The following is a 230,686-nucleotide window of genomic DNA, read 5'->3' on the forward strand; positions in this document are numbered from 1 at the left end:
ATGTTTCTACATTCATTACCTTACTTTGGGACAGCAGCTTTAAACCAGGTATTAGCGTAAGAACATTACAAAGCTGTACTGAACAAGCAGCACAAGATATTACCATTGCAACATCATTAATTGAATCAAGACAGCTCCAGGGTGATCCTAAATTTTCCAAGTACCCACGTTTAAGCGTTCGTGAAACATGGACAGATCGAGAATTTTTTGATGCCAAGATGGAAGAACAAAAGAAGCGTTATGCGCAGCACCATCATACAGAAAGCAATTTAGAACCCGATATTAAAAATGCACCCGGTGGTATTCGAGACATGAATCAAATCGGATGGGTTGCAAAACGACATTTTCGAGTCAATCGAGTCTATGATTTGGTTCATTTGGGCTTTATTTCTGAATTTGAGCTGAAAGTCCTTGAAGAGGCAGAAACCTTTTATTGGGAAATCCGTCATCATTTACATCGCTTAACCAAACGTGATGAAAACCGTTTATTATTTGATTATCAGCGTGAAATTGCTGCAAAGTTTGGCTATGTCAAAACAGATGATGTCTCTCCAAGCTATCCGATTGAACAGTTCATGCGTCGTTATTACCGTAAAGCGCAAGATGTATCAACCTTCAATGAAATTTTATTGGCATACTTTAACCAATCCGTGATATGCCCACGCTCAACAGCATATCAAAAACAAACCATTGCCATTAATGATCGCTTTAAAATTGTTGATGGTAAAATTGCAGTACAACATCATAAAGTTTTTGCTGAAAATCCAAGTGCAATCTTAGAAATTTTTCATTTGCTTTCAATACACCCTGAGATTCGTGGGATTCGTGCCAAAACACTGCGTTTATTGTTTTTAGCAGCAAAACATATCGATCAAAACTTCAGAGACAATGAAGCGCATAAAACCTTATTCATGCAAATTATCCGTTCATCGGACCGTTTATATGAAACACTCTCACATATGCGTCGTTATGGCATTTTAGGCAACTATTTACCAGCTTTTGGGCAAATTATGGGATTAATGCAATATGACTTATTCCATATTTATACGGTAGATCAGCATACTTTGCTTTTACTTCGTAACTTAGAGCGTTTTAAAGCGCCTGAATTTGCCAAAGATTTCCCTGTGGTCAGCTCAGTCTATCAACGTTTAAAACAGCGAGATTTAATTATGATTGCTGCTGTTTTTCATGATATAGCCAAAGGACGCGGTGGCGATCACAGCATTCTAGGTGCAGAAGATGCCCGTGTCTTTTGTCAAAGTCATGGTCTAAACGATAAAGAAACCCATCTCATTGCATGGCTGATTGAAAACCACCTGTTATTGTCAATGACAGCACAAAAGAAAGACATTTCAGATCCAGATGTCATTCAAGCCTTTGCTGCTAAAATTATTGATCTTGATCATTTAGATTATTTATATGCATTAACCGTTGCCGACATTAATGCAACCAATCCTAAACTTTGGAATACATGGCGCGCATCTCTATTGCGTCAGTTATATACTCAAACACGCGATGTGATTCGCTCAGGGAAAGATCGTCCTGTTGATTATCAAATGCTCATTGAAGACACCAAATTTGCAGCAAGTGAGCGTTTAGTAGATAAATTTCCATTAGATGATGTGGAAAACGTGTGGCGTGCTTTAGGCAATGAATACTTTTTAAAAGAATCTGCTGATGATATTGCATGGCATACCCAAGCGATTCTTGCCCATGCCGATCAAACCACTCCGCTTATTATGTTACGGGCACAAAGACAAGCGGCACAAGATGCCGTTCAGCTTTTTATCTATACCCAAGACACCCCGAATTTATTTGCAACCACAGTAGCGATACTTGACCGTATGGACTTAGATGTTCAAGATGCACGGATTATTACCTCAACCACAGCATTTAGTTTAGATACTTATGTGGTATTAGACCGTTTTGGTACTTTATTGACTGATCCACATCGCCAAGAAACCGTGAAGCAAGCATTGGTCCAAGCCTTGAGCCATTTAGATGAATATCCAAATCTTATGCAACGGCGTATTCCAAGACAACTCAGACACTTTAATATTGAAAATAAAGTCAGTATTCAAGCTGATTTGACTTTGAACCAGCACCGCATTGAAATTTCGACATTAGATCACCCCGGTCTCTTGGCGAAAATTGGCGGATTATTTATGATGCGCGGTTTAGATATTCATTCTGCTAAAATTGCGACACTCGGTGAAAAAGCAGAAGATATTTTTTATGTGACACAAAAAAGTGGTGGCATGCTCAGCACCGAAGATGCTGAATTACTGACTATCCAGTTAAAATCGGCTTTAGATGAAGCATCTAATCAAGTTACTCTCCAACACTGATATTTAAGATTATGAATAAGCAAATTAGCGAACTCCATCCATATCCTTTTGAAAAGTTAAAGCAACTTTTAAAAGATATACAACCTGCAGACTTACCTTTAATTCCATTATCGATCGGTGAACCAAAACATCCTGCACCGCAATTTGTCATCGATGTATTACAAGCCAACTTCAAACACTTGTCGACCTATCCTGCAAGCAATGGTTTGCCTGAATTACGAGAAGCGATAGCAGCTTGGCTAACATCACGCTTTCATTTAAAACACATCGATTTTAAAAGTCAGATTTTACCTGTATCCGGAACGCGAGAAGCAATTTTTTCATTTGTACAAGCGACTTTAGATCGTGACAATCGTCCATATGTGGTGATGCCTAACCCGTTTTATCAAATTTATGAAGGTGCAACGATATTAGCAGGTGGACAGCCTTACTTTGTAAATTGTACAGCTGAGAATAACTATCTAGGTGATTTTGATAAAGTGCCTGCTGAAGTATGGCAAAACACTGAAATTTTATTTATCTGTACCCCAGGCAACCCAACAGGCGTTGTATTTTCATCAGAACAACTCAAAAAACTGATTGCGCTGTCAGATCAGTATGATTTTATTATTGCATCTGATGAGTGTTATTCTGAATTGTGGTCAGATCAAGCACCAACAGGTTTATTACAAGCATGTGCTGAGATGGGTCGTCATGACTATAAAAACTGTGTAGTGTTCCATTCTCTGTCTAAACGCTCTAATTTACCCGGATTACGCTCAGGATTTATCGCAGGCGATGCCAATGTTTTAGCACCTTATTTAAAATATCGGACATATCATGGTGCAGCAATGCCAGTACAACACCAGTTGGCATCAATTGCTGCATGGAATGATGAACAACATGTGGAAGAAAATCGCAAGCTTTACCGTGCTAAATTTGATTTATTCCAACAAGAACTTGGACATCTCCTGCCATTTAAACGTCCAGATGCCGGCTTTTACTATTGGTTAAATGTTGACGATGATGAAAAGTTTGCGCAACGTTTAATGCAAGATGCTCATATTAATGTTTTACCGGGTCGCTATCTATCACGTGATACTGCAACCGGCAATCCAGGTCAAAACCATGTCCGAATGGCATTGGTTGCCAATTTACAGCAATGTGAAGAGGTCGTTCAGCGCTTGAAAAAGATTTTATAATAAAAAAAGGAGCCGATTAAGGCTCCTTTTCAATTGATATTTTAAAGTTGACTTAAAATATTATAACAATTAAATACATCGTACTTTTTAATGACAAAGCTTGAATGTAATGCAACTACATTTTCAATTTTTGCGACACGGCGCAATAGAATTTCACTGTAGTTTTCCATATCTTTAGCAACCAACTCAACAATAAAGTCTGCACTTTGCCCTGTAACCAAATAGGCATTAATAATTTCAGGAATTGACTCTAATTCTGCTAAAAAATAATCAAATGTTTCGCTATCATGCTTACTGAGTGAGACTTGCAATAAAATATGCAGTTTAAAACCAAGTTTGGCATAATTGATCCCACGCTTTAGGTTAGTCATGATGCCAGATTCGATCAGCAGCTTAATACGGCGGTGTACCGAACTTACAGACAAATTTACTCGTTCAGACAATTCGTTTAAATTTAAGTCTTCATGAGTGAGTATTTCTAAGATTTGCTTATCAAAGCGGTCGAGTTGCATATTTTTCCTTAGGCTAAACAGAAAAATATTTTAAAGGCGGGCGGCGATGATGTTTGAGAGTCAAGGGAAAACATGCGTTTGCTATCAGCGACACTATGCGGGGTCACATACTGCGTTGGCAAATAAACAGATCGTTTATTCTGCTTCAAGCCGAGTTTAGACCTTTTGGGTCAGCCAATATAAGATCTCCCAATCTCATTTGGCGTTATACTCGATCCCTATCACACCCTGATTCATAATATAGCGTGCTTGCCTTTGAATTATTTTTCTCAATTTGGCTTATTTTTATCGATTTGAAAAAAATTTTCTACATAAAAACTGTTTTTTTATAAATTTTTCCATATGCCATAAAATTAGGTCTTTTTTTATTGCAATGATGAGTATTTAAGACATTTTTTTCAGCCCTATACATCAATTATTTCAGCGACAATAATGCATTGGCGAGTTGCTCTCCCAATTGCTGATAGCCTTGTGGTGAAAAGTGAATACCATCTTTGGCTGCAAGCCCTGATTTCATCCATGCTTTCATTTTACAAGATCCACCCATTGCAGCTTGCCAATCCCAAAATAAAGTGTGCTGCTGTTGTGCCACATCACGTTGCATGGCTTGAAATGCATCTAGTGTTTCAGGACGTGTTCCACACTGACCTTGGGTGTTTATCAGAATTTCCGGTGCAGACACAATTAAAATGGCACTGTCAGGTACAAATTGCCGAATTTGTTGAATATAACTGATTAAAATTTGCTTTTCTTCACTGACATCTTGTTTGTTATATACCTCATTGGTGCCATAAGCCAACACCACAAGATCAGGATGATCATCAAATAAAGCCTTGCCCCATGCGCTATTCCAACGTGAAAGATGTTTTAACTGTGCGCCATTTATTCCAATTGCAGACACCACTGCACCAGGCGTTGAATTGGTAATCCACCATCCACCGAGTGCGGTTTGTGGGCTATGTAATGCTGTCACTGTAAAGGGCAACTGCAATTTATTCAGTTTTACTTGTTCCCACTGATTGTTTTGCTTTAATGTCGCAATTTGTGTCCGCTTACCTTGCGCATCAACCACTTGTAACGGCGCATCTCCTATGCCTTGACGAATATTCACCATTACATCTTTCGCATCTTGCTGCTGTAGTTTATTTTTTATGGTTAATACAGCGCCATCAGCTTTAGGCTCAGCAATCAATCCGCCTAATGTATAGTTCTCATTGCTTGTGGTTCGACTGCTAATCGGCTGCCAATTGACATGATCATAGCCATATAGTGCTAAACGTTGCCCGGTAAAATACATTGGCATTCCCCACCCCATGCCACCATTACCCAGCTCAGCTTGTAAAGTTTGGCGCATTGCACCTGTCATCACATCTGCTGCAGTATGCGAGTCTCCCAATTGAATCACATTCAATTGCTGTGTTTTGATGGATTGAAGCAAATGTTTGGTATTGGGCTCAGCAAAGTTGACTAAGGGATCCGCCAATGCCAAAGATCCCAACAAGACATGACCACATATCAAACTAAGTACACCACCTTTTATTGCATACAGCATGGGTTTAATCATGAGACACCACTTTTATTTGATCTAAAATTGCCTGTGCAATCAATTTTTGTCCTTCTGTAGTGAAATGAATCCCGTCTGCTGTTCTTAATTTTTTAAAGCCTTTTTCAGTTTGTATGCCTTGACGAAATTCATCTTTCGTTTCAGACAATACATGACGGGTATCAATTAATCCTACACCTTCTTTTTCAATTTCTTGTTGAATCACTTGAATCAAAAACTGCATCTTTTGATTTAAGTCAGTTTTACCCATGTTTGGCGGCGTTAACCACAACACTTGTGTACCTTGTGCTTTGGCATCATGAATAATTTGTGCAATCCGTTTTTGATAAGCTGCTGCCCATGTTGGTGTGCCAAATTTAAGCCATTGCTTCTCATCATATAAATCCCAAGGATCATTTGGCCCTAAAAACACCACCAATAGCTTAATTTGCGGCTGCGCTTTTAAAGTCTGACGGATTGTTGTTGGCCAATCAAAGAGTTTAGTGTATGTCAGACCTGTACTTTGTTTACTTAAATTAAGACTTTTGAGTTGGTATTGTTCACTCAACTGTTTTTGTACATGCGGAGCTACCCCTTGCATTAAAGAATCGCCTGCAAATAACACCTGATCCTTTGCAGTCAGCTCAATCCGCATTGGTGATGCATCAATCATTGCTTCAACCACAGGTACACTCGCGGTCATCGGTTCTATCGCTTCAATCGGCTCAGATGGTAAGCCAATGACTTGTTGCGCAGCATGAGGGGTATCCACTGTTATGCTGATATCAGCAGCAATCACAGGTTGTTTAGCTTGACTTGGCAAAGGATGAACCAGCCAAGTATTCACCTCATCGATGATTTGCTGATGTACCGACTGAATATGAACATCCAATTGCTCTTTCTGCTCACCAAGCATCAACCCGAGCTCTCCGCCCAAACGCCAAAGTTGGTATTGATCTAAAAATACAAGTGGGCTGTCACGATGATAAGTTTGTTGCACATAAGCATTCACCGAATGCTGCATTAACCAAAGACTAAACAGACATGCAAAAATTAATATCGATAACACTAAGCCACAAGCATGATGCTGCACATTAGGCTCTGACTCAGCAGAGCACTGAAGTGAATGGACAACGGCTATTTTTGAATTAGAAGTTTGCATAGATGAAGCCTGGAATACCTGAAGGTGAACAAATAAGAACAACCACAAAAACAATAAACAACGGAACAAAAGACCGTGGTGTCAGCTTGAATGAATATATTACGTTTGGTTGACCAAGGCGCTGATAAATAAATGGATAAATTATCCAAGCCAATAACAATAAACTGAGCATATAAAATGGATTGGTTGTGAGTGGAACATCAAACATGTTGAATGCAAGGGCCTGAAAAATCTCATTGGCGTCTGTTAAGGTTTTCGCTTGAAAGAAAATAAACGCCAAGCAAACAAAGTGTACTGTCACCACACGACCAATCACATGCCCCAAACGACCTGTGTTTGCCAACGCATTACGGCGATCTTTGACGCCTAAGCGATGAGCAAGTAAATCTGTAAGATTGAGTAAAATGAGTGCAAAACCATGTAATGCACCCCAAATCACAAATCCCCAGCCTGCGCCGTGCCAAATACCAGATAACACCATGGCCAATAACAAATGTGCTTGTGTTCGCGCTAAACTGCCGCGGCTGCCCCCGAGTGGAATATAAATATAATCTCGTATCCATGTGGATAATGAGATGTGCCAACGATCCCAAAAATCACGAATGTTGTAAGCCAATAACGGTGCTCTAAAATTGACAGGCAATTTGAATCCAAGCAACAATGCAAAACCGAGCATTAACTCGCTATACCCTGAGAAATCTAAAAATAACTGTAAGGTATATCCATAAATAGCGGCCAATACCTCAAAACTTTGGTATTGCAGCGGATTTTGAAAAACAGGATTCACCCACTGTGTGGCAATCCAACTGGCAATCCACCATTTTTTTATTAAAGCCAACAGAATCAGAAATAAAGCAAACCCCGGATACACCACTTGCCGAGGGTGTATACTATTTAACTGTCTTCCCATCGCAGAAGATTCGCCATCTACTGCCGTTAAGCCTTTTGCTTCATAGACTCTAGCAATGGGCCCTGCGGTGATGGTAAATAATAACGAAAAATAGGTGCATGCTTGTAAACAAGACAAGCGAGGGAGTGGTATGTTTTGTTTAGCGCGATCAACCAAATAACTAATCGATTGAAACGAATAATATGACAAACCAAGTGGCATGATTAAATCACTCCACAGCCATGCAGAATCTGCATGCAAGGCGTGCAAAACTTGATCTGTTTGTGTTTTAAAAAAATCAAAATATTTAAATACAGACAATTGCAGCAGCGTGACTATTACTGCTAATCGAACAATCCATGTTTTATATTTATGAAAGCGATCTAGAGCATAAGATGCTGCATAAATGCTTAGGCTATAGATCAATAATAAACCCACAGCATACATATTTGACATTAAATAAATGCATAAATAGCTAAACAGCATCAATAATGCATTTTGCAGATGGATGTGACGTTGACATAGCCAGTATGCGATATAAAAAACAATAAAGCAGATTGCAAACTCGATAGACAAAAAGGAGAACATTAAGGTCATGCATTACAAAATTTAATGCATCATATCTGAAATATTACAAAAATAATTCAATTCTTATAAAATTCATAAAAGCTTCATATTCAATGCTTTTTCCAATCATGGAATGCAGTTTTTTGAACGTATATTGCGCTTCGTTTGCATTAAGTCCACACAAATCCATTTTTTATACATATATCTTTTGTATATTGTCGCTAGATGCAAATTATAAGGATTTTCTCATGGATGCAACAATCAATATGAACGTGGTTCGTAACCAATCAGATGATATCGTAGTGATGCTTAAATCACTTGCGAATAAAGATCGTCTGATTATTTTGAGTCATTTATTGGTCGAAGAATTGAATGTTTCTGAAATTGAAACCAAAACACGTATCCTTCAACCTACATTATCTCAACAGTTGATGATTTTAAGAAAAAATGGCGTAGTCAATACCAGACGTTCAGGCAAACAAATTTACTATTCAGTAAAAGATCATCGCTTTTATTCAATCTTAAATAAATGCTCGCAATTTTATCAGTAAGATCTCATATGAAGTAAAATGTTCCCCCCGATGTTTAGCGTGCATTTTACTTCAAAAACGCTCTCCTGCCTTACATCTCTCCATACTACACCCTCTCAATAACGCCTAACAATTGATCAAATTGATTCAATTTGTTCTTTTTTTGCTTAAAAAAAAGACTAAATTGTCATCTTTCATTGAAACTTTGTCATTTTAACAGTAAAAGTGTCCTTCAAAATTCGTCACCTGTTTCTCTATAAACACAGATTTTGACCATCAATTAAATTTAATGAATCAATTGAATGGTTAAAAATGTTAAGAAGGCTTTTTTATGCTGTCTGTTTTAAAACGCTCAAGTTTAGTTACAAGGATCGTTATTGCGATTGTTTTAGGTATTGCCTGTGCATTACTGTTTCCCAATGCAGCATCCTATTTCAGTTTACTCGGTGATGTATTTATCAAAGCATTAAAGTCTGTCGCACCGATTTTAGTCTTTGTTCTTGTGATTTCCTCTGTAGCCAGTTTTAAAACCAATCAAAGCGCAAAGAACTTTAAACCGATTATGCTCATGTATGCGATAGGCATGTTGTTGGCAGCATTAAGTGCTGTGGTTGCAGATCAACTCTTTCCAACACAGCTCATATTACAATTACCACCTGAGCAAGGCGTGCAAGCACCAGGCAGTGTTGGTGTTGTACTCAAAAATTTAGTCTTAAGTTTTGTTTCTAATCCTGTAGCAGCATTGGCAGAAGCCAACTTCATTGGCGTATTAGCGTGGGCGATTGCCTTAGGAGCAGCATTTCGTCATAGCTCTGAGACCACTAAAACCGTCCTCCATGATTTATCAAAAGCAATCAATAAAGTCATTCATTTGGTCATCTCCTTTGCACCCCTTGGCATTTTTGGATTAGTTACAGTAACCTTTGCTTCTGCTGGCATTGATACCTTAAAAAGCTATACCCATTTATTGGCAGTTTTATTGGGTACAATGGTATTTGTTGCTTTGGTGGTGAATCCAATCATTGTGGCGTATGTCATTAAGTCAAATCCATACCCATTGGTATTTAAATGCTTAAAAGAAAGTGGGATCACTGCTTTTTTCACTCGAAGCTCTGCTGCTAATATTCCTGTGAATATGGATTTAGCACGCCGTTGTGGAGTTGATGAATCGACAACAAATGTGGTGTTACCACTAGGTTGTACCATTAATATGGCAGGTGCTGCTGTCACAATTACCACATTAACTTTGGCTACTGTAAATACGCTTGGTATTCCGGTTGATTTCTCAACCATGTTGGTACTTTGTATTGTTGCAAGTGTATCGGCATGTGGTGCATCTGGTGTGGCAGGCGGTTCGCTGCTATTAATTCCTGTTGCATGTGGTTTATTCGGTATTTCATCTGAAATTGCCATGCAAGTGGTCGCAATTGGTATGGTCATCAGTGTATTACAAGACTCAACTGAAACAGCGCTCAACTCATCAACAGATGTGCTCTTTGTGATTGCAGGCGATCAAGCATTTAAAAACAAATCTTAGATCAAGTTATCACAACGTTGTATCTTCAATCCAATCAACAGTATAATTTATTTATGCTGTTGATTCTTTTTATCAAAGCCAAGATTTTTTCTTTCACTGTCATTGTTTTGGATCATGAATTATGGTTAAAAATGCCTTACAAGCCCAACTTTTAAAAGCAGGATTGGTTGATCAAAAAAAAGCTAAAAAACTAACCAAACAAGCGCAACATGAACAACGAACAGGTCAAGATCATCGTGCTGAATTGGCGGCTGAAATTAATAAAAATCAGCAATCAAAACAAGAAAAAGATTTGAACTTAAATGCCATTAAACAGCAGCAGCTTGAAGAAAGAACATTAAAAGCCAATATCAAGCAAATGATTCAGCAACATAAAATCAAAGATACAGATGGCGAAATTGGTTATCAATTTATTGATGAAAACAAAATTAAAAAAATCTATCTTGATCAGCAGGTTTATAACGCCTTGGTTGCTGGCAGTTTAGTCATTGCACAAGCACCGCCTTCTTATGCCATATTACCTAAAGCATTGGCTGAACGAATTGATCAAAAAATACAAGGCTTTATTATATGGAATCAATCTGAAAAGAATGATCAAACCACAGACGAAAATGACCCATATGCCGCTTATGTTATTCCTGATGATTTAATGTGGTAAACCCAAACAATATTATTTTCTACTCACTTTTAAATAGGTCATATTATTTATGCAAGTTATGCAACTGGTTCGAGAAATTACTGATTGGACCAATCAGTTCCCTTGGCTTGAGATGTTATCTAGTTTAGGTATTCTTTTATTCACAGCATATGCTTCAAATTTTGTGGCCAAAAAAATAGTAATCCAAGGCATACGTAAAGTATTGTCTAAACTACCTGCTGCACGAAATTCAGTTTTAGTGAACTATCATGTTATTCAACGCTTTGCCAATGTTGTACCTGCGCTTATTATTTTAAATGGCATTGATTCAGTCCCACATTTAACCACGAAGATTGTCTATTTATTACAAATGTTGGCACAGGCTTGGATATTTTTTAGTATTACTCGCACCATCAGTGAATTATTAAACGTATTTCACGCGCTCTATCAGCGCAAACCTACAGCACATAATCGTCCAATTAAAGGCTACTTACAGCTGGTTAAATTGATGCTGTTTATCATTTGTGCACTAATGATTTTAGGCACTTTCTTAAAGAAAGATGTATTTAACTTATTGGCAGGATTCGGTGCGATGGCAACCGTGCTCATGTTGGTCTTTCAAAATACTATTTTATCTTTGGTCGCAAGTGTCCAAATTTCATCTTATGACATGATTCGAATTGGCGATTGGATTGAAATGCCATCATTAAATGCTGATGGTGATGTGATTGATATGTCTTTACATACCATCACAGTGCAAAATTTTGATAAAACCATTACCACAATACCAACCAATAAATTAATCACAGATACATTTAAAAATTGGCGTATTGTACGTGCTGAAAATGTTCGACGAATCAAACGTTCAATCTATATTGATCAAAGCAGTGTTCGCTTTATGACACCTGATGAGCTTAATCGCTTAAAACAATTTTTATTACTGCATCTTTATTTAGACAAAAAAGAAAGTGAAATCAGTGAATTTAATCAAAACTTGGTTGATCAGTCTGAATATAATCAGCGCCGTCTGACCAATTTAGGGACATTTCGAGCTTATGTTGAGTTTTATTTAAAACAAAATCAGCATATTGCCCAAAAAGAATTGCTTATTGTGCGTCAAATGCAACCGACCAGTACAGGCTTACCTCTTGAGATTTATGCATTTACCAATACTGCAATATGGGTTGAATACGAAGCCATTCAATCGGATATTTTTGATCACTTGATTGCAATTTTACCTGAATTTCAATTGAAAATTTATCAAGCACCGACATTACCTTAAACTTGCAGTAAACGATATGATCACGCTTAGGCTTAAACTTTGAGCCTAAGTATGATTATGACACTTTAGCCCATACAACAGGTTCAATGAGTGCCTCTTGTACACGTTGAGGTCGCTTCAAACGAATTAAAGGCAAATATAACGATAAAACATCATCCACATGAACCGATAAAATCTGTTGGTTACTTGGGCTCCACACAGAAGCAATCGTTTGGCTTTGACCTTGCGTCACAGCAAAGATATAAGACTGACCTTTTAAACACAGACGTTTATCTTCAAGAAACAAAGCATGAGACAACCAAGTCTGATTAAGCCAAAGTTGCAGCACATCACCCAAATAAAGCTGCTCTTGGCTGATGAGTGAAAAATGCAATACAGCAGATTCTACAGGCTGATAATATAACTCTGCTGATGTGATAATGCGTTGATAGTTGTCTTGATAAAACTGAAAATGAGAAAAGATTTGCTTGATGGTTAGCTTAGACATAGCAATGCTCCAGTTTAGCCATTTAGTGCTGGCAAGTTAGATTAAATCCACACTGTCTAAAAAATTAGACGATTGATGAGACTTTAATTTAGCAGAATCTTTTGCAAATAAAAATATAAATTTATGAAATTCAAGTAAATGATTAAATAAAAATCAAACGCACTGCAAAAGTTGGCTTTGTACTGCTTTTTACTTGACCCTATATTATATCTCTATATAATTGACCGCAGATTCTCCAATAGCTCAGTCGGTAGAGCGACGGACTGTTAATCCGCAGGTCCCTGGTTCGAGCCCAGGTTGGAGAGCCAAATTTTTAATCTCATATTCCCCAAATGTGAGATTTTTTTTTGTCGATAAAAAAGACACACCAATAAAAAGGCAAGTGAATGAAATCACTTGCCTTTTTAATTTAAGCCGCATGCTCTGGAATGCCGCTATGAAAGCGAAATAATGGGTCTTTACTCAAGATTAAATCTTTTTCAATGGCGCGAAAATGCTCAACTCGCTGCTGAATATCTTCTTTCGGATTTTTCATTTTTGCAGTGGTTGCAATGTCTGTTGCTAATTTTAAATAATCTTCAAAATGGCGAGATTCAGATTTTAATAAATACTGATAATAGCGCCCTAGCTCTTCATCCACCAATGGTGCCAAAGCATGAAAGCGCTCACATGATCTCGCTTCAACAAATGCACCAATCACCAATACATCAACCAATCCTTCAGGTTCATATGTACGTATTTCTTTTCTGAGCCCACCTGCATAACGACCAGCACTTAATGCCTGCCAAGCTTGCCCTCTTTTTTTCATCAAGTTGAGGACTTGCTCATAATGCAGCATCTCTTCACGGACAAGCTGTGCTAGTCTGACTTGTAAATCCTCAAAAAAACTATAGCGAAACATTAAATTCATCGCTGTGCTTGCTGCTTTTTTTTCACAGTTGGCATGATCTTGCATCAAAATATCTAAGTGATTGACTGCTTCATTGAGCCATTCTTTCGGTGTTGTGCATCCTAAAAATTGGATGACAGGCACCATCAATTGATTGTAATCTGTTTGGACCATCTTATCTCTCAGCCACCATCGCTGCTTTCATTTGTTTTACTGCATCAGACAAACCGACAAAAACACTGTCTGCTATGATGGCATGTCCAATGTTAAGTTCATGCATTTCAGGAATTCGTGCAATTGCTGCGACATTTGATAAATTTAAACCATGTCCTGCATTCACGACCAAACCACGCTCATGTGCATAACGAGCTGCATCTTGAATTCGTTGTAACTCATCATGCTGTGCCTGTGCACTGGCTTCTGCATAAGCCCCTGTATGCAACTCAATCGTTTGTGCCCCACATTGTACAGCGGCATCAATTTGTGCAAGATCAGGATCAATAAACAAAGAAACATCACAGCCAATTTGAATAAGCGTTTGAGTTGCTTGCTTAATCTTTTCAAGTTGTCCGACTACATCTAAGCCACCTTCAGTGGTGAGTTCTTCACGACGCTCAGGTACAAAACAAATGTGCTCAGGTTTAATTTCTTGTGCAAAAGTCACCATTTCGTCTGTGACAGCAATTTCTAGATTCATACGAGTTTTTAACACTGGGCGCATGCGTCGTACATCATCATCTTGAATATGTCGACGATCTTCTCGCAAGTGTAAAGTGATCCCTTCTGCCCCTGCTGCTTCACAAATCAAAGCAGCTTGAACAGGATCTGGATATGTTGTGCCGCGTGCTTGTCTTAACGTAGCAACATGATCAATATTCACACCGAGTAAAATCGACATTTTATTTTTCCTATATGATTTTGGTTTGATGATGTTGTATCCAAAGCTGCCTACTTTTGAGCTGACGATCGCCAAGCAGTGCCGAAATAATTTGTCGGTACAGCTTACCTAGCATATTAAGCTGTTCCAAGTTTAAATCGCTTTGTATATCGATATAATGCATTGCCAATATATCAGATCCAGCGAAGGCATTCGTATGCTTTTGCGGGTAAAAACCTTTTCCCATTTCAAATAAATACACTATATTAGGATCAATTGCTTGACCTTGATGATCCACTGAAAAATCAATTTCATAACCAAGTTCTGTAAACAACACATGTTCAAATTGGCGCAACAGTTGTTTTAAAAACAATGGGGCTTCAAGATGTGATGCTAAATATTGTAATTGATGAATAGTATAATGATATTTTTGATATGTTTTTGGATATGGGTCTTCTAAAACGCACAGTTTTAACAACAGCTCATTTAAATAGAAACCACAAAATAGCGCATTGCCTTGCAAAAACAGAGGCTGCTGATCAATTTCAACTTTAGAAAAGCTCTTTAATTCAGAGCGTCCTGATGCTTGTAATTGCACAGGTTGAAATAAAGGTGGGATGGATTGACGTAATACACCGTCAATCCGACCATATTCGACACTAAAAAAATGCACAATATGGCTGCGCTCACGATATTTGCGAGCATGGATCAAATAACCATGCAGAATTTCGTTACGCATTAGTCATCTTTCGATTTTTTATCGTCATCACCATCAGGAATAACCGCACCAACCACAGCAGCCGTTCCCTTTACCACGCCTTTAGTGGCTTTATACGCCACTTTGACAGGAAATGTCACAACACTGGTAATACATCCTTGTAGCATCAACATTGCTGCTAAAACACATATTAATTTTGTCATGACATTTTGCCTTTTATTTTTAAATATCGCTATAACCTAAGCTTTTAAGTGCACGCTCATCATCAGACCAGCCGCCTTTGACTTTGACCCATAACGTTAACATCACTTTATGTTCAAACATTTTTTCCATGTCAATTCGTGCTTCCATGCCGATTTTTTTCAGCTTAGCACCTTTATCACCAATGACAATGGCTTTTTGACCAATTCGATCAACAAAAATTGTGGCATCAATATACATACAGGCAGGTTTAACTTTACCTGTTTTTTCCTTGATGACTGCTTCTTCTGTTTTGAATGATTCAATTTGCACCGTTAAATCATAAGGCAACTCTTCACCAAGCTGACGCATGATTTTTTCACGAATAATTTCACTGGCCAAGAAACGTTCTGAACGGTCCGTGATTTGGTCAAATGAATATAACGGTGGCGCAAAAGGAAGATATTTTTCAATCGATTGTCTTAAGTGATCTAGATTCGCACCACGAAGTGCAGATACAGGTACAATCTCAACAAAGTTCATGAGCTTGGTGCGCTCTTTGATAAGCGGCAATAACGCTTTTTTGTCTTCTAATGTGTCAATTTTATTGATCACTAAAATCACTGGCATTTCAGCATGCGCAAGCTTTTCTAACACCAAGTCATCGTTTTGGGTCCACTTCTGCCCATCAATAACAAATAAGACTAAATTGACATCACGCAATGCAGAATATGCTGCACGGTTCATCATCTTATTCATGACACGCACTTCTTTTTTGTGCATGCCTGGTGTGTCTACATATACCGCTTGCGATTTTTCACGACTATCAATACCTACGATTTTATGACGCGTCGTTTGTGGTTTACGTGATGTAATAGAAAGCTTTTGACCCAATAAATGGTTCATTAAAGTTGATTTACCAACATTGGGACGACCCACAATTGCAACAAACCCACTTTTAAAATCTGAAGGAATTTGAATATTTTGCGCGCTAAAAAACTGATCGACTAGATCATTTTTTTCAGGCTGTGCATTGTTATCATCATGTGTTTGATCGGATGACATAGTCATGCAGTTTTTTGCTCCAATAATTTTAAAATTTCAGCTGCAGCTGCTTGTTCAGCAAATCTTCGGCTGCTTCCTTCGCCTAATACACGCGGAAAATCAATAATATGACAAACTACTTGGAAATGCTGATTTGGAGCATCACCTTGAATGTCTGTCACTTCATACATTGGCAGAGGTTTTTTTCTTGCCTGCAAGTATTCTTGCAATCTTGATTTTGGATCTTTTAGTTGATCCGTTGGTTCAATATGACCTAAATATGGGGTATACCACTTTAAAACAATATCTTTTACAAAATCTAAGCTACCGCAATCTAAATAAATTGCACCAATAATTGCTTCTACAGTGTCTGCTAAAATGGACTCACGGTGATGACCACCTGATTTTAGCTCGCCAGTACTCATAATCAAATGATGACTTAACTTTAAATCATTGGCAATTCTGCCAAGCGCCTCTTGTCTCACTAGGCTTGCACGCATGCGGGTAAGCCTACCCTCGTTTTCATGAGGATATGAATGATACAAATAATTGGCGACGATCATTCCTAAAATTGAATCACCTAGAAACTCTAAGCGTTCATAATTATATCGGTGGCTCACAGATCGGTGTGTTAAAGCAAGGTGCAGTAATTCAGCATCTTTAAACTCATAGCCAATTTGTATAGCTAAGCGCTGGCTGCTTAACTTGGACTGTCCTTTGATCAAAACTCTTCTCGAAGGTAAAAACTACATCATTATTTAAAAGGATTACCCATATTATATACAAAATCAAATATGAGTAGCGTGAAGATTGGGTTGTACAGCATCATCTTATAAAAAACTAATTTCTTACTGTGTAAGAAATTGTAGAACATTTTTTAAGAACAAATGATGACATCAAACTTCATTTTACGATAACAAATGAAGGTCATGCTTACGCCTGACCTTCATTTAAATATGTTTCATGGTTATTTTAACATGCTTTTCATCATAAAATCCGACCGAATTAGTCAATTTTACCATTTCGGCTAAAGCTTGGGATCTTCAGACCCGGCTCTTTATGCATCCAAATATAAAACGCACGGCCTGTTAGATTTTCTTCAGGTACAAAGCCCCAAAAACGACCATCTGAGCTTTCGTCACGGTTATCACCCATGGCAAAGTAATGCCCAGCTGGGACTGTCACATCCCAATCACTGCCATTTGAGTGTAAAAAGACTTGACTGTCTTTAGCCACAAATGGAATTAATGATGGATTATTGGTGCTCATTGCATAATTATACTGTTCAATCACTGGATTGCGGTCTTGTAAATGGCGCACCAAATGTTTGTGTTCACCTAATGTTTCTAACGTATAGTTTGCTTTAAATGACGATTGACTGTCTTTTTCACGATTAAAGTCAGTCGCCACAGATGCTATACGCTGACCGTTAATAATCAAAACACCTGATTGGTATTGGATATGATCACCAGGTAAACCAACCACACGTTTAATATAACTCACGCTTGGTTGTAATGGGTAGCGAAATACAATAACCTCGCCACGCTTAGGCTCACCAATATCAATGATTTTTTTATTCAGTGCAGGCAGTTTAATGCCATAATCAAACTTATTGACTAAGATAAAATCACCTGTCTCTAGAGTAGGTACCATGGAGTCAGATGGAATATTAAATGGTTCATATAAGAATGATCTGAGCACTAGAACAAACATAAGAACTGGCCAAAAATCATAAGCCCATGCAATGATAAAGTTTTCGTTACCACGCCCTTTATTTTCACGCTGCTTGAAAATAAATTTATCAAGCAACCATATTGCAAATAAAATGAGTGCTGCAGGAACGAGCAATAAGTTTGTGAAATCAAAATCCATGGGCTTTCTACACCTTATTTTTTATCAATTTGTAATGCTGCAAGGAAGGCCTCTTGTGGTACTTCCACATTACCCACCTGCTTCATTCGTTTTTTACCTTCTTTCTGTTTAGAAAGTAATTTCTTCTTCCGTGATACATCGCCGCCATAACATTTTGCTAGAACGTTTTTACGCATTGCTTTTACAGTGGAACGCGCAATAATTTGTGCTCCAATCGCAGCTTGAATTGCAACATCAAACATTTGTCTTGGAATCAGTTCTTTCATTTTTTCGACAAGCGCATTACCACGATGGCGAGATTCATCGCGATGACAAATCATGGCTAAAGCATCCACTTTATCGCCATTGATTAATACATCAACCTTAACGAGGTTTGAGCTTTGAAAGCCAGTGAAGCTATAGTCTAATGATGCAAAACCACGTGAACATGACTTTAATCGATCAAAGAAATCCATGACCACTTCTGCCATTGGAATATCAAATACAATCGAAACTTGGTTACCTAAAAACTTCATGTCTTTTTGTACACCACGGCGTTCAATTGCAAGCGTAATGACGTTACCTAAATATTCTTTTGGCACTAAAATATGGCATTCTGCAATTGGCTCTCTTAAATCTTCAACCAAACTGCCATCTAACATTTTTGATGGACTGTCAATATAAACTGTTTCACCTTTTTTAGTGACAGCTTCATAAATCACAGTAGGTGCAGATGTGATGAGATCTAAATTGTATTCACGCTCTAAACGTTCTTGCACAATTTCCATGTGAAGCATGCCTAAGAAGCCACAGCGGAAACCAAAACCAAGCGCATCAGAACTTTCAGGTTCGAAGAATAATGCAGAGTCGTTAATTTGTAGTTTTTGTAGTGCTTCACGAAATGGTTCGAAGTCACTGGCATCAATTGGGAATAAGCCTGCATATACCTGTGGCTTGACCTTTTTAAACCCAGGTAATGACGCAACTTCAGGTGTATTCACCAATGTAATGGTATCACCCACTGGCGCACCAAAGATATTTTTGATCCCAGCAATAATAAAGCCGACTTCACCTGCTTCAAGTGCTCCAGTCTCTGTATGCTTTGGACTAAACACACCTACTGAAGTAATCACATGTGAGTTACCCGTCGACTTAACCAGCATTTTATCGCCTTTTTGTACACGACCATGCTTAATACGCACAAGCGATACAACGCCAAGATAGTTATCAAACCATGAGTCGACAATCAATGCTTGTAATGATGCATCACGATCACCTTCTGGCGCAGGAATAACTTCAACGAGGCGTTCTAATACACCTTCAACACCTAAACCTGTTTTTGCAGAACATGTCGGTGCATCAACCGCTTCAATGCCAATAATCTCTTCAATTTCTTGAATCACACGTTCAGGTTCAGCCTGAGGCAAATCAATTTTATTTAAAATTGGCAGTACTTCTAGGCCCTGATCAATTGCGGTATAGCAGTTTGCAACAGATTGCGCTTCGACGCCTTGAGCTGCATCGACAACCAACAAAGCCCCTTCACAAGCTGCAAGTGAGCGCGAGACCTCATAAGAGAAGTCGACGTGCCCCGGAGTATCAATAAAGTTTAATTGATACTCTTCTCCATTGGGATGCGTGTAATACAAGGTCACTGACGCTGCTTTGATGGTAATACCACGCTCACGCTCAATATCCATTGAATCTAAGAATTGCGCTTGCATTTCACGATCTTGCAAGGCACCACACATTTGAATAAAACGATCTGCTAAGGTCGATTTACCATGGTCAATATGCGCAATAATTGAAAAGTTACGGATATTATTGATATTGACAGACTTTTTTGCTACAGCCATAAAAAACTCAAATACGATGTACACACTGATGTACTGAAAAATTCAGAGTACCTTCGTCGTGTATAAATTGGAATACATTAATTGTCGCACAGTATAAAGCATCACTGTTTAAAAACACATTATTTGTGAGAAATTTGTTTGACATGCCTTTGGTTTAACGATAGCACAGTTATGCTTAGGCTATTTAAACAACCTACTAAAGATAAACAAAACAGTCGATTAAACCTCTAAAACAGGCTCTGTCACGAGAATAGGTAGTTTTGTATCACGACCGACCAAATAAGCACAATCTGCCAAGGCCAACATTTCTTGATCCTCAAAACTATTGCCATAGGCATAAATCACATCATAATCGGATAAATTATACGCTTGTAAAATGCGTTTTTTCTTTTCAATACCACTACAATCTGCAGTGGCATAGTGCCCTGTAAACAGCCCTTTAGATACTTCAACATCAGTACAAATTAACTGCATTTTTAACAGTTCAGCCAAAGGTGTTAGGTAGATGTTTAAAGATGCAGACACCAAAACCACATCATGTCCTAAAGCCTGATGTTGTCTGAGCTGTGCCAATAGTTTGGGGTCTAAATCTGCCAGCAAAGATATTGCATATTGAGCACCTGCTTGAGAAACATGTGCTTCTTTTTGCTGTGCAAACATCGCTTTAAACAACAGTTTGCGCATATCAGGCGGAGAATATAAACCTAAATAATACTTATTGATCCATGGCAACAAAAAGACGCCTTTTTTTAATACATAACGGCGCCCCAATACATAAAAAACAAAGCCTGTAAAACTGTCTTTTAAATACAATGTGCCATCAAAATCAAAAAAAGCGATGTTCTTTTTAACTGCTGCCATGAATATCTAACCACACCTTATTTTGCTCGTCGCATACAAGATTCATATCGTGTATTCACTCTTGATGCATACCAATTTGTATTGTAGTCACGGCTTAGTTTCGGCCCTGAAATGACCACTTGAGGCATAATAGCATATGCAAGCTTCTTACCGGTTTTTTCTAAATACTGACTTTTAAGTGCAAGATACGTCTGTGTATTTTCAAAATCTACTTCTTTTTCCTTTTTCAAGTCTGAACGCACTTGTTTGGCTGTAATGACTACCCCGTTTTGTGCAAACAACTTGTTAATTGCAATTTCAGATTGACTTTTGGCTGACTGAACATCTTCATTTTTATTGTATAGCAACAGATCACCATCTAAATCAAGCTTAGTTTCTGTTAATTTAGCCAATGCTTGTTGCACTGCTGCATTACGGCTTGAATACATCCCTGAGTTGTAATCCGCAAAGCGGTAAATTTGTTTGCTGTATTTTGCATCATACTGCATTAAACGGTGTATGCCGTAATATAAACCGCCGTTTTGGGTATATAGGTCATCACGAAGGTCATTAATATTTAAATTATTGCGTTCATGTGCTTTCGCATAATGAATATGGACTTGCATCGAACCTAATGTATTAATTGGGTTCATCTTCTCTGCAATATCTTGCCCAACTAATCTTGCCGCATCTGTAAATGCGCTCACATGATAATGTTTAGTCATGTAATCAAAAATTTGACGATATAATACATCAAGGTCTTTTTCAGTTTTAACCTTTTTCATTTGACTTAAATAACTGTTTTCTTTGCTAGGCTGTGTTTTCAACACATCTTGAAAATACTTAGCCACAGGTATGCCAAGGCGTTCGCCAAGTTTATCTGAAAATTTCTCTTCTAAGCGATTATTAACTTCTTCTACCGCTGTTCTGCCCAAATTCGGAACTTGTGGATTGGCTACAAAATTAGACTCTTGGTCAACCACAGCAATAATGGTGCAGACATTTTGCTTCGAACGCTCAATCTTCAATTCATCCATAATTTGCTGAATATCTTTTGCCCAAGACAAACGATTTTGCACCCTTGATGGAATTAAATTTCTAATATTTTTTTCACCCAAGACAGGTGTATCATCTTTAGCCAATAAAGAATGATCTCCACATGCCGCCAGCCCTATCGCAAGGACCAAAACACTGGTCAAACGAGAAAAATAGAAACAGCTTTTCATACAAAGAAACTCAAAAAATAGTATAAGAAACAGGCAAGAGACTGGCCAGATGGCAGAATTGTAGATGTTTTTAAGCAGGATGTATATGGATTTTGTCAAGCGTATCCAGCCTGACTGATTTATCAAATGGTTTATTTTGAGTATAATATAATACCGCAAGCCAATTTAGGTTTCATATGAAATTACACCTCTCCCCAACTGAACCTAAAATCTCAATTATTTCAACAGATCACAATGGAAATTCAAAAGAACAAGATGTCACTTATGACAGCTTACTGCTGACCAGCGCCTTAATTTCTATGTTTCATGATGGTTCAGTGACAGTCAATAGTACAGATGGCAAACCCATTTTTGATATGACCATTACCTACCATGACAATTGATAAGAAAAGTAAGCGTTATTTTAAATAACGCTTACTTTAATTTAATTAATACAGCGCCATTTGATCGCGATGGATCATTTCAAGTGACCCTACCACACCAAATGCACCCAATACTTGTTGTACTTTTTCAGTTGACAAGCCTTTAACCATATTGGCATAACGCGAACTGAAATTTACACGCCCAACAGCCACGCGTAGTCCATGCTGATCGACACACTCAACAACATCACCACGTTCAAAATGGCCTTTAACCACTTGTACGCCCACAGGCAATAAACTGCGATGTTGTTCTTTAATCGCTTTGATCGCACCTTGATCTAAAATCAAACTGCCTGCTGTTTGTAGGTGCGCAGCAAGCCATTGTTTTCTCGCTGTGATTGGATCTTCATCCACGACAAATAGTGTGCCCAATGCTTCGCCTTGGATTAAACGTGATAACACATGGTCACTGTCACCGCTTGCGACAATAGTTGGACAACCTGAACGTGCAGCTAACCGCGCAGCACGTACTTTGGTTACCATACCACCACGACCCAATGCACCACCGTCACCTGCCATTGCAAATAACTCATCATCTAGCGCAGGCACTGTTGACAAAAGCTCAGCATCAGGATGTGAGCGTGGATCTGCATTAAACATACCTTGCTGATCTGTTAAAATCACCAATAGATCAGCATTAACCTGACCTGCAACCATTGCAGCTAAAGTGTCATTATCACCAAATTTAATTTCACGCGTTGACACCGTGTCATTTTCATTGATGACAGGAATCACTCGCCAATCGATTAAATGCTGCAAAGTATGGCTGGCATTTAAATAACGTTTGCGATCAGTTAAATCATCATGCGTCAACAGTACTTGAGCAGATTGAATCTGCTGTTCTGCTAAAATACTTGACCATGTTTGGATTAAACCCATTTGTCCAATCGCAGCACAGGCTTGTAAGCTTGGCAAATCATTTGGCCGTTCAGCCAATTTCATTCGAACCACACCCTCAGCCACAGCACCTGAAGAAACTAAAATGATTTCTAAACCTGCATGGTGTAGTTGGCTGATTTGATGCGCCCAATGGGAAATCGCATCTAAATCTAAGCCTTGTCCATTTGCTGTAAGCAATGACGAACCAATTTTCACTACAATGCGTTTACAATCATTGAATTGTCGATGTCCATTGACGACCTTTACCATATTTCCCTCAAGCACTTAGCGGACGTATAACACTTCCATTTCACCATCTTCGTCATCATCTTCAAAGTCGTCATTACCGTCTTCACGCTGTGATCTACGCATTTCACGATAAGCTTCTTTGGCTGCCAAGGTTTGCTCACGTGTTTCTGCTTCAAGCTGATCACGAAATGCTTGCATTTCAGCTGCATATTCAGGGTTTTCAGCTTCTTTTTCACGCTGTTGTTCGATTTGGTCCATGAGATAATACACCACTTCTTTGGTGCCTTCTGACATCAAACCTGATGTTCTAAACACAGGACCATCCCATTTCAGCTCAGTAATAATATGCTGACACCATTCATCACGGGCGCTTTCTTCTAATTGGTCTAGTTTGTTTAATACCAATACCACTGGCAACTTCGTTAATGCCTTAGAAAACTTATTCAACTCTTTCATAATGGCTTTTGCATTATGAATTGGGTCTGAACCATCAATCGGTTGTACATCAACAATATGTAGTAAAACACGGGTTCTCGCCAAATGCTTCAAGAAGCGAATACCAAGCCCTGCACCTTCTGCTGCACCTTCAATCAAACCTGGAATATCGGCCATAACAAATGAACGATGACGGTCAGCATCAACCACACCTAAATTAGGCACCATGGTGGTAAATGGATAATCGGCAACTTTTGGTTTTGCAGCAGATACTGCACGAATAAATGTAGATTTACCCGCATTTGGCATACCCAATAAACCAACATCGGCCAACACTTTCAATTCTAAGCGGATTTCACGAAATTCACCTTTGATCCCTGTGGTGAATTTACGTGGTGCACGGTTGGTTGATGATTTAAAGTGCGTATTGCCTAAACCACCATCACCACCTTGAGCCACTAAAACGCGCTGACCACTTTGAGTCAAATCGCCAATAATATCGCCTGAATCAATATCCACCACAGTGGTTCCAATTGGCACACTTAAAATTACATCAGGAGCACCACGACCCGCACAATTTGCGCCTGAACCATTTTTACCACGTTCACCACGAAATTTACGGATATAACGATAGTCTACTAATGTGTTGGCATTATCATCTGCTTCCACATAAATACTCCCACCTCGGCCACCATCACCACCGTCTGGCCCGCCAAATGGAACAAATTTTTCACGGCGAAAACTGGCCACGCCATTGCCTCCGTCGCCAGCCTCTACAGTAATGACTGCTTCATCAACAAAACGCATTTGCCAATCCTCTAACTTTTTTCAAACCATTAATGGTGCATATTGTACCTTATTTCCGCCTGATTGATATGCTCATTTATTTTATATCCATCATCATGCGCCAATTTAAAGCAAAATTGCTGCATATTCATGCCACTTGGTCATCAATTATTGATAGGACAATACGCAACATTTTAAGTTATTTTTTAGATAATGATTTTTTTTGCTGGGCAATACGTACATTATATTGATGTTTTTTATATAAATGAATAGATCCTTCTACCACAAGCAGTGCCACAGCACACCATATTGGAATATAAGTCAGTAAGTCTTCAGATGATATTTTCTCACCAATCGCAAAAGAAGCCAAAGCAAGTAAAACAGGTTCTAAATAACTTAATAAGCCAAATAGCACCATGGGCAAATAACGACTGGCTAAGATATACGACCCTAATCCCACAGCACTTAATATGCCAAGGCCTGTAATAATCAAAATCAAACTGGGTTGCTCAAACACAATAGACCAAGGCTGATGCCATGTCGAAACAAAATAAAATGCGACAGGTAAAGCAAATAGATTATCAAGCCAAAAACCACCCAAGTGGTCTGTCTGGATTAAACGGCGCAAGAAGAAGTAAGCAGAATATCCAACCGCAACCAATACTGTTTCCCATGCAATTGCGCCAGCTTGCCAAACTTGATGTCCCACACCAAGCACAGCACATGCCACAGCCACGCGTTGCCAAATAGAAAGTTTTTCTTTATAAAAAACAGCACCGACCAAGACCAAAACCAACGGCAATAGGAAATAACCGAGCGAAACTTGCATGCCACGGCCATTCATGGGACCCCATAAAAACAGCCACAATTGCACACCACCCAAAGCCGATGTTGCTAAAATACCAAGCAGTAACATCGGCTGCCGCTGTACACGGCGCAATGTCTCCCAAATGCGATGCAAATCTTTAGTCAAATACATGAATAAAGTCAAAAATGGCAGCAATGCGATCATGCGCCAACCAAATACTTGTACACCATTAAATTGATGTAATAATTGACTATAAAAATATAAAACACCAAATACACTTGATGCCAACACAGAAAATATAATTCCTTTTCCCATGGATCCCTCGATGACAAGCACATTGTTCCATGCTTTTTGTATAACAAAAATAAAAAAGCACTTTTGTACAAGACAAAAATGCTATCTAACCGTGCCGTGTGACTATGTTACTGCTCTGTTTGTGGTGTCAAATTAAAATCAGACACATCATAGCCAATTTTTTTGGCATATTTTACATAGTCATTCCATACATCTGGCTTAATTTTCGCGGTGCGGGACAATAGCCAAAGGTATTTACGCTCAGGGTCACCCACAAGCGCAGTTTGGTATTGATCATCAATTTTTAAAATCCAATAATCACCACGTCCAATCGGTAACCAACGAATTGCATCAGGTAAAAAACTGACTTTCAGCTGACTATTTCTGGGCGCATTCATGACAAATGCTTCACCTCGGGCTACATTTTTAACCCCACCCTTTTTCTCACAGCTATTTTCCACATCCACATTACCATCGACATTTAATGTGTATGTCGCTTGAACATTTTTCAAACATTCACGCTGAAAGAACATGGGTTTTCGCGCTATTTCATACCAACTGCCCAAATATTTTTCAATGCTAATATAGGGTACTGTTTCAATCGGTGTAGCATCATCATCAGCTGCCAAAGCATATGAAGACAAAATCGTGAGCAACCATAGCGCCATCATTTGAATCAGAATGTTGTTATACTTTTTTTTCATCATCATTCACTCTTATTTTTTGCTCAAAATAGCGAAAAACCCATTAAAAAACGACTTCTTTATGTAAAGCAAACTTACTTTAACGCATTGGATTTTAAAAGAACAATCTCATCACGAATTTTAGCCGCTTGCTCAAACTGTAACTCTTTTGATGCCTTGATCATATCTTTTTCCAACTTGCTAATACGTTTAGCAAACAGTTTCGGGTCAGAGACAATATATTGCTGATCTGCAGTTAAACGGTTGTCTTCAATTAACACGACATCCGCATCATCAGAAAACACTTCGCCTGTATCAATATCTTGTTTGTTTTGTCGGATGGTACTTCTTGGGGTAATCCCATGCTTGAGATTAAATTCAATTTGTTTTTCACGGCGTCTTTCTGTCTCTTCTATGGCCTTACGCATAGAGTCAGTCACCCGATCACCATATAAGATGGCTTTACCGTTGACGTTACGTGCCGCACGTCCAATCGTTTGAATCAGCGAACGTTCTGAACGCAAAAAGCCTTCTTTGTCTGCATCTAAAATTGCAACCAAAGAGACTTCAGGCATATCAAGACCTTCTCTCAATAAGTTAATCCCCACCAAAACATCATAAATTCCTGTACGCAACTCATGAATGATTTTAACGCGCTCTACTGTGTCAATGTCTGAATGCAAATAAGCAACTTTCACTTGGTATTCTTTTAAGTAAGAGGTTAAATCCTCAGCCATGCGTTTGGTTAACGTCGTAATTAAAACACGTTCATTAATTTCACGGCGTAAATAAATCTCTGATAACACGTCATCGACTTGTGTTAATACAGGACGTATTTCAATTTCCGGATCAATTAAGCCTGTCGGGCGTACCACCTGTTCGACCACTTGCTCAGATTGATCTAATTCATAATTGGCAGGTGTTGCACTCACATAAATCGTAGTTGGTACAATACGCTCCCACTCATCAAATTTCATTGGACGGTTATCAAGTGCGCTTGGCAAGCGAAAACCATAATTAACAAGGTTTTCTTTTCTTGACCGATCTCCCTTATACATGGCACCAATTTGTGGCACAGTGACATGTGATTCATCAATGATGAGTAAAGCATCTGCAGGTAAATAATCAAATAACGTCGGTGGTGGGTCACCCGGCAGACGTCCAGACAAATGACGAGAGTAGTTTTCAACCCCATTGGTATAGCCTAACTGTTGAAGCATCTCAATGTCATAACGTGTTCTTTGCTCGATACGTTGTGCTTCAAGTAATTTATCGTGCTGTTTAAAAAAGGCCAACTGCTCTTTTAATTCTTCTTTAATGGTGCCAATTGCACGCTGTAAATTGTCTTTGGGGGTAACGTAGTGAGTCTTTGGATAAATGGTAATTCGTGGCACACGGCTAATCATTTTTCCGTTAATTGGGTCAAACCAACGAATTGAATCGATTTCATCATCAAACAATTCAATGCGAATCGCATTTTGATCTGATTCTGCGGGGAAAATATCAATAATTTCACCACGGATTCGGTAAGTACCACGTAAAAACTCTAAATCATTACGGACATATTGCATTTCCACCAAGCGTCGAATAATTTCATCACGGCTCACTCGATCATGCTCAACCACATGCAAAATCATTTTCATATAAGCTTCATGGTCACCCAAACCATAAATAGCTGAGACAGATGCCACAACAATGGCATCTTTACGCTCTAATAATGCACGAGTAGCCGACAACCGCATTTGGTCGATATGGTCATTAATTGCAGAGTCTTTTTCGATGAATGTGTCTGAGGACGGTACATAAGCTTCAGGCTGATAATAGTCATAATAGCTGACAAAATATTCAACTGAATTGTTTGGGAAAAATGATTTAAACTCACTATACAACTGCGCAGCCAATGTTTTATTGTGCGCCATAATAATGGTTGGGCGTTGCAATTGAGCGATCACATTGGCCATGGTGTATGTTTTACCAGACCCTGTGACACCAAGTAGCAATTGCTTTTGCATGCCTTGCCGAATACCTGTGACCAGCTTTTCGATGGCTTGAGGCTGATCTCCTGCAGGCTCATAACTGGTGGATAACTGAAAAGGTTGCTGCTCGCTCAAGATGTTCTCTCTTTTTTAATATTAATAATTAGATATGATGCAGAATAAATGTAAATATTTGACGTGTATCATTGACCATAGCTTAGCTTCAATGACAATATAAAATCAAATGGAGAAACAAAAATAATGACGTATCAATACCATGATGAAACCATCATTCACACGTTACCTGAAAGCACGGTGTTTGTCTTTGGTAGCGACTTAAAAGGACAACATTCAACAGGCGCAGCACGTATTGCAGTACGGCATTTTGGTGCATTAATTGGCGTTGCAAAAGGTTGGTCAGGGCAAAGCTTTGCTATTCCTATTTTAGATGAAGATTTAGAGCCATTACCGCTTGCACAAATTGCAGCATATATAGATGATTTTAAAATTTATACTCAAAACCATCCGCAGCATTATTATTTTATTACAGCACTCGGTTGTGGAAGCGCAGGTCATGCTGTTGCACATATTGCCCCTTTATTCAAACACGTCTCTGACAATGTGATTCTACCCTATTCATTTTATCCATATATAGATGAGCATGCGAAAGAAGCTTATCCGGATATTACCCGTGATTTTCTCAAAACCATTTTGGATCATGACTTGGTGTTGGCTGATGATGTCACAGCTGAGCTCAATAAAACATCGCTATCTATGGCGCATCAAGCGATTGCAGAGCAAGTGATTGAACATAATCTTTACCCAGAAGATCACCTTGGACGTGGCAGGGTTCATGAAGTTCAAGATATTGTAGCGCGTTTAAAAAATTATGATGCAGACTTTAACGCATTATTTGATGATGGGCATGCCAATGAGCTCATTGGTGGAGTCGTGTTGGCGCTCATGGAGCTGTATCAATTTACAGAGCAAGAATTACTCGCTGTGTGGCAACAAAACCTGCACATACAACATCCGATTCATCGCCCTAATCATGGACTCACCAAATCAGTTTAAGGGCTGACTTGGTGGATCTTTTTGGTCATTAGCCTTGTCTTGCTTTAAAACGAGGATTGGACTTACAAATCACATAAAGTTTACCGCGGCGACGAACTATCTGACAGTCTGCTGCACGCTTTTTTGCACTTTTTAATGATGATACTACTTGCATAGAGGCACTCCTTTTAAAATGTTATATTATAACATAACACTAAAGAGCTAAAATAAAAACCCTATTCCTAGGGTTTTATCAGCGTCATGTGGTTATCTTTTACCAAATGAACGGCGTGTACCACGTGGTGCAGCCCAAGTTCGGTCAGCATACTGTTTGTCTTTTGGTCTGACCTGATTGTGTACAGCATCTTCAGTATCTTGGATTTCTTTTGGCATTGGAAAAGGCAGTGCAACCTTTTTTTTGGTTTTCGCATTCATGAATTGAACCTACAGTTTCAACATAGCGCGGTATTCTAAACCTATTTACCAGGTTAAGCAGAATAAATTTTGCTTATTTTGTAAGTGATTATCTCTAAAGCCATCTTCTCTTTTGCTCATCTGTGGTAATTTCATGATGCATAATCTTCATTTTTCAGCGCCATATAAAGTTTTTTTGAATTAATTTTCAAAAAAATATTGAATCTCTGCCCAATTGAAAGAACTTTTCAGAAAACAGGCATATTTAGACAAGATATTTATGTAAAATCATTCATACTAAATAAATACGATCAAATTAAACATGTACCCTCCATGTCAAATTTTAATCGCATACTGATGAAATGCTTACCCAGCATGGTTTTTCATTGTTATTTCACCCTAAATAACACCAAAAATAGTATTTCCGCCCCTTTTATTATTGATATAAGTGCTGATTCATATGGCCCATTCTGAACCTCAAACCACAACACCACCTAATTCTAAAGTTCGTGTTTTATTTGCGAGCCTCGTGGGTACAACAATCGAGTTTTTTGATTTTTATATCTATGCCACAGCTGCTGTGTTGGTCTTTCCTCACCTGTTTTTTCCATCAAGTAGTGGTGGTGCTGCAACGCTTCAATCATTGGCTGTGTTTGCAGTTGCCTTTATTGCTCGCCCTGTGGGTGCTGCTGTATTTGGTCACTTAGGCGATCGAATAGGACGTAAATCCACATTAGTGGCTGCCTTATTGCTGATGGGGCTGTCTACAGTCTGTATTGGTCTACTCCCAACTTATGAACATATTGGCATTATTGCGCCTTTATTGCTCATCCTCTGCCGTTTAGGACAAGGGCTTGGTTTAGGTGGTGAATGGAGTGGTGCAATATTGCTTGCCACTGAAAACGCACCTCCAGGTCAACGTGCATGGTATGGAATGTTCCCACAACTTGGCGCGCCCTTAGGTTTTATTTTAGCAACAGGCTCTTTCTTGTTGCTTGGCGCAGTCATGTCAAATGAGCAGTTTTTACAATGGGGCTGGCGTATTCCCTTCATTGCAAGTTCTCTCTTGGTCTTTTTAGGTTTATATATTCGTTTAAAGCTACACGAAACACCTGCTTTTCAACGCGTACTTGATAAACAAAAAGAAGCTAATATCCCCTTTAAAGAAGTATTTGTGCGTCATTCTAAAACATTGTTGTTAGGTACGATTGGTGCAATTTGTACTTTTGTTTTGTTTTATTTGATGACTGTATTTGCATTGAATTGGGGAACCACTGCTTTACACTATAGCCGTAGTGATTTCTTAAAGATGCAACTGATCGCAACCGGTTGTTTTGCGCTATTTATTCCTGTATCGGCTATTCTTGCCGAAAAATTAGGTCGACGAACCACATCAATTGCAATTTGTGTGTTGGCTGCAGTATTTGGATTGTTTTTTCAATATTTCTTTATTGCCAATGAGCCACTTCATATTTTAATGTTTTTATGTATTGGTTTATCGATTATGGGACTCAGTTATGGTCCTATTGGTACTGTTTTGTCAGAAATTTTTCCAACATCTGTGCGTTATACAGGCTCTGCTTTGGCGTTTAATTTGGCAGGAATTTTGGGCGCTTCATTTGCCCCATTAATTGCAAGTCATCTTGCGCAACAATATAGCATTGCTGCTGTAGGGTATTATTTATCAGCGGCTGCAATCATTTCTTTAATTGCATTTATGTTTTTACAAGAAACTAAAAAAGTAGATGTGAATCAGCAAATCTAATTAAAACCATGTGGTGGTGTAAGCGCTATTTTATGTGCTTACACCACAGTGAAAAATAATACTAATCAATTTGCCTCCATGTAATATCTTCGTCTTCTCTAGACAATGTAAAGGTAAAACCATCATCTGCTTTGACTAAATAACGACTGGTTGATGTATGGATGATTTTGAATAATACGCCTTTGGCGTAAGAAATCGTAGGATACCCTTCTTTTTTTATTTCTATTGGTGCTAACAATTCTACAATTAAGTTGCTCACATGCTCTCCATTTGGCAAATATTTGCTTAATATAAAAGATTTATGATCGCTCAAATAAGCGTTAAACCAAGTTCATTATATATATATAATTATTTTTAAAGATATATTTAATTAAATTAAACGGCGTATATCATCATATACGCCGTATTTGACCTGTTTAATATTAAATTAAGCAGGTTCTGCAGTTTGGTCTTGGAACACGTTTAATTCCAAGCCCACTTCCTTACCATTTTCTTTTTTCACAGATACAGCAACATTACCACCTTGCGCTGCCAATTCACCAAATAGAATCATTTCTGCCAATGGCTTTTTCAAGTGCTCTTGAATCAGACGCTGCATTGGACGTGCGCCCATCAATTGGTCATAACCATTTTTCGCCATCCATTGACGTGCACTTTCGTCCACATCAAGTACAACTTTCTTATCATCTAACTGCGCTTGTAATTCTGTTAAGAATTTATCAATCACTGATTCAACAATGCTAAATGGTAATGCTTTAAATTGTACAGTCGCATCTAAACGGTTACGGAACTCAGGTGCAAAGGCTTTTTTCATTGCATCTTGATTGTCATTGCTATGGTCTTGTTCAGTAAAGCCAATACTTGAACGAGTAATACTTTCTGCACCAATATTGGTGGTTAATACCAAGATCACATTACGAAAATCTGATTTACGCCCATTGTTGTCTGTTAATGAACCATGATCCATGATTTGTAACAGCAGATTAAATACATCAGGGTGTGCTTTCTCAATTTCATCAAGCAATAACACGCTATGCGGATTTTTATGCACCGCATCTGTCAGCAAACCACCTTGATCAAAACCCACATAGCCTGGAGGTGCACCAATTAAACGTGATACAGCATGGCGCTCCATATACTCCGACATATCAAAACGAATCAGCTCTAAACCGAGCAATTTAGCAAGTTGTTTGGTGACTTCTGTTTTACCGACCCCTGTTGGGCCTGCAAATACAAAACTACCAATTGGTTTATTCGGTGACTTTAATCCTGCGCGTGATAGTTTAATCGCGGATGATAACGCAGCAATGGCCTCATCTTGACCAAACACCACGCGTTTTAAGTCACGATCAAGATGCTGAAGTACAGACTTATCATCTTTTGATACTGTTTTTGGTGGAATACGTGCAATTTTTGCAATAATATCTTCAATATTCTCAACAGTAATCCGTGTCTTCTTCTCTTCTGTTTGCAAACGACGCTGCGCACCTGCTTCATCAATCACATCAATGGCTTTATCAGGTAAAAAGCGATCATTAATAAACTTAGCAGACAGTTCGACAGCCACATTTAGAGCTTGGTCATCATATTCAACACCATGAAACTCTTCAAAGCGATTTTTAAGACCCTGTAAAATTTCAACAGTTTCACTGATACTTGGCTCATTCACATCGATTTTTTGGAAACGACGCGATAAAGCATGATCTTTTTCAAAGACTTGACGGTGCTCTTGGAATGTTGTTGAACCAATGCATCGTAATGTGCCATTAGATAATGCAGGCTTAATTAAGTTTGATGCATCCATGGTGCTGCCCATACTTGAACCTGCACCAATAATCATATGAATTTCATCAATAAACAGAATTGCATTGGGATTTTTCTTTAATGCATTCAGTAAGTGCTTTAAGCGTTTTTCAAAATCACCACGATATTTGGTTCCTGCCACCAATGCACCAATATCTAAGCTATAGATTTCTGCATCTGCAAGTGGTTTAGGCGCTTTGCCATTGACAATTAACCATGCAAGACCTTCTGCAATTGAAGTTTTACCCACACCTGGATCACCAACCAATAATGGATTGTTTTTACGGCGACGGCATAGAATTTGCGCTGTACGCTCAATTTCTTTTTCACGACCGATCAGTGGATCTGTTTTGCCTTTACTTGCTTCAACATTCAAATTTGAAGTATATAGCTCAAGCGCACTGTCCGTGGTTTCTTTGCCATTGGCTTCAACATCATTGTCATCAGATGCATCATCTTGCGATTGATTTTTTGCACCGCCATGCGCTAGATATTGGGTCAAAGTCAAGCGGTTAATCTGATGGCGTTTTAATAGATATACAGCAAATGCATCACGTTCTGAGTACATCGCCACTAAGACATCTGCGCCTTCTACTGTGCGATCACCGCCACTCGATTGCACATGGAAAATAGCACGCTGCAAAATGCGATCAAAGCTTTCCGTTGGGTGCGGAGCTTGTTCGCTGTGCTCACCCAATTTTGGTGTATGTTGTTCAACATACTCTTCAAGCTCTTTTCTCAAGACAATAATATCTGCACCGCATGCTTTTAAGGCATTGACAGCAGAGTCATTGTCTAACAATGCAAGCAGTAAGTGTTCAACGGTAAGAAATTCGTGTCTTTTTTGTCGAGCCATGCTTACGGCTAAACGTAAAGACACCTCTAATTGACGACTGAGCATATCATCACCTTATTGTTTTGGCTCAATCTGACAAAGTAACGGATGACCTTGAGACCGAGCATAATTATTGACTTGATTCGCTTTTGTCTCAGCAATATCTCTTGGATAAACACCAGCGACGCCTTTTCCTTCATAATGTACAGTTAGCATTACTTCGGTGGCTTGGTCAAGATTCATTGCAAAAAATAGTTGTAAAATTTCAATAACAACATCCATCGGCGTATAGTCGTCATTTAATAAAAAGACGATATATAACGGCGGACGTTTTAGTTCAGGCGGTGCCACTTTGACATCTAAATCTCCCTCATCATGCTGATCACTTGATTGATCAGAGAGTTGAATATGCCAATCGGTATAGCCTGTGTTGCCAAATGACGCTTTTAGCTCATTTAGATTCACTTTTTTGGTTGAACTACGCATAAAATTTGATTTCATATCTATTGGGTTTTTGCCTCAGCTTGAGGCACATCGGAAACAAATGCAGGTGGGGTTGATATAGGTTGACCACGTAACCAATTAAAGCGTTTAATTTCAGTTAAACCGCCATTCACACGCACCTCAATAAATTGCGGTACAAAACCTTTTGGCATGGTCCAGCGCCCTGTTAAACGCTCAAAGTTTTCAAAGTTATAACGATTGTCTTCCATCGGAATAACTAAAGTTTCACCTGAACGAATTAAGCGCAATTCAACTGTGCCTACAGCAGGTCGCTGACTTGGACTCACTTGAAGTAAGTCAAGCTGATATTCAAAAGCATCTTCTGTGATTGGTCGAACACTTAAATTTTGTACAGTTAGAGCAATACCACCACGCTGTTTTAGCGTGGTACGGTAAATTTGATTTTGCGTTTGTGCAATGGATAAATCGGCTTTACTTTCAGTGAGCGCATGTGTGAGATGACTTGTGTTAGTCACCGCAACATCACGCTCTTGTGTTGCTATATTAAAGCTCTTATTTAAAGAACTCAAAGTTTCTTTTTGTTTCTGAACAACACCCATTAACTCTTCAGCATCAGCACTGTAGCCTGCAACAGTTAAACCTTGCCGATGACCAACAGAATAACCAAGTGCAATTCCCCCGACAAACAAAACAAGGCTACCTAACACAAGATATTTATGTGCTTGAATAAAGTTGGGTTTGGCAGTTTTGCTCATCGGCTTAGATGCATCCTCAAGCGATTTATCTGTCATTTTTTATTCTCAATATTCATGATCATGTCCATTAAACAAAATCATACCTTGTTCGCTTATGGTAATAAAGCAATACCCGTTAAACCTAAGTTTTCGCTTAAACCGCACATAATGTTCATGTTTTGAACAGCCTGACCTGCAGCACCTTTCACCAAATTGTCTTGAACCACTACAATCACAAGCTTATTCGGCTGTATTTTGGTCAGGGACATACGCAGCATATTTGAACCACGCACGCTACGCGTATCAGGCACACTGCCTTGTGGCATCACATCCACAAAATACTCATCAGCATAAAACATTTCATATAATGCTTGGATGTCTAAAGCTGCCCCTTTGTCCGTTAAATCAACATAAATTGTACTGAGCATGCCACGGATCATTGGCACCAAATGTGGAACAAAAATGATATTGTCAAAAGATGCTGTTGTATCTGCAGCAATCACACCTAATGCCTCAACAATTTCAGGATGATGACGGTGACCTGCAACCCCATAGGCTTTAAAGTTATCTGCATTTTCACTATAGACTAAACTTAATTCAGCTTTACGTCCTGCACCTGATACACCTGATTTAGCATCAATTAAAATACGTTCAGGGACAATTAAGCCTGCTTGTTGCAATAGAGGCGCTAGTCCAAGTTGTACTGTGGTTGGATAACAACCCGGATTACCTACAACACTTGCATGCTTGATTTGTTCACGGCGTAATTCAGACAAGCCATATACAGACTGTTGAAGCAACTCAGGACATGTGTGCTTTAAGCCATACCACTTTTCAAAGACATCAAGATTTTGTATACGAAAATCAGCTGCTAAATCAATTACTTTAGTGTTTGCTGCCACCAATGCTTCGGCATGCTTCATAGCAACACCATGTGGCGTTGCAAAAAACACCACATCACATTGTTTTAATTCTTCAATATCTAAATCTGAAAATGTTAATTCAGTCTGTCCACGTAAACTTGGGAATAAGTTTGCAATTGGCTTACCTGCTTCGGTTCGTGACGTCAGCGTGGTTACTGTCACATCAGGATGACGTAATAAAATTCGAAGTAGCTCAACGCCTGTATATCCTGTACCGCCTACAATGCCGACTGAAATCACTATAAGTTACCTCAAATATTGGTCATGACTATAATTTTTCTATTATGACAGGAAGCACATTTTTTCTAAACTGCAATTTTATATTTGCTGAAATTTAATGGATTTTTATACATAATTGAGTTGCGTTAACAACCAATATGGCCACTCAAATTGCTGTAACTGCTGCTTGTGCTGCATAAATTCATGATCAAATGTACCCACCAAAGACCAAAACTGTGCGCTGTGATTAAAATGTTGTACATGTGCTAATTCATGTATGCAGACATAACGGACCAAGGTCATTGGAACCAATACCAATGCCGCATTCAACATAATTTTATGCTGAGTATTACAGCTTCCCCATCTGCTTTTAGCGAATCGGATTTGACTGTGTTGATACTCAATTCCAATTTGCTGTGACATCTGCTGTAAAACATGGGGCAAATGTTGTTTTGCATAGGCTAAAATAAAATGAAGCAATCCTAAAGTTGCATGTTCTTCATTTAAATACACTGTATGTGCTTGCTCAGAAAAGACAAATAATTTTTTCTGTGCTTGGTAGTGTACCTGTATCGGAAGCTCTGAATTGAATAACAACAAACAACTTGGGCGCTGTGCTTGGCTTAGCATATGCTGCTTTTTTTGCTGCCACGTTGATACAATCCAACCCATTGACTGATCAATAAATTGTTTAACCTCACGCTGAGCACATCGCGCAGGTACAAGCACATCAATATGATCTAAATAGACACGCACACGTAAATGTCTCGCGCGTGCATGTCGTTTTATTTTAAACTCAGGTAGCTCAGTCATTATAGAACTGAAAGACGCTCTTCAATACCTTGGTTGGTTGCCACAATTGCAATATCTGCTTTGTTAATGGCAAAAATACCATTGGTAACAACACCTGGAATATTATTAATGGTTTTTTCAATCTCTAAAGCATTTAAAATATTTAAATGATGAATATCTAAAATCACATTGCCATTGTCTGTTACCACACCTTCTCTATATGCAGGGTCTCCGCCTAAAGCCACAATTTTACGTGCTACTGCTGAACGTGCCATTGGAATGACTTCAATTGGTAATGGAAAATCAAGACCCAATTGATCAACCCACTTTGAATCATCAACAATACAGACAAATTTCTTTGCAATTGAAGCAACAATTTTTTCACGGGTTAATGCTGCACCACCACCTTTAATCATATGCAAGTGGCGGTCAATTTCATCTGCGCCATCGACATAAGCATCTAAACCCGACACTTGATTCATATCAATCACTTCGATACCAAGTTTTTTTAAGCGTTGTGCTGTGGCTTCTGAGCTGGCAACAGCAGCTTCTAATTCAAGCTGTGGAAGTAAATCAATTAAAAAGTTTACTGTACTGCCTGTACCCACGCCCAAAATTCCACCATATGGTAGGTGTTTTAAAGCAGCCTCTGCTGCAGCTTGCTTTTTGGCATCTTGATTTGCATATAAACTCATAAAAAGTCACTTCATTTTGCTGGTTAAAAAAAGATTTAAGTTGATTATTAAACCCAATCATATACAGTGTTTGCTACAATCACGCATTATTTTAAACTGTTAGATGGAAGATAACCATGTTGTTTCGTTTGGTCAGACACATTTTACAAGCAACCGTTTATGACGTTGCCATAGAATCCCCTCTCGAAGCAGCGCCACGAATTAGTCAAAAAATTAACAACAACATTCGTTTTAAACGTGAAGACCTACAACCTGTTTTTTCATTTAAGCTACGCGGTGCATATAACCGTATTAGCCAAATTCCTAAAGAACAATTACAAGCAGGTGTCATCTGTGCTTCTGCTGGCAATCATGCACAAGGCGTTGCGTTGTCAGGTCAAAAACTTGGTATTCCAGCCATTATTGTGATGCCAACGACAACACCTGATATCAAAGTCCAAGCGGTTAAACGCTTAGGTGGTCAAGTTGTATTACATGGCGACTCATTTGACATTGCCAATCGATATGCCATTGCACGTGCAGAAAATGAAGGTTTAATTTATATTCCGCCGTATGATGATGAATTGGTCATTGCAGGTCAAGGCACGATTGCAAATGAAATTCACCGTCAATGGCGCGAAGTAGATTATATCTTTGTCGCGGTGGGTGGTGGTGGTTTAATTTCAGGAGTCGCAGCCTACTTTGCAGAAATTGCACCACATGTGAAGATAATTCCAGTCGAATATGAAGAGTCTGCATGCTTAAAAGCCGCCTTTGACCATAATGAACGTGTGACTTTACCGCATGTCGGTTTATTTGCAGATGGTACAGCAGTTGCTCGAATTGGTGACCTACCGTTTCAAATTTTGAATATGACCAAACAAGATGGCTCGCCTATCGTTGATAAAAATGTTGTCATCGTCAATACAGATGAAATTTGTGCTGCCATTAAAGATACTTATGATGACACACGCAGTATTGTAGAACCATCGGGCGCAATGGCATTGGCAGGCATTAAAAAATATATTAAGCAGCATGGGATTGAAAACAAGAATTTTGTTTCAATCGTTTGTGGTGCCAATATGAATTTTGACCGCTTACGCTATATTGCAGAACGTACAGAATATGGTGAACAGCGTGAAGCTATTTTTGCTGTTACCTTACCTGAGCAAAAAGGTGCATTCTTAAACTTTTGCCGTGCGTTAGAAGGCAAAAATTTGACAGAATTCAACTACCGTTCAAGTGGTCAAGCAACCGCACAAGTCTTTGCAGGCGTGAGCTTAAAAGGTGGCGAACAAGAGCGCCATGCCATTTTCCATACCTTGCAAACACATTATGATGTTGAAGATCTCTCTGACGATGAAGTTGCAAAGCTCCATATTCGATATTTAATAGGCGGACATTGTGAAAAAAATGAGCGTTTATTTCGTGTCGAATTCCCTGAAAAACCAGGTGCATTACTCACCTTTTTAGAGCGTTTAGGTCCAGCCCATAACATTACATTATTTCACTACCGTAATCATGGTGCTGCGGAAGGTCGTGTCTTGGTCGGATTAGAAGCAGATCTAAACGAAACAGATCAGATTACAGCGCAATTGAAAAATATTGACTATCCTTACCAAGAAGTAACCAACAATCTTGCGTTTCAGCGTTTTTTAAAATAATTGAAAAATAAAAAGGCAGGTTTAACCTGCCTTTTTTAATCATATTGGATTAATACCAATCGAGTAAAGATACCCCAATACCTATATAATTGGCACGGTGATTATAATCAATCAAGCTTTCGCCATACCCATTAAAGTATTGTAATTGTCCACGTAAGTTGCCTTTAATCGGAAATGTCCAATCAAATTGCATTGCCCCGCGAGAGTTATCTCCACCTTTTAGCGTATGACGCAGCATCAATGAAAAATTATGCTCTTTATATTTATAAAACGCAGTTAAGTCGCCTCGTCCAATATAATTTTTAATGTCAGGATTATTGTCATCACTTGCACTTTCAGGAATACGATACCAAGGTCGTAAAATCACAGCAAAGTTATCACGCTCCAAACCAATATTCAGCATTACTCGATTCCAACTGCGTGAAAACGGATCTGATTGCCCATTGGATTGATGGTTAACGGTCACACCAAGTAAGCGACCATTTAAACCGAGCAATTGATAATTGGTCCTGAACATTAAACTGGCTTCAGGCTCATAACTGCTTTCACGAAACGGGCTTGACTCTGCTGAATTATATGCCTGCCAATGCGACGCTTGGGTATAGCCGACCCATAAGTCGCCATTATTGCCAAATATATTTTCCAATGCTTTGGTTTTTAATGACAATTGAAATTTAAGTTCTGTGGAATTTAAATTTTGATATGGCACAACATTATCAGGGTTTGGACTATACGGTGTTGAGTTTTTATTGCTGGTCCAAAATGCAGGCAAGACATACACAGGTTTATAACCACGAATATTCCATGTACCCAATTTACTTTGTTCAGACAACTCCCAACGGCTGTCTAACATCGAATCTAAAGGTGATAGTTTTTTATTTACATCTGTTGAATAAATAAAATTTAATGATCTTTTGAGCTTGCCTGTAATTGAGTCAGGTGCAGCTTTAACTTGGGCTGCCTCTGTTGCCGCAATTTCAGTTTTTTGCTCGGTCGCTTGTGCCACCTGTTTCTGCGCAAGCACATTATAATATTGATCATAACATGCTAAACGATCTGCATTAGACACAATGCCTGTACATGCTTTACCGCTAACAGGTGATGCTGTAGCAACAGCATCACCTTGCGCAGCATAAGACACGCTACAGCATAATAGTGCACCCATAGGCACACTGATTGCCGTGATTACGTGTTTAATTGGTCTATGCCACATGGTTTATTTTCTCGTTCACTTAGTTCAGCGTTTGAACATCAAAGCCTAATTTTTCCAATTCTTCACGTTTTGCAAAAGGAGCAACCACACCTTTGGTTGGCTGACCTTCAAGTAAATACGTTGTTGCAACACGTGTTAGATCATCAAAGGTTACGGATAAAATACGTGAGCGCATTTCATTTCTAAACTCAGGCGTTCTTTGATGCAATTTTGAATAACACGCTGTAATGGCTTCACCTGCAGGTGAACCTGGGCGATCCATGGATGCCACTAATCCTAAAATTGCTTCTTCAAGCTGATACGGCTTTTGTGGTTGATTCAGCAACCACTGAATGCTGGCTTGAAAATCTGCAAAAGTTTCAGTTAAACGCGGGTCACGATAACTGAAAAATCTAAATGCACATGCGTTGCCATCATACGCTGCACCACCACCATAAGCACCACCTTTTTCACGTAATGCGCTGTGCAAGAAGCCATTTCTTAAATAGCCTGCCAATACCATGAGCGATACTGCATCAGGATGGGTTGCCTCAACCGCAGGATAAGCAAGCGCACAAAACTGAACATTGGTTTGGATCAGCCATGCTTGATCACCTGCAACGTCATGACGTGGTACGACTTTTAACGCGTCAATCTGTTGAGGCACTGTCACTTGCTGCCAAGTTTGACTGATTTTTTCAATTAATTCCAAGCTTTGCTGTTCTTCAGACACCAATAAAAACTGCTTTGGTGCTGCCAACAATGCTACATGAACTCGCTTCATTTCAGTAATAAAGTCTGTATAGGCATGTTCATCAGATTCAATATCACGAATTAATTGGTTTAACCAATTTAGTGCCCCTAAACCTGTATTGAAATAATCTCGAGTCGCCAAACTGCTCATATGACGTGAAGCAATTTGCATGGCATAACTATGCCCTGAACCACTAATACGCGCACTCCAACGAGTTTTACGCTCTTGCAATAATTCTAAAATACGATTTTTTTCATCAAAACGAATTTCAGCAAATGCAAGCTTTAATAAATCAATCGCTGCATGATTGTTTACCAATGACTTGGTGGTCAAAGTCAGAAAAGCACTAATCTCTTGTTTATCATTTAAACCACTACGTAATGATGCTCCCATGCCTAACCCACCGCTCACAGCGGTTTGTTGCTGTTGCAACTCAAGATAATCATATTCGCCTGCACCCACTTCTCCCATCAATACACTTAATAGAGTGAAGTAAGGCGATTGCACCACATCATGTGGAATATCAATCACAACTTGTTGGTAATACAGCCCATTGGTTCCTGCATGATAGACATGAAGCGGTGTGGCTTGACCATTATGATGAATCGTTTGTGTGACACCTTCTGCAATTTTTAAAGCTGGCGGTACATCGTCTAGACCAACTTTAGGTAAAATTGATAAATCATCTTCTGTCGCTTGTCTTTCTTGCAATGCCACCGTATTTTTTTCAATTTCTGCTTGAGCTTCTGCTGTTAAATCGGCTGCAATTTGATTTAAACGATCTTGCTCTGCCTGCTGGTTTTTAGCCGTCAGCTCAGCATCAGGCACTAAGGTCAACAAAACACGATGTGGGTTGTCTAATAAATGAGTTTGGATTAAAGATTGCAACCAATGTGGATCTTTAAGCTCTTCTTTAATCAGTGCAATGGCATGATTAACATCCCATACATCAATTGGATCACTGTGATGAATTGCGCTTCCCATACCATTCATGATTAAACTTAGACCGTAAGGCGTTCCATCACCACTCACTTCACGCTGATGCAATTCAATTTGATGTAAAATCGAGTCGATGAATGCAGGATCAATAGGTTTCGCAGCCACATCGGCTAACACCTCAAGCACACCCTGTTTGAATGTATCAGCATGTTCAGCATTTGAACCTTGTACACCACAGAAAAATGTCATTTCAAAGTTGCTGTCATCAACTCCCATAAATGGTCCTGATGATTCCGCATAATCACAAGTTTCTAAATATTTACGTAATGGTGATGCTGAATTTTCAAGTAAAATACCTTCAACCAAACGCATACCAAGGCGTGTTTTAATATCACTTGACTGTGGTAATAACCATGACAAGACATGGTAAGTTTTATCTGCAAGATCGGCTTGATCTACAGCATACTGCTCAACCACATCTACAGGCGCAGTTAAGCGCTGTTCAGGAACTGAGTAAATTGTTTCGCCTGCACTAAATTCAGACAATGCTTGCTCTTCAATCTGCGTATGTAAATCATGCACAGGGATATTTCCAAACGTCATGAAGACGGCATTACTTGGATGGTAATGTTTTTGATAAAACTGTACCAATTCTTCATGAGTTAAATCAGGAATATCTTTGGGTTCGCCACCTGAGTTGTAATGATAAGTGGTTTCAGGAAATAGATGATGTGCTAAACGGTGGTATAATTGGTCTGTAGGTGCACTCATTGCCCCTTTCATTTCATTAAAAACCACACCTTTAAATACAGGTTGACCGTCTTCTAACTCAACACGAATGCCTTCTTGGGCAAAATCTAATGGATTGATATTGGCAGCAAAAGCAGCATCTAAATACACAGACAATAAATTATAAAAATCTTTTTTATTTTGAGTTGCAAACGGGTATGCCGTCCAATCTGCGGCAGTAAAGGCATTCATAAATGTATTTAATGAACGACGAATCATTAAAAAGAAGGGATCACGTACAGGAAAACGTTTTGAACCACAAAGAACCGTGTGTTCTAAAATATGCGCCGTGCCTTTAGAATTCATAGGTTGAGTACGAAATGCCACTAAAAAAACATTTTCTTCATGATGGCTTGCCAAATGATAATGTACTGCACCCGTGACCTTATGACGATATTCTAAAACAAGCACATCTAATGCATCTACATGCTGTTGACGGATCAACTCAAATGCAGGGTGTGTGGGCTGAGAATGTGTTTCGATCACGTCTACAGGCATATCAATTTCTCACTCAAAATATGGACTAAATTTCAGTATTATAACGATATAAAGTTTTTTATTTCATCATAAAACAGGTATGTATAACACTTTTATTACACAGTTGATGCAACATCTAATAACATACATTGCTAGATGACAAGATTCCTATATTGCCTGATTCAGTTAAGATCAGCAAAGACCACCATGTATTTAAAGCAGATAAAATGGCTCATTAAAATTGAATTGCTGTTATTTTCAGCAGCAATATTAGACAAGACCACCCTGCTTACATGGATAAAATCACAGGATAAATTGCACTCAGGCAAGAAATGTATACAATTCACCTAATTTCAACCGTTGAGTCATATAAGCCATGCAAACCTTGTGGTCCGATTTAGATCATTATATTGAATCCCATCTTCTTCCTAGCGATCCAGCATTAGATCAAATTATTGACAATACAAATCAGCATGGTTTATCCAATCATTTGGCTGTGGCACCGAATCAAGGCATGTTGCTTCAAATGCTGATTCAAATGAATCGCTGTAAGCGTGTACTTGAATTGGGTACATTTGCAGGTTACAGCACCATTTGGCTGGCCAAAGGACTACCTCAAGATGGCTATTTACTGACCATTGAAGGTCGTGAAAGTCATGCTTTAGTTGCTAAAGCCAATATCGAACAAGCACACATTGATACACACATTGACTTAAAAATGGGGATGGCTGCAGATGTATTAAATGCATTGCCTGTAGATACTGCACCATTTGATTTCATCTTTATTGATGCAGATAAAGGCAGTTACCCTGAATATTTAGAATTAACATTAAAGTTTTCACGTTCAGGGAGCATCATTGTATTAGACAATGTTATTCGTAACGGTGATATTTTAGATCCTCACAATCACAAACCAAGCATTACAGGTATTCGTCAGACATTTGAAGCATTGAAAAACCATGAAAGAATTGCTTCATGTACTGCATTACAAACTGTTGGCAGCAAAGGTCATGATGGATTTGCGATCGCGATTGTCAAGTAATCAAAAAGTGTACTCTTAAGTTTTATTATTTTAATTCAATATCTTAAATAGATTAACTATAGTTACACACAAAGTTATCCACAGAATATGCGGATAACTTTGTATTGAAGCAATTTTATTTTACAACAATGATCGGTACATTAATTTCACGGTATACCGTTGTTGTAATACTACCTAAGAAGAACTGATGCAAGCGGCTTTGGCTAAATGCACCTAAAATTACAAATTGAATTTCATGCTCTTTTTGGTAGTCAATAATATTTTGAGCCACATTACCTTGGCGGTTTTCAACGACTACATCAAAACCATGCTCTCTTAAGTACGCTTCTGGTTCTTGTAATACGTCAGGTTGATCACCGATATAAAGTAAATGACATTGCAGATGTTTAAATAAATCACTCTCTGCAATTCCTTCCATCATACGTTTACATAATGGTGAATCTTCATAAGCAAAAATAAAACGGGTTGGTGGCTTAAAATGATCACTCACTGTCATGACAGTACAGTTGGCGCCACGAATAAATTTTTCGACATTACCGCCTAAATCTTTATTCTTTTCAGCAGCACTTTCACCCACTTTACCAATTAACGCAATATCATCTTCTTTCAAGACCGCTAGGCTTTGTTCAAGAAAGTCGCCTTTTTCTTGTAAAATTGACGCTTCAATACCGTGTTTTTCTTTGATTTGCTCAGTAATATGTTTCAATAAATTATTACTATAATCGATTGCAACTGCACTTTGTTTTTGTTCAAGCTCAGCAAGCTCTTTTAAAAGCATTGAATTACTTTCAAAACCAATCACACCACTAATTTCACCTAAGTGATAACTTGATGAGTAATAATCTAAAACTTGCAATAAAACCAACTCGCGATGCGTTGTTTTAGCAATCCAAGCAGCAGCTTCAGCAATTGCATTGACGCAAGGGGATGAATCAATACAAGCAATAACACGTTTCATTGGGCCTCTCTCTTGAGTTTTGTTTCACTCTAGGTCTAGTTCTATTTTTTAACTTAACACAAGTTGAAAACTCTGCAACTATTTTTATTTTGCCTCGCAGTAATAAACCGCAAAATCACTGATTTAATCTCTATATTTAATAAATCGTGCAGGATTTCCTGCGACAATGGTCTTTTCAGCGACATTTTTAGTCACCATGCTGTTCATTCCAACCACTGCATGATCTGCAATGATAACACCATCTTTTACGCCCACATATGCACCTAGCCAAACATCACGACCAATAATAATACCTTTCGAAGTGACAGGTTGCTGATACATTGGTTCATCAAGGGAAATTCCATGTTCAAAGGCATATAAGTGCGTATAAGCTGCCAATCGTGCTTGATCATGAATAGTGATCCCCACTCGTCCACCATCTAAAATACTATGATGATTAATCGCCACCTCCGCACCAATGTTCAGTGGACCATGTAATACACAATCTGCTGCAATAAAGGAGTGATCTCCTATATAAATTGGACGTCCAGGTTCCGCAAAAATATGGGCAAGTGGTGAAATAAAGACATTCTCACCAATATGAACCGTTTCCATATCTTGTAAGTATGCTTGATAGTCTTTTTGCCATGCCACCGCCCACTCGCGATGTTTTGGTTTTAAACGCCAATATAGCCACGGCATATAATTTAAGCGATGCTGATGTTGCTCTCGATATTTCAGCAAGGGATCTTCTAAGTTCAATCGAGTTCCTTAAGGGTTTCGCGACCACGGGTTAAATCTTGCAACTTTTGATTTAAGTCTTCAACTTGATGTACTTGAAGCTTTAGATCAATCATGACACCATCGCTTTGATAATCCTCTGCATGTTCTGCATGCAGCTGCGATAATTCATATTGGAAAATTGGCCATTCACTAAATGTACAACAAATTTGGAATTGTTTTTTCTCAACCAATTCAACTTTCTCAACCAAAGCCAAGCATTTTCCAGCACAACCGCCATATGCACGGACTAATCCACCTGTCCCGAGCTTCACACCACCATACCACCGGCTAACAATGACTAAAATATTCGTTAAATCATTGCCTTCAATGGTGGCTAAAATAGGTTTTGCTGCGGTGCCTGACGGTTCACCATCATCATTTAAACGAATATTATGACCTACTTTCCATGCCCAGCATTGATGTGATGCAGAAATATCTTTGTAATCTGCTAAGCGTTGTAGTGCATCTGCTTCGTCTTCAACCGGAATAGCAATTGCTTGAAAACGACTTTTCTTAATATCCTCTTCAAAGGTCATTACTTCAGTGATGGTAAAAGCCATACGTTTTCATTCTCGTTCAATGTCACTTATTTACAAAATATTTTTAAATTTTAAAACCAACAATATCCTTTGCTTATCGATAAATCAAATTTGTCCATTGCTTAGGCTAATGATTCGTGTTCTTGGTAGTATACAAAAGTTACCGCACGTATTTTGACGCATTTGAATTGATCATTGCATGTATTCACTTTAAATTATGATTTTAAATGATTCAAATGGGCACAACATGAAACTTCCGCATGGTATCTATCAACACTACAAAGGACAAAAATATCAAGTTTTTGGTATTGTCAGACACAGTGAAACACAAGAGGAATTGGTTATGTATCAATGCCTCTATGGTGATTATTCTTTTTGGGTTAGACCGCTTGAAATGTTTCAGTCCTATGTCACGCTTGATCAAGGTGAATCTGTGCCACGTTTTAAACACATTGCATAACGCTTGTGGTTCAAGGCTTATGCCTCTCACCACAATTTAACTAAGGTGCAACCAGTTCTGTCATTGGCCAGCGTGGCGTGGTGGTGACAGCTAAACCATCACAAGCACCTGCTTTTAAGCGCTGATAGCCTGCAAAAGCAATCATGGCACCATTGTCTGTACAGAGTGCGGGTTCTGCATAATATACAGTGGATTTAATTTTAATGAGTTCTTTCTCTAGCTGTTCACGCAGTTTAAGATTTGCACTCACCCCACCTGCAATCACTAAACGTTTTAAACCTGTTTGTTTTAGTGCTTTAACAGACTTTTTCACCAATGTATCAACCACTGCCTGTTGGAAAGAAGCTGCCACATCAGGGTATTGTACGTGTTGACCATCTAATTTTTTCAGTTGTACTGATACGGCAGTCTTTAAACCGCTAAAGGAAAATACTAAATCTTTATGTAGCATCGGACGTGGGAAATCAAATGCCGTCGGATTCCCTGTTTCTGCTAATTTGGCAATATTTGGTCCACCCGGATAAGGTAATCCCATCATTTTAGCCACTTTATCAAAAGCTTCGCCTGCTGCATCATCAATGGACTCACCAAGCATCTCGTATTCACCAATTCCGTATGCTGCCATTAGTTGTGTATGCCCACCAGAAACCAATAATGCGACAAACGGAAATTCAGGGGGTGTTTCTGACAATAATGGTGCAAGCAAATGCCCTTCCATATGATGCACACCAATCGCAGGTTTATTTAATGCAAATGCAAGTGAACGTCCAAATAATGCACCTGTCATTAATGCGCCCATCAGCCCAGGACCACGAGTATACGCCACTGCATCAATCTGCTGTTTGGAGACATGTGCTTGCAATAAAAGCTGATTTAACAGTGGGATCAATTTTCTGACATGGTCACGTGATGCCAATTCAGGTACCACACCACCATATTCAGCATGTAATTTAATTTGGCTATATAAAACTTGTCCAAGTAAGCCGTGTTCACTGTCAAAAAGTGCCAAACCTGTTTCATCACAAGAGGTTTCTAAACCTAAAACAATCATCTAAATGCCTATTTCAATGTGCAATCTGCTGCATATTTCTATTATAGGCTTGTGGTATGAGATGTAAATGAGTAAAATACTGCACTTCACTTGTTTTCTAGAGCATATCGCTTTAGTTACTACCATACACTTTTTGAGGATTCTTCATGCCACAAGTTAAATTGAAAGAAGGCGAACCAGTTGACGTAGCGATCCGTCGTTTCAAACGTTCTTGCGAAAAAGCAGGTGTTTTAGCTGACGTTCGTAAGCGCGAATTTTATGAAAAACCTACGCAAGAGCGTAAGCGTAAAAAAGCTGCTGCTGTTAAGCGCTACCAAAAGAAACTAACTCGCGAATCTGTACGTACAACTCGTCTTTACTAATTAATTTGTGATTGAGGCCTAACAATGAGTAACTTAAAAAGTCAAATTACGGATGCATTGAAAAGCGCAATGCGCGCAAAAGAAATGTCTACATTGACTGTTATTCGCAGTTTACAGGCCGCAATTAAGCAAATTGAAGTTGATGAACGCATAGAACTTGATGACCATCAAGTTCTTGTGATTGTCGAGAAACAAGTTAAACAACGTAAAGAATCTGTCAAAGCCTTTTTAGGTGCGAACAGAGATGATTTAGCTAGTAAAGAACAAGCCGAAATTGAGATCTTAACTCAATTTCTACCAGTTGCTATGACTGAGGAAGAACTTGATTCTATCATTACTCAGATTATTTCTGAGCAAAATGCAACTAGCATGAAAGATATGGGTAAGGTGATGAATTCTCTACGTCCGATCATAGCCGGACGTGCCGACCCGTCTACAGCATCTGTAAAAATTAAAGAAAAACTTAACGCGTAATACCTAAAATAGGTATCACATCTTTATGCAGATCATTCCACCTGAATATTAGACTAAATTCTTTTTAGCGCATCCCAAAGCGTTCGCTTATATTCAGGATGATCAAGCATCTCTTGTAATGAATTCATTTTAAAATCTTGTCTTATATTCAGTGTAATTCCTTTAGGAAGTTCGCCTAGAAGAAGATAATGCTGATTTCCCAAACTATCTAAAAATCCTTTCACATACATATTGGCATGAATTGCATGTTGCTCAAGCGCGACTGAGATGGCAAAGGGCCATTTTAACCGATATGGATTTGCATCTATGCTGCTTGTGATATTGTTCAATAATAAATTTTCATCATCCGACAATACTGTTGCATTAACTAAAATCGTAACTTTCTGAGTATGAATTGCAATCAATTGAAATGTTTCAATTGATGAATGTAATGACAATGTATGTTCATCAGGCAACAGATGATCTGCTGTATGCTGTACTTCTGCAGTATTTGATGATGGCTGAGGTGTTCGCTTAACCTGACTTGGTAATGGTTCTACTACTTTTTCTGCTGCAATGGGTGCTTTTTCTTGTGGTAATGAGATAGGCGACTGCTCATCTAAAGAAATAGATTCACTGATTTGATCACGCCAAAACTGCTCTGCCGATTGATCAACTTCAACCTGAGTTCGACTTGTCACCCAAATATCAATGCCCATATGGCTTAATACTCGGCGTTGATGATGCAATCTATTTTGGCTCATACTCATATCATTTATTCATTACAGGGTTATTCTATCATTCAATCCCATCATGGTTTAAATAATTAACATGCTATTACGCTTTAATACTTGGTCTTTCATCATGTCATTCTCTATTCCTAAGCGCCAATATAGCAACTCAAGCACATCCAATTCCTCTTGTGTAATGACACGGTCATTCCATAAACATTGTTCTGCAATATCTAAAAACTTAAGCCGATCACGCAATAATAACCCAGACAATTGATGTAAAATTTCACCAAGGTCAACAGGTGTTTTGCTGATCTCTTGGTCTTGGTCATGTTGCACCCATGGACAAAGCTGCTGAATAAGCTGACTTCTTTTTTTCATATCAATATAGCGGGTTAGATTTTGCACATGCAGTAATGCATCAATAAATTGAATTTTTTCATTATAAATAACTTCACTTGCGGTCGGCATATGCTTAGGCAATATTTGTAATTGAAATTTGACCTTTTCAAGCAATAAGATATCAAGCAAGCCAACTTTTCCATCTGCTTGAATGACAGATGCTAAGCGTGTTAAGAAATTATATGCCATGCTTTTTGGCATTTTGGGCAGTAAATCACAAGCATCGAAAAAAATTTGAATATGCAAACGGTGATCAATGGCCATTAAAGCATCAATAATGGCATGGCTGACTAATGCACTTTTGGGTATCAGTGCTCTGTGCTGACGCAATGTTAAAATAGCAACCAATACCTCTTTTGTCCCGGTCCCTGTTTGCATTGCTCGTCGAATGACCTTCGGTTGATCCACTCGTCGCGCCATTGCACTGAGTGGTCGAATATGGTCTTCATCTACAAACCGAATTTGCGTAAACCGAATCACAGGCAATGGTTTTGGTGCCTGCCAACGATGACTGAGTTTGACATTGACATGTCGATGTGGCTTTAAAAACCGCAATACTGTTGGTCGCATCAAACGACTTACAGGGGTAATTTTAAGCTCTTTTAATGCTTGGGAATCTAATTTATAAATGCGTTGTTCAATGTCAGGATGGGTATTCAACCAGCTTTGTGGACTCAGTGAATTCGCAAAACACATGTGTGCAATCGCTTCTGAATGCGAGCTATGAATTTGTGATCCTGCATGATGCACATAAATTCTTAGCAAGGTTTGTAAGCTAGTATCATTGCCAATTAGTAATTTAGTTTGTATGTCATTTTTAAATGTTCGGCCTGATAAGGTGATGTATTTAATACAGCGTGATACCAACAAGCCTAAACTGCCCATCAACCAAATAATCCCACCTACAGCCACAAGTATGGTTTCAAATTTATTTTGTGTACTGTCTTTATTGGTATTAAAACCACGGCGCGCAATTTCACTGCCGAGTTGGTTAAATGTGATAAGCGCACTAAATAATATTTTAAGGCGAATATTTTGTCGTGTTTCACCTGTAATAATTTGATTAAAGGCGTAACTTAATAGCCCATATAACTCAAGTTTATCTAAGTTTTGCAGCGCTCCCCACGTCAGAATAATGACTGTGTCATAATCATTAACTCCTGCGGTCAGTACATTCACACCAATTTCATTAGGCAATACATATACAGCAGGTGTACTCACTTGAAACTGATCTGCAAGTTTTTGTGTGAGTTCTAATGCCATCAGCTCTTCTGGCGCACACTCAGACAAAATTAAACGCCTGGCATTCATTTGCTCTGCGAGCGAGTGGCCGCCTTCACGAAAAATATAAATTTCGTATGCAACTGAACTGAGCATAATGCCAGTTACCCATAGCAAAAATACAGGGCTATGAACATTCCACCATACAGATTGCTCTTGGTCTAAATAAAACACAACAAAACCAAAAGAAAAATTCAATACTGCCAGCGTCACTAAAATTGCAATCAAGCAAATTACTGTTGCAATAAATAAGTTTTTTTTATGCTTTGACGAGATCTGGTCAGGAGTCAACTTCTATAGCCTTTAAAGGAACAGCCACACTATATTAAAATAAAAAAGCAGGATAAACCTGCTTTTTTAAAAATTTCAGAACAAAATTTGAGAACTTAACTACGCTTCTGTAATTCCTGTTAGATCAACTGAAGCTGCATCAATATTCACATCAATATATTTGTCTGTTGACTTTGCTTTATCAGAACGATATTGCTCAAGGTGATTTAAATATTTTTCATCAATATCACCTGTTACATATTGTCCATCAAATACTGAACAATCAAACTCAGTAACTTGTGGTACTTTTGGAATACGAATTGCTTCTTTCAAGTCTTCTAAATCTTGGAAGATTAAACGATCTGCACCAATAATCTCACGAATTTCTTCAACATCACGACCTGATGCAATCAATTCTGCTTTAGCAGGCATATCAATGCCATATACATTCGGATATTTTACCATCGGCGCTGCTGACGCAAAAAAGACTTTTTTGGCACCTGCATCACGAGCCATTTGAATGATTTCATTACACGTTGTACCACGCACAATTGAATCATCCACCAATAAAACATTTTTACCTTTAAATTCAAGTTCGACAGGGTTTAGCTTTTGGCGTACTGATTTTTTACGCTGCTGCTGGCCTGGCATAATAAATGTTCTACCGATATAACGGTTTTTCATGAAGCCTTCGCGGAACTTCACACCTAAAATATTGGCAAGTTCTAAAGCTGACGTTCGGCTCGTATCTGGAATAGGTATCACCACATCAATGTCATGTGCCTCACCCCAATCTTTTAAGATGCGATGTGCAAGCTTCTCGCCCATTTTAAGGCGTGCTTTATACACAGAAATTCCATCAATGATGGCATCTGGACGTGCAAAATACACATACTCAAATATACATGGAAAATATTGAGGATTAGTTGCACATTGCTTTAAGAATAAATTACCTTCTTGATCGATATAAATGGCTTCACCAGGTTCAATATCACGTTCAACTTTAAAGCCAAGTGCTGTAATCGCAACGGATTCAGAAGCAATGATATATTCTTTTTGGCCATTTTCAACTTCACGAGAACCGTAAATTAAAGGACGAATACCATTAGGATCACGAAAACCCACCAAGCCCTGACCTGTGACCATCGCAACAACACCATAAGCACCACGACAGCGCTGATGAACACGGTGAACTGCATAAAAAATGTCTTCAGGTGTTGGTTTTAAAGTTCTTAACTTTTGCAGCTCATGTGCAAACACATTTAATAATACTTCTGAATCTGAATCTGTGTTCATGTGACGTAAATCACTAGCAAACAGATCTTTTCGGATATCATCTGCATTGGTTAAATTGCCATTATGCGCCAATGTAATCCCATAAGGTGAATTGACATAAAATGGCTGCGCTTCAGCACTGCTTGATGAACCTGCTGTTGGATAACGAACATGACCAATGCCATAGTTACCTTGTAATGCACGCATATGACGTGTATGAAACACATCACGTACCAATCCATTGTCTTTTCTCAAGAATAGTCGGTCTTTTTTGCATGTCACAATACCCGCAGCATCTTGTCCACGATGTTGTAACATCGTCAAAGCATCAAACAATAATTGGTTGACCGGTGATTTTCCAGCGATCCCAACAACTCCACACATAGCGACCTCGCAGACAAGCTTGGTTAATTAAAAGGATTTTCAATTGTATGCCCTGATTCAGGTCGTTTGATAGTCGACTTCTCAAGGCGGTTTGCTGGCTCGGTTTGAGCCTCGGAATGATGAAAATGCTGTATAGCTTCTTGTGCAGCATCTTTAGAAATTTCTGTAGCGATAGGTGCATAAGGCATCAGTAACTGTACCATTTTTGACTGTTTCCAATTCTGCGCTGTATGAACCCAAGGTTCTGCACCTTGCATCATAATAAGAACCACAAATAAACTTTTAATGACACCTAAACAACTCCCGGCTACTCGGTTTATTGGGCCCAAATTAAGAGACTTCAAGAGTCTGTTACATATTGCAGAGACAATCCAAGTTAAGACAATAATGATAAGTGCAATAAAAGCAAAAGCTGCAATTTTTTGCACAACCATATCTTGGCTCAAACCAGACATCATTGGCGCCACGTCATTGGCATATTTAGCGCCTGTATAGAGTGCCAATACCCAACCTACAAGGTTCGCCAAGGCTTGTATCAATCCTTGTCGCAAACCGCTTATACCTCCAACCACCACTACAATGCATACAATAATATCAAGGGTGTTCATGTTTACGTCATGGTATTGATACACTCTTGTACCAATTTAGGTCCAGTGTAAATTAATCCTGTGTAAACTTGCACCAAGCTTGCACCAGCATGTTGTTTTGCCAATGCTTGCTCACCATTTAAAATGCCGCCTACACCAATTAATGGAATTTGGTTTTTCAATACAGCTGCAAAACTTCGCAAACAAATTGTACTTTTCTCAAAGACAGGCTCACCAGACAATCCACCGGCTTCATCTGCTGAAGGCAACCCTTCAACGCCATCCCTAGAAAGCGTGGTATTGGTTACAATTAAACCATCAATTTTATATTCTAATAACTGTTTTGCGATAAATGCAATGTCTTCGGTACTTAAATCTGGTGCAACTTTTAAAACAAGCGGTACATAATGCTGATATTCTTCTGCCAATTCAGCTTGACGATTTTTTAGCGTTTCTAATAAATAAGTTAGTGCTTCACCGCTTTGCAAACTGCGTAAATTTTTGGTGTTGGGAGATGAGATATTAACGGTGACATAAGATGCATGATTATAAACTTTTTCAAAGCAATACAAATAATCATCGACTGCATTTTCAACAGGTGTATCTGCATTTTTACCAATATTAATGCCAAGTACGCCCTTATATTTAGCCGCTTTAACATTTTCTACCAGCTGATCTACCCCATGATTATTAAATCCCATACGGTTAATAATGGCATTGGCTTTGGGTAATCTAAACAAACGGGGCTCTGGGTTACCCTCTTGTGGTTTGGGTGTGACTGTACCTATCTCAATAAAACCGAATCCAAGTGATGCAAGGGCATCAATGTAATCACCGTTTTTATCAAGTCCTGCTGCAAGTCCAACAGGATTTGGAAATTCAATCCCCATACAAGTGACAGGCTTAGTAATAAATTCAGCACGCAATAAACCAAATTTATGCGCTGTTTTTAACCAAGATAATGTGCGTTCATGCGCACGCTCTGGCGCTAAAGAAAACAACAAAGGGCGAGCCAGTGAATACATCATATGCAATCAAGTCTATTTACTTTAACTTGCGATATTATAGGACATTTCATGCCTAGAATACTATGCCTTCCCTTGTTTATTTTCATTAAAATGTCATATACCTGATGGTGGATTTTGTGACATCATTTATCCCGTTAATCGTTAATATGTCTTAGTTTTCATCGGGAATAAAAGCATCTGTTAATGTCGACAATCCTTCCGCAATGACATGTTGTTCATAGATTCGTGCTTCTGCAAGTGCGAAAGGATAAAAGCCTTGATGAATCAGTCGATCTTCAATAGAAGCAACCACATTCATATGACATACCACCACAATATTGCGGTAATCTTCCAATTCAGATAGCCATTCAACTGCTTTCTTTGCATCATCATCCGGTTTAATGGTGTCACATTCAAACACAGGGGTAGATGGAAATTTTTGTTGAATATAAGCCAAGGTTTCTTGTGCACGACGTAATGGACTAACCACAAATGCATCAGGCTTAGCAAGATTTTTGCTTAAATACGTGGCTGTTTTTGCAGCCTGTTGATGCCCTTTTTCAGTCAATGGACGGATATAATCATTACCATCAATTCCTGCAGGATGCGCTTCACCATGTCTTACAAGTGTTAATTTCATATGATTTCCTTATGAATAAAACTATACCTTTTGGTGCGGTAACACAAACTCGACATCACTCCGATGCCCATTCTTCATTAAAGCCATTGCAATGTTGAGCGCAGGCGCTTGTTCAAAAATAACTTCATATAATGCATTGGTGATTGGCATATAGACATCAAGCTCTGAAGCACGCTTTTTCACTTGAATAATGGTATTAATCCCCTCTGCAGTTTGCCCCAGTTCCTGCACAGCTTGCTCAAGTGACTTACCTTTACCTAATGCAAAGCCCACTTGGTAATTACGACTTAATGCACTATTACATGTTGCAAATAAATCACCCACGCCAGACAAGCCAAGGAATGTTAACGGATTTGCACCGAGTTTCACGGCAAAACGACTCATTTCAGCCAATGCACGCGTTAAAATCATACTGCGTGTATTTTCACCAACATTATGAGCTACTGCCATTCCCATGGCCACTGCATAAATATTTTTTAATGCGCCACCAAGTTCGACCCCATGCACATCATCACTTGCAAAGACGCGAAAAAACGCACTGTGTAAAGCATCTTGTACCGAAAATCGAACCATTTCTGAGCCACTTGCCACAACAGTGCCTGCAGGCATCCCTTGAATAATTTCTTTGGCTAAATTTGGTCCTGACAAGACGCCATAAGGGACTTCTGGCAATTCATCATGAATAATTTCACTCATGAAATTAAATGAATCTGCTTCAATTCCTTTGGTCAAAGAGATCACTGCTTGGGAGCTAATATAAGGGCGAATTGCTTGTAGCACAGCTCGAAATGAATGGCTTGGAATAGCAACAAAAATTAAATCTTTGCCTGTAACAGCTTCTTCAAGCGAAGAACACACATGCAGCGCATGCTCTAGCTCAAAATCAGGTAAGTATTTTTTATTGATATGTGTTTGATTAATTTCTTGTGCTGTTTCTGCATTTCGAATCCAAAGTGTTGTTTCACACCCGTTTCGAGTTGCAGTATTGGCAATCGCGGTTCCAAAACTTCCGCCGCCAAGGACTGCTATTTTAAGCTGGATTGGCTTTGGTTTTTGCTGCTCAACCAACTCTGGAAATGCTGTTTCAACCATGACTTATGACTCTGACTCAATATGACCATCCCAAAGCGAAACATGCTCAGTAAGATCAATGTCTGCACGTGGTGATATCACTTTATCTGCAGTACCAATATAAATAATGCCTGATATTAAATCACGTTCTTGCAACTTTAGTGCACGCTTTAATGTTGTAGATTCTACCACAGCCCCTGTCCGCCAAATTGTTGAAAAACCTTGTACTTGAAGAGATAATAAAAAGTTTTGCACAGCCGCACCACTGCTTAAAATTTGCTCATATAACGGTACTTTTGGGTGGTCTTGCAGCTCTGTTAACGCAAGTACCAAAACTGGTGCACGTAAAGGATGATTTTTTGCACGTTCAATTTGTACAGGATCAATCCCCTCAAAGTCTGCCATAGCATGCGCCAACAAATCGCCAAATTCTGTCCGTTGATGGTCTTCAACAATCACAAAACGAGTTGGTTTTAAACGGCGATGATCAGGCGCTGTCAGCGCAGCACGAAATGCTAAATCTAATTGCTCTTTATTAGGTGCTGGTTCAACTAAATGTCCAACAGATTGACGCTGATGCATGTTTTCATGGACAAGATTGATCGCTGATAACGTCATAATTACTCAAGTTTAATTAAAAGGATTATTTTAGGTTATCATACTCATAAATTTATACTCTAGTGCAATTACCAATAAAAAACATACATTTTTTAAGTGATTCTCAATTCGTGTTTTATTATTTTAAAAATCAGATGTCTATAAAACAAAAAAGCCCATAAATGGGCTTTTTTTAGCAAGTTAGCAATAACCATCTAACCTTGTCAGAGGAAGCTTTTGGCCAATTGCTTTTTCAATATCTGCCAAGTAAAAGGCATCATCTTCAGACAAGAAACTAATACTTACACCTTGTGCACCTGCACGTCCAGTTCGACCAATACGATGCACATAGTCATCTGACTGTTCAGGTAAAGTATAGTTAATTACATGGGATACCCCATCAACATGAATACCACGACCTGCAACATCTGTTGCCACTAAAATGTTACGCTGACCTGATTTAAATTGATCAAGCATTTTCAATCGTTTGTCTTGTGCTATTTCACCTGACAACATCACCACAGCGTAATTTTCTTTTCTAAGCTGATCGTAAATTTTTCGTACTTGATCACGTCGATTGGCAAAAATCACAATCTTATCAATCTTTTCTTGATTCAAAACATCTTTTAGAAGTTTAAACTTATCACGGTTTGACACCATATAAACGCGTTGCTCTACATCAGCATTGGTTTTCTTTTCAGGTTCAATTTCAACTGTGACAGGCTCAAATAACCATTGTCTCGCTAAATTCAACACATCATAACTAAATGTTGCAGAGAACATGAGTGTTTGGCGTTGTTCTTTTTTCGGCAAATAACGAATGATTTTTTTGACGCTTGGGATAAAGCCCATGTCAAGCAAACGGTCTGCTTCGTCAATCACTAAAAATTCAACTTGATCCAACCAAACTTCTTTTTGCTCGGTAAAATCAATTAAGCGACCAGGTGTGGCAACCACAATATCAATCGGATGCTGATCAAGCTGTTTTCGTTGCTTATCAAAGTCAACACCACCCAACAATGTCAGTAAATTCAGATTGGTAAATTGTGTGAGTTCTTTTGCATCTTGCTCGATTTGCAATGCAAGCTCGCGCGTTGGCGCCAAAATTAAAGCGCGCGGTTCACCTCGGTAGCGCGTTCCTTCAATTGGGTTATGCAATAAATCATTAATAATGCTAATTAAAAAAGCTGCTGTTTTTCCAGTGCCTGTTTGAGCACGACCGATGGCATCATGTCCAGCTAAAGTGAATTTTAACACCTGCTGCTGAATTGGTGTCATAGATTTAAAACCAAGTGCGTCAATCGCTTGTTTCAACTGAGGATGTAAATTAACGGTTTCAAAACCTAATAACATTCTACTTTAATCTCTGGATGGGTTGAAATAGAGCGCATTATAAACAAAAACGCCTCAATGTGTAACCATTGAGGCGTCATATTCAGCAATTTGCCAAATATGTTAGTCTAGAGGTTGAACTTCTTCAGCCTGAAAACCTTTTTGACCTTGTACAACACTAAATTCAACGCGTTGGCCATCACGTAGAGAGCGATGTCCGTCACCTTGAATAGCACGGAAATGAACGAATACGTCATCACCGCCATTGCGTTGGATAAATCCAAAACCTTTAGTGTCGTTGAACCATTTAACTACGCCTTGTTCACGTACTGTCATAAGTTAATCCTCAGTTGTATTGAAAGGGGACCACCCGGTGTTGCAAACAGCAGAGGAAACAAGGGTTAAAAACTTTATTATTTCTAAACTTGTGATCATTCTGTAAAACTATCAACAAAATCCGGTTACATCCTAAAAAAAATTGAATTAATAGCAGGCATCATACATCGCTGTATGGGGCTCAGCCTTAATTACCATTTGAGAGTAACATGCTTATTCGAGAATTCATAGAACATTTTTCAACTATTCTCAGTTTGTTTTGCATCTTAAAAAATTATTGTAATCGTTTCATTTTAAGCCCGTCGATATGGTTTATTTTATTCATTTAAATTTGCTATAATATGTTAAATTTTAGAACGTTACTTTAAAGTTTATGGACTCAAGTCAGCTCAAAATCGTAACCATAGATGCCATTGGACAACCCTGCCCGATGCCACTTCTTATGCTAAAACGCGCCCTGAAAGCGAACTCGATCACAGAAACAAAATTTCACTTAATTTCATCTGATGAAAATAGTGAAGTCGATATTTTAAGATATTGCCAGCTTCATCATTTGCAGTGCCGCTTTCAAATGATCTCTGACCATGAGTTTCATTATGAAATTGCTCAAAACATGCAGGATTGATGTTAAAATATACATTTATCCATAAATTTTTACATTTTTAAACTGATTTCGCCTTATTTCTGAAAAGAAAGCGAACTATGATAATTTTACGCGTACGACCATATCCTTATAAGGAGTTCCCATGACTGACAGAAGCAATCAATTGATGCCTTTGTCATTGTCTGCACCCGGTATAAACCTTGGCGCATATATAAGTACTGTCAATCAAATTCCAATACTGACTGCTGAACAAGAAAAAAATTTAGCAGAACGCTATTTTTATGACCAAGACCTCGATGCTGCAAAGACATTAGTCATGTCGCATTTACGTTTTGTTGTACATATCGCTCGTACCTACGCAGGCTATGGCTTACCCCAAGGTGACCTTATTCAAGAAGGCAACTTGGGTTTAATGAAAGCAGTTAAACGATTTGACCCGAGTATGGGGGTCAGATTGGTTTCTTTCGCAGTGCATTGGATTAAAGCTGAAATCCATGAATACGTCATTCGTAATTGGCGCATTGTTAAAATTGCAACGACAAAGGCACAGCGCAAACTATTCTTCAACTTACGCAGTTTAAAAAAATCAAGTAAAAAGCTGACACTAAAAGAAGCTGAAGCCATTGCTAAAGATTTAAATGTCACTGCAGCGCAAGTGTTAGAAATGGAGGGGCGTCTTACTTCTTATGATGCCGCTTTTGAAACACAAAATGACGATGACGACGAAGGCTCACAATATGTTTCACCGTCTTTATACTTAGAAGACAACCGTTATGACCCTGCACGTGTTGTAGAAGAAGAAGATTGGGAAGCACAAAGCACGTCTGCTTTACATCATGCCATGAATAATCTTGATGACCGATCTCGTAATATTTTGCAACGTCGTTGGCTTGATGATGACAAATCGACCTTACATGATTTGGCAGCTGAGTACAATGTATCTGCAGAACGTATTCGTCAGCTTGAAAAAAATGCCATGGAAAAAATTAAAGTTGCTATGTCATCCAATTAATCCCCTCCTCTTTGCGACTGTTCATATTAAATAGAACAGTCGCTTTTTAATGTGAGTCATATGCAATATCAGCAGAAAGTATGAAAACATCTCCCCTTTATCTGAATGCTTGCGCTACAATTATTTTCTTTTGCATTCACTTAGGAGAACCTGCTGATGTGGTTGGCAATTGCTGCAATTAATCTTGCCATTGCAGTTGTGCTTGGTGCTTTTGGTGCACATGGCTTAAAAACCCGCGCTAGTGCTGAACAACTGACATGGTGGCATACATCAACGGAATACTTCTTTTATCATGCGATCGGATTGTTGGCTTTAGCCATCTTAGTTAAAGCTGTTCCTTTGTTTCCGATTAAAATCAGCTTTATTTCTATTCAAATTGGTATTTTATTTTTTTGTGGTTCGTTATATTGCATGAGCTTTGGTTTACCACGCATTTTAGGTGCCATTACACCAATTGGTGGTCTATTCATGATTATTGGTTGGTTAGTTTTGGCATGGCAAGCCATTCGTTTTAAAGGATAAATCATGGCACACATTATTTTAAATGGCACACCAACCGACACTGAGCATCAAACCCTAGCACAGTTGATTCATGCGCTTGATTTGACCAATAAACGTTTTGCCGTTGAAGTGAATCAGCACATTGTTTCTAAATCTAAACTTGAGCAATATGTCATACAAGATCAAGATCAAATAGAAGTTATTCATGCCGTTGGCGGTGGTTAAAGGACACATACTGATGCAACAACATTTCGAAAATGACCCTCTTATTATTGGTTCACGTACATTCCAATCAAGACTTTTGGTTGGTACAGGAAAATATAAAGACTTAACCGAAACCGATCTTGCAATTCAAGCCAGTCATGCTGAAATTGTCACTGTCGCAATACGCCGTGTGAATATTGGTCAACATCCAGATCAACCTAATTTATTGTCTGTCCTACCAGCTGAAAAATACACTATTTTACCCAATACTGCAGGGTGTTTTGATGCAGACTCAGCAATTCGCACTTGCATGCTTGCACGTGAATTGCTTGATGGTCATAATTTAGTGAAACTTGAAGTCTTGGGTGATGAAAAAACATTATATCCAAACATTACACATACGCTAAAAGCCGCTGAAATTCTTGTTAATGATGGCTTTGATGTCATGGTTTACACATCAGATGACCCTATTGTGGCTCAAGAATTAGAAAGTATGGGCTGTGTTGCCATTATGCCACTTGGCAGCTTAATTGGCTCAGGGCTTGGTATTTTAAACCCACATACATTATCCATTATCAAAGAAAATGCCAAAGTTCCTATTTTAGTCGATGCGGGTGTTGGGACAGCAAGCGATGCTGCTATTGCCATGGAACTTGGTTGTGACGGCGTACTCATGAATACCGCCATTGCACAAGCCAAGCACCCTATTTTAATGGCATCTGCAATGAAAAAAGCGGTTGAGGCCGGCAGAGAGGCTTACCTCGCAGGTCGTATGCCAAGAAAACGAATTGCATCGGCAAGCTCACCTGAAACAGGTTACTTCTTTAAATAAGCCCTATATGATCGGTTGTTTAATAAAGTCAATTAAACAACCGATGAATTTATTGCTTTAAAAGTTCAACTTCCATTTCTTGAGCACGGCGAATGGCTGCCTGCATTGCTTCATCGACAATTTGCTTAAATTGATGCTTTTCAAACACGCTTAATGCCTCTACAGTTGTCCCACCTTTAGACATGACATTTTGTCTAAGTTGCCCAAATGAAATCTCTTGGTCATGTTCTGCTAAAGCAACAATCCCTTTGGCTGTTTGCAAGATCACTTCACGTGCTTGTTGACTTGAAAAACCAAGCTTCTCTGCTTTGTCTTGAATGGCCTCTAAAAATAAGAAGAAATAGCCAGGTGCGCTGCCTGAGAGTGCGATGATGTGATTAATTTCATGTTCATGTTGCACCCAAACCACTTTACCAACTGCGCTCATCAAATAAGCAGCAAAGCTTTTATCATCCACTGTCACTTCTGCATCTGCATAAAGTCCGCTAACCCCTTCGCCTACCAAAGACGGTGTATTTGGCATGACACGAATTAGTTTAACAGCAGCACCCAAAGTGTCTTGATATAACTGAACAGGTGTTCCTGCAGCAATGGTTAAAAACAGTTGTTTTTCAATATCGATATGATCTTTTAATGCTAAACATACAGATTTCATAATTTGTGGTTTAACTGATAACACCACAACATCTGCATCCTTTACCGCCCCGATATTATCAGAGGTGGTTATCACACCAAATTGCGCGGCAATACGCGTTTGACTTGCTTCACTTGGAACAGCAACAGTAATCGATTTTTTATCATAACCTGAGGCAATTAAACCTGAAATAATGGCTGTTGCCATATTGCCGCCGCCAATAAAAGTAATTTTACGCTGAGTCATGTTTTCATCTTCCTTTTATAGTGTGATTACGTGTTGATATAGGCTAAAGCAAGTATATTGTATCGTTCTTTTTGACTATCTCATGATTTCATCGGTAACGATGTTGTGTCGGACTGTTGCATAATTTAAATGTCTCATTTTACAAGACATATCATCTGTCTTCGATCATCTGCTCAAGCCATTTCATTGAGCCAATACGTATCAATAACGTTTTTTTAAATCTAAATATAAAGATTCTTTGATTTCTTCCATCACAATATAGCTATGTGATGATGCAGATGCAGGCAGTTTTTTTAAAATATCAACCAATAAACGACGATAAGCTGCCATTTCTTTTAATCTCGCTTTGACTAAATAATCAAACTCGCCCGAAATGAGATGACACTCAAGCACTTCAGGAATTTCAGATAAATTACTTGCAACTGTTTCGAATACATCTCCAGATTTAGCAGATAATTTGATCTCCAAGAATACCAATAAACTACGTTCAACATGTGCAGGATGAATGCGTGCATGATAGCCTGTAATTACACCATCTCGTTCTAAACGCTTTACACGCTCAGAACATGGTGTAGTCGATAAATTAACCTTTGATGCAAGCTCACTGATAGCCATTCTTCCATCTTGCTGCAATAAATCAAGAATTTGATAATCTATCCGATCAAGTTTCCGCATTATTTCGCTCTATTTACTCAATTTAAAATAAAATAAACTTTTTTTACCTTGATAAAACATTATAAAATAGTGAAATCATCTAGTAAATTCACAATATACTAGCGTAAATAACTAGCATTGAATATAGGACTTGTTATGCATGTGATTGTATTAGGCAGTGGTGTCATTGGTGTAACAAGCGCATATTATCTGTCGCAACAAGGTGCTCGTGTCACTGTATTTGACCGTGCAGCAAGCGCAGCTCAAGAAACCAGTTTTGCCAACGCAGGTCAAATTTCTCCTGGGTATTCAACCCCATGGGCAGCGCCGGGCATTCCCCTTAAAGCTGTGAAATGGATGTTTCAGCAGCATGCACCGCTGGCAATTAATTTAGATGGTAGCGCTTGGCAGCTTCGTTGGATGGCACAAATGCTCAAAAACTGTAATCCAGCCAGCTATAATATCAACAAAGAGCGTATGACACGTGTTGCAGAATATAGCCGTGATTGCCTGCGTGCACTGCGCCAAGATACCAATATTCATTATGAGCACCGCTCAAAAGGTACATTACAAGTATTTCGAAAAGCGGCTCAACTTGATGCAGTACAACGCGATATCGAAGTTCTCAAAGAATGTGGCGTAGACCACCAACTGCTTGATGCACAAGCTTTATCAAAAGTTGAACCTGCGTTGGCATATGCACAAGATAAATTGGTTGGTGGCTTACATTTACCAAATGATGAAACTGGTGATTGTTATTTATTTACCACAGCATTGGCTCAACTTGCCAAAGACCGTGGTGTTGAATTTAATTATCAGCAAAATGTAGAACGTATTGTCGTAGAAGGTAATGAAATAAAAGGTGTACTGATTAATGGTGAGCTGCATACAGCCGACCATTATGTTCTTGCTTTTGGCAGTTATAGCCGCGATTTTCTCTTGCCACTTGGTTTAGATTTACCAGTCTATCCTGTGAAAGGCTACTCACTGACCTTGCCTATTGTTGATGCAAATTATGCACCGCAATCTACCGTTCTTGATGAAACATATAAAATAGCCATTACCCGCTTTGATCAAAGAATACGTGTCGGTGGTATGGCAGAATTAGCAGGCTATAATTTAGATTTGAAAGACAAACGTAAACAGACCTTAGAAATGGTCAGCAATGACTTGTTTCCAGGAGGTGATTTAACACAATCAACCTTTTGGACAGGGCTTCGCCCAATGACGCCTGATGGCACGCCAATTATCGGACCTACGCAATACAACAACTTATTTTTGAACACAGGTCACGGTACGCTTGGTTGGACCATGGCATGTGGCTCAGGTAAATTACTCAGCGATATTATCATGCAGCAAGCAACAGATATTAATACCGATGGATTATCTATAGCGCGCTATCGCACGGTATAACATTACAGATTGTTAAGGAAGTTTTATGCCACGCCCGATACAGGCCGTTATTCATGTCAATGCGCTTCAGCATAATCTTGACATTGCACGTCAACATGCGCCGAACAGTCGTTTATTCGCTGTAGTCAAAGCCAATGCATATGGACACGGTATTGAACGTGTCTATGATGCATTTAAAACAGCAGATGGTTTTGCCTTATTGGACTTAGATGAAGCAATACGACTAAGAACACTCGGCTGGAAAGGTCAAATCATTTTACTTGAAGGTGTATTTCATTTAGATGACTTATCCATCTGTGAGCAATATGAATTGAGTTTTGTTGTCCATAACCAAAATCAAGTCACATGGTTAGAAAACTATATAGGTAATGCCTCTTTTCATATCTATTTAAAAATGAATAGTGGTATGAACCGCTTAGGCTTTGTTCCTGAAGCTTATACCGAAATTTGGCATATGCTGTCTAGACTTCGCTCAGTGCATGAAATTACCCATATGACTCATTTTTCAGATGCAGATGGAACACGTTTTGGTGAGCCGGGAGTTTGCTATCAATATACACGTTTTGACCAAATTACTGCGCCGTTACAAGGCAAACGTTCTCTGAGTAACAGTGCTGCAATTTTACGTCATCATCAAATTCACTCAGACGACACCCGTGCTGGTATTTTATTGTATGGTAGCTCACCAGATTACCCAACGCATAGCAGTCAAGATTGGGGCATTCAACCGTCAATGAGTTTACGCAGTGAAATTATTGCTGTTCAAGATATACATGCCGGTGACAGCGTGGGATACAGTTCAACATTTATTGCCAAACATCGAATGCGCATTGGAATTGTTGCATGTGGTTATGCAGATGGTTATCAGCGTATTTCCCCCACAGGTACGCCTATTTTAGTCAACGGTCAAATGACGCAATTAATTGGACGAGTGAGCATGGATATGCTTGCTGTAGATTTAACAGCAATACCTGATGCAGACCTTGGTGCAGAAGTTGTGCTTTGGGGTAAATCAAAATATGGAACCGTTTTACCTATTGATGAAGTTGCAGCATCAGCAGGCACTTTAGGCTATGAATTAATGTGTGGTATTACTGCACGTGTCGCATTTTGTATTGAAAATTAAATCAAAAAAAAAGAGGGCAAATGGCCCTCTTTTTTATTACATATAAAAAACCACATCTAGGAAAGAGTGTGGGTGTCCAGTATACGGACGAAACTTTAAAATTCGTCGTTGATCTTTTCTTTATCGATCAGCGTGATTACATCATTCCATAAAAAAGTATAAATAGAAAGCCCCTGTTTCAAATTATTATGCTAATTTTCAGCAAATCATCTATATATTTACTTTTAGATACAAATTTATTTCCCATTTGAGAAAATAAATATCTTTTTATTCAGGAAAAACAAATGTTAGGACAACACCACGTATTAAAAAAACGATATGACTCATGGATTTATAGAAACTTTACTGTTTATAGTGGCTATTTTATTTTATTTTGTGCATTCATACTCAGTTCAGGCTGTTCAACACTTGGGCCACATGGTGGCTCTGTCGAAAAACGTGCAAATAAATTGTCTGCCGCTTTACAAAGAGCCTATCAAGTTCCAAGCTTTACTGCGAACCGTTTATCACCGTGGATTATTCAAAGCGCTGATCGATATCAAGTGCCTGCTGAATGGATTGCTGCCACCATTAAACAAGAATCAGGTTATCGTAGCGGTTTAACCTCCTCAGGTGGTGCCGTCGGGTTGAGTCAAATTATTCCAAGTTATTGGTCTGCTGTATGCCCGGGCGATTTATATCAAGACCGAGGTAATATTGAGTGCAATGCATTTATTCTTGCACGTTATGAAAAGCAAGCAGGTTCTTGGTTTAAAGCAGCAGCATATTACAATGTGGGACCATCAGGTTATGAATCGAGCTTTTGGACAAGACATAAAGCAAAAAAATATGCTCGAAGTGTAAAACGTTATAAAAAGCAGTTACAAAAAGCCTTATAATTTAAGATATGTTTAATCGCTCAACGTGACGATACACCCTAAATATTCACTTTACATTTTTGCTTCACCATCACTTAAATGGTTTTATTATCCATGTCTCGTATTTCCTTCCTTCCTGACAAGTTCAGTAGTTTAATTTTTGCCATGTTGGTCTTGGCTACGCTTCTACCTATTTCAGGACAAGCTGCACATTACTTTAATATCCTAACCAATGTTGCAATTGCGCTATTGTTCTTCTTACATGGCGCCAAATTATCAAGAGAAGCAGTCATTGCAGGCATAACCCATTGGCGTTTGCACTTATTTATTTTTGCTGCAACCTTTGTCATGTTTCCCCTGCTCGGTTTTTTACTCAAACCGATTATAGAACCCTTATTAGGCTCTTCATTGTATTTAGGCATTTTATATTTATGCTTGTTGCCATCCACAGTACAATCATCTATTGCATTTACCTCCATTGCCAAAGGCAATGTGCCCGCTGCATTATGTAGTGCTTCAGCATCGAATATTATAGGGATGTTTTTAACCCCAGTGTTGGTCAGTTGGCTCATTACTCAGCAGCATGTTGAGCATCAAAGCTCTAATTTTGGTGCAGCAACAAACATTATTTTGCTTCTATTTGTTCCCTTTGTGCTAGGACAACTCTTAAGATCTACCATGCAACCTTTCTTAAAAAAACATGCATCAAGTGTCAAATTGGTTGATCAAGGTTCTATTTTAATGGTGGTATATTCTGCATTTAGTGAAGCAGTCATTGAAGGAATTTGGCATCAAGTGTCTTCAAGTACTTTGATTTACTTGTTAATTGTTTGTTCAGGCTTACTTGCTATCATGATGTTACTCATTCATTTTAGCAGTAAAAAGCTCGGGTTTAATTCAGCCGATCAAATTACCATTTTATTTTGTGGTTCTAAAAAGACTTTGGCCAGTGGTGTGCCAATGGCAAAAATTCTTTTCGCAGGACAACCCTTTGGTTTAATTTTACTGCCATTGATGTTATTTCATCAAATACAGTTAATTACCTGCGGGATTCTTGCACAAAAATTTTCAAAAAAAACAGATACATAATTTCAAAGATCGCTTTAAGAATCCAACCAAACGATATAAAGAAATCATCCTACACTCAAGGAGGATTTCTTTATTCGATTTATTCATATAAACATTAATTTTTATTATTTTTTATGCTTACTTATCACAGGTATTCTTCTCTCCAGAACAGGAACGAACAAGCACATGGGGATAACGAATGCAACTTAATCAAATCAAAATCGGTCTTTTTGCTGTATTACTTGGACTATCATCCGTAAGTATTGCAGCTAAAGACTTTTTAAACGTCTCTTATGATCCAACACGCGAACTTTATACAGATATTAATAAAGCGTATGGTGATTATTGGAAACAAAAAACAGGCGAATCTGTAAACTTTAAACAGTCTCATGGTGGATCAGGCAAACAAGCGCGTGCCGTTATTGATGGGCTTGATGCCGATGTTGTGACATTGGCCCTTGCAGCGGATATTGATGCAATTGCAGAAAAAACAGGTAAACTGCCGTCAAATTGGCAACAGCGCTTCCCGCAAAACTCAACACCTTATACATCTACCATTGTATTTTTAGTTCGCAAAGACAACCCTAAGCAAATAAAAGATTGGAACGATTTGATTCGTCCAGATGTTGCGATTATCACGCCGAACCCTAAAACATCAGGTGGTGCACGTTGGAACTACCTAGCAGCATGGGCATGGGCAAAACATCAACCAGGTGGTAATGATAAGACAGCACAAGAATTTGTACGTAAAATTTACAAAAATACCAAAGTACTTGACTCAGGTGCACGTGGTGCAACCACAACCTTTGCTGAGCGTGGTATTGGTGATGTGTTATTGGCTTGGGAAAATGAAGCTTATCTTGCAGTCCGTGAACAACCGAACAAGTTTGAAATTATTACACCATCGCTTTCAATTTTAGCTGAACCACCAGTTGCAATTGTTGATAAAAACGTGCAAAAAGATGGTAATGAAGCGCTTGCAAAAGGCTATCTCAACTTTTTATACTCTCCATTAGCACAAGATATTATTGCTAAAAACTACTACCGCCCAAGAAATCAAAAGGTACTTAAAAAATACAGCAATGTATTTAAGCCATTGAAATTGGTCACGATTGACCAAGAATTTGGCGGTTGGACGAAAGTACAAAAAACACATTTCGACAATAATGGTATTTTTGACCAAATCGTAAAAGAAAACCAAAAATAAGTTTGAAAACAGGGAGTCTGAGATATGCCTAAATTTCATAGCATCATTGTACCAGGCGTAGGTGGCAGCAATGAACACCACTGGCAGTCATGGATTGAAAAGCGCTTATCTCATGTAACTCGTGTTGAACAAAACTGGGATCAACCTATTTTAAATCAATGGGTTGATCAATGGATTAACGTGATCCAAAGTACCGACCTTCCTGTACAAGTCATTGCACATAGTTTTGGATGTTTAACCAGTATTGCCGCTTTAGCTGAACACCCAACGATACAACATCGTATTAAAAAATTAATTCTTGTTGCACCTGCAAATCCAATCCGTTTTAGCGAGACAGGTTTTGCACACACTGAGGCTGAAAGCTTTTTTGAATATTTCAAGCAAATTCAAATCACTGTACCGAGTATCATGTTAATCAGTGAAAATGATCCTTGGCTTGAATATGAGGATGCAAAATACTTTGCAGAAATATGGAAAATCCCCTATGTTAACCTTGGGAAGGTTGGACATATTAATGTGGATGCAGGTTTTGGTACCTTTCCAGAGCTTTTGCCACATTTACTCTCTAAACCAAAAAAACGGATACTTGATAGCTCATCATACTCAATTTTAAAAAGCCATCAGCACAATTTTTTAGTTGAATCACTCTGATTTGATTCAATGGATGTAAGAGATCGTAATGCGAAATAACAAAGCAGTTTTACCAGGTTTTGGCTTATCTTTAGGTTATACAATTTTATATTTATCCATTATTGTATTTATACCTTTATCCGCCGTATTCATCAAATCACTCGGCATTGGCTGGGAGGGGCTACTCGGCATTCTGCAAGATACCCGTATCCTCAAAGCACTTCAGCTCAGTTTCACCACAGCGTTGATCGCAGCACTCATTAATGTTGTTTTAGGGTTTTTATTGGCATGGTGTCTAGTACGCTATACTTTTCCTGCGAAGCGTATCATTGATGCTTTAATCGATTTACCTTTTGCATTACCAACTGCTGTTGCAGGAATTGCCCTGACCTCTTTATACGCATCAACCGGTTGGGTGGGTCAATACTTAGAACCTCTCGGCATTAAAATTGCCTATACCTCAGTTGGTATTACCTTGGCTTTAATTTTTATTGGTATTCCCTTTGTTGTACGTACAGTTCAGCCAGTTTTAAGTGATTTAGAAACCGAGCTTGAAGAAGCATCTTCAGCTTTAGGTGCAACCAGATGGCAAACTTTTCGCTATGTCATTTTTCCAATTATTTTACCACCCCTCATCACAGGCTTTGCTTTGGCTTTCGCACGCGGTGTTGGTGAATATGGTTCAGTGATTTTTATTGCTGGCAATCAGCCTTATAAAACTGAAATTGCGCCATTAATGATTATTTCGCGTTTAGAAGAATATGACTATGCTGGTGCAACCACTATTGCTGTCATTATGTTAGTACTGTCATTTGTTATTTTGTTGCTGATTAATATTCTACAATCGTGGGCAACCCATCGTACCGGGAGAAATGTGTAATGAGTGGTTCAAATAATGCACATGATCTTGCTTATAAACTACAAAGCAAAGATGCTACCCGAGAAGCCAATTGGGTTCGATACTTATTACTGACTTTAAGTTTAATTTGTTTTTTAAGCTTATTAATTTTGCCATTAATCTTGGTGTTTGTAGAAGCATTTCGACAAGGCATACAAGTTTATTTCCAAGCACTTATCGAGCCTGACACCCTTGCTGCGGTCAAGCTAACGTTGTTAACTGCAGTGATTGCTGTACCGCTTAATGTCGTCTTTGGTGTTGCTGCAGCATGGGCTGTGGCTAAATTCAATTTCAGAGGAAAAACTTTATTAACTACATTAATTGATACGCCATTTTCTGTATCTCCTGTAATTGCAGGATTAATGTTGGTACTTATCTTTGGTACACAAGGTTGGATGGGCACTTGGTTGCAAGAACATAATATTCAAGTGTTATATTCAGTACCAGCCATTGTCATTGCGACTATTTTTATTACTGTGCCATTTGTTGCCCGAGAACTTATTCCATTAATGCAAGCGCAAGGCAATGAAGAAGAAGAAGCTGCTATTTTGCTCGGTGCCTCAGGTTGGGTGACATTTTGGAAAATTACGCTACCTAATATTAAATGGGGACTTTTATACGGCGTTATTCTGTGTAATGCCCGTGCAATGGGTGAGTTTGGTGCGGTATCTGTGGTTTCAGGTCATATCCGTGGTGAAACCAATACCCTGCCTTTGCATGTAGAAATTTTATACAACGATTATAGTTATAGTGCTGCTTTTGCTGTGGCCTCGTTATTAGCATTTTTGGCAATTATTACTCTTGTGATTAAAACATGGGTTGAAGTCCGCCAAGAAAAAAATAGTTCAAGTGCATCATAGGGAGCATGAAACATGAGTATTCAAGTTAAAAATATCGAAAAAAACTTTGGCAGTTTTCAAGCTCTCAACAACATCAGTTTAGACTTTCCTGAAGGTCAATTGGTTGCGCTATTGGGGCCATCTGGTTGTGGTAAAACTACACTCTTACGCATTATTGCAGGACTTGAAAAAGCAGATGCAGGGCAAATTATTTTAGAAGGGACTGATGCCACTAAAACCCATGTACGGGATCGTCAAGTTGGCTTTGTTTTTCAACACTATGCCTTGTTTCGACATATGACGGTATTTGACAATGTCGCTTTTGGTTTACGTGTTCGTCCACGCACTACACGCCCGTCAGATGCAGAAATTTCAAAACGTGTACATCAACTTTTAGAATTGGTACAGCTTGATTTTTTATCTGATCGTTACCCATCACAATTGTCAGGTGGACAACGTCAGCGTATTGCCTTAGCTCGTGCGCTTGCTGTGGAACCAAGCGTGTTGTTACTAGATGAACCATTTGGTGCGCTTGATGCCAAAGTCAGAAAAGAATTGCGCCGTTGGTTGCGTAACTTGCATGATGAATTACACATCACTTCGATCTTTGTGACCCATGACCAAGAAGAAGCTTTAGAAGTAGCCGATAAAATTGTAGTGATGAATAAAGGAAATATTGAGCAAATTGGTTCACCACGTGAAGTTTATGAAACACCACAAACTCCATTTGTATTTGACTTCCTAGGGCAAGCCAATCGCTTTGAAGGCACAAGTAAAAATGGCACCTTGTATTTAGGTGATGACCAATTGAAGTTACATTCAGCACAACACGATGGTGGCTTAATTGCATTTGCTCGACCACATGAACTGACAATTCATACCACACACACGGCTAATGCCATTGAAGCAACCTTCTTACGTTATGTATGGGTGGCAGGAAAAATTATTGCTGAATTGCAAGATCGTTCAAACCAACCTATTGAAATTTTAGTATCACCAGAACAAGCAGCAGCGCAAGAACTGTCTGCCAACCAAAAAGTATGGATCACTGCTCAACATTTGCATACTTTTGAAAAAAATGAACTATCCGCTTAAAATGAGAGCATGAGTCTATGAATTTTCAACAATTAAGAATTATCCGAGAAACCGTAAGACAAAACTTTAATCTTACGGAAGCATCTGCCGCACTGTTTACTTCACAATCTGGCGTAAGTAAGCACATTAAAGATTTAGAAGATGAGTTGGGTGTGCAGCTGTTTATCCGTAAAGGAAAACGTCTACTTGGCCTAACAGAGCCTGGAAAGGCCTTGCTTGGGGTTGTTGAACGCATGTTAATTGATGCGGACAACATTAAACGCTTGGCTGATGAATTTAATAAAATTGATGAAGGCACATTAACGATTGCAACTACGCATACACAAGCACGTTATATTCTGCCGCCAATCGTCAACTTATTTAAAAAGCAATTTCCAAAAGTACATTTGATTCTACAACAAGCTAGCCCTAATGAAATTGTAGATATGCTGTTGAAAGGTCAAGCTGATATTGGTATTGCAACTGAGTCACTGACCAATGAAGACAATTTGGCAGGTATTCCTTACTATACATGGCAACATAGTATTATTACACCGCCTGACCACCCTTTAACACGCTTAGACAAAATTACCTTAGAAGACTTAGTCAAATACCCAATTGTCACTTACCATGAAGGTTTTACAGGCCGCTCTAAAATTGACCAAGCATTTGCTGATGCTGAATTAGATGCAGATATTGTTATGTCTGCGCTCGATGCCGATGTGATTAAAACCTATGTTGAACTAGGCATGGGTATTGGGATTATTAATAATATTGCTTACGATGCCAAACGTGATCAACATTTAGCCCAAATTAAAACCTCAGTATTTGATATTAACACCACATGGATTGCTGTGCGTAAAGGTCATTTATTGCGTGGATATGGATATAACTTTATCTCTTTATGTTCGCCTGATGCCAATATTGCAATGCTTAAAAAAGCAGCTTATCCTGAAGAATAAAATTAAAAATAAACTTAGGCTATTCATAACCTTCGGTTGATCCCAAAACCCATCCATTTAATGATGGGTTTTATCATTTGAGCTAATCGAATAAAGTTATAAAATGTTTTAATGTAAAATTAATAACCAATTAAATCAAATATTTAAATTTATTTTATATACTATTAAATATTTTATGAAATTAAAATATATAAAACATTAAATTAAATACTAAAAAGCGTTTGATTATAAAATTCATGTCACGCATTATACAGTTGAAAATGTAACACAAAGATCAAAAAATCAATCTTTTACACACTGAATATTGTTTTGAAGGTGAATTTACTATGATGAATGGAATGACAACTGAAAAGATCACAGCCATTTTTAATCGTCAGAAAGCTTTTTTTGCAGCACAAAATACTCAGCCGATCGAATTTCGTAAAACTCAATTACTGAAATTAAAACAGGCGATTCTTGAGCATACCGATGAAATTATCACGGCTTTGGATTTAGATTTAGGTAAATCTAAAGATGAAGTGATGCTCGCTGAAATTAACAATGTCATTCATGAAATTGATTTTCATCTAGAACACCTTGATGAATGGGCAAAAGATCAAGTGGTTCCTAATTTTGAGCATTATCCTCAAACGACACAAAGTCTCATTCGTCGCGAATCATTTGGTGTAACGTATATTATTTCACCATTTAACTACCCTCTTATGCTGACATTCAGTCCACTCATGGGGGCAATGATTGGTGGGAATACTGCAATAATCAAACCATCTGAAAATACACCTCATAGCTCAAAGATCATCAAGAAAATTGTTGAGAGTGCGTTTGATGACTCATATATTGCTGTAATTGAAGGCGCTATAGAAGAAAACCAAGCTTTACTTGCTTTACCATTTGACTTTATCTTTTTCACAGGCAGTCCGGCTGTTGGAAAAATTGTCATGCGTGCCGCAGCAGAACATCTTACTCCTGTTGTACTTGAACTTGGTGGCAAAAGCCCATGTATCATTTTAAATGACGCTGACTTAGACCAAGTTGTCGACAGCATCTGTTTTTCAAAATTTATTAATTCTGGACAAACATGTGTTGCACCTGACTATTTATATGTTCATGCAGCCATTCAAGATCAATTGGTTAATAAATTGATAGAACGCATTCAGTCTAACTATAGCGAACTTGGTCAAATTGGTAAGATTATTACGCAAAAGCAAGTTGAAAATCTTAATCGCTATGTGACTGCAAATGCTGAAAAAGTTGTCTTTGGTGGACAATACGATGTGGAAAAACGCTTATTTCAGCCAACGGTTATGAATGATGTAGTTTGGTCTGACAGTATTATGCAGCAAGAAATTTTTGGTCCTGTGTTTCCAATCCTGACTTTTAATGATCTTGCGGAAGTTGCAAGCAATGTTAATACGTATCATCCAAAACCTTTGTCTGCATATGTATTTACTAAAGACTATGCACTCGGTCATGAGTTGCTAAATTCAATTCCTGCAGGTGATGCACAAATTAATGGCACCATCATTCATGCTTTCTCACCATATCTACCATTTGGTGGTATTGGTGGTTCAGGTATGGGCAACTATCATGGTAAACACAGCTATGAAACGTTTACTCATCAAAAATCAATTTTAGTTCATCAATAATTAGTCTCGTCACGACATAAAAAAGGTCTCAATAGAGGCCTTTTTTATTTTTTGCTTGGATCGTAAGCTCAAATATTACATGGATTATCACAGTATTATTTCATGATTTCAGCATGACATATCATGGAATCTTAATACTTGGCATTTATGATGGATTGAATTCTAGTGATCTTCACTTATCAGGTCATTTCATCTCGATATGAATAAGACTGTTCTTTAAATAGAACGCTCTAACCTTCTTTTCAGTATTTTTTAATTCTTTGTTTCTTGTTATCACTAAACACTGTGATTTATTACGGACAATATCCATGTTTAACCCCAATCTTATGATCAAAAACATTGTGACACAATCATCAGTTCATGCATTCATTTTATTGCTTGGACGTGCGCTTTTGGCGTATTTATTCATTATTGCAGGCTGGGGGAAAATAGCATCTTACACAGCTACTGTCGGTTATATGGAATCTAAAGGTGTGCCGGGTGTGTTACTACCCTTGACCATTTTAGCTGAATTTGGCGGTGGACTTGCTTTATTATTTGGCTTTCAGACTCGCCTGACAGCATTGGTTTTAGCTGTACTTAGCGTGATTACCGCAATGATTTTTCATACAGGTACAGACAAGGCTCAAGTGATTAACTTTATGAAAAACATTTCAATTGCAGGTGGTTTTTTAATCCTGATGCTACACGGCGCAGGGCGTTTGAGCATCGACGCCTTGATTGAAAAAGAATCCTCTTAATATATTTAACAAGCTCATAAGAGTAAGGCAAACCCTGCCTTACTCTTCAAATGATAAATTAAATAAATTCCTCTAAAGCGTGTTCAACCGCTGTATCACCTTGAGTTAACTCAATAATTTTATGGTGAATTTTTGGCTGTTTCAACAAAGCAAGCAATGTTGCTGCTACATCTTCACGCGAGATTGGATTATTGCCTGATGGCAAAGCATAACCCACTTTAACTTGACCTGTGCCTGAAGCATCAGTTAACTGACCTGGTCTTAAAATTACCCAATTTAGCGCTGATTGAGTTAATTCATATTCTGAATACTTTTTAACCCGAATATAATTTTCAAACTTATCGCCAAGTGCAGCCGTCCGCCCTGCCTCAGGAAAAGCTGACACCAAAATAAAATGAGAGATATTGGCCTGCTGAGCAGCTAAAACTGATTTCGTTAGTCCCTCGCCATCCACTTTATTGGTCAATGTTTCATCACCTTTACCGCCTGCACCTGCTGAAAAGATAATATGATCTGAACCTTGAAATAACTGAGCCAACTCATCCACAGACAAAGTCGTAATATCGCCCCATACAGGTGTTGCACCCAATGCTTTGAGTTCTTGCTCTTGGCTTTCACTTCGATACAGTGCATGAACAGACCAATCACTTGGCTGTAATTGTTTTGCAACGTGTTTAGCGACTTGACCTGATCCACCAACAATAAATACTGTGCTCATACATCCTCGCTTTATTTATTAAGATTAATTACGATGCTAACAAAGTCATTGTATGCCGTATATCTCAAGTCTTAAAACTTTAGTAAAGAATCGTTAACTATTAATTTAATGTTGCAACAGATTGATTTACATCTACTTTAGTTCCACCAAAATTTTTAGCAATATAATCGTTCACAAAAGGTTGATGATAAAGCTGACCAAGTTTATCTAAAGCTTTACGTTTTTGGTCGTTTTTGCTAGTCACCAAAACATTAATATTTTTGCTGTTATCGGCACTGGTTTTTTCATAATACAATGACTGTTTAAGTACATTTAAGCCACTGTCTAGCGCTTCGGTATTGCCAATGGCAGCCAAATCCACTTCTTCTAGTACTCGCGGAATGGTCGAGCTTTGGACAGTACGAAAGCTCAATGATTTTGGATTGGTTAAAATATCTGCAGGCGTGCCTGAAATTGCATTAAAGTCTTTTGGTAACGTAATGAGTTGAGCTTGTGCAAGTAATCTTAATGCACGGGCAGTGTTTGCAGCATCATTAGGTATAGCCACCACAGCCCCTGTTGGCAACTGATTTAAAGTTTGGTATTTTTTAGAATACAGCCCCATAGGTTCTAAATAAGTGGTAGCAATCGCAACCAACCCTTGATGATGAATTTCATTAAATGCCTTTAAGTATCCCCAAGACTGAAAAGCATTTACATCAATTTCTTGGTTTAACGTGGCACGATTCAGAGCAACACCATCATTAATTTCTTTAACCTCAATATTTAAACCCAATTGTTTGGCTTGTTCAGACGCTGCAATATGCTTCCAAATTTGGGCATCTGAACCTAAACTGCCAATCACAATGGTTTGTGTTGATGTTTTTTCTTGCTCTTTCGGTTCAGTTTGAGTTTTTAAATAACTCGAGCAACCAATTACAAACACCACAGAAAAGACCACAAGCCATAATATGTTTTTCTTTTTCATGACGATGCTCCTGCACGCAGATCCATGATTTGTTGATACTGTTTAGGGTAAAAACGCTGTGTTACATCAAGGTGTGAACGTAACCTACTCTTTAAACTGTTTTCACCAACATTTTGTAATAAGGGATTCGTCGGATCACTTTTGATCCCATTTGATAATTTTTGTAATGCTGGCGGTAAATTTAAAACAGGTAAATCGCCTGCAAAAATATGCGGTGAAATAAAATAAGCGATTGAATAGCGGTCTTGATACTGAGGTGCAACCACACGATGTGTATTGGCAACCAAATATCCATTGGTAATCAATTCAAGCGTTTCACCAATATTAATCACAAAGGCATCTTCGACATAAGGCACATCAATCCACTGACCTTCAGACAAAACCTGTAATCCGCCAATACGATCTTGCAAGAGTAAGGTTAAAATATTGGTATCTTTATGTGCACCAACCCCTTGACCATCTGCATGATGAATTTGTTTCGGATATTTAATCAGCTTTAACATTTCATGTGGAGTTTCAGTTAAAAATGAATCAAGTGCATAAGGATCTAAACCCAAAGCATCTAACAACGCATGAATAAGCTCAATGGCAACTTGATGTACATCCTGTTGCCATGCTTCAACCACTTGCTGGAACTGAGGCCAATCTTTTGGCCATTGATTTGGTCCTTGTAGTCTTGACCACAATGGAGTGTTTTCATCAAGTGGTATCTCAGGTCTTTCAATACCAATGTCTATTTGTTCTCTCGCATCTAAACGATTTTGCGTATGCTCTTCCCCAACACGCGAGTATCCACGAAAATGTGGTGAATGCAGCATTGAAATATCATCTTTAATCGCCTGATCAAGCTCAAAAAACTGTTTGCTATATGCTTTGATTTGAGCCAATTTTTTGCGCGAAATCCCATGTCCTGTCACATAAAAGAAGCCAATATTTCTGGCGTATGATTGCAAATTTGCCAAAAACTCTGCACGTGTTTCAGGATGATTTAACAAGGTCAAATCTAAAATTGGTAAGTGCTGACGGATTTCTGTATCGGCATGTTTGGCTAATGCACTCATAACATTCTCTTTTTATCGTGACTGTGATGAGACTAAAATATTTTATTCTTTGTTTAAAATATAAAAAAAATCATTACTTATTGTTTTTAGATATTTAAAGAATAAATCAACATAAGTTATTGTTATATAAATACTTTTAAAATACATATTGCAGTAAAGCAGATAATTAAATCATTTATTTTGCAATACTCAGTCTGGCAACTGAGTATTGCTGATTACTTTAATGATGTGTTTGAGTTGGTGACTCATTCGGGCTTAAGCTTGGTGTTTGGTCAAAAAAGTTCCAAGGTTTGAGTAACACATTCACCCATTCTGTAGGCATCATTGGCCACTCTTCAGCACGTGCCACATGAGTGGTTCCTGTGGTCAGCCATACCACCACATCTTCATTGCGGATTGAATCATTATTTTTCACAAACTGACCTAACCCTGTATCTTCTTCTGAGCGATTTGGATACAGCCCTTCAGGATACATTTCATTCGGGTGATATTTTGTCACCCAAATTTGTTGATCCATAAAACTTAAACGTTTATATAACCATTCATCTTTGGCAAAATTTGCACCTTTTGCAATAGGATGTGTTCCACCTGCAAATGGGATCAATTGATAAGAAACAGGATTACCCATCGCATTTTCTTTACTGCTATTACTCAATAAGCGAATCGTAGCAGGATCAAATTTTTCGACAGCGTCTGCTTCGGTGTTTATGGTTTGCTGATCCACTTGGATGCTGCTTTTTCTAACCCCTTGGTGGTTAGTTTTGACCACAGGATCTAAATGATTAAATGTGTTTTTCTCACCATCAACATCAAGATCTAAACGGAAATTATAAATATGTTGATGAGTTGTACCAACAATATGATGATCAATTAAAGTCCCATAACGTGTGTCTTTGGCCGCAGTTTGATCGTGCATGGTTTTAGACAATACGCCTTTTACAGCTTCTATCCCTGTTGCACCGGCATTGATGCCAATGGTTCCATTTTCACTCAATACCCAATCAAACATATAATCATAATTACCCACTGTGCTTACCCATCTCACCACCAATTCACGGCGTGCAACACTGACATTTGATTGCCCCATTTCTTGATGTTTATATTCAGGTCCGGCATAACGCTCAAAAATTGCAAAAGCATTTGGAATCGTCATTGGATTACCTTGATAATCTGCAATCACTGCATCCATCATCACAGCATTGTCAGGTACATCTGTGCCACGCTGTAAAGATGATGTTAAGGTGCCCATACCATAATCACCTGAATCTAAATAAGATTTAAAATACCAACCTGTATCTGGATCGCCATACGGTACGATCATGCCACCTAAGTTACCTTCATACATAATCTTACGTTTTACATTTTTATCTTTATACGTCATGGTTGAAAGCTGTAATCCCACACGTGTATCTAAAGCAACATGGAAACACCAATTGTTCCAATGAACCATTTGCCCTGTCACCGTAAAATTCTTGCCTTCAGGTTCAACAATATTCAGGGGTTTCTGTTGTTTTTTTGCCATGCCACGTCCGTCATAAGGTCGCGCTGCCATAGGAATCGGAACAATGCCGTTGTCTTCGATTTTAATAATTTTCTTTTGATCTAAATCTACAACTGCAACTAAATTTTCTATTGGATGTGCCCAATAATTGCCATCCCCGACATCTAAATAAGAAACCACTTTTAAAACATTGTATTCTTTATTTAAACCATCTTCGCCACCAAAATAACCCACGGTGAGCGGAGTGCCCACAACTTTACTTACATCAGTGATACCACGTTTTTTTAATGCCTCTGCATACAATGGGCTAGATTGAATCGCTTTTTGCACCACATCAAAATCATCAAGTAAAACCATACCATGTGTATTGGCAATGACTTTCCACTCAAGTATTTTTTGATGTGTAATATCAACTACACCTTGAATTACACTATTATTAATTAATATTGCAAAATCAGCCTCGCGAGCACCTTGATACGCTTTATGATTAATAACATCATCCCATACGGTATATTTGTCAGGTGCTTTTAAAGCTAAACGGCTGAATCGCAAAACTTTTGGTGCCCGTGAATCTGCTTGGATTACCATCTTGACTTGTTTGATCTCATCTGCAGATAAACTATTTAATGGATGTGCAACCGATTCAACTTGAAATGTTTTATCAAGTTTTGATTGGAAAATTTCATTGGCCAAATCCTTGCTGACCATCGCTTGCCCGTGCTGAATCATTAAAGGTACAGACACTTTCAATGGTTGACCATTCACTAAAATGACATTCGAGTTAGGCTTAATTCGAACATAAGTTGAATTTCTTGTGACAGTATAGGTGCCTGTATATGTATCTTCTTGAACCTCAGCCCCTGCAGATTTCATGACTTGTTTTAAAGGTAGCCAAGTTACAGCCTGCCCATGTGCAAACAATTGATGTGAAAGCACCAATGAGCTAATGCCCAAAGCAATTTTTTTTAGTGTCTTTTGTTTTGAATGCATGTTGACCTCGGCAATTACACAATGAATAAACAAAATGTAGTGCAAAGCTGCAACAAAAAAATCACTCTAAAGAGTGATTTTTAACGTGTTTCTTTCAACTTATTTTAGAAATTATAACGCAAAGATAGATTCACCCGAGAGTAGTCACCTTTTAAATTACTAAAGGTTTTACGCTGCCCATAAGTGTACTCCATGCCCATATTAAAATTTTTCACTGGTGTAAAGAAAATATTACCAATTGCATTATAAGCCATTTTATTACTTCGAGTATCTGAGGCTAAAGTGTGTGCATATGGCGTATCATGTTCATACCACAATGCACCTGCAATTAATGAGGTTTTCCAACGTGGCGTCCATTCATGCACATAACCCAACAACACCTTGTCATATTTACTGTCTTGAATATGGAAGTTACCATTGGCATCTTGCGTGACAATATAAGCAGGGTTCGGGCTCACATATAAAATATATTTATTGCTGCCTTTAACATGATAATAATCAAAAAATAGGGTGTCTTTTTTGCTGAGGTTAATACGCGTTCCAACCCCAAGCCCCCAACCAAGTGTTTCTTTATCATCGTGATTGTTATTCGACACACGGTTTTCATGCAATAAGCCAAAAAACTGTAAATGCCCCGCATCTTTTGGCAAAGTATAATCATACTTGGCCGTCAATGCAGGGATACGACCGCCACGCATAATATTGCTGCTTTTCTCCCCTGTAAAGCCATCAACATTGCCGCCTTCAAGTGCCACCAATACTTTATGATGTGGTGCTAAATCTCGTGTATAGCGAATTTGTACTGCACGGTTACTGTTTGACCCAATCGGTCCATTGGCATCCACTGTACTTGGCGTCGTTTCATAACTAATAAAAGGCGATGTGGTTTGACCCACTAACCAAGACCCCAATGATGCATATGCATGGCGTATACGAAATGCTCCATTGCCATTGGTTCGTGTAGCGCTTCCCATGAAGTCACCTTCAAAGACACCTTTTAATAACCCATAATCGGTTTTGCGTTGTATTTCTAAACCAACCACCGATGTTGCAGCAGAAACATTTAATGCGCCTCGGGTTGCATGCTCTCGGTTTAAAGGAGCTTTATTGGTCGGATTATAAATGTCAGTGGTTCCTGCATTGCCACCTTTAAAGTCATATGTGGAATGAATACGAAAACTGCCATAGAGTTTTAATGATGTTTTGCCATCTGAAAGCGTCATCCAACCTGGTTTCGATGTGGCTATACTTGGTGCACTTTCAACTGTTGCTGGTGGTTGTGATGCAATAACATAAGATGGCTGTGCTTCTTTAATTTTTTTTTGCTTCGCCAATAAGTCAGTTAATTGATCTTGTAATAATAAGACTTCTTTATTTAAGTGTCTGACTTCGCGCTCCTCGGCTGTTTCTGCATAAGATGCGCCGCTCATGACAACCAATGATGTCAAGACAGATAATTTATCTTTAAACAAAATATTCCTCACAATACATTTCATTCGTAAATAAAATGAAATCTTACATCTGATCAATTTATCTACAATTTTATGGATGAAAATGTATTATAGGCACAGTTTTTAAAAGTTATATGACAATCTAATCAAATTAATTGAACGAAAATAGCTATAATTCATTAAATCAATAACATAAATTGATTAATTCATAACAATTAGCCATAGTGCAGAACCTTACTCATCAGCTCTTGCCTGCTATCCACCTGCATTTTTTGCAAAATATGCTGCACATGAGTTTTTACCGTATGAATGCTAATAAACATTTCGTCTGCAATTTTTTGATTTTTTTGCCCTTGCATCATTAAAGACATAATTTGTTGTTCTTTTTTAGTGAGCTGAGAAGAAATTTGCGGTTGTTGCTGTGGTGAAAGTAATGCGCTTAAATGACTTGCAAAGTGATATTTAGCAAACGTGTGATATCCCTTAATAATTTTAATTTCGTTTTCAGTGAATTGATTTTGTGAAGATGAGCGAACCAAACTCAAGCCTTTAATTATCATACCGGCATCATCTTGAAACCACAATTCAATATTGTCTTGAATCTTGTGCTGGTCAATAAAGCCTTGATAACTTTCAGGCACGATATGCTGTTTTAATACCATCATGCCTTCTGTCAGAGCAGATTGGCTCAGTGGATGCTTAAAGCATAGCGGATCATATTGCTGATAATTTAATAAATATTCATCAATGGCATGTGGATTTAAATTTGAATAATAATGATCTGAATATGCTAAATGACATATATCATAAGCAAAGAATGCATCAAAAGAGACAACACCCTGTATAGCATGCGTCATTTGATTGACAAACGTAGTCCAATTTTGAAAAGACATCGCAATGATTCAGTAAATAAATATTCACCATGCAATTTCTTTGCCTATTTATAAAAAATCTTAAAAATTATACCGCATCAAAAAGTTAATACGAGAATAATCGCCTTTTTCACCGGTAAAGGTTTCACGTTGTCCATAGGTATATTCCATACCTAAGTCAAAATTTCGTACTGGGGTAAAAAAGCTATTACCCACAATATTATAAACTCGTTTATTGTTTGCAGAGTTACTCGCAAGTGCTTTGGCATAAGGCGTACTATCACGATACCATACAGTGCCACCAATCAAAGAACTGCGCCATTTTGGTGTCCATAAATGAACATAACCCATTAAAAAGGTATTATATTCACTGCGGTTAATCATGTATTTTCCATCTGCATCGGTCACCACCACATAAGCAGGATTAGGTCCGGCATAAAGAATATAGCGATTATCGCCCTTAATATGATAATGCTGAATAAAGAGTGTATCTTTAGGGGTAAGATTAAATCGTGTACCGATACCAAAGCCCCAACCCCATTTTTCGACATCATCATTATTATTGGTAGACACACGATTCTCATGCACTAAACCATATAACTGTAACCGACCTTTTTGGTTGGGAAATGCATAGTCATATTTAGCAGCAAATCCTGGTAATCGACCACCGCCATTGGTTTGCCTCACGCCTGCAAAGCTATCAACATCACCACCTTCTAATGCAACAGCAATATTTTGATTTTCACTTATTGCTTTTGTATAACGTGCTTGTACCACACGACTACCACTTGACCCCATAGGTCCTAAAGCATCCACTGTTGCAGGTGTTGTTTCATTACTAATAAATGGTGAGTTGGTTTGACCCACAAGCCAATTTCCCCATTCAACATAGGCATGGCGAACTCGAAATGCTCCACTGCCATTGACTCGCATGGCATTATTACTCATGAAGTCACCTTCAAAATTGGCAAGTAAGTCACCATAAATTGTTGGCTGAATCAGCTCTACCCCCAACACAGTGGTCGCAGCAGTCACATTTAGCGAACCTTTGGTTGGATTGGATGAGTTTAATGGAACACGATTGGTTGGATTAAATACGTCTGTTGTGCCTGCACTACTGCCTGCCGTGTCATAAGTGGTATGAATCCGAAAACTACCATAAAACTTAATTTGTGTTTGGGTAAATGGGTTGGTAATCCAACCGGGTCTTGTGGTTGCTTGAATCGGTGCTTCTGCCGTTATATCTGGCGAATTCTTTAACACATGTGCTTGTTTAAGATCTTTTTGCTTATCCATGAGCTCTTCAACAGCATCTTTGAGCTTAGATACTTGCTGTTCTAATTCATTAATTTGTTGTTGTTCTTCTATTGTATCTGCATAGCTTAGGCTGCATACACATAAAAGCGTTGTTAACACAGATAATTTAAACATTATCACAATTTTCCACTGACAATAAAGCAAACACACCAAGCTGACTTTTACACATATACACGCTATCTTGCACACTGTGATATTCAGTCATTTGAAATGAACTTTTAATAACGACATGTTTTTTGACGTTTGATGCGGATTATGACAAAGAAGCGTAACATTGAATACCCCTATTGTTTACTTTCAGGGCAATATGATGAGGAAGTAGCAAATAATTTTAACTTCAATCCATTTTATGTCTATGAATCAATGCTATTTTCATAACAAAGAAAACTTTAGTCTATAAACATCTCTTTTTGAAGTGATCGATCATCAATATAAAGGGTCATTATTGTTGTCATATTGGATGGCGTTTAAGCTGTCTATATATATTCTTTTTTAAAACACAACGCTTGATAATTCTTCTGCTGCATTCATGACAATATTTTGAATGAAATCTTCAAAATATACTTTACTAAATGTATTCATTGGGCAACTGATTGAAATTACAGCAACCATTTTGCCATCACGTTGACGATAAATTGGTGCAGTACAAACAGCTACACCTTTTAAAAAATGCCCCCAACTCATCATAATTTTTTGAGTTCGGACATAATCTAGTCGGTTTAACAAACTAGGTAAATGATAAGGTGTCAGTTCAGAATACTGTTTCCACTCTTTAAAATGTTTATAACGTCTTTTTACTTCTTCAACTGGCAGTGCACTGAGTAACAATTGCCCCATGACTGTGGCATGTGCTGGCCAACGAGTACCAATTTTTACAGTAGACGTGAATGGACCAATGGCATCAATATGATTGATATAAACCAACTCTGTATCTTCTAAAACAGCTAAATTACATGCTGCTGCTGTTTGATCACGCAAATTACGTAAGATTGGACGAGACAATTCAATAATGTCTTGATTACTAAGTACATTAAACCCAAGTTTCATGACTTTAGAGTTTAAAGTATAGGTTTTATTCGGTAATTTACGAATGTAACCTGCGCTTTCTAATGTATAGATCAAGCGAAAGGCGCTTGAACGATTCACCTCAAGCTTTTCAGCGATTTGACTGATGGTCAATACACTTTCTTCTTTTGAAAAGCACTCTAAAACAGCCAATCCATTTAACAAACTATTTACTAAATATTTGCTTTCGGAGGCGGACTCTAAATCATCATTCGCAAGTGGTATTGTCATCTCATTCTCTACCTGAAATAAATATTATATCGAGATTGAAAGTGATTAAAAGAGTCAAGTTCTTACAAACTTGACTCTTCATTTCTCTTAGTAAAGTTTTTTCTGTGGTGGACCTGCAAAGTTTAATGGACCAATTTTATCCATACCCACTTCAATAATCGCTGGTCCATCAAAAGCAACATATTCTAAAATTAATGCACGGAATTCTTCAACCGTTGACGCTAAGCCGCTTTTAATGCGCATTGAATCGCCAAGCTCTTTATAACTTGGTGTATGCAATTCATTAAAATACTGACGACCGCCAAAGTAATTGTTTTGAATGCCTTTCATTACGCCATAGCCATTATCATTCATGATGATTAACACCATGTCTGTATTTTCTTGTGCCATGGTTGCAATTTCACCAATGCCTAGCATTAAGCCACCATCACCAACAATTGTCACTACTTTTTTGTCAGGATTAGCAATCGATGAACCAATACCATGTGCTAAACCTAGACCAATTGCACCTGCTAACGAGTGAATATTTTTCTTTGGCAATTGCATTGGAAGTAAACGGCTGCCCCATGTTGAACCTGACATCGTAATATCACGAACAAAAATGCCATCAGCAGGTAATGCTTCACGTACAGCATCACAGATCAATGCATACTGATCAACTTGCTTACGTAATGCGTCAACTGCGGCATTTTTTGCTGCAATAATTGCTTGGTCATATTCAGCTGTTGCTTTATTTACGCCTTGTAATTTTGCAAGCACTTTTTGAAGCAAGGTTTTTGCTTCAGCACAAATAAACGTTTTTACTTTGTAATTACGTTGCTGTGCCATTGGGCTCGCATCAACTTGAATCAATTGCTCAGGAAACTTCACGCTATAAGTTTTTGTTTCATTACTTCTAAGTCTTGAACCAATCACAATAGCTAGGTCGCTGTTTTCGATAAGTTGTTCAACACTTGCTGAATTATGAAATGCACCTAAGCTTCTTGGATGATCATCTGCAAGTACACCACGAGCATGTGTTGATGACACAATTGGAAGACCTAAATCTGCTAACTGTGTTACTTCATCTGCAGCTTCTAATGTACCACCACCAATCCAAACGATTGGACGTTCTGCTTTTTTAATTTGCTCAACTAAATAATCAACTTCAACATCAGATACATCTGGAAGTTGTAATGGTTGTATTGGCGCTAAGCTTACTGGAAAATCAATTGAAGTAGCTTGAATATCAATTGGAATCTCAACGCTTACAGGACCCATTGGAATTGTTGTTGCAACACGAATCGCTTCTTTAATAATACCTGCTGCATGATCAGGATTTGAAATGCGATAAGCTGCTTTGCTTGATGCTTTTAAAAAGGTTAACTGATCTTTGGTTTCATGAATAAAGCTTGCATCACTGTCTAAATATGCTTTTTCAACATTACCGGTTAAATGTAATACTGGACTGCCTGCATTCATGGCTTCAATCAGTGAGCCAACCGCATTACCAGCGCCTGCACCTGTACTTGTTAATGCAACACCCAAACCACTAAAGCGACCATCAGCATCTGCCATGGTAACACTGCCCGCTTCGCCACGTGCTGCAACAAAACGAATTTTATCACGACGACCAATTGCATCTGCAATTGGCAAGTTATGAATTGAAATTACGCCATATACATTGCTTACACCATGCTCTTCAAGCACACGTGTGATCACTTCACCCACATTAATTTTGTCAGTCATTTCATTATTCCTTTATTCAATATAAATTTAGTTGGCCCAAGGGTTTGGTTGATCGCTTAAGCTTAAGTAAATGCTTTTCTGTTGCATATATGCAAGCATTCCTTCACGACCCTTTTCACGCCCAATACCACTTTCCTTTCCGCCGCCAAACGGTGCAGAAACTGAAAATTTCTTGTACGTATTGACCCAAACTGTTCCAACTTCTAACTGACGTGCGACTTGAAGCGCTTTACGGTAGTTTTCAGTCCAAATTCCTGCTGCCAAGCCATAGAAACTGTCATTGGCTTCTTCAAGTAATGTCGCTTCATCCTCAAACGGAATCACAACCAATACAGGGCCAAAGATTTCTTCTTGACAAACTGTTGCTGTATTTTTCAAGCCAGTAATGATGGTAGGTGCATAATATGTACCTTGATCATAAACACCGCCTGTTAAACGTTGACCACCAACAACCACTTGACCGCCTTCTTTTACCGCCAATTGCACATAATCATCAACTGATTTTAAATGTGATTCGCTGATTAATGGCCCAATATGGGTATCTGGTGTTTCTGGATGACCAACACGTAGTCCACGGGTTAAGGTCACTAGTTTTTCTAAAAATTCATCATATACATTTTGATGTACAAATAAGCGTGCGCCTGCAATACATGCTTGTCCAGCTGAGCTGAAAATACCATATGCTACACCATGACTTGCAATGTCTAAATCTGCATCTTCAAACACAATCGTTGGTGATTTACCACCAAGTTCAAGTGATGTCGTGATGAGTTTTTCTGCTGCAACATGCGCCAAACGACGACCTGTTGATGTACCACCTGTAAATGAAATCTTTTTCACTAACGGATGTGAAACCAATGCATTACCAATGACTGAGCCTTTACCTGGTAAAACACTCAATAAACCTTTTGGTAATCCTGCTTGTTCAAAGATTTTTGCAATTTCTAAAGCGATTAATGAAGTTGCTTCAGCCGGTTTTAAAATTACGGCATTACCTGCTGCAATCGCAGGTGCAAGCTTTTGAATTTCACTTGCAATTGGCGAGTTCCACGGTGTAATTGCAGCAATCACACCAATTGGCTCATACACGCTCATGGTTAAAATGTCAGATGCGCGTTGACTCGGTAAATTTTGGTCAAATGTTTCACATGCTGCTGCCATATAACGTGCAGTACCTGCAGCGCTCATGACTAAACCAAATGTTTCTGCAAGTGGCTTACCATTGTCTTTGGTTTGTAATGCAGACAGCTCTTTGGCATTGGCTTCGATAATCTCAGCCACTTTGTATAGCACTTTAGCACGCTCAAGCGGTAAGCTGTTTCTCCAACTTGGATCACGCCATGCTTTTTCTGCTTTTTCAACAGCTTCATTCACATCTGCTTCAGTTGCTGTTGAAAATACAGCATTCAAACTTCCATCTGCTGGAAAGCGACTTTCTGAAGGATTACCTTGCCCTTGCTTCCATTCACCAGCAAGGTATAAATCGAGAACTTTTGTCATGACGGTCTATCCTTAAATTTCAATGTTGTTCATGTAGTTATGACATGCTCTAACAACACTCAACGCAGCTAAAGCAGATGTTTTTGGGTTGCTTTGTAATGGCTTTCCATTCATTTCAATTTTGAACTGTCCAAAGCTGCCTTCAACTAACACAATATGTTGATTTGACGCGATGTTTGGGTCTACAACCAACTCAACCATGGTCTCATCAAGACCTAAGCCTGCAAGGGCAATTGTTGCAGCAACATTTGAATTGGCTTTATATGTTGATGCCGCTTCACGTGCTGTACCTTTAAAAAACACTGTTGTTTCTTGAACATTGTTTAAATCAAGGACTTGTTCAGCTGGGCTACCAAGCCAACTTTTTGGGCTTTTCACTGCTTGATAAGTCACGTTGGTTAATTCACCACTTAATTTTGCTGCGGCTAAACCATCAATGCCTGCAATTGCACCTGATAACAGATACAACTTACTGTCATGTGCTTGGACTGCCTGAGATAAGCGCTGATACAATTCATCGCTTGCTAAAGCACCGACTGAAATTAAACCTAGTTTCCAGCCTCGGCTTAGAATCTGTTCTGCATGTTCAATCACTGCGCTTTGCCCTGCAGCTTCAACGACAAAATCAGGCTGACCATCACATGCATCAATACTTGAAATGACCTTAACTGTCGATGCAACTTCAGTTTGTGTTTTACTGACACTGTCTTCTGGTACAACAACCCAAGTTAAAGATAGATCTTGTGGCAAGTGCTTGACAATTTCTTGCGCCATTGCACCATACCCAATCATCATTAATTGTTTCATCTTTTAACTCACCGCTTAAATATGACGATTAAACCCACCAGATACATCAATTACAGAACCTGTTGTATATGATGCAAGTGGCGACGCTAAAAATACCAATGCATGTGCAGGCTCTTCAGGCTTACCTAAACGTTGTAATGGAATACCGCGTTTTTGTGCGATTTTTTTCGTCCATTCTTCCCATGTCACTGATTGATCATCACGCTCTTTGAAACGGCGACGCCATTGATCTGATTCAACCATACCCAATAGAATTGAATTTACACGTACATTTTGGTGTAAAAACTCTCTTGAAAGAGAATGTGTTAAGTTCAATAACGCAGCACGTGCAGCAGATGTTGCAATCATGTGTTCTTCTGGCTGGATTGCCAATAAAGAGTTGACGTTGGTAATTGATCCAACATCTGATTTTTCTAAGTATGGAATAAATGCTTTTACTGGGTTTAATACACTAAAATATTTTAATTGAATTTCATCAATCCAATCTTGGTCTTTAGTTTCATGAAAGCTAGAAACACGACCTTGTCCTGCGTTATTGATCAAGAAGTCAACTTGTCCAAATTGCTCATATACATTGCTTGCAAATGCTTCAACTTCAGCTTTATTTAGTACATCACAACATGCTGTGAAAAATTTACCTTCTGGGAATAATTCACGAATTTCATTGATTGAATCCGTTAGCTTATTTTGGCTACGACCACACCATGCAACAGATGCACCTTCGCTTAATAATACTTTTACTGTTGCAAGACCAATACCTGATGATCCGCCTGTGACAACTGCCACTTTTCCACTTATTTGAAAACTCATAATCAATCCTTAGTTTATTAACATCTCAATGTCTTTTAATAAATTATTAAATACGCTTGGCTGGTCTAAATAGCTAATATGCCCTGCATGATCAATGCCATACACATGTATAAATTGATATGTACTGGCTAATCGTTTTATATCTGCAGGCAATGTAATACCATCTTGCTCGCCGTATATAAAAAAGACATTTTTCATTGAGGTATTTAAATAATGTTCAATTGAATCATAGGCTAATAAATATGATGCATGGGTAAAGCCATGCTGTGTCAATTGAGACATCACATATTCAACTAACCAAATATTTTCAGCAGTATGCTGCGAAAATAGTTTCAACCCTCGCTGCTTCGCCATTTCTTTGTAGCCTAAACGCGCTAAGAGCTGAGGTCGCTTTTGATAAACTTCTTCTTTCTTTGCTTCATCAAAATTGGCATAACCTTGTGCAGGATCAACAAGAATTAATCCTCGGCTGCTTTGTTCATATTTTGAATAATATGCAGCGGCTGCCATACACCCCAATGAGTGGCCAATAATTAAAGGATTTTTAACATCTAACATTTCACACAATTGGTGCAATGCATCTGCATAATCTGCAGCATTTGGCTTATCTGTTGCAAACACTGAAGACTGACCATATCCTGGTGCATCCCATGCGATCACACGATACGATTTTTCTAATGCTTCAAGTTGATTAATCCAAGAAGCAGAACCTGAGCTAATGCCATGTAATAAGACAATTGCTGGCCCTTCACCGCTTTCACGATAAGCCCATGTCTGACCATTTTTTTCAACAGTTTTGACTTCATAAGCGTCACATAGCGCTTGATATGTCAATTTTTCAGAACCTATGATCAATGTCTTCACCTATTCTTACGTCAAGCATACTTGGGCTTTAATACCGATCGCATAAGCGATCGGTATCATGTACTTATTTATTTCTTTTAACTTTTGATAAAGGATGATCTTCAGGGTATGTAGGAATGGTTGGCTTACCTGTTCCTAGCATCACACACATTAATGCATCTTCTTGACCTGGGTTAAACAAACCACGGTGAATTCCAGGTGGGATTGAAATCAAGTCACGCTCATTTAAACGTGTTGAATATTTCTCGCCATTATGATCGATGAATAAATCAATACAGCCTCGAAGCATAAAGAACACTTCTTCTACATCGTGATGCATATGCAGCGGGCCTTCACATTGTGCAGGCAGTACCATCGTTGAAAATGTAAAGTTTTCAGCAGTAACGGTATTTGAATCGTTAGAAACACCTGTTGCACCTGTACCCATGTAACGCATTTGCGCACGACGGTATTTTGGGTCGTAATCTGCTTGGAATTTTAATGCATCAAAGTCATATTTACGTGTTGAGAAACGTGCTACGCGGCTATCAATATACTCAGCTAACGTTGCAGACTCTGGAATTTTCCAAGATTCAAATTGTTGTTCACTCATGTCTGTTCTCCAAAAAAATTTTTAATAGTAGCTTTTTGCATGAACTGCTTTAGCTTTCGGCTTGAATAACAAAGGGATAATGACCAATGAACCAATAATAGCAATCAAAGAAATGGTGATGATTCCGCTATTAAAGTTTCCTGTCGCTTGAACAATAAAACCAATTGCAAGTGGTACAATCGCGCTGGCAAAGTTACCTAAACCATTAAAGATTCCACCTGCTGTTGCACTCACACTTTTATCAGTAATGCTAGACAGTAATGCAAAGATTGCAGAAACGCTCACGCCCCAAGAAAATGCGCTTAATGACATCATGAAAATGACAGCGATTGGATTGTGTACAAGCACCATCAAGTACATCGTGAATCCAGCAAACATCAATCCAGCAAACACTTGTCCTGCACGATTACCTGAACGATCTGAATAAAATGCACCAAGAATCTCACCCACAAGCATGGCAATGAATGGAAGCGATGCCAACATACCAAACTGTTTTAGATCAAAGCCTTTGTTTTCCATGAGATAGCTTGGTACCCAGCTGTTTAATCCCCATAAATAACTCATGATGGCAATGTTAAACACACACACTAACCAAAACTTTTTGTTTTGTAGCAACAATTTAATGTTGTCTTTATGGCGCGTTAATCCAGATACTTTGACATCAGATGCTTCAGGTTGTTTCAGCGTGATATTTTTCATTCCAAAGATCACGATCAACAATACGATTAATGTCAGTGATGCCATTACAACAAACGTTGCATGCCAATCATAATGTGCTAAGACATAGGCTGTGATTGGAAATCCAAGCGATGCGCCAATTGGTGTTCCCAATAAAAACATGGTTGAAGCACGTGCTTGTTCTTTTGCAGTATAGGTCTGTTTCACAATGGTATAAGCCAATGCAAACAATGGGCCTTCAGCAATACCGAGCAGTACTCTAAAGAAGATTAATACCCAAAAGTTGTGCGTTACGGACATACATAACATGATGACGCCCCATGCTGTGATACTACCAATCAGCAACTTTTTCGGGCTAAACATGTCACCGATAAAACTTAAAAATACCGATGAAAAACCATATGCGAGGAGAAAGCTGGTCATCAGTAGACCGAGCTTGGCTTTATCTTGCCCAATGCCTAAATCCACTAAAAAATCAATATCTTTAAATAAAACGGTAATACTAATTTTATCAATGAACGCAAGAACAACACAGATCATTAAAACAATGGCGATTGACCAATGCTTTAGCCCTTTTTCACTTGAATCCATACTGTTATCTCCTTGAGATCGCCTGAACTGTTTTATGCCTTTATTTTGATTACATCGATACTTGTATCCTTTAAAAGCGTTTTGTCTAATGAAAGTTCAGCTTTCATCCAACGCTTAGCCATTTTGATCAATTTGCTATCATTCACAGCGACGGCATGAACGAGTTTGGCATCTTGATCAAGATACAAGTAACTGATTTTTCCATCGCCATAATCTCTGACAATCAGCTCAAGGTCTTGGTGATTTGCAAGTGTCCCTAGAATCTGAATGTTAAAGTTATATTGATCAGACCAGATCCAAGGAACGTCTTGATACGTGTCATCTGTACCTAGCATTGCTTTTGCTGCGCAAATTGCTTGGTTTTGCGCATTTGCCCAAGATTGGATACAAAAGCCAAGTACTGGATGAATTGCAACATCGCCTGCGGCATAGATATTTGCATCAGACGTACGTCCTTGTTGATCAACCACAATTCCATCTTTGGTTGTTAACCCTGCATGGTCTGCGAGTTCTTTAGCAATTTCTGCACCGATCGCAACCACAACAAGATCTGCTATATCAACAACTTCATTATTTTGACAAATTGCAACACGGCCATCAGCTTGTGGCTCTAAGGTATAATCCCCAAAACTAAAGTGGAATGTAACACCGTTATCTTCATGAAATTGTTGGATGTATTGAGATACCTCAGCACCTAAGCTACGAGTACACACACGTGGCCCACGCTCATAAATGCTGACATCAATCTCTTTTTTGCGTGCTGTTGCAGCGACTTCTAAACCAATCCAGCCTGCACCAATAATGATGGCTTTTTTCACGCTTGATAAAGATTCGCTCAGTTTTTCTGCATCAGCTGCTGTTCTTAGGGTAAGGACATTTTTCATGTCCGCCCAGGCTTTCACAGGCAATCTAGAGCGACTGCCTGTTGCGATTAATAATTTATCATATGGCAAGCTTTTGCCTGAGCTCAGTTCAACTGTTTGTGCCGCACGGTCAATACTGACTGCAGTCTCTGGCTTATACCATGTGATATCCAAGCTTTCGATAACATCTTCTGGAAAAAAGCTGAGTTGCTCAGTCGTCATTTCACCTAAAAGGACTTGTTTTGACAAAGGTGGACGCTCATAAAAAATATGATTTTCATCCGAAACAATACTAATTGTTCCTTCAAAGTTATTCTTTCTAAGCGTATGAGCTGCCCAAGCTGAAGCTTGTCCTGCTCCTATAATGACTATCTTTTCCACAATGCTTATCCCGGTATCATTTGAGTAATTTGTCTTCTTGTCGTTGGATCAACACCACCGTCAACTGCCCATTCAGTGAATAATTCAACTGCATAATCAACGTGACGCGGCTGCCAATCTTTCGTTAAGTAATCTTCATTGGTATAATATTCAAATGCACCGCCAAGTGGTGAATTGACATACCAAAAGTACGCAGACGAAATTGGGTGACGACCAGGACCAATAAATGATGACCATGATTTGCGGTTCATGTTAATCCCACCACCGATCACTTCATGAATATCGCGCACCACAAATGCGACATGGTTTAACCCTGGGTTTGGCTTGTGTGGCAATTTCAACAAGAATAAGTCATGATGAAAGCCTTCTTCTTTACAACGCATGAATGCACCGCGGCCGTTGTATGCATCAGACAAGTAAAAGCCTAACTTTTCAGTATAAAACGCTTGAACTTCATCTAAGTTCGGTGTGAACAATACAACATGACCAATGCGAACAGGTTCAGCTTGTTGGTAAACAGGGCTCGCCTCATTGACACGATCAACTTTGCCATATTGGTTCATACCAAATGATGTTAGACCTTCAACAGGTTGAACATAACTTTTAGCAAATGTAATTCTTAAACCATTTGGATCTGTACATGACACAGATTCAGCAGTTTCACTAAAACCATCAACATCTTTAAGACGTACTTTTAGCTCAGCTAAATGTGCATCAGTTTCAACACCCCACATGACTTCACGTAATGTTGAACCACTTTCAATTGCAGGTGGCAATTGTTCATTGTCTTTGTCATATACATAAATTCGGCTGCCATCTTGAGTTGAAAATACATCAACTTCATCAGAATGCGTGTCAACCTGCTTTAACCCAAAGTTATCAATAAATTTGTGTGATAGATCGCGATCTTCAACACCAAACTTCAATCCTTCAATACCTGTAATCATGTGCGTACACCTATATTAGTTAAAGATAAATCCACCATTCACAGGAATGTTTTGTCCTGTTACAAAGGATGAAAGATCAGACAGTAAATAAACCACTGTGCCTGTAACATCGTCTGGCATTTGTGGGCGGTTGATTGAGCGACCGTTCACATAAAGGTCATGTCTGTGTTGAGGAACATATTCTGTTGCTTCAACTAAGGTTAAACCTGGACTCACTGTGTTTACACAAATTCCAAATTCACCCAATTCACGAGACATTGAACGTGTCATTGCAATGATCGCACCTTTACTTGCAACATATGCCATAAGGTTAGGTGCACCCCATAATGCTGTATCAGATGCAATGTTCACGATACGACCGCTATTTGATGTACTTTTCAAGTGAGGCACAGCAGCTTTTGACATTAACCATGTGCCTTTCACATTGATTTGCATGACACGATCCCAAAGATCAGGATCATAGTCAGATAAGCCTTTACCACCAACGCCTGTTGCAAGTGCTGCACAGTTGACCAAACCATCAAGTCCGCCCAATACAGCAATTGCATCAGCCATGCATTGTTCAATTGAATCGCCTGATGCAAGATCAACTGTAAATGCATCAACTTTCAAGCCTTGCGCTTTGAGTTTCTGTGCTTCTTCAGCTACCAATGTCGATAAAATGTCTGCCATAACAACATGTGCGCCAAGCTCTGCAATTGCTTGTGTAAACGCTAAACCAAGGCCTCTTGCTGCGCCTGTGACAATAAACTTTTTATCTTGTAGGGTTGCTAAATTAGCCATTCACAGGTACTCCATCAGCCAGTGTTTTTTCTTGGCTATTATTAAGTTCAACAATTTGCTTCAATTGCTTGTCAGCTTCTTTTTTCATCATACGGCGCAGTCTTGATAGACCCACATCATGTTGATACAAGAACTCACCATCACGCGCATTTGGCGCCATGTTTTCTAAGATGATACGATCTTGCTCTAACACGTCCCAATGTAAGCCTTCTAAATGGTTACGATAGAGGAAACGCCATACATTTTTCTGCCAACCCGACACTTTACGGCAGCGCCAGAAGAACACACGAGTATTTTCTTCATCAATTGGTGTTGCAAAACCTACAATCCAAAACTCACCGCCTGGACCAAAATCTTTTTTGTATGGAATTGATAAACGAAGCCATGATGTACCTGTTTGACCATATTCAACCCAGTCAAAGTTCACGCCTTTTTGGCCATCTTTTTCAAACACAAAACCTGTCTTCGTTGGTGTGTGCTTCATTTCAGCACTTTTCTCACCTTCAGCCATCGAATGCGATGTGCAGTGTAGATAAGTTCCGTGCATCGGATCCATGACATTATCAATGGCATAACGATGGTTAACTTTCCAATCTGCCATACACAAGAATGAACTCCACTCTTCTGAGTCCAATTGGTCTGGGAAAGATAAAGGATCTGGTTCAACCGATTGATCGATACCGAACCAAATAAATACCGCACCATGTTTTTCAATGATTGAATATGTTTTTACACAATCAGCGCCTTTTAATGGACAGCTATCAACTGCAGGAACATCAACTGCTTTTCCTTCAGCATTGACTTCAACACCGTGATACCAACATGCAACACGGTCGCCTAAGTTCCAACCTAACGATAAACGCGCACCGCGGTGTGGACAGCGATCTTCTAATGCATGAAGTTCATTATTTTGATCACGCCATACAACAATGTTTTCGCCAAGTCGTGTGATGCCAACTGGATTATTTGCAACTTCCCAAGATGCTAGAACTGGGTGCCATTGGTTACGTAAGCCAAGGCTCAAATAATCGTTATTATTCATCTCATATAGTGGTATACGCATTATATTTTCCCAACAATAATTTCTTGTTTAATATCCGAGGCGTTGCATTTCAGTTTGAAAGCTTGCCGATGTCCACACTTCACCTGATTCTTGTCTTAAACCTTGCTCGTTTAAAGAAGCAACCAATGGTTCAAGATCCGTAATTCCTTTCGAAAATGCAGAGATCAATGCATTTACTAAATCAAGCTCATATGCTGTTGGCGTTTTATAACGAGTTTGCCAGATGATATGATCGATTTTTCCTGGAATTTGGATGTTATTAATACCTGCTTCTTTTGACGGAGATGCAGCTTGCCAAAATGCTAGCTTCTGATTGAAATCATTCATGGTTCTCTCCTAGTCAACATTCAGTTCAATCATGTCGTTTTGAATACGTGATTGATAGATCGATAGGTTTCTACAACCGGGACCGTCTTCAAGCTCACCTGTTGTGATGTTAAATATGGCTTCATGTAAAGGACACTCAACGGTATCGCCTTCAATAAAACCTTCTGTCAAAAGTGCATATGCATGTGGGCAGACGTTTTCGATGGCATAAATAGCTGAGTCAATCGAAAAAACACCAATTTTCTTTCCGTTCACTTCAACAGCTTTCGGTAGATCTTCGTCGACGTCTGCAACTTTACATACTGATGTCCAAACCATTTAAACTCTCCACAAAATGTTTTGTATGTAAAACATATTTTCATATATAAAACTTATCTTAGAAGAAAATATGCTTATTCTGTGGTTGTGTCAATTGAGGTAAGGGGTTTTATTTAAATGCACCAATCCGCACCAAATGAGTGACAAATGTGCCAAAAAAGAACATTTTTCACATTCTTTTTAAATTCAATAATTATAAAAATCAAATATTTATGTTATTTATGAATTTTTAGAATTAATTTATCTGATTTCTTCGAACTTTTCAGCGAAACACATGCAATATTTCTGCACCCTATCAGAGCAGAATCACTCAATCTAAATTTGTAACTAAATATTTATTTTATTTTTGTTCATTTTTTGTTTGACTTTTGATCGTAAAAATTAGATATAACTCGTAAATCATTTGCAGTGCAAATTGAAAGTAGGCCGCAAGAACTAAACTCAATTCACCTAAGGGAACAAGTGTATGAGATTTAAAAATCACCAATTCGTTTTTATGCTGCTCGGTTGTGGTCTCAGTACAACGGCTTTTGCCAATGGAAATATCGTTAACAGTGATCCTGTGATTTCCAAAGAAAATCCCGAACAAGATTTTAAGTTCAAAGTCAATGGAACTGTACGAACAAACTATCGCGATGAACATTGGGATTCTGACAACAATGGCAAATTTTTATTTGACTTAGCACGTATCGATGTCAAAGCCGAATACAAGCAGTTTTTCTTTGACGGAAACTATGTATTGCAAGACGATCGCCGTGCCATAGAACATGCATTCATCGGTGCTAAACTGAATTCAGAAAACACCCTGACCGCAGGTTATGTTTACAAACCTTTTGCAATATACCCTTACCCACAGAATGCGTGGTCTTTCCAAATTCCGTTCTTTCTAGGTTATGGTGACTCTGTTGCACCTGGGATTGATTGGCATTACTTTAACCAAGATTATGATTTTCATGCGGGCTTTTTCCCAACCATGATGACTGAAAATTTACGATTTTCGCCTGAGCTTGGCGACTATCAAAAGCTTGCAAACACCATTGCTGCTACGCAAAGCAAACAAGCTAACTCTAAACGAAATCAAGTTAATTTCCGTTTAGCAAGAAAATTTACACTCCCGTATGGTAAACAAGAGTTTGGTGCATCTGCATCATTTGCACAGTTGCATAATTCAATCACTGATGATGATGGCAAATACTCAGCTTTTGCAGTACATAGCATCAACAATTATAACCAATGGAAGTTGCAGACATCCATTATACATTATGACTACGACCCTAAAAATCCAACTGGTGTCAGTTCTGATAGCGTATTATTTCAAGCAAATGGATTTAATCCTGCCTACCTGATTGCATCAAAAGCAACGGTATACAATGCAAGCTTGTCTTATAAAATTCCTGTTAGCAAAACTTCAATTCCATACCTCACCTCAATTTCAATCTATGATGATTACAGCATCATGGTGAAAGATAAAAAGGAATGGAGTGATTCACAAATGAATACCTTTGGTGTGCAATTTAATGCGCTGCCATTTATTGTTTGGGTTGACTTAACTTATGGTAAAAACATTCCAAGCCTTGGGGGCAAATACAACAGTACAGGCTATACCAGTACAACATCGCAGTTAAGCAACGATTGGGTATACCGTACCAACATCAACATTGGATATTATTTCTAAATACCGTGCTGAAGTTAAATGAATCCAAGCTCATAACCATTGACTTGGATTCATAAATCGATTTATTGATGCTGCTGAAAAATCCAATCTTGAATACTATTGATATTATATGCAATACGCCATGTGTTTTTGTGCCCTTGACCACCTGCTGCACTGACGCCAGCTGGAATTACAGACCTTTTTTTAAATGTGGTGTAATAAATATTGCTGTTCGGGGATTGCTGCTGAATTTTCAAAGCATCAAGGCTTAATTGCTCAGATGATGCTGTACCATCTAATTCGCCTCGAGTCACTTTTGCGCCATGCTGTATTAAGTTTGATGTAATGGCATCCATTCCTGGATAGGCTTTATCATCATCTTGTGATACTAAAATCCAAAGTTTATGATCTGCCATTGGTGTGGTTTTTAATGCGTCCCATTGCCCTGCGACCAAAAATGAAGCGGCAAATAATTTTGGATAACGAATGTTTAAGTCAATACTGGTCATACAACCACCGGATTGACCTGTGGTATATAAACGTTTGCTGTCAATTGGATAACGCTTTTGCAAATCTTCAATTAAACGAACTGTAATGTCTGCATAGATTGAGGTTTGGTTATTGTCATTGGCTAGTGCTGCAGGATATTGTGGTGCAAGCACAAATGAGGCATGTTTTTTTTGTGCATCAGGAGATGCCCATGCAACCGCCCCTTTGCCTTGTGTGAGCGTGGCATATGGATTCGGCCCTGTAACACCCAAATCATGCATAAATAGAACCAAAGGCTGTTTTTTTTGGCTGTCTTGTTTTGGAATATATAAGTTATAATTTAACACAATACCTGTTTTTGGGTCTTTAAATTTAAATTGCTGAAAATCATCTACAATTAAATTACGTTGCAAACTGTTGGTAATTGGCTGATCTGATGCTGTAATGCTTTGCCCTGATGCCGCTTGAATGGCATTGCTTTGGCTAATAATCACGGATGCAGGGCTTAACGCTGGGCCTTTTGAATTATATGTTGCCGCATTGGTATCATTTGTATTTAATTCTAAAATCACATAATGACCATTTTGACCGGTTTTAGCTTGCGCTGCTGTATTATTTGCATATACACGGGTGATATTGCGATTGGCTACCACAAAATCACTGACCTTCAATGTATCATTTTTAATAGGTTGACGATATTCAATCGCAACAGCCGTTAATTTTTGACCATCACCAAATACTTCAGTAATTGCAGTGACAGAAGCAATTTTCTGATCATAAAACACTGCATTTTGCATTCTCATTTCACTGCCCCCTGCTTTATTATTATTGACGGGTATTTCTGCTGCATGTGTCAACGTAGCCACAGGAATCGCTAGTCCAATGGCCAACATCATGTTTAAATATTTATTATTCATTCACTTTCCTATTTTCAGTGTTGTTATTCATAGTATAAAAAAGACATGATTTAATGAATTCTTATCATATAAAATATATAAATTTAATATTATAGAACTAAAGCCGATGAAGTATATTTTAATTGACGAGTCAATTAATGGTCACACTTTAAGATGAGTGGGTTTATTGGCAATATAGATAGCTCAAGGGCATCATGTGCTTGTTTCTGCTATTCAAGATGTTAAGCAAATCGGTCTAAACTTTGATTTTATTGTTATTGGTGCAAGTGTTCATTGCCGTCGTTATTATCCTTAGTCTTAAAATATTCAATGTGAAATAAAAAAACGAGTGAATCACTTCACTCGCTTGTTTACACCTCTAGCAATTTTATTGTGCTTGATAAGGCTTGATTGGTGTGCCTTGAATCGCCGCTTTTACAACATTAAATACATCTGTGTTATCAATGTAATTACCATCGTTTAACTTAGTGTATTTAGCAAAGTTTGCATCTTTACCATGAATACGTTGAGCAAACAATTCAGAACCTGCACCTTTAGCCCAAAGTGGTACTAATGCATTTGAATGATCACCTGTTGGTCTAAAGGTGAAGTTTGGCATTTTTCCTTTGCCTTTATTTTCAATTGCTGCAAATGGAATCGTATTTGCATCTTTGCCCATTGGCATACCATTGTCATGATCTGTAGTCACAATGACTAATGTATCATTCCAATTACTGTTCTTTTCTACCCAATCAATGACAGACTGGACAGCATTATTAAAATCTTGTGTTTCTTCAACTAAGCGACCATATTCAGGTTCGCCTGTACACTTGCCATAACTCCATTGTGAGTTACATGCGCTGGTATGCGCTGACCAATCTGTTGCACCACCTTCGACCATCAAGAAGAATCCTTCTTTATTTTTGCTCAAGTGATTAATTGCACCTTTAGTCATCACACTTAATGTTGGTACTGTTTTCACATAAGCATCACCTGACGGCGTAGATTTGTCTTTACCTACAATTTCAACTTGGCGTGCTTGTTGTAATGTATTAGCAATTTCTGGTGATGCAAAGACAGGACCTGTATAGCTCTTGCTACCATTGGCTAAAGCGTTAAAGTCACTTTTGCTACGAATCACATTCCAACCATATTGGCTATTTTTAGGCGTTAAACGACCTGTTTGTAAATTACTCCAGTCTTGCTCTGAAATATAAGTATATTGTGATTTACTATCGCAGCCAGTTTTCGACTCATCAGCAACAATTTTTTCACAAGGTGTACCATTGATATTAAAACCAGGTGCCCCTGTGCCCATAATTAAATCTAAATGACCTTGCGATAACATTTGATGACCAATTGCATGGTAATTATTTCTTGAAATATTTTGTGCACCAAATGCTGCAGGTGTGGCATGAGAAAACGGAACTGTAGTAATCACACCTGTTGATTTACCTGCCGCTTTAGCCACTAAAGTGATAAATTCAATCGGCTGACCATAGTTATTATAATTGATTGCATTATTATAGGTTTTGGTCCCTGATGCCAAAGCCGTGCCTGCTGCAGCACTGTCTGTTGGCGTTTTAGATAAATATTCATAGCCTTTAAAAGGCAGTTTTGAATTATTGGTTGGTGTTACATCCCATGCTTGCTGAGGATCGTAATTAATCGCAGAGATCGAATTATTGGTTGGCTCTTTTGATGCATTCAATGGATAAGTTGACATGGCATATTTAGCAGGAAATTTTGCATAAGGCGCTTTTTGAATACCGCCATATTGCCAATCGGCAGTTGCTTGCCAAGTCCCTGGCCCTGCACCATCATTAATGAGGATGATGACATTTTTTGGCTGTGGTAAAGGTTTTGCTGTAGATGCTGAATGATTCAGATAGTGATGTGTACCACAACCTGTCAAAGCAATTGATAAAAAAAGCGCCGAAAATTTTAATTTAGTCATCATTGTATCAATATCAAATAGAAGCGTAATCTTTACTTTATATTAAAATATTATTTAATTTGTATGACAAAATCATCTTTAAAAAAATAAATCATTTTAAATCAAAAGATTATTTATTCTAATAATAAAAAATAAAAACAATTTCAGCTTATTCTTATTGGCTATTTATTTTGATTTATATACGTTTTTTTGAATTTGACGAAGTAGTCGATAACGAATAATGCCACTGATCGGGCGAATGAGATACCAATAAGGTCTGAACTTAGCTAATGACTTTGAGCTTAAGCATAAAATCCGAGTTTCCGTCGTAACATAAAAGTCTTTGTGGTCTTGATCAAGTTTAAAATATAACACTAATTTTGCATTATCAGGTGCTTTAAATGCTAAAAATGACTCTGCATCTGAAATCGGTATTTGTCCATAATCCTTTTTCCAAAACTGCCCAACTAACCCGAATGCAACTTCATGACTGGTTTGCTCAAGTAAAGTAAAGTTATTGAAACTAAAAGGTGGTTGAGAGATCAGTTGATCAGTACTAGAAAATAGCCGAGCAGGAATTTCTCTTAGGGCAATCGCCCATCGAAAGAAAAAATCATCTTCAGTTTGATAATTTAAAATTGCAGACATTATTTCTTCTGCAGTACCAACAACTTTTAGAAGGTGGATTTCTTTATAATGATAATTAGGTAAGTATTTTATATTTAATGACATTGAACCCGAACCACGTTAGCGCAATATCCTTCATATAATAGCATGAAATAGCGTTTTAAATAGGATAAGTATGCACGCTTTAAAATGCATTTAACCAAGTCAAATGTATTGCAATAAAAAAGCCCTAATTAAATTAGGGCTTTTTTGAATTTGGAGCGGAAAAGGAGACTCGAACTCCCGACCCCAACCTTGGCAAGGTTATGCTCTACCAACTGAGCTATTTCCGCATAGGTTGGGAATTATAGTGAATTATTTAGACTTGTCAAGCTATTTAATCTGCACGGCGCCAAACTGTGCCTTGTCGTGTATCTTCAAGGACAATACCTTGTGCCAATAACGCATCTCGAATTTGATCTGACTTGGCAAAATCTTTGGCTTTTTTTGCTGCAACACGATCTGCGATCAACTGCTCAATTTCGGCATCTGATATATTCAGCTGAGTTTGCCCGATGGATGACTTTAAAAAGTCGTCAATCCCATGTTGAAATAAGCCCAATACTTTTAATAAATGCGCTAAGGTATTGGCATAACGTGCTGCATCTTCTGCTGCATTATCTTTTACCGCGCGATTTAAATCATGTGAGATTTCAAATAATACCGCCAAAGCTTCAGGTGTATTAAAATCATCTCGCATTGCTTGGTTAAAACGTTCAATACTTGCTTCATCACCCATTATATTTGAATCAAGCGGGCCGAATGCCTGCTCATATGTATTTAATGAGTTATAAAAACGAGTGAGTGCTGTTTTTGCTTCTTTTAATGCAGCATCCGAAAAATTAATTGGGCTACGATAATGCGATGCTGTAATAAAATACCGAATAACTTCAGGGTGGAATTTTTCCATTACTTCACGGATGGTAAAGAAATTATCGAGTGACTTCGACATTTTTTCACCATCAATATTAACAAAACCTGCATGCATCCAATAGTTAACATATTGTTCACCTGTTGCAGCTTCGCTTTGCGCAATTTCATTTTCATGATGAGGAAAAGGTAAATCCCCGCCACCGCCATGAATATCAAAATGATTCGCTAAGCAGCAAGTCGACATTGCAGAACATTCAATATGCCAACCTGGACGACCATTGCCCCATGGTGAAGACCAAAATGGTTCGTTTGGTTTAGCTCGTTTCCATAATACAAAATCGAAAGGATGTTTTTTCTCGACATCCACATCAACACGCTCACTGGCACCTGCCTGCATGTCTTCTAATTTTCGACCGGATAAACGACCATACTTTTTAAATTGATTGACTTCAAAATAGACATCACCATTGGCTGCAGGATAGGCAGCACGATTGTCTACAAGCTGCCCAATCATAGTTTTCATTTCATCAATATAATCTGTTGCTTTTGGCGACTCATCTGGCTCAGCACAACCAAGCTTTTGAAAGTCTTCATTTAACGCAACAATAAAACGTTCAGTGAGTTCACCAATTGTTTCACCATTTTGGTGTGCACGCTCTATAATTTTGTCATCTATATCTGTGATATTTCGTACATATTTAACATTCCAACCTTGGCTACGTAAAAAGCGTACAATATAGTCAAATGCAACCACAGTGCGAGCATGTCCAATATGACAGTAATCATACACTGTCATGCCACATACATATAAATCGATATGGCCTTCTTTTAATGGAACAAATTCAACTTTTTTTCGTTGCTCTGTGTTATATAAGACAAATGATTGTGGTTGCATATTTAGATTTTAAATGACTTAAATAGGAAGATCATTCATCATAACTGATCCACTATTTTTCAAAAAGACTTTTAATAAATAAAAAAGATAAGTTTATGAAAAGTTATACATTTGAAAACATGTATCTACTGGTTCTATGTTAATATACAGGATACTTTTTTATGCGCTGAATATGCGGCATCTGCAATAAGCCCCCTGTTTTTGAGCTCTCTACCTATGTCAAATCCCTTAAAATTTAAACAAGTTGCCTTAGATACATTGAAAATCGAGCAACATGCACTTGATGTACTCGCAACACAAATTGATGACCGTTTTGTCAAAGCCTGTGAAATTATTTTGGCATGTCAAGGTCGTCTTGTGGTCACAGGTATGGGAAAATCTGGTCATATTGGGCGAAAAATGGCTGCAACATTTGCATCAACAGGAACACCCTCATTTTTTATGCACCCTGGTGAAGCAAGTCATGGCGACCTAGGTATGCTTGTTAAAGGTGATGTGGTCATTGCAATTTCAAACTCAGGCAAGAGCGATGAAATTATGATGCTTATGCCGTTAATTAAACATCTAAATATTCCTTTAATTACCATCAGTGCAACTGAACATGGTCCGATGCCACAGAATGCGGATGTTGCTCTCACTTTAGGTTTATCCCAAGAAGCTTGTCCTTTAGGGCTTGCACCAACTTCAAGTACAACAGCCACCTTGGCTCTTGGAGATGCACTTGCTGTCTCTTTACTCGATGCCCGTGGTTTTACATCAGATGACTTTGCACGTTCTCACCCAGCAGGTGCACTAGGTAAACGTCTATTATTATATGTAAAGCATCTAATGCATACAGATTTAGAACTACCAAAAGTATCGCCAAATACACCCATGCGTCAGGTTTTGTTTGAAATTACTGAAAAACGATTGGGTTTAACAACTGTTGTAGATGACAACGATGTACTCTTAGGTATTTTTACCGATGGTGACTTACGTCGACTGATTGATAAACAACAAGGTTTTGATGTGAATTTACCTGTTGCAGAAGTCATGATTAAAAATCCAAGCACTATATCTGCAGATGCACGTGCAGTTGAAGCGTTAGAACAATTACGAGACCGTAAAATTAATCAATTTGTCGTCACCAATGACCAAAAACAAGTGATTGGTGTTTTAAGTATGCATGATTTAATTCGTGCTGGAGTTGCATAATGGCTTCTTATGTTTTGTTAGAACAAGCACGCGATGTTCAAGCCCTTGTATTAGATGTAGATGGAATTTTAAGCGATGGTTTTGTGACCTTAACGAATAGCGGTGATGAAATAAAATCATTTGATATTCGTGATGGTCTAGGTATGAAGCTTGTTCAACAAGCTGGATTAAAAGTCATCATTATTACAGGGCGACAAAGCCATATTGTTCAAAAACGGATGACAGATTTAGGTGTAGATTTGGTCTTTCAAGGTCGTGAAGATAAAGGGACTGCACTGAAAGAAGCTTGTGCTCAACTGAATTTAACACCTCAAGACTGCTTATATATGGGTGATGATTGGCCGGATCTATCTGCTTTTTCCATTGCAGGCATGAAAGTTACTGTACCAAATGGTCATGTTGAAGTACGCCGTCGTGCGGACCTTGTTACCCAAGCTATGGGCGGACGCGGCGCAGTCAGGGAAATTTGTGATATGCTTTTACAAGCAAAAGGCGTGTATGACGAGCTCCTTGAAAAACACTTAACAACCCCACATTAATCACTTACTTGCTTTGCTGACCAACGACGCCTATGGAAACAAAAAATTTATATGCTGCTGCCCTTGTGATTGTAATGATAACAAGTGGTTACTACTATTTTAGTGGCAAAAGTAAAAAATTAGACGTAGATTCATCACGTAACATGACTTATGCAGCAGAGCAAGTTAAACTGACGCAGACAGACGAAAAAGGTGCAGTTTCTACACGGTCTTCTGTTGACCGAATTATACAAAACAAGCAAGATGCCACAACACAAATGTATAACCTATATGTGACAACATATACACAAGGCAAAGAAGATGGTACATACTCTGCCCCACGTGCAGATGGCTATAATGACAATGAAAAATTTGTACTTAGAGACCATGTTGTTGCGAACAAAGTAACGCCACAAGGTACCATGACATTAACGACAACTGAACTAACTGGCTATCCAAAAACTAAAATGGTTGAAACTGATCAAAAGGTTCAAGTTGAATCACCACAAAGCCAATTTGTAAGTCAAGGATTAAAGGCTGACCTAAATTCAGGGCAGTACGAGTTTTTTAATATTCGAGGAAAGTATGCTCCTACATCTTAAACGAGTTCGCCATCACGTATTGCTTAAACTTGCGATCGGCTCTTTAACCGTAATGACCGCAACAGCACATGCTTTGCCAAGTGATCGTAGTAAACCGATTTCATTAAATGCAGACAAAGCAACCTATAATGATAAAACAGGCTTTACCACCTATACAGGTAATGTTGTGATTGAACAAGGTACTATGAAGTTACAAGCTTCTGCTGTGACTGCACAATTAAATAAAGATCGTCAAATTAGTACCGTCACTGCCACAGGTAATCCTGCTCAGTTTCAGCAACAAACTGAAGCAAATAAAGGCTTAGCAAAAGGACAAGGACAACGCATTGTCTATAATGCAGACACTGGGATTATTGTATTAACAGGCAATGCAATGGTCACTCAAGATGGTGCAAGTGTTCGTGGTGGCTCTCTTCGTTATAGTATGAACAAAGGTGATATTGAAGCTGTAGGAAGCAATACTTCAGGCGGCTCAAGCAATAAAAACACAACCAATTCTGGCCGTGTACAAATTATTATTCCACCAAATAGCTCTAAAATAAGTCAAGGGGCTGTTAGTCCATGAGCCATACATTAACACCCCAAACTTTGCGAATTAAACATCTTGCTAAAAACTACAGCAAACGCTGGGTTGTTAAAGATGTTTCATTTGAAATGCAAAGCGGTCAAATTGTCGGCTTACTTGGACCAAATGGTGCAGGTAAAACCACAAGCTTTTACATGGTGGTCGGCTTAGTTCGAATGGATAAAGGTGAAATCTATTTAGATGACCAAGACTTATCGAATTACGCAATGCATGAACGCGCACGAAAAGGCTTAGGTTATTTACCACAAGAAGCATCTATTTTCCGTAAATTGACCATTGCTGAAAATATCATGGCAATTTTAGAAACACGTAAAGAACTGAGTAAAGCTGAGCGTGAACAGCGTTTAAAAGCATTGCTTGATGACTTTAAAATCAGTCATATCAAAGACTCTTTAGGTATGAGCGTGTCTGGTGGCGAGCGTCGCCGTGCAGAAATTGCACGTGCATTGGCTGCGGATCCCAAATTTATGCTGCTAGATGAGCCTTTCGCAGGGGTTGACCCAATTTCTGTTGGCGATATTAAAGATATTATCGAAAATCTAAAAAATCGTGGTATTGGGGTTTTAATTACCGATCATAACGTGCGTGAAACACTTGCGATATGTGAAAAAGCATATATTGTCAGTGAAGGCTCTGTGATTGCAGAAGGCACAGCAGACGAAATTTTAGCAAACTCTCAAGTTCGTGAAGTTTATCTTGGTGATAATTTTACTGTATAAATGAAATGAGGCTAAATTAAATCTAATTTAGCTTCGCTTTATACTGCTCATATAGAGTAACTAAGCCTGTGATTGCAATAAATACCATAACACTCCAAAACCATACAGGTATTACAAAGTAAAGCAATCCAATAATACTTAGCGTTGAAACACGCTGTATGTTTGTACCTGATTGCCACCATAACCGGACATGCTGACTAAATTGCAGTAAAATCGTTTTAGGTTTACTGTAAATTAACCAAGGGATATAAATCAATAATATTGCCAAGCAAATGGCTAAACCACTTAAAACCAAAGCAATTTGATTTATCCAACCAAACAATACGCCAATATGTAAATCGACTCCCCACCGCGTTAATCGAGCAGATAGTGGAAAATCTTTAAATTCTAATTTATCGACCACTTGTTTAGTATTCATATCAACAGCAATGGCATCCACCTGAATAGGCCATTGATGATTCATTTCTTGTACTGTCCATGCACGATTGATTTGGTCGCTAGGTTTAATTTGTAAACGGTGTGCTACTAAGCCATTTTCACGTGCAATCAATAAAATTTCATCAAAATTTTGCAAGTTCAAATTGGCCATAGGCCCTTTTAAATGCATTGTCGCTGCATGATGCTCTGCATGTGGATCTTGTTCGTTTGCCTGACTTTGATGAGATAAATTCGTTTGTAATGTTGGTGTATCACCATTAAACCAATGCCGAAATTGAGCAATGTTCCCCCCTGCCCAATTTGACCATGTCAGCCCTGTAATTGAAAAAAATAATAAAGCAGGTAAAAAAATCAAACCAATTAGTATATGCTTTTTGGTAGAAGAAGATCGCTGTATAACAAGTTGCTGATTTCTTTTTCTAAACCACTGTATCAGTCCCGTAAGTGCCAAAACACCCAACCAACTTGCCGCTAGCTCACTATAAATTCGACCATAATGACCAAGTAATAATTCTCGGTGTAACTGATCTAAAAAAGTCCGCATAGGCAAAACACCACTGGTTCCATATACAGCCAACTGACCTTGAGCATTCAAAGTGTATGGATTGATAAACACAGCCATCATTTTTTTTGCATGTTCATCATCCATATATAAAACACGCGTTGTTGCATTTGTATTTTCTGCTGGGCGTACAGCCATAATATGGGCAGTTTTGGGTAAAACGTCTTGCGCACGTTGAATCTGCACACTCAGTGCTTGTGGTTTAGCATTTGGTTGATGGTGTGCAATTAAAAAGTTTTTATAGAGCGTACGTTCAATCTGAGGCGTTAATCCGTATAAAACACCAGTGAATGCAGCAATTAAAATTAAAGGCGCAATTAAAATGCCAACATAAACATGAATGCATTTTAAACCATTGTCCCAAAATTGCTTATTCAACGCCATTTCACTCATGTATCTACTAACAAGTATCACATCATAGCAATTGCACCATCGATTTGCATTGTTTATCGCAGTATCACCAGCATCTATAAACCTTGTTTTATTTTTTAAATTGCTACAATAAAAAAAGAGCCCCTCAGGGCTCTTTTTTATTCTTCAGGTTATTAGTAACTATATTTCACACCAAATTGACCTTGGTAATTCGATTTGTTTGTGCTGTTTAGATAAGCAACATCTCCAAAGAACTTCCACTTCTTCGAGTCAGTCACATATTGACCATTAAGACCAATTGTCGCGTAGCCTTTCTTAAATTCAGGCGCCTTATAATTTATCTCAGCATTGGCAATGTTCGAACGAATGGTCACATCACCTAAGTCTCTTGATAAGCTTTGGCTATATTCTGTAAAACCACCAAACTTAAAGTTATCACTCACTGTCAGTAATGCATTTAAACCCACTTTTACACGTGTATCATGTGAATCAATCTTATCAACTGCTAAACCATAACGGTTGGTTTCATACACAGCACCTTGGTTTACAAATGAACTGCCTAAACCAAGATATGGTGTTACTGATAATGCTTGACTAGGTTGTAAAACATAACCCAATTCACCATACACACCATAAGTTGTGATATTGCCTAATGATGTTGCTGACGTTGAAGATACTCCGGTTTGAATCGTACGATCAAACTTGCTGTCTCCACGACCATAATAAGCATTTCCTGATACATACCACTGATCAAGTGTGTATTTACCATAAGCACCACCAAAGATCATATCAACTTTGTTTTTATCACCATTCAAGCTGAATCTTGATGAATCCTTGTATTGTGAAACATAACCACCAAGTAAGAAGTCTGAGTTGATAAAGCGGTCTATACCTGCTGTAACTGTGGTAATGCTTGAGTCAACCGTATCCCAACCCGATGCACCATTTTGATTATTTAAGTATTGTGTATTGGCCCAAACACCTGATTCTGCATCAGTTACATAAGCGGTTCTTCTTGCAATTGAATCATTCACCATCGCTTGGTTTTGCAGTAATACAGCAGGCGTTTCAGCAAATATAGAACCTGAGTTACTGTTTAAAATAGATTGCACTTGTGCACTACTTGTCACTGACTGTAGCCCAGTCATATATTTCACAGCATCAGTGTCGATATTGCCTGCGGCATAATCACTTTGAGCAGTCGAAGCAAGCTGGTTTACCATTGTTCCAGCCGGTGTGCTTACTCCTCCTGCAATAGTACCCAAGACTTGTGCATCAGCAAGTCCAATATTTACAATGACAGAATTAGTATTGTATTGAACTCCATCAAGTCTTAAAAATGGTGATTGGGTGGTGACCTTATCAAATTGCCCTGTCACAGATTGTGTTGCATCAATAACTGTATGATTACCCACAGTAATGAATTTGTCATTATTAGAGTAAATTTCAAGTCCGCCACCAAGTAACTCAGCGGTATTTACTTTTAATAGATGATCTAACTCATACCACAGTGAGCCTGTTACGCTTTGTACATATTGCCCAACAAAAAGCTCACCGGCTTGTGTTGTCAGTATTCCTCGGTTATCAATTGATGCAAATGACACATAAAATGGCGTATTAACTTTTGCAAAACCGCCTTTATCTAATACATCTTCAGCACTCGAGACAATTGCATCTTTCTCAATGATCACATTTGATTTTAATTGTCCATATAAAGAAAACTCGCCTTCTTTAACAATTGTATCACCAGTATAAGTTTGTTCTCCAATTAAGCTTAAACGCTTATCTCCTCTTTTGGTTAGACCACCATCACCTTTAATATCATTCGAGAATATAGAATCGGTGGTGACATTCGCATCAAAGGTATCACCAAATAGTTTATAAAAGCCGCCTACACCATGGCGTGCTTTATCTAAATTATAATAGCCCCACCCTGTGGTAGTGTTATATGGATGGTTTTCATCAAAAACAGAACCATCATCAAGATAATCTGCAGTCGTTAGTATTGTTTGACGTACTTGATCATTTGTCATCCAAGAATAGGTATACCAAACCCATGCTGCTGTTGCTGTAATTTGCGGTGCAGCAAAAGAAGTACCTAGTAATTGAGCAGTTTTGCTATCAGGTTGAGAATCTACATGAATTGGTTTAGTCACAAAATCCCCAGCTAAACACCAACGTGCAGCACTTCCACAAGCATTAGAACCATCTTCGTAAAGATTTTTATCATTATCAACACCTGCAACAACCAACCATCCTTTTTCTAAAGTCGGATACATAGTTGGCATTAACGATTGTGGTGATGGTTCTACAGTATAATCATTACCTGCTGCAAAAACAATCAATCCATTATTATCTACAACAAGCTGAGCAAAACGCGTCTCGTTACTATTAGCATCAGGAATTGCTCCTCCAGGACTAGAGCCCCATGATGCATTAAATAAATTAACTTGATATTGTGTCTGCATATATCTCATTGAGAAAAAGTTTAAATCAGATCGACTGCGGCCTTGGGCATCTGTCACTTGCGCTGCATAGATTTGTGCAATGTCTTTTGCAATTCCACGAGTTGAGCCATGAGTGTCTTTGCCGGCAATGACTTGTGAAACGTAACTTCCATGATCATTAGTCGCAATATCTTGTGTATCAATATCAGCATCTGTCAGATCTAGAGCTCTAACATTACCTCTTGAATCTACTGAGTATCTAGTAACATTCTTTACATTTTCTTTTAACATCTCCCTAGTCATTGCACCTGAATCAACAACACCCACTTTAATTGGAAACTGATCTGGCGTCGGTGCTGGTGCAACAGGTTCAGGTGTTGGAGCAACAGGTTCAGGCGCTGGTGTTGGTGCAACAGGCTCAGGTGTTGGCGCAACAGGTTCAGGCGCCGGTGTTGGCGTAACAGGTTCAGGGGCCGGTGTTGGCGCAACAGGCTCAGGTGCCGGTGTTGGTGCAACAGGTTCAGGCGCCGGTGTTGGAGCAACAGGTTCAGGCGCCGGTGTTGGTGCAACAGGTTCAGGAGCCGGTGTTGGAGCAACAGGTTCAGGCGCTGGTGTTGGTGCAACAGGCTCAGGGCAGGTGTTGGCGCAACAGGTTCAGGCGCCGGTGTTGGCGCAACAGGTTCAGGCGTTGGTGCCGGTGCAACAGGCTCAGGAGCCGGTGTTGGTGTTGGTGTAACAGGTTCAGGCGCAGGTGTCGGTGCAACAGGCTCAGGTGCCGGTGTTGGTGCAACAGGCTCAGGGGCCGGTGTTGGAGCAACAGGTTCAGGCGCCGGTGTTGGAGCAACAGGTTCAGGCGCCGGTGTTGGAGCAACAGGCTCAGGGGCCGGTGTTGGTGCAACAGGCTCAGGCGCAGGTGTTGGTGCAACCGGTTCAGGGGCTGGTGTTGGTGCAACAGGTTCAGGTGCTGGTGTCGGTGCAACAGGTTCAGGTGCAGGTGTTGGTGCAACAGGTTTTACAGGAATTATTGACGTTCTTAAATTTGTATTATTTGTATCAACATTACATGCGCTAAGCAAAACCGATGTAACAGCAATTGCAATCAATGATTTATTGAAATTAACAACCTGCATCAAAGTCCCCAAAAAAATAGTTTTGTACTAAAATAGTATCATATCTATTTAAATATGTATTATATTTTTTATTTAACTTATAAATATTGAACCAATTCACATAAAAAAGAGCCCCTCAGGGCTCTTTTTTATTCTTCAGGTTATTAGTAACTATATTTCACACCAAATTGACCTTGGTAATTCGATTTGTTTGTGCTGTTTAGATAAGCAACATCTCCAAAGAACTTCCACTTCTTCGAGTCAGTCACATATTGACCATTAAGACCAATTGTCGCGTAGCCTTTCTTAAATTCAGGCGCCTTATAATTTATCTCAGCATTGGCAATGTTCGAACGAATGGTCACATCACCTAAGTCTCTTGATAAGCTTTGGCTATATTCTGTAAAACCACCAAACTTAAAGTTATCACTCACTGTCAGTAATGCATTTAAACCCACTTTTACACGTGTATCATGTGAATCAATCTTATCAACTGCTAAACCATAACGGTTGGTTTCATACACAGCACCTTGGTTTACAAATGAACTGCCTAAACCAAGATATGGTGTTACTGATAATGCTTGACTAGGTTGTAAAACATAACCCAATTCACCATACACACCATAAGTTGTGATATTGCCTAATGATGTTGCTGACGTTGAAGATACTCCGGTTTGAATCGTACGATCAAACTTGCTGTCTCCACGACCATAATAAGCATTTCCTGATACATACCACTGATCAAGTGTGTATTTACCATAAGCACCACCAAAGATCATATCAACTTTGTTTTTATCACCATTCAAGCTGAATCTTGATGAATCCTTGTATTGTGAAACATAACCACCAAGTAAGAAGTCTGAGTTGATAAAGCGGTCTATACCTGCTGTAACTGTGGTAATGCTTGAGTCAACCGTATCCCAACCCGATGCACCATTTTGATTATTTAAGTATTGTGTATTGGCCCAAACACCTGATTCTGCATCAGTTACATAAGCGGTTCTTCTTGCAATTGAATCATTCACCATCGCTTGGTTTTGCAGTAATACAGCAGGCGTTTCAGCAAATATAGAACCTGAGTTACTGTTTAAAATAGATTGCACTTGTGCACTACTTGTCACTGACTGTAGCCCAGTCATATATTTCACAGCATCAGTGTCGATATTGCCTGCGGCATAATCACTTTGAGCAGTCGAAGCAAGCTGGTTTACCATTGTTCCAGCCGGTGTGCTTACTCCTCCTGCAATAGTACCCAAGACTTGTGCATCAGCAAGTCCGATATCAACAACAACAGATTTTGCATTGTATGATGTATTCTTTACAACAAGGAAAGGGGAAGCTGAATCCACGCTATCAAACTGCCCTGTCACAGATTGTGTTGCATCAATGACTGTATGATTACCTGTAGTCACAAAATTTTGATCTTCTGAATATACACTCAGCTCGCCACCAAGTAATTCAGCGGTATTTACTTTTAAAAGTCGATCTAACTCATACCATAATGCGCCTGTTTTTCTTTGTATATATCGACCAACAGACAGCTCACCATTTGCTGTGACTAAAAGACCACTATTATCAATAGCGTTAAAATTCACATAAAATGGTGTATCTTTTCTATTAGAAAAATCAAAAAAATCTTTGGCACTTGAAACAACCCCTTCAGTTTCAATTACTACATTAGATGCCATTTTTCCGTATAACGCAAACAGCCCCTCTTTGATGATGGTATCGCCGGTATAAGTATTTTCACCAATAGACACTAAAATCCCAGACCCACGCTTGGTGAGACCACCATCCCCTTTAATATTATTAGAGAATATAGCGTTTTCAGTTACATTCGCATCAAAAGTACTTCCAAAAACCTTATAAAACCCACCAGGCCCACGAATGGCTTTATCTAAATTATAATAGCCCCATCCTGCGGTTTTATTGTATGGATTGTTTTTGTCAAAAACAGAACCATCATCAAGATAATCTGCGGTCGTTAGTATTGTTTGACGGACCTGATCGTTCGTCATCCAAGAATAAGTTTGCCAAACCCATGCTGCTGTTGCAGTGATTTGTGGTGCTGCAAAAGAAGTGCCTGTTAATTGAGCAGTTTGGTTGGCTGGCATTGAGTCAACATGGAAGTCTTTCGTTGTAAAATCACCAACCAAGCACCAACGAGCAGCTGAACCACATCGATTTGACCCTGACATGTATTCACCATTTTCACCGGAATCAATCCCTGCAACAACTAACCATCCTTTTTCTAAAGATGAATTAACCATTGGCATTAATGATTCTGGCGAAGGCTGATTTCGACCGTCATTACCTGCTGCTAATACAATTAATCCACCATTATTTACTACATTTTGAGCATAGAAATCTTCAGTACTACCTTTTCTGATTGCCGGGCTACCTGAAGCAATACCTGACGATAAATTAAACAAATTTACGCTATATCTTTTTTGTAGATCATACATCGCAAAAAAGTTTAATCCACTGTTACTGACACCATCTGCATCTGTAGTCTGTGCTGCATAAATTTGTGCAATGTCTTTTGCTATTCCACGAGTTGAACCATGTGTGTCTTTACCAGCAATCACCTGTGATACGTAACTTCCATGATCGCTATCACCAATATCTTGCTGATCAATGTCTGCATTCATTAAACTTTTAACTGTAACAATGTTACCTGATTCATTCAATTCGTATCGAGAAACATCCTTCACATTTTCTTTCAACATTTCCTTAGTCATTGCACCTGTATCAATAACTCCAATCTTAATCGGATATTGATCTGGTGTTGGTGCAGGCGTAGGTGTCGGTGCAACCGGTGTTGGTTCAGGCGCAGGTGTTGGCGAAACCGGTGTTGGTTCAGGCGCAGGCGTCGGTACAACTGGTGTTGGTTCAGGCGCAGGTGTTGGTGCAACTGGTGTTGGTTCAGGCGCAGGCGTTGGTGCAACTGGTGTTGGTTCAGGCGCAGGCGTTGGTGCAACCGGTGTTGGTTCAGGCGCAGGCGTTGGTGCAACCGGTGTTGGTTCAGGCGCAGGTGTTGGTGCAACCGGTGTTGGTTCAGGCGCAGGTGTTGGTGCAACTGGTGTTGGTTCAGGCGCAGGCGTTGGTGCAACCGGTGTTGGTTCAGGCGCAGGTGTTGGTGCAACTGGTGTTGGTTCAGGCGCAGGTGTTGGTGCAACTGGTGTTGGTTCAGGCGCAGGCGTTGGTGCAACCGGTGTTAGCTCAGGCGCAGGCGTTGGCGCAACCGGTGTTGGTTCAGGTGCAGGTGTTGGTGCAACCGGTGTTGGTTCAGGCGCAGGCGTTGGTGCAACCGGTGTTAGCTCAGGCGCAGGCGTTGGCGCAACCGGTGTTGGTTCAGGCGCAGGTGTTGGTGCAACTGGTGTTGGTTCAGGCGCAGGCGTTGGTGCAATTGGTGTTGGTTCTGGCGCAGGCGCTGGTGCAACCGGTGTTGGTTCAGGTGCAGGTGTCGGTGCAACTGGTGTTGGTTCTGGCGCAGGCGCTGGTGCAACCGGTGTTGGTTCAGGTGCAGGTGTCGGTGCAACTGGTGTTGGTTCTGGCGTAGGTGTTGGCGCAACTGGTGTTGGTTCTGGCGCAGGTGTTGGTGCAACCGGTGTTGGTTCAGGTGCAGGCGTTGGTGCAACTGGTGTTGGTGTTGGTGCAACTGGTGTTGGTTCAGGCGCAGGCGTTGGTGCAACTGGTGCTGTAACGGTTGGCGTTGTGACAGTTGGACTAACAGGAATAACAGATGTACTTGGATTTGAATTAACTGTATCAACATTACATGCTGATAATAATACTGACGTCACGGCAACCGCAACCAATGACTTGTTAAAGTGGATACCGTGCATTAAAACCCCCCAAGGTTTAAAATCAATCCGATCTAGTACGACAGACACTCAAGAAGTGACAAATTAATCACCAAAAATTAGGAGTGCAAATCTTCACTAAATCGTTCAAAAAATAACTTTACAAAAAACATCATAATATTTAATTAGTCTACATTATTTATACTCAAATTATCAATTTTTAACATAGTGTAAAGTCATAAATAGGCAGAGAATTCTTGAGGAAAAAGATGATACACAAAAAGTAATTTAATAAATCTGTTTTTTATCTGATAGATATCTTCGTTAACAAAAACTTATATAGCTCAAATTAAATTTGTTACTGGATTATTTATACATATTTATCTTTCCATACAGTATGCTATTTATTATATTTTTAAGACTTAATTCCTATATCATATACTTCTTTTAGAACCATCCCTATCTTTAACTGCTTAAAGTGAAATTCCATGTATAAAGTCATGTTTACTGTTCCTTTTTTGATTGGATTTGGATTTATTCCAGTGGTTGCCTTTGCTGAAGAAAATATTAACCTACCTGTCATTCGCATTAATTCAGAAACATCAAAAAACAAAACATATCAGAGCAGTGCTTTAACAGGATTCAACCACTCTTTGCTGGATTTACCTTTTAATCAATCACACGTATCAAAAACACAAATCCAAAATCAGAATATAGTGCGGATTCAAGATGCTTTAACATCAACAAGTGGTGTGTTTTATCAAGACAGTTATGGTGGTGGGTTTTGGGATAATTACTCGTTTAGAGGTTTTAGTACTGACCCCAACATGGGCACGAACTCACTAAGAAATGGTCTCAGTGCGGTAAGTGGTATTCATACACCAAGAGATATGGTTAATATTGAATCCATTGATTTTTTAAAAGGTCCAATGGCAGCAATGTATGGACAGGGGGCGATTGGCGGCGTGATGAACATCACAACCAAAAAGCCCTCTTGGGAAACAGCACATGAAATCAGTATAAGTGCATCATCTTATGAACAATATCGAACATCTTTGGATACCACAGGCGCATTAACAGACCAAATTGCTTATCGCTTAGGCTTAGCTTATGAAAATAATCAAAGTTTTAGAAATAAGGTTGATCATGAAAACTATTTCATTGCACCACAATTTAGCTTCAAGTTGTCCCCTGCTACTCAGCTTGATGTAGATACTGAATTTTCAGCCTATCAAGGCGTATTTGATCGTGGAATTCCTCTTATCAATGGACAATTTGCCAATATAAAAAATTTTTATAATGATCCACGTGATGGCAATATGCAGGTAAAGGATCGCTTTTTTCAACTGCGGTTAGAACATGAATTCAATCCAAACTGGAAAAGTACAACAGCACTCAGTTATGACCGTGGTGTACGAGGTGGAACATCTACAGAAGTTTCCTCTTTTTCAAACCCGACAAATCAGCTCAATCGATTTCGACGTTACCGTCATTTTGCGACAGAAAACACCCTTTTTCAGAGCATGATAAAAGGTAAATTTGATATTGGGCACATAAGCCATGAGTTACTTGGCAATATTGAATTGAGTGATTATCAAATCCATCAATTTCAGCAAAGAAATGCTGTTGGTACAAACAGCCCAATTTCATTTGATACACCATCTTACGATCAGCCAATTTTACAGCTTGCTCGAACCACCAAGCAAACAAAAGAACATCAAAAGAACATTGCGCTGAATGTACAAGATCAAATATTTTTGAACGCTGCATGGAATTTATTATTCGGTGTGCGGATCGATCAAATGCAACAGTCCATTACTGACTTTAAAACAGGTATTTCAGCTCAAAAAGATTACAAACCTATTAGCCCGCGCGTAGGTATAAACTATAAATTTAATGACCAACTTGCTTTTTATGCCAATTGGGGCAAGGCATTTGAAATGAATACAGGTTTAAATAAAGACAATCAACTATATGCGCCTGAACGAACAAAAAGCATAGAGTTTGGTGGTAAATATCAGTTCTTACCTATGAGTTGGCTGAGCTTAATTTATTTTGATATGAAAAAAGAACATTTATTAACAGAAGGCATCAGCGATAATTATGTGGATAGCGGACAAGTACGAAGCCATGGAATTGAATTTACCTTAGCACACCAATTCACAGATGCATGGTCTATTCTACTTAACTATACCCTCACAAATGCATCAATTATTGAAAGTGAAATCGAAGCCAAAGGTGCTCGTTTAAAAAATATCCCTAAACATAATGCAAATTTGACCACTCAATATCAGTTTAATGCATTTGGTCATCCTGCTAATTTACATTTAAATGTTAACCATTATGGTCAGCGCAGTGCCAACTATATTGATAACGGCACCACTTTACCTGCATTTACAGTTATAAATGTCGGTGGGCAAATTGCACTGACATCACAACTAAAAGCACAGCTCAACATTTCGAATTTATTTGACAAAACTTACTATGTTTCTAGTTATACCAACTATTGGGTGCAACCTGGTGAGCCGCTCAAAGCAACATTCACATTAAATTATCAATTTTAAAACCAATAGAATGTTGGACCCTAGGCTTATTAGCTTATTTATTGGTTATTAAATAAGCACAAAAAGGATTCATTTTCTCGTATAATAGCGACACAATTCAGTTTCAATTGATTTCTCTATGCAAAGACCTAAGTTAGAACTTCCAAACAATGCAGATAAGCTACTGTTACATTCTTGCTGCGCGCCATGTTCAGGTGAAGTCATGGAGGCAATTATTGCATCAGGTATTGAATTTTCAATTTTCTTTTATAATCCAAATATTCATCCAGCAAAAGAATATTTAATTCGAAAAGAAGAAAATATCCGTTTTGCTGAGCAGCATAACATTCCATTTATTGATTGTGATTACGACACAGATAATTGGTTTGAGCGAGCAAAAGGGATGGAGAATGAACCAGAGCGTGGCATTCGCTGTACCATGTGTTTTGATATGCGTTTTGAACGCACAGCACTTTATGCCCATGAGCATGGCTTCCCTGTCATCTCTAGCTCTTTAGGCATATCGCGTTGGAAAGATATGAAACAAATTAATGGCTGTGGTGAACGTGCGGCTTCTCATTATCCGAATATGACGTATTGGGACTATAATTGGCGTAAAGGCGGTGGTTCTAGTCGCATGATTGAGATCAGTAAGCGCGAAGAATTTTATCAACAAGAATACTGTGGTTGTGTTTACTCATTACGTGATACCAATCGTTTTAGAATGAGTCGTGGCCGTAATCGAATTAAACTAGGTGTTAAGTTTTATTCAGCCATGAGTGATGATGAATAGACTCTTTTACAGCAATAAACTCAAATTCTGATTTGGGTTTATTGCCAAATTTTTTGTAGTACACCTAGCCAATTTTGATAGCACAATTTTCGAATAACTTGATCGCTATAACCATGTGAAGATAATGCATCCAATAAATTTGGCATTTTAGACACATCAGACCATGCTTCAGACATAAAACCCCCGTCATAATCTGAACCAAAGCCCACGCCATCTACGCCAATTGCATCGATTAAATAATCAATATGTTCAAACATCACTGCAAATTCTGTTTGAGCGTTGCGTTGACCATCTTTGCGTAAAAATGCAGTATCAAAATTTACCCCAACAAAACCATGGCTTTGTCGAATCGCTTGTAACTGAGCATCCAACAAGTTGCGTGCTTGCGGGCAAATTGCATGCACATTAGAATGCGTTGCAACAAGTGGTTGAGTTAATATTTCAGCTGTGTCCCAAAATGCATGTTCATTCATGTGTGAAACATCAACCACCATATGCTTATCTTGGCATACCGTAACCAAATGCTTGCCTAGTTCAGTCAGTCCGCTACCTGTGTTTGGTGAATGTGGAAATTTGGCTTGTAGCCCATGACCAAATTGACTAGGTAAATTCCATAATGGCCCAATACTGCGTAATCCTGCTGCATAAAATACATCTAAAGCATGCAAATCATCATCAAAAGCATCTGCACCTTCCAAATGTAAAATCATCGCAAATAATTGATTTTCAATGCATGATTGAATTTCAGAAACTGTACGACAAATTTTAACTAAGCCGTTAGACTGTGTTTCAATTTCTAAAGCATAAGCCATTTGTGCCATGCAAATTTGCATTAAATCTGCACGACTATACGCGGTTTGATTAGATGATAAACGGTGCGGTGCATGCTGAGCGACATAGTCAAAAGGTGGTATAAATATAGCAAACATGCCACCAACCATGCCCGCTTGCTGACAACGCTTCAGATCCATTTGTCCTGGTAGCATTTGAGTTAAAAATGCATACGCAGGACGATTTAAATCGTTTGATAACCAAAGTCGAGCTAAAACATCATTGTGCCCATCAAATATTGGAAATGACATTTAAGCCTCCTATGTGTCAGCAAACAAATTATGATTGACTAACAAAAATTCGTTTCGAATTTTTCTTATTTCTAAAAGTCAGATCTTCAAGTGCTAACATTTTTTCGCTTTCTTCACGTGCTTGAACAATCATATGGTGATGATCAGACTTTGAACACACAGGATCCGGCTGAGATGCGTCACCTGTCAACATAAAGGCTTGGCAACGACAGCCACCAAAGTCTTTGGTTTTTTCTGGACAGGTGCGGCATGGCTCTGGCATCCAATCATAGCCTCGAAAGTGATTAAAGCCAGTTGATTTATACCAAATATCAGGTAAAGCCATGTCTTTCACATTTGGAAATTGCATTGGCAATTGACGTGCAGCATGACATGGTAATGCTGTGCCATCAGGAGTGATGGTTAAAAAGATATTTCCCCAACCATTCATACATGCTTTAGGGCGTTCTTCATAATAATCTGGCACGACAAAAATTAATTTGCATGGATTATTCGCAGCTTTAAGTTTTTCACGATACTCATTGGTAATGCGCTCTGCCCGCTCAAGCTGTGCTTTTGTTGGCAGTAACCCTTGACGATTTAAATACGCCCAACCATAAAACTGACAAATAGCAAGCTCAACGGTATCTGCTTCAAGCTCGATACATAGCTTAATAATATCTTCAATTTGATCAATATTATGACGATGAATCACAAAGTTAAGCACCATTGGATATTCATACTTCTTAACCAATCGTGCAATATCTTTTTTCTTTTCAAAAGCATTGCGTGAACCAGCTAGCATGTCATTAATAACAGGATCACTGGCTTGAAAGCTCACTTGAATATGGTCTAAACCTGCTTGTTTAAACTTCGCAATTTTTTCCTCATTAAACCCTAAACCTGAGGTAATTAAATTGGTATAAAAGCCAAGCTGATGTGCATATTCAATGAGTTCGGGTAAATCTTGCCGTACAAGTGGTTCTCCGCCAGAAAACCCAAGTTGAACAGCCCCCATTTGGCGTGCATCTTTAAAGACTTTAAACCATTCCTCAGTGGTGAGTTCGGTTTGAATTGATGCAAACTCTAAAGGATTTGAACAATATGGGCACTGTAATGGACAACGATATGTCAACTCAGCAAGCAACCATAAAGGTAAACCAACTTGATTTGTCATACGCCTAATTTAATCCAATTTTCACGTTGAGCAACTTGCATATAATCGATCACATCAGCATCAATTTGTGCAATATCACCAAACTGCTGTTTTAATTGAGCAATAATATCGGCAATTGAATTTTTGCCATCAATATGTTGACCAATTGCTGATGCTGTATCGTTGAGCTTAATCATCCCTTCTGGGTATAAAATAATATGTGCCTGTTGGCTTGGCTCGTATTGAAAACGATAGCCATGCTGCCAAACAGGGATAATGCTCGTATCTAAACTCATTTAAATAATCCTTTATGCCAAACTGGCTCGCTGGTCACAGTATGATATGGCGCTTCGTTATGCACATAGGCCAATGTTAAAGCATCTAACATGGACCAAAGAATGTCTAATTTAAATTGTAAAATTTCAAGCATTCTTTGTTGTGATTCATAAGTGGTAAATGAATCCAACGTAATACTTAAGCCATGTTCTACATCACGGCGCGCTTGGCTTAATCGCGAACGAAAATAATCATAACCCTGCTCACTAATCCAAGGGTAATGTGCAGGCCAAGAATCAAGTCGTGATTGATGAATTTTTGGCGCAAACAATTCAGTCAGCGAGCTACTCGCAGCTTCACGCCAAGTGGCACGGCGAGCAAAGTTAACATATGCATCAACTGCAAAACGTACACCTGGCAATACCAACTCTTCAGAAATAACCTGCTCTCGCGTTAAGCCCACAGCTTCTGCAAGACGCAGCCAAGCTTCACGTCCGCCACCATCTGGATATTCACCATCTTGGTCAATCATTCGTTGAATCCACTCTTGACGCACACGCTGATCTGGACAATTTGCCATGATCGCTGCATCTTTTAATGGAATATTGATTTGATAGTAATAACGGTTTGCAACCCATGCTTGAATTTGTTTTTGTGTGGCATGGCCTTCATACATCATTACATGAAATGGATGATAAATATGATAATACTGTCCTTTGGCCAATATAGTTTCTTTAAATTGTTCAATCGATAATGCAGCTGGCGAATTGGTCATGATATCCCCTTAATCGTTATAATTCGATGGTCATACCATCAAATGCGACCTCAACCTCATGTTTTTTAAGTATTGCAAATTGTTCTGAGTCTTCATCTAAAATTGGGTTGGTATTATTGATATGAATATACACTTTTTTTGGTTTATCTAATTGGTCTAAATAAGACAATGAACCGCCTTCGCCATAAATATACAAATGGCCCATATCTTGGCCTGTTTTGGTTCCTACACCACGCTCTTGCATTTCATGGTCTGACCACAATGTACCATCAATCATGACACAATCTGACGCTGCCATAATTGCCATAACTTCATCATCAATTTTACCTAAACCTGGCGCATAAAAAAGCTGCTTTTGTGTTTTATGGTCTTTAATGATCATGGCAATATTATCACCATCATGCGGATCATTACGATGTGGGGAATAAGGCGGTGCAGCACTACGAATAATTAATGGAATGAATTCAAGCTGGTCAAAATCTTTTATTTTAAAGCTTTGATGCGGATTAATTTGATGATGCTGTAATCCACCATTCCAATGTTTAAGCATATTAAAAATTGGAAACCCTGATGTTAAATCTTGATGTACCATCTCTGTACACCACACATCAATCGGGCATCCTTCACGCAATGTTAAGAGACCTGTTGTATGATCGACTTGGCTGTCCATCAATACTACACTTTTAATTCCGGTGTCTCTAAGTGCACGTGCTGGTTGTGCTGCTTTAAAATCAAATAACTGTTGGCGAATATCAGGCGATGCATTAAATAACACCCAATCAATGCCATTTTCAGAAACAGCAATTGAAGATTGTGTCCGTGTTTTTGCATTTAATGTGCCATGACGTACACCTGAGCAATTTACACAATTACAGTTCCATTGCGGAAAACCACCACCTGCGGCTGAACCTAAAACATATATATACATAACAACTCACTTATAAAAACATAAGCCCTAGAATTTCTAGGGCTTATGTACAATTGTAAAATTAACGGTGTTCGAAGTACATAGTTACTTCAAAGCCGATACGTAGGTCTGTATATGAAGGTTTAGTCCATTGCATGTCCAATTCTCCGTCTATTTGCATGCTAATAATAGCTGCTAAGTTATTGTGAGATTTCATTGTACATAAAAAGATATGCCTGAATACACTTTGACATATTTTGTTACTATATGCGTAATTCCTTAATACTTATAAAGACTTAAACGTTCGGTTAAAAGTTCAAAAAAACCGTCTCGATCAATGGTATTTAAGAAAAATGCATTGGCTGGTCGTCCTGTCACACGCCACCAATCTGCAACAGTTGCACCTGCAGTTAAAGGACTCTCTGTTTCAATCTCAACATTAATATGACGTCCGGTAAATAATTCAGGACGTAATAAATAACCAATCACACAAGGATCATGTAATGGTGCCCCTGCTGAACCATATTTTTCTTTATCATAACGCTCAAAGAAATCAGTCCAAGATGCAACAGCTTCGCCTACTTTGGTATTTAATGCTCTTAAATTTTTAATCCACTCTTGACTCGTTAAAGCAAAATGAGTGACATCAAGTGGCACTAAGGTCAGATCTACACCTGCGGCAAGTACAATTTTGGCAGCATCAGGATCAACAAACATATTAAATTCGGCAGCAGGTGTAATATTACCGCCTTCGAAAAATCCGCCGCCCATGGCAATGATTTTTTTAATGCGTGGTGCAATATCAGGTGCCTTTAAAAACGCAGTTGCAATATTGGTCATTGGACCTAATGTACATAACGTCACTGTTTTTTCAGGTTCACGGCGTAATGTTTCAATAATAAAATCAACTGAATGCATACTTTGCAATGGCATAGTTGGTTCTGGCAATGTAATCCCATCTAAGCCTGTTTTGCCATGAATATTTTCTGCAGTCACCAACGGTTTATTCAGTGGTGCATCACACCCCACAAAGATTTTGATATCTGTACGTTCTGCTAACTCACAAATCATTCGTGCATTTTGGCTCGTGAGCGCCAAAGGCACATTGCCTGCAACAGTTGTAATGCCAAGAATATCTAGCTCTTTACTGGCTAAAGCAAATAAAATGGCAACGCCATCATCTTGACCTGGATCAGTATCAATAATAATTTTTTGTGCAGTCGATGACATAAATACTCTACCGTTCTCTATAATTAAGACATAAAAACAATTAATACAGTTTAAAATGTGACATTTTTGCTTCAATTAAAGTCAAGTAATCCACATTAAAATTTATATTTCTAATCTGATTCACGTTCTATCTAGACGTGATCCTCTTTAAATAACTTCAATTCTTTCATGCGTTCAGCATGGTATTGACCTGCGGTATACCGTTTAGATAACACCACATCTGCTCTTGGTTGTAAGAAAAAAGGCATCGCAACACGCTCTAATTCTTTTTCATCTTTTGGCTTCACCACACGGTGGGTTGTCGAAGGATAATATCCTTGTGATGCTTCTTGTAGCATATCACCAATGTTAATAATCAGTGAGTTGGGTTCAAGCGGGATATCAATCCATTCACCACATTGGCTTTGCACTTGCAATCCTTTGGCCGTTGCTGCAGGTAAAATTGTAATTAAATTAATATCTTCATGCGCTGCAGCACGTATATATTCCTCATCAGACTCGATTGGCGTATAACGTAAAATGCGTAATAAACTTTTTGACCCTTCAATCATATGTGCAAGGGGCTGGCTAAAACCATTTTGAATCTCTAATGGCGACTGTATATCAATCCAACTTAATAATTCTTTTGCCAATTGATGTGCACTGTCATAGTAATTCAGCGCTGTTGTTGAAACTTCTTTAGGATAGACATCATTCTGAAAAATATGAAAAAATTCTTTTAAATCTTTTTGAGTCTGACCTTTTGCAGTTTCAGAACGGGCTGTTGTAAACAAACCACCATGTTGTGTCGGTGTCACTTCATAGTTATATTTTTCTTCTGAGCGAAAAAACGCTAACCACTCATCGTAAATACATTGAATGGTTGACCATGACAAAGGATGATTAATCAGAACAGCAAACCCACTTTGTTTTAGTGACTTCGCAAATTTTTCAGCTGCATGTGCATCACAATAATCGACAGTATCAATGTACATTGTTTTCTCCATGTGAATAGATGACTGTGCCTAGCATATTTTAACGTGTATTTAAATTAAAATAAGGCATCGTCATCTATTTAAATGACTTGATCACATTGTAAATGACAAACACAGACCTGCAATGGTGGCACTCATTAAATTCGACAAAGTCGCTGCCAATAAAGCACGAACAGCCAATCGAGAAAGTATCGGTGTCAAGCTTGGCTCAACCATACTAAATGCACCAATAACAATACCAATTGAGCTAAAGTTTGCAAATCCACATAAACCAAATGAAATAATTGCTGCTGTATGCGGTGAAATACTATGATCAGCCAAATGTGGTGCCAAACTTAAATAAGCAACAAACTCGTTAATTGCTAATTTTTGCCCCAACAAAGAGCCTGCCAATGTTGCATCATGCCACTCTACTCCCATTAAGTATGCCAATGGAGATAGAACATAACCAAAAATGCTGTGAATAGATAAGTCAGACACGCCGATTAAACTGCCTGCACCGCCAATTAGGCCATTCAATAAGGCAAGCAATCCAACAAATACCATAATGACTGTCCCAACACCTGCTGCAATTTTCAATCCCAACATTGAGCCACTTGCTGCAGCTTCAATAATATTTGCAGGTTGATGGTCACCAAACCCCATGCTGTTGACTTCAACTGTAGATTCTTCAGTGGCAGGGCTTAATAAGCGGGCAAACAAAATACCGCCCGGAATTGCCATTAACGAGGCTGCCAATAAGTAAATCATTGGCACACCAAGACCTGCATAACCCACCAAGACAGAACCTGACACTGCAGCCATACCACTACACATGGCTGTGAATAATTCATTTTTATTCATTTTAAGTAAAAACGGACGCAATGCAGCGGGTAATTCATTTTGACCAATAAAAATTGTGGTTACTGCAGCAAATGATTCAACTTTGCTGATATTGAGGACTTTTTGAAATGCTCCCCCTAAAATACGGATCAACACACCCATAATTTTGAGGTAATACAAAATTGAAATTAATGCTGTCACAAACACAATGGTCGGTAAGACTTTAAATGCAAAAATAAATCCGCCACCATGAAATACACTATTCATTTGATCGCCCACCAATGGACCAAATAAAAATGAACTTCCCACGTCAGAATAACTAATTAGCTTATTAAACCCAATTGCGACTTGCTCAAACATTTGACGCCCAAAAGGTACATATAAAATGATGATCCCTAATGCAAACTGTAATGCCAAAGCAGGTAAAATTGTTCGTAATCGAATTTGCTTTTTATTATTGGAAAATAAATAACCAATCAATAGTAAAACAATAATTCCAAGCCAACCACGTTGTTCCAACATACTCATCTCTCCACAACAGTCGACCTACTTTTCCTTTCAACAGTACGCTGCTGTGAAGTTCAGTCAGTATGTGATTTAAATTAAACTTTGATCGTCAAACAACATTTTGCAACAGCATACTTAGGCTAAATAAATTCAAAACAACTTGCTAAAGGTTTATTTTATCAATAGATTAAATAAACAAGCCAAGTTTTTATCAAGCATTGTGTAAGAAAACGTCATTTAATTTAAAATAGGCGTTAAATTATCAGAACGCACCAAGCACTCGACATACTGCTATTAAAAATTTAATAAAACAGAGTATGATTCCACCTAATAAATGAAATCCCTTTTTGAGTGATCAATGAATACTATAAATGCTTCTCATCAAAAAAAATTAGTTGTTCTCGGCAGCATTAATGCCGATCACATTTTAGCCTTGAATCACTTTCCACACCCTGGACAAACCGTCACAGGACATCGCTATCAAGTCGCTTTTGGTGGTAAAGGTGCAAATCAAGCTGTTGCTGCTGGACGAAGTGGCGCGAATATACACTTTATTGCCTGTGTAGGGCAAGACAGTATTGGGGAACAAATCAAAACACAGTTAAATCATGATCAAGTGAACACCGATGCTATTTCTGCGATTGAGGGACAAGCCACAGGTGTTGCTTTAATTTTTGTAAATCAGAGTGCTGAAAACTGTATTGGAATTTACTCAGGAGCCAACAGCGCTCTTACCCCATCTTATGTTCTGCAGCATCAAGAAACCATTAAAACCGCAGATGCATTGCTTCTTCAACTTGAAACGCCGCTTGAAAGTGTATTACTTGCAGCTAAAATTGCTCATCAAGCTGAAGTGCCAGTCATTTTAAATCCAGCGCCAGCACAAGATTTATCTGAAGATCTGTTGCGGTTGGTTGATATTATTACCCCCAATGAAACAGAAGCATTTCATTTAACAGGCAAAGTGATTCATAGTGATGAAGATGCAGCAGATGCAGCATTCATTTTGCACAGTAAAGGCATTAAAACTGTAGTTATTACCATGGGGTCACGTGGCGTTTGGTTAAGTGAAGAAGGTCATGGTCAGCTCATTTCTAGCTTTAAAGTCAATGCAATTGATACTATCGCTGCAGGTGATACCTTTAATGGCGCATTTATCACAGCATTGCTTGAACAACAAAGTAAAGCCAATGCGGCCCAATTTGCCAATGCAGCAGCAGCTTTAGCAGTAACACGTGCTGGTGGCCAACCTGCTATTCCTTGGCGACCTGAAATCGATGCCTTCTTAAAAAAATATAATTTACTGCCTGATGACAACCACTGACATCAAAGCTTCAAGTTAAATGACTATGATGGAAATATGTCTTTAATAAATTCATCTTATATTTATGAAAAACCATATTTCTATCTTAATCGGCCTATTGGCAAGTACAGCGTTCACTACTTCTGTATTGGCAAAATCAATCGATAAAATTGAACAGCCAACCTTAGTTTCTTTTGCAAAGCTGCCTGCCAATACATTTGCAGCAGGTCCTATCAGCGGTACAAAAATCGAAGAAAAAAATAATATTCGACCACCATTTAAAAGCCAACCTGTACAAGGATTTTCTGCAGCACTTAAAAATAAAGATGGCAGCTATTTACTGATGCCTGACAATGGCTATGGCACCCAAGATAATTCTGCTGATTTTTTATTACGGATTTACCGTGTTAAACCTGAATTTCGCACCAAAACCCAAGCTCACAGTGAAATCAAAGTCCTTGATTTCATCCAGCTTCGTGACCCTAACCGTCTCATCCCATTTGGTATAACACAAGGACAAACAGAAGCCCGTTTGTTAACAGGTGCAGATTTTGACCCAGAGTCAATTCAGCGTGTTGCAGATGGTAGTTTTTGGATTGGAGATGAGTTTGGTCCATATTTATTACACTTTTCAGCTGAAGGTATTTTACTCGACCCACCGTTTTCTTTGCCTGATCCAACGCATAACAACAGCCCGCTCAGATCTCCTCAAAATCAGCTTAACCGAACAGCGCAAAACCCAGTCACACCACAAGTGCAGCGTAGCGGTGGTTTTGAAGGTATGGCTTTGTCTCCTAATCAGCGGTATTTATACCCAATTTTAGAAAAGCCTTTAACCACTTCAACAAAAAATCAATTAATGATTTTTCAATTTGATCTTGTTAAAAAACAATACACACCCAACTATTATTTTTTTGAGTTAGATAAAAACGCCACGAATATCGGTGACTTTCAAATGTTTAGTCATAAAGATGGCATTATCATTGAACGTGACGCCAATCAGGGTGAAAAAAGCGCATATAAAAAGTTAATTCAGGTCAAACTTAAACAAAAAGGACAGCCTGTTGAGCGAAAAACTTTAGTTGATCTACTACATATTGATAATCCACATCTTCTCTATAGCAATCACACCGCAGGTGATATTGGTACTACACGTGATTTCAAAATGCCATTCGAAACCATCGAAAGCTTAATTATTGAAAGTCCAAAAAAATTAACCTTACTCAACGACAATAATTACCCTTTCTCGACTGGACGTAATCCTTCTGAAGTCGATGCAAATGAAATGATTCAAATTCAGCTACCTCGTCCCTTGCGCTAGCAGCAATAAAAAAATCCCTTCAATTTGAAGGGATTTTTTTATTGCTTATGCTTTTACGTGAGTTGTGCCGCTGATATTTTCTTGGTATCAATATTTAATGCCGCATTTTGATACTCTGTCATTTGGTCGAAATTTAAATATTTATAAATATCTGATGACATACTGTCAATTTGCGATGCATAGCTTTGATACTCTTCAGGCGTTGGTAACTTACCAAGCACTGCGGCTACAGATGCTAACTCTGCAGATGCAAGGTACACATTAGCGCCTTGACCTAAACGGTTCGGGAAATTACGGGTTGAGGTAGAAACCACTGTTGTATTCGGTGCAACACGTGCTTGGTTACCCATACACAATGAACAGCCTGGCATTTCTGTACGAGCACCAGCACGTCCGTAGGTATTATAAAACCCTTCTTCCATCAACTGACGTTCATCCATTCGTGTTGGTGGTGCAAGCCATAACCGTGTAGATAATGAACCACCAGGTACTTTATCTAGCAATTTCCCTGCTGCACGGAAGTGACCAATATTAGTCATACATGAACCAATAAAGACTTCGTCAATTTTTGCTCCTGCAACATCAGACAATAGCTTGGCATCATCAGGATCATTTGGACAACATAATACTGGCTCTGTGATCTCTGATAGATCAATTTCATACACTTTTGTGTATTCAGCATCTGGATCTGCTTGAATTAAGTTTGGTTCTGCAAGCCATTTTTCCATGTTTTCAACACGGCGAGCCATTGTTCTTGCATCGCCATAGCCTTGAGAAATCATCCATTTCAGCATGGTAATGTTCGAACGTAAATATTCAGCCACTTTTGCTTCAGACAATGTGATTGAACATCCTGCTGCTGAACGTTCTGCTGAAGCATCTGATAATTCAAATGCTTGTTCAACAGTCAGTTCTGTTTCCATTTCAGATAAATCAATTTCTAAAATGCGACCTGAGAAAATATTTTTCTTACCTTTTTTCTCAACGGTTAAATCGCCTGCTTGAATTGCATAATATGGAATAGCATGGACTAAATCACGTAAAGTAATTCCAGGCGCCATTTTGCCTTTAAATTTAACCAACACAGACTCAGGCATATCTAAAGGCATCACGCCTGTTGCCGCTGCAAAAGCCACCAAGCCTGAACCTGCAGGGAATGAAATTCCTATTGGGAAACGTGTATGTGAATCACCACCTGTACCTACAGTATCTGGCAATAGCATACGGTTTAACCATGAGTGAATAATACCATCACCTGGGCGCAATGAAACACCACCACGGTTCATGATGAAGTCAGGCAATGTATGTTGAGTTTGTACATCGACAGGCTTTGGATATGCTGCTGTATGACAAAATGATTGCATCACTAAATCGGCAGAAAAGCCTAAACATGCTAAGTCTTTAAGCTCGTCACGGGTCATTGGTCCTGTGGTATCTTGTGAACCCACTGTCGTCATACGTGGCTCACAATAAGTACCCGGACGAATCCCTTGCCCTTCTGCTAAACCACATGCACGACCCACCATTTTTTGTGCTTGTGTAAAGCCTTTGCCTGAATCTAAAGGCAATTGTGGCTGACGGAATAAGTTTGATGGTGCTAAACCCAAAGCCTCTCTTGCTCTTGTCGTTAAACCGCGACCAATAATCAAATTAATTCGACCGCCTGCACGGACTTCATCTAAAATAACAGGCGTTTTAAGCTCAGCACTTGCAATCAATTGATCGTCTTTAAATGCAGTTACTTTTGCAGCCACTTTATCAATTTTAATGGTGACTTCATCACCCATATTCATGTCAGAGACATCAATTTCAATCGGCAATGCACCTGCATCTTCCATTGTATTAAAAAAGATAGGGGCTATTTTTGAACCTAAACAAAAGCCACCATCTTTCTTATTTGGAATAAATGGTAAATCATCACCAAAATACCAAAGTACAGAGTTGGTTGCTGATTTACGAGATGACCCCGTACCTACAACATCACCAACATATGCAACTGGATTACCTTTTGCAATCAGCGCTTGAATTTGCGATAACGGACCAATTTCACCTGGTTTTTCAGGTGTAATCCCATCACGTTCATTTTTTAACATTGCTGTCGCATGTAATGGGATGTCTGGGCGGCTCCATGCATCTTGTGCAGGTGATAAGTCATCGGTATTGGTTTCACCTGTGACTTTAAATACTGTCACTTTTGTTTCTTCAGCGACATCTGGACGGCTTGTAAACCATTCAGCATCTGCCCAAGATTGTAATACAGCTTGCGCTTTATCATTGCCTGCTTTGGCTTTATCAGCGATGTCATGAAATGCATCAAAGACCAATAAAGTTTTCTTTAATGCTTCAGCAGCCAAGCTTGCTAAGTGTTGATCGTCTAGCAAATCCACCAATGGCGCCACATTATAGCCACCAAGCATGGTGCCTAATAAAAAAACAGCTCGTTCTTTACTTAATAATGGTGATGTAGTTTCACCTTTGGCCAAAGCTGCTAAAAAAGCGGCTTTAACATATGCAGCTTGGTCAACACCTGCAGGAACACGATTTTCAATTAAATCTACCAAGAATGCTTCTTCGCCTGCCGGTGGTTTTTTTAATAACTCGACAAGTTCAGCAGTTTGTACTTCATCTAATGGCTTAGGTGGGATTCCGAGTGCGGCACGTTCTGTTACGTGTTGGCGGTAAGCTTCTAGCACAGTGTTCTTCCTCTTTTGAAAATTTATACTTACAAATTATAAATTCCGTATCTGTAAGTCGTCGTGTGATGTGCAAATTTTACTAAAGTTACAGTTAAAAGTTAATGCAATAATCAAATTTGTTTATGATGCTCGTTATTTTCTAGCGAAATATCAAATTGAAAAAAACAGATAAAGCCTTCATCAGATTAGGCACCTTATTGCCATAAAAAAAGCCATCTGATGATGACTTTTTTAATTTATTGAGGTGTTTGTTTTACACATTCTTCATAGCGATTTTTCTTGAAATCTTCCATAGATTTTTCTTTTTGCTCTAGTTGCTCATAAATTGGAATTTGATAAGCCTGCTCAATAATTTGAGCCAAATAGTGTTGAGCATCTACATTTTCAATTTTTTTGATATGTTCTAATGCTGCATTTTTTTCAATGCCTTGTTGGCGATCAGTCATCACATTAAATGCTGCACTTGGAATATTTTTACAAAAGCCTTGCCATTCTTCTTGTGGGGTAAGTTGCTTTTTTGCACACCCTGCTAATGCCATCACACTCAAGAGGCCAAATACAACATACTTTTTCATATTTTCTCCAATCACCATACCATGCTCATCAGATCATATGATGAATCTAAGATTTCATAACTATTTGCAATGCAGCCATACTACTGAACCCAAGCACTATTTGGCAACATAAACCATCAAGTTAAATCCACCCGATCTCTGTGTCTATAGCAATTACAAGCATATTTTATGCTTAATGGGCATACAAGCGAAAAGACTTGAGTCTGACGTATGGTCTAGACTTATGATTCAGGTTTTAAAAAACTTGGTTCATCACATGAAAAAACATCTATTCTCAGCAACGATAAACACGCAAGTAATTATTGATCGGCCATGTGATCAAGTATGGCAGCATTTTCAGTCTGTATCATCACACCCACATTGGAATCACTTTTTACACTTTGATCGATTTCCAACTCAAGTCGATGAACAAATCAGCGTGACATTAAACCATCACCAACACACATTTAAAATGACACCTCAAGTAACTCAATTTAGCGAAGGTCTTTTAGCATGGAAAGGTAAACTGTTCATTCATGGACTATTTAATGGTTATCACCAATTTAAATGCCAAGCGATTAATAAAAATAGCACTTTATTTACCCAATCTGAGTATTTTAGCGGGCTTTTGGTGCCCTTATTTTACCGTCAAGTGATTCAACCAACACAAGCACACTTTGAACAGATGAATCATGCTTTTAAACACTACTTAGAGAGTCATCATTAAATTATGAATATTGGGCAAATATCTAAAAAATATGCAGTATCCATTGATACGTTACGCTTTTATGAGGAACAGGGGTTACTGTCCCCTGCACGCCGTTCAAATGGTTATCGTGACTATAATCAAGAAAATGAACAACAGATTCGCTTCATTCTTTGTTTAAAAGCAATTGGCTTTACGCTTAAAGAAATTGCTTCGGTTTTACAGCTAAATCAGCGTATACCCTCTGCACACTGTAAAGATGCTTCTGCTCATTTATTAACGACCAAAGTTGACGCCTTAACAGCGCATATTTTATTTTTATTGGCAGCTAAACAACAATTGTTAAGTATTCAAAGTTTTGTGGAATCACATAACCCAGATGAAAACCAAGCCTATATTGAACATGTCATCAATCTGCTTTATGACAAAATGAAGCCACTTAAATAATAAAGGCTATGGAATTTACCTCCATAGCCTTTGCTTTAAATACTTAATATTTTGCGTTAAAAACGCCAGTTATAGAAAATATCAACGGCACGTTCAACCGATTCACTCGCTTCTAAATATAAACGCTTGTTAATCTGATAACGCAGTGTCAATTTATTTACGGCGGTAAAGACTCCCATACCATAACGTAGATATAAATCAGGAGTGATATACCCTGTTACACTCACTTGCGTATCATCACCTGTTCCTTGAGCATCTAGTGCCAAGCCACTTAAACCAAATGCTTGACCAATTTGGTTGGTGAAACCACGTGTACCGCCTAAACCTAAGCTTAACCCTGCAGCCGCCAAAGTATTGTTAACATCAGATTTAAAGCCTTCTGTTTGACTGACGTTATTACTGCCTTCATTAATACGACCCGTCACCAAAGCATTTAAAGATTCTTGCTCTGACAATCCGCCATCATTATAGATTTGAATATTCGGTGCAATTGCTGTCCCTGTAATACGGACACCTACTGTGGTATTGGAGATTTTTTTGTTGGTATCAATGTCTAAAGTTGGATTTGCCAATGGCCCATTAAAACGCGCAATTGCACGATTCAAGTCAAGCGATTGACCATATGCTTCAACTTTCACTTTTTGACTGATTCCAATTGCACCACTAGCACTCATTGCAGGTTCTAAACCACGCTGAGATAAATATAATCGCCCTGTCAGTGGAATTCGACTATTAAAGCCTTGGAAAATCACCCGATCGCCAAGCGATAAATCGACATCTGCTTGAATTGACCACGGTTTAGCAGCTTTTAATACAGCAATTAAATCATCCCCTGAATATACAACACGTGCATCAGATGACACATTAATCACATCAGGACTGGTTTCAGGCATGTTAATAATGGCACGGGGTATTTCTATTTTCCCTTTCACAGAAACGCTGCGTTTAGATGGATACATGTCTAATTCAATCGTGGTATTTACAAGCGCGGTCACCACTGGTGCTTGACGCACAAGCAAGTTATCACCTTGCACTTTTAATTGAACTCTTGGATCACCATCCCAACTGACTTGTCCATCTAATCTCGCCACACCAGGCCCACTGTTTAAAATACCCATAATGGATGCTTTATTTTGGCGTAATGCTGAATACAACTGAATGTTATTTAAATTGACAGGCACTGAAATCATATTCAGTACCCCATTTCTTAAACGTAAGTCCCCAGTAACCAATGGCTCTTTAATCGTACCACCAATTTTTGCGGCAAAATCAAGTGTCCCTCCAATGGTTCTAACATCTGGAATAAACGGTTTTAAGAACTGTAAATCAACTTTAGAGAATGCAGCTTCTCCTTGCATTGGCAGATTATCTTGATATGGGTTAATGGTAACATTGGCATATCCATTACCAATATTTGCAGTTTTTACATCAAATCGTAGTAATAAACCATCTGTCACACTTCTTGCCAACAAACTCATCTGCTGATAGCTTGTGGTCGATGCAGGGTCATCAGGATCATCTGCTGCCACACCAATTTGTCCATTTTGTGCCAAAATCTTAGCATCAATATTTGGTTTTTTACCTTGTGCCCATGATGCTTTAGCATAACCATCAACTTGACCTGTCATGGCAAGACCATCTGGCATAAATGCAGCAAAATCATTTAAGTTTAAATTATTGGCCAAGAATGACACATTACCTTGTGTTGAACTCACCTGAATAGGTTGATCAAAACACAATTGGCTTTGATTACTTGCCCAACAATGTTCACTAATATATAGCTGTTTATTGGCACTGCGATAAATCACATTGGCATTTTGTTGTTGGTTCAACACAGCGCGAACAGAGTCAAATGTCCCTTTTTGAATTTGCCCAACCCAGTCATTACTTGCGTTAAAGCCACCATTGAGCTGTACATAAAACTTCGAGTACCTGTTCCAGCCTTGTAGACTTGCAATATGTGCACCCCGCGTTCCTGAAAGCGTTAAACCGCCATACTGAATTTGACGGCTTCCCGATCTTAAATTTTCCATTTCAGCTTTAAGTGTGGTTGGTGTTGTATCAGAGGTTGGAAGCTCACCACGAATACGTACTTTTTCTACACTAATACTACTGCCAAAACCGAATTGATCAATATTGACATTGGCTGTTGCTTTAATGCTTGGCTGTGTTTGCATTTGAACAACACCATACGCTCGTCCACGCAAACCAGGATATAAATTATATAATGCAGGTGCATTGAGTTTAATATTTAACTTTTGCACATTACCAGAGACTTGAACTTGGTTCCCAGCATATGCCAAGAACAATTGATTGGCTTGGAAATGTTGTGGCAGTAATTTTTTATCTTGTGAATTCATCACTAAGCTTAAGTTACCTTTACCACGCAAAACTTGGTTATTTAAAGTGCCTGCCAAGTTGAGATCATCAATTGAAATACGCTGTGCTTTATCGCTCCAAATACCTTTTGATTTCACCACACCTGAAATTTCGCCACGAACACTTGAGGCAAAATATTGCGGTTTAAATCGAACCAAAGAGGCATTTACATCCCAACCAATCCCATTTTTCAAGTTGACTTGACCGTTCGCAAGAATCTTTCCAGCCACACCTTCATGTTTAAATTGACCAATGTTAACTGTATCTTGAGTACCTGAAATTTTAAATTGTAGTAACCCACTAGCATCTTTATATTGGCTAGATGTTAAGCTACCGTCATACACTACGCCATAACCGCGTAATCCACCGCCTTGCTTTTCATCATTCATTAATACAGATGCTGTGGTTTGTCCTGCCAAACGCACAGTTTCTTTTTGACCTGCAAGCTGACCTGTTAAATCAATGGCATTTAAATGAATAATCTGTTTATTTTTTTCTGAATAACCATTGGCTTTAATAAACCCATTCAATTGATCAAATGGTGCCGCAGGGCTTACAGTCTGCGGATTAAAATTCTTGGCATTTAAAGCAGCATTCCATTTTAACTCACGCTTATCTGTAGGCAATCCTACTTGAGCCTGTCCACTTAAACTGCCTTTGTCTGTTAAATAACTAAAATTAGGGATGTGAATATCATCACCTTGCATGATGGTATCAGCTTGATATTTTCCACCAGGCAATAGACTTTTTTCATGCTGAATGACCGTAGTTTGCACAGCAATGGTATTTTTCTTATCAGTTAAATTAATCTTGGCATCACCTGTTGGACTATTTAACCATCCAATATAAGGCAATGCGCGGTTCATATTCGCCCATGATACGTGTAAATCAAGTGGTTGAACCACAGGTTTACCATCTTTACCTATTTGGTCTTCTTTTTGGTCAAGGTTTAGTTTGAGTGATTCATACTGATTGAAATCGATAAACGCATTGAGATGCGTACCTGCTTCTAAATGCCCAGCTGACCCTAACTTACCATCCATCGTTGGTGGTAAAAACTCACGAATACTTTCAGGAATAGACTTTTCAGATGCTTTTAATCCGCTCAACTGACCTTTAATATCCCATTTTAAAGCTTTTTCCCAATTCAATATGCCAGATAAATTAATTTGTCCACCCATCAACTGACCATTGAATTGGTTGATGTTCATCTGTTTAACATAGTCAACATATAGTTTTGCTTGATAGTTTCCTTCAGGAACATCTTTACCCACCAAATCTGTGGCTAAATTCACATTCATATCTGAGGCTGAACCATTCAAACGTGCAATGCCTGAAGCAGTATATAAGGCTTGATCTGCCGCAAATGGCCAATGGTAGTTTTTAAAGTTCACTTGCCCATACATTGGAACATTATCACGTACAGGATGTACCACCATACGACCTGTAAGTTGGTCTGGAGTGTGAGTAACAAATCCAGCCGTCACTGTGTCTAGAGACCCTCTTGCATCTAAGTATACATTTTTAATATTCAAGCTATGTAATGACGGAATATCAACATTTGCTGTCGCTTTTAATGGATATTTCTCTTTAAAATCCATTCTTCCATATGCTTGCTTAATATGAACATATTCATCAATGCTCAATTTTGTATCTTTAAACGTGAGTAATGTGTCACGCCATAAAGTGTCTTTTAATTGAATATTTTTAATTTCAGTGCTTGATGTGGTTGTGACTAATCGAAGTACATCAATATTGGCCAAATCTAAACGCAGCATAATGGGCATTTGAATTGGGCTAAATTCAAACGGGGTATTACTTGGCGGCTTCTTATTGATAATTTCAAGTTGTTGAATTTCAGCACGCGAAAAATGGACTTCTTTTTGCAAAATAGCGCGCCAACCAATGACAACATCAGCACGTTTAATTTTAATTTGTAATCCATCTAAGTTAATATCTAAATGATTTAAAATAAGTCCATTTAAAATACTTCCTTTTTCATACTGATAGCTCATCATAGTTTGATTTTCTAGCACACGATCAAGCAAAAACTTACTGCCTCGGTCGGTAGAAAACATCAGGGTTAATGCGATCAATAGGATAATAAAAATACCCAAAATTGAAAATAAAACTCGCTTTAACCAGCTACGTTTTGGTGCATTTTTATTGTTTGATGATGGATTATTCTTTTCAAGCTCAGTCATGTATAAATACTCGCCCCAATTAAATTTGAGAACCAATAAAGAAGTGCAATCGAATAGGACGGCCCGGATCTGAGATCCCTGAGGCGATGTCTAAACGAATCGGCCCAATTGGGGATTGCCAACGAATACCTAAACCCACGCTATATGCTGCGGAGTTACTAAATGTTTTATCAAATGCATTACCAAAATCGGTAAATACAGCGGCTCTCCAGCCCGGTTTAAATTGATAGTTATATTCTACTGAACCAACAGCTAAAGCTTGACCACCAATGCGGTAGCCATTTTCTTCAGGCGATAAAGTTTTATAATCAAAACCTCTTAAACTTTGATCACCACCCGCAAAAAAGCGCAAGTTATATGGCACATTATTAAAATCATCGGTAAAGATATAAGCCACTTGTGCACCTAGCACAAATTGATGATTATAGTTTTCACCTAAAGAATATAAAAAGCCCCAATCAGCACTTAAAATTGCCATATTGGCATCTGAAACTACAGATTTTGAGCCGAGCTGAATTTTATAGTTTTGCTTAAAGCCTTTGACTGGATTAACTGCATCATTACTGTCTGTTTTAGACAATTGATATCCAAATAGAAGCGCTTGTTGGTTCGGATTCGAGCCTGGTCTTAAAAAAGCAGCCGGAATATCATCTGAATTGACATTACCAACTTGCTGAATTTTATCTAAACGATAGCGAAAACCAAAAGTATGTTGCCATCCCCCAATTGGGTTACGAATAACACGCTCTGCACCTGCGATACCACTTTGAATCGTTAAGCTTGTGCTTGGTCCAACGCCAGTAAACTCTTCTCGCTCATAGCCTGTGACCAAATTAAAGTAATCATTAATTGGATGCTTATAAGGAATGGTATAGTGCGTATCAATGGCCTGCCGAATCTGAGACAGCTCCATGTTGGCATCAAATGCATGTCCATAACTGTTCACAATGGCACGGCGGTATTGTGTACGTAAACGAACACCTGTATCTGTACCAAAACCGACACCCAATTCTGCACTATTTAATTTGTCAGCATTTAAGGTCACAACCACAGGAATTTCTTTCTTTTTTCTTGCATCAGCTTTCATAGCTGCCAGTTCATTATCGTCTTCTTGTTGATCTTGCTGATCGACCACATCATCTTTTTTATTTTTTGACGTTTTATTTTCTGTCCCTGCAAAGCTTTTTTCATCTACCACATTTTGTTTAATAGGTGGTGTTGCAACCACATCTGCTTGATTGGCAATTTCATCATCAGGATTGGTAGCAAGCGCTTCGCCTTTGGTAATTTTCCGCTCATCAACGAGTTTTTGTATGTCAGGTGGTAACTCTTCAACTTTAGTGAGTGGATCAGGTTTAATGGTTTCAACCAAGCTCCAATTAAAGTAACGACTGTTCGTTAAACCATTGGCCAAGGTATTAATACGCCAAGAGGTATAATCATCACCCGGTTGCCAAGGCACTAAGCTTTTTAATACGCTCATACGAAGCGGAAAAGGTTTTTTCGGATCACTCATCCGAAATTCAACATTGGCTAATTTATAACGCTCGCCTGTTTCATACTTTAAATTAATATCAGCCACATTTTCTGGACGTTGAATTCTTAAATCATGTAAGCGCCAATAACCATCAAAATAACCATTGTCTGAGGCGACATCAGTGATACGAAGCTTGGTTTTATCATAGCTTCCTTGATTTAAAATACTTCCAACATCAAGCTCTGGAATTAAACGAATAACTTGAAATTGTGGTTCATTTTCCCCAGCACCTGTAAATTCAATGTTTTGTGATTGAACTTTAACAGGTTCATTCGGAGTCACAATCACCTTAACTTTGGTGTTACTCAACTTCTGAAACTTAAAGGTTGCATCATAATATCCCACAGCTTGGGCAGCTTGTGTGGCTTGCGATCTTAACTGTGGCAATGCAGCGGTATAATCTTCAAATGCTTCTTGTGTGAAGGTCGATAATTTATTTTTGATATTGGTTGCAAGTAGTGTCTCACCTGCACCTTCCACTTCAGCGGTAATTTTAGGTATTGAAAAACTGGTCGGTTTGAGCTTTGCAACTAAGCGTTTGAAAAAGCCTTTTTCTTCTTTCTTTTCAGGCTGAATCTCAAATGTTGAGTCGTTAAAAATGGCACCTTTGGTGCTGCTATTGCCTTCACGGGCATTTTTTATATCATTATTGTGTGCAGCTTCAATTGACTGACGAAATTCCGTCACATTCACAGCTTGTTCATCAATTTGTGTTAACTGTTGTTGGGTCTGTGGTGAAATACCCGTATTAATAATCGGCTGATTGGCTTTTCGGTTATCAATAGCTTGTTGTTTTGCAGCAGCAGCAGCCTGGTCAATTTCTTGTGCAATTTTAGGATCAACGGTAGATACAGGTAAATTTTCAAGTTCACTGAGATCAATGGGTTTAAAATCCGTTAAAGCAGGGTTCTTTTGTTGCTGCTCTAATAATTGCATACTGTCTGTAGCAGATTGATTTTTTAGATCTTGTGATGTATCTAGTGATGTATTTTGCGTTACACTTGGTATTGAAGCGGAGCCTTTCTCTGATTCTTGTGCAGTATCTTTGCGTTGATCCAATGATGGTGGCTCTTGTTGGGCATTGGCATATGATGAACAAAAGCTCAATAATATGCTCACGCAAACCAAATGATGCAAGTCACTTATTTTTAATATCGATTGGACATGCTGCACAAGTAATAACTTTTTAAAGTGTGTTTTTAAAAGCATAGAGAACAACAACCAGTTTTTTTATTGTCGGAATGATGTTGATCTTTGAACAAACACAAAGCCTTCATACATCAATATTCTTTATATCATACATCATTTTAATAATGAGATAATCTCTTATCAACAATAATGCAGTATTTTTGAGCGTATATACATATGGAAAAAAGACAATCCTTGATGACATCACGACGTTTTTTGCCGATGTTTTTTACTCAATTTTTTGGCGCACTCAATGATAATGTGTATAAACAGTCTTTATTATTGGTCATTACTTATGGGATTATTCAGCAGACCCAGAATAATGTCAGTATGCTCAACAATTTAGCTGCCCTGTTATTTATTTTACCTTATTTTATTTTTTCAGCGACCGCAGGGCAAATTGCAGATCGTTTTGAGCGGGCAAAACTTATTCGCCTAATTAAGTTATTTGAAATTATTATTATGTTGATTGGTTCGATTGGTTTTTTAATTGGACATATTTGGGTGTTATTGTTTGCATTGTTCTTAATGGGCATTCATTCTACCTTTTTTGGCCCCATCAAATATGCCATTTTACCTGAAATTTTAAAACCTGATGAACTCATGACAGGCAATGCATTATTTCAAACAGGCACATCCCTTGCCATTTTATTGGGGATGATTTTAGGTGGTACTGTCATTTCACTTTCTGCAGGTTCACTCATTTGGGTCTGTGCAACTGTCATCATCATTGCCGTTTTGGGTTATTTATCAAGCCGTTTTATTTTGACGCAACCTGTCAATGATGCAAATTTAAAAATTGATTGGCATTTCTTTCGCACCAGTTGGCAAACTATCAAATATGCAAAAAGCCTTCCCCTCGTTTACTTAATTCTGCTTGGTAACTCATGGTATTGGTTTTATGGCGCATCTTATCTCACTCAAATTCCTGAATTAACCCACCACTATTTACATGCCTCTGAAAATGTAGTCAGCTTACTACTGACATTATTCTCTGTGGGAATTGGTATCGGCTCATTATTGTGCCGTAAAATTGGTGGATCTGAAGTTAACATCAAAATGGTGCCTGTGGGTGCGATAGGTTTAACCATTTTTGCAATATATTTATCGATTGCTTTACATTATGCACCCCATTCTGATGTTATCTTAGGCTTAGCTGATGTGTTTACACACGGTCTAATTTACTATCATGTGATGTTTGCAATTATTTTATTGGGCATCAGTGGTGGTTTTTATATCGTGCCGCTTTATGCATTAATGCAAGTGCACTCACCGTCTTCTCATCGAGCACGTGTAGTGGCTGCAAACAATATTTTAAATGCTGTTTTTATGGTGTCATCAGCGGTATTTTCAATTTTAATTTTAAGTGTCTTAAAATTAGATATGACGGTATTGTTTTCTATTACAGCAATATTTAGTGCTTTTTTCTGCGTTTGGTTGCTCAAAAAAATAATACCATTACTTCAACAATCTAAGATACCCGAGGATTAAACCATGCGTGATTACTCAAGTATCGATCGGCTCATTCAGTCATTTGATCAAAGCTTACGAAGCCTCGTGCCCGGTGCAACAACTGCACATCGTGCCAATCCAGCACATAACCATGATGCAAAATTAACAATCAAAGAAGCACGACATGTAGCAGGCTTAATGCGTGTTAACCACAGTGGTGAAGTTTGTGCGCAAGCGCTATATCATGGTCAAGCATTAACAGCAAAACTGCCGACAGTAAGGCAAGAAATGGAACATGCTGCCGTTGAGGAACAAGACCATCTTGCATGGTGTGAAGACCGACTGATTGAACTTGATAGCGTGCCAAGTTTGTTAAACCCTATGTGGTATGCCATGTCGTTTACAATGGGTGCATTAGCAGGTTTGGCAGGCGATAAATACAGCTTGGGCTTTGTGGCTGAAACTGAACGACAAGTCAGCTTACATTTACAAGATCATTTGTCTCAACTGCCTGCAAGTGACCATCGCTCGCGAGAAATATTATTGCAAATGAATGAAGACGAGCTTGCACACCGAAATGCTGCAATTCAAGCCGGTGGTGTTGAGCTTCCACCACCCATTTGTGTAACCATGACAGCCATCTCAAAATTTATGACCAAAACAAGCTATTACATTTAACCACTTGGCTTGGCAATAACATAGGGCTGATGCAATGCCATCACACCCTATGTTGCATTGGAATAATAGGCTTAATGCAATAGGTCATATGCTCATGCTGATCAATTTCTAATTCTGCGTGCTGCATAATTTCTGATAGTGGTAATTTCACATCAAATGTTAATGGCATTTTTTTTAGATTAAATTGCCATGTTTCACTTTCTTGCCATGCAATTAAATCAATATCCAATGACACACTATGTGAAGGACGAACTCGCCCAGCTTGATGTTCTAAGTCTTTCAACAGTGTAATGATTTGACCTTTGGTATAGGCCTTAGTTTTTAATATACATGCACCATTTATATAACCTTCTCCCACCCCATCTCGGCATGGAATGTCAAAAAACTGTGACAATGTCAGCTCTCCAAGACTTGAGAGTTGTTCAATCGCCCAACCAATATGCTGCTCGGCCTCTAAATTACTAGCGAGTGATAGCGCGTAAATCATTTCTTTGGCGTTCAAGGCGAATCCCGACCGATTGTGCTTGCGGAATAATTGCAGGCTTACGGATTGTAATTATAATTTTGTCTATACCACCAAACGCATTAAATAATGCTTCTAAAACCAATTGAGCCGCATGCTCAATCAGTTGTGGTTTTTTAGTTTGAATCGCGACAGCACTCATTTCACAAATTTCAGCATAATTTACCGTATCATCAAGCTCATCAGATTGCGCTGCTTTGGATAAATCATGTGAAATTTCTAAATCTAACAACAATGGTTGATAAATTTCTCGCTCCCAAGCAAAACAACCAATCACTGTTTCGACTTTTAAACCTTCAATTAGAATAATATCCATGCACACTACCCATTACGACCATGAAAAATCACCATATTATTTCATATGCAAACGCTGATCTGCATAAATATCAGTATATGGCGCAAGTACTTTCATAAATCGATCAAAATATAAGATTTGCTTAAACAATAACGCAAAATCACGAGGAAAACGGATGCCGTGCTGTTCACCTACCGTGACAATATCAAGCATAATATGGTTTAAATCAGCAGGATTACTTGCCAATATTTTTTGCGGATCCGCTAACACTACACCATTAAACAAACGCTCAATATCTTGTGCCAATGCATGGGTATCCACTTGGCGATGTGTCATACCCATATCGAGCATACTTTCAGCCATCGCCTGATAATTGGTATGTTGCAATGCATCCATAAACGTTAAGCTTGCTGACCATACTTTGGGTTCTAATTGTCCAACAATACCAAAATCAATAAAACCAATTCGCCCATCTTCAAGCAACATTACATTGCCTGCATGTAAATCAGCGTGAAAGCTTTTACACATGGTCAAGCTACCAAACCATGCGTTCATGGTACTGATTAAAACTTGTGATGGGTCTTTGCTATATTGTTTAACCACTTCAAAGTCAGTTAATGGCACACCATATAAACGCTGCATGGTTAAGACACGGCGGGTGGAATGCTGACGATAAACATGTGGTGCTGTTACATGCTCTACATGTTGGCTGTGCACATAATTTAAGAAGTCATCAATATTGTTCGCCTCTTCAATGAAATCAACCTCACGAACCATACGGGTTTTAATTTCTTCTACAATATCGGCAAGGGATGCAAATTTAATTTTAGGTACAAAACGCTCAAGGATTTTTGCAGACCAATGCAAAACTGTCAGGTCAGTATATAAAATATTTTCAACCCCTGGTTTTTGGACTTTGATGACAACTTGCTCGCCTGATACCAATTGTGCAGCATGCACTTGAGCAATAGATGCAGATGCCAACGGAGTTTCATCAATTGATGCGAAGATCTCTGTTAAAGGACGCCCTTCAAATTCAGTTTCAAGTACATGCTGAATATAACTAAATGGCAGTTTCGGTGTTTGGTCTAAACAGCCTTGAAACTCCTCAACAAACTCACGGGGAAATAAAGAAGGTGTACTGGCAATAAACTGCCCTAACTTAATATACGTAGAACCCAACTCTTCAAATGTCTCACGCATTAATTTTGCAGGGTGTGGCTGCTGGGCAGCATATTTAATCCCTGCTTTCACAGCAACAAATGCTGTCTTACCTACACGTGTGACCGACTGTGCGCCGTTTATTACAGTATTTTTATTCATAAATAATCAGTTCAACCCTTACCACTCTATTGATATTAGCAAAAAAACAAATATTTATGTTATTTTGTCGCGCAGATCAAACAATTTTCATCTTTTTCAAACTGTACAATGCGTTGGGTCATGTTTAAGCCATTCCAAACCAAGAGCTTTTGCTGAAGTGGGCGACGTTCTAGACCTAAATAAAGCAATGCATGATGTGCTTGTAATGCACCAATCACATTCGGTACAGTAGCTAAAACACCACTATTGTGACAAGTCAAAGTATCATTGACACTGTCTTGAGGAAATAAGCATTGGTAACACGCTGTTTCCGATGTAGCCATCATAATTTGCCCATGATAACCAATGGCAGATGCGCTTATTAAAGGAATTTTCATCTTCATCGCGTACTGATTGACTAAATACCGCGTCCCAAAATTATCACATCCATCTAAAATTAAATCTTGTGTCTTGAACAATTGCGCTATATTTTCATTAACTACAGAATGGCATAAGCTAACTACATCAATGTGAGGATTAATCTGTTTAATCTTTTGTGCCAAAATATCAGCTTTATAATATCCAATATGGTTTGGCTCAAATGCCAACTGCCTTTGTAAATTACTGGTTTCTATTTTGTCATGATCAACAATAGTGATTTTTCCTACGCCTGCACGCGCTAATAACTCAGCAACAATACAACCTATTCCACCTGCCCCAACAATAAGTACATTTGACATATTTATTTTTTCTTGGGCTTGTAAATCCCAATCTTCAAGCAGTATTTGCCGACTATATAAATGTATTTCATCATCTGACAACTCTTGCCAATGATCAGTAGAACGATTATCCATCTTCAGTATCCTGCGGTCATGCGCTTACCATAACAAAAGGGCGATATTTGGTCTATGCCTAGCTTGGCTACCCATTGATCTAATCACACATGAATACATCATCATTATTAAAACAAACTTTTTATTTTGTTTTATATGCATGACTTACCCCAAATCACCATTGATTTGTTTAATAAGTCTCTTTTTTATGTTTAAATGTGAATTAAATATAGTAAAGGTACACAAGAATGAATAAACTGTTTTTACTCACTGTTTTAAGCGCATTGATTGCAAGTTGCGGTACTGTCGGGAATGCTGTAATTAAAGACACTTCTTTAGCCAATAAAGCAGCATTTGCTTTAAATACCACAGCAGATCGGGTCGCTATTTCAAATAGAACATCTTCAATAGATTCTATTAACTTTGTAGCAACAACAAAAGGGAAATCGTATCAATGCTATATCACAACTGTTGCTGGTGTGATTAATTCAAGTGCGATATGTTCTGGATCAAATTCAGTAAAAAATAACAATCAACAGTGTAATGCCTTATTAAAAGCCGCGGGCCGTTGCTAAAAATTTATGCCAAAAGCTTCACTTGCTTTTGGCTACTTATTTTTAAAACTCAGTGATTACACAACTTTATTTATTAAAAACAATCTTGCCTGCCTCCAACATTGCCCTTGTCATTTACACAGCCAATTCATTCATATCATCAAATTATCTTTCTTTTATCGCATTGAATATTTTATAGTCATTTGATGTATTCTTCTTTATGCAATACTTGCTTTCATTAACATCTATCGCTATGATTCACTGCATCTTAGGGGTATAGCTCAGTTGGTTAGAGCGCTACGTTGACATCGTAGAGGTCTCCAGTTCGAATCTGGATACGCCTACCAAGATTTATCAAGGGTTTACAAGCAAATTCAATGACTTGTGAGCCCTTTTTTTATGTTTAATGCTTAATCCCCTTTCCTTTGTTATATACTCTAAAAACATCAAAATAGACACTTTTTGTCTATTTGTGAATTACTGATTTATTCTGCACTCGCACCAATTGAGTTTTTTGAGCCTAGCGAGTTAAAAGATAATAATGTGAGTGGGGAGGTGTTTACTGAGGTGGTTTTTTTAAGTATCAATTATCTGATATTTTTACAACAGTGCTTTGTTGAAAAGCATAAGTGCTATCATCATTTTTAAAAATCTTAAATCTAACGTAGTATTTTTGATTTAAATAATTCATATATTTTATAGTAAGAACACCAGAAAGCTCTTTATCAATTGAAAACTGTACTACATCGCCATACTTTAATTGACTACAACCCTTTATATAAATAGCACTTTCTTGCAAATATCTAGCTTCTCCCCCTATGTTCTTTATTTTTATGGTATTACTATTTAAAGCTTCTAATATAAAATATGGCTCTCTTTGATTCATTTGAACCTCTTGCCATTCTAAGTTTTTTTGCAGTTGTTCTTGCAATATTTTCACCTGATTTTCTTGATGTTTTCCAATGTTTTTCTGCTCTTCAACACTATTTCTTTGCTCCTCTATACTATTTTTTAACTCTTTACCCTGTTGTAAATAACCCATAATCAACCAAAAAAATGCAAGCGGTGAAAATGCACCTGCTAAATAGTCACCCCATTCATTTAGCTTACTGGGTTTATCAATACTAGAACAAAAAATTGGCACAACTATAACAATACCAACCCATATAAATGTGACTATCCAAGACCAATGAAGTTTTTTCATAGCTTATTTGTGTATAAAATATAATCTCAAAATTATACATGGATTAGATTTTATCTATGAAAAAACTTTACTTAGCTGATGTTTAAGTACATTTATAATTATGGGGTGTTCAAAACTTGAAGAGTCAGCACAGTCGCAACAGGAAACCATCGCAAAAGAACCCAGCCAAAGTGATTTAGCTAAAGCACAAGATGAGCTCATTAAGTCTAACCCTTCTTTAGCCCCAGCAACAAATAATCTAACACCAGAACAAGCCAAGCAAGCTGCTCAAAAAACTTATGACAATCCATTAAATGAAAAGCTTTCATTGATGATGCATTTAAATTAAAAGAGATAAAAACACTTGACCAGTATTTTATGCACCCTAAAGACTCTATGTTCCTATATGATCAACTCTATGGATGTTTTATTAAATTCAAATTTATTATCTTGCAATCTTTCAACCATTATATCGACAATAAAAAACTGCCCACCATCTAAGTCATTATCAATACTTAATTTATGAATAGAAGCTTTTTTTGAAGACAACAAGGACTTTTTCAAGCGAATATAACTCAAGATCAAAATCATGATCAGAAAAAACTTGTGCATATACAATGAAATTTAAATCCATTTAATTTTCGTCAATTTCCAAGAAAAAACCAAACAGTCTTGCATCATGTAATTGAGAGTTTATTTTGTTCAAATTTATCTATCATCGGAACCTCAATCTCAATATAAAAGAAATTAAAGTATTAATTAACTAATCCAAAAAAAATCTCTCTTATGATAATCATTTATAAAAAGTCTAATAAATCTTTTTTGATCATTATTAAAAACATGATTATCAAGATCCCATCGAAACTCTAACCTATAAAGAAAATGATCTATAAAACTGTTGTTATTTTCTGGCTTTACCAAAACATAGTAGATTGCTGCGGGGAGATAAAACTTAAATCCTTCTGAATCTAAGTAACTACATGAGTCACTAAAATAGTATAAATATTCATAAGTTATATCTTTCCACGTTTTTATATTCTCGTTTGGTCTAGTGCGTGAAGTAGCAGCAATAATACCAATTTTTTGATAAAAATTAGGATAATCCATGTTGTATGCTAAAATTAAATTTTCAGCAGAAAGGTTTACTGCGGATAAATATTCGCCATCTACTTCATCATAATATCTATAATGTGTATCATAAAAATCACATTCAAATAATGAACGGTGATTACCTAGCTCTTTTGTAGGGAATATATCTTGAATATGTTTTAATTTTAAATCCATATCAGTTCTCACAATAACTTAAAGCTATTCTATCTTCATTAAGCCTTTTTATATGATTTTCATCTGGTGGCAACCAGCAAGAGTTTTCATTTACTCTTGCATTTATTAAATTTCTGAAAAGATTAGCATTAGCAGCCTTTACAGCTCTATCAGTTATTTGTTGACAGCTTTTACCTCTTGTAGCAGTTTTAGCATCTCGTGTTGCTCTAGTAATTGGATAATGAGATTCTTTAGAACAAATCCAACAGTCGCCATTTTTATTTCTTATTCCACTTGGGCAGTCATTAGGTTGCTTCGTTTGTGCTTTTTGTAATTTAGCATCTAACTGAGCAGCTAGAGATTTTTTCTTTTTCTCATCATTATCAACTAAATCTTGGTTTGAAGCAGCAATATAATCTTTAGCCGCAGAATTTTCCTGATTCGCTAGATTAATAATTTTATTTGCTATAGTTTTCAGAGATAAAGTTTTAGATTTTACCCTTGAATTGTATTCGTCATTTGATGTACGGGAAAAATAAACAGACCTTAGAGGCTCGCTTTCTTCTCTTTTATTCCCCCAATAACATTCATATTTTTCTTTAAGATCTATGCAGACGGTTATAAAGTAATTCCCCTCACCTGGATATTCATTGAGACTACGTTTAAGATGATTACGAGCCTGAGTTAACGTATAAACATCACCATAATCAAAAGGAGAACTGTATTTATACTTGGGAGTATTCTGGTTGTTTTCTTTTAAAGTATAATTAAGATTTTGATTAAAAATAATAAAATCTTTGCCATTTGGTACGGCTTGCATCATAGCAGCCATAGCTAATTCTGATGAGCCATCTTTTATAAGATATTTTACAATCTGAGTTGTGCTTGAAGATATGGATATTGTGCTTTCAAAAACCCTACCTGCGGCTTCTTTTGTCACATCATAGGTTGTTGTTACTCCATTTTGTACAGGATTCCCAAAACTCCAGCCATCAATGATGGCAGTAGCATAGACACATTGAAACTGCATCACAAAAATTAATGTGATGACTAAAAATTTCTTAAAGTAATTCACTTTCATTTCTTAAATATTCATGTAAAAATATATGTGATATATTAGACATTTATAATTAATATTTCATATTTATTAACATTTATATTTTAATGAGATATTTAAGTCACATTAATTAAAAGTAAGCTATTTAAAAAGCAGCCTATCTCTTTTGGTAGCAACAATCTCTTTACTCAGTAGCCCTCCTTGACGCTGCTCTTGTTGAATAATCGCCCTTACCGCATTACCAATCATTTGACCTAGTTGTTTTTGGTTGTCTGTACTTGCACCGGATGTTGATACACCTGAATCAGTTACATTCACCTCAATATTTATACTGCCGTGCTGTTGATTGCTATTGTTTAACTGACTGGTAATACTCGATCCACCGACCACACCGCCATCAGAATAGCCTTTGATACCCTTTCGGATACCTTCAACTGTACCAACACCGCCAAGTCTTGCAACATCAGCTTGTGAGAATACAACCTCGCATTTATGGACTACACCTGCAGGTTCAAATACACCACCATCACCAGTATAACCACCGCTAGAAAATCCTACAGAAACAGCTTCAATACCGGCTTGCAACACACCTGTTTTTACAGTTGCGAATGCTACAGCTGGTAAATTTGCAGGAAAAGGGGCTGAACTCCATGCAGCGGATATTGCTGCATAACGATTCATAATTGCACTAGCTAGGTTTGCTGCTTTCTGAGCGGCTAATAGTGTTTTATAGGCAGCACTTGATTCACTGCATAGCCTTTGACTAAATCAGCCATACCTCCAAACATTGTGCCATATGCTGATAACTGTTCAGATGTTTGAGTTATAGCTAGCTCTTTTGCTTTTTGCGAATATTTCTCTGTAATTTCAAATTTTTGAGCTTCATACAACTCATGAGCTTGATTTAGCAGTTCTTGGAGTTTTTGAGCATCTGCAATCTCATAGTTTCCATTTTTGTCCTGTTTATTAATATCATTAACAGAAGTATTATGCTCATCATAAGCTGCACTCAAGTCGATACTATATTGATTTTGAAGATCCCATGATTCATATTGATTGCTTGTCAGTTTGACTCGTGCTTGAAGATCAAGGCTACTAGCTTGCGATTTACCTAATTGATCTACCATTTTAGTTTGAAGCTCTTGCACTTTTAATGCTTGAGTTTTTCTAAAAGTATCAATTTCATAAGTTGCCTGTTCATCAATACCACGTTTAGCAATTATTTTTTGCTGTTCGCTAATATCTGTAGATGCATCAATAATCGCTTTTTTAACTTAGGCAATAAAAAACCCACCGTTTGGTGGGCTATTATCTGGGTTAAACTAAAGATTCGATGTGTCTTTATCTATCTGATTATTAGGCACATACTGAATAGCTAAAGGTAATAAAATATTTGATAATGATTTGTTTAACTCAATGGTAGTAGTCGCAGTTTTCCACGTTACCTTAGTAGATATTTTATATTGTGGGTTACCATATTTTTGAGTTAATAATTGATTAATCCTTTCAAATCAAAAATTAATTAGTGATGGAATGTAAGGCTCGATACTAGATATATTTACCTGTATCAACTTATCATAATGATCAAAAAGAAATAATACTTTGTACTTGTCACCAGCGATAATAACAGTATCAATTCCGACTTTTCCCCAACTATTTAAATACTGTTGTGCTTCTATTAGTTTTGCTCTGTCCTTTTCAACATTAATAACTTGCTCTGGTGTCATCCCCCATTCTGTTTTCCCATAACCCAAGTTTTTAGCATACGTTAAAATAGGCAATAGCAAACATATAATAAGTATTATTCTTCTAATATATCCTCCTACCTAATAGCTAAGACAAATATAATTTATTGAGCAATAAAAAACCACCTCGAAAGGTAGCTTTAGTTAAAGCGAGTAATACCTTTTAATTTGGCTTTACACTAACAAGATCTAGAGTCCATTCAGAACCAAATCTATTGTTTAAATAGTTTTCTATTTTTTCCTTTTGCATAGCAAAGCTTTTTTCTGTAACCACTAAAGCATTTTTCCCGCCAGAGACACCAAATCCACTAATACCCTGTAATGCAATTTCTGCTGTGCTATTTATCGATAAATATACACTAGCCATACCATCTGTTATCAATTTGTCGCGGCCACGAACTCTAGGACATTTACTTTCAGGAATCTTTACTACAATAACAAATGATTCAGTCACCATACCAACCAACATAACTAATAAAATCATAATACTATAACAAGTTTTTATTTTATTTGAATAGTTATTAAGATCGAAACTTGTATTTGCAGGGATTTAACTGTGATGGACTTTGAATTGCCTTTTTATGCTTGTAATACGACGCAGTAAAACCGATAGTCATGCCAGAAGTGATTACAAAACACCAATTCATATCAGCTAAATTACCTACTCTAAAGTAATGTATGGCTACCATTAAAACTAAATATAAAGCAAAAAACCGTAGTGTCTTAACAAGAACAATTTTATTCATCTTTATGCTCACTTTGATTTAAAGCAAATATAATTATTAAGTAATATATCACCTTGGAAAGTAGCTACTAGCCCTCTCAAGAAATTAAACTCTCTATGGAGTCAGTATCAGAGTCTAGGATCTTTTTGTAGAAGTAATATGCTCTAGTATCTTTATACGCAACTCTTCTATGAAATCTAGGGCCTATTTCAATAATTTCTGCATTTGGAATTGCCATAAGGATTGGTGAGTGTGTTGCAATAATAAATTGTGCCCCCTTTAAACTTAATTCATAGATTTTGCTAATGAGATCTATTTGACTCTCAGCTGAAAGAGAAGCTTCTGGTTCATCCATAAAGTATAAACCATCTTCTTTAAATCTATTTTGATATAGAGCCTTCATGGACTGCCCATGTGACAAAAGATGTAAATCTTTTCCCCCATAAAACGTATTTATTTTTTCTCCACCTTCTGGGTCCTCATCCAACTTTCTCATTTCAGTCATAAAGTTGTAGTACGTCTCTGACCTATAAAAAAATAGATCAGAGAAACGTTTTCCCGTCTTTATTAGTCGTAAATGTTCTGTAGCTTCAAAATGAGTATCTTCTGTTTTGTATTTGAAATTTCTTGATCCACCCTCGGCAGGACAACCTAATTTAACTGCTAAAGATTCTAATAGAGTTGACTTTCCAATCCCATTTTCTCCAATTAACAAAGTAACATTTTTATGAAATGTCATTGGATAAATATTGAAAAAACAATATTCAGTTGGCATAGAATCTAGAATTTCTACACCTCTTAAAAAGCTAGGAGAGTGTTTCATAATTATCTACCTATTTTCAGGTCAAAGTATACTGAGATAACTTTGTCATTTTATATTAGGTAAGTTATAAACGACTGTCATAGATTATAAAAGATATTATTTACTCCTAACATCTTTCAGAAACTTATCATCCATAGCAAAGATACATTCAACAAATATTTGAGGTTCAATATCACAACCATATACATCAAAGTATGCTTGGATATCATGGAGTGATAGATCGATTGGTATGGTCTCAATATAACGCCTTGATCGTGAAATGATGTTGAAAGCACCTAGAATATAATCTGCAGTAAAGCTTGGTTGGGTTGGCTCTGGAGCTTCAAGCCCAAAGCCTTACGTTGCTGACGCTGATGTTCAGTCGTTATGCCGTACTTTCTATACTCGAAGTGCTTGTTCGGCTCTGAATCAATCCCAGTCCAATCTAATAATAGATGAGAGATAGCACGATTAAAGGCAAGTTTTGCGCCTTCTGCTGTGTCATCTGTCACCAACTTCATGTCTTGCAACTCTTGTTCAGCCTGCATGTTATTCAACTCAAGCGCACGGTTAAATGACGGCTTATTTGAGCTTGCAATCAATAGGCGTACACCATCTTTGCAGTCAACCCATACTTGCGAAAATTCAGCTTTAGGCGGTTGCTCAATTTTAATCAACATAATTAAGCCCCTGTTTTAATTAGTGTATGTGTAATGGTTGGCGACACTTTGATGTGGTTATAATTGATCAAAATGGTAATTGTGTCATTACCACCACCATCCGGATGGTTGGCTTCGGAAACTTCAAGCTGTGGGAATGCAAAAGCATATTTATTCCCTTTTGGATCTGCAATTTCAAAATTAACCGGCATCGTTGCACGAGATTTAATGTAGTCGATATAACCTGCTAATTGCGCTGAAAACATGTAAGACGTATTCAAAGTAATATCTACCATCTTTTCCAAGTATGTCTGCGCAGATAATTTCTGATTACCAATACAACGAGGTTGTTATTGATGGTCAATTCAGCAAGACATGCAGTACCAACCACACTTTGACCATTGACTGTTAATGCACCCACATTCGTTGTTGATACAATGACTGCATCACCCACAGCTTGAGGATTGCTTACAGGATTTACTGTAGTATGCTCAAAGTCAGTACCCATCAAGCTAAACTTATTGGTCAGTTTTCCTGTAGTTTGAATGCTAAGAGTTGCTTAGTTAAAACGTACATCGCGATAAATAAACACTTGGCCAGTATCTGCAAAGACTTTCGCAAAAGTAAATGTTTTACGTGCATTGCCACCAAAGTTAAGAACATCAGCAGACCAATCGTTCATAGCAACTGCTGACCAAAATTCATCAAACAAGCCAACTGACATTTCGACTTCAAGTTCGCCTGTGCTTTCTGATTCTGTGGCCATACCACCTTGCTTAAATCGTGTATCTGCAACACTGTCTGATGTGGCTGTGGTTACGTTTTCTGTCAAGCTATCAGTCACACGACGTACTGTTTTCCATGTTGGTGTTGTACTTGGTGTATCTTCAACACAATAGTAAAGTTGAATACGAGCACCTGAGCTCATGGCATTCTCGAAATGTTAGGTATGAAAAAACCGCCTTAGTGGCGGTTTGAAAAAACTAGGAAAGTCCTATATGTTAGGATTTTCTTCTATTTTTATTGCTTTGGATTCAAAATTATCTACAAAATTTTTAGATCCTTTTAAGTTTTCTGCGAGTATTGCAGATGAAAAAGCACCGATCACGCTGATGAAAGGAAATACAATCAACCATATTCCTCCTATGACTGATCCACCCATAAGTGATTGATATATTTCATTTAAATAATAATCAAACCCAACTCTTATGACTAAAGGTGTTAATGCCATAAACATAAGCAACCAATAGCCTGCAATATACATAAAATACTTAAACTTTATATATTCACTTTCAAACTTAACTATGTAGTCATTACTTTCAATTACTTTAATATATTTTTTATATTGGAAATAACTACTCATCCATTGATCGGCATCTTTAAACTGTAGAAAGTATAATACTTCTTTAAGAGTTGCACTCGTATTTCCAGCAACTTTTTTTGCAAAAATCTCTCGTTCATACCATGAGTAAAGCTCTTTATTCTTAAGCTTTTTAAAGTACTCCCACTTGATTAAAGCAGTATCTTTAGAGGATATTTTATTTTCTCTAGACATAGACAAACGATGCACAACAAACCACCCTATAACGGGTATAAAAACACTACATACCTGTATCACAGGGCTAATAAATTCCCAACTCATAATAATTCAATAAAGTAATTAATTTATACTAAATCGTATATTAATATAAAATCTGTATTTTCATCACTAATAACCTCCCCCATTTAAACATTCAAGCTGCTCTATTTGGTAATACTCTAAATAATTCAGCCAAGCATCAACCAAGTTGTTTAACTCTAACAAACCCGTATTTAGTCGTGCATAGCATGTGATTTGCAATATTAATAATCTGCGTGTTTGTGGTCCATCAGCAATCCCACTAATCAGTGATTGGCTTCCAAGAATATCTACTGAACACCACAACCCTGTTTTTGGCACAGCAAATTGCTGTTTGCTTTGTGGGTAAAGAATCTTTGCTTGCTCTATCCCATTAAATGCGCTCACACGGCTAATAATTGCAGTATGAGCCTGTGTAAGTGTCATCATTTAAACTTCTCTTGTATCAGCTAAAGTGTTAAGCCGTATAGTCCTGTTAGTGCTTGCTTTGAATAACCATTAATTGTTTTAGCTGTCTGAGGCTTTTCAGTGAATCCACCATATTCAATCTTCATTACTTGCGGTACATTGGTTTGAATATAAATTGTGGTAAATGGTACCAAAACATTTAAAGAGGATTGGCAAAATGGTTATGATTGCAAAAAATGTGGTAGTGAGTTTGTACTAGGTAAATTATCAAGCGGTGGATGTTTGAGTACAATATTTACATTCATTATTATGATTGCTGCTCTATACGGAGGTTACAAGTTTTTCTTTAGTAATAGCTTTTCTAGTCAAGATAAACAGGAAGTTTCATCTGAGCCCCACACTCTAAAGGAAAATGATAATGTTGCTTCTCAACCACTAGCACCTCTTTCAGAAACAGCATCGGATTTAAATAATCAAGAGTTTCCAAAAGAGTCTGAACAAGCTGCACATGAATATACTCCGACTGATGACGATTACAAACGATTAAAGCAAGAAAAACAACAAAGTATTGCAACCAGCTCTGATCCAAACCAAACCCTTAATGTATCGACCACAATTAGGCAGGCTAACTGATGAAAAAAATAATCATTGCTTTTATGTTATCTTTAATAAGCTTTAGTTCTTTTGCTCAATCTTGTGATGGTTTAGATAAGTTTGCTCAAAATAAAGGCATACAATATGGAATAAAATATAGTTTTATAGCTAAGGGCAAAAAAGGGTCACGAGTATACTTTCATTCAGCACCTGCAAGTGAATGCAAAAGTAATGGTCATTTTATTATCCCTAGTGATTCAGTTATGGCTTACCAAGAATATAAAAATCAGAGCAAAACATGGCTATATGTAATGTTTGTTGCCAAAGATGGAACTGATACCGTAGGGTGGATACTTGAAAAGGATCTGAAAATCTCTAATTCAATTGATTATATACAACCATAAATAAAGTATGAGAATTATTAATGAAAAAACTTTTCATAGCAGCCATAACAATAACTTCAAGCTTTTATACTTTTGCTCAGCAAACAATCATTTTTGAGTGCAAAACCACGAATAACAAAATAGTATCTATTAAGCAAAATGAAAATACAGTTTCATATCAATTTGGAAGAAACCTAAGCTATCCAGAGCTGTCGTTTTCAATACCAAAAAACTCATCATCTACATTTCAATGGGCCGGTGTAGGAAGAGAAATCTACTATGATGTTGATGTTCCTAATGGAAATACGGTTTATACAGCTTATTCTTCAATTGATAGAATGTCTGACGATCATCAAACTGAATCTGGAATTACTGTAAGCATAAATAATCGTCAAATTGCTAAAATATTATGTGATCAAAATAAGAAACCATATGTAAATAACATGGAAGGTGTAAGATTACCTACAAAAAATTAAATTTGGTTTATTTTCTCAAAATTTAAATTCAAATATCACGCAAATGCTATGTTCTAATACTTGCTGTGTTAGCAGTTCATCAGTTTCTAAATATTTATTAGTTGCTTTGGGTAATGGCTTTGCTCTAGGTTTTGGCTTATGGATTTTCTTACCTGTTAGGTGTTTATAGTCTTTTTCATCCATAATCCACCTATAAAAAAACCACCCGAGGGTGGCTATTCAAACTATATAATTTTTCTAAATCTTATGTTTTTTATTATATATATGTACACCTATCTGTAAGGTAATGAAATAACCTACAAATCTTAGTGTTATAATAATAATATTCTCTTTAGACATAATTAAATCTGATATAAAAAGCAATAATGTAAGGACTAAATGTATATATAAAGCCTTACCAGGCAAATTCGCGTTATTATCGCCACGAGCATTAAGATAACCAATACCAATAAATCCTATTAATAAAACAAGATAACCTGCAATATCACCAAAGATTTGAGAATGGTTATATAAATAATTCCAAAATAATAATTCAACTACTAAAACAATTAAAATAAGACTTACAAATGTTAAAAATATGCCTCTCATTAAATATATTGTAATATTCATTAGATTTATCTCTAATCTATTTAATAAGAATATTAACCTCAAATTTTAATACAAACAATAAATAGTTATCATTATTAATAACTAATTTAAATAAATAATTATTTTATAAAGATTTTAGCTTATAAGTCGTCTTGCCTGTCAGGTCTTTATATTTCGTTTTCGTCCATAGGCTACCTATGAAAAACCACCCGAAGGCGGCTTAATTTGCTTAATTGAACTATAACCAATAGTAGTAGATAGTTTCCAAAATTCATTATCTGATATTCTATTTTGAATAGTTTGTAATGTTTCGCTTTCATTAACGTAAAAGATCTTTGTTTCGTTGTTCTTGCTCAATACTAGCAAGCTTTATTGTTCAGTTTCTCGTATTCCATCAATAGCCCTACACGAGATAAGCTTTGATATTTCTTTAACTCAGCTTCATATTCTTTTAAGTGCTTACGTGCTTGTATGATGTCCATAAGCACTCCTTTACTTTATATATGACAATTTGTCGGTATTAAAAAATCGCACCACTGAAATTAATAGCATAGTAAAATATAATTAAATTGAATATATTTGGATTAGATCTTATGCTTTCTACTTCAAAATCATTAAGAGAATACTTATGTGATTTCTTGAATATTGCATGGAAAATATTCTACTTTATATGGATACCCATAGTATCTTTACTGATAGGCTTAGCTTTTATTTTAGGAAGATAGGAAATGATATCTGATCTCCAAGTAACCCCATCTAAAATAAATTTTCATAAAATACCAGAACAAGACTTTTGGAAGGTAATTTTTGTACTCATACTCTCATTCTTTATTGCTATAATTTATATGTCCGTAGCATAAAAATAACTATATTAAAAACTGGACTACCAAAACTGGTAGTACTGCTGCCTTTAATTTCGATATTAATCAGCTCGGCAACTGATCTACCGCTACTCACAATCAGACAAACCTAACATGCACGGTCTGCTTTACTTGCTTTTAAACCCTTTATGCTCGGGCATACCAATAGCCCTAGTTTTGAGTTTTTTACTCAATGGCATGTTCTATAGTTGGTCAATCTACAGGCATAAAAAAGCCCAACAATTGAATATCAGGCCTTTTGTCTTAAAAGAAGAAATAACTAAATCATCTACTACATCAATATAGGCATTATTCTTATAAATAATTCCAATATTTTCTTAGCAAACTTCTATTCTAGCTATTTAGGTAAATTTTCAATCATTAAATTTGTAAATGCATCTATATCTTCAATTTCATTTTCTGGTTTTCCAGACCAAGATAAATCACGATATATTTTTCCAAATGATCCATTTTTTCCTATCCCCATCACTTTATCGATAGATAACTTAGCAATATCAGTATTATTAGAACTGAGGGTAGAGCTATATTCGAACTCACTATGAGCATACTTACCGACAACTTTAGAACTTATAAACTTTAGTCCTTCTCCAGCAAATACCCTTTTTTGTGTAATATCAAAATCTACCAAGATTGGTTTTTCTGTATGCTCATTTGCGAGCATATTCTGTGCACTTAATGCATCATTTAACTTTTGAACATAGCGCTCTTTAACTTGTTCCTGATTTAAAAAGTCAGGGGCTTCGATTTTGCTAGATAGAGAAACAGTCACATTACGAATAATATATAACTTAGGCTCAATATGTTCTACGTTTCCAACGACACGGTAAGGCTTATAGAACTTATCAGTCTTTGCTAAAGCAGCTGTAGAAATTAAAACTGTCCCGGTTAAAAAAACCAATAATAATTTTTTTAAAAGCCATTATGATGCCCTAAAATAAAAAAACTCACCTATATATAAGCAAGCTATTAAACTAATGGTGAATTAATATTATTTTGTTCACCTTGACACGAATATAGCATTTGCCTTAATCGATGAATTAAGCATACTGCCAGCGCATGGTAGTAATTAATAACGTGTAAAATTTAATAAGTAACATGTGATAGGCTATGTTGTAAATTAAGACATGCCCCTTTGTCAGCAAACACTATACAATTTTCAATCCTGTATTGTGTGGTATGGATCTTGCGCTCGCACAGTATGCCTAATTTATTTAAGCAAAAGCTTAAGCTTCTTTTATATCATCAACTAAATCGATTTTCCAGTTGAGTGATTGAATATGTATATTTAGGTCTCTAATTTTAGCTGCAACATCGTCAGCTTGTTTTTGTAAGCTTGAAACAGTAATTGTTTTATTCCACTTAATTTCACGCGAGCTGTAACGATCAGGTTCTTGATGTGCCTTTTCAATAGTAGCAATTAAAATTTTGTGTCTTTCAACCGCAGCATCTCGCTGCATAATGAATTGAAGCAACGTATTGCCATTTTCTAATTGCGTATTTGCATTAGTCATATTAATTTTATAAATTAAATTTTGCTGTTCAGTAATTATATTAAAAATTTCAGCCAACAGCTTATTAGGATCTTCAGAAGGGAGACTTCCCTCTTGTACTAACACATTATTGCCAATACGCTGTTTTAAAGAAGAGATCTTCTTTTGCTGGTCACTACGAATTAATAAAGCTTCTGCTAATTTCATTTGAATTTCTAAAAATAAGATATTTGCTTAACTTTACCCGAAAAATAAATAAAATGTAACCGCTTAAATATTGCTCATAAGATATTAAGATAGCAAGTAGTTATTCATTTGATCGGCTGATATTTAAATTATATTCTCGTTTAAAAAGGGTAATCGAAACACTTCACCAATAAGATAATAAATTGTTTTTATTAGACTTTTAAATTATATTTTCTGTTTTACAAAGGAATGTCTTATATTCGATTAATAACACCGATATTCAACCTATGAAAATAAGGATTCACCCATCCTTTACATCATATTCTCAGATTGAACCAATTGCTCAAGTTCATTCAATTGTACATCCGTTTCAATCCAATACTCACCCCACATATGTTCAAAGTAAAACCATTTGCCGTTTTCTTGTTTATAATATATTTGCTGTTCAGGATGAAAATGTGTCGCCTCTGTTGGCTGTCTATTTTCCAACATCGTTTTGATGTTACGCTGTTGTCTTAGACGTTGAGTGATATGCTGTTTCACTTTTCGTTTCATATTACTCTCTATAAATTACATCCAAGTAGGATTTCAATAAATTATTGAAATTAGTTTATTATTCAATATAACTTCAAGTATATTAAATAATAATTGCTTTGACTCTACCATACATAGCAGCAAATTGGGCTCATAATTTTACATGTCTACAACTTGCTCAATCGCGTTCATGGTTTAGTCCTTTAACCTTGAACATCATATATATTTTTATCATGACGCTTCATGTCATCAATTAAAAAACCGCACAACGTATAGTTATGCGGTTGGTATATATTCAGAATAATTTATAATTTATTCATTTAGCATCATACAGCTGTCTAAATCATATGCAGGATTATTGGTCAATTTACAAGTTAGCTTAATACGCGTACCTGATTTAGATGTATATTCAGGACTTTCTAAAATTTGGCGAGCATAATCGGCAACAACACTAACAGTTAACATACTTTCAGGCTGTCCAGGCTCATTGGCTTTCATTTTTAAGATCGCTTTATTTACATCAGCACTCACTGACTGGACTTTATCCTCAATTACAATATCTTGAGTTGAATATTTATCACGGAAATCTGATGATTGAATGTCTTTTTTGACTTCAGCTGCGGTAAACACATGATGATCATTTATTTTTTTAGGCTGAGAACATGCAGATAAGCCCAAAAGTGTAATTGCCAATAAGCCAAGTTGAGTAGATTTTAGCATTTTTATTATCTATAGTATGACTGATAAACTCAGTCTACAGCCTAATGCATACAAAATAATCATTAATTTGTTAACTTATTTTATCAATGTTTATAATCCATGTTTATTTTTTTAACTTTTAAAAAAATTTTAATTGAAGAATTATAATTATGATTGGGATATGCAATTATTTTCATCACGTATTCTCAGAATGTATCCGATTTTAAATCACTTGCTTAGGTTACCTTATCATCATCACACTTAAACTCAATATAAGTTAATCTTTTAATAAGATAGTTCAATACAGTAAATTTCAACGATGAAAAAACAACATTTACCACAAAAAGTATGTGTACAGTGCCAACGGCCATTTGCATGGCGTAAAAAATGGGAACGCTGTTGGGATGAGGTTAAATATTGTTCCGAACGATGCAGGCGAGAATCTAAGAAGTAGCATGATTTTCATTTAAATGCCCCATCTGACATGATGGTAAAAATCAATGACATTCATTTAATAGACATTTTTGAAATTGAAATTTTTAACTATAGCCACTAATATTTGATTATGTTACTAAATCAAGATTACAGTCATGACACACGGCGGAAAACGACTAGGTGCGGGTCGAAAACCACGATTTAATGAACCAACAACACCCCTTAGAGTGCCTCAATCTAAAGTGACAGCGATTAAACAATATTTGGTACAAACAAATATAAAACAACAAGAAATTGCTCAAATCACAGAAGTGACAGCAACAACCCATTTAAATATCCCACTTGCAATCGAAAAAATTTCAGCAGGATTTCCATCTCCCGCTCAAGATTATACTGATCGTGCATTAGATATGAATGAGCATCTGATCAAAAATCCATTTGCTACATTCATTGTTCGTGTTGCATCGTTATCAATGCGTGATGCAGGCATTGATATTGATGATGAATTAATCGTGGACCGTAGTTTAGATCCTAAACATCGTGATATCGTCATTGCACTAATTGACAATGACTTTACCGTGAAAAGATTGATGATTGATAGCGACCAAAAGTGGCTAAAAGCAGAAAACCCTGACTTTGAAAGCATTTTCTTATCTGAAGGACAAGAACTAATCATTTGGGGTGTTGTCACCCGTGTGATTAAAAACTTCCGATGAAAGCAAAGATTTTTGCACTTGTTGATGTCAATAACTGCTATGTCAGTTGTGAAAGAGCTTTCAGACCAAAGCTCAATAATGTCCCTGTGATTGTCCTCTCAAACAACGATGGCTGTGTCATTGCACGATCTGAAGAAGCAAAAGCACTCGGCATCAAAATGGCTGTACCTTACTTCCAAATTAAAAACTTAGTTGCCACACATCAGATTGAAGTACTGTCGAGTAATTACACGTTATATGCAGAAATGTCTCGTCGATTCCATGGCATATTGGCCAATTTTGTTGACATAGATGAGCATGAAATCTATAGCATTGATGAATGTTTTTTAGATCTGAGTGCTTATGCTACACATTTTGATTTAATAACATATTCGCAAACCATCCGAACCACCATGAATCAATGCTTAAGCTTGCCTGTCTGTGTCGGAATTGGTCGCAGTAAAACTGAAGCAAAGCTCGCTAACCACTTAGCAAAAAAACAGAAACATTATCGCGGTGTATGTGATCTTGCCCATATGGACCCCACCATTAAAGAGCAAGTGCTTCACCATATTCCTGTCGGAGAAATTTGGGGTATTGGTAGACAGCACAGTAAAAAGCTAGCCACACAAGGCATACATACTGCGCTCGACCTTGCACTCGCCAATCCGCAAAAAATGAGAAAACTTTTTTCTGTACTGATGCAAAAAACCATACTCGAACTTCAAGGAATTGCATGTTTAGATATAGAATCAAACCAGACGTCTAAAAAGCAAATTATTGCAAGTCGCTCCTTCGGTATACGCGTCACTAAATTAAGTGATTTGAAAGAAGCAACAACATTGTATATACAAGACGCTTTTCGCCGTATGCGAAGCGATCATTTAGTGTGTGGCTGTATTATTGTATTTGCCCAATCTAACCCATTTAATTCCATGCAACCATTCCATCACCAATCTCGCACATATAGTTTTTCTGAACCAACAGATTCAATTGTTGATATGGTCAAAATAGCGCTCTCTCTGATCGAAAGCATGTATCAAGAACAGGTATTTTATAAAAAATGCGGTGTAATTCTAACTGCATTAGAAGCAAAGTCTACCCTAAATGGTCACTTGCTTTCTGAGCCAGCGCAAAAAGTGAAACAAGATAAGTTGCTTGAAGTATATGAATATGCACGAACAAAGTATGGTGCAAAAACGCTTGCGATTGGAAGTTGTATGCTACCTGAACGCGCTTGGATGATGCATCGGGAAAAATTATCTCAAAACTACTTTAAACCAGCGGAGTTTTTACAAGTCAAATAAACTGCTCATAGATTGGTGCTATATGTTTATGATTTATTTTCAGGCTTTAACACTCTAAAGATAGCAATTGGTGTAATACCATAGGACTCAGGATGACGACCAAACATTTGTAACATTTCAGATGCTGACTTTTTAAATTGTCCAAAACCATCATGATCAGGAATATTTTCTTTTGCGCTTTGTAATGAGTTTGGAATAGCATCTAATACACCCAGTACATACCACTGCCCTGCTAATTTATCACCATGTTTAACTAATGTCATGCACTTGTGATGAAATATCATCTCGACTTAGGCTCATCCAAACTTCAGTCAAATTTTGATGATTTGGATTTTTCACATATAAACTGCAACTTAAGGCAAACGGCACTTGCGCAATAAAATCAAGTAAAGGTCGCATTTGATTTTTAAATTGAATAGCTTTCTTTTTATCTTCGCGTGTTCGGCTCGGCATTTGTTCTGCCATATAATCAACGCTTGGCTTAATAATTCCTTTCATGACTTCGACGTCAGTGACATTTAAACAGCCATTTAATAGCACTAAAGAACCTAAATTTTCAGGAATCAGGTCACGATAGATATAACCGAGTGCATCTAAGCCGTTAATCATCTCACGTGGCATGGTTGGCACACCATCATAACCATGCTCAGCACTCGAGTTGGCTGAATGATCGGTGGACATTTTTCCGCCAGTAACCGTCGGAATGCCCACACTAACCTCTGCTTTTTTAGCATCAGCAATATGTTTTGTTTTTTTAATTGAGGTCAGCGCACCTGAACCATTGAGCTGCGCATAAAAAGATTTAATTTTGGTATGATCAAGATAAAAGAAGTCAAAGATTGATTCGATGTTTTGTAAGTCTTGCGCCACTGTTAATCTCTTCCTCCGCTTTTTTGCGATGCTCATTATACTGACGTGCACCATCTTTAACAGCACGATTATAATCTTCAATCACATACGCAAGGCTTTTTGCTGTATCAGTGACATAGGATTTTTTATTCAGAAAAATAAAGTCCATATGTATATTCCTCTAGGCTTGAGGTCAGTTGGATTGAGCATATTTTAGCATAAAATAACAGCGTCACAATGCATGCTAAACATTCATAACAACAATCTGTTTCAAAAATGTGAATAAAGTAAAAATGCTTTATTCACACGATGAATAGTTAAATGATCCTAACCACCATCTGCATCTAAAAAACCGACACGATCATGTGCTGGATTGGCCACATTAACAGTTGATGCAGCACATGCGGTTAAGCATATACTGATCAAACAAAGTAAAATCACTTTCATCTGTTACATATCATCGGTTTATTCATTTATCCACCATCACGCTCATTGATTCCCCAGCGCCCTTGTTTAGGATCAGATACATTGGTTGTTGCACATGCTGTAAGGGTACATGCCATTAGTATAAATATAATTATTTTCATCACTTATCTCGTTACTTTGATATTGCGACATTAGATTGATTTCTTTTAATACAGAATATAGTGCGATATTTTTTGTTTTCAGCATAAATGTACTGTAAATCAAGGTGAATTTCAGTTTTATTTCTGTGATTAACGCATGCGCTTTATCATCACAAGACTAGATGATCAAACAAGATTTCTTTTAAATGGCGATTAGATAAGATTTGATAGCATCAGAAGTTTAAATAAATACATTCTTTTAAAAATTAAGAAAACTTAAAAAATAGCTAACTTAAAATTAATTTTAAGTTTTTAATCTTTAGGTGTTGAATATTTATTCATTTTACAATAAAGTAATGCAACATTAAGTTGCTGTTATTATTCATTTAAATTAAATTGACTGCAGCATATAAGATTAACTCAATAGAAGAGCTAAATATTTTAATAAATTAAGATTCGTTTAAGATTCGAAGACTACAGTAACACCGTAGATACAGAAACAACAATGCCTTGGTAGATATCGCTCAAAACATCCAACCAAGGCATATAAGAAGTGGTGTATAAAAGAGTATTATATTTTATAATGTGTTCGCCAAAACACACACCAAAAAGAAGTTAAAAATTAATGACCGCCATCAGCATCAATGAAACCACCTTTACCTTGGGTAGGATCAGCAACGTTAACGTTCTTAGTTGGAACTGTTGAACATGCTGTAGACATTGCAAGTACTGTTGAACAAGTAACAGCCATTGTGATCATTGCGATTGCGCGTAATACGTTTTTCATAAAGTTGCCTTCCTTTTATCAAAAGACGAACATTCTATTTCGCTCAAAATAGAAATTCATCGAAGTTAAAATACTGACTGGCTATATTGCTGATTTAAAGTAATATCGAATTTCTGATGTAAGTTTCTCAACTTAATCTAATCATCCCAATTAAATTAAACGTCAGTTTTGCAATATAGTGTAAAACTAAAATCTATTGATGGACGCTCTGCATTTTAATCTCTCCTCAACATCTGCCATTCATTTATCATCGCATCTTAGGTGATGATTTACCATCAGATTAATCCGATTCTCATGATTGGCTTTACTTCAATTAGAAATAAAATTAAGTTTAAAGATATACGCTATTGCGTTCAAAGTCATTTCCCCGTAGTGAAAATGTCACCAAACAGAAATAATGTAAAACTATAATATAATGTTTTACACCTTATTGTGTTATAAAAAGGTACAAAAAAGAGGGAAAATACCCTCTTTTTTGTAACAGACCGCAAATTTAAGCGCGTTCTAGGTAATCACCTGTACGCGTATCAACACGGATTTTCTCTTCTTGCTGTACAAACAGTGGAACACGTACAACTGCACCTGTCTCGAGTTTTGCAGGCTTACCACCTGTTCCTGCGGTATCACCTTTCACACCAGGATCTGTTTCAACAATTTTCAAAATCACGAAATTTGGCGCATTCACTGTTAATGGCACGCCATTAAATAACATGATTGAACATTTTTCATTTGAATCGTCTTTTAACCATTTAATTGCATCACCCATTGCAACTTTATCTGCTGCAATTTGTTCAAATGATGCTGGATCCATGAAATGCCACATTTCGCCATCATTGTATAAGTATTCCATTTCAACTTCGACAATGTCAGCTGCTTCTAAAGATTCATTTGATTTAAATGTTTTCTCTAAAATTTTACCCGTTCTCAAATTACGTAATTTAACACGGCTAAACGCTTGGCCTTTACCTGGTTTAACATACTCATTTTCAGTAATTGAACAAGGGTTGCCATCAAGCATGACTTTTAAGCCTTGTTTAAAATCATTTGTAGAATAATTGGCCATGGATGGCACACTCCGAACGTACTAATATAAATCGATTAATGCTAGACTAGCATTTTTTTAATAGGTCGTATGATAAACTATTTGTTCCGTGAGCAAAACTGGAAAAGTCAATTGAGTGATCTTATTACAGACCCTTATGAGCTGCTCACCACATTAAACCTATCAACAGATCAATTATTATCTGGTGCACTGCTTGCATCTGAACAATTTAAACTTCGTGTACCACGCGCATTTGTCCGTAAAATGGTACCGAATGATCCTTTCGATCCGCTGTTGTTACAAGTTTTACCACACCATCTTGAACTTGAAGACCATATAAACTTTGTTGCCGATCCGCTTGGTGAAGAAGAAGCTACTCAACTTCCCGGCGTTTTGCATAAATATGAATCTCGTTTTTTATTGACCCTAACAGGGGCTTGTGCAATTCATTGCCGCTATTGTTTCAGACGCCACTTCCCCTATCAAGACAATTTACCCAAATCCAAAGATTGGGCACACATCAAATCTTACATTGAATCACAAGCTAAAATTAATGAAGTGATTCTTAGCGGTGGTGACCCCTTAACGCTAAGTAATTCGAAATTTAAACTTTGGTTAGAGCGAATTGAATCTATTCCACAAATTAAAATGCTCAGAATTCATTCACGAGTTCCTGTGGTTATTCCAGAGCGCCTCGACCATGAATTAATTACTATGCTCAAGCAAAGCCGTTTGAATATTGTTTTGGTGATTCACGCCAATCACGCCAATGAATTAGACGACTTCACGATAGCAGCGCTCGCGCAGTTATCTGCCACACAGATTACAGTATTAAACCAATCTGTTTTGCTTAAAGGTATAAATGATTCAGCTGCGACAATTGAGGCTTTAAGCTATCGACTTTTTGAGGCGAAAGTACTACCTTATTATTTGCATGTATTGGACAAGGTGAAAGGCGCTGCACATTTTGACTTAGAACCTCAGGTTATAAACCAGCTATATACAGATGTTTTAGCCACTTTGCCGGGTTATTTAGTGCCTAAACTTGTTCGTGAAATTGCAGGTGAGAAAAATAAAACGCCTCTTTATGGGGAAATCCATTAAAGTAATGCTTATATACAGTTGTTGAATTTAAACATGATCTCGTCAGACATTTTCACAGATCCTTCTCTTTATACGCGAGATGTTCTCAGCTTCTGTACCACAGATGTAGTTGGCATCAGGCAATGGTTAGAGCAACTGCCAACATCGCAATTAGGAGATACATCTAAACTTTTATTTAACGCACTTATTGAAATTTCTGAGCTCAATATTGAAGCTGAAGTTAAGTTTAATATGATGCAAGTGTTGCATTTGCCGATCGAGCAAGTGTTGGTGTTCTTTACCCAAAATGTCATGGATGAAATTCCTTTCACATCGCATCATCATGAAAATATTTTAGATTTAATACAACAGTTTCGTTGTTATATTATCCGTATTTATTCAGATGTGGTGTTAAATATTCATTTAAAAACATCTGATTCAAAACTGCCATTTTGTTTTGCTAAAAAACAACGTAAGTTCAGAAAGCTACGTGCACTATCAAGTTATCTTGCTTTAGAACAACTGTCTTTACTCAAAAGACATCAGTTAACGCTATATAAAGAGTCGTTAATGGGACAATGGCAAATGACCCATACCCTTTTTCGCTCTGCGTTAAAACATAAATATCATCAAATCAATATTAAGTCATGCCAACCACAATTTGCTCATAGCCAAAATAATGTGACCAATATTGCAAGCCTGTATAAGCAAATTACACTGCTTGATATTTTAAATACACAGCAAGTCCGCCCCAATGAAATTTATGCATTGTATCAGTGTAGCTTTGAATGGGTCAGCTACATTCAATTTTCATTGAAAGAAACACTGTATACGCGCTATTTTATTGACTTAACTGTTGATGCACCGCCTCGCTTACAACAATTTCATACTCAAGAACGCCATAAACTATGCATTTACATGGAAATTAATCCATTATTACAGCATATTAATTTGGCTAATTTACCAGGCGATAAAAATTTATCTGCCACAGAAAAAAAGTATTTAAGTCCATCCCTTATTTTTCATTTGCTTAATACATTAAATTATCCATCTGAACGCCGTTATCAACGTTATAATTTTTCATCGAGCATTCAAATCACTTTTGGCTTAGACAATGCTTATCACTATTTAACCAATTCAAAAGCGTTTAAATTGGTGGTGAAAAAAAATGAGAAATTTGACTTATTGATGACCGACCAATATCAAGCTGTATATACTAGACCCAAAGAATTACCACGTTTATACCAATGTAATATTCTTGATATCAGTGTCAATGGTTACCGTATGCATTGGACCAAGAATACAGCGCCTGTCGGTTTACATGTGGAAGAGTTTATTTTGGTACAAGAAAACAACCAAAGTCCTTGGCGTGGTGGAGCCATTCGTTGGATTAAGCAATTGCCCAATGACCAAGTTGAGTTTGGTGTTGAAATACTTTCACAAGAGCTGATTCCATGTCGAGTGACTGATGATCAAAGTGATCAAAAAACATCAAATGACTACGCTGCGCTACTCATAAGAAAACAAGATCTATTGAACGAACCGAGTTTTTCAATTATTGTACCCAATTCCAAAATTTTTCAGGAAAATAAAAATATTGATGTTAATCTTAATGCACAAGCAATTAAAATTTATCTAACGACAGCTAAGCTTGTGAATCACGGTTTCGCACAATTTAACTTTAAGGTATTAAATGCCGAAGACCAAAAGATATTAAACTCGTTTATTTCGCAATATGCTAAATCGCGTAACAATTTAGACTTATGGGATGGTTTAAAATGATCAATAGATCTATAGAAAAAAATATGAATCAGAAAAAAATTCATCTGATCGTGATTGATGATCATCAAACTCGCTACAATAAAATTCTTGAGCTATTGAAAGAAAATAAGCATGAAGTTGTTGCTATATTGCTTGACGATTTAGAATCTTTTCAAAAACGCATTCAAAGCGAATGGGACTTGGTCCTTTTTGGTCGTGCATATGATTTAAAAATTGATCAAACACTGCAAATCATTCAAAAATCAAATTTCCCAGAATTGCCGTGCCTCGTCCTTGAAAACCCTGACGATAAAAACGAACATCAGCATGTCTTATCCCAACTTGATGTTTTTGATAGTCTAAATATTGAAAAAACCAGCTCATTTTATACCAAGCTTATTCGCGCGATTCATTTTAGCCGTGTCTTACAAGAAAAAAATACGTTAAGTGACAAGTTTAATGCCATCAATAATCGTGTTAATACAGCCAATGAAGAACAATCTGACCAAGCCAGCTTGATTGTACAAGAAGGTATCATTGTTGATGCTAACCAAACTGTCAAAGACATCTTCAATATGGAAGACATTGATGGTTTTCCCTTACTTGATTTTTTACAACCACGTGATCTTGACCATTTTAAAGCAGCATTCAAAGCAGCAAGCCTTGCCAATTTAGAAACCACTTATATCGAAATTGAATCAGATCATGAAAACTTATCGCTAAAAAACCCCTTATCATTAAAGGTTTTCTCAGATTTAGACAATGATGATATTCATGTCCATATTAGTGAAAGCCAAAGCGATGCTGTGGGTAACCAGCCACCAGCTGTTTGTGCCTATGAAACGCTAAAAAATAGTTTAACTACCGAAAATATTAAGAAATATTTATTAATTTCTCTTGATTTAGATGCATCTGCATACCCTGATATTCTAAAACTTGATTTGCTTGAAACAGACCAATATATCCGTGAATTGTCTAAACAAATTGATCTTTTTTTCTCAGGCATGTTAATTCAGCTTTCCCCATGTGCATGGACAGGTGTTATTGCCATTGAGTCATCTGATGATTTAAAAGCAAAAGTTTCAAGCTTAGACCAATTAAAATCAGTAGATATCACCATAGCAAATGGTAAACACATCAATACCCAATTTATTTTTGGTTTAACTGAATTTGATCAGCCATTTAACTCGCAAGAAGAGCTTGATGTACTGTATTTACAAGCCAAAGCACATCAATTAGAAAGTAATACATCACAAGCCACCCAAAGCAAAAAAGATGTTGAGCTGTTATTGCCTGAAGATTATGAAACTATTTCATCAGCAGATGTTCAGTACACTGCAGATGGCTTAGCGAAACAACAAGCCCCTGTGACAAGCGATGCTTTAGAGATTTATTATCAGCAAATTTATGATAAAGAGGATACTCAGCTTAATCTTTATGAGCTTAGTTCAAATCTTCATGTGCAATCACCACAGGTTATTTCAGCTGATGAGTCTGTAAAAATTGACCAAATTATCTTAGAAAAAGCATTTAAAGAACTTCGTGAACATATAACCACGTCACCTGATACCAAATTTATTATCAGTTTGCATACCACATTGGTTCAGCAAAATGGTTTATTGCCGTATTTAATACAAATTTCAAAAGTCTTTAATTATGCTGCACACCCACATGCGGTGACATTAGAATTTGATTTCAATGAAATTGACGCGCATCAATTGGTAGAGCATCCGGTGTGGCAAGAACTACATGCCAAAGGTATTGATATTGCGCTGCGAAAATTTTCAATGCATGAAAATCGCTCTCATTTAATTGAAAGCATGAATCCTGTATTTTGCTATATTGATATCAAACTTGCTGAGATTGCAGCAACAGGTATGACTCTTGATCAATTGCAAGAGCAACTTGATGAGTATAAAGAGCGCTATCCACAAACTGCTTTCATTTTACCAAAACTAGATGACATGAATGATTTTGCGGATGCATGGAATGTAGATATTCGTTATTTACAAGGCAGCTATTTCCATAAAAAGATTCCAATTGCCTAAACAAAAGGCATAAAAAAACGAGCGTTATCGCTCGTTTTTTTTGTCTGAATGTCTTAGCGCTTAATTGTGCGAGACATACCAGAGAAACGTTGTTTGAACTTGTCAATACGACCGCCAGTGTCAACGCTTTTTTGCTTACCAGTATAAAACGGGTGGCATGCAGAGCAAACATCAAGATAAAGAGAATCTTTACCGCTTGCAGATTTAGTGTTGATTACGTTACCGCAAGAACAAGTTGCAACAAGTGCTGTATAATTTGGATGAATACCTGAACGCATATTCAATAACTCCTAATAAAGAAAGGCTAAGCTGTCATCGCTTATCGATCACTCTTTTTAATCGTTTAAAAAGGAAAAAACCACAGATCGACACCATAACAGACCATTCTCTTGGCCCACCGAAGCTGAATTTGCTAGGGCAAAGCACAACAAGTGTGCATATTGTATAATATTGCCTGCCAGTTAGCTAACGTTTTTTGTAGTAATTAAGCAAGCAATATTCGATCTATGCGGTGTTATGCACGTGCGCTGGCATCTTGTTGGATCAGCTCAATTTTATAACCGTCTGGGTCTTCAACAAATGCAATCACGGTTTCACCGCCTTTCATTGGACCTGCTTCACGAACAACTTTTCCGCCTTTGGCTTTAATTTCTTCACAAGCTTGATAAGCGTTATCTACACCAATCGCGATATGACCATAACCTGCACCTAAATCATAATGATCAGTATCCCAATTATGGGTAAGCTCTAGCACTGTGTGATCATCTTCCCCGCCATAACCGACAAAGGCCAATGTGAAACGACCTTCTTCATAATCTCGCTGACGAAGAAGCTGCATACCGAGCACTTCAGTATAGAATGCCAATGAGCGTTCTAAATTGCCTACACGTATCATGGTATGTAACATGCGCATAATATTGTCCTTTCTTTGCTATGAAATAGATTGATGTTTATTTAATAGTTTTGAAACCCAGATCACCAAAACCAAAATTGGAATCCCCAATAAGGCTGTCATCATAAAAAATTGTGGGTAGCCAATATGCGTGACAATGGTTCCTGAATACCCACCTAATATTTTCGGCGTTAAGGTCATCAGTGAACTAAAAATAGCATATTGTACTGCAGTGAAAGAGACGCTGGTTAAACTTGAAAGAAAGGCAATAAATGCAGCCCCTGCCAATCCTGATGCCAAATTATCAATAATAATTGCAACATAGAGCCAAGTAGAACTGTACGTTTTAATCACTTTACCTTCAATATTTACCTTATCTGTTGAGACAGGGTTAATCAAGGGTAATGCTTTGACATCGACCGTTAATGCATCCGATATAGGTGCTGTTGTCGTTTGATATGTCAGCATTTTTCGTTCTAATACCTGATTATTTTTATCATAAATTAAGACATTTATTTGTTTATTTATGTTTTCTAAAAGTATTTTTTGGTCGACTTGAACATTAAAAACACCTGATGCATCAGGTGATGGCATATAGTGATGATCGCCAACAGATACAACGATTGGCTGATCCGCTCTAGCGCGATTTAATCGATCAATATATTGTCCTTTAAGTACATATTCTTGCTGTGAATGAACAGTCGACACTAGATTTTGGCGATTCAGAGGAAATATCTGAACCTGTGATGGGCCATCTTCTCGTAGTATAGGCAATTGCATTGCAACTTTAGAATGTGGTGCCTGCTGATACTGGGTATGAACTTGAAGATAGTCTTGATTTGCAAAATCACTAGATGGTGCGCTTAGCTTCCAATATCCAACCTCATCAGGCCACACGGTATAATGGTGCTCACCAATTTGAACATTGACGGCATCTAATGGCTGACCTGACTTGACTAAGCCAATAAACATTAAATTGGTAGAACTGGCTAAAATAGCACCAATAAACATCAATTTCATGATGTTAAAACGTTGTGCAAGTAAACCGCCTAAAAAGCCACCCAATAATGAAAAAATAACGCCATAGAATTTTACGGCTTTAGCAATTTCTTCTTTGGTAAAATTTAAATCCTGATAAAATACATTCGAAATCACGCCTGCAATAATATCTGAAATACGATAAAAACCAATTAATAGCAGTAAAACCAATGCCAGCTTAACACCATAACGCGTGAAGAAATCTTGAATTGGGCTCACCCAAATTTCAACAGCCATCTGTTTTTTAACTATACCAAAGCTTACCAATGCCCAACCAATACATACAGCACTTAAAACCGCAGCGACAAAGCGAATACTTTCAACCACAAACAATAAAATATTATCTTGAATCGCAAAAGTTTGTGTGATGAATGTCGTGACAGGATTAAGCAAAACATAGCTTGAAACAAAGCCTGTCACTGCTAAAAAGAAGACAGCTACCAAACGAAAATAATCTTGGGCTTGATATTGCTTTGCACTACGGCTTACTTCAGGCTCACGAATCACAAGTGTGGTCACAATTCCTATCACCATGACAAGTGCCATGGTTAAATATGTCCATTTCCATGCACTATATATATAATTTGCTTTTGAGGTACCAAGCCATGCTGCTAAAAATAACGCACCTGCACCCGCAATGATCATACCAATTCGATAACCTGCATTGTATGTTGAGGCAAGTATCGTTTGTATTTGTGGATCGCCTAATTCAATACGATATGCATCAATGACAATATCTTGAGTTGCTGCAGAGAAGCCAAGTAATACCGCACCCACCGCCATTTGAACAATTGCTTGCTGTCCTAATGCTGGATTGGTGAGTGCCATAATAACAATGGCAAGCACAATCATGAATTGAGCAACCAACAGCCATGCACGTCGTCGGCCTAAAAGCCGTGTGAGTACAGGGATCGGAATTTCATCAATTAAAGGTGCCCAAACAAATTTAAATGAATAGCCAAGCGCAGCCCAACTAAAAAAGGTTACCGCACTTTTATTAATGCCTGCCTCACCAAGCCACAGTGATAAACTCGAAAAAATCAATAATATAGGGATACCTGCGGAGAATCCCAAAAAAAACATAACGAGCGCACGGCGGTCAAAAAACGCCAAAAATGCATGGGTCCAACGTTGGCTTGGCATGGTCATGAGATCACGATATTCTTATTAAATATGAAAGTGGTTATTCAAAACCTTTCAGACCAATCTTGCAACAAGATAAGGTGCTTTGTTACTTTTTTCATGCATTTTAAATGGTCTTAGTGTGCAGATTGTTTTACTATGAATGTACCTTGACGTAAAACACCAGCGTTTATTTTTCATTTTACAGTAACTTCTATAGAATTGATCAGATGAATTCAGCATTACCAAAGAACACCGCGATAAAAACCACAGCAACCAAGCACGGCGTCATTTCTGCTTTTGATCAGCCATCTATACAAACAACATTACAACAAACCGTGTTACGTCCTGACAAGCTCACGCATTTAACCAATTTAAGCAATGTACCTGCATCGACACGTCGTATTAAACCGCTCAATAACTTTTTAGGACAAGATCGTGCCCGGGCATCTGTTGAAGCTGGGATTTCGCTGCCATATTCAGGGTACAATATCTTTGCTGTAGGTACAGCAGGACTCGGTAAACGCACCATGATTCAGCGACTGTTAAAGCAACACGCTAAATCAATGCCAACGCCGAATGATTGGGTTTATGTGAATAACTTTGAAAATGCACGCCAACCTATCGTACTGCGCTTTCCAACAGGGCAAGCGGTTAAATTTCAAAATCAACTGCATGAAAATTGGCAAACAATATTAAGACAGCTTGAACGTCGCTTTGGTGCGGAAAAATATCGTGATGATATTGAACTCATTCGCCAACAAACTGGACGTGAACAACAAGATGTCTTGGTTGACCTCACCCAAAAAGGTGAAGAAATTGGGTTAAAGCTCACCACCCGCAATGAACAACATTGCTTTGTCCCTGTGCATACCAAAGAATCTCAAGTACAAGAAATGACGCAGGATGATTTAAGTACGCTATCGCCTGAAGAGCGTGCTGAAATTACAACCAATGTACGTCGGATGAATAAAAAGCTTGAACGCTTGGGCTTAAAACTCGGTGATTTAGAAGATGTTGCTCGTGACCAAGTTACAGAGCTCAACCGAGAAATTGCACAACAAGTGATTATTCCTCGAATTGAAGCGTTAATCAAAAAATATAAAATGGTTGATGGCTTACAAAATTATTTAGAGCGCTATGCTGCAGATATCATTAATAATGTTGAAGCTGTACTTGAACAAGCAGAAGATGATTTTATTCCCGCTTTATTTAGCCGTGTGCCCTCTCGCTATCAAGCCAATGTGGTGGTAAGCCATACGCTCAATGAAGGTGCACCGGTCATTTTTGAAGATTTTCCAACCCATTATAATTTGTTAGGTCATGTTGAACAACTCACCCAACACGGCACCATTACCACAGATTTCACGTTAATACGTGCAGGCTCACTCCATCAAGCCAATGGCGGTTTTTTAATTTTAGAAGCTGAACATTTATTAGAACAACCATATGCATGGCAAGGTTTAAAACGTGCTTTAAAATCAGGTCAGCTAAAGCTTTCCTCGTTAGAGCACATGCTAACATTAACCGGCAGTATTTCAATTGAGCCTGCTGCAATTCCATTAGAACTGAAAGTGGTTTTATTGGCAGAGCCTGATGTTTATTATGAAATCTTAGAATTAGAACCTGAGCTTGGTAGTGTTTTTAAAATCCGTGCAGACTTTACAGATACTCTTGAACGCAATGAAGCCAATGAACAAGCCTATATGCAGCTCATTGCAGACTATGTCCAAGTAGATAAACTTTTACCTTTTGATCGCTCTGCCTTGGTCGCACTGTTAACAGATTCAAGCCGTCAAGCGGAAGATCAAAGCTCATTGTCTTTGCATGCATCCACATTGGGAGATTTAATTCGAGAATCTCACCATCATGCATTACAAGCGAATGAAAAAACGGTCACAGATAAACATATTAATATGGCGTTACAACACCGTCAGTACCGTTTAGGCTATTTACGTGAGCTGTATTGGCAAGATTTATCCCGTGGCACACAACTCATCGAAACCCAAGGTCATCGCTTAGGTCAAATTAATGCCCTCTCTGTAATTCATTATGCAGATGTCGAATTTGGTTTACCCTCAAGATTAACAGCCTCTGTATATCAAGGTGGTGGTGATATCTTGGATATTGAGCGCAGTGTTGAATTGGGTGGTTCTTTACATGCCAAAGGCGTGTTATTGATGTCGAGCTTTTTAAAAGCCCATTTTGGTCGTGAGCAAATTTTACACTTTTCAGCTGCACTTGCTTTTGAACAAAGCTATGGACAAGTAGATGGTGACAGTGCAACTGTTGCAGAACTTTCAGCCTTAATTTCAGCCATCAGCCAAATTCCACTTGATCAATCATTTGCGATTACAGGTTCAATGAATCAATTGGGGCAAGTTCAACCTATTGGTGGTGTCAACGCTAAAATTGAAGGTTTCTATGATGCTTGCCAACTACAAGGGTTTACAGGTAAGCAAGGCGTTATTATACCTCGGCAAAATATGCAACATTTGATGTTACGCCAAGATGTGATTGAAGCAGTTAAAGCAGGACAATTTCATGTCCATGCCATTGATACCATTGACCAAGCATTAGAATTACTCATGGCGCGACCTGTGGGACAATTGGATAAAAAAGGTCAATACAGCAAAGGATCAATCTATGCAGCCGTGATGGATCAACTCAATTATTGGCAATCTATTGAAGATGGTGCAGTCGAAGAAGAAAAACCAAAGAAGAAAAAAAAGAAAAAGAAAGACGTTAAAAAAGTCGCGGTAGAGATGGCAACAGAAGAACCGCCTCAGCCTGAAGTCACCCTGAGTAGAAAAAAGAAGAAATAAGCTTTGACTCAAAGAAAAGCCAGCACAAGTGCTGGCTTTTCTCACTGATTGGTCAATCGACTTACCGATAAAACGTCTGTTTTACTTGACCTGTCAATTGTTGCCCAATCAAGGGGGTATTTTTACCTTGTGAATGCATAGATTCAGAGTTCAATACCCATATTGCTGTAGGATCAATTAACACCCAACCTGCTTGCTGTTGCCATGTATTAAGCATATTGGCGACATGTGCCGGTGCAGTGGTCACCTTTTCAACCCATTGTAATGGTGTTAATACCCCTTCATTGACCAATTGCACACCCAATGCCACATAACTGTCAAATGCAGAAATACCTGCTTCTGTTTCTGAAAATGGTGCTAATTTGGCTGAACCATTTAACGGCTCATGATGGGTACAAATCGCATCAATAATACCCGCTTGTACGCCTTCTCTTAATGCCTGCTTGTCTTTCTCTGAACGTAATGGCGGTCGCACATGAGCCAATGCATTAAAACCATCAATCAATGCATCGGTTAAATGCAATTGATGCATTGCTACATCTGCCGTAACAGACAAGCCTTTGTCTTTAGCAATTTTAATCAGCTCAACTGATGCACCACATGACAATAAGCTAAAGTGAGCTTTCACACCTGTTGCTTCAACCATCAATAAATATTTAGCAATCGCTACCGTCTCTGCCAATGTTGAAATCATAGGCAAGCCTTGGCGCGAAGCCACAAAACCTTCATGTACACAACCATCTTTGGCAAGTTGTGCTTCTTCAGGGTAAAAAATGACTGTTAAATCTAAGCCTGCAGCATATTCAAGAGTTCTTAAAATCACATCATCATCGGCAAAAGGGGCATTGGCATTCGATACAAATAAACATCCACCTTTTTTCAATCCTGCCATATTGGCAGGTTGTTGACCATTTAACCCTTGGGTTTGTGCACCAATAATACTTAAGTGAATTTTTCCATCTTGCCACGCTTTCTCGACCAAACCATGAATCAAAGCGCCGTTGTCTTGCACAATCGGTTTTGAATCTGGTGGAGTAATCACATGCAAAATTCCTTGCGCACGTGCTGCATGTCCTTCAGATTTTAATGTACCGTGCTGCTGTTGCCCCGGCTCTCGTAAGCGTGCGCAGAGATCGACCATACTTGGCATCAGCCACAATGCCTGACCATCAATGGTTTCATCGACCTGATCTAAATGGGTAACACGTTGACCTGATTTAAAGTAGACAGTTTCAATATGGTCGGTCTGTTGAATGGGATCAAGTACACGAACATTTTCAATTTTTACCGCAGTCATGTGAATTCCCCTTATTCAGCCATCATTGTGTTTAGTAAGCCTTGTGCTTCCAATTGACCTTGCATTGCCAAAGCCAACACAGCCATACGAACAGCAATACCATTGGTGACTTGATTTAAAATGACAGATTGCGGACCATCGGCAATACTCGATGTAATTTCAACACCACGATTCATCGGTCCTGGATGCATTACAATACAATCTGGTTTTGCTGTAGCTAAGCGTGTTTCATTAAGCCCATACAATTTATGAAATTCTAACTGCGATGCCAATGCAGGTGACTCAATACGTTCATTTTGAATACGCAAAGTCATAATGACATCACAATCTTTCACCCCTTCATCCATGTTTTTAAATAGGCGGACTTCATCGCCATATTCATCAAAGCCATAAGGTAGCAAAGTATTCGGGGCAATCACGCGAATATCTTTACAACCCAATGTTTGTAAAGCAGCTACATCTGAGCGCGCCACTCGCGAATGCTTAATATCGCCAATAATAGCAACGCTCAGTTCAGAAAATGGTTTTTTAGTTTCACGGCGGATCGTTAACATGTCTAGCATGGCTTGGGTTGGGTGTGCGTGTCGCCCATCCCCTGCATTGATAATTGCCACATTTGGACAAACATCTTTGGCAATGAAATGTGCTGCCCCAGATGACGAGTGCCGTACCACAAAAATGTCTGCTGCCATGGCTTGTAAATTCCACAAGGTGTCACGTAGTGTTTCACCTTTTGAAGTACTTGAACGTGCTATATCAATGTTCAATACATTGGCAGATAACCGTTTGGCAGCTGCTTCGAATGTCATTCGTGTTCGTGTTGAGTTTTCAAAAAACAAATTCATCACCGTGCGCCCTTCAAGAAGTGGCGAGGTAATTAATTGATTGTTATTGTTTATAAAGGTTTCAGCAGTATCTAAAATTTGTGTCAGTGTGGTTTCAGACAAACCTTCTATGCTGACAAAATGTTTTAAGTGTCCTTGTTCATTCAATTGAATCTGACTTGGAGTATGTAATCTTGCAAAATGCATAGAAGATTCCTGTAGACCGCTTTAAGTTGACACATTGTATCGGAAAATGCGCCTCATTCGCAGTCATGGCAATACAAAAAATCGAGAAATAACACAAGCCAAACAGGCGTAAAATACGGTAAAATCCCCCTTTGCTTGTTTTGTTTTGGAAGTTTTCATGAATTCACCACAACGTTTGTCTACCTATTGGGTTACCTGTGCTGATGGCTTAGAGTTGTTATTAGAAGAAGAAATAACGCTATTAGGTGCAACCCACATCGAACGTCGTACGGGTCGTTTAATTTTCAAAGGTACTCTCGAAACAGCTTACCGAATTTGCTTATGGTCACGCCTTGCCTCTCGTGTGGTTATGCCAATTTATGAACATGAACTGGAACACACTCATGATGTTCGTGATGTCGCAGAAGAGCTATTTGAAGGTGCAGTAAATTTTGATTGGTCTTTAATTTTTGCACCGCAAAGTACCTTTGCTATTCGCTTACATGTTGAACGTGATATTAAGGTCAACACGCAATTTGCCACCTTACGTGTTAAAGATGGTGTTGTTGACAGCTTTATGGACACCGTGGGTAAACGTCCAAGTATTGATATTAAACAACCTGAAATTACCCTCTATGTATTGGCAGGTAAAACATCACATTTTTATTGCCTAGATTTATCAGGTGATTCACTGCATAAACGTGGTTATCGCCACTATATGACAGATGCGCCAATTAAAGAAAATTTAGCAGCAGCGATTTTGCATAAAGCACAAATTGCGACTCTTAAACCTGATTTAATTTTAGATCCAATGTGTGGTTCAGGTACATTTATTATTGAATCTCTCATGATTTTAACAGACCGTGCGCCAGGCTTAACACGTCGCTTTGGATTTAATGGTTGGCATGGACACGACCACGATTTATGGACACAAATTAAATCAGAAGCTACAGCACGACATGAAGCAGCCTTAAACCAACCACTGCCGCAAATTCATGCTTATGATGCAGATTGGGATGCGGTGAAAGCCACGCGCTTAAATTTAGTGGCAGCAGGTTTCGAACCAATTTTGCATCAAATTAAAATCGAAGAACGTACTTTAGCCGATTGGCCTGACTTTAACTTACAAGCCGGTCAACGTGCCTTTGTTGTCACCAATCCCCCGTATGGCGAACGTTTGGGTGAGAAAGCATCAAATAAAGCGCTATACATGGGTATATCATCACGCTTACAAACGTTCTTTCCTCATCAACCTGTAGCAGTCATTGCAGCACAAGTTGAACAAGCTGATGTCTTGGCCTTAAATGACCCAAAAACCTTACGTTTAATGAATGGTAAATTGCCAATTTATGTGCGTTTAGGTGAGGTTAAAGCAGCACCAGTACAACAACCCTTTCTACAAACTTGGCATGCTGAACCTGTTGAAGTGGAAGGTGCACAAGATTTTGTCAACCGCTTACAAAAAAACATGACGGCACTAAAAAAATGGGCCGTGAAAGAGCAAGTTTATTGTTTACGTCTTTATGATGCAGATTTACCTGACTTTAATGTTGCAGTTGACTTATATGGCGACCGTTTACATGTGCAAGAATATGCACCACCAAAAACCATTGACCCAGAAAAAGCCAAAAAACGCTTTAACTTGGCATTGGCTGCAATTCGTGCTGTCACCGGCTTAAATCGTGATGCAATTTTCATTAAAACACGTGCCAAACAAAGTGGTAAAACGCAATATGAAAAACAAAGTACAGCCTCAAAACGCTTTGTTGTTCGAGAAGGTAATGCTCAATTACTTGTTAACTTAACTGACTATTTAGACACAGGATTATTTTTAGACCACCGCCCAATTCGTTTGAGAATTGCAGAAGAAGTACGTGGAAAACACTTCTTAAATATGTATAGCTATACATCTACTGCCAGTGTACACGCTGCACTTGCTGGTGCTGCAAGCACAACAAGTGTTGATTTATCAAACACCTACCTGAATTGGTCTAAAGAAAACTTTGTGTTAAATGGTTTAACGGTAGATCATGCCGATGAGCAACATTTATTTTTCGCAGCAGATTGCTTTGAATGGTTAAAAGAAGGTCATGAACAATATGACATGATCTTTATTGACCCACCTACCTTTTCAAACTCTAAGAAATTTCATGGCACATTTGATGTGCAACGTGACCATATTTCTTTATTAAAACGTGCAATGAACCGTTTAAGTTCAGGTGGTGTGGTGTACTTTTCAAATAACTACCGTGGCTTTGAAATGGATGAAGAAATTTTAGCCATGTTTGATGTCGTTGAAATTACAGCATCCACCATTGCACCTGACTTCAAACGAAATCAAAAAATCCACCGTGCATGGCAAATCCGTCATTACGGGGTATAAACACCGATGTAGGTTTGACTGTATTGAAATACAGTCAACCTTAAAAAATTAAATGCCGTTCGTACAGTTGAATCACTGATTTCATCCAAGTAGGAATGGCATTTTTTGCGCTTTGTATTTGTTTTTTATATTTCATTTTTGCCAAACCAAACCCTTCCGGAACATGAATTTGTTCACTGAGTACCTGATACCTCGTTTGCGGATCTAATTGCAGTGCATTTTTGCTCCAATACTGTGCCAAATATATATTATTTGCCATACCTTGAGCATATAAATTGGCACATGCATAAATATAAGCAATCTGTGCCAAATGTTTTTTAGTGAAACAATGATGTTCTAAAATATAGGGTAAATAATCCGTTAATATATAATCCCGTTGTGTAGGTTCAGCCAAAAAAATGGCGTGTGCATAAGGCACAAATGCAGCATGGTCATGCTGTTTAACCGCTTTTTCTAACCAAGTATATGCACTTTGAATCATATCGCGATCGACCATATGCGGGTAGTTGTCTAAAACTTGCTGCAATAATTTTTCGCCTTGCTCAAGATAAGCAGCTGTCACTTCTTGATCTAGCGCATGCTGTAACCAGTAATCAGCTTTCTGAATATTCATCTGATGTGGTACATATAAACCATCCACATGTGAGCCCAAATATAAGCAATACATTTGCATCATACTTTGAGCGTGTCCAGCTTCTGCAAGTTTTTGCAACATGGTTTCTATAATATGTCGTTCACCAATCTCACACAGGGCCAACCAAGCCTGTTGAATTTGCATGTCTACTTTTGCAGGTGATCCGGTGGATAAAATCAAAGCTAAGTCGATATCTAGCTGTGCAAAACATAAATTATATTTGCCTGATTCTGACAACGCATACCAAAGCAACATAAAAAAGCTACTACGCTTACAGGCAGCAGTTCTTAAAATAAAATTTTCTAAATAAGCGAGCTTTTGATGCTCAAAGCAACTTTGGTAAAACAATAAAATACATTGAAAAATACGCTCTTGGGACTTCAGTTTTTGTTGCAATCCATTTTGGTGCTGACCTACCAATGTATAATATGCGGCATCTAGTTTATGAAAAATAATTTCTTTTAATGGCTCAGATAAACCCTGCATGGTGTGTATAACGTCTGTGTAAAAACAGATTTCTGCAATAAAGACATCAACTTTCTGTATAGGATCAATCGACAAAGAATGTAAATAATCAATGATCTCTTCTGCATGCAATAAGGTATTTACATCTAATGCATTGTCATACTGTAAACGCTCTAACTCATGTAAATAGCGCTCACAATATAAAGGCTGTACCACGCTATTTGGCAATTTATCACACTGATCACTATATAAAAAACAATCAAATAGAGGATAGCTGTCGGTATCTAACTTTAAAATATTTAAAACATAATGGCGATAGGCATAAAAAGTAGGTTGATGTGCCAAACTGCATTGAAATAAATAAGCACTGGTTGTATCAGCATCAATATTTGGCTGAATTAAACAAGGAGAGATGGGCGCTAAAGGCAGTTCACCACCTAGATCTGACAACTTTTCGATGCTGTCTGCTGAATAATTAATATGTTGAAGTGTTTGTAATTGATAGATTTCTGTTGGGGTATATGAAGTATGTGTATTGATTAATAGTTCAAGGATACGGATATAAATATCTGGGCAACGTGACATAAACGACATCGCGTGCAAATACCAATAAATACTGACATCCACAAAAATTGAACGTTGCTTGGTTGTATGTTGCATGGGCAGATGATGCTGCACATCATTTGCAATAGCAGCCCAATACTCTGCAAGTAAAACACTACTTAAAAAACCAGCATCTTGTTTATGCCACAAATTCAGCGTATTTAGAACATCGCGATCATCTATATTACAATCAACAAAAAGCTCATCTAAAGCACGTAACTCAATTGGATCTTCATAGCGCATTACTCGTGTCTGTGGCAATGAATAATGATCAAGCCAACGAATATAAATTCTTTCGTAATACCTTTGAACCGCTTTAAAATCTTGCTTTTTAATGAGTGATCTAAATAATTTTATTCGACTGATAAAATGATTCAGCTCAGATGAAATATAGCGCATACCCATCACAACCTATCAAAATACAGTTAAAATGATCTCTTTATCATAGTCTGATCTCACCTATTTATGCTATCTAAATTTGTAGATTAAAAAAATCCCAGCGACTCGAGCTGGGATTTTCTCTTCTATTTATTAACTTGGTTTTAACTTATTAAACGTTAAATGCCCGTTAATGCCTTGAACAATAATGTGGTCATGCGGCTCAAAATCTGCAGATAAAATCTTTTGTGCCAATGGGTTTTCTATTTGTTGCTGAATGGCACGTTTTAAAGGGCGTGCCCCATATACAGGGTCAAACCCTGAATCCACTAAAATATCAAACGCACTGTCATCAATCGTTAAACCAATGTCACGCTCAGATAAACGATGGCGTAAACGATTTAACTGAATATCTGCAATACCTCGGATTTGTGATTTTTTCAAACCGTGGAATACAACAATTTCATCAATTCGGTTAATGAATTCTGGACGGAAATGCTGATTGACTTCAGACATCACCACTGTGCGTACTTCATCTTCCGACGCAGATTCGCCCAATTCACGAACCTCTTGTGAACCTAAGTTAGAGGTCATCACAATCACTGTATTTTTAAAATCAACCACACGGCCTTGCGAATCAGTTAAACGACCATCATCTAAAACCTGCAATAAAATATTAAAGACATCGGGATGTGCTTTTTCAACCTCATCAAATAAAATGACACTATAAGGTTTACGACGAACCGCTTCTGTCAATAAGCCACCTTCTTCATACCCTACATAGCCTGGAGGTGCACCCACCAAACGACTTACAGCATGTTTTTCCATGAACTCGCTCATATCAATACGAATCATGGCATCATCTGTGTCAAATAAAAACTGTGCCAATGCTTTGGTCAACTCAGTTTTACCAACCCCTGTTGAGCCCAAGAATAAAAACGAACCACTTGGACGATTAGGATCAGACAACCCTGCTCTTGAACGGCGCACCGCATTCGATACTGCAACAACCGCTTCTTCTTGCCCAACCACGCGCTGATGTAAAAAATTCTCCATATTTAAGAGTTTTTCACGCTCGCCTTGCAGCATTTTAGCGACAGGAATACCTGTTGCTGCACTCACCACTTCAGCAATTTCGTTTTCAGTCACTTTGGTACGAATCAGTTTTGGCTCTTCTGCATCTTCTGCCAATTCATCTTCTTGTGCCAAAGCTTTCTCAAGCTCAGGAATTAAACCATATTGTAAGCGACTTGCTTCCGTCCAATCGCCTTCACGCTGTGCTTTTTCTAAAGCTATACGTGCTTGGTCAAGCTTAACCTGTGCTTGTTTAGTGCCTTCGACTAAGGTTTTTTCTTTACGCCATACTTCTTCTAAACTGTCATACTCTTTTTGCAAATCATTAATTTGCTGAGTGAGATAATCTACTTCCGCTTGGCTACCACTGTCTTCATCTTTTTTTACAGCTTCTAATTGCATTTTTAACTGAATAATGCGGCGGTCTAAACGGTCTAATGATTCAGGTTTTGAATCAATTTCCATTTTTATGCGCGATGCAGCCTCATCAATTAAATCAATCGCTTTATCAGGCAATTGACGGTCGGTAATATACCGCTGCGACATTTTAGCTGCAGCAATAATTGCCGCATCTAAAATTTTTACACCATGATGCACTTCATAACGCTCTTTAAGACCACGTAAAATCGCAATTGTATCTTCAACACTTGGTTCATCAACCAATACTTTTTGGAAGCGGCGCTCAAGTGCAGCATCTTTTTCGATGTATTGACGGTATTCATCTAAGGTTGTTGCACCAACGCAGCGCAATTCACCACGCGCCAATGCAGGCTTTAGCATATTCCCTGCATCCATTGCACCATCGGTTTTACCTGCACCAACCAAGGTATGAAGCTCATCTATAAATAAAATAACTTCGCCATTTTGTTTGGCTAGATCATTTAATAAAGCTTTCAAACGCTCTTCAAATTCACCGCGATACTTTGCACCTGCCAATAACGAACCTAAATCCAAAGATAATACCTGTTTGCCTTTTAAGCCTTCAGGAACTTCACCTTTAATAATACGCTGTGCTAAACCTTCAACAATCGCAGTTTTACCTACACCTGGCTCACCAATTAATACTGGATTATTTTTAGTACGGCGTGATAATACTTGAATCGTCCGACGAATTTCTTCATCACGACCAATCACAGGGTCAAGTTTACCGAGTAAGGCACGCTCTGTTAAATTCACTGTATATTTTGCCAACGAATCACGTTGCGCTTCATAATTATCGCTCATCACTTTTTCACTACCTCGAATATGATCAATCACTTGACGAAGTTTTGCTGTGGTTACACCACTTTGTGACAACAGCTTTTGTGTACTTCCCGTTTCTGTTAAAGCAAGCAAAACCCAATCTGTTGATAAAAATGCATCACCTGATTTTTGAGCATGACGATCTGCCAAATTCAGCGCTTTGACTGCCTCTGCATTTAAAGTCACTTCACCTGTTGGATTAGACAACGTTGGCGCATCTTGTATGGCCTGTTCAAGTTTGCTTTTAAGTGCAGGTAAATCGGCACCTGCTTGCTGTAACAAACTTAAATTTGCAGCATCTTCAAGTAAAACACTTAAAAGATGAATACCATCAATTGATGTATGGTCTTTGCCAACAGCAAGTGACTGTGCTGCTGACAATGCAGAGGTTAAACTGGTTGTAAATTTTTCAAATTGCATATCAATGCCTCAATATTTTTTTAATCTAGGTCTTATATTGGGATAAAAAAAATATTTTCAATAATATTTGTTATATTTCAATGTATTAAAAATTATATAAATAGATAGACTACTTATAGTATATGCGGATTTTTATATTATATTTCAAGAGCTGTCCTGCTTAATTAAAATCGAAACACAAAATTATTTATCTTTTATTAAAAAGTGATGCACTTTTTATGAATTATGAATATAATAATCATAATAAGTGATAATGATCATCTACTCTATATAGTGACAGCGCAGGAGGTGCTCAGTGGATATGTTATATACTCCGCTCTTTAAACTTTTTTTACTTGGTTTATTTAGTATGCAAATTAAACCGGTCTTTGCACAAGATAATGAGATCCGCGTGTTGCCACAACAAGGGACACAGATGACTAACCCTTACCCAAACTTCAATGCACCACGTACATTGGGAAGTGGTAATCGAAAAACATCAAAGCAACATACTGATTCAAATCCACTCGATATGAATCAGTATGTTGCTAAGCGTTGGGCTGTTGACTTATCCAATGAATCTTTTGATGCAAAAGGTTTTCCAAGTAGTACAAGTACATCAAGTGTGACGTATCGTAACCATAATGATCAATCACTAGTGTGGAAAACCATTACACCTTATGACAGCTTGCACCACAATCCAGAACGTGGTGCTTATGGGCAAAGGGTTTCTCCGTCTACGCTCTACCGTTTAAAGCATGGTGAAGACAACACCAAATATTTGCGTAATGCCAATAAACAGCCGTAAGTTAATGCTATTTATAATATACGTTTTAAATCTATGCGCCTGTGCTACATCAGCATGATGTTTTCAGTTGAGGCGCTTTTAAACCAAATAATAGCGTTGTTAGCATCTTATATGGCCTATTTCAGAACCACCTACCATCAAATACTTCAATTTTATTAAATTAATGATAGATAATGTATCAATTATGAATATAATGCAGCCTCAAAAAGGTAAATGATTATCTTTTAGATTATTTCTATCACTTGAGGTGTGACTTGCCTACGCTCTATTCTCCTTATTTTAAACTCAGTGTACTTACCTTATTTCTACTCCAAGCAAACTCAGCATTTGCTGTAGAATTTGACCCAACTGCAACAGCCACATTACCAAGCATCAAAATTGAAGCCATGAGTGAGCTTGATCCGATCAAAAGTTATATTGACTATAATGAAGCCAATGTGACACGTAATGGACTCAAGAAAAAAGATATTCCTCAAACCATCGACACCATTGATGTACAAAAGTATAAAATCTATGGTGCAAATGATTTGAGTGTCATGCTACAAGGAACACCTGGTGTTTCGACCAACTATGATATGCGTGGCGATGGTATTTTGGTTCGTGGCTTTAATGCAGACACAGGCGATATTTACCGAGATGGAATTCGTGAAGGTGGACAGGTTCGTCGCAGTACCTCAAATGTAGAACGGGTTGAGATTTTGAAAGGCCCAGCTTCAGTCTTATATGGGCGTAGTGCGGGTGGTGGTGTAATCAATATGGTCAGCAAATACGCCAATTTTCAATCTAAAAGTACACTCGGCGCTTATGCAGGTTCATGGGATCAATATGGCACCGTCATTGATCTTAATCAGGTGTTGTCCGATCATTGGGCTGTTCGTTTATCCACTGAATATAGTGATGCCCACAGTTTCCGATCAGGTATTTCGAATGATCAAATCATGGCATCTCCAAGTGTAACTTATCGAAATGATGACCATACACTGACATGGACGACACAATATACCTATGACAAATTGCACCGTGTACCCGATCGCGGTCCCTATGCATATACTTTACCTGCCAATACATCATTCAAACTCGGTTATGCACAAGATGGCGACAGCGTTGATGATACGCTACAAGTCATCCGTACCGATGTTAAATACGAATTTGCACCAAATTGGAAGTTTCATTGGGCATTAAGCTATCGCCAAGCTGAACAAAATTTTGATCATTTTTATTTAGGCGCATATTGCGCAAACAACACAACACTCAGTAATGGTGAAACAGCCGCAACTGCCGCAAACCTTCGACGCTGTCAGGGCCACATCGGACAAATTTCTCAAACCTATTATTGGCAGCAGACCACCAACAATACTGCCACCAACAGCTTTGATATTACAGGTACATTTGATACAGGGGCAATCCAACATCAGGTCATGCTTGGATCAGATTGGACCTATGAAGAACGTGAACCACGTCTTGCCAATACCAATCAAAATGGCTCTCTTATCTATGGTTATGTCAACCCACTCACAGGTGAACGCACAAGTTCACGTGGTACAGGGCCATTAAGAATTAATCAGCACAACTATAATGAATCGACAGGTTTAGGTATATTTCTACAAGATTTGATTCATGTGAATGATCGATTTAAAGTCATGCTCAGCGGAAGATATGATTACTACCAAACTTCAACCACCAATAAGCTATTAAGTGATACTCATGCAAATTATAAACGTACCATTGATGGAGAGAGTTTCAGTCCAAGCATCGGACTTATATATCAACCCAATGATCAGCACAGCATCTATGCATCTTATGGAAAGAGCTTTGCACCCTTTGGCGGCTCTAGTGGCATTAATGCCATTTCAGCCAACCAAAATTTAGCGACCTTTAATGCTGAACCTCAATACAATACGCAATACGAAATTGGCATCAAAAGTGATTGGCTCAATCAACGTCTAAACACCCAGCTGTCTGCATACATATTAACCAAAAACAATATACGTTACCGTCCAGATGCTGTGCAATTTCCAGATCTATGGAATGTGGCAGGCAAACACAAATCTCGAGGCATTGAGTTCAGTATGATTGGCCGCTTAATTGATAATGTATTTATTCGTGGTGGGTATGGCTATACCGATGCCAAAGTTAAAAGTGACCAAGAAAATCCTGCAAACATGAATAATCGTTTAGCACTTGTTTCAAAACATACAGGAAACCTCTTTTTACGCTATTTACCCACAGAACAGTTATATTTAGAAAGTGGCATCACTTATGTTGGGTCATTTTATAATAATATCCGTAATGAATATAAAGTGGCAGGTTTTAACCGAATCGATGCTGCACTTGGCTATAGTCATCAACCATGGAACCTCACTGTAGCGATGAATAATGTCACCAATAAAAAATATTGGCGCTCAGCAGATTTACCGGGTAATCCTCGGAGTGTATTGGTCCGGGTTAACTACCAGTTTTAAGCAAAAAACTAGCCACGTTAGTGGCTAGTTTTTTTTATTCTTGTTCAAAAACAGATAATCTGTGAGTTTAAAAAATAAATATAAATGCTGCTTTATTCAGCAACTTCAATAATTTTAAAATCATGTGTAATTTCAACGCCGCCATCCGTTAACATCTTGCTTGCCGAGCAATATTTTTCTGCAGAAAGCTCAACTGCTTTGGCGACTTGTTTTTCTTTAATATTTTTACCAGTCACAATAAAAGATAAGTGTATTTTTGTAAACACTGCAGGAACACTATCAGCACGTTCTGCTGACAATTTACATTGAACATCTGTAATATCTTGTCGTGATTTCTTTAAAATTGTCACAATATCAAATGATGCACAACCACCTAAACCCATTAAAATCAGTTCCATAGGTCGTGCACCACGATTTTCACCACCATATGAAGGTGCACCATCCATAATGATACGATGACCACTTTCTGATGTGCCTTCAAATGCTACTTTATCAAGCCATTGAACTGTTGAGTGCATTGCAACTCCCTTTAAAAAACTATAAATTACTACACATACATTATCCTATTACACTTTTGATCTACAAGGACCTCATCAACTCAAATTATTAGAAGATAATGAGCAATTGTCTTTACTTTTTTACTTTTTGGAACTAGGAATCATGGCACCCAATTTTTTTCCTTTTGTAAATGATGCATTCTCTCCTAATCAACTCCCTGAATCGGTGAAAGCATTACTGCGACGAGCAAATATCAATCGCTACCCAAAAAGATCGGCTATTATTGAAGCAGGAAAAGAATCTAATTCTTTATATCTTATTTTAAAGGGGTCGGTCTCTGTCATTCTTCGTGAAGATGATGACCGCGAAATCGTTGTAGCCTACTTAAACCCAGGCGAGTTTTTTGGAGAAATGGGTTTATTTGAAAATGAGCCGCAACGTACTGCTGAAGTGAGAACACGTGAAATCTGTGAAATTGCAGAAATTTCGTATGAAAACTTCACTGAATTGACCATTCGCTATCCTGATCTCAATTATGCGATTTTCTCTCAGCTTGTTAAGCGTCTAAAAAATACAACACGCAAGATGACAGACTTAGCATTTATTGATGTCACAGGTCGTATTGCACGCTGTTTAATCGACTTAGCCAACCAACCTGCTGCAATGTTATTGCCAAATGGTCGCCAAATCCGTATTACGCGTCAAGAAATTGGTCGTATCGTGGGTTGTTCGCGTGAAATGGTCGGTCGTGTTTTAAAATCGCTTGAAGAACAAGGCATGATTGAAACCGAAGGTAAAGCCATCTTAATTTATGACAGTGCGCTTGAAAACTCATCCGATGAAGATGCAGCAAGCCAATAATTCAGTTAAAAAGCAAATCTTCGGATTTGCTTTTTTTTACTAAAAAAAATCAACTTCAATAAATACATCAGGGGCATATTCATATGAAATTTCATCCTTTAGCCGATACCGGGATTGAACTGCCAGAAATCTGTTTAGGCACGATGACATTTGGCGAACAAAATACCCAAGCCGAAGCCTTTGAACAATTAAATTATGCGCTTGATCAAGGTATTTATTTTTGGGATACCGCAGAAATGTATCCTGTGCCACCTAAAGTTGAAACACAAGGGCGAACTGAAGCAATCATTGGCGAATGGATTAAAGCCAATCCAACGCAACGTAACGCATTATTTCTAGCCTCAAAAATTGCAGGACCTGCCTATGGTGGTAGTCATATTCGTGAAGGAAAGACACGCTATGTGGCCCCTCACCTACGCCAAGCACTTGACCAATCGTTACAGCGCTTAAATACAGATTATATTGACTTATATCAGCTACATTGGCCTGAGCGTCAAACTAATTTTTTTGGTAAATTAGGCTATGCCCATGCCAAAGAGCAAGAAACTGATTTAACACGCTTTGAAGAGACGCTTGAAGCATTAGGACAAGAAATTCAACAAGGTAGAATTAAACATATTGGCTTGTCTAATGAAACCCCATGGGGAATCATGAAATTCTTGGCGATTGCAGAACGTTTAAACTTACAAAAATTTGTCAGTGTGCAAAATCCATATAATTTACTGAATCGTACCTATGAAGTTGGCTCTGCAGAAGTATCTATCCGTGAAAATATTGGCTTATTGGCCTATTCACCATTGGCATTTGGCATGCTCACGGGCAAATACTTAAATGGCGCACAACCTGAAGATGGTCGAATCACTAAATTTTCACGCTTTACTCGCTATACCAATCCTGAAGCAATTCGCGCAACAGCCGCCTATGCCGAGGTTGCAAAAAAACATGGTCTAACTTTAACTGAATTGTCTTTGGCTTTTATTAAGCAACAACCTTTTGTGACCAGTACCATTATTGGTGCCACCACACTTGATCAGTTAAAAGAAAATATTAATGCATTTCGTATCGAACTGTCGGATGATGTATTAGAAGATATTGAAAAAGTACATCAAACACAGCCCAACCCTGCACCCTAAGTTGCCATGGACTGCATTTGATCCATGCAGTCCATTCATCTACTTAGCGTCGTCTTGAATTATAAACAGCCAATGCTGCAGGCAAATCCTTCCGCATGGCTTCAATACGTTGATTGTTTGATGGGTGAGTAGACAAAAAGCTCACGCCTGTAGACGCAGAGAGTTTATCCATCTTTTGCCATAACGTAATTGCCGCTTGTGGATTATAACCTGCTTGCGCCATCAGCATAAGACCACCATGGTCTGCACGAGTTTCTAAACTACGTGAGAATGGTAACCCTACACCCACTTGGCTGCCCAAATCAATTGCGGCATTTCCAAAACTGCCAATCCCTTGCCCTGCATAACTTTTACCAATGCTAATGGCTAAGTTTGTCAATGTATCTGCGCCCAATTTGCTTTTAGAGTGTTCTTCTAAAGCATGGGTCATTTCATGCCCCATAATGGCTGCAATTTCATCATCTGTCAGGTTTAAACGGTTCACGATCCCTGTATAAAAGACCACTTTACCACCAGGTGCCACATAAGCATTGACTGTATCGGCTTTAAGTACCGCCAATTGCCATTGAAATGGCTGCCCTGTTTTATTCATCTGATTGGCATAAGGCTGCATACGTACCATCACGGCATAAATACGGCGATAGGTATTGGATGTGGTGTCTAAAATGCCTTTTTGCTGCGCTTCTTGCTGCATCTTGCTAAAGCTTTGTGCTGAAGTTGCATTCAGTGTTGCTGAATCTGCACCTGAAAAATTTGCAACTGATACACAGCCAGATAAACTGATACCCAAAGCAAGTAAAAAACCGAGCTGAGATTTATTATTCATTTCATTGTTAACTCAAAAAATCTATTCATACATCATACCTTGGCAATACATCCAATGATCTGATTCGATGCAGCGCATAGAACACGGTCTATGCGCATTGTATATATTATTTAATCATCATCCAAAGCACGTTAAAAGCAATGATTTGTTGCGATTTTAAATGAGTTTTGCAATGTATTTTCATATCAAAAGAAATGCTAATCACTGTAAATTACGCTGATCATGATGTGACAAAGTGGCTATAGCAAGAATTAAAGTAAGAATAAATATCATTTAAACCTTTGATTTAGCTTAAAAAGATTATATTAATTTCTTTTTTTATATTTTCACCAATTTCAAACAAAATTCTATTGTATAAATTTTTTTTGACAGTATACTTGAGCCAACTTTTAAAGATGCGGAGACCCTCAGTGGGAAGTTGTTCGAGGTTTAGGTGTAATTTTTACACACTGATGCACTAATCTTGCAAACATAGCAACGCCACATTTAGGTCCCTGCTATCTTGCAATGAGATAGCTGTTATCACACCACATTCAATCACTTAATATGAATACAGTATAGGACGTACAGTACCTGCATCTGATAGATCCAGATCCTGTGTGTTGTCTATTTGTCTCATCATTTTAAGTTAATCCACTTAGGCTAATTCCGCCTCAGCGATGAGGAACAGGACATGCTACACTCAATCATGACAGTGTCATTTTATATTGGGATGCTTGTGGTCATTATTGCAGCGCAATATGCAAAAGCCACGCCCCTATATATTACTGATGATGCGCAAACGACCCCTGAAAAATCTTGCCAGCTTGAAGTGAGCCAATTTTTTCAGGCATCAACTACAAATTTTAATATCAATCCCGCTTGTACACTCGGTACAGTTGAACTTTCTTTGCCTGTCAATTTTGACGCGCAACAAAGTACGTCTTGGGCAGCACAACTTAAACATACCCTATATTTATCAGATCATTTTGGTGTGGCGGTTAGCGGCTCTTATCAGCCTAAACAACATGAAAATGTAAGTGTATGGAGTTTAAACATCCCCTTTTCATTTTATCATCTATATGGTGATACTCAGCTTGATGTCAACCTTGGCATGGCACAGGCTCATGAAGAAAAAAATGAGTTGGTATGGGCTGTTGCACTCACAAAGCCTATCTCAACAGATCAACGAATCGGCTTGGAATACTTTAAAGCGGCAACTGAGCGCAAAAGGTTACAAGCAATTTGGAGTATTGATCTTAATAAAGACACCAGCATTTATCTCTCCTATAGTCAAACCACACGTTCTTCATTTGAACAATGGTTTGGTCTTGGTTTGAGTTTCGCGGTGTAACAACCTCTCCCTCTTTCATCTATTTGTATTTAAATTTAGGTTTAATTGATTTATTAAGCCTTACGGACCAATGCTGTCTAAAAAAAGGAGAACCCACATGATTCGTCATCTTTGGGAGCAGCTATTTTCGCGCTTTTTAAAAAAATATCATTTGACACGTTATTTCTCTAAATCGATGTCATTCAAACAATTACACCAATCAAGCTATGCACAACAGGTCGGTGATCAACTCAATAAAACGTTAACACATGCATCACATACCCCAAATGAAGTCTATATTGCCGAAATGAGTTCTCAATCTGCCGGACTCATCGAAAGTGATGCTGAGCAACGCCAAATGAAGTATGGTTTAAATGAAATCCATGCAGAAAAACCACTAACGTGGTGGCAACATCTTTGGTATTGCTACAAAAATCCATTTAATGTATTGCTCACTGTGCTTGCTGTAATTTGTGCATATACCGATGACATGAAAGGTACGATTGTCATCTCAGCCATGGTCATGATTTCAACTTTATTACGGTTTTGGCAAGAAGCTAAATCCAACCAAGCAGCTGACGCGCTAAAATCCATGGTCAGCAATAAAGTATCTGTATTTAGACAAGAAACCGGCAGCAAATATCAAGCTGAACACCATGCCACCACTTATCAGGCACAAAAAAATCTGTTTGAATTGCCTATCAGCCAACTTGTCCCAGGTGACATCATTCGTTTATGTGCAGGCGATTTAATTCCAGCCGATTGTCGCATACTTGATGCCAAAGATTTATTTGTCTCTCAAGCTGCCATGACAGGTGAATCATTGCCTGTAGAAAAATTTGCAACCATACCAAGCGATCAACAACACGATACCATGGCGCTTGATAATATTCTCTTAATGGGAACCAGCGTGGTGTCAGGAACAGCCACAGCCATTGTCATTACCACAGGTCAACAAACCTATTTTGGTGCTTTAGCACAACGTGTTACCAACAATGACCAGACCGTGACTTCTTTTCAAAAAGGTGTCAATCGAGTGAGTTGGCTACTTATTCGTTTCACGTTGGTGATGGCACCTATTGTATTGTTACTCAATGGCTTTACCAAAGGTGATTGGACTGAAGCATGCCTCTTTGCTCTATCTATTGCTGTTGGCTTAACACCTGAAATGTTACCGATGATTGTGACATCAACATTGGCAAAAGGTGCTGTCTTTTTATCGCATAAAAAAGTAATTGTAAAACGTTTAGACGCCATTCAAAACTTTGGTGCAATGGATGTTTTATGTACAGATAAAACAGGTACTCTTACACAAGACAAAATTATATTATCAAAACATACCGATGTTTTAGGTAACACATCAGATGCTGTGCTCATGCTTGGCTATATGAACAGTTATCATCAAACAGGATTAAAAAATCTGCTTGACCTTGCTGTATTAGAACATGCCACTATGGACATGAAAAAACACCAAGCGACTGCAGAAAAGCTAGATGAAATTCCTTTTGATTTTAACCGCCGCCGTATGTCTGTAGTGGTCAAAACAGCTGATGAACGTGCTCGGATGATCACCAAAGGCGCAGTTGAAGAAATGCTCCAGATTTGTACGCATGTTGAAATCAATCAACAGGTTATTCCACTGACAGGTGAGCGTATTGAATCGATCATTGCGCAAAGCCAACGTTATAATCGTGATGGTTTACGTGTTATTGCCATTGGATATCGTGATCACGACATTGAAACAAACAAAGCGTATCATCTTGAAGATGAACAGGCATTAATTCTTGCGGGTTTTCTGACGTTCTTAGATCCACCTAAAGACAGTTCAGCCAAAGCAATTCAAGCATTACACCGTTATGGCGTCACTGTAAAAGTATTAACAGGTGATAATGAATTTGTAACACAAAAAGTATGCCATGACATTGGTTTGCCTCATCAACATATTGTCTTAGGTGAAGAAATTGACCGCATGAGTGATCAGGAATTCAAAGAAGCGGTAGAGAAATACCAAATCTTCGCTAAACTTAATCCAATTCACAAAGAGCGGATTGTGAGCCAGCTTAAAGCAAATGACCATGTGGTGGGTTTTTTAGGCGATGGCATTAATGATGCAGCAGCTTTACGTACCGCAGATATTGGTATTTCTGTTGATACTGCAGTGGATATTGCCAAAGAGTCTGCAGATTTAATTTTGCTTGAAAAAAGCCTCATGGTGCTTGAACAAGGGGTTATTGAGGGTCGCCGTACATTTGCTAACATCTTAAAATATATCAAAATTACAGCAAGTTCTAATTTTGGTAATGTGTTTTCAGTTTTGGTTGCAAGTGCATTTATTCCCTTTTTACCGATGCTGCCAATTCATTTATTGGTACAAAACTTATTATATGATGTATCACAAATCGCAGTGCCGTTTGATCATGTTGATGAAGAATCACTTCAATCGCCACAGCGTTGGGATGCCAGTGGTTTAGGGCGGTTTATGATTTTCTTTGGTCCAATCAGCTCAATTTTTGATATCACGACATTCTTTTTAATGTGGCATATCTTCGGAGCCAATACACCCGCTGAGCAAACACTATTTCAATCGGGCTGGTTTATTGAAGGGTTACTCACGCAAACCTTGATTGTTCATATGATTCGTACCAAAAAAATACCTTTTATTCAAAGTTGTGCTGCATTGCCTTTATTGGTGATGACCGTCATGATTATCGCAATTGGTATTTTTCTGCCTATGGGTCCGCTTGCAAGCTATTTCTCATTACAAGCATTACCGCTGAGTTATTTTGTTTATTTGCCAATCATTCTATTGGCTTATATGCTTCTTACTCAACTACTGAAAAAGTTTTATATTAAACGTTATGGATGGCAGTAACACCCATGGAAAAAATCACCTATCTGCACACTGAAAATTTAGTCAGCACATTCATTAGTTTAGCCACAGCATTTGTGCTAGGTGGTCTCATTGGATTTGAACGACAATATCGCCAACGTACAGCGGGATTAAGAACCAATGTATTGGTGGCCATTGGCTCAGCAGCATTCGTAGACATGGCCATGTTATTACATGGTCATGATGGTGCGATTCGTGTCATTGCTTATGTGGTCTCAGGCATTGGCTTTTTAGGTGCAGGGGTGATTATGCGAGATGGCGGCACAGTACATGGTTTAAATACTGCTGCCACATTGTGGTGTTCTGCGGCTATTGGTGCTGCTGCAGGTTCAGACTTGATTTTGGAAGCTTGTATCATCACCATGTTTATTTTGGCAGCGAATATCTTATTGCGTCCAATCGTACGCTTTATGGATCGCCGTCCACTTGACCATGACAATGAATTGCTCAATGTCATTTATGTCGTATGCGATCGCCTAGAAAGTAAAGAAGTGATTGAACAAATTCATACAGCACTCAAGCAGTATAACTATCCTGCAAAAGACATTGAAGTTCAGCCATTTGGTGAAAAAGATGTTGAAATTGAAACCACTCTACTCTCTACATCAATTGAACAACAAGATATGTTCCATATTTTAGAGGTATTAAATAAAATGCCTCAAGTCCGCTATGCATATTGGGACAAAAACACCATTAATTAACTGACAAAAAAACCGCAGCGATTGGCTGCGGTTTTTTTAATTTGCCATATTAAGCAGCAAATGGGTGACGTAATACAATTGTTTCTGCTCGGTCTGGACCTGTAGAAATAATATCGATTGGACAACCCACCAATTCTTGAATGCGTTTTACATATGCAAGCGCATTTGCAGGCAATTGCTCTAAACTTGTTAAACCAACTGTTGAACCTTCCCAACCAGGTACAGTTTCATAAATTGGTTTTAACTGACCAAAAGCAATCGCATCAGATGAACCAACACACGCACCTTCAACCGCTTCATAGCCAACACAGATTTTAATTTCTTCTAAACCATCCAATACATCAAGCTTAGTTAAACAAATGCCTGTCAATGAATTCACATCGACTGAACGACGTAAAATTTCTGCATCAAACCAACCACAACGGCGCTGACGACCTGTTGATGCACCAAATTCATGACCAACAACACCTAAGTGCTTTCCAATTGGATCACCCTCGTCTTTTGCCGCATCATAAATAAGTTCAGTTGGAAATGGACCACTGCCTACACGTGTGGTATATGCTTTAGTGATACCAAGCACATAGTCTAAATGTAATGGACCCATGCCTGACCCAGAACTTACACCACCTGCTGTGGTATTTGAACTGGTCACATACGGATATGTACCATGGTCAATATCAAGCAATGAACCTTGTGCGCCTTCAAACATAATTGGTTTGCCTGCTTTACGGTACTGATGTAAAGTTTCTGTCACATCAATCACAAGCGGCTCAAGCACTTCTTTCCATGCATGGCATAATGCTAAAACATCTTCAAGTTCAACAGCTGCAACACCATAGAACTGTGTTAATTGGAAGTTATGCAATTCAAGCATCTCTTCTAATAAGGCTTTTAATGCATCACCACCACGAATGACGTCAGCCACACGCACTGAACGACGTGCAACTTTGTCTTCATAGGCTGGACCAATACCACGACCTGTAGTACCAATTTTTGCATCACCACGTTTAATTTCACGCGCTTGATCTAATGCAATATGGTTCGGTAAAATCAGTGGGCAGTTTGGAGAAATACGTAAACGGTCTTTTACCGGTACGCCTTCATTTTCCAAAATTGCCATTTCTTCAATTAATGCGGCTGGCGACAACACCACGCCATTACCAATAAGACACAACACATTTTCGCGCAAAATGCCCGATGGAATGAGGTGTAATACAGTTTTCTTACCACCTACAACCAGTGTATGCCCTGCGTTATGTCCACCTTGATAGCGAACCACTGCAGCTGCTTGATCAGTGAGCAGGTCGACGATCTTTCCTTTACCTTCGTCGCCCCATTGGGTACCGAGTACCACAACATTTTTGCCCATAATAGCCTCATTACATCATATTGTTAAAATCACAAATCTATTTAACCATTAAACAGATTCAATTTTTTGAATTACCCACTGACCACCTTGATACACCAATTGATGCGTTGCAGAGGGAACAGAATTTAAAGTGTCATTGCCTAATAACTGTACAACAGATAAGCCATCTTGTCGTGCCTGCTGAATTGCATCAAGCAGCTCCACATCCGTGCCTGCAGGTGCGACAACAGTTTCAAGTGTTTTAAATTGACCTGCGCACAGCGCATATAAGTCACAACTAAAACCAGTGGCAGGGCGTGCACGACCAAAGTGCTCACCAATCCCATCATAGCGTCCGCCTTGGGCCAAAGGTTGAGCACGGTTAGGCACATAAACAGCATACATTAACCCAGTATGATAATGATAACTACGTAGCTCAACCACATCTAAGCCAATCGACAAATGTGGCCAACGCAAACGTATCTCAGACACGGTTGTTTTTAAGCTATTTAATGCCGCATTGAAATCAGGATCATTCAAAAGGTCTTGGCTTAAATGGGTTTCTAAAGCCACTAAATCGCCTGAATAACGACCTAATATATAAAAATCATTGCCATGTGGTAATGACTGCGTTAATTCTTCGAGTTCAGGAAGTGCTTTACGTTGATATAAATCATGTAACACACGTTCGTTATTTTTATCAAGTTGTGCATAACGCACTAGACTCTTAAACAGTCCAACATGACCTAAATCTAAATGGGTTTGGTCAATCGCAAATGTGGCATGTAACAGCCCAAGCATCACATCAATCATTTCCACATCGGCTGCAATACTTGCATGTCCATATAACTCAGCACCCAATTGTAATGGTGTCCGAGATGGGCTTGAATTTTGCGGCTGTGTATGAAGAACGGTGCCAGAATAACAATAGCGTGCAACCCCTTCAACAGGGTAAACATGGGCATCAATACGAGCAACTTGCGGCGTCATGTCAGCACGAATACCGAGTAATCGGCCAGACATTTGGTCAATCACTTTAAAGCTGACCAAGTCTAAATCTTGATTGGCTTCAGACAGTGAAGACAATGATTCGGTATATTCAATAAATGGTGTATAGACCAATTGATAACCGCGACTTGCAAAAAAATCTAATGACTGTCGACGAAGTGACTCAATGACTTGCGCTTGTTCTGGTAATACATCTGCTACCCCATCCGGTAACAGCCAAGTCTCTGAAATCGGCATGCTTTCAACCTAAATCTAATCAACGCAAAAATAATTCACATAAAAAAATCGGGATGCGCCCGATTGCAGCTCAGTGTAGCATGATCTTTTTTGCTGTGCATCTTGGAATTTGACAAATTTTATCTTCAATCCAAGCCACATCTTTAAAAACATCATCTTGATTAAATAGGTAATGCTGTCGTGTATTTTACTTTTTGCAGTGGAATTTCTGTTTTGATATTTTGAATTCCTGAGATCTTATTCAAATGCTGAATTTGAAATTTACGATACGCTTCTAAATCTGCTGTAACAATACGCAAGAAAAAATCACAATCCCCTGCCATCAATTGGCATTCAACCACTTCAGGTAAGTGCTGTATCGCATCCATAAATTGATTGACTGTTTTTTTATCTTGTTCTTTAAGCCAAATACGGGCAAACACCATTAAGCCAAGATCAACTTTAATTGGGTCAACCAATGCTACATAACCTTGGATAACACCACTGTCTTCAAGTTGTTTTACACGGCGTAAACAAGGCGATGCTGACAAACCCACTTGTTGTGCAAGCTCGTTATTGGCTAAGCGACCATCCTGCTGCAATACGGTTAAAATTCGTTTATCAATCTGATCCATACCCACCTCTTACGCTATAAAATGCCAAATTAAGTTACTAAATCATTATATAATACCAATATATGGTTTATAGAGTTATTTTTTAGCAACCTATTCTCTAATACAAAGCATAAAATACCAATAGAATATTTCACTGTAAAATACCATGTCATTTTCCAAAAATACAACAGAAATGCAATATCAAACTGATGATATGTATGACTTTAAACAAGGCATTAAAGCCTCTATTCCTGTACTTTTAGGCATTATTCCATTTGCATTAATTTTAGGTGCTCAAGCATCACAAAAAGGCTTATCTTTACTTGAAATCCCGCTTTTAACTGGCTTAAATTTTGCAGGCGGTTCTGAATTTGCCATTTTGCAAGCTTGGACCAATCCACCACAACTGATGATCTTGGTTTTTATTACTTTTTTAGTCAATAGTCGTCATTTAGTCATGGGCGCAAGTTTAGTGTCTTATTTAAAACACTTACCGAATAAAAAAGTTTATCCGGCTTTATTTTTTATGTGTGATGAAAGCTGGGCCATGAGTTTGGCAGATGCACAAAAAAGAAAACACCTTGAACCTAAAGATGCATTTAACTTGTCATTTTATAGCGGGATTTGCTTTTCAATTTATATTATGTGGGTAGTGTTTACAGCACTTGGTGGTGCCATCGGACCATTATTTGGTGACCTTGCACGCCTTGGCTTTGATATGGCTTTTCCTGCTGTCTTTTTGGTGCTGTTACGCAGCATGTGGTGCAATGTTCATGATGCCATTCCGTGGGGCGCAAGTTTAATTGCAGCGATAGGCGCTTACTTATACTTCCCATCAGGATGGCATATCCCAATTGGTGCAGTGGTTGGTATGATCACTGCTGTTTTAATGACAGGAGATGACGACGAATGATTCATTTAGACACTGTTATTGCCATTTTAGTCGTCGCATTAACCACTTATTCCACGCGTGTTTTGGGTTATATGCTACTCAAACACCGTACATTATCGCCACGACAAAAAAAGGTACTTGATATCGTACCCGGGTGTGTACTTATTTCTGTACTTGCACCGTATTTTGTACCTCACAGCTGGGTTGACTTGCTCGCGATTACCGCAACATTCATTGTCTCTATTCGCTTTTCTCTACTACCTGCAGTTGTCCTGAGTATGCTGTCTACAGCATTATTACGTATGACAATTTAAATCGAAATATTTGCAGTGTCTAAGAAGGCACTGCAAATGATTCGCATAAATCCAATAACCGATTGGCATAACCCCACTCATTATCATACCAAGCAAATACTTTGGCTTGTCGTCCAACCACCATGGTCTGCGTTAAATCAACAATTAAAGAATGCGGCAAATGATTAAAGTCACTCGACACCAATTCAGCTTGAGTACACGCCATAATGTGTTGGTATTCTTGTGCTGCTGCACGCATAAACACATCATGTAATGCATTCACTGAAATGTCTTGCTGAGCAATAAAAGTAAAATCTATTGCAGCCACATTTAAAGTCGGAACTCGAATAGAATAGCCTTGAATACGATGTTCCATTTTAGGCATCACACGTTTTAATGCCCCAATGGCACTCGATGTGGTTGGAATAAAATTATGTCCTGACGCACGAGCACGCCTTAAATCACGATGTGCATGATCCAATACCGCTTGGTCTGTAGTCACCGCATGAATTTCAGTCATTAAGCCGCTTTCAATGCCAAAATGATCATCAAGAATTTTGACCAACGGCACCAATGCCTGTGTGGTACATGACACACTTGAAATAATTCGATCAGAAGCTTTCACCTCATGATGATTCACACCATATACAATTGCAGCATCAACACGGTCAAATGGTGCCGCACCAATAATGACACGCTGAGCACCGGCTGTAATATGTTGTGATGCCGCAGCATAAGAGCGGAATAATCCGGTACATTCCAATACAACATCAATGTCTAAACGCCCCCAAGGCAATTGGCTTGGATCAGCATCTTGAAGAACTTCAATGGTTAATTGGCGTGTTTGATCTTCAATCTTTAAAAACTGGCGATGGTCTTTTACAACCACATCCACCTGCGCACGAAAAGTACCATGTGTTGAATCATACTTTAACAAATGCGCTAATGTATGAATATTAGACACATCATTGATTGCAACAATTGTAGATTCAAATTGGGTGCTATGTTCAAACCATGCACGCACTACATTACGTCCAATTCGTCCAAAGCCATTAATGCCAATGCGTTGCATGCCCCATCCTTTTCATAATTCTGAGATAAAATAATGTTTATGTTAATTGAAGTTTACAGTTTGTGAATAACCTTAGCGATTATTGTCACATTTATATGCGTTTAACTGCAAAATCATTGGTCATAGTGTGATTTTTCGCTATACTTCAAAGCTTTGAAATTTAACGATTGAACCACCAAATCAAGCATTGTACAAATAAAGTTTTGATTGGCAATCTTATTAAACCAAATGGAGTGACTTGTTGTGAGTACACGTGTTATGACGTCCGCTGAAATTCGTGAAGCCTTTTTGCACTTTTTTGAAACTAAAGGGCATACACGCGTTGCATCGAGTTCTCTCGTTCCCGCGAATGATCCAACCTTGCTATTTAATAATGCAGGGATGAATCAATTTAAAGATTGTCTACTTGGTTTAGAAGATCGTGGCTATGTCCGTGCCACTTCAGCACAAAAATGCGTCCGCGCAGGTGGTAAGCACAATGACTTAGACAATGTAGGTTATACAGCACGCCATCATACTTTCTTTGAAATGCTTGGAAACTTTTCATTTGGTGATTACTTTAAACGTGAAGCCATTGGTTTTGCATGGGAATTTTTAACTACTGCTTTAGCACTGCCTAAAGATCGTCTTTATGTCACCATTTACCATACCGATGATGAAGCATTTGATATTTGGAACAAAGACATTGGTTTAGCGCCTGAACGTATTATCCGTATTGGTGACAACAAAGGCGGACCATATGCATCAGATAACTTTTGGGCAATGGGTGATACAGGTCCTTGTGGACCATGTTCGGAAATATTTTATGACCACGGCGAACACATTTGGGGTGGTCTACCTGGCTCACCGGAAGAAGATGGCGACCGCTTTATTGAAATTTGGAACAACGTATTTATGCAGTTTAACCGAACTGCTGATGGGCAACTTGAACCGCTCCCTGCACCATCTGTCGATACAGGAATGGGATTAGAGCGTATTTCTGCCATCTTACAACATGTCAATTCAAACTATGATATTGACCTGTTCAAACATTTAATTACTCATGCAGCACAAATTGTTGGTGTCGAAAACCAAGACCAACCATCATTACGTGTTATTGCAGACCATGCACGTTCATGCAGCTTTTTAATTGCTGACGGTGTCACACCTGGTAATGAAGGTCGTGGCTATGTATTACGCCGTATTATCCGCCGTGCTATTCGTCATGGTCACAAGTTAGGCGCAACAGGTACATTCTTCTATCAAATGTTACAGCCATTAACTGATGTGATGGGTGATGCCTACCCTCAATTAATGGAGAGTCGTGAGCGTATTGAAGCCGCATTAATTAAAGAAGAAGAACAGTTTGCTAAAACCTTAGAGCAAGGTTTAAAAGTACTTGAACACGAATTAACACAAATTCAAGGCACTGTGATTCCTGGTGCTGTGGTATTTAAGCTATATGACACATATGGTTTCCCTGCAGATTTAACAGCAGATATTGCACGTGAGCGTGACTTAACTATTGATGAAGCAGGCTTTGAAACTGAAATGTCTGCACAGCGTCAACGCGCACGTGATGCTGGAAAATTCAGTGTAGATTACAACAGCATTGTTAAAGTCGACACAGCCACAACCTTTGAAGGTTATCAATCAACCCAAGGTGAAAGCCAAATCATCGCGATCTATAAAGATGGTAAAGCTGTGACTGAACTGTCTGAGGGTGATGAAGCACTTATCGTTTTAAACAAAACTCCGTTTTATGCAGAAAGTGGTGGTCAAGTTGGTGACACAGGTACACTGAAAAATGATACAGGTATTTTTGAAGTCAATGACACACAAAAATCAGGTCATGCATTTATTCATCAAGGTGTTGTAACCGTTGGACAACTGAGTATTAACCAAGCGGTTGCTGCACGTGTAGATCATGAATTACGTGCTGCGATTTCAAAACATCACTCAGCAACCCATTTATTACATGCTGCGTTAAGAGAAGTACTTGGTACACATGTAACGCAAAAAGGTTCATTGGTTGCCTCTAATATCTTACGCTTTGACTTTTCACACGAACAACCTGTCACTTTTGACGAGATTCAACGTATCGAACGTTTAGTCAATCGTGAAGTTATTGCCAATACAGCCGTGATCACTGAGGTTTTAGATATTGAAACCGCAAAAACCAAAGGTGCAATGATGCTTTTTGGTGAAAAATATGGTGAGACTGTCCGTGTACTCACGATGGGTACGGTCCAAGATGAACGTCCATTCTCAGTTGAGCTATGCGGTGGTATTCATGTCGAGCGTACTGGTGAAATTGGTTTAATCAAAATCACTTCAGAAAGTGGTGTTGCAGCTGGTGTACGCCGTATAGAAGCTGTCACAGGTTTAAATGCATTGAATGCAGTGCAAAAAACTGACACGACGCTACAACAAATTAACACCTTATTAAAAGCACAAAAAGATCAAACGCTTGAAAAAGTCAATGCAGCTGTTGAGCATAGTCATCAATTGCAAAAGCAAATTGAGCAGCTCAATCAAAAACTGGCGAATTTACAAGCTGTTGAGCTATTAAACCAAGTCAAAGAGATTCAAGGTCGTGCGACTTTAGTCGCAACACTGCAAAATATGGACGCAAAATCACTGCGCCATTTACATGACAGTGTAAAATCGAAGCTTGATAATGCTGTGATTGTGTTCGCAGGGATACAAGATGACAAAGTTAGCTTGTTAGCCTCTGTGGCACAATCTTTGACAGCAACGTTAAAAGCAGGCGACATCATCAAGCATCTCAGCACTGAGCTGGGCGGTAAAGGTGGTGGGAAACCTGACTTAGCACAAGGTGGCGCGCCACTCAACGAGAAGTTTGATCAAGTGATTGCAGCACTACCTGCTTGGCTTGAAACTCACTAAACTTCAATTTTGTGTAATTGACCGACCCTAAATGCCTCTTAGGGTCATGGCTTATATGGAATCATTATGGCATTAATCGTTCAAAAATATGGTGGTACTTCAATGGGGACACCTGAGCGCATTTTAAATGTAGCTCACCGTGTAAAGCGTTGGCACGATCACGGTCACAAAATTGTAATTGTTGTTTCAGCAATGAGCGGAGAAACCAACCGTTTACTTGCGCTTGCAAAAGCAATTACCGCAACCCCTGAACCTCGTGAACTTGATCAAATGGTTTCGACCGGTGAACAAGTTACGATTTCCATGCTAGCCATGGCACTCAATTCAATTGGTGTGCAAGCTAAATCATATACTGGACGTCAAGTTGGTATTAAAACTGACAACTCATTTACCAAAGCACGCATTGAATCTATTGATACTGATGTAATGACTACGGACTTAAATGAGGGCAAAGTGATTGTTGTAGCTGGCTTCCAAGGTATTGATGCTGTGGGTAATACCACAACATTAGGTCGTGGTGGTTCAGATACCACAGGTGTTGCCCTTGCAGCAGCATTAAAAGCAGACGAATGTCAAATTTATACTGATGTGGATGGTGTATATACCACAGATCCACGTGTCGTATCTAAAGCGAAAAAAATTGACCGAATTTCTTTTGAAGAAATGCTAGAAATGGCATCATTAGGTTCTAAAGTATTACAAATTCGCTCTGTCGAATTTGCGGGGAAATACCAAGTACCATTACGTGTATTATCAAGTTTTGATAATGACAACGATGGCGCATTTGACGAAGACTTTAAACAAAACGTGGGTACATTAATTACTACTGAGGCAGCACATAATATGGAACAACCGATCATTTCAGGCATTGCATTTAACCGTGACGAAGCGAAACTGACTATTCTAGGTGTTCCTGATGAGCCAGGTATCGCGTCTAAAATCTTATCGCCAATCAGTGCAGCCAATATTGAAGTAGATATGATTGTACAAAACATCGAAGAAGATGGTACAACCGATTTTACATTCACTGTGAACCGTGCTGATTTTGCCAAAGCAAAACATATTCTTGATGATATCTCAACAACCATTAAAGCACGCGAAGTGGCTGGTCGTGAAGATATTGTAAAAGTGTCTATCGTGGGTGTGGGTATGCGTTCGCATGCTGGGGTTGCAAGTAAAATGTTTACTGCACTTGCTGAAGAAGGCATTAATATTTTAATGATTTCAACATCAGAAATTAAAGTATCTGTTTTAATTGATGAGAATTATTTAGAGCTTGCAGTACGTTGTTTACACACCGCTTTCGGTCTTGACCGTGAACATGGTGAAAGCAGCGCACGCGCATAATCTTAAAATATTTTATCTAAATCTGAAATAAATTTTGAGCCACTCTATTTTATATAAAGTGGCTCTGTTATATTAGATGGTATATTTTTAGGAATACGACTGAAACCAATGTATATCCATTCCCTATGGGTATCTGGTGTTTTCTATTGTTCCTTATGGTCGTGGTTCACTTTTTGCGTATTTTAAAAAATAAGTAAAAATAACTGCAGGTTTAGCGCTTAGCAAGGAGATAAACATTCTGACTCGACGTGTCGGAGAAACTTTAATGATTGGGGATCAAGTCAGTGTGACAGTGCTTGGTGTAAAAGGTAACCAAGTCCGCATTGGTGTGAATGCGCCTAAAGAAGTTTCTGTACATCGTGAAGAAATTTATCAACGCATTCAACATGAAAGAGCAATGCATGAACATCTTCAACAGATTGATCAAGAGTACCAGCCTTCTTTTTATGATGATGGTAATCAAAACAAATTTAACCGATAACTTCTGCATAGAATAATTATCTAGGTTAAATATTAAAAGCGACGATTAAGCGTCGCTTTTAATATGTTGAGCTGCTTGAAATTCCTCATGCGCTTTTTTAACAGGCTTGTAGCTATACCGATGTTCAGGTATAACACCATGCTCAGCCATTGCAAGCAAATGGGCTTTTGTAGGATAGCCCTTATGCTTTGCAAAACCATAAGCTGGATATTGCTGATCTAATAACACCATTTGCCGATCACGGGTTACTTTGGCTAAAATACTCGCTGCACTGATTTCCTGATGCAAAAAGTCACCATTAATAATGGCTTCACACGTAACATCAAGATCTTTAATACAATGATTTCCATCAACACGCACCAATTCAGGTGTGATAGTTAAACCAGCGACCGCACGGCGCATTGCTAAAAAAGTCGCTTGTAAAATATTCAGCTCATCAATTTCAAGGTGTGATGCTTCCGCAACAGACCATGCCAATGCTTTTTGCTGAATTTCAATGAAAAGTTGCTCTCTTTTCTTTTCAGTTAACTTTTTAGAATCATTTAATCCAACAATCGGCTGATTTGGATCTAAAATGACAGCAGCAGCCACAACAGAGCCCACTAAAGGACCACGTCCTGCTTCATCTACCCCAGCTATTCGCATTATTTACTGACTTCAGCTAAACATGTGGTAATGGTTTTATCAATTGCTTTAGCAGCAATTTGTGTCCGCGCTTGAGTATTAAATGCAGCATTTGCAAGATCTACAGCCGTCACGCTCTCTGGTGCTTTATCACTGACACAACCACATACTTTTGTTTGTACATTTTGTTGTTGTTCTGACGTCATGGCTTGGCTTGCTGTTTTCCAAATGGTCATATTATTAAGTTCATTGACACATTTTGCATTTACAGCCATTTTTAACGCAGATACACCCAATTGTTGAGTTGTACTTTGACCACCAGCTGGAGTGCTCGCTGCACCATCACCACCTGTTGCACATGCAGACAACATCATAACCAAAGGGCATAAAATCAAAATTTTTTTCAACATAATTCCATTACTCAAACTTATATATTTATAAAGAGTATTGTGCACACATCATTTTAATAAAGTATTTCGATATGTATCTCAATGCTCATATTTAAAGCAAATATTCATGACGATGTTTAGTTTTTGTAGTACCCGTAACAATTAATGTATTTTATGTTAATTACATTGTGATTAAAGCCACTATTTATACATAAAAAAATCTGGTGAGTTTAATCACCAGATTTTGATACACACTTAACTGATACGTTGAATGTGCTCTATCCAATGTTGCTTTGTCGCCAAAGGAAGAAACGATGCTTCAAATGAATTGATCGCAAGTTGCTTTAGATCTGTTTCATTTAAATCTAATGCTTGTGTAATGGCTTCAAAATTATCATTCATATAACCACCAAAATATGCAGGATCATCTGAATTAACAGTCACACACAGCCCTTTCTCAAGCAATCGTTTAATATTATGTGATTCCATTTCATCAATGACACGAAGCTTCAAATTGCTTAATGGACATACTGTCAATGGCATTCGATCACGAATCAAACGCGCCATCAGCTCAGGATCTTCTTCTGAGCGTACCCCATGATCAATACGATTCACATGTAATTGATCTAAAGCTTCCCACACATACTCTGCAGGACCTTCTTCACCAGCATGAGCAACAATTAAAAATCCTGCCTCACGCGCTTGTGCAAATACACGAGCAAACTTAGATGGTGGATGACCAAGTTCACTTGAGTCAAGTCCAACACCAATGATATGTGATTGAAATGGCAATGCTTGTTCTAGGGTTTTAAATGCCTCTTCTTCTGACAAATGACGTAAAAAGCACATAATTAATTCAGAACTAATTTCTAATTGTGCTTGAGCATCATCACATGCACGCACAATGCCTTGAATGATTGTTTCAAAGTGAACGCCACGTGCTGTATGCGTTTGTGGATCAAAAAAGATTTCAGTGTGTACAACATGATCTTCTTTACACTTTTTGAAATATGCCCATGTTAAATCATAGAAATCTTGCTCAAACAGTAATGCATTTGCACCTGCATAATAAATATCTAAGAAAGATTGTAAGTTATAAAAGTCATATGCGGCTTTAACCTCTTCAACACTCTTATATGGAATATTGACTTTATTACGCTGTGCAATTTCAAACATGAGCTCAGGCTCGAACGTTCCTTCAATATGCACATGCAATTCAGCTTTCGGCAATGCACGGATTAAATTAGATTGGCTCATGTAAGCTCCCGCTTATCTTTCATAATAAAAAAGGGTGTAAATTAATTACACCCTTGTTAACTTCATGGTGTTAGTTAGCCACCAAATAATGCAAATTTCAAGACCCATAGTCCAGCAATAATCCATGCCATCCAGTGCACAGAAGCAGCTTTACCTGTAAGTAATTTAATGACCGCATAGCTGATAAATCCAACTGCAATACCGTCTGCAATCGAATATGTAAATGGCATGAAAACAATTGTTAGAAAGGCCGGTACAGCTTCCGTAATATCTTCCCAATCAATTTTAGTGATGCCTTGGATCATGAGCACAGCAACAAATAAAAGTGCAGGCGCCGTTGCAAAAGCAGGTACTGATTGTGCGAGTGGTGATAAGAATAAACAACCTAAAAATAACACAGCAACAACAACAGCAGTTAATCCTGTACGCCCACCAGCCGCGACACCAGATGCTGATTCAATATATGGTGTTGTTGATGAAGTTCCCATAGCAGCACCAGCAACAATCGCTGTTGAATCTGCCATTAATACTTTTTTCAAGCGTGGGATTTCACCATCATCTTTAATAATGCCTGCGCGGTGTGCAACACCAACCAATGTCCCTGTAGAATCAAATAAATCAACCAAGAAAAAGACAAAAATGACACCAATCATGGTCGCAGTAAATAGACCTGAAAAATCCATTTGTAAGAATGTTGGGGCAACAGATGGAATTGCGCCAATCACACCTTTAAACTCATTTAAGCCCATTAACGTTGCAATTACTGTAATAATGAGAATACTGATAATAATTGCACCACGTACACGGAATTGATGCAAAGCAACAGTCAAAAACAGCCCAAGCATCGCAAGCAGTGCTTTCGGATCTTTAATATCGCCTAATCCTACTGTAGTTGCTTGATTAGCAACAATGATGCCGGCATTTTTTAAAGCAACAAGCGCCAAAAAGAGTCCAATACCACCGCCAATCGCAAATTTTAATGACAATGGAATTGCATTCACAATTAATTCACGTACACGTACCAAGCTAATTACAATAAACACAATCCCTGACATGAACACAGCAGCAAGTGCAGTTTGCCAAGGAATATTCATTCCTAAACAGACAGAATAAGCAAAGTAAGCATTTAACCCCATGCCTGGCGCCAATGCGATTGGGTAATTTGCAAGAAGCCCCATCACCAAACAGCCAGTCGCTGCAGCAATACATGTCGCAACAAACACAGCACCATGATCCATACCTGTTGCAGATAAAATCAATGGGTTAACAATAATGATATAACACATGGTTAAAAAAGTAGTTAACCCTGCGATCGCTTCAGTTTTCACGGAAGTATTGTTATCTTTTAATTTAAAAAGACGCTCAAATAAACCATGAGAAGATTGAGGAGTCGCCATACAAAAGCCTCTGTTAAATATTTCACTTGCTCAGTGTTGCGCTGTCTTTTATGCTAAAGGCAGCATACAGCCTGAGAATACATCCATTTCGTTGCGCAATTTAAAGCAAGAATAATGCCACCTAAGACAAACCATGCGTTTTATTGCGAATTCACTGATAATTTCGTGTACATATAGCAAAACTCATTGCCACCTAACGCAAGCTATAAAACAGTGTATAGCGGTCATTTGGTCATTGATTTTGGCAGTAGATGTATTACTTTTGTTATCATACCATAAGTCTATTCACGGTATAAAAAGTCTAAAATCAGCCTATTTAAAATAGCCTTATATTTCAGTAATTTATTGTGAATGAGTTTTTTAGATTATTTCTTCAATTGCGCAAATGTTACCCGATCATTGCCTGCATAATCAGGAATTGTTTCAATTGAAGAAAAACCGGCCGATAAAAAAATATCTTGTACAGCATGTTTTTGATCATAACCATGTTCAATCACAAGCCAACCATTTTGCGTTAACCAATCTACAGCTTGGGTAATAATGGTTTGAATATCTGCTAAGCCATTCCCGACACTGACCAGTGCACGAGATGGCTCTGCGGTGAGTTGCAATAAATGTTGATCATTCTCTGCAATATAAGGTGGGTTTGATACAATTAAATCAAATTGTTGTTTAGGAATCTGCGCATACCATTCGCTGCATATAAACTGTACATGACTTAATTGATGACGAAGGGCATTTTCTTTTGCGACATTAAGCGTAGGCAGATAAATATCAGTGGCTAAAATGGACCATTTGGGGTATTCACTTGCTAAAGCCAATGCAATCGCGCCTGTTCCTGTCCCTAAGTCTAAAACAGAAATCCCTTCGTTATCTAAAGATAAGCCAAGCACCGTTTCAATCAATACCTCAGTATCAGGTCTTGGTACTAAAGTATCTTTTGTGACTTTAAGATCAAGCGTCCAAAATGGCTGCGTTCCTAAAATATAAGCAATCGGTTCATGCTGAGATAAGCGCATTAATCCATCTAAATACGCAACTCGTTCAGACTCCGTCAATTCACGATTAGTTGAAAGTTTTAATTCAAGCGCATTCACATCAAGAAGATGGCTCAGCAGCCATATTGCTTCTTGACGCTCATAACTATCCGGCTGACCACAAAGCGCCAAAGCCTGTGCTACATCCATCATTAACCACCGTTTTGCTGAGCAATCATCGCCAATTGATCCGCTTGATATTCACGATGTAAACTGTCTAACAATTCAGTTAAGTCACCCTCGACAATGGCATCTAACTTATATAGCGTTAAATTGATACGATGATCTGTCATACGCCCTTGCGGATAGTTATAAGTACGAATTCGTTCTGAACGATCGCCTGAACCAACCAAATCACGGCGCATTTCTGATGTTGCACTTTCCTGAGCTTGTTTTTTTGCATTTTCTAAACGAGATGCCAGCAATGCCAAAGCTTTTGCTTTATTTTTATGCTGTGAACGCTCTTCTTGGCATTCAACAACGACACCTGATGGAATATGGGTAATTCGTACTGCAGAATCTGTTTTGTTGATATGCTGACCACCTGCACCTGAGGCACGATAGGTATCAATTCTCAAATCTGAGTTATTAATTTCAACTGTTGTATCTATGTCCACCTCAGGTAAGATCGCCACGGTACATGCAGATGTATGGACTCGCCCTTGTGACTCTGTTGCAGGCACACGCTGTACACGGTGTGCTCCACTTTCAAATTTCAAGCGACCGTAAACGCCTTCGCCATTTACACGGCAAATAATTTCTTTATAACCACCATGTTCACCTTCATTTTCAGATAAAATTTCAATACGCCAGCCTTGCGTTTCAGCAAATTTACTGTACATACGGAATAAATCACCTGAGAAAATTGCAGCTTCATCACCACCAGTTCCCGCTCTAATCTCTAAATAAGCTGCATTAGCATCATTTGGGTCTTTCGGAATCATTAAAATATTTAATTGTTCTTCTAAATCTTTTAATAGATTTTGATTTTCACGGATTTCTTCTTGTGCCATTTCCTTAAAATCAGGATCACCAAGCATAGTTTCAGCGGTAACAATGTCTTCTTCAGCTTGACGATACTTATTCCAAAAGCTAGTCAATTCTGTTAAATCATTGTGCTCACGTGACAACTGACGAAAACGTTTATTATCAGAAATGACTTCAACATCAGCGAGCAATGCTGTCAGCTCTTCATATCTATCAGAAAGTTGCTCTAAACGCAGACGTAACGACTCTTTCATCTTTAACCATTCTCAAATAAAAAGACCAAACAGCACCATCTGCTGATTGGTAAATAACATAAATTCCGCATAGTCTACCCATGATTGGTCTAAAATCATAGAAATATCCAAAACACGGCAACATGAAAGATAAAAAGCTTCTGCTGAATCTGATAAAGGAAACACCATTTACCCATTCAAAAAATTAAATAGCAATTGATACAGTCATCTGAATCAGGGTAATGGTATGGGTGATCACTCTCTTGAATTATTTTAAAATTTAAAGTTATAAATATAGGCTTTAATAAGCATGCAATGCTCAGCGGTGTAAATTGTTTTGCGCTAAATTATTTTACTTATCTATCTGATGTACCGCTATACCCTCGTTTTTGCCTGAAAACCAAAATACTAGTAATGACTATGTCATTACAAACTACTATTAAATGCTTTTTTAGACCATGAGTGTTTTAAATACAATGCAAAAAAGAGATTCAAGCTGTGAATAACTTAGGCTATATAGCTTGAATAATATAATTTTTATTACATCTAAAAACAGGTATTTACTACTATGAAGGATGCGATTCTATACCAAGCTTAATACCTTCTATTACGATGGCAATACATCACTATAATGCATTATTACATGCGTTATAGTATAACAAGCTTAATTTCACTCATAATGCAGTAAGATGAAAATAAGCACACGAATCATTACAATATCTTTGCCCATGTTGGCTTTATGGGGTTGTAGTAGTCAGCAAAAAATACAACATGTTCCTGTTACGACAACAGCTTTATCAACTTCACGTACAGCACCAGTGGTTCCACCATCACCTCCAATTTTAAAAGTTGAAACCTCAATTCGCGTACCACCACCCATTGAATATACAACATGGCTTAATCAAGGTAATCACCGTGTATTGGTTGACAGCTACAAAGCATTTTTACGTCGTGAACAAGCTGATTTTATTGTGCCTGATCATCAAATGTTTCGCTCAGCAAGAGATTGGCAGCAATGTAACTATGCGCAATATGAAGTTCCACCCCAAGAAGTTTGGGCTACAGCTGTACCGACATTAAAGCTACTTGCATATTTGTACAAACAAGGTGTTATTCCAGAAGTCGAAGTCACTTCTAGTTATCGTTCGCCTTTTTTAAATGCTTGTGCAGGTGGTGCAAAATCATCAAGCCATGTAAAAAATTCAGCCATCGATTTTCGAATTGGTGCTGAACAACCTAGCCCACAAGACTATATTCAAATCCAAAAGACTAAATTGGCCTTATGTCGTTTTTGGCAGCAACAAGGTCAGGTCTTTAATATGGGACTAGGCATTTATGAATCAGGTCAAATTCATATTGATACATTAGGGTATCGCACATGGGGTTATGACCATAGTTGGCGCACGTCCCTCTGTGGGGAAATCATTTAAACCTGTGTATGGATAATAGACAATTAAAATTTATTATCCATACTGCTTAGGCTAAATAAATGAGAATTTAGCTTACACGACGATTCAGACCAGTAATCTGTAAAATCCGTGTAGAGATTTCTTCAATTGACATTTCAGTCACATTTAAAAACGGAATGCCTTCCGAAATGAAGATTCCCTCGATCGCACGAAGCTCCATCTGACACTGACTATAGCTTGCATAACGGCTTCCTGCTTTTCGTTCTGTACGAATTGCGACCAAACGATCAGGATCAATCATTAAACCAAATAGCTTTTTTTTATGATCTCTCAAAACTTTTGGCAATCGATTGTCATCTAAGTCTTCTTCTGTAAGCGGATAATTTGCAACACGGATACCAAACTGTAATGACAAATAAATTGCAGTTGGTGTTTTGCCTGAGCGTGAAACACCAATTAAAATAATATCTGCTTTGTCATAGTGGCGTGTTCTTGCACCATCATCATTATCTAAAGCAAAATGAACTGCATCAATTCGTGCTTTATAATGTTCAGTATTGGTCACCGCATGGGTTTGTCCAATTAATTTGGTCGGTGCTGTTTTAAGTTCTTGTTCTAGCTTACTAATCATCCCTTCAAAGACGTCAAGATTAACGGCATTGGCTGTATTGATGACGTCTCGAACATTCGCATCAACCAAAGTATCAAACACCAAAGGCAACTCGCCTTCTTCGTGATAACACGCATTAATCTCTTCAACCACTTTAAGCGCAGCTTCTTCAGATGAAATATATGGGATAATTCGCACATTAAACTTTACGTTTGGAAATTGCGCTAAAAGCGAATGACCCAGTGTTTCTGCAGTAATTGCTGTGCCATCCGAAACAAAAAAAACGCTTCGCTCAAATTGTTGACCTTGATGCATGAAAAAAAACCTCAAATATTTGTCTTAAACCGCTATATTCTTTATAGTAAGCCCCATCTTACATAAGTATTAGTGGCTTAACAGCAAAAAGCCACCAATACTTTGTGTTTTAACTAAAGCAGCGAACAAACAACATACTGCAAAAGTGGAGAAACTACTTTGGAAGCGCACGTAATTGGTTTAGAAAAACTCGGAAAACATGACGTAGAACTTGTAGGTGGGAAAAACTCATCTCTAGGTGAAATGATCAGTCATCTTTCTAATGCAGGTGTATCTGTACCGGGTGGTTTTGCCACTACAGCTTCAGCTTATCGTGAATTTCTTGAACAAAGTGGTTTGAATGCAAAAATTCAAGCTGCTCTTGAAGACTTAGATGTCGACAATATTCAAGCTCTGACGACGACAGGTGCGCAAATTCGCCAGTGGATTATTGAAACACCACTCACGGCACAATTAGAAAAAGAAGTTCGAGAGGCGTTTACTGCCCTGTCAAGCGGAAATCCAGATATTGCAGTTGCAGTACGTTCATCAGCAACTGCTGAAGACTTACCCGATGCATCTTTCGCAGGTCAGCAAGAAACCTTCCTGAATATTCGTGGTATTGATAATATCCTGATCGCTATTAAAGAAGTTTTTGCCTCTTTATTTAACGATCGTGCTATTTCATATCGTGTACACCAAGGCTTTGACCATAAATTAGTGGCATTGTCTGCAGGTATTCAGCGCATGGTACGCTCAGAAACAGGCGCAGCAGGTGTTATGTTTACACTTGATACTGAATCTGGCTTCCGTGATGTCGTATTTATTACATCATCATACGGCTTAGGCGAAATGGTTGTACAGGGTGCGGTTAACCCAGATGAATTTTATTTATCTAAGCCATTACTTAAAAATGAAAAACATGCTGTTGTTCGTCGTAATCTTGGCTCTAAACATCAAAAAATGGTGTATAGCGATGATGCATCAGCAGGTAAATCAGTATCTATCATTGAAGTTGAAAAGCAAGATCGTCTTGAGTTTTCTTTAAATGACCAAGAGCTGCATGAACTTGCAAAACAAGCCATGATCATTGAGCAACATTATGGTGCGCCAATGGATATTGAATGGGCAAAAGATGGCGATGATGGTCGTTTATATATTGTTCAAGCACGTCCTGAAACAGTAAAAAGCCGTCAACATGTAGGCACCATGGAGCGCTACCTGCTTAAAGAAAAAAGCAATGTATTGGCAGAAGGTCGCTCAATTGGACAGCGCATTGGTGCAGGTCGCGTTCGTATCGTGACATCAATCGATGAAATGGATAAAGTACAAGATGGTGATGTTTTAGTCTCTGACATGACAGATCCTGATTGGGAACCAGTCATGAAGCGTGCAGCAGCGATTGTGACGAATCGTGGTGGTAGAACATGTCACGCAGCGATTATTGCACGTGAACTTGGTGTACCTGCCATTGTTGGATGTGGTAATGCAACAGAATTACTGACTGAAGGACAAGAAGTCACTGTATCTTGTGCTGAAGGTGATACCGGCTTTATCTATGAAGGTTTACTGAATTTTGAAATTCAGCGTAATTCAATTGAATCTATGCCTGAGCTGCCATTTAAAGTCATGATGAATGTCGGTAATCCTGATCGTGCATTTGACTTCGCACAAATTCCAAATGCAGGCATTGGCTTAGCACGTTTAGAATTTATCATTAACCGCATGATTGGTGTCCATCCAAAAGCGCTTTTAAACATTGATAGCTTACCACGCGAAACTCGTGCTGCAGTAAATGCACGTACTGCAGGTTATGCTTCAGCAATTGATTTTTATGTTGAAAAATTGGTTGAAGGTATTTCAACACTTGCTTCAGCATTTGCAGATAAGCCTGTCATTGTTCGTATGTCAGACTTCAAATCGAATGAATATGCCAACTTAATTGGTGGTAAATTATACGAGCCTGAAGAAGAAAACCCAATGCTTGGCTTCCGTGGAGCAAGCCGTTATATTTCTGAAAACTTCCGTGACTGCTTCGAACTTGAATGCCGTGCACTGAAAAAAGCCAGAAATGAAATGGGCTTAACCAACATACAAATTATGATTCCATTTGTACGTACCGTCGCTGAAGCTAAACGTGTGATTGAGCTTTTATCTGAAAATGGTTTAAACCGTGGCGAGAATGGTCTAAAAGTTATCATGATGTGTGAATTACCAACCAATGCACTATTGGCTGAGCAATTCCTAGAACATTTTGACGGATTCTCAATCGGTTCAAATGACCTTACTCAATTAACTTTAGGTCTTGACCGTGACTCAGGCATTGTATCGAAAACATTTGATGAGCGTGATGATGCAGTCAAAATTTTACTTTCGATGGCAATCAGTGCCTGCCGTAAAGCCAACAAATACGTTGGTATTTGTGGACAAGGTCCATCAGACCACCCAGATCTAGCGCTTTGGTTGATGGAACAAGGAATTGAATCTGTGTCTTTAAACCCAGACTCTGTGTTAGATACTTGGTTCTTCCTCGCGAACGAACAACCTAAATAACTTTATGTTAGATTAAAAACATGTTAAAAAAGACCCATCAAATGGGTCTTTTTTTATTGAGATTATAGTTTTATGCAAATTTATTTGGCTCGAAACGGTCAACAAGCTGGACCATATACATTAGAGCAACTGAATCAAATGCTCACATCTCAACAAGTGTTATTAACAGATCTCATCTGGCATGAAGGCATGAGTGAATGGAAAACACTGGGTGAAGTCACACATGGACAAGCAAAATATCTTCCTGATGGTGCAGTGGCTGTCGAGCCGATAAATCACTTTAAAAAACCTCAAAATAACCCCTATGTCAAAATCACAGCAAGTCAAGATTCAGCATCAGCCAGTATTCTCAGCCGTGCTATTGCAAAAGGCATAGACATGTTTTTTTGGTTCATTGCATTTGCAATACCAACCTTCTTTTTGAACGAAGGTAATGTAAAGGAACTTGAAAAGCTCTCAAATGGTGCATTTGGCAGTCCAAAGCTTCAAGAACAACTCATGCAAATGATTCCAACTGAAGCTTGGCAGATCATGGGTTTATACATCTTCATCATGCTGGTCATTCAAGCATTTTTGCTTGCAAAACGCGGACAAAGTATTGGTAAGATGCTAACAGGGATTAAAATTGTTGATCAGCAAACAAACCAAATTGTAAACCTTACACGAGTGTTTCTTATTAGAAGTGTTATTTTCATCATTCTCAATCTAGTATTTACACTCATAATTGCTATTATCGATTATGCATTTGTTTTAGGTCAGAAAAAGCAAACGTTACATGATGCTTTGGCTAAGACAAAAGTTGTGAAAGTAAATAAATAATAAATCCAAAAAATCTAAACTCTACATCAGCAATATAAGCCGTTATTTATTATAAAATTTAAGAAGAGAGTGTTTCAGCTGTTTAATTAAAGATAAGTTTAAATACTCTCATTTTAAGGCCCCTAAATGTAGCGTAGATTTAGAATATGAGGCATAATGTCGCATTAGAGTAGCGGTGTCAGATGCTTTTACTGTTAAAGCTGCCGTCACTATGATCGCTATCCCATGATTATGATTAACCGTAAATGGGCTCTTCACCGAGGTTGTAAAATGAGACAAACAATATTAGCTGTATTGTCTTTATCTGCGATAGCTGCACTTTTAACAGGGTGTGGCGGTGATTTAGTACTTCTAAACTCAAAAGGTCCAGTTGCCGAAGGTCTTAGTGGCCTGATGATGACTGCAATCTATCTTATGCTATTGGTCGTTGTTCCATCAATTATCATGGCATTATGGTTTAGTTGGAAATATCGCGCGTCAAATAAAGATGCAGACTATAAGCCGACTTGGGCACATTCAACAGCGATTGAGATCGTTGTTTGGGGTGTTCCTATCATTCTTATTGCTATTTTAGCTTGGATGGCTTGGTGGGGTTCTCACCAATATGATCCGTATCGTCCGCTCGACGCTGAGTCAGACAAAAAAACTCTGGATATTCAAGTTATCGCGGAGCCGTTTAAATGGGTCTTTGTTTATCCTGAGCAAGAAATTGCAACAATTAATGAAGTTCGTTTCCCTGCACAAACTCCAGTGCATTTTCATATTACCTCTGACTTTACAATGAACTCATTCTTCATTCCACAGTTAGCAGGTCAAATTTATGCAATGGCAGGTATGCAAACCCACCTACATGTTTTAGCAAATGAGCCAGGAATCTTCCGCGGTTTTTCTGCAAACTATAGTGGTTACGGATTCTCACAAATGCGCTTTAAAGCACACAGCGTTACCCAACCTGATTTTGATAAATGGGTAAGTGATGTGAAGGCTGGTAAAGGCACCGATGCAAACGCTGATGCAATTCAAACAGGTAACTTAGATTTAGCAGTATTACAGTCAGTTCGTGATGGTGAACGTTCACATCACCAAATTGAAGGTATGTTGTTAGATGCGAAAACACCAAAGCAGCATGAAATTGCCGAAGAAGCTGAACGCTTAGGTCCTTATCCTGATAAGCCAACTCCTGTAACTTACTATTCTTCAGTTGAACCTGATTTATTTAAGAAAGTGATAAATAAATACATGAGTAACTATCATGGTTCGAAAGGTTCTTCTCACGCAAACATGCAACATGCAGCTTCTGCAGGGGAATAAACATGGACATGCTATTATTAGGTAAAATCGGATGGGGTGCCATCCCGAAAGAGCCAATCGTGATTGTAACTGCAATCATGATCGCTTTAGGCGGTTTAGCTTTAGTTGCTGGTCTCACTTACTTTAAAAAGTGGGGATACCTTTGGAGAGAATGGGCTACGTCTGTAGACCATAAGAAAATTGGTATCATGTATCTACTTGTTTCTGTAATCATGTTATTACGTGGTTTCGCAGATGCATTTATGATGCGACTTCAGCTCTTCCTAGCAAGCAATGGAAGTGCAGGTTATTTACATCCTGACCATTATGACCAAATCTTCACAGCCCATGGCGTGATTATGATTTTCTTTGTTGCAATGGGCTTGGTTGTAGGTTTCATGAACGTGATCGTACCATTACAAATTGGTGCGCGTGACGTTGCATTCCCATTATTGAACCAGTTTAGCTTTTGGTTATTCGCAGGTTCTGCGGGCTTAATCATGGTCTCGCTTGTTCTTGGTGAATTTGCTGCTACAGGTTGGTTAGCATACCCTCCTCTATCTGGCATTCAATATTCTCCAGGTGTCGGTGTAGATTACTGGATTTGGGCACTGCAAATTTCAGGTTTAGGTACACTATTAACTGGTGTTAACTTCCTAGTTACCATCATTAAAATGCGTACACCAGGCATGAAATTAATGGATATGCCTATTTTTACTTGGACTGCTTTGTGTACATGTACACTGATTGTCGCAACATTCCCAGTATTAACAGCTACAGTTGCAATGCTAACGCTTGACCGTTACTTCGACTTCCATTTCTTCACAAACGAATTGGGCGGTAGTCCAATGCTTTATGTGAACTTAATTTGGACTTGGGGTCACCCAGAAGTATATATCTTGATTTTACCAGCATTTGGTATTTACTCAGAGATCGTTCCAACGTTCTCACGTAAAGCACTATTTGGCTATAAAACAATGGTATATGCAACAGTTGCAATTGCTGTATTATCCCTAATTGTTTGGTTACACCACTTTTTCACCATGGGTGCTGGCGCAAACGTCAACGCATTCTTTGGTATTATGACCATGATTATTGCAATCCCAACAGGGGTTAAAATCTTCTCGTGGTTATTTACAATGTACAAAGGCCGTATCACCTTTACAACACCAATGCTTTGGACACTAGGCTTCTTAGTGACTTTCGGTATCGGTGGTTTAACAGGTGTATTAATGGCTGTACCACCTGCTGACTTCTTAGTACACAACTCGCTGTTCCTAATTGCTCACTTCCATAACGTAATTATTGGTGGTGTCGTATTCGGTATGCTTGGTGGTATTACTTACTGGTGGCCAAAAATGTTTGGCTGGAAGTTGAACGAAGCATGGGGTAAAGCATCATTTTGGTTATGGTTCTTCGGTTTCTATTTTGCATTTATGCCGCTTTATATCCTAGGTTTCATGGGTATGACACGTCGTTTAAATACATATGACAACCCTGAATGGACACCATATCTAGCGATTGCAATGGTTGGTGCTGTACTCGTTGCACTTGGTATTTTATGTTTCATCATTCAAATTGCTGTGAGCTTCTTACAACGTAAGAACAACATCGACTATACAGGCGATGCTTGGGATGGCCGTACGTTTGAATGGGCAACATCTTCACCTGCACCGTTTTACAACTTTGCATATCTTCCTGATGGCGAACACATTGATCGCTTCTGGTTAGATAAAGAAAATGGTGTTGCATATACTAAGCCAACAAAGTATGAAGATATTCATATGCCAACAAACCGTATTGCTGGTTTTGTAATGGCGATTCTGATTACAGTACTTGGTTTTGGTTTAATTTGGCACATTTGGTGGCTTGCGATTCTTTCTTTTGTAGCAACAATTATTACTTTAATTAATGCTTCAAATACAAAGAAATTAGACTATTACGTTCCTGCTGCTGAAGTAGAGCGTATAGAAAACGAGCGCTTTGCCATTTTAGAAAAACACTTGAAGAAGGACTAAAGATATGGCTGAAGTACTTCATCACGAAAACCATGGCCATGATGAACATCATCACGATGATACAGACATCACCGTCTTTGGTTTTTGGACATACTTGATGAGTGACCTTGTACTTTTTGGTACACTCTTCATTGCTTATATCGTTTTACAATCGCATATTCCGCCAGGAACACCAACGCCACATGAGCTGTTCAGTGAAACCTTAGGCTTTGTTTTAGTTGAAACATTTGCCCTATTGATTTCTTCAGTTACATTTGGATTTGCTGTTCTTGCACGGTATAAGAACAATGCGAAAGGTGTGTTGAATTGGTTGGTTATTACGTGGCTCTTTGGTGCAACATTCATTGGTATGGAGCTTTATGAGTTCCATCATCTAGTGGAAGCTGGCCATGGACCAACGCATAGTGCCTTCTTATCTGCATACTTTACACTCGTGGGTACTCACGGTATCCACGTAGCATCTGGTTTATTATGGATGCTCGTATTGATTCTACAGATCAAGAAACATGGTCTAACGTTAAGAAATACACGTCGTTTAGCGTGTCTCAGCCTATTTTGGCATTTCTTAGATATCGTATGGATCTGTGTATTTAGTGTTGTTTACTTAATGGGAGCTATCTCATGAGTCATGATCACAGTGCCGGTGCATCGCACGGCAGCATCAAGCAATATACGATTGGTTTTATCCTATCCATCATCTTAACGATTTTGCCATTTGGTATGGCAATGTCAGGTGGATTCAGTAAATCAACCTTGCTTGCTGTTGTTGGATTAGCGGGTATCGTTCAAATTTTTGTTCAACTTGTATTCTTTTTACATATGAATGCATCTGAAGAACAACGTTGGAACGTTATCGCATTTCTTTACACTATCTTAACCATCGCAATCTTGTTGATTGGTTCTGTATGGGTAATGAACTACCTCCATTTCAACATGATGCTCTAAACCATATCATGTTGAAAAAGTATATATTCCTGACAAAACCAGGGATTATCTTCGGTAACTTTGTTACGACCTTGGGCGGCTTCTTCTTAGCCGCCCAAGGCTCTATAGATATCCTGTTATTCATTCTCACACTTGTTGGAACAGTACTTGTTGTTGCTTCTGGGTGTGTCGTAAACAACTACATCGATCAAGATATTGACCACAAGATGGAACGGACTCAAAACCGTGCTCTTGTGACAAAAGCAATCAATCCAACTGTTGCCTTAATATTTGCCTTTGTATTGGGTATCCTTGGACTTGGTATTTTATGGATATTTACCAATATCTATGCTTTTGGCTTTGCCATTCTTGGTTTTATTGTTTACGTATTTTTTTACAGTCTATGGTCTAAAAGAACATCAATTCATCAAACTGTGATTGGAAGTATTTCAGGGGCATGCCCTCCTGTGATCGGATACACAGCGGTGAGTCATGAATTTGATGTTGCGGCATTGCTTGTTTTTTTAGCATATGCGTTATGGCAAATGCCTCATTCTTGGGGAATTGCAATTTATCGATTTGATGACTATAAAATTGCAGGCATTCCTATTTTACCTGTTGCACGTTCAATTCAGCGTACAAAAATTGAAAGCTTGATTTATGTCTGCTTATTTACAGCAGTACTCAATGGACTATATTGTTTTCATTACACCAATATTTTCTTTTTAATCATTTTTAATTCGCTGTGCGGCTATTGGATTTATTTGTCAGTCATTGGTTTTAAGGCTGAAAATGACCAACTTTGGGCAAAACGCTACTTTTTATACTCTGTCATTTTAATCACTGCATTAAGTGTAAGCTTTTTATTTAGCTACAATGCTCAAGCACCGCATTTACCTATATTCTGATTTATTATAGGGTGTTGTCATAATCCACCCTATTTTAAACTTATCTAAGTGTCTTTTTTTCTGCTTAACATTCTTGTAAGTTCCTCATATTTACTATATAGTTTCGCTTCGCTTTATGCGACTTACTATCATAGTAAGACTCCTTGCTTTTAAGATACTCTTAGAAGCTGTTTAATCCGTAAGGAGCTGACAATGCGTCACTACGAAATCGTACTTTTGGTACACCCTGACCAGAGCGATCAAGTGGTAGGTATGGTTGAACGCTATATCTCTCACATTAAAGATGCTGAAGGTCAAATTCACCGTTTAGAAGATTGGGGCCGTCGTCAATTGGCATACCCAATTAACAAAATCCATAAAGCACATTATATTTTAATGAACATCGAATGTGGTCAAACTACACTTGATGAGCTAAATGAATTGTTCCGTTACAACGATGCTATTCTTCGTAATGTTGTGATCCGTCGTGATAATGCAATCACTGAAGAATCATTACTTGCGAAAAGTGCTGAAGAAAAGCGTGCTCGCAAAGCACAACGTGAAGAAGCACAATCAGCATCTCAAGAATCTGCTGAAGCTTAAGGAGAACCCACATGGCACGTTTTTACCGTCGTCGCAAGTTCTGTCGCTTTACAGCTGAGAATGTTGCATACATCGATTATAAAGATATTGATACTTTAAAACAGTATATCACTGAAAACGGCAAGATTGTTCCTAGCCGTATCACTGGTACTAAAGCACGTTATCAACGTCAATTAGCGCTTGCTATTAAACAAGCTCGTTTCTTGGCTTTGATTCCGTACACTGACAACCATAAGTGAGGTGAGCTGTGGACGTTATCTTATTACAACGCATTAAAAACCTTGGCAAACTAGGTGATAAAGTTTCTGTGAAAGCAGGTTACGGTCGTAACTACTTAATCCCTCAAGGTCATGCAGTCGCTGCAACTGAAGCTAACACTTCAGCATTTGAAGCTCGTAGAGCTGAATTAGA

General features: G+C 38.2%; 217 protein-coding genes, 3 tRNA genes and 1 pseudogene (2 of these 221 only partly in view). 84 read left to right on the forward strand and 137 right to left on the reverse strand.

The annotated features are described in order from the left end of the window. Nucleotides 1-2,348: the 3' portion of a [protein-PII] uridylyltransferase gene (glnD, locus tag CFY84_RS02910; protein WP_088822696.1), read on the forward strand. The gene continues 316 nt to the left of window position 1, outside the view; only the last 2,348 of its 2,664 coding nucleotides appear in the window; its start codon lies beyond the left edge, outside the window; its stop codon occupies nucleotides 2,346-2,348. 11 nt (nucleotides 2,349-2,359) lie between these two features. Next, complete coding sequence (dapC, locus tag CFY84_RS02915; protein ID WP_088822697.1) at nucleotides 2,360-3,529, forward strand: succinyldiaminopimelate transaminase; 1,170 nt, start codon at nucleotides 2,360-2,362, stop codon at nucleotides 3,527-3,529. A gap of 41 nt (nucleotides 3,530-3,570) precedes the next feature. Here dapC and CFY84_RS02920 read toward each other — a convergent pair whose 3' ends face one another. The 4 genes from CFY84_RS02920 to CFY84_RS02935 all read right to left on the reverse strand — a co-directional run bounded on the left by CFY84_RS02920 (nucleotide 3,571) and on the right by CFY84_RS02935 (nucleotide 8,091). Then, the gene (locus CFY84_RS02920; protein ID WP_088822698.1) at nucleotides 3,571-4,041 is read right to left on the reverse strand and encodes an Lrp/AsnC family transcriptional regulator; all 471 of its coding nucleotides are present in this window, start codon (nucleotides 4,039-4,041) and stop codon (nucleotides 3,571-3,573) included. 415 nt (nucleotides 4,042-4,456) lie between these two features. Then, the gene (locus CFY84_RS02925) at nucleotides 4,457-5,605 is read right to left on the reverse strand and encodes a GDSL-type esterase/lipase family protein (RefSeq protein WP_088822699.1); all 1,149 of its coding nucleotides are present in this window, start codon (nucleotides 5,603-5,605) and stop codon (nucleotides 4,457-4,459) included. Beyond that, complete coding sequence (locus CFY84_RS02930) at nucleotides 5,598-6,746, reverse strand: SGNH/GDSL hydrolase family protein (protein ID WP_088822700.1); 1,149 nt, start codon at nucleotides 6,744-6,746, stop codon at nucleotides 5,598-5,600. Before CFY84_RS02930 ends, CFY84_RS02925 begins: the two co-directional genes overlap by 8 nt. After that, a complete protein-coding gene (locus tag CFY84_RS02935) occupies nucleotides 6,733-8,091 on the reverse strand; it encodes an MBOAT family O-acyltransferase (protein WP_228149580.1) in 1,359 nt (452 codons plus the stop codon). The genes CFY84_RS02930 and CFY84_RS02935 overlap by 14 nt, the downstream gene beginning before the upstream one ends. A 359-nt stretch (nucleotides 8,092-8,450) precedes the next feature. Here CFY84_RS02935 and CFY84_RS02940 point away from each other — a divergent pair, with 359 nt between their 5' ends. From CFY84_RS02940 to CFY84_RS02955, 4 genes are all read left to right on the forward strand, one after another. After that, complete coding sequence (locus CFY84_RS02940) at nucleotides 8,451-8,753, forward strand: ArsR/SmtB family transcription factor (protein WP_088822701.1); 303 nt, start codon at nucleotides 8,451-8,453, stop codon at nucleotides 8,751-8,753. A gap of 310 nt (nucleotides 8,754-9,063) precedes the next feature. Continuing rightward, complete coding sequence (gene sstT / locus CFY84_RS02945; protein ID WP_088822702.1) at nucleotides 9,064-10,269, forward strand: serine/threonine transporter SstT; 1,206 nt, start codon at nucleotides 9,064-9,066, stop codon at nucleotides 10,267-10,269. A gap of 121 nt (nucleotides 10,270-10,390) precedes the next feature. Next, the gene (locus CFY84_RS02950; RefSeq protein WP_088822703.1) at nucleotides 10,391-10,927 is read left to right on the forward strand and encodes a DUF2058 domain-containing protein; all 537 of its coding nucleotides are present in this window, start codon (nucleotides 10,391-10,393) and stop codon (nucleotides 10,925-10,927) included. A gap of 49 nt (nucleotides 10,928-10,976) precedes the next feature. Then, nucleotides 10,977-12,188, forward strand: a complete 1,212-nt coding sequence (locus CFY84_RS02955) for a mechanosensitive ion channel family protein (RefSeq protein ID WP_088822704.1) — start codon at nucleotides 10,977-10,979, stop codon at nucleotides 12,186-12,188. 55 nt (nucleotides 12,189-12,243) lie between these two features. Here the strand turns inward: CFY84_RS02955 and CFY84_RS02960 are convergent, their stop codons facing one another. Beyond that, entirely contained in the window at nucleotides 12,244-12,675 is a 432-nt protein-coding gene (locus CFY84_RS02960; RefSeq protein WP_088822705.1) for a hypothetical protein, read from the reverse strand. Between the two features lie 232 nt (nucleotides 12,676-12,907). On the opposite strand from CFY84_RS02960, the gene CFY84_RS02965 reads away from it, so the two are divergent. Beyond that, a tRNA-Asn gene (locus tag CFY84_RS02965) sits at nucleotides 12,908-12,983 on the forward strand. A gap of 101 nt (nucleotides 12,984-13,084) precedes the next feature. Here CFY84_RS02965 and miaE read toward each other — a convergent pair. The 10 genes from miaE to CFY84_RS03015 form a co-directional block, all read right to left on the reverse strand. Next, nucleotides 13,085-13,738: a tRNA-(ms[2]io[6]A)-hydroxylase gene (gene miaE / locus CFY84_RS02970; protein ID WP_088822706.1), complete on the reverse strand. Its 654-nt coding sequence runs from the start codon at nucleotides 13,736-13,738 to the stop codon at nucleotides 13,085-13,087. 1 nt (nucleotide 13,739) lies between these two features. Further along, nucleotides 13,740-14,462, reverse strand: coding sequence for a pyridoxine 5'-phosphate synthase (pdxJ, locus tag CFY84_RS02975; RefSeq protein ID WP_088822707.1), 723 nt, complete (start codon nucleotides 14,460-14,462; stop codon nucleotides 13,740-13,742). A 10-nt stretch (nucleotides 14,463-14,472) separates the two neighbouring features. Then, entirely contained in the window at nucleotides 14,473-15,180 is a 708-nt protein-coding gene (recO, locus tag CFY84_RS02980) for a DNA repair protein RecO (protein ID WP_088822708.1), read from the reverse strand. Further along, nucleotides 15,180-15,362: an NF038104 family lipoprotein gene (locus CFY84_RS02985; RefSeq protein ID WP_088822709.1), complete on the reverse strand. Its 183-nt coding sequence runs from the start codon at nucleotides 15,360-15,362 to the stop codon at nucleotides 15,180-15,182. Before CFY84_RS02985 ends, recO begins: the two co-directional genes overlap by 1 nt. Before the next feature lie 19 nt (nucleotides 15,363-15,381). Further along, a complete protein-coding gene (gene era / locus CFY84_RS02990) occupies nucleotides 15,382-16,404 on the reverse strand; it encodes a GTPase Era (RefSeq protein ID WP_171289046.1) in 1,023 nt (340 codons plus the stop codon). Between the two features lie 2 nt (nucleotides 16,405-16,406). Further along, nucleotides 16,407-17,108: a ribonuclease III gene (gene rnc, locus CFY84_RS02995; protein ID WP_088822711.1), complete on the reverse strand. Its 702-nt coding sequence runs from the start codon at nucleotides 17,106-17,108 to the stop codon at nucleotides 16,407-16,409. A 280-nt stretch (nucleotides 17,109-17,388) separates the two neighbouring features. Then, nucleotides 17,389-18,255 carry a signal peptidase I gene (gene lepB, locus CFY84_RS03000; protein ID WP_088822712.1) on the reverse strand — a complete coding sequence of 289 codons (867 nt, stop codon included), beginning with the start codon at nucleotides 18,253-18,255 and terminating at the stop codon, nucleotides 17,389-17,391. A gap of 14 nt (nucleotides 18,256-18,269) precedes the next feature. Next, nucleotides 18,270-20,090 (reverse strand): translation elongation factor 4, encoded by a 1,821-nt coding sequence (gene lepA, locus CFY84_RS03005; protein WP_088822713.1) that lies wholly within the window; start codon nucleotides 20,088-20,090, stop codon nucleotides 18,270-18,272. A 219-nt stretch (nucleotides 20,091-20,309) separates the two neighbouring features. Beyond that, nucleotides 20,310-20,951 (reverse strand): HAD-IB family phosphatase, encoded by a 642-nt coding sequence (locus tag CFY84_RS03010; RefSeq protein WP_088822714.1) that lies wholly within the window; start codon nucleotides 20,949-20,951, stop codon nucleotides 20,310-20,312. Between the two features lie 17 nt (nucleotides 20,952-20,968). Then, nucleotides 20,969-22,156, reverse strand: coding sequence for a DUF1615 family protein (locus CFY84_RS03015; protein WP_088822715.1), 1,188 nt, complete (start codon nucleotides 22,154-22,156; stop codon nucleotides 20,969-20,971). Nucleotides 22,157-22,332: 176 nt separating this feature from the next. On the opposite strand from CFY84_RS03015, the gene CFY84_RS03020 reads away from it, so the two are divergent. Beyond that, on the forward strand, nucleotides 22,333-22,539 hold the full coding sequence (locus CFY84_RS03020) for a hypothetical protein (protein WP_088822716.1): 207 nt from the start codon (nucleotides 22,333-22,335) through the stop codon (nucleotides 22,537-22,539). Nucleotides 22,540-22,584: 45 nt separating this feature from the next. On the opposite strand, the gene proB is transcribed toward CFY84_RS03020, so the two are convergent. From proB to uvrB, 5 genes are all read right to left on the reverse strand, one after another. Continuing rightward, nucleotides 22,585-23,727, reverse strand: a complete 1,143-nt coding sequence (proB, locus tag CFY84_RS03025; protein ID WP_088822717.1) for a glutamate 5-kinase — start codon at nucleotides 23,725-23,727, stop codon at nucleotides 22,585-22,587. A 15-nt stretch (nucleotides 23,728-23,742) separates the two neighbouring features. Continuing rightward, a complete protein-coding gene (gene cgtA, locus CFY84_RS03030; protein WP_088822718.1) occupies nucleotides 23,743-24,948 on the reverse strand; it encodes an Obg family GTPase CgtA in 1,206 nt (401 codons plus the stop codon). A 178-nt stretch (nucleotides 24,949-25,126) separates the two neighbouring features. Next, a complete protein-coding gene (gene rarD / locus CFY84_RS03035; RefSeq protein WP_088822719.1) occupies nucleotides 25,127-26,050 on the reverse strand; it encodes an EamA family transporter RarD in 924 nt (307 codons plus the stop codon). A 107-nt stretch (nucleotides 26,051-26,157) separates the two neighbouring features. Beyond that, nucleotides 26,158-26,736, reverse strand: coding sequence for a lipocalin family protein (locus CFY84_RS03040; RefSeq protein WP_228149581.1), 579 nt, complete (start codon nucleotides 26,734-26,736; stop codon nucleotides 26,158-26,160). 71 nt (nucleotides 26,737-26,807) lie between these two features. Further along, nucleotides 26,808-28,823 carry an excinuclease ABC subunit UvrB gene (gene uvrB / locus CFY84_RS03045; RefSeq protein ID WP_088822720.1) on the reverse strand — a complete coding sequence of 672 codons (2,016 nt, stop codon included), beginning with the start codon at nucleotides 28,821-28,823 and terminating at the stop codon, nucleotides 26,808-26,810. A 126-nt stretch (nucleotides 28,824-28,949) separates the two neighbouring features. On the opposite strand from uvrB, the gene CFY84_RS03050 reads away from it, so the two are divergent. Further along, nucleotides 28,950-29,762 carry an A1S_2505 family phage non-structural protein gene (locus CFY84_RS03050; RefSeq protein ID WP_088822721.1) on the forward strand — a complete coding sequence of 271 codons (813 nt, stop codon included), beginning with the start codon at nucleotides 28,950-28,952 and terminating at the stop codon, nucleotides 29,760-29,762. A 28-nt stretch (nucleotides 29,763-29,790) separates the two neighbouring features. On the opposite strand, the gene ykgO is transcribed toward CFY84_RS03050, so the two are convergent. After that, the gene (ykgO, locus tag CFY84_RS03055) at nucleotides 29,791-29,916 is read right to left on the reverse strand and encodes a type B 50S ribosomal protein L36 (RefSeq protein WP_088822722.1); all 126 of its coding nucleotides are present in this window, start codon (nucleotides 29,914-29,916) and stop codon (nucleotides 29,791-29,793) included. Between the two features lie 92 nt (nucleotides 29,917-30,008). Beyond that, nucleotides 30,009-30,176 (reverse strand): hypothetical protein, encoded by a 168-nt coding sequence (locus CFY84_RS11255; RefSeq protein ID WP_088822723.1) that lies wholly within the window; start codon nucleotides 30,174-30,176, stop codon nucleotides 30,009-30,011. Between the two features lie 439 nt (nucleotides 30,177-30,615). Here CFY84_RS11255 and CFY84_RS03065 point away from each other — a divergent pair, with 439 nt between their 5' ends. Further along, entirely contained in the window at nucleotides 30,616-31,920 is a 1,305-nt protein-coding gene (locus tag CFY84_RS03065; protein WP_088822724.1) for an MFS transporter, read from the forward strand. A 61-nt stretch (nucleotides 31,921-31,981) separates the two neighbouring features. Here the strand turns inward: CFY84_RS03065 and CFY84_RS03070 are convergent, their stop codons facing one another. From CFY84_RS03070 to rpiA, 7 genes are all read right to left on the reverse strand, one after another. Beyond that, nucleotides 31,982-32,179 carry a hypothetical protein gene (locus CFY84_RS03070; protein ID WP_088822725.1) on the reverse strand — a complete coding sequence of 66 codons (198 nt, stop codon included), beginning with the start codon at nucleotides 32,177-32,179 and terminating at the stop codon, nucleotides 31,982-31,984. A gap of 168 nt (nucleotides 32,180-32,347) precedes the next feature. Then, a complete protein-coding gene (gene clpA / locus CFY84_RS03075) occupies nucleotides 32,348-34,624 on the reverse strand; it encodes an ATP-dependent Clp protease ATP-binding subunit ClpA (protein ID WP_088822726.1) in 2,277 nt (758 codons plus the stop codon). Between the two features lie 9 nt (nucleotides 34,625-34,633). Then, on the reverse strand, nucleotides 34,634-35,044 hold the full coding sequence (gene clpS / locus CFY84_RS03080) for an ATP-dependent Clp protease adapter ClpS (protein WP_088822727.1): 411 nt from the start codon (nucleotides 35,042-35,044) through the stop codon (nucleotides 34,634-34,636). Between the two features lie 17 nt (nucleotides 35,045-35,061). Then, nucleotides 35,062-35,814 (reverse strand): DUF6776 family protein, encoded by a 753-nt coding sequence (locus CFY84_RS03085; protein ID WP_171289022.1) that lies wholly within the window; start codon nucleotides 35,812-35,814, stop codon nucleotides 35,062-35,064. Between the two features lie 56 nt (nucleotides 35,815-35,870). Further along, nucleotides 35,871-36,920 carry an N-acetyl-gamma-glutamyl-phosphate reductase gene (gene argC / locus CFY84_RS03090; protein WP_088822728.1) on the reverse strand — a complete coding sequence of 350 codons (1,050 nt, stop codon included), beginning with the start codon at nucleotides 36,918-36,920 and terminating at the stop codon, nucleotides 35,871-35,873. A 105-nt stretch (nucleotides 36,921-37,025) separates the two neighbouring features. Next, nucleotides 37,026-37,712 carry a M48 family metallopeptidase gene (locus CFY84_RS03095; RefSeq protein WP_088822729.1) on the reverse strand — a complete coding sequence of 229 codons (687 nt, stop codon included), beginning with the start codon at nucleotides 37,710-37,712 and terminating at the stop codon, nucleotides 37,026-37,028. Beyond that, nucleotides 37,712-38,386, reverse strand: coding sequence for a ribose-5-phosphate isomerase RpiA (rpiA, locus tag CFY84_RS03100; RefSeq protein WP_088822730.1), 675 nt, complete (start codon nucleotides 38,384-38,386; stop codon nucleotides 37,712-37,714). The genes CFY84_RS03095 and rpiA overlap by 1 nt, the downstream gene beginning before the upstream one ends. A 116-nt stretch (nucleotides 38,387-38,502) precedes the next feature. Between rpiA and ilvA the strand changes: the two genes are divergently transcribed. After that, entirely contained in the window at nucleotides 38,503-40,029 is a 1,527-nt protein-coding gene (ilvA, locus tag CFY84_RS03105; RefSeq protein WP_088822731.1) for a threonine ammonia-lyase, biosynthetic, read from the forward strand. A 49-nt stretch (nucleotides 40,030-40,078) separates the two neighbouring features. Here the strand turns inward: ilvA and CFY84_RS03110 are convergent, their stop codons facing one another. Both CFY84_RS03110 and CFY84_RS03115 read right to left on the reverse strand, forming a co-directional pair. After that, a complete protein-coding gene (locus CFY84_RS03110) occupies nucleotides 40,079-41,194 on the reverse strand; it encodes a phospholipase A (protein WP_088822732.1) in 1,116 nt (371 codons plus the stop codon). A 67-nt stretch (nucleotides 41,195-41,261) separates the two neighbouring features. Continuing rightward, nucleotides 41,262-44,201, reverse strand: coding sequence for an insulinase family protein (locus CFY84_RS03115; protein WP_088822733.1), 2,940 nt, complete (start codon nucleotides 44,199-44,201; stop codon nucleotides 41,262-41,264). A 355-nt stretch (nucleotides 44,202-44,556) separates the two neighbouring features. Here CFY84_RS03115 and CFY84_RS03120 point away from each other — a divergent pair, with 355 nt between their 5' ends. Further along, nucleotides 44,557-45,222, forward strand: coding sequence for an O-methyltransferase (locus CFY84_RS03120; protein WP_088822734.1), 666 nt, complete (start codon nucleotides 44,557-44,559; stop codon nucleotides 45,220-45,222). A 115-nt stretch (nucleotides 45,223-45,337) separates the two neighbouring features. On the opposite strand, the gene CFY84_RS03125 is transcribed toward CFY84_RS03120, so the two are convergent. The 3 genes from CFY84_RS03125 to CFY84_RS03135 all read right to left on the reverse strand — a co-directional run bounded on the left by CFY84_RS03125 (nucleotide 45,338) and on the right by CFY84_RS03135 (nucleotide 47,502). After that, nucleotides 45,338-46,180 (reverse strand): universal stress protein, encoded by an 843-nt coding sequence (locus CFY84_RS03125; RefSeq protein WP_088822735.1) that lies wholly within the window; start codon nucleotides 46,178-46,180, stop codon nucleotides 45,338-45,340. A gap of 123 nt (nucleotides 46,181-46,303) precedes the next feature. Further along, a complete protein-coding gene (locus CFY84_RS03130) occupies nucleotides 46,304-46,861 on the reverse strand; it encodes an acyltransferase (RefSeq protein ID WP_213062823.1) in 558 nt (185 codons plus the stop codon). Between the two features lie 56 nt (nucleotides 46,862-46,917). Next, nucleotides 46,918-47,502 (reverse strand): IMPACT family protein, encoded by a 585-nt coding sequence (locus CFY84_RS03135; RefSeq protein ID WP_088822737.1) that lies wholly within the window; start codon nucleotides 47,500-47,502, stop codon nucleotides 46,918-46,920. 226 nt (nucleotides 47,503-47,728) lie between these two features. On the opposite strand from CFY84_RS03135, the gene CFY84_RS03140 reads away from it, so the two are divergent. Then, on the forward strand, nucleotides 47,729-47,941 hold the full coding sequence (locus CFY84_RS03140) for a DUF1653 domain-containing protein (protein WP_088823375.1): 213 nt from the start codon (nucleotides 47,729-47,731) through the stop codon (nucleotides 47,939-47,941). A 40-nt stretch (nucleotides 47,942-47,981) separates the two neighbouring features. On the opposite strand, the gene tsaD is transcribed toward CFY84_RS03140, so the two are convergent. Beyond that, nucleotides 47,982-48,992, reverse strand: a complete 1,011-nt coding sequence (tsaD, locus tag CFY84_RS03145; protein ID WP_088822738.1) for a tRNA (adenosine(37)-N6)-threonylcarbamoyltransferase complex transferase subunit TsaD — start codon at nucleotides 48,990-48,992, stop codon at nucleotides 47,982-47,984. A gap of 146 nt (nucleotides 48,993-49,138) precedes the next feature. Between tsaD and rpsU the strand changes: the two genes are divergently transcribed. Continuing rightward, nucleotides 49,139-49,354 (forward strand): 30S ribosomal protein S21, encoded by a 216-nt coding sequence (gene rpsU / locus CFY84_RS03150; protein WP_004652785.1) that lies wholly within the window; start codon nucleotides 49,139-49,141, stop codon nucleotides 49,352-49,354. 24 nt (nucleotides 49,355-49,378) lie between these two features. Further along, nucleotides 49,379-49,828 carry a GatB/YqeY domain-containing protein gene (locus tag CFY84_RS03155; protein ID WP_088822739.1) on the forward strand — a complete coding sequence of 150 codons (450 nt, stop codon included), beginning with the start codon at nucleotides 49,379-49,381 and terminating at the stop codon, nucleotides 49,826-49,828. A gap of 53 nt (nucleotides 49,829-49,881) precedes the next feature. Here CFY84_RS03155 and CFY84_RS03160 read toward each other — a convergent pair whose 3' ends face one another. The 10 genes from CFY84_RS03160 to CFY84_RS03205 all read right to left on the reverse strand — a co-directional run bounded on the left by CFY84_RS03160 (nucleotide 49,882) and on the right by CFY84_RS03205 (nucleotide 59,720). Then, on the reverse strand, nucleotides 49,882-50,571 hold the full coding sequence (locus tag CFY84_RS03160) for a hypothetical protein (RefSeq protein WP_088822740.1): 690 nt from the start codon (nucleotides 50,569-50,571) through the stop codon (nucleotides 49,882-49,884). Nucleotides 50,572-50,625: 54 nt separating this feature from the next. After that, a complete protein-coding gene (locus CFY84_RS03165) occupies nucleotides 50,626-52,512 on the reverse strand; it encodes a M48 family metalloprotease (RefSeq protein WP_228149582.1) in 1,887 nt (628 codons plus the stop codon). 99 nt (nucleotides 52,513-52,611) lie between these two features. Then, nucleotides 52,612-54,150, reverse strand: coding sequence for an amidophosphoribosyltransferase (gene purF, locus CFY84_RS03170; protein ID WP_088822741.1), 1,539 nt, complete (start codon nucleotides 54,148-54,150; stop codon nucleotides 52,612-52,614). Nucleotides 54,151-54,173: 23 nt separating this feature from the next. Next, entirely contained in the window at nucleotides 54,174-54,758 is a 585-nt protein-coding gene (locus tag CFY84_RS03175; RefSeq protein WP_088822742.1) for a CvpA family protein, read from the reverse strand. Between the two features lie 2 nt (nucleotides 54,759-54,760). After that, nucleotides 54,761-55,765 (reverse strand): quinone-dependent dihydroorotate dehydrogenase, encoded by a 1,005-nt coding sequence (locus CFY84_RS03180; RefSeq protein ID WP_088822743.1) that lies wholly within the window; start codon nucleotides 55,763-55,765, stop codon nucleotides 54,761-54,763. Between the two features lie 151 nt (nucleotides 55,766-55,916). Beyond that, on the reverse strand, nucleotides 55,917-56,384 hold the full coding sequence (locus CFY84_RS03185) for a SixA phosphatase family protein (RefSeq protein ID WP_088822744.1): 468 nt from the start codon (nucleotides 56,382-56,384) through the stop codon (nucleotides 55,917-55,919). Nucleotides 56,385-56,405: 21 nt separating this feature from the next. Then, nucleotides 56,406-57,476 carry an NAD(P)H-dependent glycerol-3-phosphate dehydrogenase gene (locus tag CFY84_RS03190; RefSeq protein ID WP_088822745.1) on the reverse strand — a complete coding sequence of 357 codons (1,071 nt, stop codon included), beginning with the start codon at nucleotides 57,474-57,476 and terminating at the stop codon, nucleotides 56,406-56,408. A gap of 3 nt (nucleotides 57,477-57,479) precedes the next feature. Continuing rightward, nucleotides 57,480-58,073, reverse strand: coding sequence for a nitroreductase family protein (locus tag CFY84_RS03195; protein ID WP_088822746.1), 594 nt, complete (start codon nucleotides 58,071-58,073; stop codon nucleotides 57,480-57,482). Between the two features lie 180 nt (nucleotides 58,074-58,253). After that, nucleotides 58,254-59,405 (reverse strand): ATP-dependent RNA helicase RhlB, encoded by a 1,152-nt coding sequence (gene rhlB / locus CFY84_RS03200; protein WP_088822747.1) that lies wholly within the window; start codon nucleotides 59,403-59,405, stop codon nucleotides 58,254-58,256. Between the two features lie 102 nt (nucleotides 59,406-59,507). Then, entirely contained in the window at nucleotides 59,508-59,720 is a 213-nt protein-coding gene (locus CFY84_RS03205; protein WP_088822748.1) for a cold-shock protein, read from the reverse strand. A 373-nt stretch (nucleotides 59,721-60,093) separates the two neighbouring features. Between CFY84_RS03205 and CFY84_RS03210 the strand changes: the two genes are divergently transcribed. The 5 genes from CFY84_RS03210 to CFY84_RS03230 all read left to right on the forward strand — a co-directional run bounded on the left by CFY84_RS03210 (nucleotide 60,094) and on the right by CFY84_RS03230 (nucleotide 62,873). Then, the gene (locus tag CFY84_RS03210) at nucleotides 60,094-60,345 is read left to right on the forward strand and encodes a sulfurtransferase TusA family protein (protein ID WP_088822749.1); all 252 of its coding nucleotides are present in this window, start codon (nucleotides 60,094-60,096) and stop codon (nucleotides 60,343-60,345) included. A gap of 121 nt (nucleotides 60,346-60,466) precedes the next feature. Next, nucleotides 60,467-61,336 carry an RNA polymerase sigma factor RpoH gene (gene rpoH / locus CFY84_RS03215; protein WP_088822750.1) on the forward strand — a complete coding sequence of 290 codons (870 nt, stop codon included), beginning with the start codon at nucleotides 60,467-60,469 and terminating at the stop codon, nucleotides 61,334-61,336. A 156-nt stretch (nucleotides 61,337-61,492) separates the two neighbouring features. Continuing rightward, nucleotides 61,493-61,858 carry a DUF423 domain-containing protein gene (locus tag CFY84_RS03220; protein WP_088822751.1) on the forward strand — a complete coding sequence of 122 codons (366 nt, stop codon included), beginning with the start codon at nucleotides 61,493-61,495 and terminating at the stop codon, nucleotides 61,856-61,858. A 3-nt stretch (nucleotides 61,859-61,861) separates the two neighbouring features. Next, nucleotides 61,862-62,062: a sulfur carrier protein ThiS gene (gene thiS, locus CFY84_RS03225; RefSeq protein ID WP_088822752.1), complete on the forward strand. Its 201-nt coding sequence runs from the start codon at nucleotides 61,862-61,864 to the stop codon at nucleotides 62,060-62,062. Nucleotides 62,063-62,075: 13 nt separating this feature from the next. Next, nucleotides 62,076-62,873 carry a thiazole synthase gene (locus tag CFY84_RS03230; protein ID WP_088822753.1) on the forward strand — a complete coding sequence of 266 codons (798 nt, stop codon included), beginning with the start codon at nucleotides 62,076-62,078 and terminating at the stop codon, nucleotides 62,871-62,873. Nucleotides 62,874-62,922: 49 nt separating this feature from the next. Here CFY84_RS03230 and proC read toward each other — a convergent pair whose 3' ends face one another. Continuing rightward, nucleotides 62,923-63,753, reverse strand: a complete 831-nt coding sequence (gene proC / locus CFY84_RS03235; protein ID WP_088822754.1) for a pyrroline-5-carboxylate reductase — start codon at nucleotides 63,751-63,753, stop codon at nucleotides 62,923-62,925. 201 nt (nucleotides 63,754-63,954) lie between these two features. Further along, complete coding sequence (locus CFY84_RS03240) at nucleotides 63,955-64,428, reverse strand: Lrp/AsnC ligand binding domain-containing protein (protein WP_088822755.1); 474 nt, start codon at nucleotides 64,426-64,428, stop codon at nucleotides 63,955-63,957. A 135-nt stretch (nucleotides 64,429-64,563) separates the two neighbouring features. Here CFY84_RS03240 and CFY84_RS03245 point away from each other — a divergent pair, with 135 nt between their 5' ends. The 12 genes from CFY84_RS03245 (at nucleotide 64,564) to CFY84_RS03300 (ending at nucleotide 76,864) form a co-directional block, all read left to right on the forward strand. Then, nucleotides 64,564-65,820: a D-amino acid dehydrogenase gene (locus CFY84_RS03245; protein WP_088822756.1), complete on the forward strand. Its 1,257-nt coding sequence runs from the start codon at nucleotides 64,564-64,566 to the stop codon at nucleotides 65,818-65,820. Nucleotides 65,821-65,845: 25 nt separating this feature from the next. Further along, a complete protein-coding gene (gene alr, locus CFY84_RS03250) occupies nucleotides 65,846-66,946 on the forward strand; it encodes an alanine racemase (RefSeq protein WP_088822757.1) in 1,101 nt (366 codons plus the stop codon). Nucleotides 66,947-67,230: 284 nt separating this feature from the next. Continuing rightward, complete coding sequence (locus CFY84_RS03255; protein ID WP_088822758.1) at nucleotides 67,231-67,824, forward strand: lytic transglycosylase domain-containing protein; 594 nt, start codon at nucleotides 67,231-67,233, stop codon at nucleotides 67,822-67,824. Between the two features lie 93 nt (nucleotides 67,825-67,917). After that, on the forward strand, nucleotides 67,918-68,892 hold the full coding sequence (locus tag CFY84_RS03260) for a bile acid:sodium symporter family protein (protein WP_088822759.1): 975 nt from the start codon (nucleotides 67,918-67,920) through the stop codon (nucleotides 68,890-68,892). 178 nt (nucleotides 68,893-69,070) lie between these two features. Beyond that, entirely contained in the window at nucleotides 69,071-70,078 is a 1,008-nt protein-coding gene (locus CFY84_RS03265) for a sulfate ABC transporter substrate-binding protein (protein ID WP_088822760.1), read from the forward strand. Between the two features lie 24 nt (nucleotides 70,079-70,102). Further along, complete coding sequence (locus CFY84_RS03270; RefSeq protein WP_088822761.1) at nucleotides 70,103-70,729, forward strand: RBBP9/YdeN family alpha/beta hydrolase; 627 nt, start codon at nucleotides 70,103-70,105, stop codon at nucleotides 70,727-70,729. A gap of 28 nt (nucleotides 70,730-70,757) precedes the next feature. Further along, a complete protein-coding gene (cysT, locus tag CFY84_RS03275) occupies nucleotides 70,758-71,588 on the forward strand; it encodes a sulfate ABC transporter permease subunit CysT (RefSeq protein ID WP_088822762.1) in 831 nt (276 codons plus the stop codon). Further along, entirely contained in the window at nucleotides 71,588-72,466 is an 879-nt protein-coding gene (gene cysW, locus CFY84_RS03280) for a sulfate ABC transporter permease subunit CysW (protein WP_088822763.1), read from the forward strand. The genes cysT and cysW overlap by 1 nt, the downstream gene beginning before the upstream one ends. A 12-nt stretch (nucleotides 72,467-72,478) precedes the next feature. Next, nucleotides 72,479-73,540, forward strand: a complete 1,062-nt coding sequence (locus CFY84_RS03285) for a sulfate/molybdate ABC transporter ATP-binding protein (RefSeq protein ID WP_088822764.1) — start codon at nucleotides 72,479-72,481, stop codon at nucleotides 73,538-73,540. Nucleotides 73,541-73,557: 17 nt separating this feature from the next. Beyond that, nucleotides 73,558-74,481: a CysB family HTH-type transcriptional regulator gene (locus CFY84_RS03290; RefSeq protein ID WP_088822765.1), complete on the forward strand. Its 924-nt coding sequence runs from the start codon at nucleotides 73,558-73,560 to the stop codon at nucleotides 74,479-74,481. A gap of 326 nt (nucleotides 74,482-74,807) precedes the next feature. Further along, the gene (gene mdlD / locus CFY84_RS03295) at nucleotides 74,808-76,124 is read left to right on the forward strand and encodes an NAD(P)-dependent benzaldehyde dehydrogenase MdlD (RefSeq protein ID WP_228149583.1); all 1,317 of its coding nucleotides are present in this window, start codon (nucleotides 74,808-74,810) and stop codon (nucleotides 76,122-76,124) included. A gap of 308 nt (nucleotides 76,125-76,432) precedes the next feature. Then, nucleotides 76,433-76,864, forward strand: coding sequence for a DoxX family protein (locus tag CFY84_RS03300; protein WP_088822766.1), 432 nt, complete (start codon nucleotides 76,433-76,435; stop codon nucleotides 76,862-76,864). Nucleotides 76,865-76,922: 58 nt separating this feature from the next. Here CFY84_RS03300 and CFY84_RS03305 read toward each other — a convergent pair whose 3' ends face one another. The 21 genes from CFY84_RS03305 to CFY84_RS03405 form a co-directional block, all read right to left on the reverse strand. After that, on the reverse strand, nucleotides 76,923-77,582 hold the full coding sequence (locus CFY84_RS03305) for an SDR family oxidoreductase (protein WP_088822767.1): 660 nt from the start codon (nucleotides 77,580-77,582) through the stop codon (nucleotides 76,923-76,925). 100 nt (nucleotides 77,583-77,682) lie between these two features. Next, nucleotides 77,683-78,549, reverse strand: coding sequence for a MetQ/NlpA family ABC transporter substrate-binding protein (locus CFY84_RS03310; protein ID WP_088822768.1), 867 nt, complete (start codon nucleotides 78,547-78,549; stop codon nucleotides 77,683-77,685). Continuing rightward, nucleotides 78,546-79,610, reverse strand: a complete 1,065-nt coding sequence (locus tag CFY84_RS03315) for an isopenicillin N synthase family dioxygenase (protein WP_088822769.1) — start codon at nucleotides 79,608-79,610, stop codon at nucleotides 78,546-78,548. The genes CFY84_RS03310 and CFY84_RS03315 overlap by 4 nt, the downstream gene beginning before the upstream one ends. 220 nt (nucleotides 79,611-79,830) lie before the next feature. Continuing rightward, nucleotides 79,831-82,101, reverse strand: coding sequence for a primary-amine oxidase (tynA, locus tag CFY84_RS03320; RefSeq protein WP_088822770.1), 2,271 nt, complete (start codon nucleotides 82,099-82,101; stop codon nucleotides 79,831-79,833). 104 nt (nucleotides 82,102-82,205) lie between these two features. Further along, on the reverse strand, nucleotides 82,206-83,573 hold the full coding sequence (locus CFY84_RS03325) for a DcaP family trimeric outer membrane transporter (protein WP_171289024.1): 1,368 nt from the start codon (nucleotides 83,571-83,573) through the stop codon (nucleotides 82,206-82,208). Between the two features lie 194 nt (nucleotides 83,574-83,767). Continuing rightward, a complete protein-coding gene (locus tag CFY84_RS03330) occupies nucleotides 83,768-84,445 on the reverse strand; it encodes a response regulator transcription factor (RefSeq protein ID WP_088822772.1) in 678 nt (225 codons plus the stop codon). 60 nt (nucleotides 84,446-84,505) lie between these two features. Further along, nucleotides 84,506-85,855 (reverse strand): DcaP family trimeric outer membrane transporter, encoded by a 1,350-nt coding sequence (locus CFY84_RS03335; protein WP_088822773.1) that lies wholly within the window; start codon nucleotides 85,853-85,855, stop codon nucleotides 84,506-84,508. 378 nt (nucleotides 85,856-86,233) lie between these two features. After that, on the reverse strand, nucleotides 86,234-87,037 hold the full coding sequence (locus tag CFY84_RS03340; RefSeq protein WP_088822774.1) for an IclR family transcriptional regulator: 804 nt from the start codon (nucleotides 87,035-87,037) through the stop codon (nucleotides 86,234-86,236). A gap of 87 nt (nucleotides 87,038-87,124) precedes the next feature. Beyond that, a complete protein-coding gene (locus CFY84_RS03345; RefSeq protein ID WP_088822775.1) occupies nucleotides 87,125-88,765 on the reverse strand; it encodes a thiamine pyrophosphate-binding protein in 1,641 nt (546 codons plus the stop codon). A 27-nt stretch (nucleotides 88,766-88,792) separates the two neighbouring features. Then, nucleotides 88,793-90,265: an aldehyde dehydrogenase gene (locus CFY84_RS03350; protein WP_088822776.1), complete on the reverse strand. Its 1,473-nt coding sequence runs from the start codon at nucleotides 90,263-90,265 to the stop codon at nucleotides 88,793-88,795. A gap of 12 nt (nucleotides 90,266-90,277) precedes the next feature. After that, nucleotides 90,278-91,072, reverse strand: coding sequence for an aspartate dehydrogenase (locus CFY84_RS03355; protein ID WP_088822777.1), 795 nt, complete (start codon nucleotides 91,070-91,072; stop codon nucleotides 90,278-90,280). 15 nt (nucleotides 91,073-91,087) lie between these two features. After that, on the reverse strand, nucleotides 91,088-91,882 hold the full coding sequence (locus CFY84_RS03360) for an SDR family oxidoreductase (protein WP_088822778.1): 795 nt from the start codon (nucleotides 91,880-91,882) through the stop codon (nucleotides 91,088-91,090). A gap of 9 nt (nucleotides 91,883-91,891) precedes the next feature. Next, nucleotides 91,892-92,737, reverse strand: coding sequence for an alpha/beta fold hydrolase (locus CFY84_RS03365; RefSeq protein WP_171289025.1), 846 nt, complete (start codon nucleotides 92,735-92,737; stop codon nucleotides 91,892-91,894). Between the two features lie 73 nt (nucleotides 92,738-92,810). After that, nucleotides 92,811-93,338: a cupin domain-containing protein gene (locus CFY84_RS03370; protein WP_088822780.1), complete on the reverse strand. Its 528-nt coding sequence runs from the start codon at nucleotides 93,336-93,338 to the stop codon at nucleotides 92,811-92,813. Nucleotides 93,339-93,359: 21 nt separating this feature from the next. Then, complete coding sequence (locus CFY84_RS03375; RefSeq protein WP_088822781.1) at nucleotides 93,360-94,607, reverse strand: MFS transporter; 1,248 nt, start codon at nucleotides 94,605-94,607, stop codon at nucleotides 93,360-93,362. A 32-nt stretch (nucleotides 94,608-94,639) separates the two neighbouring features. Next, on the reverse strand, nucleotides 94,640-95,851 hold the full coding sequence (locus CFY84_RS03380) for an NAD(P)/FAD-dependent oxidoreductase (protein ID WP_088822782.1): 1,212 nt from the start codon (nucleotides 95,849-95,851) through the stop codon (nucleotides 94,640-94,642). Between the two features lie 5 nt (nucleotides 95,852-95,856). After that, a complete protein-coding gene (locus tag CFY84_RS03385; RefSeq protein ID WP_088822783.1) occupies nucleotides 95,857-96,798 on the reverse strand; it encodes a VOC family protein in 942 nt (313 codons plus the stop codon). A 15-nt stretch (nucleotides 96,799-96,813) separates the two neighbouring features. Beyond that, complete coding sequence (locus CFY84_RS03390; protein ID WP_088822784.1) at nucleotides 96,814-97,581, reverse strand: SDR family oxidoreductase; 768 nt, start codon at nucleotides 97,579-97,581, stop codon at nucleotides 96,814-96,816. Continuing rightward, nucleotides 97,574-98,644 carry an aromatic ring-hydroxylating oxygenase subunit alpha gene (locus tag CFY84_RS03395; RefSeq protein ID WP_088822785.1) on the reverse strand — a complete coding sequence of 357 codons (1,071 nt, stop codon included), beginning with the start codon at nucleotides 98,642-98,644 and terminating at the stop codon, nucleotides 97,574-97,576. The genes CFY84_RS03390 and CFY84_RS03395 overlap by 8 nt, the downstream gene beginning before the upstream one ends. 27 nt (nucleotides 98,645-98,671) lie before the next feature. Continuing rightward, complete coding sequence (locus tag CFY84_RS03400; RefSeq protein ID WP_088822786.1) at nucleotides 98,672-98,971, reverse strand: recombinase-like helix-turn-helix domain-containing protein; 300 nt, start codon at nucleotides 98,969-98,971, stop codon at nucleotides 98,672-98,674. A 9-nt stretch (nucleotides 98,972-98,980) separates the two neighbouring features. Then, nucleotides 98,981-99,289, reverse strand: a complete 309-nt coding sequence (locus tag CFY84_RS03405) for a Rieske (2Fe-2S) protein (protein ID WP_088822787.1) — start codon at nucleotides 99,287-99,289, stop codon at nucleotides 98,981-98,983. 466 nt (nucleotides 99,290-99,755) lie between these two features. Here CFY84_RS03405 and CFY84_RS03410 point away from each other — a divergent pair, with 466 nt between their 5' ends. Next, the gene (locus CFY84_RS03410; RefSeq protein ID WP_143218753.1) at nucleotides 99,756-100,964 is read left to right on the forward strand and encodes a hypothetical protein; all 1,209 of its coding nucleotides are present in this window, start codon (nucleotides 99,756-99,758) and stop codon (nucleotides 100,962-100,964) included. A gap of 62 nt (nucleotides 100,965-101,026) precedes the next feature. Here the strand turns inward: CFY84_RS03410 and CFY84_RS03415 are convergent, their stop codons facing one another. From CFY84_RS03415 to cysS, 5 genes are all read right to left on the reverse strand, one after another. Then, nucleotides 101,027-102,349 carry a hypothetical protein gene (locus CFY84_RS03415; RefSeq protein WP_088822789.1) on the reverse strand — a complete coding sequence of 441 codons (1,323 nt, stop codon included), beginning with the start codon at nucleotides 102,347-102,349 and terminating at the stop codon, nucleotides 101,027-101,029. Nucleotides 102,350-102,716: 367 nt separating this feature from the next. Next, complete coding sequence (locus tag CFY84_RS03420) at nucleotides 102,717-104,285, reverse strand: alkaline phosphatase (protein ID WP_213062817.1); 1,569 nt, start codon at nucleotides 104,283-104,285, stop codon at nucleotides 102,717-102,719. Between the two features lie 165 nt (nucleotides 104,286-104,450). Further along, complete coding sequence (locus CFY84_RS03425) at nucleotides 104,451-104,996, reverse strand: hypothetical protein (RefSeq protein ID WP_088822791.1); 546 nt, start codon at nucleotides 104,994-104,996, stop codon at nucleotides 104,451-104,453. Nucleotides 104,997-105,147: 151 nt separating this feature from the next. Further along, nucleotides 105,148-105,223 (reverse strand) — tRNA-Gly (locus CFY84_RS03430). Nucleotides 105,224-105,267: 44 nt separating this feature from the next. Further along, nucleotides 105,268-106,698, reverse strand: a complete 1,431-nt coding sequence (cysS, locus tag CFY84_RS03435) for a cysteine--tRNA ligase (RefSeq protein ID WP_088822792.1) — start codon at nucleotides 106,696-106,698, stop codon at nucleotides 105,268-105,270. Nucleotides 106,699-106,914: 216 nt separating this feature from the next. Between cysS and CFY84_RS03440 the strand changes: the two genes are divergently transcribed. The 5 genes from CFY84_RS03440 to lptB are packed head-to-tail and all read left to right on the forward strand — an operon-like array spanning nucleotide 106,915 to nucleotide 110,317. Beyond that, nucleotides 106,915-107,892, forward strand: a complete 978-nt coding sequence (locus CFY84_RS03440; RefSeq protein WP_088822793.1) for a KpsF/GutQ family sugar-phosphate isomerase — start codon at nucleotides 106,915-106,917, stop codon at nucleotides 107,890-107,892. Then, the gene (locus CFY84_RS03445; RefSeq protein ID WP_088822794.1) at nucleotides 107,892-108,431 is read left to right on the forward strand and encodes a KdsC family phosphatase; all 540 of its coding nucleotides are present in this window, start codon (nucleotides 107,892-107,894) and stop codon (nucleotides 108,429-108,431) included. Before CFY84_RS03440 ends, CFY84_RS03445 begins: the two co-directional genes overlap by 1 nt. Nucleotides 108,432-108,463: 32 nt before the next feature. Beyond that, entirely contained in the window at nucleotides 108,464-109,012 is a 549-nt protein-coding gene (gene lptC, locus CFY84_RS03450) for an LPS export ABC transporter periplasmic protein LptC (protein WP_088822795.1), read from the forward strand. After that, nucleotides 108,996-109,577, forward strand: a complete 582-nt coding sequence (lptA, locus tag CFY84_RS03455) for a lipopolysaccharide transport periplasmic protein LptA (RefSeq protein WP_088822796.1) — start codon at nucleotides 108,996-108,998, stop codon at nucleotides 109,575-109,577. The genes lptC and lptA overlap by 17 nt, the downstream gene beginning before the upstream one ends. Then, a complete protein-coding gene (lptB, locus tag CFY84_RS03460) occupies nucleotides 109,574-110,317 on the forward strand; it encodes an LPS export ABC transporter ATP-binding protein (protein WP_088822797.1) in 744 nt (247 codons plus the stop codon). The genes lptA and lptB overlap by 4 nt, the downstream gene beginning before the upstream one ends. A 22-nt stretch (nucleotides 110,318-110,339) precedes the next feature. Here the strand turns inward: lptB and CFY84_RS03465 are convergent, their stop codons facing one another. Next, the gene (locus tag CFY84_RS03465; protein WP_228149584.1) at nucleotides 110,340-111,701 is read right to left on the reverse strand and encodes a PepSY-associated TM helix domain-containing protein; all 1,362 of its coding nucleotides are present in this window, start codon (nucleotides 111,699-111,701) and stop codon (nucleotides 110,340-110,342) included. A gap of 161 nt (nucleotides 111,702-111,862) precedes the next feature. Next, a complete protein-coding gene (locus tag CFY84_RS03470) occupies nucleotides 111,863-114,463 on the reverse strand; it encodes an autotransporter domain-containing protein (protein WP_228149585.1) in 2,601 nt (866 codons plus the stop codon). A 430-nt stretch (nucleotides 114,464-114,893) separates the two neighbouring features. On the opposite strand from CFY84_RS03470, the gene CFY84_RS11260 reads away from it, so the two are divergent. Next, the gene (locus tag CFY84_RS11260; protein ID WP_171289026.1) at nucleotides 114,894-115,208 is read left to right on the forward strand and encodes a hypothetical protein; all 315 of its coding nucleotides are present in this window, start codon (nucleotides 114,894-114,896) and stop codon (nucleotides 115,206-115,208) included. A gap of 201 nt (nucleotides 115,209-115,409) precedes the next feature. Here the strand turns inward: CFY84_RS11260 and CFY84_RS03485 are convergent, their stop codons facing one another. Next, a complete protein-coding gene (locus tag CFY84_RS03485; protein WP_171289027.1) occupies nucleotides 115,410-119,141 on the reverse strand; it encodes an autotransporter domain-containing protein in 3,732 nt (1,243 codons plus the stop codon). Nucleotides 119,142-119,539: 398 nt separating this feature from the next. Here CFY84_RS03485 and CFY84_RS03490 point away from each other — a divergent pair, with 398 nt between their 5' ends. Both CFY84_RS03490 and CFY84_RS03495 read left to right on the forward strand, forming a co-directional pair. Next, complete coding sequence (locus CFY84_RS03490) at nucleotides 119,540-121,615, forward strand: TonB-dependent receptor (protein ID WP_088822801.1); 2,076 nt, start codon at nucleotides 119,540-119,542, stop codon at nucleotides 121,613-121,615. Between the two features lie 118 nt (nucleotides 121,616-121,733). Then, complete coding sequence (locus tag CFY84_RS03495; RefSeq protein WP_088822802.1) at nucleotides 121,734-122,387, forward strand: epoxyqueuosine reductase QueH; 654 nt, start codon at nucleotides 121,734-121,736, stop codon at nucleotides 122,385-122,387. Between the two features lie 38 nt (nucleotides 122,388-122,425). On the opposite strand, the gene CFY84_RS03500 is transcribed toward CFY84_RS03495, so the two are convergent. The 9 genes from CFY84_RS03500 to CFY84_RS03540 form a co-directional block, all read right to left on the reverse strand. Then, nucleotides 122,426-123,469, reverse strand: a complete 1,044-nt coding sequence (locus tag CFY84_RS03500) for a dipeptidase (protein ID WP_088822803.1) — start codon at nucleotides 123,467-123,469, stop codon at nucleotides 122,426-122,428. A gap of 28 nt (nucleotides 123,470-123,497) precedes the next feature. Next, nucleotides 123,498-124,625: a pyrroloquinoline quinone biosynthesis protein PqqE gene (gene pqqE, locus CFY84_RS03505; RefSeq protein ID WP_088822804.1), complete on the reverse strand. Its 1,128-nt coding sequence runs from the start codon at nucleotides 124,623-124,625 to the stop codon at nucleotides 123,498-123,500. Beyond that, nucleotides 124,622-124,900, reverse strand: a complete 279-nt coding sequence (pqqD, locus tag CFY84_RS03510) for a pyrroloquinoline quinone biosynthesis peptide chaperone PqqD (RefSeq protein ID WP_088822805.1) — start codon at nucleotides 124,898-124,900, stop codon at nucleotides 124,622-124,624. The genes pqqE and pqqD overlap by 4 nt, the downstream gene beginning before the upstream one ends. After that, nucleotides 124,897-125,655 carry a pyrroloquinoline-quinone synthase PqqC gene (gene pqqC, locus CFY84_RS03515; RefSeq protein ID WP_088822806.1) on the reverse strand — a complete coding sequence of 253 codons (759 nt, stop codon included), beginning with the start codon at nucleotides 125,653-125,655 and terminating at the stop codon, nucleotides 124,897-124,899. The genes pqqD and pqqC overlap by 4 nt, the downstream gene beginning before the upstream one ends. 16 nt (nucleotides 125,656-125,671) lie before the next feature. Next, nucleotides 125,672-126,583, reverse strand: a complete 912-nt coding sequence (pqqB, locus tag CFY84_RS03520) for a pyrroloquinoline quinone biosynthesis protein PqqB (RefSeq protein ID WP_088822807.1) — start codon at nucleotides 126,581-126,583, stop codon at nucleotides 125,672-125,674. Between the two features lie 61 nt (nucleotides 126,584-126,644). After that, on the reverse strand, nucleotides 126,645-126,719 hold the full coding sequence (pqqA, locus tag CFY84_RS03525) for a pyrroloquinoline quinone precursor peptide PqqA (RefSeq protein ID WP_143218770.1): 75 nt from the start codon (nucleotides 126,717-126,719) through the stop codon (nucleotides 126,645-126,647). 122 nt (nucleotides 126,720-126,841) lie between these two features. Next, nucleotides 126,842-127,792: a nucleoside hydrolase gene (locus CFY84_RS03530; protein ID WP_088822808.1), complete on the reverse strand. Its 951-nt coding sequence runs from the start codon at nucleotides 127,790-127,792 to the stop codon at nucleotides 126,842-126,844. 131 nt (nucleotides 127,793-127,923) lie between these two features. Continuing rightward, complete coding sequence (locus CFY84_RS03535; RefSeq protein ID WP_088822809.1) at nucleotides 127,924-128,766, reverse strand: 2OG-Fe(II) oxygenase family protein; 843 nt, start codon at nucleotides 128,764-128,766, stop codon at nucleotides 127,924-127,926. Nucleotides 128,767-128,859: 93 nt separating this feature from the next. Then, the gene (locus CFY84_RS03540; RefSeq protein ID WP_088822810.1) at nucleotides 128,860-130,110 is read right to left on the reverse strand and encodes a NupC/NupG family nucleoside CNT transporter; all 1,251 of its coding nucleotides are present in this window, start codon (nucleotides 130,108-130,110) and stop codon (nucleotides 128,860-128,862) included. Between the two features lie 343 nt (nucleotides 130,111-130,453). On the opposite strand from CFY84_RS03540, the gene rbsK reads away from it, so the two are divergent. Together rbsK and CFY84_RS03550 are read left to right on the forward strand one after the other, a co-directional pair. Then, nucleotides 130,454-131,419, forward strand: a complete 966-nt coding sequence (gene rbsK, locus CFY84_RS03545) for a ribokinase (RefSeq protein WP_088822811.1) — start codon at nucleotides 130,454-130,456, stop codon at nucleotides 131,417-131,419. A gap of 64 nt (nucleotides 131,420-131,483) precedes the next feature. Beyond that, entirely contained in the window at nucleotides 131,484-132,719 is a 1,236-nt protein-coding gene (locus CFY84_RS03550) for an esterase-like activity of phytase family protein (protein ID WP_088822812.1), read from the forward strand. A gap of 53 nt (nucleotides 132,720-132,772) precedes the next feature. Here CFY84_RS03550 and acnB read toward each other — a convergent pair whose 3' ends face one another. Continuing rightward, on the reverse strand, nucleotides 132,773-135,412 hold the full coding sequence (gene acnB, locus CFY84_RS03555) for a bifunctional aconitate hydratase 2/2-methylisocitrate dehydratase (RefSeq protein WP_088822813.1): 2,640 nt from the start codon (nucleotides 135,410-135,412) through the stop codon (nucleotides 132,773-132,775). A gap of 239 nt (nucleotides 135,413-135,651) precedes the next feature. Beyond that, a complete protein-coding gene (locus tag CFY84_RS03560) occupies nucleotides 135,652-135,990 on the reverse strand; it encodes a hypothetical protein (protein WP_088823379.1) in 339 nt (112 codons plus the stop codon). 256 nt (nucleotides 135,991-136,246) lie between these two features. On the opposite strand from CFY84_RS03560, the gene CFY84_RS11320 reads away from it, so the two are divergent. Both CFY84_RS11320 and CFY84_RS03570 read left to right on the forward strand, forming a co-directional pair. After that, nucleotides 136,247-136,696: an SRPBCC domain-containing protein gene (locus tag CFY84_RS11320; protein WP_228149586.1), complete on the forward strand. Its 450-nt coding sequence runs from the start codon at nucleotides 136,247-136,249 to the stop codon at nucleotides 136,694-136,696. Nucleotides 136,697-136,699: 3 nt separating this feature from the next. Continuing rightward, nucleotides 136,700-137,122, forward strand: coding sequence for a MerR family transcriptional regulator (locus CFY84_RS03570; RefSeq protein ID WP_088822814.1), 423 nt, complete (start codon nucleotides 136,700-136,702; stop codon nucleotides 137,120-137,122). A 56-nt stretch (nucleotides 137,123-137,178) separates the two neighbouring features. On the opposite strand, the gene CFY84_RS03575 is transcribed toward CFY84_RS03570, so the two are convergent. Together CFY84_RS03575 and CFY84_RS03580 are read right to left on the reverse strand one after the other, a co-directional pair. After that, nucleotides 137,179-141,705, reverse strand: coding sequence for a translocation/assembly module TamB domain-containing protein (locus CFY84_RS03575; protein ID WP_088822815.1), 4,527 nt, complete (start codon nucleotides 141,703-141,705; stop codon nucleotides 137,179-137,181). 19 nt (nucleotides 141,706-141,724) lie between these two features. Next, nucleotides 141,725-144,451, reverse strand: coding sequence for an autotransporter assembly complex protein TamA (locus tag CFY84_RS03580; protein ID WP_088822816.1), 2,727 nt, complete (start codon nucleotides 144,449-144,451; stop codon nucleotides 141,725-141,727). Nucleotides 144,452-144,607: 156 nt separating this feature from the next. Here CFY84_RS03580 and CFY84_RS03585 point away from each other — a divergent pair, with 156 nt between their 5' ends. Then, nucleotides 144,608-145,921: an MFS transporter gene (locus CFY84_RS03585; protein ID WP_088822817.1), complete on the forward strand. Its 1,314-nt coding sequence runs from the start codon at nucleotides 144,608-144,610 to the stop codon at nucleotides 145,919-145,921. 3 nt (nucleotides 145,922-145,924) lie between these two features. After that, a complete protein-coding gene (gene coq7 / locus CFY84_RS03590; RefSeq protein ID WP_088822818.1) occupies nucleotides 145,925-146,560 on the forward strand; it encodes a 2-polyprenyl-3-methyl-6-methoxy-1,4-benzoquinone monooxygenase in 636 nt (211 codons plus the stop codon). A gap of 40 nt (nucleotides 146,561-146,600) precedes the next feature. Here coq7 and CFY84_RS03595 read toward each other — a convergent pair whose 3' ends face one another. The 4 genes from CFY84_RS03595 to CFY84_RS03610 are packed head-to-tail and all read right to left on the reverse strand — an operon-like array spanning nucleotide 146,601 to nucleotide 149,534. Further along, nucleotides 146,601-147,062 carry a 2-amino-4-hydroxy-6-hydroxymethyldihydropteridine diphosphokinase gene (locus CFY84_RS03595; protein ID WP_088822819.1) on the reverse strand — a complete coding sequence of 154 codons (462 nt, stop codon included), beginning with the start codon at nucleotides 147,060-147,062 and terminating at the stop codon, nucleotides 146,601-146,603. After that, a complete protein-coding gene (gene folB / locus CFY84_RS03600; RefSeq protein WP_088822820.1) occupies nucleotides 147,022-147,399 on the reverse strand; it encodes a dihydroneopterin aldolase in 378 nt (125 codons plus the stop codon). Before folB ends, CFY84_RS03595 begins: the two co-directional genes overlap by 41 nt. A 36-nt stretch (nucleotides 147,400-147,435) precedes the next feature. Beyond that, nucleotides 147,436-148,701: an ABC1 kinase family protein gene (locus CFY84_RS03605; protein WP_088822821.1), complete on the reverse strand. Its 1,266-nt coding sequence runs from the start codon at nucleotides 148,699-148,701 to the stop codon at nucleotides 147,436-147,438. 59 nt (nucleotides 148,702-148,760) lie between these two features. After that, nucleotides 148,761-149,534 (reverse strand): HesA/MoeB/ThiF family protein, encoded by a 774-nt coding sequence (locus CFY84_RS03610; protein ID WP_088822822.1) that lies wholly within the window; start codon nucleotides 149,532-149,534, stop codon nucleotides 148,761-148,763. Between the two features lie 227 nt (nucleotides 149,535-149,761). Here CFY84_RS03610 and CFY84_RS03615 point away from each other — a divergent pair, with 227 nt between their 5' ends. Together CFY84_RS03615 and CFY84_RS03620 are read left to right on the forward strand one after the other, a co-directional pair. Further along, complete coding sequence (locus CFY84_RS03615; protein WP_088822823.1) at nucleotides 149,762-150,088, forward strand: hypothetical protein; 327 nt, start codon at nucleotides 149,762-149,764, stop codon at nucleotides 150,086-150,088. Nucleotides 150,089-150,337: 249 nt separating this feature from the next. Next, nucleotides 150,338-150,414: transfer RNA gene (locus CFY84_RS03620), tRNA-Val, on the forward strand. A gap of 236 nt (nucleotides 150,415-150,650) precedes the next feature. On the opposite strand, the gene CFY84_RS03625 is transcribed toward CFY84_RS03620, so the two are convergent. Then, a complete protein-coding gene (locus tag CFY84_RS03625) occupies nucleotides 150,651-151,271 on the reverse strand; it encodes a hypothetical protein (protein WP_088822824.1) in 621 nt (206 codons plus the stop codon). A 100-nt stretch (nucleotides 151,272-151,371) separates the two neighbouring features. On the opposite strand from CFY84_RS03625, the gene CFY84_RS03630 reads away from it, so the two are divergent. Further along, nucleotides 151,372-151,599 (forward strand): hypothetical protein, encoded by a 228-nt coding sequence (locus CFY84_RS03630; RefSeq protein WP_088822825.1) that lies wholly within the window; start codon nucleotides 151,372-151,374, stop codon nucleotides 151,597-151,599. Between the two features lie 410 nt (nucleotides 151,600-152,009). Here the strand turns inward: CFY84_RS03630 and CFY84_RS03635 are convergent, their stop codons facing one another. The 11 genes and pseudogenes from CFY84_RS03635 to CFY84_RS03685 form a co-directional block, all read right to left on the reverse strand. Then, on the reverse strand, nucleotides 152,010-152,534 hold the full coding sequence (locus CFY84_RS03635; protein ID WP_088822826.1) for a DUF6714 family protein: 525 nt from the start codon (nucleotides 152,532-152,534) through the stop codon (nucleotides 152,010-152,012). 1 nt (nucleotide 152,535) lies between these two features. Continuing rightward, a complete protein-coding gene (locus tag CFY84_RS03640; protein WP_088822827.1) occupies nucleotides 152,536-153,594 on the reverse strand; it encodes a hypothetical protein in 1,059 nt (352 codons plus the stop codon). Between the two features lie 117 nt (nucleotides 153,595-153,711). After that, a complete protein-coding gene (locus tag CFY84_RS11290; protein ID WP_088822828.1) occupies nucleotides 153,712-154,251 on the reverse strand; it encodes a phage tail tape measure protein in 540 nt (179 codons plus the stop codon). A gap of 35 nt (nucleotides 154,252-154,286) precedes the next feature. After that, nucleotides 154,287-154,718: a hypothetical protein gene (locus CFY84_RS03650; protein ID WP_088822829.1), complete on the reverse strand. Its 432-nt coding sequence runs from the start codon at nucleotides 154,716-154,718 to the stop codon at nucleotides 154,287-154,289. Between the two features lie 363 nt (nucleotides 154,719-155,081). After that, entirely contained in the window at nucleotides 155,082-155,351 is a 270-nt protein-coding gene (locus CFY84_RS03655) for a hypothetical protein (RefSeq protein WP_143218754.1), read from the reverse strand. A gap of 127 nt (nucleotides 155,352-155,478) precedes the next feature. Next, nucleotides 155,479-155,799: a hypothetical protein gene (locus CFY84_RS03660; RefSeq protein ID WP_228149588.1), complete on the reverse strand. Its 321-nt coding sequence runs from the start codon at nucleotides 155,797-155,799 to the stop codon at nucleotides 155,479-155,481. A 338-nt stretch (nucleotides 155,800-156,137) separates the two neighbouring features. After that, entirely contained in the window at nucleotides 156,138-156,863 is a 726-nt protein-coding gene (locus CFY84_RS03665) for an AAA family ATPase (RefSeq protein WP_088822831.1), read from the reverse strand. A gap of 275 nt (nucleotides 156,864-157,138) precedes the next feature. Beyond that, nucleotides 157,139-157,522 carry a hypothetical protein gene (locus CFY84_RS03670; RefSeq protein ID WP_088822832.1) on the reverse strand — a complete coding sequence of 128 codons (384 nt, stop codon included), beginning with the start codon at nucleotides 157,520-157,522 and terminating at the stop codon, nucleotides 157,139-157,141. Between the two features lie 2 nt (nucleotides 157,523-157,524). Further along, nucleotides 157,525-158,429, reverse strand: a pseudogene (locus CFY84_RS03675) (phage tail tube protein). 66 nt (nucleotides 158,430-158,495) lie between these two features. After that, a complete protein-coding gene (locus tag CFY84_RS03680) occupies nucleotides 158,496-159,143 on the reverse strand; it encodes a hypothetical protein (RefSeq protein ID WP_088822833.1) in 648 nt (215 codons plus the stop codon). 66 nt (nucleotides 159,144-159,209) lie between these two features. Then, complete coding sequence (locus CFY84_RS03685) at nucleotides 159,210-159,548, reverse strand: hypothetical protein (protein ID WP_088822834.1); 339 nt, start codon at nucleotides 159,546-159,548, stop codon at nucleotides 159,210-159,212. A 156-nt stretch (nucleotides 159,549-159,704) separates the two neighbouring features. Here CFY84_RS03685 and CFY84_RS03690 point away from each other — a divergent pair, with 156 nt between their 5' ends. Genes CFY84_RS03690 through CFY84_RS03700 form a run of 3 tightly spaced genes read left to right on the forward strand, consistent with a single transcriptional unit; the run spans nucleotide 159,705 to nucleotide 160,980 of the window. Beyond that, on the forward strand, nucleotides 159,705-160,160 hold the full coding sequence (locus CFY84_RS03690) for a hypothetical protein (protein WP_088822835.1): 456 nt from the start codon (nucleotides 159,705-159,707) through the stop codon (nucleotides 160,158-160,160). Beyond that, nucleotides 160,160-160,525 carry a hypothetical protein gene (locus CFY84_RS03695; protein WP_088822836.1) on the forward strand — a complete coding sequence of 122 codons (366 nt, stop codon included), beginning with the start codon at nucleotides 160,160-160,162 and terminating at the stop codon, nucleotides 160,523-160,525. Before CFY84_RS03690 ends, CFY84_RS03695 begins: the two co-directional genes overlap by 1 nt. 20 nt (nucleotides 160,526-160,545) lie before the next feature. Then, nucleotides 160,546-160,980 carry a hypothetical protein gene (locus tag CFY84_RS03700; protein ID WP_088822837.1) on the forward strand — a complete coding sequence of 145 codons (435 nt, stop codon included), beginning with the start codon at nucleotides 160,546-160,548 and terminating at the stop codon, nucleotides 160,978-160,980. A gap of 15 nt (nucleotides 160,981-160,995) precedes the next feature. On the opposite strand, the gene CFY84_RS11270 is transcribed toward CFY84_RS03700, so the two are convergent. The 7 genes from CFY84_RS11270 to CFY84_RS03725 form a co-directional block, all read right to left on the reverse strand. After that, complete coding sequence (locus CFY84_RS11270) at nucleotides 160,996-161,163, reverse strand: hypothetical protein (protein ID WP_171289028.1); 168 nt, start codon at nucleotides 161,161-161,163, stop codon at nucleotides 160,996-160,998. A gap of 54 nt (nucleotides 161,164-161,217) precedes the next feature. Beyond that, entirely contained in the window at nucleotides 161,218-161,589 is a 372-nt protein-coding gene (locus tag CFY84_RS03705; protein ID WP_088822838.1) for a hypothetical protein, read from the reverse strand. Between the two features lie 338 nt (nucleotides 161,590-161,927). Further along, nucleotides 161,928-162,050 (reverse strand): hypothetical protein, encoded by a 123-nt coding sequence (locus tag CFY84_RS11360; RefSeq protein WP_265734643.1) that lies wholly within the window; start codon nucleotides 162,048-162,050, stop codon nucleotides 161,928-161,930. A 736-nt stretch (nucleotides 162,051-162,786) separates the two neighbouring features. Continuing rightward, nucleotides 162,787-163,347, reverse strand: coding sequence for a hypothetical protein (locus CFY84_RS03710; protein ID WP_088822839.1), 561 nt, complete (start codon nucleotides 163,345-163,347; stop codon nucleotides 162,787-162,789). Nucleotides 163,348-163,672: 325 nt separating this feature from the next. After that, entirely contained in the window at nucleotides 163,673-164,146 is a 474-nt protein-coding gene (locus CFY84_RS03715; protein WP_088822840.1) for a DIP1984 family protein, read from the reverse strand. A 291-nt stretch (nucleotides 164,147-164,437) separates the two neighbouring features. Then, complete coding sequence (locus CFY84_RS03720) at nucleotides 164,438-164,680, reverse strand: hypothetical protein (RefSeq protein WP_088822841.1); 243 nt, start codon at nucleotides 164,678-164,680, stop codon at nucleotides 164,438-164,440. A 291-nt stretch (nucleotides 164,681-164,971) separates the two neighbouring features. Further along, nucleotides 164,972-165,379, reverse strand: a complete 408-nt coding sequence (locus CFY84_RS03725) for a hypothetical protein (protein ID WP_088822842.1) — start codon at nucleotides 165,377-165,379, stop codon at nucleotides 164,972-164,974. A gap of 298 nt (nucleotides 165,380-165,677) precedes the next feature. Between CFY84_RS03725 and CFY84_RS03730 the strand changes: the two genes are divergently transcribed. The 3 genes from CFY84_RS03730 to CFY84_RS03740 all read left to right on the forward strand — a co-directional run bounded on the left by CFY84_RS03730 (nucleotide 165,678) and on the right by CFY84_RS03740 (nucleotide 167,795). Further along, a complete protein-coding gene (locus tag CFY84_RS03730; protein WP_171289029.1) occupies nucleotides 165,678-165,812 on the forward strand; it encodes a DUF2256 domain-containing protein in 135 nt (44 codons plus the stop codon). Nucleotides 165,813-165,948: 136 nt separating this feature from the next. After that, nucleotides 165,949-166,509: a LexA family protein gene (locus CFY84_RS03735; protein WP_088822844.1), complete on the forward strand. Its 561-nt coding sequence runs from the start codon at nucleotides 165,949-165,951 to the stop codon at nucleotides 166,507-166,509. Further along, the gene (locus tag CFY84_RS03740; protein ID WP_088822845.1) at nucleotides 166,506-167,795 is read left to right on the forward strand and encodes a Y-family DNA polymerase; all 1,290 of its coding nucleotides are present in this window, start codon (nucleotides 166,506-166,508) and stop codon (nucleotides 167,793-167,795) included. The genes CFY84_RS03735 and CFY84_RS03740 overlap by 4 nt, the downstream gene beginning before the upstream one ends. 26 nt (nucleotides 167,796-167,821) lie before the next feature. On the opposite strand, the gene CFY84_RS11325 is transcribed toward CFY84_RS03740, so the two are convergent. From CFY84_RS11325 to efp, 5 genes are all read right to left on the reverse strand, one after another. After that, nucleotides 167,822-168,058 carry a hypothetical protein gene (locus CFY84_RS11325; RefSeq protein ID WP_228149589.1) on the reverse strand — a complete coding sequence of 79 codons (237 nt, stop codon included), beginning with the start codon at nucleotides 168,056-168,058 and terminating at the stop codon, nucleotides 167,822-167,824. Continuing rightward, entirely contained in the window at nucleotides 168,045-168,665 is a 621-nt protein-coding gene (locus CFY84_RS03745) for a DUF6414 family protein (RefSeq protein WP_228149590.1), read from the reverse strand. Before CFY84_RS03745 ends, CFY84_RS11325 begins: the two co-directional genes overlap by 14 nt. Then, the gene (locus CFY84_RS03750; protein WP_088822846.1) at nucleotides 168,628-168,813 is read right to left on the reverse strand and encodes a hypothetical protein; all 186 of its coding nucleotides are present in this window, start codon (nucleotides 168,811-168,813) and stop codon (nucleotides 168,628-168,630) included. Before CFY84_RS03750 ends, CFY84_RS03745 begins: the two co-directional genes overlap by 38 nt. A gap of 1,019 nt (nucleotides 168,814-169,832) precedes the next feature. Next, nucleotides 169,833-169,997 (reverse strand): hypothetical protein, encoded by a 165-nt coding sequence (locus CFY84_RS11275; protein WP_171289030.1) that lies wholly within the window; start codon nucleotides 169,995-169,997, stop codon nucleotides 169,833-169,835. A gap of 493 nt (nucleotides 169,998-170,490) precedes the next feature. Next, nucleotides 170,491-171,060: an elongation factor P gene (gene efp, locus CFY84_RS03755; protein ID WP_088822847.1), complete on the reverse strand. Its 570-nt coding sequence runs from the start codon at nucleotides 171,058-171,060 to the stop codon at nucleotides 170,491-170,493. A 69-nt stretch (nucleotides 171,061-171,129) separates the two neighbouring features. Here efp and epmB point away from each other — a divergent pair, with 69 nt between their 5' ends. From epmB to CFY84_RS03770, 3 genes are read left to right on the forward strand one after another with little or no spacing between them, the layout of a single operon-like run. Next, nucleotides 171,130-172,143, forward strand: coding sequence for an EF-P beta-lysylation protein EpmB (gene epmB, locus CFY84_RS03760; RefSeq protein ID WP_088822848.1), 1,014 nt, complete (start codon nucleotides 171,130-171,132; stop codon nucleotides 172,141-172,143). A gap of 33 nt (nucleotides 172,144-172,176) precedes the next feature. Then, entirely contained in the window at nucleotides 172,177-173,904 is a 1,728-nt protein-coding gene (locus CFY84_RS03765; RefSeq protein ID WP_088822849.1) for a GTPase, read from the forward strand. 23 nt (nucleotides 173,905-173,927) lie between these two features. Beyond that, the gene (locus CFY84_RS03770; RefSeq protein WP_171289031.1) at nucleotides 173,928-175,931 is read left to right on the forward strand and encodes an EAL domain-containing protein; all 2,004 of its coding nucleotides are present in this window, start codon (nucleotides 173,928-173,930) and stop codon (nucleotides 175,929-175,931) included. A 53-nt stretch (nucleotides 175,932-175,984) separates the two neighbouring features. Here the strand turns inward: CFY84_RS03770 and rpmE are convergent, their stop codons facing one another. The 3 genes from rpmE to CFY84_RS03785 all read right to left on the reverse strand — a co-directional run bounded on the left by rpmE (nucleotide 175,985) and on the right by CFY84_RS03785 (nucleotide 179,010). Then, nucleotides 175,985-176,209 carry a 50S ribosomal protein L31 gene (gene rpmE, locus CFY84_RS03775; protein ID WP_088822851.1) on the reverse strand — a complete coding sequence of 75 codons (225 nt, stop codon included), beginning with the start codon at nucleotides 176,207-176,209 and terminating at the stop codon, nucleotides 175,985-175,987. Nucleotides 176,210-176,445: 236 nt separating this feature from the next. Further along, on the reverse strand, nucleotides 176,446-176,844 hold the full coding sequence (gloA, locus tag CFY84_RS03780; protein WP_088822852.1) for a lactoylglutathione lyase: 399 nt from the start codon (nucleotides 176,842-176,844) through the stop codon (nucleotides 176,446-176,448). Nucleotides 176,845-176,862: 18 nt separating this feature from the next. Then, a complete protein-coding gene (locus tag CFY84_RS03785; protein WP_088822853.1) occupies nucleotides 176,863-179,010 on the reverse strand; it encodes an AmpG family muropeptide MFS transporter in 2,148 nt (715 codons plus the stop codon). A gap of 203 nt (nucleotides 179,011-179,213) precedes the next feature. On the opposite strand from CFY84_RS03785, the gene CFY84_RS03790 reads away from it, so the two are divergent. Further along, nucleotides 179,214-181,808, forward strand: coding sequence for a Lon protease family protein (locus CFY84_RS03790; protein WP_088822854.1), 2,595 nt, complete (start codon nucleotides 179,214-179,216; stop codon nucleotides 181,806-181,808). 61 nt (nucleotides 181,809-181,869) lie between these two features. On the opposite strand, the gene CFY84_RS03795 is transcribed toward CFY84_RS03790, so the two are convergent. After that, nucleotides 181,870-183,105, reverse strand: a complete 1,236-nt coding sequence (locus CFY84_RS03795) for a dihydroorotase (RefSeq protein ID WP_088822855.1) — start codon at nucleotides 183,103-183,105, stop codon at nucleotides 181,870-181,872. An 11-nt stretch (nucleotides 183,106-183,116) separates the two neighbouring features. Next, nucleotides 183,117-184,136 (reverse strand): aspartate carbamoyltransferase catalytic subunit, encoded by a 1,020-nt coding sequence (locus CFY84_RS03800; RefSeq protein ID WP_088822856.1) that lies wholly within the window; start codon nucleotides 184,134-184,136, stop codon nucleotides 183,117-183,119. Between the two features lie 157 nt (nucleotides 184,137-184,293). Here CFY84_RS03800 and rlmKL point away from each other — a divergent pair, with 157 nt between their 5' ends. Beyond that, nucleotides 184,294-186,498, forward strand: a complete 2,205-nt coding sequence (rlmKL, locus tag CFY84_RS03805; protein WP_088822857.1) for a bifunctional 23S rRNA (guanine(2069)-N(7))-methyltransferase RlmK/23S rRNA (guanine(2445)-N(2))-methyltransferase RlmL — start codon at nucleotides 184,294-184,296, stop codon at nucleotides 186,496-186,498. 40 nt (nucleotides 186,499-186,538) lie between these two features. Here rlmKL and CFY84_RS03810 read toward each other — a convergent pair whose 3' ends face one another. Next, a complete protein-coding gene (locus tag CFY84_RS03810; RefSeq protein WP_143218755.1) occupies nucleotides 186,539-188,599 on the reverse strand; it encodes an SEL1-like repeat protein in 2,061 nt (686 codons plus the stop codon). A 132-nt stretch (nucleotides 188,600-188,731) separates the two neighbouring features. Further along, nucleotides 188,732-191,314, reverse strand: a complete 2,583-nt coding sequence (clpB, locus tag CFY84_RS03815) for an ATP-dependent chaperone ClpB (RefSeq protein WP_088822859.1) — start codon at nucleotides 191,312-191,314, stop codon at nucleotides 188,732-188,734. Nucleotides 191,315-191,609: 295 nt separating this feature from the next. Between clpB and CFY84_RS03820 the strand changes: the two genes are divergently transcribed. Together CFY84_RS03820 and CFY84_RS03825 are read left to right on the forward strand one after the other, a co-directional pair. Further along, on the forward strand, nucleotides 191,610-192,101 hold the full coding sequence (locus tag CFY84_RS03820) for a hypothetical protein (protein WP_088822860.1): 492 nt from the start codon (nucleotides 191,610-191,612) through the stop codon (nucleotides 192,099-192,101). Between the two features lie 242 nt (nucleotides 192,102-192,343). Beyond that, entirely contained in the window at nucleotides 192,344-194,563 is a 2,220-nt protein-coding gene (locus CFY84_RS03825; RefSeq protein ID WP_088822861.1) for a TonB-dependent receptor, read from the forward strand. A 92-nt stretch (nucleotides 194,564-194,655) separates the two neighbouring features. Here the strand turns inward: CFY84_RS03825 and CFY84_RS03830 are convergent, their stop codons facing one another. Further along, a complete protein-coding gene (locus CFY84_RS03830; RefSeq protein ID WP_088822862.1) occupies nucleotides 194,656-195,081 on the reverse strand; it encodes an OsmC family protein in 426 nt (141 codons plus the stop codon). 142 nt (nucleotides 195,082-195,223) lie between these two features. On the opposite strand from CFY84_RS03830, the gene crp reads away from it, so the two are divergent. Further along, nucleotides 195,224-195,922, forward strand: coding sequence for a cAMP-activated global transcriptional regulator CRP (crp, locus tag CFY84_RS03835; RefSeq protein WP_088822863.1), 699 nt, complete (start codon nucleotides 195,224-195,226; stop codon nucleotides 195,920-195,922). A gap of 83 nt (nucleotides 195,923-196,005) precedes the next feature. Continuing rightward, nucleotides 196,006-197,055 carry an NADP(H)-dependent aldo-keto reductase gene (locus tag CFY84_RS03840; protein ID WP_088822864.1) on the forward strand — a complete coding sequence of 350 codons (1,050 nt, stop codon included), beginning with the start codon at nucleotides 196,006-196,008 and terminating at the stop codon, nucleotides 197,053-197,055. Nucleotides 197,056-197,098: 43 nt separating this feature from the next. Here the strand turns inward: CFY84_RS03840 and CFY84_RS03845 are convergent, their stop codons facing one another. Then, the gene (locus tag CFY84_RS03845) at nucleotides 197,099-197,881 is read right to left on the reverse strand and encodes a M48 family metallopeptidase (RefSeq protein WP_088822865.1); all 783 of its coding nucleotides are present in this window, start codon (nucleotides 197,879-197,881) and stop codon (nucleotides 197,099-197,101) included. A gap of 673 nt (nucleotides 197,882-198,554) precedes the next feature. Between CFY84_RS03845 and CFY84_RS03850 the strand changes: the two genes are divergently transcribed. The 3 genes from CFY84_RS03850 to CFY84_RS03860 all read left to right on the forward strand — a co-directional run bounded on the left by CFY84_RS03850 (nucleotide 198,555) and on the right by CFY84_RS03860 (nucleotide 202,784). Then, a complete protein-coding gene (locus CFY84_RS03850; protein ID WP_143218756.1) occupies nucleotides 198,555-199,214 on the forward strand; it encodes a hypothetical protein in 660 nt (219 codons plus the stop codon). A gap of 97 nt (nucleotides 199,215-199,311) precedes the next feature. After that, on the forward strand, nucleotides 199,312-202,065 hold the full coding sequence (gene mgtA / locus CFY84_RS03855) for a magnesium-translocating P-type ATPase (protein WP_088822867.1): 2,754 nt from the start codon (nucleotides 199,312-199,314) through the stop codon (nucleotides 202,063-202,065). A 5-nt stretch (nucleotides 202,066-202,070) separates the two neighbouring features. Then, on the forward strand, nucleotides 202,071-202,784 hold the full coding sequence (locus CFY84_RS03860) for an MgtC/SapB family protein (protein ID WP_228149591.1): 714 nt from the start codon (nucleotides 202,071-202,073) through the stop codon (nucleotides 202,782-202,784). Between the two features lie 49 nt (nucleotides 202,785-202,833). On the opposite strand, the gene CFY84_RS03865 is transcribed toward CFY84_RS03860, so the two are convergent. The 3 genes from CFY84_RS03865 to CFY84_RS03875 form a co-directional block, all read right to left on the reverse strand. Further along, nucleotides 202,834-204,153 carry an adenylosuccinate synthase gene (locus tag CFY84_RS03865; RefSeq protein ID WP_088822869.1) on the reverse strand — a complete coding sequence of 440 codons (1,320 nt, stop codon included), beginning with the start codon at nucleotides 204,151-204,153 and terminating at the stop codon, nucleotides 202,834-202,836. Nucleotides 204,154-204,201: 48 nt separating this feature from the next. Next, entirely contained in the window at nucleotides 204,202-205,377 is a 1,176-nt protein-coding gene (locus CFY84_RS03870) for an ATP phosphoribosyltransferase regulatory subunit (RefSeq protein WP_088822870.1), read from the reverse strand. Between the two features lie 161 nt (nucleotides 205,378-205,538). Next, complete coding sequence (locus CFY84_RS03875) at nucleotides 205,539-205,991, reverse strand: Lrp/AsnC family transcriptional regulator (protein ID WP_088822871.1); 453 nt, start codon at nucleotides 205,989-205,991, stop codon at nucleotides 205,539-205,541. Between the two features lie 145 nt (nucleotides 205,992-206,136). Between CFY84_RS03875 and CFY84_RS03880 the strand changes: the two genes are divergently transcribed. Both CFY84_RS03880 and CFY84_RS03885 read left to right on the forward strand, forming a co-directional pair. Then, nucleotides 206,137-206,883 carry an AzlC family ABC transporter permease gene (locus CFY84_RS03880; RefSeq protein ID WP_088822872.1) on the forward strand — a complete coding sequence of 249 codons (747 nt, stop codon included), beginning with the start codon at nucleotides 206,137-206,139 and terminating at the stop codon, nucleotides 206,881-206,883. Beyond that, nucleotides 206,880-207,176, forward strand: coding sequence for an AzlD family protein (locus CFY84_RS03885; RefSeq protein ID WP_088822873.1), 297 nt, complete (start codon nucleotides 206,880-206,882; stop codon nucleotides 207,174-207,176). The genes CFY84_RS03880 and CFY84_RS03885 overlap by 4 nt, the downstream gene beginning before the upstream one ends. Before the next feature lie 19 nt (nucleotides 207,177-207,195). Here the strand turns inward: CFY84_RS03885 and CFY84_RS03890 are convergent, their stop codons facing one another. Beyond that, complete coding sequence (locus CFY84_RS03890) at nucleotides 207,196-208,227, reverse strand: type I glyceraldehyde-3-phosphate dehydrogenase (RefSeq protein WP_088822874.1); 1,032 nt, start codon at nucleotides 208,225-208,227, stop codon at nucleotides 207,196-207,198. Nucleotides 208,228-208,485: 258 nt separating this feature from the next. Between CFY84_RS03890 and alaS the strand changes: the two genes are divergently transcribed. From alaS to csrA, 3 genes are all read left to right on the forward strand, one after another. Further along, nucleotides 208,486-211,116, forward strand: coding sequence for an alanine--tRNA ligase (gene alaS, locus CFY84_RS03895; RefSeq protein ID WP_088822875.1), 2,631 nt, complete (start codon nucleotides 208,486-208,488; stop codon nucleotides 211,114-211,116). Between the two features lie 66 nt (nucleotides 211,117-211,182). Next, on the forward strand, nucleotides 211,183-212,463 hold the full coding sequence (locus CFY84_RS03900) for an aspartate kinase (protein ID WP_088822876.1): 1,281 nt from the start codon (nucleotides 211,183-211,185) through the stop codon (nucleotides 212,461-212,463). A gap of 229 nt (nucleotides 212,464-212,692) precedes the next feature. Continuing rightward, nucleotides 212,693-212,944 (forward strand): carbon storage regulator CsrA, encoded by a 252-nt coding sequence (gene csrA, locus CFY84_RS03905; RefSeq protein ID WP_088822877.1) that lies wholly within the window; start codon nucleotides 212,693-212,695, stop codon nucleotides 212,942-212,944. Between the two features lie 45 nt (nucleotides 212,945-212,989). Here csrA and rnhB read toward each other — a convergent pair whose 3' ends face one another. From rnhB to prfA, 6 genes are all read right to left on the reverse strand, one after another. Beyond that, nucleotides 212,990-213,589, reverse strand: coding sequence for a ribonuclease HII (gene rnhB, locus CFY84_RS03910; protein WP_088822878.1), 600 nt, complete (start codon nucleotides 213,587-213,589; stop codon nucleotides 212,990-212,992). Further along, nucleotides 213,589-213,978: a hypothetical protein gene (locus CFY84_RS03915; protein WP_088822879.1), complete on the reverse strand. Its 390-nt coding sequence runs from the start codon at nucleotides 213,976-213,978 to the stop codon at nucleotides 213,589-213,591. The genes rnhB and CFY84_RS03915 overlap by 1 nt, the downstream gene beginning before the upstream one ends. Nucleotides 213,979-214,212: 234 nt before the next feature. Next, nucleotides 214,213-215,214, reverse strand: a complete 1,002-nt coding sequence (locus CFY84_RS03920) for an adenosine deaminase (protein ID WP_088822880.1) — start codon at nucleotides 215,212-215,214, stop codon at nucleotides 214,213-214,215. Between the two features lie 74 nt (nucleotides 215,215-215,288). Continuing rightward, nucleotides 215,289-216,611, reverse strand: a complete 1,323-nt coding sequence (locus CFY84_RS03925) for an NCS2 family permease (protein WP_088822881.1) — start codon at nucleotides 216,609-216,611, stop codon at nucleotides 215,289-215,291. Between the two features lie 365 nt (nucleotides 216,612-216,976). Continuing rightward, entirely contained in the window at nucleotides 216,977-217,798 is an 822-nt protein-coding gene (prmC, locus tag CFY84_RS03930; RefSeq protein ID WP_088822882.1) for a peptide chain release factor N(5)-glutamine methyltransferase, read from the reverse strand. A gap of 2 nt (nucleotides 217,799-217,800) precedes the next feature. Further along, nucleotides 217,801-218,889 carry a peptide chain release factor 1 gene (gene prfA, locus CFY84_RS03935; protein WP_088822883.1) on the reverse strand — a complete coding sequence of 363 codons (1,089 nt, stop codon included), beginning with the start codon at nucleotides 218,887-218,889 and terminating at the stop codon, nucleotides 217,801-217,803. Between the two features lie 668 nt (nucleotides 218,890-219,557). On the opposite strand from prfA, the gene CFY84_RS03940 reads away from it, so the two are divergent. Beyond that, nucleotides 219,558-220,298 carry a YcbK family protein gene (locus tag CFY84_RS03940; RefSeq protein WP_228149592.1) on the forward strand — a complete coding sequence of 247 codons (741 nt, stop codon included), beginning with the start codon at nucleotides 219,558-219,560 and terminating at the stop codon, nucleotides 220,296-220,298. 67 nt (nucleotides 220,299-220,365) lie between these two features. Here CFY84_RS03940 and ppsR read toward each other — a convergent pair whose 3' ends face one another. Continuing rightward, complete coding sequence (ppsR, locus tag CFY84_RS03945; protein WP_088822885.1) at nucleotides 220,366-221,202, reverse strand: posphoenolpyruvate synthetase regulatory kinase/phosphorylase PpsR; 837 nt, start codon at nucleotides 221,200-221,202, stop codon at nucleotides 220,366-220,368. Nucleotides 221,203-221,361: 159 nt separating this feature from the next. Here ppsR and ppsA point away from each other — a divergent pair, with 159 nt between their 5' ends. The 10 genes from ppsA to rplI form a co-directional block, all read left to right on the forward strand. Beyond that, nucleotides 221,362-223,734 (forward strand): phosphoenolpyruvate synthase, encoded by a 2,373-nt coding sequence (gene ppsA, locus CFY84_RS03950; protein ID WP_088822886.1) that lies wholly within the window; start codon nucleotides 221,362-221,364, stop codon nucleotides 223,732-223,734. A gap of 72 nt (nucleotides 223,735-223,806) precedes the next feature. Further along, entirely contained in the window at nucleotides 223,807-224,553 is a 747-nt protein-coding gene (locus CFY84_RS03955; RefSeq protein WP_088822887.1) for an RDD family protein, read from the forward strand. A gap of 270 nt (nucleotides 224,554-224,823) precedes the next feature. Continuing rightward, nucleotides 224,824-225,864 (forward strand): ubiquinol oxidase subunit II, encoded by a 1,041-nt coding sequence (gene cyoA / locus CFY84_RS03960; protein ID WP_088823382.1) that lies wholly within the window; start codon nucleotides 224,824-224,826, stop codon nucleotides 225,862-225,864. 2 nt (nucleotides 225,865-225,866) lie between these two features. Then, complete coding sequence (gene cyoB / locus CFY84_RS03965; protein WP_088822888.1) at nucleotides 225,867-227,861, forward strand: cytochrome o ubiquinol oxidase subunit I; 1,995 nt, start codon at nucleotides 225,867-225,869, stop codon at nucleotides 227,859-227,861. A 4-nt stretch (nucleotides 227,862-227,865) separates the two neighbouring features. Further along, entirely contained in the window at nucleotides 227,866-228,486 is a 621-nt protein-coding gene (gene cyoC / locus CFY84_RS03970) for a cytochrome o ubiquinol oxidase subunit III (protein ID WP_088822889.1), read from the forward strand. Continuing rightward, nucleotides 228,483-228,806, forward strand: coding sequence for a cytochrome o ubiquinol oxidase subunit IV (gene cyoD / locus CFY84_RS03975; protein ID WP_088822890.1), 324 nt, complete (start codon nucleotides 228,483-228,485; stop codon nucleotides 228,804-228,806). The genes cyoC and cyoD overlap by 4 nt, the downstream gene beginning before the upstream one ends. 8 nt (nucleotides 228,807-228,814) lie before the next feature. Beyond that, complete coding sequence (gene cyoE, locus CFY84_RS03980) at nucleotides 228,815-229,693, forward strand: heme o synthase (protein WP_088823383.1); 879 nt, start codon at nucleotides 228,815-228,817, stop codon at nucleotides 229,691-229,693. Nucleotides 229,694-229,885: 192 nt separating this feature from the next. After that, nucleotides 229,886-230,275 (forward strand): 30S ribosomal protein S6, encoded by a 390-nt coding sequence (gene rpsF, locus CFY84_RS03985; RefSeq protein ID WP_088822891.1) that lies wholly within the window; start codon nucleotides 229,886-229,888, stop codon nucleotides 230,273-230,275. 11 nt (nucleotides 230,276-230,286) lie between these two features. Further along, nucleotides 230,287-230,514: a 30S ribosomal protein S18 gene (gene rpsR / locus CFY84_RS03990; RefSeq protein ID WP_088822892.1), complete on the forward strand. Its 228-nt coding sequence runs from the start codon at nucleotides 230,287-230,289 to the stop codon at nucleotides 230,512-230,514. 8 nt (nucleotides 230,515-230,522) lie between these two features. Then, on the forward strand, nucleotides 230,523-230,686 hold the beginning of the coding sequence (gene rplI / locus CFY84_RS03995) for a 50S ribosomal protein L9 (RefSeq protein WP_088822893.1). The gene runs 283 nt beyond the window's last position; only the first 164 of its 447 coding nucleotides appear in the window; it begins with the start codon at nucleotides 230,523-230,525; the stop codon falls past the right edge of the window.

The sequence above is a fragment of the Acinetobacter apis genome (assembly GCF_900197575.1).
GTDB classification, from domain to species: domain Bacteria; phylum Pseudomonadota; class Gammaproteobacteria; order Pseudomonadales; family Moraxellaceae; genus Acinetobacter; species Acinetobacter apis.

What these genes read in the sequence shown, in the direction of transcription:
- dapC (WP_088822697.1), top strand. Translation starts at nt 2,360, where the DNA reads ATGAATAAGCAAATTAGCGAACTCCATCCATATCCTTTTGAAAAGTTA.
- CFY84_RS02920 (WP_088822698.1), bottom strand. Translation starts at nt 4,041, where the DNA reads ATGCAACTCGACCGCTTTGATAAGCAAATCTTAGAAATACTCACTCAT.
- CFY84_RS02925 (WP_088822699.1), bottom strand. Translation starts at nt 5,605, where the DNA reads ATGATTAAACCCATGCTGTATGCAATAAAAGGTGGTGTACTTAGTTTG.
- CFY84_RS02930 (WP_088822700.1), bottom strand. Translation starts at nt 6,746, where the DNA reads ATGCAAACTTCTAATTCAAAAATAGCCGTTGTCCATTCACTTCAGTGC.
- CFY84_RS02935 (WP_228149580.1), bottom strand. Translation starts at nt 8,091, where the DNA reads ATGTCAAATATGTATGCTGTGGGTTTATTATTGATCTATAGCCTAAGC.
- CFY84_RS02940 (WP_088822701.1), top strand. Translation starts at nt 8,451, where the DNA reads ATGGATGCAACAATCAATATGAACGTGGTTCGTAACCAATCAGATGAT.
- sstT (WP_088822702.1), top strand. Translation starts at nt 9,064, where the DNA reads ATGCTGTCTGTTTTAAAACGCTCAAGTTTAGTTACAAGGATCGTTATT.
- CFY84_RS02950 (WP_088822703.1), top strand. Translation starts at nt 10,391, where the DNA reads ATGGTTAAAAATGCCTTACAAGCCCAACTTTTAAAAGCAGGATTGGTT.
- CFY84_RS02955 (WP_088822704.1), top strand. Translation starts at nt 10,977, where the DNA reads ATGCAAGTTATGCAACTGGTTCGAGAAATTACTGATTGGACCAATCAG.
- CFY84_RS02960 (WP_088822705.1), bottom strand. Translation starts at nt 12,675, where the DNA reads ATGTCTAAGCTAACCATCAAGCAAATCTTTTCTCATTTTCAGTTTTAT.
- miaE (WP_088822706.1), bottom strand. Translation starts at nt 13,738, where the DNA reads ATGGTCCAAACAGATTACAATCAATTGATGGTGCCTGTCATCCAATTT.
- pdxJ (WP_088822707.1), bottom strand. Translation starts at nt 14,462, where the DNA reads ATGTCGATTTTACTCGGTGTGAATATTGATCATGTTGCTACGTTAAGA.
- recO (WP_088822708.1), bottom strand. Translation starts at nt 15,180, where the DNA reads ATGCGTAACGAAATTCTGCATGGTTATTTGATCCATGCTCGCAAATAT.
- CFY84_RS02985 (WP_088822709.1), bottom strand. Translation starts at nt 15,362, where the DNA reads ATGACAAAATTAATATGTGTTTTAGCAGCAATGTTGATGCTACAAGGA.
- era (WP_171289046.1), bottom strand. Translation starts at nt 16,404, where the DNA reads ATGTCATCCGATCAAACACATGATGATAACAATGCACAGCCTGAAAAA.
- lepB (WP_088822712.1), bottom strand. Translation starts at nt 18,255, where the DNA reads ATGGATTTTGATTTCACAAACTTATTGCTCGTTCCTGCAGCACTCATT.
- lepA (WP_088822713.1), bottom strand. Translation starts at nt 20,090, where the DNA reads ATGGCTGTAGCAAAAAAGTCTGTCAATATCAATAATATCCGTAACTTT.
- CFY84_RS03010 (WP_088822714.1), bottom strand. Translation starts at nt 20,951, where the DNA reads ATGGCAGCAGTTAAAAAGAACATCGCTTTTTTTGATTTTGATGGCACA.
- CFY84_RS03015 (WP_088822715.1), bottom strand. Translation starts at nt 22,156, where the DNA reads ATGAAAAGCTGTTTCTATTTTTCTCGTTTGACCAGTGTTTTGGTCCTT.
- CFY84_RS03020 (WP_088822716.1), top strand. Translation starts at nt 22,333, where the DNA reads ATGAAATTACACCTCTCCCCAACTGAACCTAAAATCTCAATTATTTCA.
- proB (WP_088822717.1), bottom strand. Translation starts at nt 23,727, where the DNA reads ATGGTAAAGGTCGTCAATGGACATCGACAATTCAATGATTGTAAACGC.
- cgtA (WP_088822718.1), bottom strand. Translation starts at nt 24,948, where the DNA reads ATGCGTTTTGTTGATGAAGCAGTCATTACTGTAGAGGCTGGCGACGGA.
- rarD (WP_088822719.1), bottom strand. Translation starts at nt 26,050, where the DNA reads ATGGGAAAAGGAATTATATTTTCTGTGTTGGCATCAAGTGTATTTGGT.
- CFY84_RS03040 (WP_228149581.1), bottom strand. Translation starts at nt 26,736, where the DNA reads ATGATGAAAAAAAAGTATAACAACATTCTGATTCAAATGATGGCGCTA.
- CFY84_RS03050 (WP_088822721.1), top strand. Translation starts at nt 28,950, where the DNA reads ATGACGTATCAATACCATGATGAAACCATCATTCACACGTTACCTGAA.
- ykgO (WP_088822722.1), bottom strand. Translation starts at nt 29,916, where the DNA reads ATGCAAGTAGTATCATCATTAAAAAGTGCAAAAAAGCGTGCAGCAGAC.
- CFY84_RS11255 (WP_088822723.1), bottom strand. Translation starts at nt 30,176, where the DNA reads ATGAATGCGAAAACCAAAAAAAAGGTTGCACTGCCTTTTCCAATGCCA.
- CFY84_RS03065 (WP_088822724.1), top strand. Translation starts at nt 30,616, where the DNA reads ATGGCCCATTCTGAACCTCAAACCACAACACCACCTAATTCTAAAGTT.
- clpA (WP_088822726.1), bottom strand. Translation starts at nt 34,624, where the DNA reads ATGCTCAGTCGTCAATTAGAGGTGTCTTTACGTTTAGCCGTAAGCATG.
- clpS (WP_088822727.1), bottom strand. Translation starts at nt 35,044, where the DNA reads ATGCGTAGTTCAACCAAAAAAGTGAATCTAAATGAGCTAAAAGCGTCA.
- CFY84_RS03085 (WP_171289022.1), bottom strand. Translation starts at nt 35,814, where the DNA reads ATGACAGATAAATCGCTTGAGGATGCATCTAAGCCGATGAGCAAAACT.
- CFY84_RS03095 (WP_088822729.1), bottom strand. Translation starts at nt 37,712, where the DNA reads ATGACTGAGCTACCTGAGTTTAAAATAAAACGACATGCACGCGCGAGA.
- rpiA (WP_088822730.1), bottom strand. Translation starts at nt 38,386, where the DNA reads ATGAGTTTATATGCAAATCAAGATGCCAAAAAGCAAGCTGCAGCAGAG.
- ilvA (WP_088822731.1), top strand. Translation starts at nt 38,503, where the DNA reads ATGTTGTTTCGTTTGGTCAGACACATTTTACAAGCAACCGTTTATGAC.
- CFY84_RS03110 (WP_088822732.1), bottom strand. Translation starts at nt 41,194, where the DNA reads ATGGGTGCACTATTATGCTGTAGCGTGTCTTATGCTGCGCAAGGTGAT.
- CFY84_RS03115 (WP_088822733.1), bottom strand. Translation starts at nt 44,201, where the DNA reads ATGCCTGTAGACGTGATCGAAACACATTCTCAGCCCACACACCCTGCA.
- CFY84_RS03120 (WP_088822734.1), top strand. Translation starts at nt 44,557, where the DNA reads ATGCAAACCTTGTGGTCCGATTTAGATCATTATATTGAATCCCATCTT.
- CFY84_RS03125 (WP_088822735.1), bottom strand. Translation starts at nt 46,180, where the DNA reads ATGAAACGTGTTATTGCTTGTATTGATTCATCCCCTTGCGTCAATGCA.
- CFY84_RS03130 (WP_213062823.1), bottom strand. Translation starts at nt 46,861, where the DNA reads ATGCCGTGGCTATATTGGCGTTTAAAACCAAAACATCGCGAGTGGGCG.
- CFY84_RS03135 (WP_088822737.1), bottom strand. Translation starts at nt 47,502, where the DNA reads ATGGCTTTTACCATCACTGAAGTAATGACCTTTGAAGAGGATATTAAG.
- CFY84_RS03140 (WP_088823375.1), top strand. Translation starts at nt 47,729, where the DNA reads ATGAAACTTCCGCATGGTATCTATCAACACTACAAAGGACAAAAATAT.
- tsaD (WP_088822738.1), bottom strand. Translation starts at nt 48,992, where the DNA reads ATGATTGTTTTAGGTTTAGAAACCTCTTGTGATGAAACAGGTTTGGCA.
- rpsU (WP_004652785.1), top strand. Translation starts at nt 49,139, where the DNA reads ATGCCACAAGTTAAATTGAAAGAAGGCGAACCAGTTGACGTAGCGATC.
- CFY84_RS03155 (WP_088822739.1), top strand. Translation starts at nt 49,379, where the DNA reads ATGAGTAACTTAAAAAGTCAAATTACGGATGCATTGAAAAGCGCAATG.
- CFY84_RS03160 (WP_088822740.1), bottom strand. Translation starts at nt 50,571, where the DNA reads ATGAGCCAAAATAGATTGCATCATCAACGCCGAGTATTAAGCCATATG.
- purF (WP_088822741.1), bottom strand. Translation starts at nt 54,150, where the DNA reads ATGTGTGGAGTTGTTGGGATCGCTGGAAAATCACCGGTCAACCAATTA.
- CFY84_RS03175 (WP_088822742.1), bottom strand. Translation starts at nt 54,758, where the DNA reads ATGAACACCCTTGATATTATTGTATGCATTGTAGTGGTGGTTGGAGGT.
- CFY84_RS03180 (WP_088822743.1), bottom strand. Translation starts at nt 55,765, where the DNA reads ATGATGTATTCACTGGCTCGCCCTTTGTTGTTTTCTTTAGCGCCAGAG.
- CFY84_RS03185 (WP_088822744.1), bottom strand. Translation starts at nt 56,384, where the DNA reads ATGAAATTAACACTTGTAAGACATGGTGAAGCGCATCCTGCAGGAATT.
- CFY84_RS03190 (WP_088822745.1), bottom strand. Translation starts at nt 57,476, where the DNA reads ATGGTTGAAACAGCATTTCCAGAGTTGGTTGAGCAGCAAAAACCAAAG.
- CFY84_RS03195 (WP_088822746.1), bottom strand. Translation starts at nt 58,073, where the DNA reads ATGACGTTATCAGCGATCAATCTTGTCCATGAAAACATGCATCAGCGT.
- rhlB (WP_088822747.1), bottom strand. Translation starts at nt 59,405, where the DNA reads ATGTTATTAGGTTTTGAAACCGTTAATTTACATCCTCAGTTGAAACAA.
- CFY84_RS03205 (WP_088822748.1), bottom strand. Translation starts at nt 59,720, where the DNA reads ATGACAGTACGTGAACAAGGCGTAGTTAAATGGTTCAACGACACTAAA.
- CFY84_RS03210 (WP_088822749.1), top strand. Translation starts at nt 60,094, where the DNA reads ATGGACTCAAGTCAGCTCAAAATCGTAACCATAGATGCCATTGGACAA.
- rpoH (WP_088822750.1), top strand. Translation starts at nt 60,467, where the DNA reads ATGACTGACAGAAGCAATCAATTGATGCCTTTGTCATTGTCTGCACCC.
- CFY84_RS03220 (WP_088822751.1), top strand. Translation starts at nt 61,493, where the DNA reads ATGTGGTTGGCAATTGCTGCAATTAATCTTGCCATTGCAGTTGTGCTT.
- thiS (WP_088822752.1), top strand. Translation starts at nt 61,862, where the DNA reads ATGGCACACATTATTTTAAATGGCACACCAACCGACACTGAGCATCAA.
- CFY84_RS03230 (WP_088822753.1), top strand. Translation starts at nt 62,076, where the DNA reads ATGCAACAACATTTCGAAAATGACCCTCTTATTATTGGTTCACGTACA.
- proC (WP_088822754.1), bottom strand. Translation starts at nt 63,753, where the DNA reads ATGACTCAGCGTAAAATTACTTTTATTGGCGGCGGCAATATGGCAACA.
- CFY84_RS03240 (WP_088822755.1), bottom strand. Translation starts at nt 64,428, where the DNA reads ATGCGGAAACTTGATCGGATAGATTATCAAATTCTTGATTTATTGCAG.
- CFY84_RS03245 (WP_088822756.1), top strand. Translation starts at nt 64,564, where the DNA reads ATGCATGTGATTGTATTAGGCAGTGGTGTCATTGGTGTAACAAGCGCA.
- alr (WP_088822757.1), top strand. Translation starts at nt 65,846, where the DNA reads ATGCCACGCCCGATACAGGCCGTTATTCATGTCAATGCGCTTCAGCAT.
- CFY84_RS03255 (WP_088822758.1), top strand. Translation starts at nt 67,231, where the DNA reads ATGTTAGGACAACACCACGTATTAAAAAAACGATATGACTCATGGATT.
- CFY84_RS03260 (WP_088822759.1), top strand. Translation starts at nt 67,918, where the DNA reads ATGTCTCGTATTTCCTTCCTTCCTGACAAGTTCAGTAGTTTAATTTTT.
- CFY84_RS03265 (WP_088822760.1), top strand. Translation starts at nt 69,071, where the DNA reads ATGCAACTTAATCAAATCAAAATCGGTCTTTTTGCTGTATTACTTGGA.
- CFY84_RS03270 (WP_088822761.1), top strand. Translation starts at nt 70,103, where the DNA reads ATGCCTAAATTTCATAGCATCATTGTACCAGGCGTAGGTGGCAGCAAT.
- cysT (WP_088822762.1), top strand. Translation starts at nt 70,758, where the DNA reads ATGCGAAATAACAAAGCAGTTTTACCAGGTTTTGGCTTATCTTTAGGT.
- cysW (WP_088822763.1), top strand. Translation starts at nt 71,588, where the DNA reads ATGAGTGGTTCAAATAATGCACATGATCTTGCTTATAAACTACAAAGC.
- CFY84_RS03285 (WP_088822764.1), top strand. Translation starts at nt 72,479, where the DNA reads ATGAGTATTCAAGTTAAAAATATCGAAAAAAACTTTGGCAGTTTTCAA.
- CFY84_RS03290 (WP_088822765.1), top strand. Translation starts at nt 73,558, where the DNA reads ATGAATTTTCAACAATTAAGAATTATCCGAGAAACCGTAAGACAAAAC.
- mdlD (WP_228149583.1), top strand. Translation starts at nt 74,808, where the DNA reads ATGATGAATGGAATGACAACTGAAAAGATCACAGCCATTTTTAATCGT.
- CFY84_RS03300 (WP_088822766.1), top strand. Translation starts at nt 76,433, where the DNA reads ATGTTTAACCCCAATCTTATGATCAAAAACATTGTGACACAATCATCA.
- CFY84_RS03305 (WP_088822767.1), bottom strand. Translation starts at nt 77,582, where the DNA reads ATGAGCACAGTATTTATTGTTGGTGGATCAGGTCAAGTCGCTAAACAC.
- CFY84_RS03310 (WP_088822768.1), bottom strand. Translation starts at nt 78,549, where the DNA reads ATGAAAAAGAAAAACATATTATGGCTTGTGGTCTTTTCTGTGGTGTTT.
- CFY84_RS03315 (WP_088822769.1), bottom strand. Translation starts at nt 79,610, where the DNA reads ATGAGTGCATTAGCCAAACATGCCGATACAGAAATCCGTCAGCACTTA.
- tynA (WP_088822770.1), bottom strand. Translation starts at nt 82,101, where the DNA reads ATGCATTCAAAACAAAAGACACTAAAAAAAATTGCTTTGGGCATTAGC.
- CFY84_RS03330 (WP_088822772.1), bottom strand. Translation starts at nt 84,445, where the DNA reads ATGTCTTTTCAAAATTGGACTACGTTTGTCAATCAAATGACGCATGCT.
- CFY84_RS03335 (WP_088822773.1), bottom strand. Translation starts at nt 85,855, where the DNA reads ATGTTTAAATTATCTGTGTTAACAACGCTTTTATGTGTATGCAGCCTA.
- CFY84_RS03340 (WP_088822774.1), bottom strand. Translation starts at nt 87,037, where the DNA reads ATGACAATACCACTTGCGAATGATGATTTAGAGTCCGCCTCCGAAAGC.
- CFY84_RS03345 (WP_088822775.1), bottom strand. Translation starts at nt 88,765, where the DNA reads ATGACTGACAAAATTAATGTGGGTGAAGTGATCACACGTGTGCTTGAA.
- CFY84_RS03350 (WP_088822776.1), bottom strand. Translation starts at nt 90,265, where the DNA reads ATGACAAAAGTTCTCGATTTATACCTTGCTGGTGAATGGAAGCAAGGG.
- CFY84_RS03355 (WP_088822777.1), bottom strand. Translation starts at nt 91,072, where the DNA reads ATGAAACAATTAATGATGATTGGGTATGGTGCAATGGCGCAAGAAATT.
- CFY84_RS03360 (WP_088822778.1), bottom strand. Translation starts at nt 91,882, where the DNA reads ATGAGTTTTCAAATAAGTGGAAAAGTGGCAGTTGTCACAGGCGGATCA.
- CFY84_RS03370 (WP_088822780.1), bottom strand. Translation starts at nt 93,338, where the DNA reads ATGAGTGAACAACAATTTGAATCTTGGAAAATTCCAGAGTCTGCAACG.
- CFY84_RS03375 (WP_088822781.1), bottom strand. Translation starts at nt 94,607, where the DNA reads ATGGATTCAAGTGAAAAAGGGCTAAAGCATTGGTCAATCGCCATTGTT.
- CFY84_RS03385 (WP_088822783.1), bottom strand. Translation starts at nt 96,798, where the DNA reads ATGATTACAGGTATTGAAGGATTGAAGTTTGGTGTTGAAGATCGCGAT.
- CFY84_RS03390 (WP_088822784.1), bottom strand. Translation starts at nt 97,581, where the DNA reads ATGGCTAATTTAGCAACCCTACAAGATAAAAAGTTTATTGTCACAGGC.
- CFY84_RS03395 (WP_088822785.1), bottom strand. Translation starts at nt 98,644, where the DNA reads ATGCGTATACCACTATATGAGATGAATAATAACGATTATTTGAGCCTT.
- CFY84_RS03400 (WP_088822786.1), bottom strand. Translation starts at nt 98,971, where the DNA reads ATGAATGATTTCAATCAGAAGCTAGCATTTTGGCAAGCTGCATCTCCG.
- CFY84_RS03405 (WP_088822787.1), bottom strand. Translation starts at nt 99,289, where the DNA reads ATGGTTTGGACATCAGTATGTAAAGTTGCAGACGTCGACGAAGATCTA.
- CFY84_RS03410 (WP_143218753.1), top strand. Translation starts at nt 99,756, where the DNA reads ATGAGATTTAAAAATCACCAATTCGTTTTTATGCTGCTCGGTTGTGGT.
- CFY84_RS03415 (WP_088822789.1), bottom strand. Translation starts at nt 102,349, where the DNA reads ATGAATAATAAATATTTAAACATGATGTTGGCCATTGGACTAGCGATT.
- CFY84_RS03420 (WP_213062817.1), bottom strand. Translation starts at nt 104,285, where the DNA reads ATGACTAAATTAAAATTTTCGGCGCTTTTTTTATCAATTGCTTTGACA.
- CFY84_RS03425 (WP_088822791.1), bottom strand. Translation starts at nt 104,996, where the DNA reads ATGTCATTAAATATAAAATACTTACCTAATTATCATTATAAAGAAATC.
- cysS (WP_088822792.1), bottom strand. Translation starts at nt 106,698, where the DNA reads ATGCAACCACAATCATTTGTCTTATATAACACAGAGCAACGAAAAAAA.
- CFY84_RS03440 (WP_088822793.1), top strand. Translation starts at nt 106,915, where the DNA reads ATGTCAAATCCCTTAAAATTTAAACAAGTTGCCTTAGATACATTGAAA.
- CFY84_RS03445 (WP_088822794.1), top strand. Translation starts at nt 107,892, where the DNA reads ATGGCTTCTTATGTTTTGTTAGAACAAGCACGCGATGTTCAAGCCCTT.
- lptC (WP_088822795.1), top strand. Translation starts at nt 108,464, where the DNA reads ATGGAAACAAAAAATTTATATGCTGCTGCCCTTGTGATTGTAATGATA.
- lptA (WP_088822796.1), top strand. Translation starts at nt 108,996, where the DNA reads ATGCTCCTACATCTTAAACGAGTTCGCCATCACGTATTGCTTAAACTT.
- lptB (WP_088822797.1), top strand. Translation starts at nt 109,574, where the DNA reads ATGAGCCATACATTAACACCCCAAACTTTGCGAATTAAACATCTTGCT.
- CFY84_RS03465 (WP_228149584.1), bottom strand. Translation starts at nt 111,701, where the DNA reads ATGGCGTTGAATAAGCAATTTTGGGACAATGGTTTAAAATGCATTCAT.
- CFY84_RS03490 (WP_088822801.1), top strand. Translation starts at nt 119,540, where the DNA reads ATGTATAAAGTCATGTTTACTGTTCCTTTTTTGATTGGATTTGGATTT.
- CFY84_RS03495 (WP_088822802.1), top strand. Translation starts at nt 121,734, where the DNA reads ATGCAAAGACCTAAGTTAGAACTTCCAAACAATGCAGATAAGCTACTG.
- CFY84_RS03500 (WP_088822803.1), bottom strand. Translation starts at nt 123,469, where the DNA reads ATGTCATTTCCAATATTTGATGGGCACAATGATGTTTTAGCTCGACTT.
- pqqE (WP_088822804.1), bottom strand. Translation starts at nt 124,625, where the DNA reads ATGACAAATCAAGTTGGTTTACCTTTATGGTTGCTTGCTGAGTTGACA.
- pqqD (WP_088822805.1), bottom strand. Translation starts at nt 124,900, where the DNA reads ATGAGTTTAGATACGAGCATTATCCCTGTTTGGCAGCATGGCTATCGT.
- pqqC (WP_088822806.1), bottom strand. Translation starts at nt 125,655, where the DNA reads ATGACCAATTCGCCAGCTGCATTATCGATTGAACAATTTAAAGAAACT.
- pqqB (WP_088822807.1), bottom strand. Translation starts at nt 126,583, where the DNA reads ATGTATATATATGTTTTAGGTTCAGCCGCAGGTGGTGGTTTTCCGCAA.
- CFY84_RS03530 (WP_088822808.1), bottom strand. Translation starts at nt 127,792, where the DNA reads ATGTCATCGACTGCACAAAAAATTATTATTGATACTGATCCAGGTCAA.
- CFY84_RS03535 (WP_088822809.1), bottom strand. Translation starts at nt 128,766, where the DNA reads ATGTACATTGATACTGTCGATTATTGTGATGCACATGCAGCTGAAAAA.
- CFY84_RS03540 (WP_088822810.1), bottom strand. Translation starts at nt 130,110, where the DNA reads ATGTTGGAACAACGTGGTTGGCTTGGAATTATTGTTTTACTATTGATT.
- rbsK (WP_088822811.1), top strand. Translation starts at nt 130,454, where the DNA reads ATGAATACTATAAATGCTTCTCATCAAAAAAAATTAGTTGTTCTCGGC.
- CFY84_RS03550 (WP_088822812.1), top strand. Translation starts at nt 131,484, where the DNA reads ATGAAAAACCATATTTCTATCTTAATCGGCCTATTGGCAAGTACAGCG.
- CFY84_RS03560 (WP_088823379.1), bottom strand. Translation starts at nt 135,990, where the DNA reads ATGAAAAAGTATGTTGTATTTGGCCTCTTGAGTGTGATGGCATTAGCA.
- CFY84_RS11320 (WP_228149586.1), top strand. Translation starts at nt 136,247, where the DNA reads ATGAAAAAACATCTATTCTCAGCAACGATAAACACGCAAGTAATTATT.
- CFY84_RS03570 (WP_088822814.1), top strand. Translation starts at nt 136,700, where the DNA reads ATGAATATTGGGCAAATATCTAAAAAATATGCAGTATCCATTGATACG.
- CFY84_RS03575 (WP_088822815.1), bottom strand. Translation starts at nt 141,705, where the DNA reads ATGACTGAGCTTGAAAAGAATAATCCATCATCAAACAATAAAAATGCA.
- CFY84_RS03580 (WP_088822816.1), bottom strand. Translation starts at nt 144,451, where the DNA reads ATGCTTTTAAAAACACACTTTAAAAAGTTATTACTTGTGCAGCATGTC.
- CFY84_RS03585 (WP_088822817.1), top strand. Translation starts at nt 144,608, where the DNA reads ATGGAAAAAAGACAATCCTTGATGACATCACGACGTTTTTTGCCGATG.
- coq7 (WP_088822818.1), top strand. Translation starts at nt 145,925, where the DNA reads ATGCGTGATTACTCAAGTATCGATCGGCTCATTCAGTCATTTGATCAA.
- folB (WP_088822820.1), bottom strand. Translation starts at nt 147,399, where the DNA reads ATGGATATTATTCTAATTGAAGGTTTAAAAGTCGAAACAGTGATTGGT.
- CFY84_RS03605 (WP_088822821.1), bottom strand. Translation starts at nt 148,701, where the DNA reads ATGAATAAAAATACTGTAATAAACGGCGCACAGTCGGTCACACGTGTA.
- CFY84_RS03610 (WP_088822822.1), bottom strand. Translation starts at nt 149,534, where the DNA reads ATGGATAATCGTTCTACTGATCATTGGCAAGAGTTGTCAGATGATGAA.
- CFY84_RS03615 (WP_088822823.1), top strand. Translation starts at nt 149,762, where the DNA reads ATGAATAAACTGTTTTTACTCACTGTTTTAAGCGCATTGATTGCAAGT.
- CFY84_RS03625 (WP_088822824.1), bottom strand. Translation starts at nt 151,271, where the DNA reads ATGAAAAAACTTCATTGGTCTTGGATAGTCACATTTATATGGGTTGGT.
- CFY84_RS03630 (WP_088822825.1), top strand. Translation starts at nt 151,372, where the DNA reads ATGGGGTGTTCAAAACTTGAAGAGTCAGCACAGTCGCAACAGGAAACC.
- CFY84_RS03635 (WP_088822826.1), bottom strand. Translation starts at nt 152,534, where the DNA reads ATGGATTTAAAATTAAAACATATTCAAGATATATTCCCTACAAAAGAG.
- CFY84_RS03640 (WP_088822827.1), bottom strand. Translation starts at nt 153,594, where the DNA reads ATGAAAGTGAATTACTTTAAGAAATTTTTAGTCATCACATTAATTTTT.
- CFY84_RS11290 (WP_088822828.1), bottom strand. Translation starts at nt 154,251, where the DNA reads ATGAATCGTTATGCAGCAATATCCGCTGCATGGAGTTCAGCCCCTTTT.
- CFY84_RS03660 (WP_228149588.1), bottom strand. Translation starts at nt 155,799, where the DNA reads ATGATTTTATTAGTTATGTTGGTTGGTATGGTGACTGAATCATTTGTT.
- CFY84_RS03665 (WP_088822831.1), bottom strand. Translation starts at nt 156,863, where the DNA reads ATGAAACACTCTCCTAGCTTTTTAAGAGGTGTAGAAATTCTAGATTCT.
- CFY84_RS03670 (WP_088822832.1), bottom strand. Translation starts at nt 157,522, where the DNA reads ATGTTGATTAAAATTGAGCAACCGCCTAAAGCTGAATTTTCGCAAGTA.
- CFY84_RS03680 (WP_088822833.1), bottom strand. Translation starts at nt 159,143, where the DNA reads ATGAGTTGGGAATTTATTAGCCCTGTGATACAGGTATGTAGTGTTTTT.
- CFY84_RS03685 (WP_088822834.1), bottom strand. Translation starts at nt 159,548, where the DNA reads ATGATGACACTTACACAGGCTCATACTGCAATTATTAGCCGTGTGAGC.
- CFY84_RS03695 (WP_088822836.1), top strand. Translation starts at nt 160,160, where the DNA reads ATGAAAAAAATAATCATTGCTTTTATGTTATCTTTAATAAGCTTTAGT.
- CFY84_RS03700 (WP_088822837.1), top strand. Translation starts at nt 160,546, where the DNA reads ATGAAAAAACTTTTCATAGCAGCCATAACAATAACTTCAAGCTTTTAT.
- CFY84_RS11270 (WP_171289028.1), bottom strand. Translation starts at nt 161,163, where the DNA reads ATGGATGAAAAAGACTATAAACACCTAACAGGTAAGAAAATCCATAAG.
- CFY84_RS03705 (WP_088822838.1), bottom strand. Translation starts at nt 161,589, where the DNA reads ATGAATATTACAATATATTTAATGAGAGGCATATTTTTAACATTTGTA.
- CFY84_RS11360 (WP_265734643.1), bottom strand. Translation starts at nt 162,050, where the DNA reads ATGGACATCATACAAGCACGTAAGCACTTAAAAGAATATGAAGCTGAG.
- CFY84_RS03715 (WP_088822840.1), bottom strand. Translation starts at nt 164,146, where the DNA reads ATGAAATTAGCAGAAGCTTTATTAATTCGTAGTGACCAGCAAAAGAAG.
- CFY84_RS03720 (WP_088822841.1), bottom strand. Translation starts at nt 164,680, where the DNA reads ATGAAACGAAAAGTGAAACAGCATATCACTCAACGTCTAAGACAACAG.
- CFY84_RS03725 (WP_088822842.1), bottom strand. Translation starts at nt 165,379, where the DNA reads ATGCTAAAATCTACTCAACTTGGCTTATTGGCAATTACACTTTTGGGC.
- CFY84_RS03730 (WP_171289029.1), top strand. Translation starts at nt 165,678, where the DNA reads ATGAAAAAACAACATTTACCACAAAAAGTATGTGTACAGTGCCAACGG.
- CFY84_RS03735 (WP_088822844.1), top strand. Translation starts at nt 165,949, where the DNA reads ATGACACACGGCGGAAAACGACTAGGTGCGGGTCGAAAACCACGATTT.
- CFY84_RS03740 (WP_088822845.1), top strand. Translation starts at nt 166,506, where the DNA reads ATGAAAGCAAAGATTTTTGCACTTGTTGATGTCAATAACTGCTATGTC.
- CFY84_RS11325 (WP_228149589.1), bottom strand. Translation starts at nt 168,058, where the DNA reads ATGACATTAGTTAAACATGGTGATAAATTAGCAGGGCAGTGGTATGTA.
- CFY84_RS03750 (WP_088822846.1), bottom strand. Translation starts at nt 168,813, where the DNA reads ATGGACTTTATTTTTCTGAATAAAAAATCCTATGTCACTGATACAGCA.
- CFY84_RS11275 (WP_171289030.1), bottom strand. Translation starts at nt 169,997, where the DNA reads ATGAAAAACGTATTACGCGCAATCGCAATGATCACAATGGCTGTTACT.
- efp (WP_088822847.1), bottom strand. Translation starts at nt 171,060, where the DNA reads ATGGCCAATTATTCTACAAATGATTTTAAACAAGGCTTAAAAGTCATG.
- epmB (WP_088822848.1), top strand. Translation starts at nt 171,130, where the DNA reads ATGATAAACTATTTGTTCCGTGAGCAAAACTGGAAAAGTCAATTGAGT.
- CFY84_RS03765 (WP_088822849.1), top strand. Translation starts at nt 172,177, where the DNA reads ATGATCTCGTCAGACATTTTCACAGATCCTTCTCTTTATACGCGAGAT.
- CFY84_RS03770 (WP_171289031.1), top strand. Translation starts at nt 173,928, where the DNA reads ATGAATCAGAAAAAAATTCATCTGATCGTGATTGATGATCATCAAACT.
- rpmE (WP_088822851.1), bottom strand. Translation starts at nt 176,209, where the DNA reads ATGCGTTCAGGTATTCATCCAAATTATACAGCACTTGTTGCAACTTGT.
- gloA (WP_088822852.1), bottom strand. Translation starts at nt 176,844, where the DNA reads ATGCGCATGTTACATACCATGATACGTGTAGGCAATTTAGAACGCTCA.
- CFY84_RS03785 (WP_088822853.1), bottom strand. Translation starts at nt 179,010, where the DNA reads ATGACCATGCCAAGCCAACGTTGGACCCATGCATTTTTGGCGTTTTTT.
- CFY84_RS03790 (WP_088822854.1), top strand. Translation starts at nt 179,214, where the DNA reads ATGAATTCAGCATTACCAAAGAACACCGCGATAAAAACCACAGCAACC.
- CFY84_RS03795 (WP_088822855.1), bottom strand. Translation starts at nt 183,105, where the DNA reads ATGACTGCGGTAAAAATTGAAAATGTTCGTGTACTTGATCCCATTCAA.
- CFY84_RS03800 (WP_088822856.1), bottom strand. Translation starts at nt 184,136, where the DNA reads ATGCATTTTGCAAGATTACATACTCCAAGTCAGATTCAATTGAATGAA.
- rlmKL (WP_088822857.1), top strand. Translation starts at nt 184,294, where the DNA reads ATGAATTCACCACAACGTTTGTCTACCTATTGGGTTACCTGTGCTGAT.
- CFY84_RS03810 (WP_143218755.1), bottom strand. Translation starts at nt 188,599, where the DNA reads ATGCGCTATATTTCATCTGAGCTGAATCATTTTATCAGTCGAATAAAA.
- clpB (WP_088822859.1), bottom strand. Translation starts at nt 191,314, where the DNA reads ATGCAATTTGAAAAATTTACAACCAGTTTAACCTCTGCATTGTCAGCA.
- CFY84_RS03830 (WP_088822862.1), bottom strand. Translation starts at nt 195,081, where the DNA reads ATGCACTCAACAGTTCAATGGCTTGATAAAGTAGCATTTGAAGGCACA.
- crp (WP_088822863.1), top strand. Translation starts at nt 195,224, where the DNA reads ATGGCACCCAATTTTTTTCCTTTTGTAAATGATGCATTCTCTCCTAAT.
- CFY84_RS03840 (WP_088822864.1), top strand. Translation starts at nt 196,006, where the DNA reads ATGAAATTTCATCCTTTAGCCGATACCGGGATTGAACTGCCAGAAATC.
- CFY84_RS03845 (WP_088822865.1), bottom strand. Translation starts at nt 197,881, where the DNA reads ATGAATAATAAATCTCAGCTCGGTTTTTTACTTGCTTTGGGTATCAGT.
- CFY84_RS03850 (WP_143218756.1), top strand. Translation starts at nt 198,555, where the DNA reads ATGCTACACTCAATCATGACAGTGTCATTTTATATTGGGATGCTTGTG.
- mgtA (WP_088822867.1), top strand. Translation starts at nt 199,312, where the DNA reads ATGATTCGTCATCTTTGGGAGCAGCTATTTTCGCGCTTTTTAAAAAAA.
- CFY84_RS03860 (WP_228149591.1), top strand. Translation starts at nt 202,071, where the DNA reads ATGGAAAAAATCACCTATCTGCACACTGAAAATTTAGTCAGCACATTC.
- CFY84_RS03865 (WP_088822869.1), bottom strand. Translation starts at nt 204,153, where the DNA reads ATGGGCAAAAATGTTGTGGTACTCGGTACCCAATGGGGCGACGAAGGT.
- CFY84_RS03870 (WP_088822870.1), bottom strand. Translation starts at nt 205,377, where the DNA reads ATGCCGATTTCAGAGACTTGGCTGTTACCGGATGGGGTAGCAGATGTA.
- CFY84_RS03875 (WP_088822871.1), bottom strand. Translation starts at nt 205,991, where the DNA reads ATGGATCAGATTGATAAACGAATTTTAACCGTATTGCAGCAGGATGGT.
- CFY84_RS03880 (WP_088822872.1), top strand. Translation starts at nt 206,137, where the DNA reads ATGTCATTTTCCAAAAATACAACAGAAATGCAATATCAAACTGATGAT.
- CFY84_RS03885 (WP_088822873.1), top strand. Translation starts at nt 206,880, where the DNA reads ATGATTCATTTAGACACTGTTATTGCCATTTTAGTCGTCGCATTAACC.
- CFY84_RS03890 (WP_088822874.1), bottom strand. Translation starts at nt 208,227, where the DNA reads ATGCAACGCATTGGCATTAATGGCTTTGGACGAATTGGACGTAATGTA.
- alaS (WP_088822875.1), top strand. Translation starts at nt 208,486, where the DNA reads ATGACGTCCGCTGAAATTCGTGAAGCCTTTTTGCACTTTTTTGAAACT.
- CFY84_RS03900 (WP_088822876.1), top strand. Translation starts at nt 211,183, where the DNA reads ATGGCATTAATCGTTCAAAAATATGGTGGTACTTCAATGGGGACACCT.
- rnhB (WP_088822878.1), bottom strand. Translation starts at nt 213,589, where the DNA reads ATGCGAATAGCTGGGGTAGATGAAGCAGGACGTGGTCCTTTAGTGGGC.
- CFY84_RS03915 (WP_088822879.1), bottom strand. Translation starts at nt 213,978, where the DNA reads ATGTTGAAAAAAATTTTGATTTTATGCCCTTTGGTTATGATGTTGTCT.
- CFY84_RS03920 (WP_088822880.1), bottom strand. Translation starts at nt 215,214, where the DNA reads ATGAGCCAATCTAATTTAATCCGTGCATTGCCGAAAGCTGAATTGCAT.
- CFY84_RS03925 (WP_088822881.1), bottom strand. Translation starts at nt 216,611, where the DNA reads ATGGCGACTCCTCAATCTTCTCATGGTTTATTTGAGCGTCTTTTTAAA.
- prmC (WP_088822882.1), bottom strand. Translation starts at nt 217,798, where the DNA reads ATGGATGTAGCACAGGCTTTGGCGCTTTGTGGTCAGCCGGATAGTTAT.
- prfA (WP_088822883.1), bottom strand. Translation starts at nt 218,889, where the DNA reads ATGAAAGAGTCGTTACGTCTGCGTTTAGAGCAACTTTCTGATAGATAT.
- CFY84_RS03940 (WP_228149592.1), top strand. Translation starts at nt 219,558, where the DNA reads ATGAAAATAAGCACACGAATCATTACAATATCTTTGCCCATGTTGGCT.
- ppsR (WP_088822885.1), bottom strand. Translation starts at nt 221,202, where the DNA reads ATGCATCAAGGTCAACAATTTGAGCGAAGCGTTTTTTTTGTTTCGGAT.
- CFY84_RS03955 (WP_088822887.1), top strand. Translation starts at nt 223,807, where the DNA reads ATGCAAATTTATTTGGCTCGAAACGGTCAACAAGCTGGACCATATACA.
- cyoA (WP_088823382.1), top strand. Translation starts at nt 224,824, where the DNA reads ATGAGACAAACAATATTAGCTGTATTGTCTTTATCTGCGATAGCTGCA.
- cyoB (WP_088822888.1), top strand. Translation starts at nt 225,867, where the DNA reads ATGGACATGCTATTATTAGGTAAAATCGGATGGGGTGCCATCCCGAAA.
- cyoC (WP_088822889.1), top strand. Translation starts at nt 227,866, where the DNA reads ATGGCTGAAGTACTTCATCACGAAAACCATGGCCATGATGAACATCAT.
- cyoD (WP_088822890.1), top strand. Translation starts at nt 228,483, where the DNA reads ATGAGTCATGATCACAGTGCCGGTGCATCGCACGGCAGCATCAAGCAA.
- cyoE (WP_088823383.1), top strand. Translation starts at nt 228,815, where the DNA reads ATGTTGAAAAAGTATATATTCCTGACAAAACCAGGGATTATCTTCGGT.
- rpsF (WP_088822891.1), top strand. Translation starts at nt 229,886, where the DNA reads ATGCGTCACTACGAAATCGTACTTTTGGTACACCCTGACCAGAGCGAT.
- rpsR (WP_088822892.1), top strand. Translation starts at nt 230,287, where the DNA reads ATGGCACGTTTTTACCGTCGTCGCAAGTTCTGTCGCTTTACAGCTGAG.